A 230686-nucleotide genomic window follows, 5' to 3' on the forward strand; every position below is an offset into this window, starting at 1 on the left:
CGGCTGATCGCCCGCTGAGACCGGGCAGGCCCCAACGCACAAATTGCATGCGCGTGTTGCATTAATTCGAACGCCTTTTCGAATTCGGAAAACTTTTTCGCACGCGCTCTGCCAAATTTGTGTAAATCGTGTTAATTCTGTTGCAACGCGGCATGCAGATCAGGCCGCTCCGCCAACCGAATTCGGAGTCTTCCCATGTCCGCCAGCCGGTCGCTCAAGATCAGCGCGCTCGCCGTTGCCGTTGCTTCCCTTCTCCCGCTCCATGCCGCTGCCCAGCAGGCGCCCGGCGACGACGGTGTCGTGCGCCTGGACGCGGTCAAGGTCACGGTCGAGCGCCGCTCGGAAGATTCCAAGGACGTGCCGGTCTCGGCATCGGTGCTGCGTCCGGAGTTCCTGGATGCCATCTCCACCAGCGGCTCGGATATCCGCGTGCTCGCGGGCAAGGCGCCCAGCCTCAACATCGAATCGTCCAACGGCCGTGTGTTCCCGCGCGTGTACATCCGCGGCTACGGCAACACCGACTTCAACACCTATGCCTCGCAGCCGGTGTCGCTGATCTATGACGACGTGGTGCAGGAAAATGCATTCCTGAAGGGCTTCCCGATCTTCGATCTGGAAGGCCTGGAAGTGCTGCGCGGCCCGCAGGGCACGCTGTTCGGCCGCAACACGCCGGCCGGCGTGGTCAAGTTCAACTCGGTCAAGCCGGCCATCGGCGCCAATGACGGCTACGCCAGCCTGTCCTACGGCACCTACGGCACCATGACCCTGGAAAGCGGCCTGAGCATCGCGATGGGCGACTATTGGGCGGCGCGTCTGTCCACGCTGGGCCAGCGCCGCGACGACTGGGTGGAAAACCGCGATGGCCGCGATCTGGAAGGCTATACCGACTCGGCCGTGCGCCTGCAGCTGCTGTACCAGGCCAGCGACGATTTCAGCGCCTTGTTCAACGCCCATGCGCGTCACTTGGACGGCACCGCGCGGCTGTTCCGCGCCAACATCATCCAGCCCGGCACCAACCAGCTGGTGGACGGCTTCGACGAAGAGAAGTCCTTCATCGACGGCGCCAACAACCAGGAACTGCAGACCTACGGCGGCAGCGCCAATCTGACCTGGGACCTGGGCGACATCGCGCTGCACTCGATCACCGCCTACGAAGGCATCGGCAAGTACTACAGCCGCGGCGATATCGATGGCGGCTTCGGCGCGGTGTTCGCACCGCCGTCCGGCCCGGGCGTGATTCCGTTCCCGGTGGAAACCGCCGGCGGCATCAAGAGCCTGGACCAGTACAGCCAGGAGCTGCGTGCCGAATCGCAATACGAAGGCCCGCTCAACTGGCAGGCCGGCCTGTACTACTTCCACGACGATGTGGAAGGCGAAAACTACACCTACAACACCTTCAGCGGCGGCGATCTGGCCAGCTACCAGCTGACCCGCCAGCGCAATACCTCGTGGGCGGCATTCGGCTCGTTGAACTACGCGGCCACCGATCGCCTGAACCTGCGCGCCGGCATCCGCTACACCTACGACAAGAAGACCTTCGACGTGCTGGCGCTGGACCGCGTCACGCTGGTCGAGCCGTCCAGCGGCGAGACCGACAATTCCAAGGTCACCGGCGATCTGGCGGCCACCTTCGCCATCAACGACGACGTCAACGTGTACGCCCGTGCCGCACGCGGCTTCCGCGGCGCCAGCTTCGGCGTGCCCTCGGGCACCGCACCGCTGACCGTGGCCGAGCCGGAAACGGTGGATTCGTTCGAGATCGGCATCAAGTCCGACCTGTTCGACAACCGCGCGCGTCTGAGCTTTGACATCTACGATTTCCGCGTCAAGAACCAGCAGCTCACCGCAGTGGGCGGCGTCTCCAACGACGTGCGCCTGCTCAACGCCGACAAGACCAAGGCGCGCGGCGCCGAGTTCGACTTCGAAGCGCTGCTCACCCAGAACCTGCGCGTCACCGCCGGCGGCGCCTACAACTGGACCCGCATCGACGACCCGACCCTGTCGGTGGGCGTGTGCCGCACCTGCACCGTGACCGACCCGCTCAATGCGGCCGGCAATGCCATCATCGACGGCAACGACCTGCCGCAGGCTGCCAAGTGGATGGCCAATGCCACCCTGCGTTACGGCATCCCGATGGGCAACGACGGCGAGCTGTTCTTCTACACCGACTGGTCCTACCGCAGCGAAGTGAACTTCTTCCTGTACGACTCCAAGGAGTTCACCGGCCAGCCGCTGGTCGAGGGCGGCGCCAAGATCGGCTACAACTGGGGCGCGGGCGCGTACGAGTTGTCGGTGTTCTGCCGCAACTGCACCAACCAGATCCGCGTGACCGGTGCGATTGACTTCAACAACCTCACCGGCTTCATCAACGACCCGCGCATCGTCGGTGCGCAGTTCCGCGCCAACTTCTGATCGGCGTCGTGGTGTAGCACTATCGAACCGCCGGCCAATATGCCGGCGGTTTTTTTATGGTCGCAGGAGTGGATGCATGCAGCGGAGATGGCGAAACATGTGGTGGATGCTGGGGCTGTGGTGTGCGTCGGCAGTGGCATGGGCGCAGACGCCTGCCGCCACTGCAGCGCAGCCAACGCCCACATCGACGTCGACGTCCCCCGAGTTGCTGGTGGTCTCCACCGACATCGGCGACGACATCGACGATGCGTTTGCGCTCGGGTTGTTGCTGCGTAGCCCGCAGCTGCATGTGCTGGGCATCGCATCGGCCTGGGGCGACACCAGCGTGCGTGCGCAGTTGCTGCAGCGCCTGTTGCAGCAGGCCGGGCGCAGCGAGATTCCGTTGGCGGTGGGCGCACGCACCACCAGCGCGATCCCCTTCAGCCAGGCGCGCTGGGCCGCCAGGGGACAGTTGCCCGGCAAGCTGCCGGATGCGGCGGCGATGATCCTGCAGCAGGCGCGCCTGCACCCTGGCAAGGTGACCTTGCTGGTATTGGGGCCGATGACCGACGCCGCAGTGGCGCAGCAGCGCGACCCGGCCGGCTTTGCCAAGCTCAAGCGCATCGTGGCGATGGGTGGTTCGGTACGCGTTGGCTACGGCAAGTCGGCCTATCGTCCGGCCAGCGCGCCGGCGCCGGAGTACAACATCCTGGCCGATGTGCCGGCGGCGCAGCGGGTGTTCGCGGCCGGCGTGCCGATCGTGTTGCTGCCCTTGGACGCCACCCAGATCACGCTGGAAGAACCCGAGCGCATCGCCTTGTTTGCACATGGCGATGGGCTCACCGATGCGCTTACCCAGCTGTATTACCAGTGGCGCAATACCGACCAGCCCTGGGCCAGCGCCACGCCGACCCTGTTCGACGCAGTGCCGGTGGCCTGGCTGCTGCGCCCCGACCTGTGCCCGACCACGCCGCTGCATCTGGACGTCGATGCGCAGGGCTACACCCGCGAAAGCACAGGCACGCCGAACGTGCAGGCCTGCCTGCGTGCGGACAAGCCGGCGTTGATCGACCTGTACATGCGCACGGTGCTGCAGTTGCGCTAGGAGCGGCTGTCAACAATGTGGTGAGTGCCGGCTTGGTGGCGAGTGAAGTGGTTCATCGGCCGCACTTTGGGATGCAGTCAAAAGCCTGGTTGGTCGTGTGCGCGATGCCCTCACCGCTCGCGGGACACGCCGCAAGTACGTCCTTGTAGGCTCGGTGGCGGCATCCATGCCGCCACACGGTCCCGCAATCGGCGAGGACACCGCACCAGAAAATGCGTCGGTTGCTTGGTTGAACGCCTGCTTGTTGCTCTGCTTGCGATGGAACGGTTGTTGGACGCACCATCCTCCGAACAATGCACGCCATGCCCTGTGTGCGCCCCTGCACACCGACCATCTCGACTGGTCCTTGCCCGCCCACCGTCGCGGGACCTTACGCGGCATGGATGCCGCGTAAGAGCCTACATGGACGTACTTGCGGCGTGTCCCGCGATGGTGGGCGGGTAAGGGCCCTGCAGCCAAGCCGCAACTCAGCGACCTGCCATGGACCGTCAAACCACTGCGCTCACCGTTGGTCGAGCGCGCAGGTGCCATCGCAGCGCTGGCCCGGTGGCGCGTCATCGCCGCCCATCGGCAAGTCCCCGCGTCGCCTCATGCCGCCATCGGTGACATGAACGGCATCGCTATACTTACGTCCTCAGTCATCGGGTAGTGCGAATGGACAGCCGGGAATCAGGGATGAAGTGGTCGGGCACGCGGCGCATGTTGCTGTGGGTGGTCTTGCTGGGCGTGGCGATCGGCGCGGTGGCGTGCAAGCGCAACGAAAGCGGCCAGCTGCCTGCCGCCACTGGCGAGGCGATCAAGGCCGACAAGCAGGCCATCACCGGTTTTGCGCTGGCGCGCGCCTATCCCGACCAGACCGGCGACGGCCTGTCGCTGGCGCTGGAATTCTCGCGGCCGTTGGTGGGCACGCAGGACTTCGATGCGCTGGTGCGTTTCGAGGAAAAGGTCGGCACCGGCGACAGCAGCTGGACGCTGTCCGACGACGGCAAGACGCTGCGCTACCCGTACGTGGAAGCGGCCAAGGACTACACCGTGCTGGTCGACGCCAACCTGCTGGCCGCCGATGGCAGCCGCCTGGGCAAGCCGTTCAAGCAGAAGGTCTACACCGGCGCGCTCAAGCCAGTGGCCGGGTTCGCTTCGCAAGGCAGCGTGCTGCCGGCACGCGAGAGCCGCGGTCTGCCGGTGGTGTCGGTCAACGTGCCGGAAGTGGACGTGGAGTTCCTGCGCGTGCGCGAGAAGTCGCTGCCGGCGTTCTTCCAGCAGTTCCAGCGCGGCGGTCGTCGCGGCAGCTGGGAGCTGGAGAGCGAATATAACGACAAGCAGCCGTTGTCCAAGCTGGCTGACCCGGTCTACGTCAATCGTTTCATTCTCGGCGGCAAGCAGAACGAGCGCGTGCTGACCTACCTGCCCACGCAGGACATCAAGGAACTGCAGGAGCCGGGCCTGTACTTTGCGGTGATGAAGCGTGCCGGCAGTTTCGACAATGGCTTCGACACCGCGTTCTTCACCGTCAGCGACATCGGCCTGCACACGCGCGCCTACAAGGACAAGCTGTTCGTGCACACCGCCTCGCTGCAGAGCGGCGAGCCGATCAAGAACGTGGAAGTGCGCGTCCTCGATGCCAAGGGCGAGCTGTTCCTCAAGGGCGCCACCGACGGCAACGGCAATGCGCTGCTCAACTACACGCTCGATGCCGGCCACGTGCTGGTGGCGCGCAGCAAGACCGATATCTCGGTGCTGCCGTTCAACCAGCCGGCGCTGGATTTGAGCGAATTCGCAGTGGCCGGGCGCGAGAGCGCCTGGTTCGACGTGTTCGCCTGGGCCGGCCGCGACCTGTATCGCCCCGGCGAGACCATGCGCGTGTCGGCGATCCTGCGCGACAACGACGGCAAGCCGACCAAGCCGCAACCGGTATTCCTGCGCCTCAAGCAACCGGACGGCAAGACCTTCCGCGAGACCAAGCTGCAGCCGGGCGAGCAGGGCTATTTCGAGTTCAGCCAGCAGATTCCGGCCGATGCGCCGACCGGCCGCTGGCAGGTGGAATTCCGCACCGATCCGGCCAGCAAGGACGCCGTGCAGGGCATGACCGTGCGCGTGGAAGAGTTCCTGCCCGAGCGCATGAAGCTGGATCTGGACAGCACCCAAAAGACCCTGAGCGCCGGCCAGCCGTTCACGCTGGTCGCCAATGCCGCGTATCTGTATGGCGCGCCGGCCGATGGCAACCGCTTCACCGCCAAGCTTGCGGTCAGCGTCGAGCAGCATCCGCTCGAGTCCTTGCCGGGCTGGTTCTTCGGCGACCCCACGCTGGAGCTCCCGCGCGACGCCAAGGACGTGATCGACACCGAGTTCGGCAGCGATGGCGTATTGCGCGAAGACATCGCGCTGCCTGCCGAAGCCAAGCCGGTCAGCACGATTGCGGCGGTGGTCTCGGGCAGTGTGTACGAGACCGGCGGGCGTACCGTCACCCGCAGCGTCAAGCGCGTGCTGTGGCCGGCCAAGGCGCTGGTCGGCGTGCGCCCCCTGTTCGACGACAAGGACGGTACCGACGCCAACGGCACCGCGCGCTTCGAAATCACCCGCGTGGATGCCGATGGCAAGCCGCAACCGGCCAAGGGCCTGAAGGCCACGCTGGTGCGCGAGCTGCGCGACTACCACTGGAACTACACCGACGACCATTGGGATTACGACTTCACCCGCCGCTTCGAGAACAAGGACACGCGCACGCTCGACATTGCCGGCGGCAACGCCAAGCTCGAGGTCCCGGTGGAGTGGGGCGAGTACCGCCTGGACGTGTTCGACCCGGCCACCGGGCTGACCACGCGCTACCCGTTTCGCGCCGGCTGGAGCTGGAACGACGAGAACCGCGGCCTGGATGCGCGCCCGGACAAGGTCAAGCTGGCCTTGGACAAGACCGCCTATCGCGCCGGCGACACGCTCACCGTCACGCTGACCCCGCCGCATGCCGGCAAGGGCGTGCTGCTGGTGGAAAGCGACAAGCTGCTGTACGTGCAGGACATCGACGTCAAGCCGGGCAGCAGCTTCGAAATCCCGGTGACCGACGCGTGGGAACGCCACGATGTCTACGTCACCGCGCTGGTGTTCCGCGGCGGCAGTGCGCCGAGCAAGATCACCCCGGCGCGTGCGGTGGGTGTGGCGTATGTGCCGATGGACCGCAAGGCGCGACGCGTGGCGGTGGGCCTGGCTGTGCCCAAGCAGATGCGCCCCGAGCAGGCGTTGCCGGTGACGGTAAGCGTGCCCGAGCTGGCCGGCAAGGCGGCGCACGTGACCATCTCGGCGGTGGACGTGGGCATCCTCAACATCACCCGCTTCCCGGTGCCCGATGCCAACGCGCAGTTCTTCGCGCAGCGTCGTCTGGGCACCGATGCCTACGACATCTATGGCCGCGTGATCGAGAGCTTCGAAGGCGCCAGCGGCAAGCTCAAGTTCGGCGGCGACATGGCGCTGGAAGCCTTGCCGCAGGCCAAGCGCCCGACCGCGCGCGTGCAGACCGTGGACCTGTTCTCCGGCTCGGTGAAGCTCGATGCCAAGGGCAATGCGCGCGTGCAACTGCCGGTGCCGGATTTCAACGGCACGCTGCGGGTGTCGGCGTTGGTGTATTCGGATACGCGGTTCGGCAACCACGCGGTGGAAACCGTGGTGCGCGCCCCGATCCTGGCCGAGGCCAGCATGCCGCGCGTGATGGCGCCGGGCGACCGCAGCACGGTGACGCTGGATGTGCAGAACTTCACCGGCAAACCGGGCGAGTTCAATGTGCGCGTGGACGGGATCGGCCCGCTGGCCATCGCCGAGGCGGCGCGCAGCGTCAAGCTTGGTGTGGATGCCAAGCAGACGCTGAGCTTCCCGCTGAGCGCCACCGAAGGCTATAGCGTGGCCAAGGTGCGCGTACGTGTGGACGGCAACGGCTTCAAGGCCGACCGCAGCTACGACCTGCCGGTGCGTGCGGGCTGGCCGCAGGTGTTGCGTGCGCAGACGCGCGTGCTTGATCCGCTGGCGCCGATCACCCTGGACAGCGGCTTTGCCGATGGCCTGATGGCCGGCTCGGTGACCGCGCGCATGGTGGTCAGCCCGCTGCCGCCGATTCCGTTCGCCAGCGCCCTGCAGGGGGCGTTGGACTATCCGTATGGCTGCGCCGAGCAGACCACCAGCAAGGGCTACGCCGCACTCTTGCTCGACGATGCCACCGCCAGGGCGCTGGGCACCAAGGGGCTGGAGGCGGGCAAGCGCCGCGAGCGCATGGAAGGCGCATTCGGTCGCCTGGCCTCGATGCAGATCGCCAGCGGGCATTTTTCGATGTGGGGCGACGACGGGTACGTCAATCCGGGCCTGACCCCGTATATCGCCGAGTTCCTGCTCGACGCCAAGGACGCCGGTTTTGCGGTGCCCGACAACGTGCTGCAGAAGGCGCTCAATCGACTCAGCGAGGATCTGCTGTCCGGTGGCAACGAGTTCTACGGGCAGGATCGCCGCGATAGCCTGAAGTTCGCCAACCAGGCCTGGTCCGGCTATGTGCTGGCACGCGTCAACCGCGCCCCGCTGGGCACGCTGCGCGCGCTCTACGACAACCAGCGCGACAAGGCGCTGACTGGTTTGTCGCTGGTGCATCTGGGCGCGGCGTTGTCGCTGCAGGGCGACACCAAGCGTGGGCAGGCGGCGATCAAGGCCGGTTTTGCCAAGGACAGCAGCGAGCGCCCGCCGTACCTCGCCGATTACGGCAGCGCGATCCGCGACGATGCCTTGATGATGGCGTTGCTGCACGAGCGTGGCTTGTCCAAGCCCGACTACGACACCCGCGCAGTGGCATTGGGCCGCGCGCTGGATGCACGCCGCGCCACCGGCTGGCTGTGGCTGAGCACGCAGGAGCAGGTGGCGCTGGCGCGCTTGGGCAAGGCCTTGATGGTCGGCCAGGGCAAGCAGGTGTCCGGCACCTTGACTGTTGGCGGCCAGACGCAGGAGATTGCGCCGGCACGCCTGTTCGGGCGCAGTTTCGACAGCGCCGCCCTGGCGCGCGGCGTGCAGTTCGCACCGCAGGGCGAGGCACCGATGTACGCCAGCCTGGAAGTGGCCGGCATCCCGCGCAGCGCACCGGAGCCGGACACGCGCAATCTCAGCGTGGAGCGCAGCTGGTACACCACCGACGGCAAACCCTGGACCCCGCGTGCATTGAAGGAAGGCGAAGCGCTGATCGTGCGCGTCACCATCACCGCCAACAGCGACATGCCGGACGCGCTGCTGACCGACCTGTTGCCGGCCGGCCTGGAGATCGAGAACTTCAATCTCGGCGATGCCAAGCAATGGGCCGATGTGGTGGTGGACGGCATCGGCATCAGCGAGCGTTCCAGCGCCGCCGACGTCAAGCACGAAGAGTTCCGCGACGACCGCTATGTGGCCGCGCTGGCGCTGTCCTCGGGCAGCAAGGCGCAGCTGTATTACCTGGTGCGCGCAGTCACCCCGGGCACCTACACGGTGCCGCCATCGTTGGTGGAAGACATGTACCGCCCCGAGCTGCGCGGCGTGGGGCGCAGCACGCCAGCGACGCTGACGGTGGTGCAGCCGTAAGGCGACAAGGTAGGAGCGCGCTCGCGCGCGATGGGGCTTTCCCGGTAACGCCCCATCGCGCGCAAGCGCGCTCCTACGTTCGGGGTTTTCTCACCGAAGCGAGTGTCCGACTCCGATGCAAGCGTTTGCGTGGCTGGGCCAGCATGCATCGATGGTCAACTCTACTTCCGCAGGACATCGCGCGCTTCGTCGTGGCCGGCGCTCGCTGGCAGTTGCTGCTATCTCCTCACCGTAACAACCTGCCAGCGGCGACGTGTATTCGACGATTTTCAGCTGGCCGCATCAGCATGCCGCGCGTTCATCGCCGCGCTGCCAGAAGATGCCACGTTACTTGCCTGGGTGCCGATGCCGGACCATGTCCACTGGCTGGTGCAGTTAGGCGATGTCACTCCGCTCGCGCGGACCGTGTCATGCATGAAGGCGGCAAGCACGCGTGCGGTCAACCAGCAACGCAGGATGCCCGACGTGGTCTGGGCGCGGGCCTACCACGACCGCGGCCTGCGCAAGGACGACGATCTGCGCATCGTGGCTCGTTACCTGATCGCCAACCCGCTGCGCGCCGGGCTGGTCGAGCGGGTCGGCGACTATCCATTCCGGGATGCAATCTGGCTGCCGTAGGAGCGCGCTTGCGCGCGATCGGGCGTCACCGGGAAAGCCCCATCGCGCGCAAGCGCGCTCCTACGCCAGCGCTTCTTCGCTTACGGCGACATCGTTGCGCACTGTCTTATCGATGAGATGCCAGCGACACGCAAGGGTCATTTTTGCTGGCTACGGTGGCGTGCTTTCTCACAGGCGCGGCATTCCCGCTGCGCGATCTCGGGATTCCATGCAGCGCTCCGATTCGTACCGTTTGCACTTGTCCGCTCTCGCCGTTGCCATTGCGGCGTGTTCGCCAGCCTCGCAGGCATGCGCCCACGAGTGGGCGGCCAGTCCAGTCGACGCTTCAGCTCAAACGTCTGTTGCGGCCATGACCGCGACCGCGGGCGCATCAGCGAGCGCAGCTATAGCTACAGCTACAGCTACAGCTACAGCTCATAATGACCAGGCAACCACACCCAAGGCCGAAGTTGCGACTGCAAGGCAACGTTCTTCATTGCCAGCAGATGCATCCGCTGATTCCATAGACCCTGCATCCCCTGCATCCCCTGCATCCCCTGCATCCCCTGCATCGTCCACGTCGCCTGCAGCGCCCACGTTGCCTGCATCGGCACAAGGCGAGGCATCCAGTAGCGACGCATCGGCCACCACCAAAACCGGCGTGCAGACCCTCGATGCCATGCAGGTCACCGGCGTGCGCCGTGCCAATGCCGCCGCGGTGGAAAGCAAGCGCGCGGCAACCAATATCACCGATGTGATCAGCGCCACCGATGTGCGCGCCTTGCCCGACAGCACCATCGTCGAAGCGCTGCGCCGCGTGCCCGGCCTGTCGGTATTGCCGGCCACCGACAACGAGCATCCGCGCGACGAGGCCGCCACCCCGGTCTTGCGCGGCCTGGGCCCGTCCTACAACAACGTCACCATCGATGGGCTGACCATTGCCTCGCCCGGCACGCCGAACGGCACGCTTGGCTCGATCACCCGCGGGGTGCGTCTGGACCTGCTGCCGGCATCGATGGTCAGCGAGTTGCAGGTGGTCAAGACCTTCACACCCGACCTGGACCCCAACGCAACGGGCGGGGCGATCAACCTCAAGACGCGCAGCGCCTTCGAAAACGGCGGCAAGCCCTTCTTCAGTGCCGAAGCCGCGCTGGGCCACGCCAACGATGTCGGCAAGCCGCGCGACCAGGACGACCCCGGCTATCGCTTGAACGCCACCGGCAGCCGCACCTTCGGCAGCGAGCAGCAGTACGGGGTCACCCTGTCGGCCAACTACCAGACGCTGAGCAGCTACACCGAAACCCATATGACCACCGACACGGTGCATTACGGGTTCTACGACAACAACGGCGTGCTGCAGACCGGCGCCAACCTCGGCAATGGCTGGGCGGTGCCGCAGCAGGACAAGTACTGGTACGTGCAGAACCAGCGCGACCGCTATGGCGTCACCGGCAAGTTCGAAGTGCATCCCAGTGCCGCGCTCGAAGCCTATGCGACGGCCGGCTACTACTATTTCAAGGACAATATGGAGCGCAACGAGGTCCTCATCGACCCGCGCAACCGTGGCCAGGTGTTCAATCAGACCGCCACCTCCGGCAGCTATCCCGGCGGCGACATCGAGGTGGGCTATTCCAACCAGATCGTCACCACGCGCACCAAGGTCGCGCAGCTGGGCACGATCTGGCGGCCGACCGATCGGCAACAGTTTTCCGCGCGCGGCGCGTGGTCGGACGCGACCTACGACGAGCCGATCCGCATGATCAAGTACGCCACCGGCATCACCCGCGCCGCACCGGTAGCGCTGGGCCAGACCGGCAGCGGTGTGACCATCAATGCCACGCCCAACTACGCATTCAACTACGACACCTCCGGCTTCGATCAGCGCTTCGGGGTGTCGCCGCAGGCCTACAACGACCTGGGCAACTACAGCCTGTCGTACTGGCGCCCGGACTACAAACGCACTGCGGCCGATCGCATCCTCACCGGCCGGCTGGATTACGGTTTCAACCAGGGCGAGAGCGATCAGGGGATCGGCTTTGCCGCAGGCGTGTCGTACACCACCGACAAACCGTCCTACGACATCTATCGCGTCGAGTATCAGCCCAATACCAGTGCGCCGGCGTTTGGCTTGGCCGATGTTGCGGGTACCGGCCGGGCGCCGATGCGCTACGCCGGTTTGAACCTGATCACCATCGATCCAGACAAGGCCAATCGCGCATTGGCTGCAACGCCACTGAGCGCGTTCAACAGCACCGACCAGCAGGCCTTCAGCAATCAGGACAACTTCACCCATACCGAAAAGACCTTCGGCAGCTATGGCCTGGTCAGCTACCGCAGCGAGCGTTTCAATGTGCAGGGCGGCCTGCATTTCGACAGCACCAGGCTCGATACGGTGGGTCGCCAGCGGCAGCTGGATGCCGCGACCAACCGCTATGTGTATGTCGATAACCCGACCAGTGCCGATTACCACTATCTGCTGCCCTCGGCCATCATGACCTACCACCTGACCGATGCACTGGACCTGCGCGCCGGCGCAAGCCGTACGCTCGGCCGCCCGCCATACGATGCGTATGCGGCGCGCACCTCGATCGGCTTCGTCAACACGGCCGATGCCGGCAACCCGAATGCGCAAGGCGTCACCGTCACCATCGGCAACCCGGACATCAAGCCGCGCGTGTCCAATAACCTGGATCTGTCGCTGGAATGGCGCCTGCCTGGCGATTTCGACGCGTTCGCGTCCACGGCCGTGTTCGACAAGCGCATCCAGGACGAGATCTTTACGCTTTCGCGCACCGACAGCTTCACGTTCGACGGCACCACTTACGCCAACGCGCTGATCAGCACGCCGGCCAATGCCGCCAAGGCGCGTATCCGCGGGGTGGAGTTCAACGGCATCGTCAACAACCTGGCGCCGATCGCGCCGTGGCTGAGTGGGGTCGGTTTCAGTGCAAATTTTGCGGTGCTCGATGGCAGCCTGGATGTGCCCTACAGCGTTGGCAGCGGCAGCAATGTGAGCCAGCGCGAGCGCAAGCTCGACAACCTGGTCGGGCAGCCCGACTACACCGCCAACGCCACGCTGTTCTACAACACCGGCGGGCTGGAGCTGCGCGCGGCCTACAATCGTCAGGGCAAGGCCTTGCGTGCCATCGTCAGCAATATCGATTGGCAGGACCTGTATTGGTCGCCGCGTTCGCAGCTGGATTTCACCGCGACCTATGCGATCAGCAAACAGCTCAGCCTGATCGGCCAGGTCAGCAACCTCACCCACAGCCGCATCACCAGCGTGACCGGCCCCGGGCAGAACCTGCTCAAGGACAGTTATTCGGTACCCACGACGTATTGGTTCGGTCTGCGCTTTACGCCGACGTTCTAGGCGCGGCGAAGCTGGCATGACGAGCAGAGCTCAGGCAAGTGCGCGCGGTGCGTGGAAATCAAGGTGTGCACCTGGCAGGCGCCATGCTGAGTACCCGCCGCGCCTACCTGACCGACACGCAATAGTTCTGTTAATCCCTTCAAGCGGAGTTGTTCGATGACCTTACGTACTGCCGCCACCGTCGCGGCCATGCTGTGCGCGGCACTGGCCACCCATGCGAGCGCGGCGCCCACCGGCGTGGCTGCAATCCAGGCCCGGCTGACCAATCCTGACGGCGGCATCGTGGTGGTGGCCCATCGCGGTTGCCATGCGCCGGCACCGGAACATGGTTTCAAGGACAGCGCACCGGAGAACTCGCTGGCCGCGCTGGAGCGCTGCATCGCCATCGGTGCCGACGTGATGGAGACCGATGTGCGCCGCGCCGCCGACGGCACTCTGGTGATGCTGCACGACGCCACCGTGGACCGCACCACCGACGGCACCGGCAAGCTGTCCGAGCTGACCTTGACCGACCTGCAAAAATTGCGGCTGCGCAGCGACGAAGGTGGCGCGCAGGCACCGCTGACCGATCAACGCGTGGTCACGCTCGAGCAGATGCTGGCCAGGTCCAAGGGCCACATCCTGCTCAACCTGGACGTCAAGGATGCGATCTACGTGCAGGTGGTCGATGCGGTTGCCCGTGCCGGCATGCAGCACCAGGTGATCGTCAAGGCCGAAGCCGGCATCGCTACGCCGCCACTGGCGGCGATGCTGCCGTTCGACAAGGTGTATTTCTTCCCGATCCTGATCAACGCCCATGGCACTGCCGACCTGGCCGCGATCGCCACTGCGCAGACACGCAACGCGCATCCGGTCGCGTTCGAGCTGCCCAAGATGACAGCAGCGCAATTGCCGGCGTTGGTTGCAGTGAGCAAGGCACATAACGTGCGGCTGATGGTCAACTCGCTGTGGGAAGGGTTCATTGCCGGCTATGGCGGCGACGCCGATGCCGAGCGCGATCCGGACAAGGTCTGGGGCCGCATGCACCGCGATGGCATTTCCATCATCCAGACCGATGCGCCGGAAGCCTTGCTGCGCTATCGCGCGTCGCTGGAGCAGCGGTGAGCGTCGCGTTGCATCACCGCATGCAGCTGGCCTGCGACGGGAGCGGATGTCGCCGCGCAATGTGATCCGTAGAACTGCGTCGGTGGTGTTGCCGTTATAGTCAGCGTTCGTTTGCACGCAAGGACGTCTGCATGCCGCTCGATACATCCCTGCGCCGACTCACACCGCATGTCGTCTGGTTGTTGGTGCTGCTGGTCGCGCTGCAGGTGCGCGATGTCGCCAAGGCCCTCGGTTTTCCAATCCCGAAAATTCCGGTCCCTTACGGCGGTGGGATTCTCGACAATCTGCTCAGCGTAGTGGTCGTGCTCGTCGCAGCGGCGTTGCTGCGTCCTGGCATGCCAGGCGAGCTCGCGGCGCGTCTGGGGTTGCGTTGGAACGGCTTGCGCGGCCCGGCGCTGACGTTGCTGGCCACACTGCCGTGTTGGCTGGGGCTGTGGACGCAGTCCAGCTCGGTCGGCACCGACGATCTGCTTGGCCTGCTCTGGTTGGCGCTGCTGTTTCCGCTAGCGGAAGAAATCGTGTTTCGCGGTTTCGGCTTCGTCTTTGCCTGCCGTGCGCTGGCCTGGCGTCCGGCAATCGTCGCGCTGGTGCAGGCGGTTGTGTTTGGCGGTGTGCATTGGCTCGGGGCTGGCGGTGGAGGTGGCGAGGCGTTGTTGATCTTCGCCATTACCGGTATCGGTGCGCTGCTGTTTGCCATCGTGGACGCGCAGGATGGCTACACGATCTGGAGCGGCTGGGTGTTGCATGTCTCGCTCAACGCGGCCTGGACGGTCTTTGCGGTCTCCGATTCGGCCGCCAGCGGCTGGCTCGGCATTGCGTTGCGCCTGTCTGCGGTATTCCTGGCGATGGGGCTGCTGCGGCTGTTCGTAAGGCCGCGTCGCTCGCCGCACGCGGACGTGGTGGGCTAGCGCACCTGTCGTCGCGCAAGCAGGAGCGTACAGTCACGTTGATCGCTCAACGCCGCAGCTTGCCGCGCGCGATGGTGGCCGAAATGCGTTTTGCCCTGCATCCTTGGCAGGATGGATGAGCAGCAGCACGCGCAGGCAAGGATCGACCAGACGCAGGAACGCGTCGCTGGCGACGATGGTGTGGCTCGGCGTGGCCGGCGCTGGTTGACGGGGCTACGCTGGAGCGCCGTGGCACTGTTGTCTGCGGTGTTGCTGCTGGACCTGGCCTTCCCACTGCCGCTGCCCAAATCACGGGACACCTCCACGCTGGTGGTGGCACGCGATGGCACGCCGCTGCGCGCGTTCGCCGACCGCAACGGGGTGTGGCGTTATCCGGCCAGCCCGCAGAGTGTGTCGCCGCTGTATCTGCAGGCGCTGCTCAATTACGAGGACCGCTGGTTCTGGCGCCATCCCGGAGTCAACCCGTGGGGCCTGCTGCGTGCCGGCGGGCAGTGGATCGGGCAGGGGCGCATCGTCTCCGGCGGTTCGACGTTGACCATGCAGGTGGCGCGCATCCTCGACCCGCATACGCGCACGCCGTGGGGCAAGGCCAAGCAGCTGCTGCGCGCGCTGCAGCTGGAAGCGCACCTGAGCAAGCGCGAGATTCTGACGCTGTATCTGGAGCGTGCGCCCTATGGCGGCACCATCGAAGGCGTGGAAGCGGCCAGCTGGGCGTACCTGGGCAAGCCGGCCAGGGCCTTGTCGCAGGCCGAGGCTGCGCTGCTGGCGGTGTTGCCGCAATCGCCCAGCCGCCTGCGCCCGGATCGCCATCCCGAGGCCGCGCAACGCGCGCGCGACAAGGTGCTCGATCGCATGGTGGAGCTGGGCGTGTGGTCGCGCGCGCAGGTGGACGATGCGCGGATCGAGCCGGTGGTGACGCGCTCGCTCAAACCGCCGTTGCATGCGGCGCTGCTCGCGCAGAGGCTGCATAGCGCGCAACCGCGCGCGGCACGCATCGTGACCACGCTGGATGTGGAGCTGCAGCGCACCCTGGAAGAACGCGTCACGACATACTTTTCGCAGCTGCCCGAGCGTACCTCCGCGGCATTGCTGGTGGTGGACAACACCACCATGGAAGCACGCGCATACGTGGGCTCGGCCAGCTTCGGCGATCGCAAGCGGCTGGGGCATGTGGACATGGTGCAGGCCTGGCGCTCGCCCGGTTCCACGCTCAAGCCGTTCCTGTACGGCATGGCGTTGGACGATGGGTTGATCCACTCCGAAAGCCTGTTGGTGGATGCGCCGCAGAGTTTTGGCAGCTACCGGCCCGGCAATTTCGATGCGGCCTTCAATGGGCCGGTGAGCGCGGCGACGGCGTTGCGGTTGTCGCTGAACGTGCCGGCGGTGGACCTGCTCGACCGGATCGGCCCGGCGCGGTTTGCCGCGCGGCTGTCCAATGCCGGGATCGAGCTGCGCTTTGCGCACGGCAGCGTGCCCAATCTGGCGTTGATCCTGGGTGGCACAGGCGCGCAATTGCAGGAACTGGTCGGTGCATTTGCGGCGCTCAATCGCGGCGGCATCGCCGGGCGCGTGCGCTATACGCCGGACGATCCGCGCATCGAGCGCCGGCTGATGTCGCCGGGTGCGGCCTGGATCGTGCGCGAGATCCTGCAAAGCAATCCGCGCCCCGGGTACGGCAGCGGCACCTTCGACACCGCCACGCGCCCGGGCGTGGCCTGGAAGACCGGCACCAGCTACGGCTACCGCGATGCCTGGGCGATCGGCGGCACGCGCCGTTACACGGTCGGGGTGTGGGTGGGGCGTCCGGACGGTACGCCGCTGCCGGGCCAGTACGGCGCCGTCACCGCGCTGCCGCTGATGTTCGAAGTCATCGATGCCTTACCGCGCAGCGCCGGCGATAGCGCGCCGGTGCCGATGCCGGCCACCGTGCAGGCGCTGGACATCTGCTGGCCGCTCGGCGGCGCGGCCGATCAGACACCGCCGGCGCAATGCGCACGCCGTGCCGACGCCTACGTGCTCGATGGCGCAGTGCCGCCCACCTTTGCCGAGCGCGACGCACGGCTATGGCAAAGCGGGCAGCTGCATTTCGACGTGGATGCGCGCAGCGGCCAGCGGCTGTCGCAGGAGTGCAGCCAGGCGCATGAACGCGTGCCGCATGCAGTGGCGCGCTGGCCGGCATTGGTCTCGCCCTGGCTCAGCGCCGCCGAGCGCAATGCTGCGCAACTGCCGCCACTTGCGCGGGACTGTCTGCCCGATGGGCGCATGACCGGTGGCGGTGTGCTGCGTATCGACGGGCTGAGCGATCGCGCCACGCTGGCGCGTGCCAACGCCACCTCGCGTCCGGTGCGCCTGCAACTGCGTGCCCTGGGCAGCGACGCGCGCATCGACTGGCTGCTGGACGGCCGCTGGATCGCGCAGACCAACGGACGCCAGGGATTTCAGCGCGAATTTGCCGAGGTCGGCACGCATACGCTCACCGCAATGGCCAGCGACGGTGCCTGGACGCAGCTGCGCTTTCGCGTATTGCGCTGACTGGGCACGTGCTGCGCCCGACCAGCGTGCACACACTCGTAGGAGCGCACCTGGGCGCGATGAAGCGTTACAGGGGATGCCCCGTCGCGCCCGGGTGCGCTCCTACGGCAGCAGGCAACCACACACCATCCAACGGCACACAAAACAGACAGGGCGCTCAAGGCGCCCTGTTTGCTTAAATCATCGAGTCGATTTCAACTTTCAACGTCACTGTGGATGTCGATACCGATCATCGATCGCAACGCATCGCTGCATTGCAATCGCTCGGCTTACTCGCCGATCCAGCCTTCCAGCAGGTCGGCGAACTCGTCGGCGTGCTCTTCTTCCTGGGCCAGGATGTCTTCCAGGATGCGCTTGGTGGTGGTGTCCTTGTCGCCGATGAAATCGATCATCTCGCGGTAGCTGTCGATGGCGATGCGCTCGGCGATCAGGTTTTCCTTGACCATGTCGCGCAGGTCGCTGCCTTCCTTGTATTCGGCATGCGAGCGCTTGGTCAGCGTGTCCGGGTTGAGATCCGGTTCGCCGCCCAGCTGCACGATGCGCTCGGCGAGCCTGTGTGCGTGCGCCTGTTCCTGCTGCGCATGCTCCAGGAACTCGCCCTTGACCGCGTCGGCAAGCATGCCCTTGGCCATGAAATAGTGGCGGTAATACCGCAGGGTGCACACGTATTCGGTGGCCAGTGCGGTGTTGAGCAGCTCGATCACCGCCTCGCGGTCGGCGTGGTAGCTCTCGGTGATGGCACCGTCTTCGATGCTCTGGCGTGCGCGGCTGCGCAAGGTGGCGGTATCGGTGATGCCTTGGGGGAGTTGCTTGGCTGGCTGGTTAGACATGGCTGGCCGGTTTCCTTCTGAGTGGTTGGGGGGAATCAATGCATCAATCGGGCAGGTGCTGCAGTACGTAATCGGCGGCGGACACCTTGAATTCGCCGGGTTCCTCGACGAACAAGGCCTTGACCACGGCGTCGTCGGCATACAGTGCGTAGCGGCGCGAGCGCAGGCCCATACCCGAGCCGCTGGCGTCGATCTCCAGGCCCAGTGCGCGGGCCAGTTCGGCGTTGCCGTCGGGCAGCAGGTGCAGGCCGTCGGGGATCAGCTGGCTGCGGCCCCAGGCTTGCATCACGAACGGGTCGTTGACCGCGGTGCACAGCACCTCGATGCCGCGTTTGCGGAATGCGTCGAAGTGCTCCACATAGCCCGGCAGGTGTTTGGCCGAGCAGGTCGGGGTAAAGGCGCCCGGCACCGCGAACAGCAGCACCTTGCGGCCGGCAAACAGGCTGTGGGTGTCCACCGCCTCGATGCCCTCGCGCAGGCGCTTGAGCACGACTTCGGGAATGCGGTCACCAACGTGGATGGTCATGGGGCTGGGCTCCTGCGGCTGAACGAAGTCTAGAAAGGGGCGAGGGAAAAGCGCGTCAACGCGCTTGAAATCCGCAGCGGCACGCCTATCTGACGCACATGGCCGGCGCAACGGCGCGCGCCGCGGCAGCCGGCCCCTCACCCAACCTTTTGGAGGCTCGCAATGAACATCGTTCGTTATCCCCAGTGGCCCACCCATGCGCTGCAAAACGAGATCAAGCACGTGTTCGACCGTTTCTTCGAGCAGAACGGCGAGACCGACGAATCGGCGGTGGTGACCGCGCAGTGGGTGCCGCGTGTGGACATCAAGGAAGAGGCCAACCACTTCGTGCTGTATGCCGACCTGCCGGGCATCGACCCCGGCCAGATCGAGGTGCAGATGGACAAGGGCATCCTGTCGATCAAGGGCGAGCGCAAGGGCGAGTCCAGCACCGAGACCGAGCGCTTCTCGCGCATCGAGCGCCGCTACGGCAGCTTCCACCGCCGCTTCGCGCTGCCTGACAGTGCCGACCCCGACGGCATCACCGCGACCGGGCACAACGGTGTGCTGGAAATCCGCATCCCCAAGCGCCCGGCGGCCACCCCGCGCCGTATCCAGGTCGGCAACGGCCAGGACCCGGCCGGCAATACGGTGCAGTAAGGCAGCAAAACCTGGAGCGGAGCGGCATGCTTCGCTTCCCGGCGGCAACCGCACCGTAGAATAGGTGCGGTTGCCCGCCCGGCTGCGATATGACTGGCTCGTGGCCTCGGCTGCGGGCCGTTTTTTTCAGAGGTGATTAGATGGAATTCAAGGATTACTACGCAACGCTGGGCGTGGAGCCCAGCGCAGGCGATGCGGAGATCAAGACCGCCTACCGCCGGCTGGCGCGCAAGTACCACCCCGACGTCAGCAAGGAGGCCGGCGCCGAAGACAAGTTCAAGGCGATCAACGAAGCCTACGAGGCGCTGCGCGACCCGGCCAAGCGCAAGGCCTACGACCAGCTCAAGGCGCAGGGCTTCCGCCCGGGCGACGAGTTCCAGGCCCCGCCCAGCTACGGCGGTGGGCAGGGCTACGACTACGAGGAAGTGTTCGGCAACGGCGGCGCCGGTGGCGGCTTCAGCGATTTCTTCGAAAGCCTGTTCGCCGGCCAGCGCGGGGGCCGTCCGCGTGGCCCGGGCGCCGGCCCTGGTGCGGGCGCCGGTTCGCAGGCGCGCGGGGATACCCGCGCCAAGCTGGCGGTGCCGTTGGAAGCGGTGTATGCGGGCGACAGCGTGCGCATCACCATCAACGGCAAGCAGCTGGATGTGCGCGTGCCCAAGGGCGTGCAGCCCGGCCAGGTGATCCGCCTGAGCGGGCAGGGCAACGGCGGCGGCAACCTGCTGCTGGAGATCGAATACGCCGCACACCCGCAGTTCGAGGTGGACGGGCGCAACATCCTGTACACCCTGCAGGTCATGCCCTGGCAGGCGGCACTGGGCACCGCCATCAGCGTGCCGACCCTGGGCGGGTCGGTGGAGTTGAAGGTGCCGGCCGACTCGGACGCCGGGCGCAAGCTGCGCCTGCGCGGCCGCGGCCTGCCGGGCACCACGCCGGGCGACCAGATCGTGGAGCTGGAAATCCTGGCCCCGGCCCCCACCGACGATGCGCAGAAGAAGGCCTACCGCAACCTGGCCAAGGCGTTCGGCGAATCGGTGTAGGCCGCGTGGGGTCGACGCGGGGATGAGGTGAGGGTTCGGCAGGCAGGTGGTGCGCCAGTGAACGTCGATCTGCGCGGTTGAATCGCCGCCGTCCCCTCATCCGGCGCTGCGCGCCACCTTCTCCCGATGGGAGAAGGGAGCAATCGCCTCTGCTCTGGTGAAGGATTGAGGGCAGGGCAGCATGCACGCGATGCAGCGGTGAACGACCTTCTGCGACGCTGTTGAATCCAGTTGCCCCTGTGCAACGTAGTACGCGTTGACCAGGGCAACAGCAACGCGCCACCGGATCAATACCTCGCAACAGCATCGCCGGGCGCACCGCCTGGCCCAGCTACCGAAAGCGCGGCCGGCGCACTACACTCGCCGCGCACACTAGGGGAAACACATGGCACGCATTCTGATCGTCGACGACTCGCCGTCGCAGCTGCTGGGGATTCAGCGCATCGTCGAGAAGCTGGGGCACGAAACCATCACCGCAACCGATGGTGCCGCCGGCGTGGAAGCGGCCAAGTCCTCGCTGCCGGATCTGGTGCTGATGGATGTGGTGATGCCCAACCTCAACGGCTTCCAGGCCACGCGCACGCTCAAGCGCGAGCCGGCCACCCAGCACATCCCGGTGATCCTGGTAACCACCAAGGACCAGGACACCGATCGCATGTGGGGCATGCGCCAGGGCGCACGCGCCTACATCACCAAGCCGTTTTCCGAAGACGAGTTGCTGGAAGTGATGGAGCGCGTGTTCAACCAGAAAGACGAACCGCCGACCGTCTAAGCGCGCCGGCGAGGTGCGACCGGGGCGCAGGTTCGCTCCGCGGTGCGACAAGCCGGCGCTGACCGCGGCTGGTGCGATCGACGAAGGCATGCGCAGGGGGCCGCATTCGACCGCGTTGGGCAGTGCCACTCGCCACCCGGGGCTGATGCCACAACCAACTGCGTGACCTTGCCATCTGCACGTGGGTGCTCTCAGGCCAACGGTTGCGTTCCGCCCGATCGCCCGCGGGCGGCAGGTTGCTTGCATGCAGGTCCGGTTGCTTGCCAGGCCACGCGCGTCTGATGCGTGTCGGCCTCCAGGCGCGGCGCTGCGGCGCGACATGCGGAAGGCGTCCCGACGGCGAGCGCGCTTCCGGCGCACGCGCATCAACAACTCACTGGCAACGCATCCGTTGCGCAACCTGGCCGTGGTCCTGCTTGATCCAGCTTCGCCCGGCGTGGAATCGCTAAACCGACAGGCGCCCTGCACCAGCGAGCATCACGTGGCTACCGGCAGCAACGCGCATCGAGGGCCGCTCACCTCCTTCCTTGCCTGACCCCGAACACCAAGGTCAGCACATGCGCGCCTTTCCGGCCCCCGGGATCGCGTCGACACGCGCCTGGACCGGATCGGGCCCTGCCGTCGCCCGATGCGTCGCCGCCCGATCCACCCCAGCGGCTAAACCGGGATGCGCCAATCGGGGCCTTTCAAAACGGTCGGTCTGCCCCATCTAGTAGAATCATCGAATCACACAACACGGCGGCACTGCGGGACTGGCCCGCACAGCCCCTCGATCATGGAGCGTGCATGGCCTGGAACACACCCGGCAACAAGGGCGGAGACGGCCCGGACCCCAACCGTCGCAGATCCTGGGGCCCGCGCGGTGGTGGCAACGGTGGTGGCTGGGGCAATCTGCCCGCCCCGTTGAAGGAGCTGTTCGATGGCGGCGTGGGGCGCTGGATTCTGGTCGCGGTGGTGCTGATGGTGCTGTTCTCCAGCTTCCAGCTCATCGGCGAGCAGCAGCGCGGTGTGGTGCTGCGCTTCGGCCAGTTCTCGCGCATCCTGCAGCCCGGCCCCAACTTCAAGCTGCCCTGGCCGGTCGAGTCGGTGCGCAAGGTCAACGCCACCGAGATCAAGACCTTCAGCAACCAGGTGCCGGTGCTGACCCGCGACGAGAACATCGTCAACGTCTCGCTCAACGTGCAGTACCAGATCAGCGACCCGCGCAAATACCTGTTCGGTTCGCGCAATGCCGATCTGGTGCTGGAGCAGGCCGCGCAAAGCGCCGTGCGTGAGCAGGTGGGTCGTTCCGACCTCAATACCGTGCTCAACAATCGCGGCCCGCTGGCCATCGCCTCCAAGGACCGCCTGCAGGCGGCACTGGATGCCTACAACACGGGTCTGTCCGTCACCGGTGTGACCCTGCCGGACGCGCGTCCGCCGGAAGAAGTGAAGCCGGCCTTCGACGAGGTCAACGGCGCCCAGCAGGTGCGCGAGCGCCTGATCAACGAAGCCCAGGCCTACGCCGCCAAGGTGGTGCCCGAGGCGCGCGGCCAGGGTGCGCGCACCCGGACCGGCGCCGAAGGCTACAAGCAGGCGGTGATCTCCAAGGCCGAGGGCGACGCCGATCGCTTCACGCTGTTGCAGGAGCAGTACGCCAACGCCCCCGAGGTCACGCGCAAGCGCCTGTGGCTGGAAACTGTGCAGAAGGTGCTGTCGGAGAACCGCAAGGTGATCGGCAGCGATGGCCGCCAGGTCATCTATGTGCCGTTGCCGGCCGACGCCAGCAAGTCCGCAGGCAATAGCGGCGCTGCGGGCAACAGTGGTATGCCGTCGATGGTGCCGCAGGATGTGCTGTTGAATCCGCCGCAAACCAGTGGCGGCAGCGAGAGCATCCGCAATCCGGAGCGCGGCCCGCGCCCGACCGGCCGCGAGGGAACCGAATAATGAAGAATTCGCTAGTCATCGGCCTGATCGTCGCCGTGTTGCTGACCCTAATGGGCTCGGTGTTCGTGGTGCGCGAGGACCAGACCGCCATGGTGCTCAACCTGGGCCGTGTGGTGCGTGCCGACCTCAAGCCCGGGTTGCACTTCAAGATCCCGGTGGTGGAATCGGTGCGCGTGTTCGACCGCCGCTTCCAGGTGCTGGACACCGCCCCGGCGCGTTACTTCACCGCCGAGCAGAAAGACGTGAGCGTGGACTTCTTCGCCATCGGCTACATCTCCGATGTGCGGGCGTTCTATCGCGCCACCGGTGGTGAGGAGTCCGTCGCCAATTCGCGCCTGGCCCCGATCATCACCGACTCGCTGCGTAACCAGATCAACTCGCGCACCCTGCAGCAGCTGGTCTCCGGCGACCGCAGCGAATTGATCGCCAACCAGCTCAAGGGCATCAACGGCGCCATCAAGGGCTTAGGGATGCAGATCACCGACCTGCGCATCAAGCAGATCGACCTGCCGACCGACAGCCAGGTGATCACCGACGTCTACGAGCGCATGCGCGCCCAGCGCAAGCAGGAAGCCAGCAAGCTGCGCGCCGAAGGCGAGGAACAGGCCCTGACCATCCGCGCCCAGGCCGACCGCGAGTCCACCGTGATCGTGGCCGATGCCGAGCGCGATGCGCAGAAGCTGCGCGGCGAAGGCGATGCCGACGCGGCCCGCATCTACGGCCAGGCCGGCTCCAAGGATCCGTCGTTCTACGCGTTCTACCGCAGCCTGGAGGCCTATCGCGGCTCCATGACCGACGGCAACGGCGTGGTGGTGCTGGACAAGAACGACCCGTTCCTGCAATACCTCAAGAGCGATCGTTGATCGCTCTGCGCTGAATCGACAACGCCCGCGTGATGCGGGCGTTGTCGTATGTGCCTGTCACTGCCGCGCGCCCACTGTAGGAGCGCACCCGGGCGCGACCGGCTTTACCGGGGCTGCCCGTCGCGCCCGGGTGCGCTCCTACGCACGGCACATGTGGCCGATGATCGAGCGAATGGTCTTTCGTGCACTGCGATGCCGATGGGTATGTCCGGAATCCGTAGCTGCCTGGAACGCCTTTCCCGTCGTGTTGGCCAGACTCGGCCCGGTAGGAGCGCACCCGGGCGCGACGGGCCTTACCGGCGGACCCCGCTGATTGCCTTTGACAATCAGTCGCCATATGGATTCCCCCTAGTGCAGAACGCGGCAACCGCCGATATCCCGCGTGGTCCAAGGCCGTCAGCATCGCGCCATGGCCAACACCAACTCTCCAGGGCATCGCGCGCTGCGCCGCGGTAGGCAGTCTTCGCCCAACAGCGTTTACCTGCTGACCACCACGACATGGCGGCGTCGCGCCGTATTCGCAGATTTTCTGCTTGCAGCAACCGCCTGCCGGGCATTCACCGCAGCAACGCCTCGCGATGCCAGGCTGCTGGCCTGGGTGTTGATGCCGGATCATGCACATTGGCTGTTGCAGCTGGGGAGCGTCACCTCGTTGGCCGACGCCGTGTCCCGCATGAAAGCGTGCGCAGCGCGTTCGGTGAACGATCAGCGGCAGCATCACGCACCGGTCTGGAGCCGCAGCTACCACGACCACGCGTTGCGCAAAGACGACGACCTGCACGCAGCCGCGCGTTACCTCATCGCCAATCCACTCCGGGGCGGGCTGGTCACCCACATCGGTGATTATCCGTTCTGGGACGCGATCTGGCTCTGAGCTTCGAGCTTCGAGCTGCGAGCACAACTATTGCGCGCCCACCGTTTGCCGCGGTTGGCCCGGTAGGAGCGCACCTGGGCGCGATTGGCTTTATCGGGAATGCCCGTCGCGCCCGGGTGCGCTCCTACGGTGTGGGTTTGTCGGGGGGTGCCCGTCGTGGATCGGGCGATGGTGCTTTGGGCGGTCTGCAGGTTTGACTAGGCTCGCTACGTTGCCGCGTAGGAGCGCACCTGGGCGCGACCGGCTCTACCGGGAATGCCTGTCGCGCCCAGGTGCGCTCCTACGCGGTGCGTGTCGGGCTGCCGAACCGGGCACACTGCAGCTCCCATGTTGTCCTGGTGTTGCTGATGCACGAGTTCCTGTCCGCGTTATGCCTGATCTTCGTCATCTAAGGCCTGCTGCTGTTCGCCGCGCCCGCCGCCTGGAAGCGGATGGTCGAGCAGCTGTTCAGCCTGCCCACGGCCCAACTGCGTGCCATCGGCGGTGTGACCCTGGTGCTGGGCGCGATCGCGCTGTGGGTGGTGCGTCACTGAGTGGGTGGTCCATTCCGAGCGCAACGGTCAGCGTAGGAGCGCACCTGGGCGCGACGGCTTCACCGGGAATGCCTATCGCGCCCAGGTGCGCTCCTATGAGCCATTGGGATTCTCGCTACGGTGATCTTCCAGGCTAGGGGCCCTAGGGACCCTAGGGGCCGGCAGCGCTCCGAGCACCGCGTAACCGACGGCCAGCCGCAACCTGACCCGCCCCCGATCCGCCGTCCGCCAGGGGTAGTGCGCGTCACCGGAAACCCGGATAATGCACAAAAGCCGGCCGGGCACGCTCACACAGGGCACCTCGTTCGGCTTTTTCCGTGTCAGGGCTTCACGCGCCGCTGCAACGCTCCCCGATGGAGCCGCGCGCCAGGCGGCGCCGCCAGCCGTGAACCGGTCCCATCCCGCGGCCCCGATGGCCGCAGCAAAACTCAGGAGTTCACCCGTCATGGGTCAGTCAGTTGTCGTGCTCGGTGCCCAGTGGGGCGATGAAGGCAAGGGCAAGATCGTCGATCTGCTTACCGAAGAGATCGGTGCAGTCGTCCGCTTCCAGGGTGGCCACAATGCCGGCCACACGCTCGTCATCAACGGCAAGAAGACCGTCTTGCACCTGATTCCGTCCGGCATCCTGCGCGACGACGCGCTGTGCCTGATCGGCAATGGCGTGGTGATCTCCCCGGCCGCGCTGATCAAGGAAATCAGCGAGCTCGAAGGCGCCGGCGTGGAAGTGCGCTCGCGCCTGAAGATCTCCCCGGCCGCGCCGTTGATCATGCCGTACCACATCGCCCTGGACCAGGCGCGCGAGAAGGCCGCCGGCGGCAAGGCCATCGGCACCACCGGCCGCGGCATCGGCCCGGCGTACGAAGACAAGGTCGCCCGCCGCGGTATCCGCATCGCCGACCTGCACTACCCGCCGCAGCTGGAAGAACTGCTGCGCACCGCGCTGGATTACCACAACTTCGTGCTGACCAAGTATCTGGGCGTGGAAGCGGTGGACTTCCAGAAGACCTTCGACGAAGCACTGGCCTTCGGCGAGTACGTCCAGCCGATGAAGTCGGACGTGGCCGGCATCCTGCATGACCTGCGCAAGCAAGGGAAGCGCGTGCTGTTCGAAGGCGCGCAGGGCGCGCTGCTGGATATCGACCACGGCACCTATCCCTACGTCACCAGCTCCAACACCACCGTCGGCGGCGCACTGGCCGGCACCGGCGTGGGCGCTGACGCCATCGACTACGTGCTGGGCATCGCCAAGGCCTACGCCACGCGCGTGGGTGGCGGCCCGTTCCCGACCGAGCTGGACGACGCAGTGGGCCAGGGCATCCGCGACCGCGGTGCCGAGTACGGCGCCTCCACCGGCCGCCCGCGTCGCTGCGGCTGGATGGACATCGTCGCGCTCAAGCGTGCGGTGGCCATCAACGGCATCTCCGGCCTGTGCATCACCAAGCTCGACGTGCTCGACGGCATGGAAAAGCTCAAGGTCTGCATCGCCTACGAATACCGCGGCAAGCGCACCGAATACGCTCCGTTGGACGCGCAGGGCTGGGAAGAGTGCACCCCGGTGTATCTGGAGTTCCCGGGCTGGACCGAGAACACCCACGGCATCACCGAGTGGGACAAGCTGCCCGTCGCCGCCCGCGCCTACCTGCGCGCGCTGGAAGAACTGGCCGGCTGCCCGATCTCGATCGTCTCCACCGGTCCGGATCGTGACCACACGATGGTGCTGCAGGACCCGTTCGCCTGATCGGCTGACGCCGACGCGGCATCGTCCAACGGCCCGGCTTGTCCGGGCCGTTGGCATTTGAGAATTGCTGAGATTTGCCATGACTTCCGGCGGTGCCTGCACGCACTGTTCCGGCGGATCATCCGCGGCCTGGTGCCGCTTGCCTGCCCACTTTGCCCACATCGAGAATTTCCCATGCGTCTTCCCCTGGTGACCGCCATCGCACTGGCCCTGGTCGGTACAAATCCGGCCGCCTCCGTGCTCGCCGCCGCGCCCGCGCCGACGAGCGCCGCCGCCTCGTCCATCACCACCCAGTTGCCGCACACGGCCAAGCCCACGCATTACGCGGTGGAGATCACGCCGCATGCCGACAAGATGACGTTCGACGGCAAGGTCGCCATCGACGTCAGCGTGCTGCAGGCCACCGACCGCATCGTGTTGCAGGCCGCCAACCTGAGCTTGGCGCGTGGCACGCTGACGCAAAAAGGCGGCAAGCCGCAAGCTGCCAAGGTCAGCACCGATGCCGAGGCGCAGACCGCCACGTTCGCATTCGACAAGCCGCTGGCAGTGGGCGAGTACGTGCTGTCCATCGACTACAGCGGCGTGATCAACACGCAGGCCAACGGCTTGTTCGCGCTGGATTACACCACCGCGCAAGGTGCGCGCCGCGCGTTGTTCACCCAGTTCGAAAACTCCGATGCGCGGCGCTTCATTCCCTCCTGGGACGAGCCCAACTTCAAGGCCACCTTCGACCTGGCGATCAATGCGCCGGCCGGGCAGATGGCGGTGAGCAACATGCCGGTCGCCTCGTCCAAGCCGGGCGCAAACGGGCGTACCCGCATCGCATTCCAGACCTCGCCCAAGATGTCCACGTACCTGCTGTTCGTCAGCGTGGGCGATTTCGAGCGTGCCACCGTCACCGCCGACAACGGCACCGAGATCGGCGTGATCGCACAGAAGGGCAAGGTCGACCAGGCGCAGTTCGCGCTGGAATCCGGCCGCGACGTGCTGCACGAATACAACGCCTACTTCGGCATCCCGTACCCGCTGCCCAAGCTGGACAACATCGCCGCGCCCGGGCGCAGCCAGTTCTTCAGCGCCATGGAAAACTGGGGCGCGATCTTCACCTTCGAATACTCGTTGTTGCTGGATCCGGCGGTGGCCAACATCGACACCAAGCAAGGCGTGTTCACCGTCGCCGCGCATGAGATCGCGCACCAGTGGTTCGGCAACCTGGTGACCATGGCGTGGTGGGACGACCTGTGGCTCAACGAAGGCTTCGCCAACTGGATGGAGGCGCGCACCACGGCAAAACTGCATCCGGAATGGGATATCGACAAGACCGGCCCGGCGCTGAAAAGCCGCGCGGCGATGCGGCGCGATGCGTATGCGACCACCCACCCGGTGGTGCAGCACGTGGCCACCGTGGAGCAGGCCAGCCAGGCCTTCGACGCCATCACCTACCAGAAGGGCGAGGCGGTGATTGCCATGCTGGAAGACTACGTCGGCTCGGACCGCTGGCGCACCGGCGTGCGCAGCTACATCAAGCAGCACCAGTACGGCAACGCGGTGACCGACCAGTTGTGGCAGCAGATCGACGCGGTGGCCCCGGGCAAGCAATTCACCCAGGTGGCGCACGACTTCACCCTGCAGCCGGGTGTGCCGTTGATCAAGGCCAGTAGCCGCTGCGTGGGCGGCCAGACCGCGGTGACGCTGGAGCAGGGCGAGTTCACGCTGGACCGCCCTGACAAGCAGCCGTTGCGCTGGCATGTGCCGGTCGTCCTGCGCAGCGGCAATGGCGCGCCGGTGCGCGTGCTGGTGGACGGCACCGCCCAGGTGCAGGTGCCCGGCTGCGACGCACCGGTGGTGGTCAATGCCGGGCAAAAGGGCTACTTCCGCACCTGGTATGCGCCCGCGCAGTTCAAGGCGCTGACCACCAGGTTTGCCGCGCTACCGGTGGTGGACCAGGTGGGCGTGTTGAACGACACCAACGCACTGGCCGGTGCCGGCGTGCAGGCGCAGGCCGACGTGCTGGATCTCACCGCCCAGGTGGCGGCAGGTGCATCGCCCGATGTCTGGGACATGGTGGCCAGCATCTACGACGATGTGGATGGCAGCTTCGAGCGCGACCCGGCTGCGCGCGCCACGTGGCGTGCCTATGCCGTGCCGCGCCTGTCGGCCGAATTCGCAACGCTGGGCTGGGACAACCGCGCTGGCGATTCGGCGCAGATCCAGCAGTTGCGTACCCGCCTGATCGCCACCCTCAGCGACATGGGCGATGCCGCCGTGATCGCCGAGGCGCGCCGGCGCTTTGCCGCCTTCCAGGCCAACCCCGCCTCGCTGTCGCCGGAGCTGCGCGACAGCGTGCTGGGCGCGGTTGCGCACAATGCCGACGCCGCCACCTGGGACGCCTTGCATGCCTTGGCCAGGCAGGAAACCTCGTCGATGGTGCGCGACACCTATTACGACTTCCTCTCCATGCCCAACGACGAGGCGCTGGCCAGGCGCGCGCTGGAACTGGCGTTGACAGCCGAGCCGGGCGCCACCACCGGTGCGAGCATGATCGACCGGGTCGCTTCCCGGCACCCGGAACTTGCCTTCGACTTCGCGGTGGCGCATCGCACGCAGGTGGACACCCTGGTGGATCCCACCTCGCGTGCCCGCTATTACCCCGGCCTGGGCATGGACTCGGCCGAGCTTGCCACCGCCGACCGGATCAAGGCCTATGCCGAGCAGTACATCGCACCCACCTCGCGGCAGGCCGCAGACAACGCCATCAACACGATCCAGACGCGGGTGAAGCTGCGGGCGGCCTCGCTGCCGCAGATCAAGGCGTGGTTGAAGGCACGCAAGCGCTGAGCGTTGCGGTCATCGCAATACAGGAAACAGCCCGGCCTTGCCGTAATGCTGTTCACTTAGGCGGAGCAGCCTTCCGATCTACCGGATAGCGGGTCTTCGAGATCTTCACCGTCCTTGGCCGGGTAGGCCTTGGACGGTGATCGAGGAACAGGCTCGCGATGCCTGAGCGAAGCTGGGATAAGCGTCTTCCTGTGGCGGAAGCTGGATTGGCTGCGGCCATCACGATGAGTTGCACTGCGATGTACTGGCAAACCGGTTTGAATCGGATGTCCGAAGGCGTTTTGCCAAACGCCTCCGCTGCCTGACCGGCTTCACGTCGAATGATGTTGTAAGCCAGCAGCAACCCCCAGACCTCCTGGTACACCAAGTCGATCTTCTTGCTACGTAAGGTCGTCGCGTTGTGCTGCATCGAGCTTTTGATGTCGCGCAAACTCAGTTCGATTTCCCATCGCTCCTGGTAAAGCAGTGCGACAGACTTGGTGCTGTAAGTGGTGACAGGCAACGAGGTCAGCACCGACTTTCTCTTCCCCTGATGCAGATAGCTCACTTCACGTACGTCCCAGTGCGTGGGAAGCGCTGGATTGCGTTTTCTGGCCTGCGGCGAGACACGCATGCGCAGTAACCGATCATCAGTGCCATAACGCGTGATTTCCTCAGCCACCAGGCCTTTGCGTGCTGGTGTCAGCCAGTGGCGTGCAGTGCCAGTGTTGGCTAGCGAAAGCAACAGATCAGCGCTCCAGAATCCTTTGTCGAACAAGGTGACCGAATGGTCGGGAATGGAGTGTAGAAACGGCTCGCTCAAGCGAATTTCGCTGCGCCGGTACGGACTGAGCTGGGCATTGAGCAAGACATGCGAGCGTACGTTCATCAGTGCAACCAATCGCAGCATGGGAAATGGTGTCTGACGGTCCGTGCTGGTATTACCGGAACCAAAATGTTCGCGCAGTTCTTCAGTGTCTGGCGTCCGCAGCAGCGCGCCATCCACGGCAAAGACCTGCAATCCCTGCCATTCATCGCCTTTGTAGCGTTCGCATCCCCACTGCGCCCCAGTCGTTGCAAACAGGTGGTGGACCGGGTCGGCGCCCAGTCGCGCGCGCGCCTGACTGACACCGCTGCGAGCCAACAGATCTTCTGAGGCCAGCCCTTGTGCGCAGATGTTCAAACGACGTGCGACCTCGTGCACCGGTTCGTCACGGAACAACGCCATGCCCAGGACAAGCCACAACACCTGATCACTGGGAAGACGCCGACGCCGGATGCTGGCCTTGGAAGACAGTTCCAGCGCGCTGGCCACCCACTCCACCGGAATATTCTGCGTAAACGTGCTCAGGTCGGAGAAGTTGAACAGATCGCCAAGGTCGAACAGCTGCTGTTGAAGGGACACAAAAAATCCGATACCAGAGGTCTGATACCAGATTTTCGGTAACTCAATTGCTTAAGTGAACAGCATTACCGCAAGAGCGGGGCTTTTTTCTTGGCCTTAGTGCCGGGGACGAGGGCGGAGATCTATCCGCTCGATCCCGATGGGTTCCTTGGGGCGGGGGACATTGTCCTTTTCCTTGTTCTTCTTGCGCGTCTCCCGCCATTCTTCGACGGACGCCGGCATGGTCGGCACGACGCTGCGATCGACAGCCGCTCGTTTGACGAGGATGGGCTGGGATGGGGCCATGGTCGATGCCTGCGTTTGACCGGCCGGCCCTGGCCCGCCGAGCCTCAGCAGCTCTGCCGCTAGATCGAGCGCGTATTGGATGTCTTCCACCTCATGCGGGGGAAGGCGGGTCGTGCGCTGCTGAAGGAGGTGGCCGAGCAAGCGACTGGCGACCTGAATCTGTGTCTGGTGCATGGGTGCTCCTGTGTTGGGTGAGCCCTCATCCAACCAAGAACCGGCACTTACGCAAGAGCTCGCTTTCGGCCGTATTTCACAAATTTGAATGCGCGAAAAAGTTTGATTTTAGGTATGTCAATAGGTAATAGCGGCGCCAAGCATCCGGATTTGCTTATGGCTGGCTGGGGACATTGCCAGCCTGCGGGAATGTCCTTGAGCCGCCGCCGTTGCCTCGCTATGATCAGGTATCAACCGGGGTATCATTTTTGGATCACCCCATTCCGGGATAAGCTAGGAAAATCAATTGGTTGGCGCGGGAGGATTCTGTTCCCATCGCCCGCTCCAAAGCACATCTCAATGTCCAGCAAAGAGGTAGTAAGGGCGGGGTAGCAAAAAGTTTTCATTTGTAATCCAGTATGCGTCGCACATGCCGCCGGCATTGAGCTAGGCCGGGCTTGGGCGCTCCAGGTTTATTGATATTCGGCGATAGACCTTTTGCCTGACACTTCAGTCTCCGATCAGACATGCGCGCCCATTCATGGCGTCTAGATGCAATTTGGATTTTGAAATAAAATCATAGCCCATTCGCCACGAAACTGGGAAAACCATTCCTTTCTGGTCGGTGACAGAAGCATTTATAACAAAGGTTCTCGAATTTAGAACCATTGTAACGGTAGATTCTGCGTAGCTTATTGTTCTTTCCCCGAAAAGATCGACCACTTTTTTTGTCCTGAGATCTTTTTGCGGGAATCCGGTCAAATCGATTCCTGATGCTTCAAGCGAGGTAGATGATCCGGTGTCAAGTAGTACCAGTTCTTCGCGCCCCCGAATAATTGCAGGTATCCGGGGCGCCATAGGAGAGCCCCATATCAGAGACGTCAGTCGAAAGTTGTCTTTGCAGGAGTGGTTTAAGTCACGCCCTAAAATTTTAAAACCCTCTTTGGATATCTCAACTGCACCAAGCTGCCGAAGCAAGTCCATTCCGATGATATTGACGGGCACGGATTCGCTGGTCGAAAAAGATGCATTCTCGAGAGTTAGTTCTCCGAACTTCAAATCAACCGGATCGGCTAGGTTGAATAAAATTTCTCTTGACGCGCCTATTGTGTCCCTATGGAAATTATTAGTAATTTTGAGTCCTAAAGAACGAGCAAATCTTTCATTAAGAATTGATCTAGTGGAGCCAGTATCTACAATAAAATCGGAAGCCACATCACGATGCTTGCCATCCAGCCCTCCATGTATTGTTGCCTTAACTACAGGGACGCCACCGGCGCTTACGAGAGGTAGAACAACCGGTGCGGTAATTGATTTAAGTGTTCCTGATTGTTTGCGTGCGAGAAAGGCTTCAAAGTGCGGCCAGGTAATCGCGTCAGCATCGTCGTCTGCTTTAAGGTTTGGCTTTATGTTCTGCGTATAAATTTTACGCACATCCAGCATTGTGCGCGCCCATCCGGCAATGTCACCTAGTGCAAGTGAATTTCCGGCTTGCAGGCTCTTGCATAAATAAAGCGCCCCCGCACCTTTTTGCCCCAACACCTTTTCATCTTTTAAGCACGCTTCGATTGCTTTATTTGAAGCGTCGAAATTTGATTCGACCCGGAATAGTCCGGCTTTCGCCGGTAGCTTTGCAAGACCGTCACTGTTGGATAACTTCTCGAGCGGAGAAATCTCGCCTCGCAAAACCATCAGTGTAACGCCCGGCCCATCTTGTGGAAGTATATTGTCAGCCTGGGATTGAAGGCAGGTGAGTGCCAAGCAAGATGAAATTAGAAATCGCTTCAACATTTTTTGCTCTTCAACTAGAGAAAGCGCCGGAGTCCGGCGCTCTCGTTTGAATGAAAGTAGTTAAGGCTGCGTCAGGGCGTGGGTACCGTTAACGTTGCTTGACCGCTATATTGATTTGTTGCTGTGTCGTATTTCACGGTGAAATCAAACTTCAGGCCCGTGCCCCAGTCATACGAGTAAGAGGCATTTAATCCCGAGATCGAAAACTGATCCGTATTCATCGCCAGGGAATATGTGCTTCCATTCCAGGTGAAACTGCCGCTCCCCGCCAAGTTCCAGCTGCCATCCGTTAAATTTACGCTCTCCGAAACGTTAAAGGCGAGGTTGTGATCTGGGTTGATCCAGCTTTGAGATGCTTTGGCAACTCCACTGCCATCCAGTTCTGCAGAGTCTTTATACTCCCAACTGTCTCCGGTAACCGTCTCGGCACCTCCGTCCCCTCCGCCACCACCACCACCACCACCACCACCGGTAGGCGGAGGGGGATTTTCTGGTGGCAACGGGGGAGGGAAAGTTGGCGGTTCAGACGGGGGATTTACCACAATCGGCGGAATCTCGGTCGGTGGTTCACTTGGGTCGACATCCGCTGCGGCAGCTGCACCTGCCACAAGCTGCAACTCTTCCTTAGTAAGTTCTCTCATCACAACTTCCTTTTGCTAGTCAGAGGAATCAACTGTCCTTAATAACTATCCCAGTAGTGCATAGAAGGACAGATCAATGTTAATTTATTTGAATGACTTTAAGTGTGCATGCAATTCATGCAAAGCAAACATAACTGCATTTTGGTAAAAATTCATTAATTTTTTGTGGGGATAGCATTCAGCTTGTGTCCAGGACGGAAGTCATGTAGGCAGGTGGGGATGTATGCGTTTACGTAGCCGAGCTCTTCGCGTAAAAAACCTTATTGATCTGAATTAAATGAATTTTTTACGCGGGCTTCTGCAGCTTCGCTTCCATAGGCTTGGATAATCCTGCATAGGCTTGGATAATCCTGTGGTGTAAAAACTATGGACGGTGATTCGTCCACAAGGATGACATGGAGGAGTCTCTTTTTCGAAAAAAAGAGGCGATGAGGCGACATCAACACTCGGTGACAATGCCGCTTTCCAGTGAATGTCCAAGAGCTGGCGCTCGAGTATTCGAATCAGTGCTTTGCTTCAGAGCGCATCGCTAAAATTGTGGCGATGGACATCCAAGGATTTGAGGGCGCCTTCAAAGCCAGGAGTGATGGTCAGTGGGCGATTGGCTACAACAGCGAGCAATCGCCGGGTCGTGTCCTCTTCACGTTGGCGCACGAGTTCGGTCACTGCATGTTGCATGACAGCTGCAAAGTTCCTTCAAGTGCACATCAAAAGATGTCTACGATTGGGAGTCGATGGAGCGCAAGATAGAGACAGACGCCGATCTATTCGCGTCTTATCTGTTGATGCCATTGGACGACTTTCGCCAGCAGGTTCAGGGGCATGCGGGTCAGATCGAAATGCTGCGACATTGCGCTGATCGCTATGGCGTGTCGGTCATGGCAGCAGCCTTAAAGTGGATTGAGATTGCGCCCAAACGTGCCGTTGTGGTCGTGGTGCGGGATGGCTTTGTGCACTGGGCGAGATCGAACACTGTGGCGCGCAAGTCCGGCTTGGCTCTTTCGGCAAAGAAGAACCTCATTGAAGTGCCTGAGGGCTCCTTGCCCGCTCGGTCCGATGAGTCGGTCTCAGGGCTAATCCAAATGAAAAGTGCCAGGCTTTGGTTCCCCAAAGAGCCGCAGGGCATGGAGCTTGTTGAGCATATCCATGTGGGGGGAGGGGCTGGCCTTACACGCTTGGGTTGTTGCTGCTTCCAGATGCCATCCCGCTTTGGGAGCGTAGAGATGAAGATGAAGATGAAGGGCTAGCGCCCCTTTCCCACCCAACACGTTGGCGTTAAAAGCTGGGCAATTTTGATGGGCTTCTTTAAGATCAGGGGTATCTTTTTTGGGTCCCTTGTTGCGCATAAAAAAATTTATGCGAATCAACGGGTTAGGGTGATTTTGATTCTGTTCCCATCGCGCGCTCCATGTCCGGCAGATGCCTTCGACGACCTTGCCCGCTGCACCAGAGCGTAATCGCTCGATCGCCGATCCGTCCCCGACTGAAGTGCTTCTCTTCCGGGGCGGTCGCCGCACGCTTGCAGTGATTCCCTGACATGCCATTTCAGGGGCAGCTCAGCCCTCCTGCAGTCGATGGCAACGATTGGTTTTCAGCTGTCGGTTTTTAATCGCGGATCGGATGTTTTCGTCGGCTACAACCGATTGCGACGGTGCCGCCGGACATAACAGTTAGTGTTTTGGACCGGCATCGATTGCAGCGCGCTTGGAGCGAATAACGCCAGTTGCGCGCTTCGCTATTTCCTTGCCCATGGTCAGGAACCTCCTGATTGAGCGGGCTTGCAGCGATGGGCATAGTGGCAGCCATCATCGAGCGAGCACCATGACGGCCACGCATCCTCAACTCATCGGCGCACTTCTCAAGGGCATACGCCGCGCCGAGTCCGCGCGTGCAGCCTCGGTTGCTCACCGCGCCGAGCAGATGCGTTTTGGTTACGGCACGCCGGACGATGCGGGCAAGGTGCTGGAGATGTTTGCGCTGGATTCCGAGCAGATTCGTGAGCTGGGGCTGGTGGGTGTGGAAGAGCTGGGCGAGGCGGTCTGCCATGCCTGGTCCATCAATGCCGGCGAGCTGGATCGGGTGGTGCAGTGGTTTTCGGCGCCCAGAGTCGAGTTTGTCGGCAAGCACTGCGGTGAGCTGATCCGGGCCGGGCGCATCGGGCCGGTGCTGACCATGGCCCGTGAGCATGCCTTGCTGCGCCATCGCTGACCGCAGCCAGACTCGGGTGCGTCCTGCCGCTTTACGCTAGCCGGCGCAACGGCAATACTCGCTGACCCGTCCAACCTCAGTCTTGCCAATGCGCCAGGTTCCGCCCGCTTCACCCTCTGCCGCCGCCAAAGCCCAATTGCTGGAAGAGCTGCGCAAGCTCGAGCAGGAAGAAGCCCAGCTGAAGTATGCCCAGACGCTGGAAGCCTTCGACCAGGTGGTCGAGGTGTTGACCCAGTTCGGCAGCCGCTTCAATGCCAAGCAGAAGTCCCAGATCGCGTCACTGGCGATGACCGGCAAATCCAAGGGGCCGCTGTCGTCAACGGGCGAAGTGGTGGCCAAATACTGGATTCCGCATTCCGGCGAGACCTGGTCCGGGCGTGGTCGCACGCCGCGTGCGTTCAAGGCCTGGGAAGGCACCAGCTCCTACAAGGAATGGAAGGCCAATCATCCGGACAAGCGATTCCCGCTGTATCCGGGCTGAGTTTTTGCGTATTCAGGGTCTGGCTGGGGCTCGTCAGCGTTTAGCGATTTACGGCCGTCGCGCACTTTGGTGTTATCGCCGTCATTGCTGCAGTGCATTCGAGACGCTGCCGGATCGTGCAATCAAAGCTGGATGTGAGCATGCTTTCCGATGTCGCCGTGCTCTAGGCCGGAGACGGAGAATTGCGCGTCCAGCTTGCTGTGGCGATGTGATTGTTTAGGCATAGTGCGTCGCGATTGACTGGCGGGTTTTTCGATAGATGTACTCGAAATACGCGATTGCCGGATGCGGCTGTTTCGGCTTTTGTCAGTTCGTTGATCGACTATCGATAAAGACGAGTGATAAGCCGATAGGTTTTGCCCTAATCCGCATCGCCGCGCGTGTCACTAGATACCAAGCCGCTGCTTCAAGTTCTTTGGTAAGCAAAGCCATTGGAGCTCTATCTGCGATTGCGGCGCGCCAGTAGCGATTCTTCTCGCCCTGCGTTCGACGCGGAGTCTGGGTTTCACCGGCAGGGTTGTAACCACGTACGAACTACTGCATCGGTTTCCATGGATACGTAGCCTAGATCCTGTTCAAGTCGAAGTACCCAGCGCATATGGCCAAGCAATAAAAAACTCGCGGCCTACCGGGTTTCCGGCAGGCCGCGAGTTCGTGTCACCGCATCAGTATTACTGGTCGTTCTTGCACTCGAACACCGACACGCTGCGCGGCGGGGCCAGGAATTCGCTGGCGCCGGCCGGCATCATGTCCACTTCCAGCGCTTCGTCGGTCGAGAGTGCCAGCTTCCAGTGCACCGGTTCGTCGGCCGAGGGCAGGGTGAAGGTCACGCCTTCGTGGTAGGCATTGATGACGATCAACAAGGTGGCGTCGTTGGCCAACTCCTTGACGCCGGAGGTCTGGGCCTTGCCTTCCAGCAGCAGTCCCACCGAGCGCGCGCCGGCATCGGTCCAGTGCGCGTCGTCCATTTCGGTGCCACCCGGATTGAGCCAGGTGAGATCACGCAGGCCTGCCTCCTCGTTGTACTGGCCGTTGAGGAAGCGGCCGCGCGACAGGATCGGATAACGCTTGCGCAGACGCGTCAGCGCCTTGACGAACTCAGTCAGGCGGCCATCGGTCGGGTCGTTTTCCCAGTCCAGCCAGGTGATCTCGTTGTCCTGGCAATAGGTGTTGTTGTTGCCGCCCTGCGACTGCGCACGCTCGTCACCTGCAAGCATCATCGGCGTCCCTTGCGAGAGCAGCAGCGTGGCGAGCAGGTTCTTCATCTGCCGCTCGCGGATCTGTAGCACCTCCGCGTTATCGGTATCGCCTTCCTCACCGTAGTTGCAGGAACCGTCGTTGGACGAACCGTCGCGATTGTCCTCGCCATTGGCGATGTTGTGCTTTTCGTTGTAGCTGACCAGGTCGCGCAGGGTGAATCCATCGTGCGCGGTGATGAAGTTGACCGACGCCCATGGACGGCGACCGCGACGATCGAACAGATCGGCCGAGCCGGTGAAGCGCGTGGCGAACTCGGCAAGCTTGCCATCTTCGCCTTTCCAGAACTCGCGCGCGTTGTCGCGGAACTTGTCGTTCCATTCCGACCAGCCCGGCGGGAAGTGACCGACCTGGTAGCCGCCGGGGCCGCAGTCCCAGGGTTCGGCAATCAGCTTGACCTCCGACAGCAACGGATCCTGGTTGCAGGCATCCAGGAAACCGCCGCGCTGGTCGAAACCACTCGGCTCGCGCCCCAGGATCGTGGCTAGGTCGAAGCGGAAGCCGTCCACATGCATTTCGCCGGCCCAGTAGCGCAGCGAATCGTTGACGAACTGGATCACCCGCGAGTTGCTCAGGTTGAGCGTGTTGCCGGTGCCGGTATCGTTGATGTAGTAACGCTTGTCTTCGGCAAGGCGATAGTAGCTGGCGTTGTCGATGCCCTTGAACGACAGCGTCGGGCCCAACTCGCTGCCTTCGGCGGTGTGGTTGTAGACCACGTCCAGGATCACTTCCAGGCCCTGCTTGTGCATGGCCTTGACCATGTCGCGGAACTCATCGCGATGCCCGCTGGACAGATAGCGCGACTTCAGCGCGAAGAAGCCGATGGTGTTATAGCCCCAGTAATTGCGCAGATCCTTGTCCAGCAGGTGCTGATCGTCCAGATACGCATGCACCGGCAACAGCTCCACTGCGGTGATGCCCAGGTCCTTGATGTATTGCAGTACCTGCGGCTGCGCCAAGCCGGCAAAGGTGCCGCGTACGGCCTCCGGGACCTGCGGATTGCGCATGGTGTAGCCACGCACATGGGTCTCGTAGATCACCGTCTCGTTCCACGGCGTGAGCAGTCGCGCATCGTCTTCCCAGTCGTAGGTGTCTTCGACCACCACACACTTGGGCATGAACGGTGCGCTGTCGCGCTCGTCGAAGCTCAGATCGCCATCCGGGTGACCCACGGTGTAGCCGTAAAGTTCGTCTGCCCAGATCAGGTCGCCATCCATCTCGCGTGCATACGGGTCCATCAACAGCTTGTTGTGGTTGAAGCGGTGGCCTTCGGTGGGCTCATACGGGCCATGCACGCGGTAGCCGTAGCGCTGGCCGGGTTTGACGTCAGGCAGATAGCCGTGCCAGATCTCGTTGGTGTATTCCGGAAGATCCACCCGCACTTCGGTGCCCTGTTCGTCGAACAGGCACAGCTCCACACGCGTGGCATGCGCGGAAAACAACGCAAAATTGGTGCCCTGGCCATCGAAGACGGCGCCGCGCGGGAACGGGCGTCCTTGGCGGATGCGGGAGGGGTTGGCGTAAGCCGCGCTTGCTGGACGTCGCATTGAGAGTCTCGGGTGCGCCGGCATGCCGGCATTGAGGGAACTCAAGCATTGCGGGTTGCGCTGTGCAAACTGCGTCACGACGGCACGGGGGTGGCGTGAGGACGGTTGCTACGGCGCGCGGCGGCCGGTCATTCCGAGCGAGTTGACGGAAGCGCGCGCGCTGACGCGGATGAGCTGAGACGTTGAGTGGAGCACGTCTGCTGCGTTGTCTGCGCGACTGTCGCCGGGCAAACCTGCGCCGTGCATCACCTGTGTCGAGGTACGCACGCGCGCGCTTGAGCGCTGCGCAGCCGCCCTGCTAGCATCCAGGCCGTCGCAGCCACGTCGCGCGTGCAGTGTTACAGCTGCCTTGCTGCGTCACTTCCACCTCCCATTCTCGGGGCCGTCGCACACCCGTCGAACGCAACGTGCAGGGCAGGGACGCTGCCCGCGCGTGCAATCGGCCGGCAGACCTACGGACTTGGGTCACTCCGTCATCAGACTCCGACCATGTCCAGGCCGCGCCGTACACCTGCCGCGATGAAAATCGCCATTCTTTCCCGCAACAGCAAGTTGTATTCGACCCGGCGGCTCATCGAGGCCGGGCGCAAGCGTGGCCACACCGTGCGCATCCTCGACCCGCTGCGCTGCTACATGCGCATCGCCGCCGACGGTTTCAGCCTGCACTACAAGGGCAAGCCGATCACCGGGTTCGATGCGGTGATCCCGCGCATTGGCGCCTCGGTCACGCGCTATGCCACCGCCGTGTTGCGCCAGCTCGAATTCATGGGCACCTACACGCCCAACCCGTCCGACGCCATCCTGCGCTCGCGCGACAAGTTGCGCGCGCATCAGCTGCTGGCCGCGCAAGGCATCGACATGCCGGTGACCGTGTTTGGCGACAACCCGGACGACACCCAGGATCTGCTGTCGATGCTGGGCCCGCCGCCGCATGTGGTGAAGTTGAACGAGGGCGCGCAGGGCGCCGGGGTGATCCTCACCGAGAAAGCCAGCGCCTCGCGCGGCGTGGTCGAGGCACTGCGCGGGCTGTACGCCAACTTCATCGTGCAGGAATTCATCGGCGAGGCCGAGGGCGCGGACCTGCGCTGCTTCGTGGTCGGCGACCGGGTGGTTGCCGCGATGCGCCGGCAGGCGGCCGAGGGCGACTTTCGTTCCAACCTGCATCTGGGCGGCAGCGCTGCGGTGGCCCAGGCCACCGAGCAGGAACAGGAGGTCGCGGTACGCTCGGCGCGCGCGCTGGGCCTGGCCGTGGCCGGCGTGGACCTGATCCGTTCCAGGCGCGGGCCGTTGGTGCTCGAGGTCAATTCGACCCCCGGACTGGAGGGCGTGGAAGGGGTTTGCGAGGTGGACGTGGCGGCGGCGATCATCCAGCACCTGGAGCAGTCGATCCGCTGATCGGGCCAACAGCTTTGTTAGCGAAAATTTAACGAAAATCTAATCCTTTCCTCGCTAGCCTCACCCGACCGTAGCTCCGCTCTCGGCAGTGACGGTGATCGGGATGAACTTTTGGCCCAAGTGCGTTGTCGCACTTGGGCCTTTTTACTTAGGCGTGCTTGCTCCATCAGTAAAGTCGAGTCTAAAGTGGGGAAATGTTAAACGGACGATGAGACAAGGACCGATCATGCTCAAGGCTTTCTGTTATGCCGCATCTCTGTCTGTGCTTTTGGTAGCCAATGCCGCTGCTGCCTCTGCAAAAGTAGACGTCAAGAAGCCCTTCGCCCAGCAGGCCGCTGAGGTACGCAAAGAGTTGGATGGCGGCACCAAGTACTCCGAGATCAGTCAGGAAGAGCGCGCTAAGGTGCTTTCTGCGCTCACGAGAATAGAAATTGCAGTGACAGAAAATGGTGATGCACAGGCGTTGACGCCGGACCGAAAGGCAGCGATCTACAACGACCAAGAGCTCATCAACACAATTTTGACAAGGGCGGGTGAGGAAAGTCGCCTGATTTGTACGCGTGAAAAGGCGACGGGTTCTCATCACACCACTTCGATCTGCAAAACCGTTGCCGAACGCAGACGCTTGCGTGACAGCGGCGAGCGCGACATGAGCTCCATGCAGCGGAGACACAAGGCCACCGACCCGGGCTCCTAAGCCCACCCCGACCATAGTTATTGAGGTTTCAGTGCGAATTCTAGTAATCGAAGACAACAGCGATATCGCCGCCAATCTGGGCGACTATCTCGAAGACCGCGGCCACACGGTGGACTTTGCCGCCGACGGCGTGACCGGCCTGCACCTGGCCGTGGTGCACGAGTTCGACGCCATCGTGCTCGACCTCAACCTGCCCGGCATGGATGGCATCGAGGTGTGTCGCAAGCTGCGCAACGAAGCGCGCAAGCAGACACCGGTGCTGATGCTCACCGCACGCGATTCGCTGGACAACAAGCTGGCCGGTTTCGACTCCGGCGCGGACGACTACCTGATCAAGCCGTTTGCACTGCAGGAAGTGGAAGTGCGGCTCAACGCGTTGTCGCGTCGTGGCAAGGGCGTGCACACCCGCGTGTTGGAAACCGGCGATCTGGAATACAACCTGGACACACTGGAAGTGCGTCGTCGCGGCAAGCTGCTGCAGCTCAACCCCACTGCGTTGAAGATCCTGCAGTCGCTGATGGAAGCCTCGCCGGCCGTGGTCACCCGCCAGGAGCTGGAAACCCGCGTCTGGGGCGAGGAGCTGCCGGATTCTGACTCGCTGCGCGTGCATATCCACGGCCTGCGTGCGGTGGTCGACAAGCCTTTCGACGTACCGATGATCCAGACCCGTCACGGCATCGGCTATCGCATCGCCTCGCCCGATGCCTGAAAGCAATAACGGCGCGCGGCCCGCCCGCAGGCGCGGCCGCTATCGGCGGCGCCTGCGCAGCCGCATCATTCTGTCGTTCGTGTTGTTGGGTTTCTGCCTGACCACGCTATTCGCCTTCGCCACCAACTGGGCGCGCTCGCGCGTGGAAAACCAGTTGGTGGAAGACGTGATGAACCGCAATATCGACGCCTTTGCGCAGCGCTTCTATTCCGACCCGCTGCGTAACCCCGACCTGCCGGTGCAGCAGATGCGCGGGCGTGTGGTCAAAAGCGACAAGTTCGAAGCGCTGCGGCTGGAACAGCCGGAGTGGTACCAGTTTCCTGACGGCATCCACACCATCTCCGGCGTGGACGAAAACGGCAACGCGTATTCGTACAAGCTGGCCGTGCGCAAGACGCCGAGCGAGTGGTTCTTCCTCGCCTACGACATGACCCAGACCATCAAGGGCGAGATCCAGCTCAAGCGCACCTTGATGCTTTCGGTGCTGGTGTTCAGCGGCTTCTCGCTGCTGATTGGCTGGTGGTCGGCATCCAAGGTCATGCGCCCGGTGTCGGACCTGGCCGCACGCCTGCGCGCCTATCGCGGCGGCACCAGCGAGCCCAAGCCGCTGGCCGCGCACTTCCCGGACGACGAAGTAGGCCAGCTGGCCGAAGCGCTGGACGATTACTCGGCCCGCCTCACCGAAGTGGTACAGCGCGATCGCGAATTCAACGCCGACGTCAGCCACGAACTGCGCACCCCGCTGGCGGTGATCCGCGGCGCCACCGAACTGCTGCTCACCAAGCCCAATCTCGACGAAAAGATGCTGCAACGCTTGCAGCGCATTCAGCGCGCCGAACTGCAGTGCAGCGACCTGATCGGCTCGCTGCTGCTGCTCTCGCGCAACGAACGCGGGCAGGGAAGCAGCAATGTCGCCAAGGTGGCCGAGCAACTGATCGACGCGCACCGCGCACAGCTGGGCGGCAAACAGCTGGAGCTGCTGCTGGAAGGCGAGCGCGACCTGGTCATCGACGCGCCCGAATCTGCCTTGTCGGTGGCGCTGGGCAACCTGATCGGCAACGCGGTCAAGTACACCCAGGACGGCCAGGTGCGCGTGCGCGTGCTTGGCGACGCGGTGGAAGTGATCGACTCCGGCCCCGGCCTGAGCGAGGAAGACGCCGCCAAACTGTTCCAGCGCGGCTACCGCGGCACCCACGCCGGCCATTCGCAAGGCGGCGGCATCGGCCTGTCGATCGTCAGCCGGCTGTGCGACCTCTACGGCTGGCGCGTCAGCGTGCGCCCAGGCCAGCAGCGCGGCGTCATCGCAACCCTAGCCTTCCATCGCTAACCACCACCCGCACTCCCGTAGGAGCGCACCCGGGCGCGACAACCTTACCCATAACGCCCTCCCACAGCAGTGCCTCCAGCCAACAACCGCACCCAAAACACCTTTCAGCGCTCCACCACCGTCACCACCAACTCACCCTCGCGCGCAGTGATCTGCAGCTTGCACCCAACCGCAAACCCCAACTGCTCCAGCCACAGCCCACGCAAGCGCACGCTGGGAATGCGCTGGCTGTGCGGCCGGCCCGGCTCCGCATCGTAGAACGCATAGCCCACCGTGCAGCGCGTGGGCGTACGTGCCTTGCGCGGTGGCCGCGGCGGCAGATCGTCCACGGGAGGCCTGTGGCGACGGTCGAAGGTGAGGTTGTCCACATCGAACGTGGGTGACGGCACCAGCCGCATGGGCTGCGTGTCCTTTACCGGCGTGGCTGCCCGCTTGGTGGTCGCGTTGTGCTTGGCATTTGATTCTTTGTACCGCTTGGCGGTCGAAGACTGCGTCCGGCTCATCGCTTCACCTCCGTCAGCACCATGGAGCGACGACGCCCACCCATCTGCACGATCGATACATCTGCCATGACAACGCCTCCTTTGAAGAACAGGCACCGTCGCCGGCCGGCGACGGGATGTCGGGAGGTTAGAAACCGTGCATAGTCGGCGGGCGTATTCCTCCCGAAGGAGTGTTGTATTAGCCGCCCTCCCGACGCAGGCATCGCGTCGGCTTGCGCCTGCAGGCAGGCACAAAAAACCCACCGGTTTGACGGAGGTGGGTACCGCTATGCACGGAGTTTCTACGCTCCTTGAGGCAGAGGTTGCTACTGGTTTTCTGGAATGTCAATGCAGTAAATAAGTCCGGTCGGCGTTGATGCGCTAATTCGGCGTCGAGTACGTCACGCTGCCTGGGAAACATGCCATGCACGCCCGAGTAGCTGTTTGCGGAGGGAACGGACGCCGTGCAGTGTGTGTCAATTAACTCGCCGCTTGTAATGGCCGCCGGCTGACCGCGGGAGCATCTTGGGTGCCCGGCCGTGGACGTCAGCGCCCGATTCGATGCGTTTGCAAAATTGCCCGGTAGCTCGCATCCAGGCGTCGCGCTTGTTGCGCCAGTCGGTCCGTGTCGCCTTCGTTGCTGACTACGTCATCGGCAATGGCCAATCGTTGTTCGCGAGACGCTTGCGCGGCAATCATCTGATCGGCAAGCACCGATGTGCTCCCGTCGCGTTGCATCAGGCGAGCATGTTGAAGCGACACCGGCGCATCGACAACCAGAATGCGGTCCAGCCAGGCATAGGTCGCTCGTCCACCCGCTTCGGTCAGAAGGGGGATGGCGACGACCGTATAAGGGCCCAAGGCTTCCTGCGCGGCGCGCTGCAGTTCTGCGCGAATGGCCGGGTGGGTGATCGCTTCCAGCGCCTTCCGTTGGGCCGGATCGGCGAAGACGATCTTGCGCAGCGCTTGGCGGTCCAGTGTTCCATCCGGTAACAGAATCTCGCGGCCGAACTGCTCGGTGATGGCGTCGAGAATGGGGCCGGGCGCCACAACCTGCCGCGCAATCACATCCGCATCGATGACCGGCACGCCCAGCTTCTCGAACTCGGCGGCGAGGGCGCTCTTGCCGGAGGCGATGCCGCCAGTGAGGCCGACGATGAAGTCGCTCATCGTCGTGCCCCGATCAACGCAGGCCTGCGAAGTGCAGGTAGCCGTCCACCAGGTCGTTGCCCCAGAAGAACACCACCCAGCCGGCGATGGCCAGGTAGGGGCCGAACGGGATCGGGGTGGCGCGGTCACGGCCCTTGGCCACCAGCCAGATCGAGCCGAGGATGGCGCCGACCAGCGAGGAGATCAGGATGATCGGCAGGATGCCTTTCAACCCGCACCACGCGCCAAGCGCGGCCAGCAGCTTGAAGTCGCCGTGGCCCATGCCTTCCTTGCCGGTGAGCTGCTTGAACAGCCACCACACCGTCCACAGCGAGACATAGCCGACCGCCGCGCCCAGCAGGGCGGGCTTGGCGGGCATATAGAGGTTGTCCATCGAGCCGACCAGGCCCAGCCACATCAGCGGCAGGGTCAGCTGGTCCGGCAGCAGCTTGTGGCGCAGGTCGATGCCCGACATCGCCACCAGGAAGCAGCTCAGCACGATCGCGCCGAAACCCTGCCAGCCGAAGCCAAAGCGCCAAACGCTGGCCACGCACAGGATGGAGGTCAGCAACTCCACCAGCGGGTACTGGAGCGAGATCGGCTTGCCGCTGTAGCGCGACTTGCCGCGCAGCATCAGCCAGCTAAAAAGCGGGATGTTCTCCCACCATTTGAGCTTGTCGCCGGTGACCGGGTCATGCGAGGGCTCAACCACGATGCCAGGCGGCGGCGGCTCGTAGATGTCAGGCAGCTCCAGGATCTCGCGCGCATCGCGCCGCCACTGCCACTCCATGCGCTTGGGCAAGCGCAGGATTACCACGTTCAGGAAGCTGCCGATCAGCAGTCCCAGTCCGGCCGCGGCAGGAAAGCCGAGACCGGGATGCTGGTCGAGAAATGCCATTACGTCTTATCCAACCACTGCGCCGAGTTTGAAGATCGGAAGATACATGCCGATGACCATGCCGCCTACGATGGTGCCGATGAAGATCATGATCATCGGCTCAAGCAAGCTACTCAAGGCATCCACTGCATTGTTCACATCTTGCTCGTAATAATCAGCCACCTTGAACAACATGGCGTCGAGTGCGCCAGCCTCTTCGCCGATTGCGGTCATCTGGATCACCATGTGTGGAAAGAGATTGACCTGTTTCATTGCCATGTTAACGGGATAACCGACAGACACGTCATCGCGCATGCGCAGCACAGCCTCTTCATACACCTTATTGCCTGTGGCCCCGGCGACGATGCTCAACGCTTCCACCAATGGAACACCGGCCTTGAAGGTCACCGCAGTAGTGCGTGCGAATCTTGCAATGGCACTGTCATGCATGATCTTGCCAATGACTGGCACTTTCAGGATCAACCGGTCGAATAGATGCTGCATCTTCGGCGAACGCTTGTAAGCCATGACCAAGCCAATGGCCGACCCGATGGCAACCAGCAGCATCGGGAACCACCAGGAGACCATGAATCGCGACAGGTTAACGATCATTTGGGTAAACGCCGGTAGTTCCGCACCGAAGCTAGAGAACACGGTTTCGAACTGCGGGACCACCCAAATCAGCAAGATAGAACTGACTATCAAAGCTACGGCCATCACCATTGCAGGATAGAACAGCGCCTTCTTGATCTTCCCTTTGAGCGCCTCAATGTTCTCCTTATAGGTCGCCACCGTGTCTAAGACAGTATCAAGCACACCTGCGCTCTCGCCCGCCCTCACCAAATTGCGGTAGAGCTCGTCAAACTGTACTGGATGCTTGCTGACAGCCTCGTTGAGGGATAAGCCTCCCTCAATGTCGGTGCGGATTTCGCCAACCATTTTTCTCATGCGAGGGTTCTTGGCACCCTCGCCGATGATTTCGAGGGAGCCCACGATGGGCACGCCAGACTTCATCATGGTGGCCATCTGTCGACTGAAGAACGCGATCTCCTTGGCTTTGATGGGTTTGCCTGCCGCACCGAATAGTGGCTTGGGCTTGGTCTTGACGACAGTTGGTATGATCCCACGCCGCCGTAGCTCTGCACGCAACATGTTGGCATTGCGAGCGAGCTCATCTCCCTTCATCTTGATGCCGCGTTTGTCTGTCCCCTCCCACACGAACATGGTCATCGCGTTGGCGCGGCTGACCGGCTTGGTCCCCTTTTTCACCGTTCTGCTAACTGCGGACATTGCGAAGTCTCCCCACCGACACCCCATGCCGGTACACCTATGATGATAGCGGTTTACGCATTTGCTGACATGATCGCTGTCCTGATCCAATCGGCTGCCTTCCGCTGGTTCAGTTCAATTCTTGGGCACCGTTCCTTGCGGCGTAATCATTGATTTCCTTGAGAATTGCGCGTAATGCGGTGCCGCGCGACGCGTTCTCAAGCTCGCTCACCCGCGTGTAGCGAGCGCGCCGCATGACATCCCAAAACGCGTTCTTTGCGGCATTAAGGTCATCCGCTTTGAGTAAAAGCCTTACATGAAACAAAGCGATTGTAGGATCGGGGCTGTTGGGCCAAGCAATTCTGGTTTGCTTCAAAGCGCTACGCCAGTCACCAGCCTGGTCGTAGGCAAGAGCAGCGTTGTAGCGGAGTGTCCATATTGCTTGAGAGGATTCACGCTGCATTGTTGCGTTTGCAAGCATTGCTTCGATCGTCCGAGCGATCGTTTTTGCTGTGACTCGACCGCAACCTCCACGCGCATGGACCTCTAGAAGGTTGGATATCGCATAGGGCATGACGGGGTTGATGAAGGCAGCCGATTGCTGTCCGGCCTGTTGTAACAGTTCTGGATCGCTGTCGCGCTTCAGGTGGCAGTTCAGCACAGTCAGTTCCACTTTTCCTATCGCAGCAAGCGCGGGGTCCGGGTTGGCGGCTAACTGATCAAAGGCTTGGTAGGTTTCTCCAACTAGCCCGGCTTGCATGGCAGCAAAGCCGAATGCGACATGAGCTCTGGCAGAGTTGGGGTGGGTTTCCACCGCTGCAAGGCTAATGCCAAGCGAGGTTTGCCAAACCATTGCTTTGGACCATGTTTGAAAGGCCAGCACTGCGATAAAGCCGCATGCAAGAGTGTTGCCTAAAACTTTGACTTTTATCTCGGATTTTTTCAAATGGCGTAATGCAGCGGCGACAAGGTCTATGAGCATGAGCCACAAGCCAAATTGCGGCAGGTAATTGCGATGCTCGTAATAGAGCTCGATAGGAACAATGCTTGCTTCAACGGAGTGCGCTACCAAAAACCAAAACCATCCGACAAAGGTTGCTGGTAGGCGCTTGCGTACGTTCCAAGCAAAAGCGCTGACTGTGATCAGTCCAACTATCGAAAGCAGGGTCGAGATGGGTGTGAGCAGACCATGTGATATGACGAAGTCGTCATTGTAGATCCCCATTGCGGGCGAGTACGGAACTACCAGCATATGCAGATACTGCCAGAGCACGCGCGGTTCAGTAAGCAGTCTCTCGGACGGCGTCATTCCCCATTCGAGCATCGCTGCTTCGAGTGAGTGCCAGTAGTGATAAAGTGCAAACGGCAATATCACCAGCGGCATGACAACAAAAAAAATGTAAAAGCTCTTCAGGACCCAGTTCCACTCACGAGGCTCCTGAAACCAACCTATCTCCACGACTAGGCACAGACCAACCAGTACTACGGCGCTCTGCTTGCCCTGTATACCTAGTAATGTCAGCGCAGGAATGCAAAAAAACAACAAGAACAGTGATTTGATCGCCGATATTTTATCTGCCAGCATGCGTTGTCGGACAAGCACGTACAGCGCCACCCCGAGCAACGGAAAGATAGCGGCGATCTCGCTCATTCGCTGTACAACGTACAGCACAGTGCTTGCATTGATTGGATGCAATAACCACAACCCACAAATCAGTGCGGCAACCAAGCCAGTATTGCTTGATAAATTTTTATCAAAGGCTAGCAGTTGGCGAAACAAGCCAAATGCAACCCCAGCACAGATAAGGTGTCCCAGTAAATTACCGAGCTTGAGAGAAAAGCTTGAGTCTCCCCCGATGACGACATTCAGTGCTAGGCTTGCCATGGCGAGGGATCGATGAAATAGCCAGTTGCCGTTGCCTGCAGCCATGTCCCAGAAACCAATATGTCCTTGGTGCCATGATTGAACAAGTAGTAGATGCTGTTGATCGTCCATCAGGAATGGACCGCTCAATCCGGGCCAGTAGATAGCCGCGGCCAATAACATCGCGCTCAATAGCAGAAAAATTGGATTGATGCGGTTGAAATGGGGTGGCATTTTCCTGTCCAATAAAAAAACCCCGGTTCCCCGGGGTTTCTGCTAAACAATTCGATTACTGCTTGGTGCCCTGGCAGGAGCCCGGGCGAAACTTAGTATTGACACTGCCGCCGCAGGTCCAATCGACTTGGAACGTCGACGGATTCACTGTACCAGTCAGGATGATGCTGCCTTCTGCGCCCGGGACCTTGCTAACTGCGGTAATCACGCAGCCGCTATTGCTAACGCCGGTCACATAAGCCGAGGACTGGGTTTCAAGGATGCTGCTAGACGGGCAACTGCCATTGTTTGCGGCGACATATTCGGAAATGCTAGTGCGTCCAGACGAGGCGGCCAGCACGGCTTCCGAGACCTTGGCTTTCTTGGTGTAGTCGGAGTAGGCCGGCAGCGCGATGGCGGCCAGGATGGCGATGATGGCGATCACGATCATCAGTTCGATCAGGGTGAAGCCCTGCTGCATATTCTTTTTCATTGATTCGACCTTGGCTTGGATTGGATTGGGACTGGATGAGAGCACTTCGGTGACCCTTGCCCTGCGCGGCAGGGATCGGGCCGTGGCTGTGCGTGACCACCACGTGTTGATCAAAGCAAAGGACGTGCCAACTCTCGCACCTTGCCGTTTAACAAGCGCTCAGGCGAACTCTTCCGTAACTGCAGCTCTGCGCGGCGACCAAATGGGTCAGAGGGTGACCAAATTTGTCACTCTTTCTGGCTGATTTGCGCAAGTGGTGCGGTCGGTTCGCAGCACTTATGCTGTTCACGACGACACGCAGGCATTCGATGCGCGGTCAGGCCCCATCCCGAACGCGGCAATGCGATGATACGTGAAATACCTCTAATTTTTTTTGTGACGTGCTCCACTATCGGGAGCCAGTTGCTGGTAAAGCATGGATTGACTCAGATCGCTGCGCGGACGCCGGCGCCGACCGGGCGGGCGTGGTTGGCGGCGGCGGTGCTGTCGCCCAGTGTGATCACGGCAGTGGCAGTCCAGGGCATCGGATTCATCGTTTGGATGTTGGTGGTCCGCCAGGTCAAGCTCGGCGTGGCATTTGCGATTTCTGGCGCGTTCTTCTATCTGTTGTTGGCCCTGCTCAGCTGGTTGCTCTATGGGGAGCGACTGACGCCCTGGCAGTGGGTGGGGTTGGTGTTGATCTCCACAGGCGTAGCGCTGGTTTCGCTCACCGCGCAGGCGGGCTGACGAGATGTCAGGCGAAGTGGATCATGCGTTCGTGGTGCCAGCCTATGGCGATTCGCCTTATCTGGATGCCTGTCTGCGCTCGCTGGCAGCGCAGTGGTCGCCATCGCCTATCTGGATCAGCACCTCCACGCCGAGCCCGCAAGTCGAATTGTTGGCGGCGCGCTATGGGGCCAGATTGGTGGTGCACCATCAGGCGCAGCGGGGCATCGGCCACGACTGGAATCTGGCGCTGGGCGTGGCAGCTGCGCGCTGGGTCACCTTGGCACATCAGGACGACGTCTATCTGCCCGACTTCGCAGGCGAGACCAAGGCCGCCATTGCGCAAGAGCCTGGCGCGGTGTTGGTCATGACCGGTTATGGCGAACTGGCTGGCGAGCAGCAGCGCGTGATGACACCGATGCTGGCAGTCAAGCGGGTCTTGCAGGAGATCGCGTTTCTTGGAACAGGGATGATCCGGTCCAGGGCATCGAAGCGGCGGCTATTGATGTTCGGCTGCGCAGTGCCATGCCCCTCGGTGACCGTCCGCAAGGACGCCGGCTGGGGCGTTTTTCGCGAAGATCTCCGGCTGAACCTGGATTGGGACGCGTGGACGCGCGCAGCCGATCAGCAAGGGCCGTTCGTGCGTGTGCGAAGGGTCGCGATGCTGCACCGTGTGCATGCCGCAAGCACGACCAGCGACGGGGTGCTGTCGGGCATGCGTGCCACGGAGGATCTGATGATGTTCCAACGCTTCTGGCCGCGCGCGGTCGCCGCGTTGTTAGCGCGCGTCTATCGTCTCTCCTACAGCACCGGTGGATGAAGATGCAGGCTGCAGTGCAATACGCCACCAATGCATTGCCCGGCGCCGACGAGGCCAGGTTCGAGGTGCGCCTGGCGGTTGTCATTCCCTGCTACCGGGTCAGGAACAAGGTGCTCGATGTGCTGGCGGCCATTCCCGTGCAGGTTGAACGTATCTATGTGGTCGACGATCATTGCCCCGACGCCAGTGGTGCCTGGGTGGAGCAGCGCTGTGCGGATCCGCGGGTGGTGGTGTGCCGCAATCCCTCCAACCTGGGTGTCGGAGGGGCCGCCATAACTGGTTATCGGGCGGCGGTTGCCGATGGTATGGAAATCATCGTGAAGATGGACGGCGACGGTCAGATGGATCCGGATGCGTTGCCGGAGCTGATCGGGCCGATCGTTCGAGGCGAGGCCGATTACACCAAGGGCAACCGGTTCTACGACCTGGCGCAGATCGGCCGGATGCCGAAGCTACGGATCATCGGCAACGCCGCGCTGTCTTTTTTGACCAAGCTTTCCTCCGGGTACTGGGACATTTTCGATCCGACCAATGGCTACACGGCCGTGCATGCGAGCGTGGTGGCACGCATGCCGCTGGACAAGATCAGCCGCCGGTACTTTTTCGAAAGCGACATGCTGTTTCGCTTGAATACCATCCGTGCAGTGGTGGTCGATGTACCGATGGATGCACGGTATGGCGACGAGGTCAGCAACCTGAGTGTGCGCAAGATTGTCCTGGACTTCGCTGTCCGCCACCTACGCAATTTTGGAAAGCGGATCTTCTACAACTACTTCTTGCGCGACCTGTCCCTTGCATCGTTGGAGCTGGTTGCAGGCGTACTTTTTCTGTTCTCCGGCGCAGCGACAGGTGTGTTCTTCTGGCTGCAATCGGCACAGACGGGGTATTTCAGTTCTGCCGGTAGCGTAATGCTCGCAGCGCTGCAGGTGATCGTGGGAATCCAGCTCGTTCTAGGTTTCCTTGCGTACGACATCGCCGCAGTGCCATCGCGGACATTGCACCTGCTAGTCAATAAGAAAAAGGGGTGAGGAGTGGTGCGTGACTGAGTTCGATGAGCGCTACACCAGCTATCAGACCGATCGCGCACCGCTGAGGAAGCTGGTGCGCAAGATCTACCTGCGCAGTGCGCAATCTTTGCTGCGTGGCCCGACGCTGGATTTCGGCTGTGGCGTAGGGGAGTTGCTTGGAAGACTGCCCGAAGGATCCAGGGGGCTGGAGTACAACGGTGCAACGGTTGCGTATTGCCGCCGCCGGGGTCTTGTGGTGGATCACTATGACGGTTTCGCTGATAACTGGCAGTTGAGCGTTATTCCCGATTCGATTCGGTTCGAATCGATGGTGGTTAGTCACGTGCTGGAGCACCTTGAGGCGCCGGCAGCGATTTTCAGCAATTTGGCTCGGGCAGCTCGTCGTTTGGGCGTACAAAGACTGCTGGTGATCGTGCCAGGCAAGGCGGGTTTTCGCAGCGATCCCACACATTTGACATTCATCGATAGCCAATTTCTTTCGGGCTCAGAGCTGGTGGCCGCAGCAGGTTTCAAGTTGCAAACCTTGCGCTATTTTCCGTTCGATAAGCGCTGGCTAGGCGATTGGTTTACACATCATGAAATACAGGCGCTCTACGTGCGTGATGTCTAGAAGCGCAAGTGCTGGTGAGGGGTTGATCCAAAGATGTTTTCAAGTATTGCAAGACTGCGGGGATGCGAGTGGCTAGGCTGGTCGGGTATACATCCGTTGCTGCCAGTGCCGGGATACCATAGGTGCAAAGAAATTAGGGGTAGTAATCTATGAATAGCGTCGTCACTGCCAACTTGGTTGGTATCACCGGCATCGCCCGCCGCCTTGTGCAGGACGGTGCTTTGGATGAAGGCGCTGCGCGTACGGCGATGGATCAGGCCGCTACCGCTAAAGTGCCGTTGCCGCAGTGGTTCTCGGAGAAAAAGTTGGTCACTGCATCTCAGCTCGCCGCAGCCAATGCGGTTGAGTTCGGTATGCCGCTGATGGATGTGTCGGTGTTCGACGCCAGCCAGAACGCGGTCAAGCTGGTCAGCGAAGAGTTGCTCCAAAAGTACCAGGTGCTGCCGCTGTTCAAGCGCGGGAACCGGTTGTTCGTGGGGGTGAGCAACCCAACCCAGACCAGGGCGCTGGACGATATCAAGTTCCACACCAATCTGGTGGTGGAGCCAATCCTGGTCGATGAGGACCAGATCCGTCGTACCTTGGAGCAGTGGCAGGCGAGCAATGCGGCGCTCGGCTCGTCGCTCGGTGACGACGATGACGACATGGGGGATCTGGATGTCTCCTCCGGGGACGAGGACATGGGCGCCGGCGGGGATTCCGGGGTCGATGCCAAGGGCGACGACACGCCGGTGGTGAAGTTCGTCAACAAGGTACTGGTGGATGCGATTCGGCGGGGAGCCTCCGACATCCATTTCGAGCCGTATGAAGACGATTACCGGGTGCGGTTGCGCATCGATGGGTTGTTGAAGAATGTGGCCAAGGCGCCGGTGAAGCTGAGCCAGCGCATCGCGGCGCGCTTGAAGGTGATGTCGCAGCTGGATATCGCCGAGAAGCGGGTGCCGCAGGACGGGCGTATCAAGCTCAACCTGTCCAAGACCAAGCAGATCGACTTCCGTGTGAGTACCTTGCCGACCCTGTTCGGCGAGAAGGTGGTGTTGCGTATCCTGGACGCCAGTGCGGCCAAGCTGGGGATCGAGAAGCTGGGCTATGAGGCGGATCAGCAGAAGCTGTTTCTGGATGCGATCCACAAGCCCTACGGCATGGTGCTGGTGACCGGGCCGACCGGTTCGGGCAAGACGGTGTCGTTGTATACGGCGCTGGGCATCCTCAACGACGAGACGCGCAACATCTCCACGGCTGAGGATCCGGTTGAAATCCGCTTGCCTGGCGTGAATCAGGTGCAGCAGAACGTCAAGCGCGGCATGACCTTCGCGGCTGCGTTGCGCTCGTTCCTGCGCCAGGATCCTGACATCATCATGGTCGGCGAAATCCGCGACCTGGAGACGGCCGAGATTGCGATCAAGGCGGCGCAGACCGGCCACATGGTGTTGTCGACGCTGCACACCAACGATGCGCCGCAGACCATTGCGCGTCTGATGAACATGGGCATTGCGCCGTACAACATCACTTCGTCGGTGACCTTGGTCATCGCGCAGCGTCTGGCGCGGCGGTTGTGCAACAACTGCAAGCGCAGATCGACGTTGCCCGAGCATGCGTTGCTGGCGGAAGGGTTCACTGCAGAGCAGATCGCTGGTATCGAGCTGTACGAGGCGGTGGGCTGCGACGAATGCACCGAAGGCTACAAGGGCCGTACCGGTATCTACCAGGTGATGCCGATGACCGACGAAATCGGTGCGATCGTGCTGGAAGGCGGCAACGCGATGCAGATCGCCGAGGCGGCGCAGAGAATCGGCATCCGCGATTTGCGGCAGTCGGCGCTGGTCAAGGCGGCACATGGGGTCACGAGCCTGGCTGAGATCAATCGGGTGACCAAGGATTGAGTGGTTGCCCTGTTCTGTCGTTGACTAAGTGTTGAAAGGTTGTGGCGGCTGTGCCGACGTACCCTCATCCGCCCTTCGGGCACCTTCTCCCGAGGGGAGAAGGGAGGTCCGTTAGCGCCACCCACCCCTCACTCCATCCCCAACTTCTTCAACTTGTAGCGCAGCGCTCGAAACGTGATGCCCAGCTGCGCGGCGGTTCTGGTCTTGTTCCAGCGGTTTTCTTCCAGCGCCTTCTGGATCGCGGCGCGTTCCAGTTGCTCGATATAGGAGGGCAGGGCGGCCGAGGCGGGGTCGATGTCCACCACCGCTTCGCGGGGTTCGACGGCGGCGCTGCCTGGGCTGGCGGCGAGGCGATGGCCGCCGTGGGCGGGCAGGCGCAGGTCGGTGGCGCTGATCTGGTCGTCTTCGGCCAGGGCCAGCGCGCGTTCGAGGATGTTTTCCAGCTCGCGCACATTGCCCGGGAAGCCGTACTGGTCCAGCGCGTCGAGCGCGGACTGGGTCAGTAGCGGAATCGGGCGGCCGTGGCTGCGTGCCAGGCGCGCAATGATGGCCGCGGCCAGTTGTGGCAGGTCGCCGCTGCGTTCGCGCAGGGGCGGGACGCGCAGTTCGATCACGTTGATGCGGTAGTACAGGTCGTGGCGGAAGCGGCCGTCCGAGACCAGGTCGCCGAGGTCCTTGTGGGTGGCCGAGAGGATGCGCACGTCCACCAGTGATTCGGTGGAGGCGCCGACCGGGCGCACCGATTTTTCCTGGATGGCGCGCAGCAGTTTGACCTGCATCTGCAGCGGTAATTCAGCCACTTCGTCCAGAAACAGCGTACCGCCATGCGCGGCCTGGAACAGGCCTGGCTTGTCGGCATGTGCGCCGGTGAAGCTGCCTTTCTTGTGGCCGAAGAATTCGCTTTCCATCAGTTCGGCGGGGATGGCGCCGCAGTTGACCGGCACGAACGGGCCGGCCGCGCGTGCGCCTTGTTCGTGGATGGTGCGCGCGACCAGCTCCTTGCCTACGCCGGATTCGCCGACGATGTAGACCGGCGCCTGGCTGCGCGCGACCTTGCCGATGGTGGCGCGCAGGCTTTCCATCGCACTGGAATCGCCGAGCAGGCGGCTGGCCTGTTCCGGCGGCGGCGGTGGCGGGGCGGGGCGGTCGCGGTTGTTCAGTTCCAGCGCGTGCTTGACCAGGCCGCGCAGCACGCTGATGTCCACCGGCTTGCTGACGAAGTCGAAGGCGCCGGCCTTCAAGGCTTCCACCGCCAGGTCCATGCTGCCGAACGCGGTGATCATCGCCACCGGGGTCTGCGGATAGTGTTTGGCGATTTCGGTGACCAGTTCGATGCCGTTGCCGTCTGGCAGGCGCATGTCGGTCAGGCACAGGTCGTAGGGATTGTTGGCCAGCAGCTCGCGCGCTTCGGCCAGGTTGGCGGCGGTGCTGATGCGCAGGCCCATCCGGCCCAGGGTGAGAACAAGCAGTTCGCGAATGTCACGCTCGTCATCGACAACCAGGGCACTTTTCGGTTCGTTCATGTGGCGCACGATAGCCCACGGCGATGACAGTCGACAATTGCCGGTCGAGTCCGGGCCTGACGATTCACGTGATCTGAAATGGTGCGCGGCGGGACGCACGATGCGCAGCGGCTGGCCGCAGACATACGATCGCCGCGCCGTTGCAGGCGGATGCGCCATTGGCTTGTCGCAGGCGTGACGCAACGGTCCCGCTCATTTCCCGAGCAGGCTATTGGGCCCCTGCAACAGGATCCGGAAACAGGCGCCGCCGCCCGGCACCGACACGTAGTCCAGTTGCGCCTGGTTGGCGCGGCACAGTTCCTGGGCGATATACAGGCCCAGCCCGGTGCCGTGTTCGGAGGTGGTATAGAACGGGCGGAACAGTTGCGCGGCCACCGTCTCCGGGATGCCGGGGCCGCGGTCGACCACGTCGATCACCGCCATGCGCTCCATGCGCTCCACGCGCAGCTTCACCCGCGCCGGTTCGTCCATGACCCGGCCGTACTTGAGCGCGTTGTGGACCAGCGCGGTCAGGATCTGGTGCAGATGCTTGGGGTCGACCAGGGCATGCACGGAAGCGCCTTGAATGCTCGCTTCCAGGATGTCGGTTTCCATCGACAGGGTCTGCCGGTACTCGACCACGAAGCGGCGCACGAACGCGGCCAGATCCAGGTTGTCCGGGTTGGCGCGTTCGCGCCGGGCCAGCGCGAGCACGCTTTCGACGATGCCATTGGTGCGCTGGCATTGCTGGTGGATGATCTGCAGCAGGCGGCGGTCGGCATCGCCGATGTCCGGGGATTCTTCCAGCAACTGCGAGGCGTAGCTGATCGCCGCCAGCGGGTTGCGGATCTCGTGCGCCAGGCTGGCCGAAAAGCGCCCCATCGCCGACAGCGTGAGCGATTCGGCGCGCCGCGACACTACGCTGGCATCGTCCAGGAACACCAGTACCAGATCGCTGTCGGCGAGCAGGCGCACGAAGCGCGGCTGCACTTCCGGGCGGTCGGCGCCCAGTTGTAGCGGGGCTTCTTCCTGGCGCCAGCCGCTGCGCCAGCGCTGCAGGCGGCGCGACAGTTCGGGCGTGAGCGCGGCCAGCGACAGGTCGACCGGCGCATTGCGCTGGTCGCCGTCGCCGAGCAGCGCCAGCGCCGCCTCGTTGGCCAGGGTGATGCGGTTGTGCGTATCGACCACCAGCACGCCGGTGCGCATGCGGCGGATGATCAGCTCGTTGATCTCGTAGAGATTGGCGACCTGCGCGCCGCGCTCCTCGGCCAGCACCTGATTGCGGCGCGCACGCGAGGCGATCTGTTCGCAGATGAAGGCCACCGCGACATAACTGGTGGCGAACATCGCCAGTTCGGCCACCGGGCGGGTGGCGCCGCCGCCTTCCAGTACCGTCCACAGGTATTCGAGCACGGTGGCGAAGCTGGCCAGCACCGCGATGCTCATGCCATAGCGCAGGCGCAGCAGGATCGAGGCGGCGGCGACATTGAACAGCAGCATCATCGCGATGCCGGCGCTGGCGCCGGGCAGCGCATGCGTGGCCAGGGTCGCGGCGAGGATGTCGGCGATCACCGCGCACAGCACGGTGGCGGTCAGGCGGCGCCCGTTGCGGCCCCAGAACAGCAGCGGGATGGCCATCGACAGGTAGCCGATCGCCACACCGGCCGCCAGGCGCGGGTAGCGCGGTTCCGGGATCGCGTCGGACAGGGGGCTGAACACCAGTGCGGCGATCAGCCCGGCCACCAGCACCCGGTACAGCGAAAAGAAGTACAGCTCGCGCTGCGGCGCGGACTGGATCCGGTCGATAAGCGATGGGCTGGATGGCAAACCGGTTCCCCGCTGGAGCAAGCCGCGAGTATAGGCAGGTGTACGGCCCGCGCAGCGCTCGCGCACGGTGCTGGGCCGGGCCGGGCGCAAGCGCCGCCAACGGGGGGCACTCCGGCCGGCTTTTGCGCCGCACGGCGTGGTCGGCCACAATAGGCGGCCCGTTCGCGTCTCTTGACGTGCCGCCCTGGCGGTCTGCGTTGCACGCAGCGGTCGTTTCCTTTTCCCACGGTGACGCATGAATTTCCACGAATACCAGTCAAAACAGCTGCTTGCCGAGTACGGCATCCCCGTTCCGGCCGGCAAGGTCGCGGCGACCCCGGACGAAGCGGTTGAAGTCGCCAATTCCCTGGGCAAGGGCCCCTGGATGGTGAAAGCGCAGATCCACGCGGGCGGTCGCGGTAAGGCTGGCGGCGTCAAGTTTTGCAAGACCACCGACGACGTGAAGGCCGCAGCGGCCAAGATGCTCGGCACCAAGATGTCCACCTACCAGACCGCCGGCGTCGAGCTGCCGATCAACCTGGTGCTGGTGACCACCGCCGGCGAGATCGTCAAGGAGCTGTACCTGTCGATCCTGGTCGACCGCGGCACCAAGACCATCACCTACATCGCCTCCAGCGAGGGCGGCGTGGAGATCGAGCAGGTCGCCGCCGAAACGCCGGAGCTGATCCACTCGCTCAACGTCGATTTCGTCGAAGGCGTGCAGGGCTACCACGGCCGCGATTTCGGCTTCAAGCTCGGCCTGACCGCCAAGCAGGCCGGCCAGTTCGCCAGCATCATGGTGAACCTGTATCGCCTGTTCAACGAAAAGGATCTGGCGCTGGTTGAAATCAACCCGCTGGCGATCCTGGACGACGGCAACCTGTACGCGCTGGACGGCAAGTTCGACAGCGACGACAACGCCGCGTTCCGTCAGAAGCAGCTGATCGCCATGCGCGACAAGATGCAGGAAGACGAGACCGAAGTGACCGCGTCGGAGCTGGACATCAACTACGTCACCATGGACGGCAACATCGGTTGCATGGTCAACGGCGCCGGCCTGGCCATGGCCACCATGGACGTCATCAAGCTCAACGGCGGCGAGCCGGCGAACTTCCTGGACGTGGGCGGCGGCGCCAACAAGCAGCGCGTCATCGAGGCGTTCAAGCTGATCCTGTCCTCGGACAAGGTCGAAGGCATCTTCGTCAACATCTTCGGCGGCATCGTCCGCTGCGACATGATTGCCGAGGGCATCATCGCGGCGGTCAAGGAAGTGGGCGTCAAGGTTCCGGTCGTGGTGCGCCTGGAAGGCACCAATGTGGAAGAAGGCAAGCAGCTGCTGCGCGACAGCGGCATGGCCATCATCCCGGCCGACAACATCAACGACGGTGCCAAGAAGGTCGTCGAAGCTGTCAAGAACGCCGCCTGATTCACGACACCGAAGGAACTATCCATGTCCGTTTTGATTAACAAGAACACCAAGGTGATCGTGCAGGGCTTCACCGGCCAGCAGGGCACCTTCCACGCCACTCAGATGATCGAGTACGGCACCCAGGTCGTCGGCGGCGTGACGCCGGGCAAGGGCGGCACCACGCATATCGACCTGCCGGTGTTCAACACCGTGGCCGATGCCGTCAAGGCCACCGGCGCAGACGCGTCGGTGATCTACGTGCCGCCGCCGTACGCGGCCGATGCGATCCTGGAAGCGGCCGCGGCCGGCATCAAGGTCATCGTCTGCATCACCGAAGGCATCCCGGTGCTGGACATGCTGCGCGTCAAGAACGTGCTGACCCGCTCGCATCCGGACACCGTGCTGATCGGGCCGAACTGCCCCGGCGTGATCACCCCGGGCGAGTGCAAGATCGGCATCATGCCGGGCCACATCCACAAGCCGGGCAAGATCGGCATCGTGTCGCGTTCGGGCACGCTGACCTATGAAGCGGTCAAGCAGACCACCGAAGTGGGCCTGGGCCAGAGCACCTGCATCGGTATCGGCGGCGACCCGATCAACGGCCTGAACTTCGTCGACTGCCTCAAGCTGTTCAACGAAGACCCGCAGACCGAAGGCATCATCATGGTTGGCGAAATCGGTGGCGACGCCGAGGAAGCTGGCGCCGAGTACATCAAGCAGTTCGTGAAGAAGCCGGTGGTCGGCTTCATCGCCGGTGCGTCGGCGCCGGCCGGCAAGCGCATGGGCCACGCCGGTGCGATCGCATCGGGCGGAAAGGGCACCGCCGAAGGCAAATTCGCGGCGATGGAAGCCGCTGGCGTCAAGACCGTCCGTTCGCCGGGCGATCTGGGTGCGGCGATCGCTGCGCTGGTGAAGTAAGCAGGTCGCGCGCAGGCGCGGGATGTGAGAGGCCGCCTTCGGGCGGCCTTTTTTGTGGGCGTTTGGAAACATCCCCTCATCCGCCCTTCGGGCACCTTCTCCCGCAAGCGGGAGAAGGGAGCAACAGCAACAGCAAGAACAACAGCAAGAACAACAGCAAGAACAACAGCCACAGCCACAGCCACAGCAACAGCCACAGCCACAGCAGGAGCAACAGCAGGAGCAACAGCAGGAGCAGGAGCAGGAGCAACAGCAGGAGCAGGAGCAGGAGCAGGAGCAAGAGCAGGAGCAAGAGCAGGAGCAAGAGCAGGAGCAAGAGCAAGAGCAAGAGCAGGAGCCCGGTCATGTTCTCAAGCACGTCGGGTTGGTCGTTCCTCGCCAGATCGACGGAGCACACCACGGTCATTGAACTCCCGCTGCCCAACCCCCGCAGGACGCGACATCCCCTCTCCCGCCTGCGGGAGAGGGGCCAGGGGTGAGGGCGCTTCCCGCGCGGCGATTCCCGACACCAAAGCGCCATCAGCACCGATAGCGCCACCAGGGCGGCACAAGCACCGTAGCCATCTCTCCTGCCGAGAATGTCGATGCGCCACGCCGCCAAGACCGGATTCGCCAAGCACCTGCGTCGTGAGATGACAGCAGCCGAGCGCGCGCTTTGGTATCGGTTGCGCGATCGACGTCTGCTCGGCTTCAAATTCCGGCGTCAGTTCCCCATCGGGCCCTATATCGTCGATTTCGTCTGCCTTGCCCGGGCGTTGATCGTCGAAATCGACGGTAGCCAGCACCTGCTGCCGGGCGCGGATGCCACGCGCGATGCTTTCCTGCACCGCGAGGGCTTCCAGGTGCTGCGCTTCTGGAATAATGCGGTTCTGGCGAGTGGCGACGACGTCTGCGACATGATCGCGCGAGGTCTGCTTGCGGCTCGTTCTCCCTTCCCCGCTTCCGTGCTTCGGAAAATACACCCACAAGGCCGTTGACATGTCCCAGACCCTCCGCATCGCCATGGCGCAGTTCGATTTCCCGGTCGGTGCGGTGGCGCAGAACACCGATCGCATCGTCGATTTCATCGCGGCCGCGCGCGACGAATTCGGCGCCGATATCGTGCTGTTCCCCGAGCTGGCGATCAGCGGCTATCCGCCGGAAGATCTGCTGTTGCGGCCGGGTTTTCTCGCCCATTGCGAGGAAGCGCTGGCGCGCATCGCCGCCAGCACGCGCGGGATCGTGGCGGTGGTCGGCTGGCCGCAGAGTGCCGGCAGCGTGGTCTACAACGCCGCCAGCGTGTTGCGCGACGGGCGTATCGAAGCAACGTATCGCAAGCGCGAATTGCCCAACTACGCGGTGTTCGACGAGCGCCGCTATTTCGACGTGGATCCGGATGGCGACAACTGCGTGGTCACGGTCAAGGGCGTGCAGGTGGGCGTGGTGATCTGCGAGGATCTGTGGTTTGCCGAGCCGCTGGCCAGGACCGTACAGGCCGGCGCCGAGCTGGTGCTGGTGCCCAATGCCTCGCCGTACGAGCGCGGCAAGCACGCGCAGCGCGATGCCTTGCTGGCCGAGCGCACCCGCGAGAGCGGGGCGGCGATCGCCTATCTCAACGTGGTCGGCGGCCAGGACGCATTGGTGTTCGATGGTGCATCGGTGGTAGCAGATGGCGACGGCACCGTGCATCCGGCCGCTGCCGCCTTCGTCGATCAGTGGCTGGTGGTGGACTACGCTGCCGGCGAGCGCAGCTTCACCCCGGTGGTGTGGGTGGACGATGGCGACGAGAGCATGGACGCACTGGCCTGGCGCGCGGTGGTGCGCGGGCTGCAGGACTATTGCCGCAAGAACGGCTTCAGCAAGGTCTGGCTGGGCCTGTCCGGCGGCATCGATTCGGCGCTGGTGCTGGCGATGGCGGTCGATGCGCTGGGCGGCGACAACGTCACCGCGGTGCGGTTGCCGTCGCGCTACACCGCCAATCTGTCCAACGATCTGGCCGACGCGCAATGCCGCGCATTGGGCGTCAAGCTGGAAACCATCGCGATCGAGCCGGCGTTCGAAGGGCTGCTCGCCGCGCTGGGGCCGATGTTCGAAGGCACCCAGCCGGACATCACCGAAGAAAACCTGCAGTCGCGCAGCCGCGGGGTGATCCTGATGGCGCTGTCCAACAAGTTCGGCGGGCTGCTGCTGACCACCGGCAACAAGAGCGAGTACGCGGTGGGTTACGCCACCATCTACGGCGACATGTGCGGCGGCTACGCCCCGCTCAAGGACCTGTACAAGACCGAAGTGTTCGGCCTGGCCAAGTGGCGCAATACCGTGGGCGGGGCGCCGGTGATTCCGCCGGCCGTGATTTCGCGCCCGCCCTCGGCCGAGTTGCGCGACAACCAGACCGACCAGGATTCGCTGCCGCCGTACGATGTGCTGGACGGGATTCTGTATCGCTACGTCGACCAGGAACAGTCGCGCGACGACATCGTCGCGGCCGGCTACGCCGCCGATACGGTGGAACACGTGCTGCGGCTGGTGCGGCTCAACGAATGGAAGCGCCACCAGGCCGCGCCCGGGCCGAAGGTGTCGCGGCGCGCATTCGGTCGCGAGCGGCGTTACCCGATCACCAATGGGTACTCCGGGCAGTAGCCCGAATGGCTATTCCGGTCGGTACCCCGGCAGACCGGCCAACGCTGCGGTGGCCGGTGCCTGGGCGAAGCGGGTGAGCAGGTCCAGGGTGGGCTTGGGACGCGTCAGGTCGTACATCAGGCCGAAATGGCCTTCGGCGCCCTGGATGGTGGTCTGGTCAAGCAATTCGTAGACGTTCACTTCGGACACCACGTCGGCGTAGTTGTCGCGCACGTTGCGTAACAATTGCGCCAGGCTGTCGTAGCAGCCGCGGTCGCCTTCCGCACCGCCGGTGGTGTTGCCGGTGTAGATCTCCGCACAGTTGAGCTCGTTGAAGAACACCGGTGTGTTGTAGGTCTGCGCGGCCGTGCGCAGCTGGCCAAGATACAACTCGGTCCAGTAGCCGGCATCCTGGTGGAAGGCATAGTAGTGGAAGCTGATATGGTCGAAGTCGAAGCCGGCCGCCTTGGCCTTGGCCAGGAACCACAGCGAGCCATTGCGATCGCCCGGGCAGCGCGCGCTGGCGCTGCGGTCGTCGCTGTTGCAGGCGGTGATGTTGATGGTGAAGCGCAGGCCGGCGCCCAGCTCGTTGGAGGCCTGGCGCATGCCCAGGTACATCGTGGTCATTGCCGCAATGCGGGCATCGGCCTCGGCGCGCACCAGATCCTGTTCGTTGCCGATCTCCCAGACCTTGATGTCGGCCGCATAGCGGCGTGCCAGCTGGTAGCCGATCTCGCGCGACATCGGATAGACCATCGGGCGCAGCGTGATGCCGTATTTGCGCGCCAGCGGGACCAGCGCATCCAGCGTTGCGTAATCGCGCGGGTCCACATCGAAGCGGTAGCTGCGCAGATTGCGCGCGGCCAGCAGTGTGAAGCGGGCCTCGGCCTGGGCCATGGGATAGCCGGGGCGGTTGTCGTGGGCGTTGACGCCGTAGACGATGGGCGCCGCGGCGGCGGTCGTGGTCATGGCCGCCAGCAACAGGCTAAGCATGAGCGGGACGATGCAGCCAGACATGCGGCCTCCTGGGCGGGCGCCAGCGGGGAGTCGGATCTTCTTCGAGGTGCAGTATAGGCAGCGCGCAGGCGCGGTTCGGTGACCTGGTGCCGGATCTGGCGACGCGCGCGCAACGGCCGCAGGCAGGCGCGCTCGGGCGGTGCGAGGTAGCGTGGGACGCGGGCACGTAATGCTGGATCGCCGATCTGTCGCTCGATCGGACGTGGCCGTCCTCAGGCACCGCAAGCGCCTGCGGCAATCAGCCGTGCCGCCGCCTACAGGCGCGTTGCCGCATCCGCATTGCCGCAATGAAAAAGGGGCCTTGCGGCCCCTTCTCATCACACCGGCGGCTGATCTCTCAGTCGCGGCTCATCTGTGCATTGCGCTGACCGGTGGCGGCGGACTTCTCGCCGGCGAACGGGTTGAGCTTGCGGATGGCCCACGGGTACTTCGGCCAGTCGCCGGTCAGCCACGGATGCTGCGGGCTGTTGAGCTCCAGCACGCGGCGGGCATCGGCGGCCAGGGTCTTGTTACCCAGGTGGGTGTAGGCCTCGGCCAGCACCGCCACCGCGTCGTATTGGTAGGCGCTCTGCGGATAGGTTTCCAGGAGGTAATTGGCGCGACCGGCGGCCGAGACCCAGGCATTGCGCCGCAGGTAGTACAGCGCGTTGTCCAGCTCGTGCTGGGCGAACACGTCGCGCAGCTCGATCATGCGCTTGCGCGCATCCGGCGCATAGCGGCTGTTCGGGTAGCGGTCGGTGACGGTGTTGAAGTCGTTGTAGGCCTGCTGCGGCGAGGACAGATCGCGACGGCTCGGATCCAGCGACCACACGCGGCGCAGGAACACCGTGTCGCGGTTGCTGTTGGCCAGCCCGCGCAGGTAATACAGATAGGAGATGTTGCGATGGGTCGGGTAGGTCCGGATGAAGCGGTCGACGCTGGACACGGTGTCGTCGTGCTTGCCGGCCTTGTACTGGGCGTAGGCGGTTTCGATCATCGCCTGTTCGGTGTACGGCCCGTACGGGTACTGGGCGATCAGGCGCTTGTAGCTGGCTTCGGCGCCAGCCCAGTTGCCTTTCTCCATCAGGCCGTGGCCCTTGCCGTAAAGCTGCTCGACGGGCATGCCTTCGTCGGGATTCTTGTCCTTGGCGCCGCGGTGGCAGCCGGTGACGACGAACGCCATGACCAGCAGGAGGGCAATCAGGCGCACAGGCGCGGAAAACGTGGACCGTCGGATCATGGGTCTGGGCAGGACGCATCAGGAAAACGAGAGCGCGATGATAGCCTAGTGGCCTGTCCGGCGACTGACTCCCGCCGCCCGGACCCCCAAATTTCCGCTTTTGCCTGAGTGCCCGTGTCCATGTCCGACCCATCTGCCGAACCCCTCGACCCGTCCATTCGCCAGGCCATCGTGCCCGACAACGCCGCAGGGCGCCGTTTCGACGCGGTGCTCGCCGAGCTGTTCCCCGAATTCTCGCGCTCGCGCTTGTCGGAGTGGATCAAGTCCGGCGATGCGCTGCTGAACGGGGAAATGGCGCGCCCGCGCGACACCTTGCGCGGCGGCGAGAGCGTGCAGGTGCAGGTGGTGCTGGAAACCCAGACCCACGCCGCCCCGCAGGACATCCCGCTGAGCGTGTTGTACGAAGACGACCAGGTGCTGGTGATCGACAAGCCGGCCGGGCTGGTGGTGCACCCGGGCGCCGGCAATCCGGACGGCACCCTGGTCAACGCCTTGCTGTTCCGCGACCCGGCGTTGGCGGCGGTGCCGCGCGCCGGCGTGGTGCACCGGCTGGACAAGGACACCAGCGGCGTGATGGTGGTGGCGCGCACCGTGCAGGCGCAGACCGCGCTGGTGGAACAGCTGTCCGCACGCGATGTGCATCGCCAGTACCTGGCGGTGGTGGTGGGCGCGCTGGTCTCCGGTGGCACCGCCAATGCGCCGATCGACCGCCATCCGCGCGATCGGCTGAAGATGGCGGTGCGCGACGATGGCCGCGATGCGGTCACCCATTACCGCCTGCGCGAGCGCTTCCGCGCGCACACCGCGCTGGAATGCCGGCTGGAAACCGGGCGCACCCACCAGATCCGTGTGCACATGGCGCATCTGAAATCGCCGATCGTCGGCGACCCGCTGTACGGCGGCGCGCTCAAGCTGCCCAAGGGCGCCAGCGACGAACTGGTGCACGAATTGCGCACCTTCAAGCGCCAGGCGCTGCATGCCGAAACCCTGGAATTCCTGCACCCGGTCAGCGGCGAACCGGTGCGCGCCAGCGCGCCGGTGCCGGCCGACCTGCAGCGGCTGATGACGGCCCTGCGCGAAGACAGCGCACGCGCCGCCGAGCTGGCACGCCGCTGACGTGGCCGCCGCCGCGCCCTTCGTGCTGCCGGCCGACTGGCCGGCGCCGCCGCGCATCCATGCGCTGACCACGCTGCGTTACGGCCTGGGCCAATCGCAGGCGCCGTTCGACACGCTCAACCTCGGCAACCGCAACAATGCCGAGGGCGACGTGCCGGAGCAGGTGGAATGCAACCGGGCGCTGCTGGTCGAGGCGCTGGCACTGCCCGGCAGCCCGCAGTGGCTGCGTCAGGTGCATGGCGTGGAAGTGCTGCGTGTCGACGCGCCCGTGCTCGCGCGCGGCGAACAGCCGCCTGCAGCGGGCACTGTCGCGCCAGGCGCGCAGGAACCGGTCGCCGATGCAGCGGTAACCGCCGTGCCCGGCGTGGTGCTGGCGATCCTCACCGCCGATTGCCTGCCGGTCGTGCTCGCCGCTGCCGATGGCAGCGAAGTGGCCGCCGCGCATGCAGGCTGGCGCGGCCTGGCCGACGGCATGCTGGAGCGCAGCGTGGCGGCGATGCGCACGCCGCCGCAGCAGGTGTTGGCATGGTTGGGGCCGGCAGCGGGGCCGCAGGCCTATGAAATCGGTGAAGACGTGTTCAACGCCTTCGTCGCGCACGATGCGCAGGCGCAACGCGCGTTTGTTGCGACCCGCCCGGGGCATTGGCGGGTGGACTTGTATGCGTTGGCGCGTCAGCGCCTGGAGCATGCCGGTGTGCCGGCCAGCGCCATCCATGGCGGCGGGCTGTGCACCATCTCCGAGCCGCAACGTTTCTTCTCGCATCGTCGCGACCGTCGCAGCGGACGCATGGCCACGCTTGCCTGGATCGCGCCCTGAGCACGCCGTTGTTTGCGCAGGTGTTGGGGCAGGACGCGTTCACGCAGCTGCCTGCGCCGGTGCGCGCGCTGCATTCGGTGCAGCAGCGGCAGACCTTCGCCGGCCGGGCAAGGATTCAACGCGGCACGCATGCGCTGGTCCCGTTACTGGCGCTGCTGAGCCGCTTGCCGCGCAGTGGCGAGGTGGAGGTCGAAGTGGAGTTTCTCACTGACGCGACAGGCGAGCGCTGGCATCGGCGGTTTGGCGGCCTGCCGATGCATTCGCGCCTGTGGCGCGAGGGCACGCGCCTGCGCGAACATCTGGGCGCGGTGCGGTTTGAATTCGCGCTGCGCGCCGACGCGCAGTCGCTGTACTGGCAGGCCACGCGGGTGTGGGCATTGGGCTGGATCCGGTTGCCTGCGCGCTGGTTCGAGCAGGTGCGTTGCCGCGAGCATGCCGACGCCGGGCGTTACGGATTCCTGGTCGACGTGCACTTGCCGCTGGTCGGCCCGTTCATTCGCTACGAGGGCTGGCTTGAATCGCGTTGATCCACCGCTTGTTGACGTGTCTCAGCTGGAGTCGTCTCGGTTGGAGCCTGCTCACTCGAAGCCGTCGCGCGTGGAGCCGCCCGGCCGTAGGAGCGCACCTGGGCGCGATGGGGCATTACCGGGAAAGCCTCATCGCGCCCGGGTGCGCTCCTACGACTGCGCGCTGATTTCTCTGATGGCTTATTGATACGGGGTGTTGCTCGGCCGCGTGTGCTGGATCTGTGGTGGCGGACAGGCACGCCTGCTTTGTGTAGGAGCGCACCTGGGCGCGATGGGCGTTACCGGGAAAGCTTCGTCGCGCCCGGGTGCGCTCCTACGGTGATTCCGTGACGGCGGCTTACGCGACTGCGTTTTTGAAGCTTGCGGGCGCAGCTTTCGGGTTGCCGCTGTGCGCAGGCTGCAGGCGGAAGATCGACACCGCATCGGCCAGTTCCACGGCCTGTTCTTCCAGGCTGCGCGCGGCGGCGGTGGCTTCTTCCACCAGCGCGGCGTTGCGTTGGGTGACTTCGTCCAGTTGCGCGACGGTGCGGTTGACCTGTTCGATGCCGCTGGATTGCTCGGCACTGGCGGCGGTGATCTCGCTCATGATGTCGGTGACGTGTTTGACCGAGCCGACGATCTCGCGCATGGTCGCGCCGGCGCGGTGCACCAGGCCCGAGCCCAGTTCGACCTTGTCGGTGGAATCGGCGATCAGCGTCTTGATCTCCTTGGCCGCATCGGCCGAGCGCCGCGCCAGCGCGCGCACTTCCGAGGCGACCACCGCAAAGCCGCGGCCCTGTTCGCCGGCGCGTGCGGCTTCCACCGCGGCGTTGAGCGCCAGGATATTGGTCTGGAAGGCGATGCCGTCGATGACGCCGATGATCTCGCCGATCTTGCGCGAGGCAGTGCTGATCTGGCCCATGGTGGACACCACATCGTCCATCACCTGGCCGCCGTTCTGCGCGACTTCGCCGGTGCCCACCACCAGCCGGTTGGCCTGCAGCGCGCTGTCGGCGTTCTGCTTCACGGTGGAGGTGAGTTCTTCCATGGAGCTGGCGGTTTCTTCCAGATTGGCGGCCTGTTGCTCGGTGCGCTCGGACAGGTCGGTGTTGCCGGCGGCGATTTCCACTGCCGCGCGGCGGATCGTGTCCGATGCGATCTGGATGCCGCCGATGATCTCGGTCAGCCGTGTCACGGTCTGGTTGGTGTCGTCGCGCAGGCGCGCAAAGATGCCGTGCGCATCGCCATCCACGCGCTGGGTGAGGTCGCCTTCGGCCAGTGCGCCGATCACCCGCGCCAATGCGGCCAGGTGGGTTTCCACCGAGTCGTAGATGCGGTTGATACCTTGCGCCAGCGACAGCAGCACGCCGTCCATGCCGTCGATCTGCATGCGCCGGCTGAAATCGCCGGCCGCGGCGGCATCGATGATCTGGATCAGCGCCTGCTCGGCGTTGACCTGCGCGGTGACGTCCATCCACTGCGCGATGGTGCCCAGCTTGGTGCCGTCGGCGGCGATGATCGGGCTGTAGACGAAGTCGATCTGGCGGCCGAAGAACGGCGCACGCACCGCCTTGGAGGCGGTCAGCGCGCGCATGCGGTCGATCGCGGCCTGGCTGTCGGGATAGATGTCGCCGATGCTGCCGCCGACGAAGCCTTCTGCATGGAAACTGGGACGGAAGCTCTGCACATCCGGCTCGATCAGCTTGAGCATCGCCAGCAGTTTGCGGTTGGCGAACAGTACCTGGCCGTCGTCGTCGGCGATGCGGATCATGGTGTCCAGATCGTCCAGCGCCTTGATCACGAACTGGCCGTGGCGCAGGCCCTGTTCCATCACATCGATGCGGATGGCCAGCTTGTCCTGGGTCGCCTGCAGGGCGTGCAGCAACGGCGCGAGTTCGCCGGAGGCGTTGCGCAGATCCAGGCGCTGGAAGCGCCCGTCACCGATGGCCGTCACCGTGCCGATCGCCTGTTGCAGTTGCGCCAGACCGCGACGGCGCGTCCACCACCACAGCCCGGCACTTGCCGCGCCCAGCACCAGCAGCGCCGGTAGCAAGCGGCCCAGCCCGGCCCAGATGCTGCCGGGCAGCAGCGTGGCAGCGTAGAGCGTCAGCGAGGCCAGCAACCCGATCTGTGCAGCGGCAGGCAGCCATGCGGCCGTGCTGGCACGCGCAAGGTTCCGGCCGGAAGGCGGGCGGGAGACGGCGGTGGCATCGGGTGAGGGCGACATAGGCTGAGTCCAACTGAGTGATTCGGAGTGGGGAGCGGCGTCCTGCGCTGCATGGGCTGCTATGGGGTATCGGCGGCCGAGCCCGAATCATGACGGCGTGAAATCACCGTTCGTCGGAATCTGCCGACCAGACCCCCGAAAACACCGATGTAGTTGATTTGGAAGCGGTTTCAGTGCCGCCTGATATGCTGCAGAACCGTAATTTGCAGCCGGATACCGGTCTCGCAATTGTAAATTCCACGTGAAATATCAGCTGGCTCCGTAAACACTTCGTAGACCGCGACGCCACGGAGTCCGATCGCATGCACGCAATCAAGACTGGCCAGTGGCGCCATCGGTGCAACGCCACGAACACGCATCGAGGCGCGGGGACTCGGGAATGGGGATTGGGGAATCGAGCGCGCCATCAATCCAGCCCAGCCCTGAAAGACGACAGAAAAGCGCTTTTTTCCATTCCCGATTCCCGAATCCCGAATCCCAAAAAAAAACCGGCCATCTCACGATGACCGGTCTATCGATACCTAACTAGCTGACGCTACACCGGCTTACTTCGCCGGCTTGGCGCCCGCGTCGTCGGGCAGCGCCCAGGCGATCACGCTGTCGCCCGACTTGGTTTCCATGCGGTCGTGCCCACCCACGGCGGCCACGATGTACTGCTTGCCGTCGATGGTGTAGCTCAGCGGAGCGGCCTGCGGGCCGGCCGGCACGCGGGTCTCCCAGACCTGCTTGCCGGTGCGGGTGTCGAAGCCGCGCATGAAGTCGTCCAGGGTCGCGCCGATGAAGGTCACGCCGCCGGCGGTGGCCAGCGAGCCGCTGTTGTTGGGCGTGCCGATCTCGAACTTGGTCTTGGACGGGATGCCCATCGGGCCCTGGTCGTAACCGGTGCCCAGCGGACGCCGCCAGATCACCTGCTGGGTGCGCAGGTCCACGCCGGAGATGTAGCCCCACGGCGGTGCCACGCACGGCGTGTTGAGCGGCGACATCCACGGCTCCTTGCGGGCGCCGTAGGCCAGGCCCTTCTGCGCCATGTAGCCGGGCGTCTTGCTCTTGCCGTCGAACACCGACACCACGCCCAGTTCATTCATCTTTTCGCGGGTGTAGACCTGCAGGGTGTAGGGCAGGCGATTGCTGTTCATCACCATGATGCCGCGCTGCAGATCGACCGAGACGCCGCCCCAGTTGATGCCGCCGTGGTTGCCGGTGAAGGCCAGCGAGCCTTGCAGGGTCGGCGGGGTGAACATGCCTTCGTAGCGCAGCTGCTTGAACTGGATGCGGCAGGCCAGCTGGTCGAACGGGGTCATGCCCCAGGCATCGGATTCGACGATGGTCTCGTACTCGCGGCTCGGTGCGCCCACGGTATTGGGCATGCCCGGCGAGATCGGCTGCGTGGCCGCGGTCCAGTCGCCGTGATCGGTGCCCTGCGGCACGGCGATCTGCTTGACCGGCATGAGCGGCGCACCGGTGGCACGATCCAGCACGAATACCTGGCCGGACTTGGTGGCCTGGATCACCGCAGGACGGGTAGCGCCGCCGGCGACCGGCCAGTCGACCAGGTTCGGTTGCGGGCCGATGTCGTAATCCCACAGGTCGTGGTTGACGGTGCGGAAGTGCCAGCGCTCCTTGCCGGTGGCCGCATCCACCGCAACCAGCGCCGCGGTGTATTCCTCATCCTGCGGGGTGCGGCCCTTGCCGAAGAAATCGCCCGAGGCGTTGCCGGTCGGCAGATAGACCAGGCCCAGCTCGTCGTCGGCGGACATCAGCGACCACACGTTCGGGGTCGAACGGGTATAGGTCTGCCCGGCCGGCGGCTCGGTGGTGATCGTCGGGTTGCCCAGGTCCCAGGCCCAGCGCAGCTGGCCAGTGAGCGCATCGAAGCCGCGCACCACGCCGGACGGCGCATCGCCTTCCTGGCCGTCGCGGACCTGGCCGGTGGGCTGGATCACCACGCCGCGCATCACCACCGGTGGCGAGGTCGGGCCGACGAAGCCCGGCTTGGTGTTGCCGGTGCCGGCATTGAGATCGACGAAGCCGTTGGTGCCGAAGCTGGTGCACAGCTTGCCGGTCTGCGCGTCCAGCGCGCCGAGGCGGCCGTCGACCATCGGCCAGAAGATCCGCGTCGGGCACTCGGCGGTGCCTTGCGGCGCCTGGTAGTACGACACGCCACGGCAGGTGGTGGCGGCAACGCCGGCCATCGCCTTCGGGTTGGTCTGCGGGTCGAAGCGCCAGCGCTCCTTGCCGTTGGCCGCTTCCACCGCGATCACCTTCTGGGTCGGGGTGCAGATGTAGAGCAGCTCGCCGACCTTGAGCGGGGTGTTCTGGAAGGCGTAGCCCAGCTTGGAACCGGCCGGCTTCAGATCGCCGGTATGGAATTCCCAGGCGACCTTCAGATTCTTGGCGTTCTCCGGGGTGATCTGCGCACCGGGGGTGTAATGGTTGGACAGGTTGGAGCCGGCGTACGAGGTCCAGTTGCTGGCATCGTGATTGGCCGCGACGTTGCCGTCCGGGCTGGGCACATTGTTGCGGCTGAACGGCGTTGCGTTCTCGGCCGGCAGCTTGGAGGCATCGGCCAGTTCGACATTGCGCGGCACCAGCAACGGCCACAGGATCAGCGTCGCGCCCAGGATCGGCAGCACGCCGGTCACCAGCACATAGCCCAGACCCGACAACGGCTGCATGCGGCGACGGGCCACGCCCCAGAACGGCAGCAGCACCAGACCCAGCACCGACATCCATGCCAGGCGCGGGACCAGACCCCAGCCATCCAGGCCCACTTCCCACAGCGCCCAGGCGATGGTGGCTGCCAGCGTGGCACCAAACAGCCACAGGCCGGCACGCCTGCCCATTGCCAGCAACACGCCGGCCAGGAACAGGCCGATGCCCGCCAGCAGGTAATACCAGGAACCACCGACGGCGACCAGGCGGCCGCCCTCGTAGGCAAGCACCGCACCAAGCACGGCGATCACCACGGCATAGACCACCAGCAACCAGGTGCCTAGTCCACGTTTTGAGGATTGATCAGTCATTTTGAGATGTCAGGAAGGACCCAGGCACCGGCAGGCGGTGGCGAGTCGTGGAGGGAGAAAGATCACGGGCTGGCAAAGGGCGGCCCCGATCTAACAAAAACGTCCTACATCGAGAACGCCCGGATATGAACGCGCAGCCCCTCCCAGGGTCCTCAGCGCTACTCATCCGAATATTTTAGACCGCAACGACGCTCGTGTCCGTGACGGAATGAGAACCAGCGTTCCAGGCTGTGCATCTGGGGCGCTGGAATTGCTCAAATCCGACGTGCACACGTACCCTCATCCGCCCTTCGGGCACCTTCTCCCGGGGGGAGAAGGGATGCGCCGCCAGTGCGCGACGCATCTGTGTGCTAGTGGCGTGTGTGCGCTGGCAGCGTGATGCTTGTGACTCGCGAAAACCGGATTCAAATATCGGCCAGCGCCTGCAGATACCGCTGGCGCCAGTGGTTGATGTTGTTCTTGCGCAGATGATCCATCATCGCCCGCCAGCGCTCGATGCGGGTTGCCAACGGCATGCTTGCCGCGGTGGCGATCGCATCGGCCACGCCGTCGAGGTCGTGCGGATTGACCAGCAGCGCCTCCTTCATTTCGTCGGCTGCACCGGCCAGCAACGACAGCACCAAGACGCCCGGATTTTGCGGATCCTGCGCAGCCACAAATTCCTTGGCGACCAGATTCATGCCATCGCGCAGCGGCGTGACCAGGCCGACCGAGGCGGCGCGATAGAAACCGGTCAAGGTCGCATGGCTGAAATTCTGATTGACGTAGCGCAGCGGCGTCCAATCCGGCTCGGCATGCCCGCCGTTGATATGGCCTGCGATCTGCTCCAGTTGCCCGCGCAAGCGGCGATATTCGTTGACATCGCCGCGCGACACCGGCGCGATCTGCAGGTAGGTCAGGCTGCCGGATTGCTCCGGATAGCGCTCCAGATAGCGCTCGAACCCCTGGAAGCGTTCCGGCAGGCCCTTGGAATAATCCAGCCGGTCCACGCCGATCGCCAGTTGCCGGCCGCGCAGGCTTTCGCGCAGGTCGCGCACGGCCTGCTTGCCGACCGAGGCCTTGGCCTGGTTGGCGATCAGGTCGGTATCGATCCCGATCGGGAACGCCGCGGCACTGAAGCGACGCCCGCCGGGGCCTTCGACGATGTCGCCTTCGAGAATGCGGCCACCGCCGAACAGGCGCACATAGGCCTTGAAGCGTTCTGCATCGCGCTGGGTCTGGAAGCCGACCAGGTCGTACGCGTAGAACGTACTGAACAAGCGCGCGTGATCCGGCATCGCCTGCATCAGGTCGGCCGAGGGCATCGGCACGTGCAGGAAGAAGCCCATCTTGCAGCCCACACCCAGCTCGCGCAGCATCGCGCCCAGCGGAATCATGTGGTAATCGTGGATCCACAGCGTGTCGCTGTCCTTCAACAACGGCGCCAGCTTTTCTGCGAACAGCCGGTTGACGCGCATATAGCCTTCGCGGGTGGCGCGGTCGTAATCGACCAGGTCCAGGCGGAAGTGCAGCAGCGGCCACAGCGTGCGATTGGCGAACCCGTTGTAGTACGAATCGATGTCGCGCTTGTTGAGGTCCATGGTGACGAACTTGATGTCGCCCTCGGTCTGTTCGTGCATGCCGCCGCTGTCGCCGCGGACGGTCTTGCCGCTCCAGCCGAACCACACACCGCCGCGCTCCTTGAGCGCAGCCAACAGACCAACCGCCAGCCCGCCGGCGCGGTTTTCGCCGGGCACTGCAACGCGGTTGGATACCACCACCAAACGACTCATGACGCCTCCTGCCAGCTCCGCGACAAGCGCATCGCTGCGATGATCAAGCCCACATGCGAATAGGTCTGGGGGAAATTCCCCCAGGCTTCGCCGTCTTCAAACGATAGGTCCTCCGACAGCAAGCCGAGGTGATTGCGGCGCGAGAGGATGCGCTCGAACAATTCACGCGCCTCCTCCTTGCGGCCGATCGCGGCCAGCGCGTCGATGTACCAGAACGTGCAGATGGTGAAGCTGGTTTCCGGCTCACCGAAGTCATCCGGTGCGATGTAGCGATACAGCGCATCGCCATGCTTGAGCACGCGGCCGACCGCTTCGACCGTGCGCACGAAGCGGATGTCGTCGTTGGCGACGATGCCGATATCGGCCAGCAGCAACAGCGATGCGTCCAGGCGATGACCGCCCAGCGTATCGGTGAAATGGCCGCGCTCTTCGCTCCAGGCCTCGCCCAGCACGCGTTCGCGTATGGTGTCGGCGCGCTCGCGCCAGTACACGCTGCGCTCGGGCAGCACCAGCCGGTCGGCGATCTTGGAGAGGCGATCGCAGGCGGCCCAGCACATCGCAGCGGTATAGGTATGCACTTCGGCGCGGCCGCGGAATTCCCACAGACCGGCATCGGGCACGTTGTGCAACGCGAAGGCGCGCTCGCCCAGCGGCTCCAGGCGGCGGAAGGTGTCCGCATCGCCCTGATCCTTCAGGCGCAGATCGAAGAACAGCTGGGTGGAGGCCAGCACCACGCTGCCGTAGACATCGTGCTGCTGCTGGATCCAGGCCAGGTTGCCGCGGCGTACCGGGCCCATGCCGCGGTAGCCGTCCATCGTTTCGACTTCGTGCTCTTCCAGCTGCGATTCGAAGCCGATGCCGTACAGCGGCTGCAGGGTGCCGTCGGCGGTGGCGATGTTGAAGATGTAGCCGATGAACTGCTCCATCGTGCGCGTGGCGCCCAATCGATTCAGCGCACGCACCACGAACGCGGCATCGCGCAGCCAGCAATAGCGGTAATCCCAGTTGCGCGGGGTGTTGGGCGCCTCCGGGATCGAGGTGGTCATCGCCGCGATGATGGCGCCGCTGTCTTCGTACTGGCACAGCTTGAGCGTGATCGCGCTGCGGATCACCGCTTCCTGCCAGTCGAGCGGAATCGACAGATAGCGCACCCATTCGCGCCAGTATTCCTCGGTGCGTTCCTGCGCTTCCTGCACGTAGCCGGTGAGCGAGCGGGTCAGCGATTCGTCCACCCCCAGCACCAGGTTGACCGGGTGGCTGAGTACGAACGGCAGGCCGTCGCGCACGAAGCGCACCGGCACATCGGTAGTCAGGCGCAGGGTGAATTCGGGCAGCACCCAGCGGATGTGATTGCTGCCCCAGGTGGTTTCCGGGCTGCGGCCACCCCAGTCGGCCAGCGGGCGGGCGCGCACGATGATGCGCGGGTTGCCGGCGAGCGGGCGGATCTGCCGGATGATGCTGACGGGCCGGTAGAAACGCCCGTTATTGCGCCAACGCGGCGCGAAGTCGATGACTTCCACTTCGCCGCCGTGGTGGTCGCGCAACACGGTGCGCAACACGGCGGTATTGGGCAGGTAGTGCTGCTCGCTGCTGGCGAAATCTTCCAGCTCCACGGCGAAGTCGCCGCCTTCGCCCTTGGGCGAGAGCAGCGAACAGAATGCCGGGTCGCCGTCGAAGGCCGGCAGGCAACTCCACACCACACGTGCCTGCCGATCGACCAACGCTCCAAAGCTGCAGTTGCCGATGACGCCCAGATCCAGGTTTGGCTCGGTCATGGAGTGCGAACGATCCTTTTGAAGGGAAGTAGAGAAGGCGCGCTGTGCTCAGGCCTGGCGCGCGTTGCGTTGCAGCCACGCATGTACGTCGGCAGTGCCATCGACGCGAAAGCGCGCGCTGGTCTGGGCGCGATCGCCCACCAGTACGCTCCAGCCGCCGAGGCGATTGGCCGCTTCGAAGCCGAATTCGTCGGTGAGGTCGTCGCCGACGAACACCGGCGTGCGGCCGGCGAATGCGCCGTGCTGCATCAGCTGTTCGACCGCCAGGCCCTTGTTGCTGCCTTCGGGCACGAATTCGACCACATGGTCGCCCGGTTGCAGGCGATAGCCGGAAAGCTGGGCGATTTCCTGCTGCGCGAAAGCGAGTACGTCAGGGCCGGCAAGCGGTTGCGCGCGCCAATGCAGCGCGACGCTGACGCCCTTGTCTTCGACCAGTACACCGGGATGACGGTGCGTGAGTGCGGCGGCGCGTTGGTGCAGGCCATGCAGCCACTCGGAGGTGTCCTGCGGCATCGCCGCGCGTGCAGCGATATCGCTGCGAAGTTCGTGTCCGTGCAGGCCGGCGGCCGGGAGCAGCAGCGGCGCGAACAAGGCGTCCAGTTGCGACAGCGGTCGTCCGCTGACCAGTGCCACTGCGCCATGCAGGCGGTCACTTAACTGGCCGATGGCCGCGCGTACCTCGGGCAGGAGCCGCACAGCCTCGGGGCTGTCGGCAAAGTCGATGAGGGTACCGTCCACGTCCAGAAACAATGCGCAGGCATCGTCCAGCAATGGCGGCGACGGAAGGGGGGAGTGCACGTCTGCCATCGCGCTAGTGTGCGCAAGGCGATGTGATATTCAGGTTATGCAACGGCGGCTGCCATCCCTTCTCCCATCGGGAGAAGGTGCCCCGACGGGGCGGATGAGGGTACGGGCGAAGCCTCGTGCGGTTGGAGTAACGCAGGGCTTCGCCCCGTACCCTCACCCCAACCCCTCTCCCGCGGGAGAGGGGCTAGAGCACGCTCCCGAGGGGAAAGGGGGGGGGGCAGCTTGCGCTGTTGCTCAGAAGCTATACCGCACCCGCCCATACCAATACGCGCCATTGCTGCCGATCGGCGAGAGCACGTCGTACGGCAGGTTGCCGAAGTAGGCGATGTCGTCGATGGAGCGGTCCGAGTAGTTGTCGAGAATGTTCTGGCCGCCGATCGCCAGCGTCCACTGCGTGCCCAGGTGGTACTCGGCTTCCAGGTCCAGCTGCCATTCCGCGCCATAGGTCTGGCGTGGCACGAAGCCGCCGCCGAAGTCGAACACGCGCGTGGCGCTGCCGTAGCGATTGACGCGGGTCTGCAGGTTCCAGTGTTCGTTGTTCCAGTTGGCGGCCAGCGCGGCGCGCGTGCGTGGTGCGGCATCGGTGAGCGTGTTGCTCTCCTCGACGCCGAACAGCACGTAGTCCGGGTCCAGCGCGAGCAGCTGCGCCGGGGTGCCGATGACGTTCTTCAACTCGGTCTTGGCGTAGCTGTAGGTGCCGGTCAGCAGCAGGTCGCCGCCGAAGGCATACTGGCGCCAGTTGCCGACCAGCTCGGCGCCGCGGGTGCGGGTGTCGGCGGCGTTAAGGAAATAGCTGGCGCTCTGCACGCCGGCAACGGCGAAGTTCTGCTGCACGAAGTCGGTCAGCGTGGTGCCGGTGATGTCTTCGGACAGCGCGATGCGGTCGTCGATATCGATCTGGAAGAAGTCCAGCGACAGGTCGAAGTGGTCGCCCAGCTGGCTGGTGAAGCCCAGGCTGTAATTGAGCGATTTTTCCGGCTTCAGGTCGGTGGCGCCGAGCGCGCGTGCGATCGGGTTGTTGACCGACAGCAGGCGGCCCTGGGTCAGGCGACCGGCGGCGTCATAACCGGTGGAGGTGGCTTCGTAGCCGATCTGGCTGAGCGAGGGCGCACGCACGTTGTTGGAGACCGCGCCGCGCAGCGCGAACGCCGGGGCGAAGGCATAGCGCGCGGCCAGTTTGCCGGTCCACTGGCTGCCGAAATCCTGGTAATGCTCGTAACGGCCGGCCAGGTCGGTGGAGAACTTGTCGCCGAACTGGCTGGACACGTTGGCGTAGGCGCTGGCCACGTTGCGCGACAGGTCGGCCTCGTCCTGTGGGGTCAGGCCGCCGCCAGCCTGCGAGCCGGTGGGGCGATCGGTGAACGGGCCGGCCGCATAGCTGGCCGGGTCGCCGGCATGGGTGCGGTATTGCTCGCGGCGGAATTCGGCACCCGTGCCGAAGGTGTGGGTGGCGCCGGCCGCATCGAACACGCGGGTCAGATCCAGGTTGCCCACAGTCTGCGCAAAGGCGAAATCGCCGGTCTTGAAGCGGGCGGTGCTGCCCGGGCCGAGCGAGGCGTTGAGCGAGTTGCGCAGCCGGTAGGTGAAGTCGTTGCGGCCGTAGTTGACGCTGGCGTCGTAGTCCCAATTGCCGAGCTGCCCACGCGCGCCGGCGACGACCTGCAGATCGCGGTTCTCGCCTTCGGAAATCGGGCGGTAGCCGTTGGGATAGATCTCACGCCAGTTGGCGCTGCCATCCGGGTAACGGAAGTAATTGGCGCCTTCGGTGTCGCGCTGGTTATAGGTACCGAAGGCGTAGAACTCGCCGTTGGCGCTGAAGGGCACCTTGGTGTTGAGCCAGGCGTTCAGGCCCTTGGTGGCGCCGTCGCCGAGCACGTAGTTGCGCTTGCCGGCCAGCGCCAGGTTGGCCGGGGTCTGCTCCTCGAACGACGGAATCTGGTCGAAGCCGGCGCGATTGGTTGCCTCGCGATTCTTCAGCTCCAGGCCGACCTTGAAGAAGCCGCCGTCATCGCCGAGCAGGCTGCCGACCTTGGCGCTGGCGTAGCTGGTCTGGCCATCGGTGACGCGGCGATTGATCGGCTCCACGTCGGTGTTGTAGGCGCCGAAGCTGGCTTCCAGCTCGCCACGCTCGGGGTTGTCGTCCAGGATCACGTTGATGACGCCGGCGATCGCGTCCGAGCCGTACTGCGCGCCGGCACCGTCGCGCAGCACTTCGATGCGCTTGATCGCATTGATCGGGATGGAATTGAAATCCACCGGCGTGGTGCCCTTGCCGATCTTGCTGTCGGTATTGACCAGCGCCGAAGTGTGGCGGCGCTTGCCGTTGACCAGCACCAGCACCTGGTCGGGCGAGAGCCCACGCAACTGCGCGGCGCGGATATGGTCGGCACCGCCGGAGTTGGACTGGCGCGGGAAGTTGAACGAGGGCAGCAGCGCCTGCAGCGCGCTGCCCAGCTCACCGTTGACCACGCCGGCCTTGCGGATGTCCTCGGCGGTGAGCACGTCCACCGGCACGGTCGATTCCAGCACGGTGCGGTCGCTGGCGCGGGTGCCGGTGACGATCACGGTGTCCAGCGTGGTGGCGCCGGGGGCGGCCTGCTGGGCCTGTGCATTGGCGCTCAACGCGGCGGCCACGGCCAGGCCGATGGCCGAAAGGGTGGGGCGGGTCATCTCTCTCTCCTGCGACAGCAACTGCGAACGCGCCGCGCGGTCGGCATCCGGCCGGGCAGGGCGCAAAGGGTTCGGATCGTCCACATTCATCCGGATGGAAAGATATTATCGCGTTGTTCAGGCGCGTGCGAGATGGCACAGTGCGCGCACGCCGGCATCGGCTGATGCCGGCCCTGCATGAGCCCGCCCCCGATCCGTCGTAAAAATACTCGTTGTGGAGAAGTCGATGAAGTTGCTGCCGTCCTGCCTGCTTGCCGCCATGCTGGCGCTGTCCGCCTGCGCCACCACCCCCGGCGGCGCGCCGGGTTCGACCACTGCCAGCCTGCAAGGCGATGCGGCGCGGCCGGCGGCGGCGCGCGGCTGGGTGCGCAGCGAGCTGTACTTCGGCGTGGGCGAGGAAACCGGCCCGGCCGATCGCCCGCAGACCCGCACCATCGACGAAACCCAGTGGCGCGCATTTCTGGACAAGGAAGTGACCCCACGCTTTCCCGACGGCCTGACCGTGTTCGACGCCTACGGCCAGTGGCTGTTCCGCGGCGCCAAGGAGCCGAACCGGCTGGGCACCAAGGTGCTGGTGATCCTGCATGAAGACACCCCGCAGCGGCGCAACGACATCGAGGCGATCCGCCTGGCCTGGAAGCAGGCCACCGGCCACCAGTCGGTGCTGTGGTCGCGGCAGGCGGTGGAGGTGTCGTTCTGAGTGGCGCCGCCTGGAGCGGCCGCCGAACCTGTTGTGCGGCCGCGGCGTGGGCATCGGTACCGGCGAGCGCTGCGCGTGCGGTGCAGTGATGCGCCGCATTCGTGTCTTTCCAACGGGCAGTGCCGTGCCGGGTGACCTGGCGACCCTGGCGACCCTTCGGCTTGGCTATCTGCGGCGGTTGCGTGTGGGCGCGGCCCGCGTGCTGTTGTCGACTGCGCTCACCGGCCTGTCGTTTGCGGCCGTGGCGCGCGATACCAGCGTGCAGGTGACGATCGACGCGCACACGCATGCGGCCGCCACGTTGGTCGGCGAACGCCTGCATGTGGTGTTCACCCCGGGCGGCAAGGAGCAATGGATCGACGCGAACATGGATCAGGGCGGAGGCGGCACCGGCGTGGACAGCGACGACTACAACTTCGACGGACATCCGGATCTTGCGGTGTCGGCGATGCTCGGCCAGGTCAACGAAGCGGTGCTGGTATTTGTGTTCGATCCGGCGCAACGGCGCTTTCGTGCACTGACCGCGCCCACGCGCCCGGCAGTGCAATGCGAAGGCTTCTTTAATCTGACGCCAGACACGCAGCAGCGCAGCCTGACCAGCTCCTGCCGCAGCGGGCCGATGTGGTACGCCGACGTGTATCGCTACGCCGCCGATGGGCGGCTGTATGTGGCCACGACGCAGCAGCCGATCGCCTCGCCGGACATCCAGACCTTGCTGGATCCGGGCAGCGACGATGGCATGCCGCTGTCGGTATGGCCGCGCTACGACGCGCGTGGCGTGCGGGTGTCCAGCGCAATCGGCACCACGCTGGACGCGCCGATGCCGGTGCAACTGCGCGTGCAAGTTGCGCGTCTGCCGCTATACGCCACCCCTACGACGACCAGCACCAGGCGCTATCTGGTACAGGGCGATCGGGCCGACGCGCTGGATGTCAGCGCCGACGCCACGCGGGTGCAGGTGCGCTATCGCAGCGCCAAGCGCGGCGACAGCATCGGCTGGATCGAGGTTGCTGCGGCGATGAAGTAGGGCCGTTGCTACCACGTAGCCGCCTGGCATGGAACAGACCGGCGCAATCGCGGCGACACGCTCTGATCCACCGCGCCGCTGTCGCACGTGCGGAGCAGCGGCTACCATCGGGCGATCCCCACGCTTCCTGGCTCCCATGTCGGCCCCTTCCTCGCGTATTGCGGCATCGCCGCGCTGGTTCGTCGCCGGCGACCTCAATGGCTTCTTCGGCCTGGTCGTCGACAATCTCTCCATCCTCGGTTTCATCGCGATGGCATTGGTCGGAATGTTCCAGTTCCCGGCCGAGGTGGTGTTCGGGCGCATGTTTCCCGGCACCGCGTTCGGCGTGCTGGTGGGCAACCTGCTCTACACCTTGATGGCGCGGCGGCTGGCCGCACGCACCGGGCGCGACGACGTCACCGCGATGCCGCTCGGCCTGGATGCGCCGACCAGCATCGGCATGGCGCTGTTGGTGCTGGGCCCGGCGTTCGTCGGCTTCAAGGCACAGGGACTGGACCCGCAGGCGGCTGCCATCGCCACCTGGAAACTCGGCATGGCCGCGTTGGTGGTGATGGGCCTGCTCAAGCTGGTGCTGTCGTTCGTCGGCGAGGCGGTCACGCGCGCGCTGCCGCGCGCGGCCTTGCTGGGTTCCATCGCCGGCATCGCGCTGGTGTTAATGGGCTTGCTGCCGCTGCTGGAAACCCTGCGTTCGCCGGTGGCCGGCTTCGTCACCCTGGGCCTGCTGCTGTACGTGCTGCTGGCCAAGGGCCGGTTGCCGACCAAGTTGCCCGGCGTGCTGGTGGCTTTCGTGATCGGCACTGCGTTGTATTACGGCCTGGGACTGGCCGGCCTGGGCGCACCGGGCTTCGCGGTGCCGGAATGGACGCCGCCGCAGATCGTGTTGCCGCTGCCGAACCTGGGCTTCATCGACGGCCTGCCCGCCACGCTGGCGTACTTGCCGCTGCTGCTGCCGTTTGGCCTGTTGATGGTGGTGGGCGGCATCAATGTCAGCGAGAGCGCACGCGCCGCGGGCGATGACTATCGCACCCGCGACATCCTGCTGGTGGAAGCCCTGGCGACGCTGGTCGCAGGCGTGTGCGGCGGGGTGGCGCAGACCACGCCCTACATCGGCCAGCCGGCCTACAAGCACATGGGTGCGCGCTCCGGTTACACGCTGCTGACCGGACTGTTCGTCGGCATCGGCGGCATGCTGGGTGTGATCTCCGGGTTGGTGCAATGGCTGCCGCTGGCGGTGCTGGCGCCGATCATCGTGTACGTGTCGATCGACATCACCACGCAGGCGTTCCAGGCCACGCCCAGGCAGCACGCCGGTGCGATGGTGCTGGGCTTTCTGCCATCGGTGGCGTACCTGCTGACCATCAAGGCACCGGGCTGGATTCCGCCGGATCAACTGATCGCACTGACCACCAAGCTCGATGGGCATGGCCTGCCGGAGCTGGCGGTGATCTTCGCGTTGGGCAATGGTTTCATCATCACCGCGATGCTGTGGATCGCCGCCGTGGCGGCGATGATCGATGGCCGCCTGCGCCGTGGCGCGGTGTTCCTGCTGGTGGCCGCGGGGCTGACGCTGTTCGGCCTGATCCATTCGGTGGACCCGCGCGGCGGCATCTATCTGCCATGGTCGCTGCACGGCCTGGCGCGCGTGATCAGCTGGCAGTTCGTGGGTGCCTATGTCGCGCTGGCGGTGACCCTGCTGCTGCTCTCGCTGCTGCCCGCACGCAAGGAGGCAGTGCAATGACATCCTGCTCCAGCGTGTTGCGGGTGGTCATCGGTGGCGCGCTGCTGCTTGGCGCCGGCAGTGCCTGGGCGGCCTCGTTCGATTGCAAGCAGGCCAGCACGGCGGTCGAAAAACGGCTGTGCGCGGTGCCGGCGCTGGGTAGTCTGGACGATCAGCTGGACGAGTCCTATCGGGCGCTGCTGGAAAGCACGCCGCGTGGCGCGGTCGCAGGCGTGCGTGATCAGCAACGCGCCTGGCTGCGGCAGCGCAATGCCTGCGCGCAGGACGCCAAGCTGGATGACTGCCTGCAACGCACATTGACGGCCAGGGCCGATGTGCTGGCCAAGGCGCTCGTTGCGCAGCAACAGGCGCTGGATCGCATCATCGCCTTGATTCCCACTGCGCCTGCCGAGGCCGCGCGCCAGTTGCAGGGCTACGACACGCCGCTGGCTTCGGCGTGGCTGGCGTATCTGCATCAATTTGTCCCCGCCGCGGGCGTGGATGCGAAGCTGGCGAGTGCGCGGTTTGAAAGTGCACGCAAGGCGCTGCGCAAGGGCGACGACTTCGCCGCATCCTTGCTCGACGATGTGGAGGGCGTGCCCGCCATGCAGGCGCAGGAACGCGTACTGACATTGCTGCGGATGTGGATCGAACGCGACGACAGCGATCAGCGCCCGTACGTGCATTGCTTCATCTTCGCTGCAGTGGGGGAGCCGGCGTACGATGCGTTCGGCTCGTTGTATGGCTCCAGCCGCGACGGGTTCGCGCCGATCTGCCAGCCGCCGGGCGGTCTGTTTGCATTGGCCAGCTGGAAGCAGCTGGATGCCGGCTTCGACGGGTTGATCGAGGCCCTGAGCAAGGACGCCGGCACCATTCGCTATGCCAGTTACGCCGAGTGGAAAATCATCGCGCTACGGGCGTCGGTGTCGCCATTGCTGTACCTGACACCGGCGTTGCGCAAGCGCTACGGCGAGGATCCGGACAAGGCGATTGCCGCCTGGACCGGGGAAGACAGCGACTGGCCGGCGGCACAGCGCAAGGCCGTGCGCGCGTTGCTGCCGAAGGTGCGCGCCGACACTGCCGCATGGCTGGTGCGCGAGAAGCGCCTGCCTGCGAAACAGGCCGAGCAGGCGGCCGCCGCGATCGTGGCGGCTTGGGTGAACGCGCGGCTGGATTTCGCAAGCTGAGAGCGGCGGAGACAGCCACTCGCGGCCATCGGGCGGGCGGCGTTGTCGTTTGATGCGGCAACGCTGGGCGTTCTGGTTCGAGCATTGGCGATGTGGGTGAGCCAAAGCCAAACCAGAGCTAGAGCTAGATGCGATCTGCGGCCTGGCTGCAGGGCCCTCGCCCGCCCACCATCGCAGGACACGCCGCAAGTACGTCCATGTAGGCTCTTACGCGGCATCCATGCCGCGTAAGGTCCCGCGACGGTGGGCGGGCAAGGACCCGTCGAGATAGTCGGTGTGCACGGTAAGAGCAGTGCCTGGTGCGCGTTGTTCGGAGCGTCGTGCGTCCGAAAATCTTTCCATCACAAGCTGCGAAACAAGTCTTCAAGAAAGCAGCCGACCAACTTCCTGGTGCGGTGTCCTTGCCGGTTGCGGGACCCTTGGCGGCATGAATGCCGCCAAGGAGCCTCCATGGACGGATTCACGGCGTGTCCCGCAAGCGGCGAGGGCACCGCGCACTCGACCAACTCGGCTTTGGAACGTCCAGGTGCTGCTGAAGCTCAAGCGCTCGGTCGCCTTGGAAGGTATTAAGCGGTGCGAATGCGTCGACTGTAGAGCAGACGATGTGTGGCTTGGCTGCAGGGCCCTTGCCCGCCCGCCATCGCAGGACACGCCGCAAGTACGTCCTTGTAGGCTCTTACGCGGCATCCATGCCGCGTAAGGTCCCGCGACGGTGGGCGGGCAAGGACCAGTCGAGATGGTCGGTGTGCATGGTTGCAAGCGGTGCATGGCATGCGCTGGTCGGAGTGGTGTGCGTCGACCAGCGTCTGAGCACGCCACCGCAAGCGGAGCGACAGGTAGGCTTTCAACAAAGCAGTCGACCAACTTCCTGGTGCGGTGTCCTTGCCGGTTGCGGGACCCTTGGCGGCATGAATGCCGCCAAGGAGCCTCCATGGACGGATTCACGGCGTGTCCCGCAAGCGGTGAGGGCATCGCGCCCCTCGATCACTGAGTTGTGACTGCATCGGACTTCGCTGCGCGCGTGATCGGTTCGCAATGAGGAGGTTGGTCACGCGTATGTCGTTGCCAGTTCTAGCGCTGCAGCCAGCGTTTCCTGCCGGAGGCAGGCATCCTCGCGTGCCAATCGCCCTTGTGCGATGCACATGGTCTGCTTGATCGCGTCATCGCCGCACATCGATGGAACCACCGCGATATCTCGTTGTCACACTCTGGATGTTGTCGATGTAAGGAGTTCCACGATGCAATCCAAGTCTTCGCGTTGGCCGTGGCTGCTGGCGGTGCCGGTGGTGGCTGGCGCCGCCTGGTGGCTATTCAGCGGGTCACCCACGGCGCCGGGCGCGTTGCCTGCGCCGATCAGCCAGACCGCCAGCGCCGTGGCAGCGGCGGTGACCCCTGCGCCGCCGGCACCGGCCGGGCCGCGGCATCCGGTGCAGCAGCCCTCGGCCGATGCCGCCGACGCTGCGATTCCTGCGCTGGCACAGAGCGATGCCGCTGCGTGGCAGGCCTTGCTGGGACTGGTGCAGGACGATGGCGCCTTGTCGATCGTGCTGCGCAAGCACCTGATCGAACGCGTGGTGGTGATGATCGACAATCTCACCCAGCCCAGCATCAGCCGTCGCGCCTCGGTGCTGCAGCCGGTGGCGGGCGAATTCGTAGTGTCCGATGCCGGCGGGAGTGTGGTGATCGATCAGGCCAATGCGGCGCGGTATGCGCCTTACGTGGCGGCGTTCACCCAGGCGGATGCGCAGGCGCTGGTGCGCAGTTATGTGCGTTTCTATCCGCTGTTCCAGCAGGCCTATGCCGATCTTGGTGCGCCGGACCGCTACTTCAACGACCGCGTGATCGACGTGATCGATCATCTATTGCGCACGCCCGACCCGGTACAGCCGATCAAGGTGCAGCGCGACGAGCGTGGCCGTTATCGTTTTGTCGATCCCGCGTTGGAGTCGCTGTCGGTCGGTCAAAAAGCGCTGCTGCGGTTGGGGCCTGCGCAAGCGGCTGCAGTGAAGGCGCAGTTGCAGCGGATCCGGACGGCGTTGCTGCAGGGACGCTGACGCGGCGTGTGATGATGTGAGGAGAAGGCCGCCCGAATGCGGCCTTGCATGCATGGATGCAGCGTCGTGCGCCAGCCCAGCATGGCAACAACGCAACTTCGGCGGCACGCGATGCCTCACGCGCCGCCTTCGCTTACGCCGCATCCAGCTCCGGATAGTGGCGGAAGATGCCATTGGTATTGAACGCCACGCGTCGTTCGGAGGCCAGATAGGCCGCGATGCGGGGGCGGGCGGCCACGCGCTGCTGCAAGGCCTTCAGGCCGGGAAGATCGGCTGACAGCGTCTTCATGCGCTTGGGGAACATGTATTCCAGCCCGTTGATCAGCTGAAACAACGACAGATCCACATAGGAATGCGTGCCAAGCACATGCGTGCCGCCGGCCTGTTGCAGCACCTGCTCGAAGTGGCGCAGGAACTTGGGCAGGCGGTTGTCGCGCAGATCCTTGGCGCGCTTGGCTGCCTCGGCTTTCTGGTCTTCGTAATACAGGCCGGTGGCGATCGGATGATGGCTGTCGTGCACCTCGGCCACCAGGTCGGCGATGGTCAGCTGCAACTGCAATGCCTGGATGCGCTGTGCGTCCGGGTCCGGCACCAGCTGCAGTTGCGGTCCGATGACATGCAGGATCGCCGCAACCTGCGCAACCACCGTGTCGCCGGCCTTGAGGAAGGGCGGCGCGAACGGCTGCGCGCCGGCCTGGTGGCCTTCCAGAAAGGCATTCATCACCTCATCGCCTTCGACACGCGCCACGTCGGTGTAGTCGGCGCCGGCGTCTTCCAGTGCGAGCCGGACGAATTCGCCGCGGCCCTGCAGGCCGGTCCAGTAGTAGAGCTGATAGTGCATGCGCTGCTCCGCGATCGATGGCGCTACAGCGTAGAAACCGCGTGGCTAGGCGGGCGTGATCGAAGCGTCAGCCGGCTGTGACCCGATATCGTCGTGCGGTTGCGCCAGCAACCAGGCCAGCTTGCGCGCGCGCGGTTGCTGCTTGAGCTGCCACTCTGCGCGCGAGGCGGTGGCGCGGTCCGCATACGGATGGCTGGCAAGCAGTTCCAGCGGCGGGTTTGCACGGGTATAGCGCGCGCCGGTCCCGCGCTGATGCGCCTGGAAGCGCCGTTCCAGATCGTTGGTGATGCCAGCGTAATAGCTGCCGTTGCGACATAGCAGCAGATAGAGGTGCCAGGGCTTGGGTGCATCCATGGGCCCATTATCGCCATTGGCCTGGTGTCGTGTGCAGCGATGGTCTTGGCGAGCGCTGGGCAGGGACGGTCGACACGCGGCGGCGCGTGAGTGAATAACCACCTAAACATTGGTTATTTGACGCTCGCGGCCGCTGCAAACAGCATGCGCTACTGCGTTGCAGCGCCGTGTCGGCCTGCGCTGCGGCCGGGTCGCCGTGCATGCATGGCGACCGCCAATTCGCAAGAAATCTCCCCACGCTGCTGCACGACAGCCGACGCCACGAAAGGACGTACATGCCTGCGCGACACCGGACCTCTGCAAGGATCCTCGCTGCTTCGAGATGGTTGGTCAGGCCGCAGGTGCTGGCGTGGAGTCTGGCGTGGGCATGTGCGCCGGTGCTGGCCGATGAAGTGGGCGAGGCTGCTGCGACGCCGGAGCACGCCGCGCAGACCCTGGGCGCGGTCACGGTGACCGCCACGCGCCGCGAAACCACCTTGCAGCAGGCGCCGGTGGCGGTGTCGGTGGTGCAGGGCGAGACGCTGGAGCGCGAAAACCGCAACAGCGTGGCCGACCTGCCGGCGCTGGTGCCCAGCCTGAGCTTTCGCAACGGTGCCTCCAACAAGGACACCTCGTTGTTCCTGCGTGGCGTGGGCACCATTTCCACCTCGCCAGGGGTCGAGCCCAGTGTGGCGACGGTGATCGACGGCGTGGTGCTGGGGCGTCCGGGCCAGGCCACGCTGGACCTGCTCGATGTCGAGCGCATCGAGGTCCTGCGGGGGCCGCAGGGCACCTTGTTCGGCAAGAATGCCTCGGCCGGCGTGCTCAATATCGTCAGCAAGCCGGCGCCGGAGCTGTTCGGTGGCTATGTGGATTACTCGCACTTCGGTGGCGGCGACGAAGACCGCGTGCGTGCCAGCGTCGGCGGCACGCTGGTGCCGGAGCTGCTCAAGGCCAGCGTGTCGGCGTTGTGGGCCGACTACGGCGGCAACGTGCGCAACGTGGCCGACGGCCAGACCGTCAACGGCTACCGGCGCGCCGGCGCGCGCTTGCGGCTGGACCTGAGCCCGAACCCTGGCTTGAACGCGACGTTGCTCGCCGACTACCTGCAATCGCACAGCGACGCGCCCAGCGGTGTGGTGGTGGACAGCACGCGTACCGACTTCGCCGCGGCGCTGGCACCGGCCATCGCCAGGGACGACAACCGCCAGATCAACAGCGATTACCGCACGTATCTGGACGACATCAACAAGGGCGCCTCGCTGCAGCTGGACCAGCAACTCGGCGATGCGCTGCTGACCTCGATCAGCGCGTGGCGGCAGTGGGACAACACCCAGTTCCAGGATGGCGATCGCACCGCGCAACGCAGCGCGGCGTTTCCTGCCTCGCACGACCGTGGCGACCTGGGCTACACGCAATATTCGCAGGAAGTGCGCATCCAGACCCCGCGCGACCGTGCGGTGGAAGCAGTCGCCGGGCTGTATTACCTGCATGCGCGCAATGACGAAACCTACCGCCGCACGGTGACGACGCCCACCGCCAGCAGCGTGGGCGTGGCCGATTACGCCACCCGCGCGGAAACCTATGCCGCCTTCGGCGAGGCCACCTGGCATTGGCGCCCGGATCTGCGTGCGCTGCTGGGCGCGCGCTTCACCCGCGACACGCTCGACTACCGGCATCAGCGCGTGTCCAGCTCGGCAACCGCAGTCACCGGCATCCAGCCGTCCACCGCAAGCAGCGGCAGCACCGCAGAAAACGGCGTGTCCGGCCGCGCCGGCCTGCAATACGACGTCGATGCGCGGACCACCGGTTACATCACCTATTCGCGCGGCTACAAGGGCCCGGCTTACAACGTGTTCTTCAATATGCAGCCGCGCGATACGCCGGCGCTGAAACCGGAGACCTCCAATGCCTGGGAGCTGGGCCTGAAGGCGCGCGCCCTGGACGATCGCCTCAGTGCGAATGTGGCGCTGTTCCATACCGAATACACCAACTACCAGGCCAACTTCTTCGACACCGTGGCCGGGCAGGTGGTGACGCGCCTGATCAACGCCGGGCAGGTGCGCACGCAGGGCCTGGAACTGGATCTGGACTACCGGCCCACCGAGCGGCTCAGCCTGGCCGCCTCGCTGGCCTACACGCAGGCGCGCATCCAGCGGTTTGCCTGCCCCACCGCAGCGGCGGCCAACTGCAATGTCGATGGCCGGCCGTTGCCGTTTTCGCCGGACTGGAAGGGCAATCTGCGTGCTGGTTACCGGGTGCCGTTGCGCGGCAGCCTGGCGCTGGAATTCAACGGCGACGTGAGCTGGCAGGACAGCGTGCAGTACGACCTCAGCCAGACCCCGCAGACCATCCAGGGCCCGTACGCGATCTGGAATGCCAGCATCGCGCTTGCCGACGATGTGCATGGCTGGCGGTTGGCGGTGCTTGGCCGCAATCTCGGCGACCGCTCATACGCCCCGTTGCTGGCCAATGCCACCGGCAACGTGTTCCGGCTGGTGCCGCGCGACGACCAGCGCTATGTCGGGCTGCAACTGCACAAGGATTTTTGACGATGTCCGTGATGTTTGTTGATGCTGATTCGAGTAATGCAGGCGCACCGCACGGTGGGCTGCGATGAGCGCTGCACGACAGCTCTCGCTCGGTGCGTTCCTGATGGCCACCGGCCACCACGTGGCCGCCTGGCGGCACCCGCAGGCCAGTGCCGACCCGCTGGTGTTCGACCATTATCGCGAGATGGTGCGCATCGCCGAAGCCGCCAAGTTCGATGCGGTGTTCGTGGCCGACAGCCTGGCTGCGGCGGGTGGGCCGGTGGCGTCGCGGATGGCGCGCTCCAGCCTGTTCGAACCGCTCACGCTGCTGAGCGCGTTGGCGGTGGTGAGCGAGCGCATCGGCCTGATCGCCACCATGACCACCAGCTACAACGAGCCGTATCACGTGGCGCGCAAGTTCGCCTCGCTGGATCATCTGTCCGGTGGGCGTGCCGGCTGGAATCTGGTCACCTCCGATGCCGCCGACGAAGCATTGAACTTCAACCGCGACGCGCATTACGTGCATGCCGAGCGCTATGCGCGGGCGCGCGAATTCCAGCAGGTGGTCGCGGGGCTGTGGGACAGCTGGGACGACGATGCCTTCATCGCCGACACCGCTGCGGGCGTGCACTACGATCCGGCGCGGCTGCATGTGCTGGATCATCGCGGTGCGCACTTCCAGGTCCGCGGCCCGCTGAACATCGCGCGTGCGCCGCAGGGGCATCCGGTGCTGGTGCAGGCGGGCTCGTCCGAGCCCGGGCGCGCGCTGGCTGCGGAAACCGCCGAGGTGGTGTTCACCGCGCAATCGTCGCTGGCCAAGGCGCGGGCGTTCTATGCCGACATCAAGGGGCGGCTGGAACAGTTCGGGCGCGCGCGCGATGCGTTGAAGGTGATGCCGGGTGTGTTCATCGTGGTCGGGCAGAGCCAGGCCGAGGCGCAGGACAAGTTCGCGCAGTTCCAGGAGCTGGTGGAGCCGGAGGTCGGCATTGCGCTGCTGTCGCGCATGCTGGGCAACTTCGATCTGTCCGGCTATCCGCCCGATGGCCCGTTGCCGGAATTGCCGCTCACCGAAACCGGCCAGCGCAGCCGCCAGCAGTTGTTCACCGAGCTGGCCGGACAGGAGCAACTGAGCATTGCCCAGCTCGGTCGGCGCATCGCCGGCGGACGCGGGCACTACAGCCTGATCGGCACGCCGACACAGATTGCCGACGAGCTGCAGGCCTGGTTCGAAGGCGGGGCCGCGGACGGTTTCAACGTGCTGGTGCCACATCTGCCCGGCGGCCTGGCCGATGTGGCCACGCACGTGGTGCCCGAGCTGCAGCGGCGTGGACTGTTCCGGCGTGAATATGCAGGACGCACCCTGCGCGATCATCTGGGGCTGGCACGCCCCGTCAATCGCTTCAGCGCACGCTGACTCACCGGATACCCTGATGACCTATCTCGCACATCCCGATCGTTACGACCGCATCGCCTACCGCCGTGTCGGCCGCAGCGGCCTTGTCCTGCCTGCGCTGTCGCTGGGCCTGTGGCACAACTTCGGCGACAGCACACCGATCGACACGCAGCGCGCATTGCTGCGGACCGCCTTCGACCTGGGCATCACCCATTTCGATCTGGCCAACAATTACGGCCCGCCGTATGGCAGCGCGGAAATCAACTTCGGCCGCCTGCTGCGTGAAAACTTCAAGCCGTATCGCGATGAATTGATCCTCTCCACCAAGGCCGGCTGGGACATGTGGCCGGGTCCGTACGGGCAGGGCGGCAGTTCGCGCAAATACCTGCTGTCCAGCCTGGATCAGAGCCTGCAGCGGCTGGGCGTGGACTACGTGGACATCTTCTACTCGCACCGCTTCGATGCGGACACGCCGCTGGAAGAGACCGCCGGCGCATTGGCCAGCGCGGTGCAGCAGGGCAAGGCGCTGTATGTGGGCGTGTCGTCGTATTCGGCGGCGCGCACGCGCGAGATCGCCGCGTTGCTGCGCGAGTGGAAGGTGCCGCTGCTGATCCACCAGCCGGCCTACAACCTGTTCAATCGCTGGGCCGAGCACGAGCTGTTCGATGCGACCGACGAGGTCGGCGCCGGGGTGATTGCATTCACGCCACTGGCGCAGGGCCTGTTGACCGGCAAGTACCTCAATGGCGTACCCGGCGACGCGCGCGTGAATCGTCCCGGTGGCGACTCGCTGCGGCCGGAACATCTGTCCGAGGCCAACCTGCAGCGCGCACGTGGGCTGGATGCGATCGCGCAGCGGCGTGGGCAGAGTCTGGCGCAGCTGGCCCTGGCCTGGGTGCTGCGCGACCCGCGGGTGAGCTCGGCACTGCTGGGCGCCAGCCGCCCGGAGCAGTTGATCGAAAACGTCGCGGCCTTGCAGACGCCCGAGTTCAGTGCGGACGAGTTGGCCGAGATCGACCGCTTTGCGGTCGAAGGTGGCGTCAACCTCTGGGAAAAACCGTCCACCGATTGGCAATGAGGAACGCTCCGATGCGCTACCGCTTTTTGATTGCTGCGTTGCTGTTGTCCGGCATCGCGTGGCTGCAACCCGCAGCGGCGGCCGAGCCGGCGCAGTTGCGTATCGGCTATCAGAAAGCGGTGTCCAGCCTGGTGCTGGCCAAGCAGCATCGGTTGCTGGAGCAGCGCTTCCCGCGCACCAGAATCAGCTGGGTCGAGTTTCCAGCCGGCCCGCAGCTGCTGGAAGCCTTGAACGTGGGCAGCATCGACCTGGGCGGTGCGGGTGATATTCCGCCGCTGTTTGCGCAGGCCGCCGGTGCCGATCTGCTGTACGTGGGCTGGGTGCCGCCCACGCCCAAGGCTGAGACGATTCTGGTGCCGGCCAAGAGCACGCTGCGGCGCGTGGCCGACCTCAAGGGCAAGCGGGTGGCCTTCCAGAAGGGTTCCAGCGCGCACAACCTGCTGCTGCGGTTGTTGGCCAAGTCCGGCCTGAGCATGCGCGACATCACGCCGTTGTATCTGTCGCCGGCCAACGCACGTGCGGCATTCGCGGCCGGGCAGGTGGATGCCTGGGCGATCTGGGACCCGTGGTATTCGGCATTGACGCTGGATGGCAGCGCACGCCTGCTCGCCAACGGCGAAGGGCTGGGATTGACCGGCGGGTTCTTTCTGTCCTCGCGGCGTTACGCCACCGCGTGGGGTCCGTTCGTGCAGCAGGTGATGCTGCAGCTCAACCAGGCCGATGGCTTGCTGGAGCGCGACCGCGCCGGCAGCATCAAGGTGCTGGCGCAGGTCAGCGGGCTGTCGCCTGCAGTGGTCGAGCGCACGCTGGCGCATCGCCCGCCGGCCAGCGTGCAACCGCTCAGCGCCGAGGTCATCAAGGCGCAGCAGGCCACTGCCGATCTGTTCTACGCGCAGCGCCTGTTGCCCAAGCGCGTGCTGGTGGCCCCGGCGGTATGGCGGGCGCCCGCGGTTGCCGCGGTGCAAGCGGCAGGCAAGCAGGCGGCGGGCAAGTGATGCGTGGAAGCACGAATACACTCGCAAGCAGGAGCGCATGCGCAGGCCGGAACGCATGCCGAGCATCCGTGAGCGGCCAGGCGCACGTCGTTGTTTCGCTGCATTGCCCAACCAACAAGGCTGCGCGATGAGTCACCGCGCGCAGCGATTAGGCAACGTGCTGGTGCCCTGGCTAGTGCCGCTGGCCTTGCTGGTGGCCTGGCAGGTCGCGGCCTCCGGCGGCTGGCTGCCGCAGCGCATCCTGCCTGCACCGGATGCGGTATTGTGTGCCGCAGTGACGTTGGTGCAAACCGGCGAGTTGTGGCAACACCTGGCAATCAGCAGCTGGCGTGCGGCCGTGGGCCTGGCCATCGGCGGTAGCATCGGGTTTGCGCTGGGCCTGCTCACCGGCGTGTCGCGCGTGGCCGAACGCCTGCTCGACAGCGCCTTGCAGATGCTGCGCAACGTGCCGCATCTGGCGCTGATTCCGCTGGTGATCCTGTGGTTCGGGATCGACGAGGGCGCCAAGCTGTTTCTGGTGGCGCTGGGCACCTTCTTCCCGATCTATCTCAATACCTATCACGGCATCCGCAGCGTGGACCCGGCCTTGATCGAGATGGCGCGCAATTACGGCTTGCGCGGCCCGCAGCTGTTTGTCGATGTGTTGTTGCCCGGTGCGTTGCCGTCGATTCTGGTCGGCTTGCGCTTTGCGTTGGGCCTGATGTGGCTGACCCTGATCGTGGCCGAAACCATTTCCGCCAGTTCCGGCATCGGCTATCTGGCCACCAACGCACGCGAGTTTCTGCAGACCGACATCGTGGTGGTGGCCATCGTGCTGTACGCGCTGCTCGGCAAGCTGGCCGATATGGCCGCACGCGGGCTGGAAGCCTGGTGGCTGGGCTGGCATCCGGCGCAGCAACAGCGAGCGGAGCTGCGCCGATGAGCGGAACAGACGCTGGCCTGCCGCTGACCCTGCGCGGCATCGGCAAGCGTTATGGCGACAGCGAGGTGTTGCGCGGTATCGACCTGGAGATTGCACCCGGCGCCTGCGTGGCGGTGGTCGGGCGCAGCGGCTGCGGCAAGAGCACCTTGCTGCGCGTGATCGCCGGGCTGGAAGCGGCCGATACCGGCACCGTCGACAGCGGTCATGCAGCGCTGGCAGCGCAGCGCAATGCGGTGCGGCTGATGTTCCAGGACGCGCGGTTGTTGCCGTGGAAGCGCGTGATCGACAACGTGGCGCTGGGCCTGGGGCGTGCCGGGCGTGCGCAGGCACGGGCGGCGCTGGACGCGGTAGGGCTGGGTGCACGCGGTGGCGATTGGCCGGCGGCGCTGTCCGGCGGTCAGCGCCAGCGCGTGGCCCTGGCGCGCGCACTGGTACACCGGCCGCGGCTGTTGTTGCTGGACGAACCGCTGGGCGCACTGGATGCGCTGACGCGCATCGAGATGCAGCAGCTGATCGTGCAGTTGTGGCGTCAGTACGGCTTCACCCTGGTGCTGGTGACCCACGATGTGGCCGAGGCGAGTGCGCTGGCCGATCGCATCGTGCTGATCGAGCACGGCCAGGTCGGCCTGGATATGCCAGTGCCGGTGCCGCATCCGCGTGCCCCCGGCGCGCCGGCCCTGGCGGCAATCCAGGCGCAGGTGCTGTCGCGTCTGCTGGGGGCGTCGCATGTGCCGGCGTCAGCGGCTGCGGAGAGTCCTGCCGCGGCGCCTGCGTCGCTGCCGCTGCGGCGGATCGTCTAACGACGTGTCCGTCGGCCCGGGGTGGTCCAGGTCAGTGGGCGAACCCCCACCGCCCAGCCCAGGCGCCACCGCGTGTGAGCCGGTCCTGCAGCCCCGCATCGGCACCTGCGCAGCCGCCAAACCTTGAAACCCCGCACGGCAGCCGCATCTGCACGGTATCGTCGGCGTCGCCGGCCACCAGTTCAGAGGATTATCCCCATGCGGATGGACAAGCTCACCTCGCGGTTCCAGCAGGCGCTGGCCGACGCGCAGTCGCTGGCCGTGGGCCGCGACCACAACATCATCGAGCCGGTGCACGTGCTCGCCGCATTGCTCGACCAGAGTGGCGGCAGCACGCGCCCGCTGCTGTCGCAGGCCGGCGTCAACGTGCCGCTGCTGCGCGAGCGGCTGGGCGAGGCGCTGGACACGCTGCCCAAGGTCTCCGGGCAGGAAGGCAACCTGTCGATCGGCAACGATCTCAACCGCCTGCTCAACCAGACCGACAAGCTCGCCCAGCAACATGGCGACGCCTTCATCGCCAGCGAGTGGTTCGTGCTGGCCGCCGCCGACGATGCCAGCCCGCTGGGCGTGGCCCTGCGCGCGGCCGGTGGCGACAAGAAGAAGATCGAAGCCGCCATCGACAAGCTGCGCGGCGGCGAGACCGTGCAATCGGAAAACGCCGAGGAACAACGCCAGGCGCTGGAAAAATACACCATCGACCTGACCGCACGTGCGGAGAGCGGCAAGCTCGATCCGGTAATCGGCCGCGACGAAGAAATCCGCCGCACCATTCAGGTGTTGCAGCGGCGCACCAAGAACAACCCGGTGCTGATCGGCGAACCCGGCGTGGGCAAGACCGCCATTGTCGAGGGCCTGGCGCAACGCATCATCAATGGCGAAGTGCCCGAAGGCCTGCGCGGCAAGCGCGTGCTGTCGCTGGACATGGGCGCGCTGATCGCCGGCGCCAAGTTCCGCGGCGAGTTCGAAGAACGGCTGAAGGCGGTGCTCAGCGACCTGTCCAAGAACGAAGGCCAGATCATCCTGTTCATCGACGAGCTGCACACCATGGTCGGCGCCGGCAAGGCCGATGGCGCGATGGACGCCGGCAACATGCTCAAGCCGGCGCTGGCGCGCGGCGAGCTGCATTGCATCGGCGCCACCACGCTGGACGAATACCGCAAGTACATCGAAAAGGACGCCGCGCTGGAGCGGCGTTTCCAGAAGGTGTTCGTGGGCGAACCGACGGTGGAAGACACCATCGCGATCCTGCGTGGGCTGAAGGAGCGCTACGCGGTGCATCACGGCGTGGAGATCACCGACCCGGCGATCGTTGCCGCCGCCACCTTGTCCAACCGCTACATCACCGACCGCCAGCTGCCGGACAAGGCGATCGATCTGATGGACGAAGCGGCATCGCGCATCCGCATGGAGATCGACTCCAAGCCGGAAGAACTCGATCGCCTGGAGCGCCGCCTGATCCAGCTCAAGATCCAGCGCGAGATGCTGAAGAAGGAAAAGGACGACGCCTCGCGTCAGCGCCTGGCCGATCTGGAAACCGACATCGACAAGCTCGAGCGCGAGTTCTACGACCTCAACGAGTTGTGGAAGTCGGAAAAGGCCGCGCTGCAGGGCACCACCAAGGTCAAGGAGCAGATCGAGCACGCCAAGCTGGAACTGGAAGCCGCGCAACGGCGCCAGGACTACGCCAAGATGAGCGAGATCCAGTACGGCGTGCTGCCGCAGCTGGAAAAGCAGATGGCGCTGGCCAACGAGGTCGAACATCACGACTTCAAGCTGGTGCAGGACCGCGTGACCGCCGAGGAAATCGCCGAGGTGGTGTCGCGCTGGACCGGTATCCCGGTCAACAAGATGCTTGAGGGCGAACGCGACAAGCTGCTGCGCATGGAAGACGAGCTGCACCAGCGCGTGGTCGGCCAGAACGAGGCGATCAAGGTCGTCTCCGACGCGGTGCGGCGTTCGCGCGCAGGCCTGTCCGATCCCAATCGTCCGAGCGGCTCGTTCCTGTTCCTGGGCCCGACCGGCGTGGGCAAGACCGAGTTGTGCAAGGCGCTGGCGGACTTCCTGTTCGACAGCACCGAGGCGATGATCCGCATCGACATGAGCGAGTTCATGGAGAAGCATTCGGTCTCGCGGTTGATCGGTGCGCCTCCGGGCTATGTGGGCTATGAGGAGGGCGGCTATCTGACCGAGGCGGTGCGGCGGCGTCCGTATTCGCTGATCCTGCTGGACGAGGTGGAAAAGGCGCATGCCGATGTCTTCAACATCCTGCTGCAGGTGCTCGACGACGGCCGCCTGACCGATGGCCAGGGCCGCACGGTGGACTTCCGCAACACCGTCATCGTGATGACCTCCAACCTGGGCTCGCACCAGATCCAGGAGCTGTCCGGCGACGGCAGCGCCGAGGCGTATACGCAGATGAAGGCGGCGGTGATGGGCGTGGTGCAGGCGCATTTCCGCCCGGAGTTCATCAACCGGCTCGACGACATCGTGGTGTTCCACCCGCTGGACAAGGCGCAGATCAAATCGATCGCACGCATCCAGTTGCATGGGCTGGAAAAGCGCCTGTCCGAGCGCGGCCTCAAGCTGGACCTGGACGATGCCGCGCTGGAATTGCTCGGCAATGTCGGTTTCGATCCGGTGTATGGCGCGCGCCCGCTCAAGCGTGCGATCCAGTCGCAGGTGGAAAACCCGCTGGCCCAGCAGATCCTGTCCGGCCAGTACCTCGGCGGCGACACCGTGCGCGTGCGTGCCGAGGGTGGGCGGCTAGTGTTTGGCAAGGGCTGAGACGCGGCGCCAATCGTGTGCCGTATCGCTGGCAGTGGTTGAAGCAAGCAACGGGCACTGCGCAGGCAGTGCCCGTTTGCATGAGAGGGATGGCGCATGCGGCGTATCGTCCGCGCTCACAACACGGCGGCATAAGGTCATCACTGCTGGTTTGCAGACACGCGTGCAGGGCCGGCTATGGTCGGCACTCCTGTCCGAGCGAGCCGCGCCATGACCGATCCGCAGTGGAAGCCCGAAACCATCGCCGTGCACGGCGGCTATCAGCCAGATCCCACCACGCGGGCGGTGGCGGTGCCGATCTACCAGACCGTCGCCTACGCCTTCGACGATACCCAGCATGGCGCGGACCTGTTCGACCTCAAGGTGCAGGGCAACATCTACAGCCGCATCATGAACCCGACCAACGCCGTGCTGGAGCAGCGCGTGGCTGCACTGGAAGGCGGCATCGGTGCATTGGCGCTGGCCTCCGGGCAGGCCGCGGTGACCTATGCGATCCAGACCATCGCCGAGGCCGGCGACAACATCGTCTCCTCCAGTGCGTTATATGGCGGCACCTACAACCTGTTCGCGCATACCTTGCCGCAGTTCGGCATCGGCACGCGCTTTGCCGATTATCGCGATCCGCAGGCGTTTGCCGGCTTGATCGATGAACGTACCAAGGCGGTGTTCGTGGAGTCGATCGGCAATCCGCGCGGCAACATCACCGATATCGAGGCCGTGGCCGCGGTGGCGCATGCCCATGGCGTGCCGCTGATCGTGGACAACACCGTGGCCACGCCGTCGCTGCTGCGGCCGATCGACTTCGGCGCCGACATCGTGGTGCATTCGCTGACCAAGTATCTGGGCGGCCATGGCAACAGCATCGGCGGGGCGATCGTGGACAGCGGGCGCTTTCCGTGGGCGGCGCACAAGCAGCGGTTTGCGCGCCTCAACGAGCCGGACGTGAGCTATCACGGCGTGGTCTACACCGAAGCGCTGGGCGAGGCGGCGTACATCGGCCGTGCGCGCGTGGTGCCGCTGCGCAATACCGGCGCGGCGCTGTCGCCGTTCAACGCGTTCCTGATCCTGCAGGGCATCGAAACGCTGCCGTTGCGGATGGAGCGCATCAATGCCAACACGCTGGCGATTGCGACGTATCTGCAGCAGCACCCGCGGGTTGCCTGGGTCAATTACGCCGCGTTGCCGGATCATCCGGAGCATGCGTTGGCGCAGAAGTACCTGGGCGGGCATGGTTCGGGCGTGCTGACCTTCGGCCTGCCCGGCGGGCGCGCGGCCGGCGCGCGTTTTCTGGATGCGCTGCAGTTGTTCACGCGGTTGGTGAACATCGGCGATGCAAAGTCGCTGGCAACGCATCCGGCATCGACCACGCACCGTCAGCTGGGGCCGGCCGAACTGGAACATGCCGGGGTCAGCGAAGACACGGTGCGGCTGTCGATCGGCATCGAGCACATCGACGACCTGCTGGCGGATCTGGAGCAGGCGCTGCAGGGGGCGTGAGGTTTGATAGCCGTGACCTGAGCAGGAGTGCGGGAAGGGACGAGCTAGCCCCTCTCTCGTCGGGGCGAGGAGGCACAGCTGGCGCGCCATGGGCGCGCGTGCCTTGGAGCGCCCGCGCCGCAAGCGCGGGCCGGGGCGCGGAGCGGGGGTTGGGGTGAGGGTACGGCAAAGCAAACTGCCTGTCGGTACTGGCTTCGGTAAAAGCGGCAGCGCGGCCGGGGATCGGCTCTTCGGCTCGGCAGACATCCTGTCTGACTCGCCGTCGCGGCACATCCGTGTGCCGCTCTCCGCCAATCTCTGGCCACGCTGCCGCCTCGGCACTTCGCTTCCATGATCCGGAAATCTTGAACACGCCAATGAAGTTCGGCTCGAAGCTTCTCTCCCGTCGGGGCGAGGAGGCACAGCTGGCGCGCCATGGGCGCGCGTGCCTTGGAGCGCCCGCGCCGCAAGCGCGGGCCGGGGCGCGGAGCGGGGGTTGGGGTGAGGGTACGGGGGCGAAGCCCACTCGCTTGTGCGAGATGACGCTCGGTGGCAGGCATGCGGCCATGCCGGCATCCCCGGCATGCTGCTTCCATCCATGGCATGAGGCTTCGCTCCGTACCCTCATCCGCCCCTTCGGGGCACCTTCTCCCGGTGGGAGAAGGAATCGGCCATTCGCCATCCAGACGCGTGGCGACGCGTTGCGCTTGGCCGCCTGCCGCAGACCTCGGAGGCGCCCTGGGCCAATCCTGCTACCATGCGCGCCCCTGAGGTGACTGCCGGAGTTGCGGTGGTTTAAACGGGAATCCGGTGCGCGGGTCGCCTTGGCGAACTGCAATGCCGGAGCTGCCCCCGCAACGGTGGGCGAGGTCAGATGCCGCAACACGCCACTGTGCAGTCGCATGGGAAGGCGCGGCATCGGAGGCGCAGGCCTCCACTCGCGAGCCCGGAGACCGGCCTGAGGGAGTGACCCGGCACGCGGTGGGCGTGGCCTTGATCGTCTGGCGCTGCCGCGTTGGACGGCTGGCCCGTTGCTGTCTGCCGCCCCCATTGCCCCCGCGCGGGTAGGCGCGGTTCCAGGAGCAGCAGTCGATGTCCGTTTCTTCCGTTTTGCCGCGTCGTGCGGTGCTGGCCGCGGGGCTGTCGCTGTGCGTGGCCACCCTGGCCCACGCCGAGGCCGCCATCGATCTCGACCAGGTCGTGGTCACTGCCTCGCGTACTGCGCAGACCCAGGACCAGACGCTGGCGCCGGTCACCGTGATCGACCGCGCGCAGATCGAGCGTCGCCAGGTGAATTCGCTGCAGGACCTGCTGCGTGGCGAAGCCGGGGTGGCGCTGGCCAACAACGGCGGCCCGGGCAAGCCGACCTCGCTGTTCCTGCGCGGCACCGAGTCCGACCAGGTGGTGGTGCTGATCGATGGCGTGCGCATCGGCTCGGCCACCTCGGGCGGGGCGGCGCTGCAGGATCTGCCGATCGAGCAGATCGAGCGCATCGAAATCGTGCGTGGTCCGTTCTCCAGCCTGTACGGTTCCGAGGCGCTGGGCGGGGTGATCCAGATCTTTACCCGGCGCCCGCAAGGCCGCTTCGTGCCCACCTTCAGCGCGGCGGCCGGCAGCGACAATGCGCGCCGCTATAGCGCGGGCCTGGCCGGGCGCAGCGAAGGCGATCTGAGCGAAAGCGGCGGCTGGTATTCGGCCAACGCGGTGCATGACGAAACCGATGGCATCAACGCGTATCTGGACACCAGCTCCAGCGACTACGACCCGGATCGCGATGGCTACCGCAACGATTCGCTGAGCGTGCAGGGCGGCTGGCGCTTCAATCGCCAGTGGGACGCCGACGTGCATGCCTTGCGCGCGCAAAGCCGCAACGAATACGACGGCTCGGCCTTCGGCGGCAACCTGTCCAAGGGCGTGCAGCAGGCGGTCGGTGGCCGTGTGCGTTACGCGCCTACCGATGCGGTCAAGCTCACTGCCAGCGTCGGCAGCAGTTCCGACTTCAGCGATGCGTATTACGACGGTGCCTATCTGTCCACCTACGACACCCGCCGCAAGCAGGGCGCGTTGCAGGCCGATATCGCTGCCGGCGCGGGCCTGTTCACGGTCGGCTTCGACTGGCAGCGCGACGCCATCGCCAGCAGCGACAATTACGATGCCGACAGCCGCATCGACCGCGCCGCATTCGCGCAGTGGCAACAGAGCTTCGGTGCGCAGTCCTTGCAGGCCAGCCTGCGTCGCAACGACAACAGCCAGTTCGGCGGCAAGACCACCGGCAGCCTGCTGTGGGGCTGGGATGTTGCCGAGCATCTGCGCCTGACCGCCAGCTACGGCACCGCGTTCAAGGCACCGACCTTCAACGAGTTGTATTACCCCGATTTCGGCAATCCGTTGCTGGGGCCGGAGACCTCCAGGAGCGCCGAGCTCGGCCTGCGCGGCAGCTACGGCTGGGGCACCTGGACGTTGAGCGCGTTCCAGACCCGCATCGACGACCTGATCGCCTACGACGCGTCGTTGGTGGATGCGGCGCATCCGTTCGGGCAGCCGAACAATATCGATCAGGCGCGCATCCGCGGCGTGGAAGCCGGCTACGACACCCAGCTGGCCGGCTGGACCGTGCGCAGCGCCTTGACCTGGCTGCAGCCGCAGGCCGATGGCGAGGTCAACAACGGCAACTGGTTGCCGCGGCGCGCGCGGCAGAGCGGGCGCATCGATGCGGACCGCAGCTTCGGTGCATTCGGCGTCGGCGGGAGCCTGTTCGGGTCCGGCAAGCGCTTCGACGATCTGGCCAACACCGAGCGCCTAGCCGGTTACGGGTTGCTGGATCTGCGCGTGAGCTATGCCGTGACTGCGGACTGGAAGGTATCGCTCACCGCCAACAACGTGTTCGATCGCCAGTACGAAACCGCACGCTGGTATGCGCAGCCGGGGCGCAATTATCTGCTGACGTTGCGTTATCAGGCCGCGCAGTAGGCGCGGCTGTTGCGCCGGGCATGCGCACTGTGAGGTGAGCGCGCAACGAAGTGGGGCAGGGCGTCGTGCCGCTGGGCGAACTCACGCCTCGATTTGTCGACAGGCCGGCCGGCTGCACCAGGCATTGGCGCTACAGTGCGAGCGTGTGGTGCTGGTGGTGGCAGGTTTGCCGATGGTTCTGACGGGAGAGGCGGTGTGACAAGCGATTGGATCCATGGTGCCTGTGCGGTGCCGGACGCGCGCGTGCGCGCGGCTGCGCTGGCGCGGCAGGAGCAACTGACCAAGCCGCACGGCGCGCTGGGCCGGCTGGAACAGCTGGCGGTGCAGCTGGCGGCCTGGCAGCGCAACGAGCACCCCACCGTGCAGCGGGTCTGGATCGCGGTGTATGCCGCCGACCACGGCGTCGCCGCCGAGGGCATGTCTGCGTTTCCGCAGGCGGTCACTGGCGAGATGGTGCGCAATTTCGCCCGCGGTGGCGCCGCCATTGCGGTGCTGGCACGCGAGCTCGGCGCGCGCCTGGAAGTGGTCAATCTGGGCGTGGTCAACGACCCGGGTGAGTTGCCGCGGGTGCGGCGTGCCTGGATCGCCCCGGCCAGTGCCAACATCTGCGAGCAGCCGGCGATGAGCTCCACCCAGTTGCGCGACGCGCTTGCCGCGGGCGCCGAAAGCGTTGCCCAGGCGAAAAGTTGCGACACGCAGCTGTTTGTCGGCGGCGAAATGGGCATCGGCAACACCACCTCGGCCGCGGCGTTGGGCTGCGCGCTGCTGTCGCAGTTTCCGCAGGCGATGGCCGGCGCCGGCACCGGGCTGGATGCCGAGGGCATCGCCCACAAGGCCACCGTGATCACCCGTGCGCTGGCCCTGCATGCCGATGCTGCGACTCCGCTGGAGCGGTTGCGCCGGCTGGGCGGTTTCGAGATCGCCGCGCTGGTCGGTGCCTACATCGCCGCTGCGCAGGCCGGGATTCCGGTGCTGGTGGATGGCTTCATCAGCACCGCTGCAGCGCTGGTCGCCACCCATCTCAATGGCGGCGTGCGCGAATGGCTGTTGTTCGGGCATCGCTCGCAGGAGCGCGGCCACGCTGCCTTGCTGCGCGCACTGGATGCCGAGCCGTTGCTGCAACTGGACCTGCGCTTGGGCGAGGCCAGCGGCGCAGCGGTGGCGATTCCGCTGCTGCGTCACGCCTGCGCCTTGCACAACGGCATGGCCACCTTTGCCGAAGCCGGCGTGTCCGACGCATGAGTGTGCAGATCAGCTTGCTGCGGCACGGCGACACCGGCCAGCGCAGCGACCGCGGTCAGCTCGACGACCCGCTCGCTTAACTGGCTGGCAGCAACTGCGCGCGGCCACCACGGACGGCGCATGGGACGCGGTGGTGGCCTCGACGCTGTAACACCTGCGCTTGGTTCGCCACCGGGTTGTATGCAGCCGAACGCGCCAGCGACATTGCGCAAGATCGGGACCGCAAGCCGTGCCGATCTGCGCGATGCTGGGGCTGTCCAACAGGAAACGCCCATGCCAGCAGCCGCTTCGGTCGTCTTCAATCGCCAGCGCAGCGTCGAGCGCGTCGTCGCCCATTTGCAGGCCAGCATCCGCGCCGGCGAACCACTGCCGGACCTGGCCGCATTGGCGGCAGTGGCGCAGCAGTCGCCGCATCATTTCCATCGGGTCTATCGCGCGTTGGCCGGCGAATCCCTGGGGCAGACCATCGCGCGGCTGCGTCTGAGTTATGCGCTGCATCTGCTGGGCGAGCCGGCGAGCACGGTGACCGAGGTGGCGCTGGCGGTGGGTTATCAGACCCCGCAGGCGCTGGCACGCGCGTTCCGCAGCCTGTTGCAGGCCAGCCCGAGCAGCTTGCGCAACGCGCCCGCGGTGCGCGCACAGAAACTGCAGCAGCTGGCCATGCCCTCGCTGCCGCCGCAGATGTCCGGCGCACCCTTGCAGGTGCTGGTGCAAATGCTCGATCCGCTGGAAGTGGTGGTGCTGCGCCAGCGCGGAGCCTTCGACGATCTGGACCGTGGCTTCGGCCGCATCGCGGCCTGGGCCGAGCGCGCCGGTGCGATCGAACAACTGCAGGCCTTGATCGGCCTGCCACTCAACGACCACCGCGATGTTCCGGCACATCGGCATCTGTTCGAATGCGGCATGGTCTTCGACGCCGCACTGTCGCCGCCGGCGCCGCTGCAACTGCGCCAGCTCGACAGCGGCGCGCACGCGGTGCTGCGCCATGTGGGCCCTTATGCAGGTATCGAAGACGCGCTCGACCGCGTGCTCGCGCAATGGCTACCCGACAGCGGCTACGTCCTGCGCGATGCGCCGCTGCATTACCTCAACCTGGACGACCCCGAAGCGGTGGCAGAGGCAGAGTTGCGTGCCGACATCCGGGTGCCGGTCCGGCCCGCGACGCACGCCGATGCCGCCGCCTGAGCTACCACCGGCAGGAACACCATCTGCGGCGGCGGATGCATCAGGAACTGCTGGTGCGAGATATTCCACGCATACGCGCCAGCCAGCGGGAAGGCCAGGCAGTCGCCTGGCGCCAGCGCTGCGATAGGTTGGTTACGCGCCAGCACGTCCTTGGGCGTGCACAGCTGCCCGACCAGGGTGACCGGGGTGTCGCGCAGCACCGGCGCATGCCTGCCACGCAATACGCGGAACGGGTGATCGTGGCCTTGCGCGGCCGGGGTGCGGAAGTGATGGGTGCCGCCGCGGGCGATCGCAAACCACGCGCCGTGGCTGCGCTTGAGGTCCAGCACGTCCATCAGATACCAGCCGCAGCTGGCGCTGACATAGCGCCCGGGTTCCAGCCGCAGGCGCAGTGCCTGGCCGTGTTCGCGTAGCAAGGCAGGCAAGCCGGCGCAGAAGCCGGCCCAGTCGAACGACGATTCCGGCGCCAGATAATCCACACCGAAGCCGCCGCCTGCATTCACCCGCAACGGGCCAAGCGCGTAGGTCTGCCGCCACTGCTGCACGGTGCGCAGGTAGGCGGCGATCAGATGCAGCTGCGCGCCGGCATCGCGCTGGTGCGACATCAGATGGAAATGGAAGCCTTCCAGCCGCAGCGAAGGGCTGGCCCGCAGCCGCTGGATCGCCGCGTCCAGATCGTCCGGGTCCATGCCGAACGGCGAGGGCTGCCCGCCCATCATCAGGCGCGTGCTCTGCGCGCCGGGCACGGCGATGTTCATGCGCAGGAACACCGGCACGCAGCGGCCGGCCTGCGCCGCGATCGCGGCCAGGCGTTCCAGTTCGCCCAGGCTTTCCACATGCACGGTGCAGTCGGGCAGCGCGGCGGCCTGGGCCAGTTCGCCATCGAGCTTGCCAGGGCCGCCGAACAACAACGCAGCCCGGGGTTGTTGCGTGTGCAGCCAGGCCAGTTCGCCGCCGGAGGCTGCCTCGAAGCCATCCACGTGCGGGGCGAGCGTGTGCAGGACCGGCGGCTCCGCATTGGCTTTTGCCGCGTAGAACAGCTCGCAGTCGGCCGGCAGTTGCGCGCGCATCCAGGCCGCATGCGCATCCAGTGCGGCCAGGTCGTAGACGTAGGCGCACAGCGGGCCATCGCTTTGGTCGCGGATGCCCGGCAATGCCTGCATCACTGCGTCCATATCGATGCGCAGGCTCATGCCGCCACCTGCCGTGCCGCTGCGATGCGTGGAATCGGATTGGGCAGCGCGGTGTAATCGGATTGGCGATCGGCGCGTTGCCACAGCCGCGTGCCCAGGTTGTTCTTGCCGGGCAGCGGCGCGCCGTCGAGCAGGCCCTGCAGCGCGGCTTGCGTGCCATGGCGCTGTTGCCAGCGTGCGGCGAGCTCGCCCACGCATTGCCACAGGCGCGCCTCCAGCACGGCATCGCCTTCGGTGAGATGGAAGATCGCCTCGGCCAGATTGTTGACCAGCGCGCAATACGCCACCCGATTCCAGCCCTGTTCCGGCGTGTAGTACAGCGATTGCCGCGCACGTTCGCCCACGCCCTGCAAGCGCGCGGCGGGCCAGTGATGTGCGAGCAGCTTGGTGCCTTCCAGGTCGCGGATCCATACCCGCGTCGGCCAGCCATCGGCAAAGCCGATCACGGTGTTCTGCAGGTGCGGTTCCAGCGCGATGCCGTGCTGGAACAGGGCACTCCACACCCCGTCCAGCAGCAAGCCGGCATAGGCGCGGAACCACAGCAGCGTGGCGGTGTGGCGATCCATCTGCGCGCCGCCCAGTGCCTGCAGCCTGGACGCACACACGCTGTTGCCCTGCGCATCGCAGGTGAACAACGCGGCGGCCACCTGCGGCTGCCAGCGCGCGCGTTGCGCGGCGGGCAGGGTCTGCCGGTACAGGATGCCGAAGCTCTCCGACAGGCCACGCGCCGCCAGCGGGTCGGCATCGTGCAAGGCGGGATCGACCTGGGCGACCTCCAGCGAGGTTGCCGCAGGCTCCAGCATCACATCAAAGCCCGGCACCTGCACGGCCAGCGCACGCCAGCTCGGTGCCAGCAGCTCGGTAAGCGCGACCGCACTTTCCAGCTCGTACCAGGCGTTCTTGCGCACGCAGTTGGTCAACCGCACATGCACCGAGCACTTGAGGAAATAGTCCAGGTCCGGGTGATACAGCGTGCGCACCGACGAGGTGGGCCGCAGTGCCTCGCCCAGCATGCCGACAGGCTCGATCAGCCCGCGCGCCTGCAGGGTGCGCAGCAGCGGGTCGTCGAGCAGGCGCTGCGCTTCCCACGGATGACAGGGATACAGCGCGTCGCTGCCGGACAGCTGCCGCAGGCTTGCACGCACATCGCGGCCCTGCATGCGCAGCAGCCGCGGGTCGATGCGGAACCAGAACAGCTGGAACGCGGCGCGTGCTTCCGGCGCGCAGGCCAGCACCTGCGCCAGATCGACACCTTCGCGGCTCTTGGGCGTGGGATGCAAGGCATGCCCCCACAGCATCGATTGTTCGGCGTCGATCATCGCCTCGCCGGTCGCGGCGGTGCGCTGTGCCTGGCGCAGCAGTGCGGCAGTGATCGCCACGCTGTTGGCGCTTTGCGCGAGCAGTTCCGGGTTGACCGCCTGCGTGCTGCCCAGCGCCTGCAGCAGGCAACGCGCCAAGGCATGCGCGTCCAGGCTCTGCCACGGTTGGCCGGCGCTCTTGAGAAACGGCGTGGAGGCAAAGCGGCAGCGGCCCAGGCGATCGGCATAGGCAATGCGCACGCACAGCGCGCCGGTGTCGCCCAGCGCGATCCGCAGCCAGCGCTGCTCGGCCACGCGCGGGCCGGGGCGATCCAGCCCGCGGTAATCGAAGTCCACTGCGCGCTGCGGAATCGCGAACTCGCGCAGGTAGCAGTTCAACCAGCAACTGCAGGCCTGCGCGTCGGCCATGCTGTCGTACCAGGGGTCATGCATCGTGTGCGGCGACATCGGCGGATCTCCTCGAAGGGAAGCGCACCAGAACGGTGAGCGCAGCGGCCGCCGCAGCCAGCGCGGCAGCCAGGAAGGGGGTGGCAGGGCCGGCCGCCTGGGCCAGCGCGCCGGCAACGGCACCGGCGAACACGCCGGCCCATTTGCCGCAGGCATCGAAGCGGCCGAACAAACGCCCGGCGCCATGCCCGCTGGCGACCAGCGCCAGGCTGCGGTTGAGCCCACGCAGGCCGAACAACATGCCGAACCCGAACAGCAGGCGTGCCGCTGCCAATGCGATGGCGTCGTGCAGCAGCGCCTGCCACAGGCAGGCCAGCGCGAACAGCGCCAGGCCGGGCACCAGCCAGGCCTCGCCATCGCCGCGCCGCCACCACGGCAGCACCACCAGATAGACCAGGTGCGGCAGGCTGTAGAGCAGGCCGGCCAGCGCGTCGTGGCCGGCGCCGCGCGCCAGCGCATACGGGATGAAGTAGGGGAAGGTCACCACCATCGCGAAGCAGAACAGGAACTGCGCGATCAGCAACGCAGGCCACAGTGCGCTGGCCGGTGCTGACGCCGATGGCGCCGACGCAGCCGCATGCCTGGAGGGCGCCGACTGCGCAGTGGACGCGGTCGGCCGCGACGCAGGCCGGTCGGCCGGCAGACGCCAGGTCAGCGCGAACGCCAGCAGCGGCAGCAGCGCAAGCGCGCGATACAGCGACTGCGCCGGGCCAAGCGCCACGGCCAGACCCAGCAACGCAGGCGCGCTGACCATCGCCAGGCGCGCCGAGTACTGCGTCCAGTCGAGCGCGCGCGCCAGCGGGCCGGCCTGCGGCTGGCTGGCCAGGTACGCATTGGCCGCCGCCAGCGAGCCGCCGCAGGTGCCTTGCACGATCAGGCCGATCACCAGCCAGCTCAGCGACGGCGCAAAGCCGGCGATCGCAAAGCCCAGCGCCAGCCCCAGCTGCGCGCGCAGCAGCGAGCGCTTGCGTCCATAGCGGTCGGCCAGGCGCCCCCAGGTGCCGGCCGTCAACGCGGTGCACAGCGTCGGCAACACGTACAGCACGCCGCTCCAGCCAACCGCCGCCGAGGGCGCCAGCTCGGCCAGCACCTGCGGCAGAAACAACGGCATGCCCAGTGCGGTGAAGGCGGCCAGGTAATGCGCGGCCAGCACCGGGCCCAGGATGCGCTTCATCGCTGGGCACCCGCCTGCCGACGCGGCCTCTGCTGCGCGCCAGCGAAGGCGTCGCCGAAGGGATTGGGCGCGCTATCGCCGTAGAACTTGTTGATGTCGCTCGCGCCAGTGAGTTGCTTGCTGAGCAGGCTGCCGGCGCTGAGCAGGTACTTCACCGGCAGCCGCGGTGCGGCCAGCAGGCGCCGCGCGGGAGCGGTATCGATGCCATCGACATCCAGCTGCGCCAGCGTCAAGGCGAACTGCGTCTGCAACTGCGTGTACAGCGGCGCGCGCAGCGCCGGCTGCCATTCGGCCAGGCCTTCCAGCACCGCCTGCAGATCCAGCTGCAGCACGATGGTGCAGAACATCTGCGCCAGGGCTTGCGGCTGGTCCACCGCGATGCGCGCATCGTGCAGCGGGCCCAACGCGTCCAGATCCGGCAGCTGCGCGCGCAACTGCGGCATCGCGATGCGCGCGGCGTCGTTGTCCTTCATCAGCAGCCGCGTCGCCTGGCCATCGGCGTAGACCAGCACGCTGTTCTGCTGATTGGCTTCCAGCGCGATGCCGTAGCGCAGCCAAAGACGCAGATGCACCGCCAGCATCAGCTCGGTGTACTCGCGCCACCAGCCGAGCACATCGCCCTGCGCAAAGCGCTCGGCCAGATGGATCGCCATCGGCCGGCCATCGGGCAACCGCGCGCACAGCGCGGCCACCGGCACCAGCGTGGTGGCGTCCAGCGGTGGATAACGCCGCAGCAGATAGGCCAGATGACGGGTCTGTCCCACATGCCCGCCATGCGATTCGTCCACGAACACGCAGCGGCCGCGCAGGGCCGGATCCAGCGCATCGATGCGCCGCAGTGCGCGCTCCAGCCAATGGCCGTCGTACAGCGTGGAGGGTTTGATCAGGCGCAGATTGAGCGCGCCCAGCGTGCGCATCGGAATCGGCAGCTTGAGATGCAGCTGCGGATGCTGCAGCGGCACCAGCGTGCGGACCGACAGGGTGGGGCGCACCTCCAGCCAGGCCTGCGGCGCCCGCAGTGTGCCTGGCGGCAGTGCAAACCCGTCCTGCTCCAGCCGCGCCCACGCCAGCGGATGCACCGGCCAGGCGATATGCGTGTCGGCCAGCGCAGGCGGCAGGCCCAGCGTGGCGAAGTCCGGCCACAACTCGGCCGGCGTGGCGGTGGTGCAGCTGACCTGCGCACGCGGAACCGCCAGCCAGCGCAGCACGAAGGTGGGGGCGAATTCCGGTGCGTAATCGCGCAGTTCCGAGGCATCCAGCCCGGCCTTGGCGCGCGCGGTGGGATAGAACGGATGATCGCGATAGCTGGCCAGTTGATCGCAGCGATACGCCCGCTCGGCCGCATCTGGGTGCTGCAAGGCATTGAGCAGCGCAGGCGCCTGCGCGTCGTAGGCCTGGCGCGCCAGGCCCAGGTGGGCGGCAGCGCACTCGGCTTCTTCGGCGTAGGCGCGATGCAGCTGTTGCGTCTCGCTGTCCAGCTGCGCGCTCATGCGTTGCAGCCAGGCCTGCGCACCGCGTTCGACATGCGCGCCGTCGGCGCCCTGCACGATCCAGCTGTCGCCGCAGGCGCTGATGTCCTGCAGATAGCCCTGCCGATGGATCGGCAACCACAGCGTGCCGTCGGGCAGATGCGCGATGCGCCACCAGCCCTCCACCGGGCTGGGGTCGGTCCATGCCGCCAGCACGCCTGCCTCGGGCACTGCGGCGCTGCCGCGGGTGGCGATGCCGCGCAGATCCTCGCGCAGGCAAGCATCGATGATGCGGGTGGCGATATAGCGTTGGTCGGCGGCACTGCTCATGCGCGCAGCTCCGCGCCATCGATCCGCCACTGCAGCCCCGCTTCGGCATGCACCACCGCCTGTTGCAGCGCCTGTGCATCGCTGGCCACCGCGCTCAGCACACCCAGGTAATCCTTGTTGGAATGGCTCAGGCGGATGCGCTCGCCGGGCGCGCGCATGCGCCGGTAGTGCACGTCGCTGTGCGCATCGTGGTGGCGGCGATCTTCGCTGGCGGTCACCAGCTCGCCGTCCTGCTCGGCGACGTAGTAACGCAGCAAGGCATGGGCGCGACCGCAGCGCAGTTGCGGCAGCGGCAGGCCCAGATGCGGCGCCAGCGCGGCGGCGAACCACTGCCTGCCGAACATGTCGTCGAGCAGGAACTCGCGGCGGTCGCCGATGCTGCGGTAGTTGATCTCCACCAGCACCGGGCCGTCGCTGGTGAGGATGAATTCGCTATGGCACAGCCCGAAGCCGACCCCGAAGCTGCGCAGCTGTTGCAGCGCCTGCGCAATCACCGGCGTGTCCACGCGGGCATCCCACTGCGCCTCGCATTCCACGAAGTGCGGCGGTGGCGACAGGCGCACCTTGAAGCCGCCCAGCGCCTGCAACGTATGGCCGTCGCCCAGCGTTTCCAGCGTGAACAGCGCCCCTTCCAGCATGCCTTCCAGCAGCACGGTGCGCTGCGGATGGCGCTGCCACACATCGTCCAGATAGGCCTGCAACTGCGCGGCATCTGCACAATGGCGAACGTCCAGACTGGCCACGCCCTCGCGCGGTTTGGCCACCACCGGCCACGGAATGTCGGCCGGCAATGCGGCGCCCGGCGCCAGCGTGCAGAACCACGGCGATGGCAGCCCACGCGCACGCAGGCGCTGACGCATCGCCGCCTTGTTCTTGGCCGCGTAGCAGACCTGCCAGTCCTTGCCGGGCAGGCCGAGACCCGCCGCGACCAGCGCGGTGCTGGTCTGCAGATGATCGCTGTTGCTGAACACCGCGCGCGGCGATACATCGGCGTCGTGCAGCACATCCAGCACGCCGAGCGGATTGAACACATCGCATTCGATCACCCGTTGCGGTGCATGCGCCGGATGCTCGCGGAAATGGCTGAGGTGATCGAGTCGGTGGTCGGTCAGCAGCCACACGGGCAGGCCGAGCGCATGCGCGGCCGGAAGAAACCCTTCGGTGATGGCCGGATGGCAGACATGGGTGAGGATCACCAACGGTGCAGCGGATGTCGCAGTCATGGCAGCTCTCGTTCAACAGGACGGTGGAAAAACCGGTACTGAAACGGGCTGCCTGGCGCCGCAGGGGCGTTGGGTGGCCTGCGATACGGTGATCGCATGCCGCATGCTGCGGCAGGGAGACGTGCGTCATGCACGCCGTGTTGTCTGCGGCGCCCGCCAGCGCGAGCGCCGTTGCCGTCAGCCGACCGACGCCCCTGTACGTCGGTCGCTACGGCATGTGCCGGGTTGGAGGCCTAAAACGTGTACTCCAGCCCGGCGGTGACGGTGCGCGACGGCGCGGCCTGGCGGCCCCACGGGCTGGTATCCACGCCGCGGAACCAGTACTGCCGATCGAACAGGTTGTTGATCGCCAGCGACGCGCTGAATTTTTGTCCATCGCGTTCGAACAGCGTATGGCTCACCTGCGTGTTCCATACCCAGTACGACGGCAACTCGCCGACCGAGGCGATCGCGTTCTCCTGCACGGTGTTTGCCGCATCGCTGTAGGCCTTGCTGAAGTAGTAGCTCGACAGTGCGACAGTGGTGTGACCGAGCGTGTAGTTGCCGCCCAGGGTGATCTGGTTGCGCGAGGTGTAGGGCACGCGCAGCCCGCGGAATGCGCCCGATTCCTGGCTGGCATCCAGATACGCATAACCGGCGTTGAGGGTGAGCGCGCGCAGGTTTTCCGGGCTCCATTGCAGTTCCAGCTCGCCGCCTTGATGGCGGGTCTTGCCGAGGTTGCGGAACACGCGCGTGGTGTTGTCCAGCTGGATCTGCTGATCGAAATCGATCAGGTACGCACCGAGCTGGATGCGGGTGCGGTCGTTGGGCTGGTAGCGCGTGCCGGCTTCGTAATTCCATGCAAGTTCGGCATCCAGGTTGTTGCCGAAGATGATCTGGGTGACCTGCGGCGCACGCAGCGAGCGCTGCCCGTCCGCGTAGAAGAACCATTGTGCGTTGGCCTGGAAACCCACCGTCAACCCCGGCAATACATCGCGTGTCTGGTTGCGCGTACGCAAGCCGGTGGCGCGATTGAAATAGCGCGAATCCAGCCGCTCGTAGCGCAGGCCCGGGGTGATGGTCAGGCGTTCGTCGGGCAGGGTGATGGCATTGCTGACGTAGGCGGCCAGGGCGCGGTCTTCGAACTGCCAGTCACGCACGCTGGTGAACAGGCCGTCGCGCAGGCGCAGATTGCCGACCAAAAAATCGATGTCCTCGTGCACCGCGCGCATGCCGGCGGTCCACTGCTGACGCACGCCACCGGCATCGCCCATGCTCCAGCTCAGCCGCGGCTCGCTGCCGACCACGCGGAAGTCGCGCGGTGCGGTCTGGCGCAGTTGCGGCGGCAGGTCCGAACGCCAGGTTTCGGTGGCGGCCTGGCGCATGCCGACGATGAAGTTGCGGCTGCTGCGCGCGCTGAAGTTGGTCCAGGACAACCGAACATCTTTCAACGGACCCCAGTCTCCGAACAATTGCTCGTAGCTCAACGATGCGCGCGTGGTACGCCCATTGAAGCTGTCCAGCGGGCGGGTGGACTGGCGCGGGTCGCGCCGGTAATCGTCCGGGCTGAGCGCGCCGGCCAGATCCATGTCGACCAGATAGCGTTGCACGCTGGCCTTGAGCAACTTGGTGTCGTCCAGCCACCACTCCGCACGCACGCGCAGATTGCTGATGTCGGTATCGCTGTGCGCGCGCCAGTACTCGCCGTAAGTGCGATTGGCATCGACCTGCAGGCCGAGGTTGTCGGTGAGGTAGCCGCCGCTGCTCAGCGCGCTGTCCTGCAGGAACTGGCCCTGGCCGCCGGCGGTGACCTTGTGCGCCAGCGTGGTACTCCACTCGCTGGGGATCTCCTTGCTGACCAGATTGATCACCCCGCCGACGTTGTTCGGCCCGTACTGCACGGCCGCGCCACCGCGCACGATATCGATGCGGTCGATCTGGTTCAGCCCCACCGGAAACAACGACAGGCTGGTCTGCCCGTACGGCGCCAGTGCCAGCGGAATGCCGTCTTCCAGCACCTGCACGCGGCCGCTGCGGCTTTCGTACAGGCCGCGCAGCATCAGCTGCGGCAACGCCCCGGTGCCGGTCTCGTCGAAGATCTTGATGCCCGGCACGCGCTGCAAGGCGTCGTCCAGCGAGCGGTTGCCGCCATTGCGCAGTTGCTCGCGGTCGATCACCTGGCGGCTGCCGGCATAGCGCTGCACGTCGTCGGGCCTGGAACGCCCGAGCAGGCTGCCTTGCACCTGGATCGTGTCCAGCGCACGGATCGGCGTCTGCGCATCGGTGGCCGCCGCATCCGGCGACTCGGTGGCGAGCGCCAACGGCGGCAGGGTCCAGGTGGCCGCAGCGATGGCGATGGTCAGGGCGTGGAAACGGAACGTCGACATCTACGGCGTGCTCCTGCAGGCGGGTGGTGGAGTGGGTGCGGCGAAGCTGGCCAGGTGGCCGCGCAGTGCGCGTTGAATCAGCGCGCGGTCTTCGCCGGCCAGCAGCCAGCGCAAGTCGGGCTGTTGCAGCCAGTGCGCGCGTTGCGCGTCGGTGCGCGGATTGGGGCAGAACGGCACCTCGGCCGCAACGCAGTGCGCATGCAGTTGCAGCAGCAGCTCCCACACCTGTGGATGGGTCGGTTGCGGGCCCAGGCCCAGATCCAGCGCAAGATCCAGCGCGCCTTCCATCACCAGCGCCACGCCGGGCAGCGCCAGCAGCTCGGGCACTGCCGCAATGCCGGCCGCACTTTCGATCATCGGCACGATGCGGATATCGCGATTGGCCTGCGCGATGTAGGTGGGCAGGTCGACATTGCCGAAGCCGGTGACGCGCCCGCCGGTGATGCCGCGCCGCCCCAGTGGCGGGAACCGTGCCGCGGCGATGGCATCGGCCAGTTGCGCGGCCGATTCGGCGCGTGGAATGACGATCCCGCGCGCGCCGGCATCCAGCACGCGGCCGATCAGTTTTTCGTCCACCTCCGGCACGCGCACCCAGGCCTCGCAGCCGGACAGCTCGCAGGCGCGGATGGCGTGTTCCAGTTCGTCCGGCGCGCGCAGCACATGTTCCAGATCGAGCACCACAAAGCCGTAGCCGATGCGGCCCAGCAGCTCGCACAGCTGCACGCTTGGCAACGCATTGAGAACGCCAACCGCAAATGCCATGGAAGAGGCCGCCAATGAAACGGGCGCTCATCCTGCTCTTGATGGGAATGATTATCAAGTGTGTTGGGTGGTTACTTTTTGTGACTAGGACACTTGCGTCCCGTTGCCAGTGTCCCTGGCCCCAAGGATGCGGTAAGGCTGAAGACCAGCGCTTCTGGTGCGGTTGCCCCCAAACAGATCCGCTTGATCCGCTGGATAGTCCTGCATCGCCAACCACGAGCGGCAGCATTATTCAAGTGTGGCAAGTGATTTGCGTGTTGCGAGCTCTAAGCCTATCGCCATGGTTGGCGTTTCCCAGCCATACCTCTCACGTGGATGAATGCATTCCAGGTGCTGGAGATATAACTTAAAAGTAATTGATGCTGAAAAGACTTCAGGGAAAGACGTAATAGTTAGTGAATCTTGCATGCCCCATGGAACCGGCGTAGGCTCTTGCTAAAGGATGCTGATTGGCGAAAAACATGTGTCGCAACTACGCCTTGCTGCTTTGCGTATCCCTCGCCACGACATTGGGCGCTTGCGGTTCAAAGGAGACGAACATGCAGTCACAAGATAAGCAGGTGAGTGACGCTGACGGCGATCCTGTTTACCGGAAGAATCCGCATCCCAAGCAGGCTTATCGCATTACGATGACCATCGAAGATGCGCCGGGCTCGTTTGGTTTCGTGGATGGTGCAGCTTTTTATCAAATGTCTAATCATCAGCAATGCACCCCGATCGAGCCGGTTGCTGGGGTTTGGCCCAAGCAGAAGGAAGACAGTGTTCCCGCAGTTTTCAAAAAAGTCGACGCGACGACCTACGTCGCGATCATCTTTGCAGATGGCATGATTGACGCGGATTATTATGGAAAGGGCGTGTGCCACTGGGAGTTGACAGGGGTTGGCATGTCGCTAAAAGCGAGTGGAAAATATGAGGAGACTGACTTCGCGCCTAGTTTGGAGAAAGAGCAGATCTTGCAGTCGGCCTCAAAGAAAACTTACTTTTGGAAAGGTGGTTATCCAAAAAGTGGCGTCGATGATTTCCCGGATACAGGGAAGCCATCAGCCGAGAATTACGCCGAGCCAAACCGAACAAATCTGTTTGTTGTGACTCTCAAGGCAGAGAAGGTTGCCCCATGAGCTTGACCAGTCAGGAATACGCTGCGCTTGCGTATGATGCATACCAAAAGCCAGATAGGGTGGGGCCGACAAGCCCTATCGTAGATATCGGTGGTATTCCTTGCAGGCGCCTGGACTACGTGGACAAGCCGTCAGGCTACCAGGGCGTGATCTACGAAAGGGCCGATACTGGTGAAATGGTAGTCGTCCATCGAGGAAGCGAATTCGATCGCCAGCCCATCCTGGACGGCGCACTGGCCGACGGTGGAATGGTCGCGACTCGCCACAATGCGCAGGTAGCGGATGCCATCGAATATACGCAGCGCGCATTGAACTATGCAAAAGAGAAGCATCTCAGTACCGGCCAAGCAACGCCCGATGTAACGGTTGCAGGCCACTCGCTCGGCGGCAATTTGGCGCAGGTGACTGCGCATCACTTCAATCTCAAGGGCCAGACCTTCGACGCCTACGGTGCGGTCGGTCTGGATCGGCGAATCCCGGAAGGCGGCGGCGATGTAGTCAATCACGTCATGGCCGGCGATGCAGTCAGTGCTGCCAGCCGGCATTACGGGCGGGTCGAGATCTATGCCACGCCGAATGAAATCGTCACGCTGAAAAGGTCCGATTACGCCAACGACAATCGTGTGCTGGACGGGCGCGATCCTTTGTCTGCTGCAGTCAGGTTGGGCGAGTCGCATCGCATGCATAACTTCCTGCCAGTCGATGGGACCGGCAAACGGGATACCTCCGTTTTGGAAGACCCCTCAACGCAGCAGCTCGCTCGGCAGTATGCGCCTATGATCGAGAAGTATCGCGGCGACGTCGAAGCGCTACGGTCAGGCCTGACGTTGTATTCGCGCGGCATCCCTGGGCTGGCCCGCGATGGTGTCGATCACCTGCGCGGTTCGTTGGAGCCGGGGGCTGGGAGTCGGGAAATGGATGCGCCGAGCTGGCAGCAGCAGATGCAGCAATTCCAGCATGATCGCAATCGCAGCCATGCACCGCAGGCATGGCAGGTCCCGCTGAGGCAACATGCACAGGTTGATCGAACGGTAGCACCGCAGGGTGGCGATTCTCCATCTGTGCGGGAAGATCCGGGCGCATTCCTGGACCGCATGTTGGCCGCTGTGCAAAGCGGTGACCGCAACCAGTTCCGGCAGATTACCCAGGTATTGGCGAATGAGCCGCCCGGCCGTGCGCTACGCGCCGAAGCCGTCGAGACGGTGAACCAGCAGGAACAGCAGGTAGCGCAGCAGGCGATGCAGGCGCAGCGGCAGCAAGCAGAGACACAACAGCAGGAAACTATGCGCGTCGGCGCGCGCAGCCTGTAGTCGTCATCAAGAGGCAGGACGCACGATGAACGTACAAGATCCGTTGGCGTTGGTCAGCAAGGCAGCCTCGCTCATGGAGCAGTTCGAGCGCCGATGCATCGAACTGGAACAGCAGCAACACCGCCTTGCGCAACAGCTGGAGCAAGTTGCGCAGTCGCTGCCTGGCGTGATGTCCCGGTCGGCGGAACAGACGTTGCAGCGTGTGCCCGATGCATTGATTCGGAGCATGCAGCAAGGAATGGAGCAACCTGTCGCCGGTTTCGAGAAGCGGCTGCAGCAGGCTGGTAGCTTGATCGGCGAAGGCGCGCACTCCTTGTCCGATCAGCTCAGGCGCATCGAACGCGGGCAGCGCCTGTTGTTGTGGAAGGGTGCGGCTGTGGTTATCGGGAGTCTGCTGCTATTACTTGCTGGTGGCGGTTGGTTGCTGACACAGTATCGCGATGAGATTCGTAACAATCAGTTGCGTGCCGAGTTACTACGTGCCTACAACAGCGCCGACGTCACCCTATGCGACGGCAGGCTCTGTGCCAATGTCGAGGCAAAGGGCGCAACCTATGGCGACCGACGACAATATCGGCCGGTGAGGCCGCGCTGATATCCTGCGGCACTCATCACCGCTTCACCCGCCACACCGCTCGTCCTGCAACTGCGGCGGACGCAGCAAGCGGCAGCCTGTCATACATCCACTCCTTGCAGTGGGCTGGCGCAGCGGCTGGAGTTGTGGCCGGGGCAAGGACCGCCGGCATCTAGCGCAACGTTCAAGACTGCTGAGTTAACTGGAGCCCATCGCACCTGTGCATTGCTTTGCGATCTCTACGTTTGCCTGGCGGCTATAGCAGTGTCGTCGGCTTTGCCGTCAGGCGGCACTCACGACGCCGGCACGCGCAACGCCCGATACGGCGGGGTGGACATCACCATCTCGGCCAGCGAATAGGCCAGCTCGCGTTCGGCCAGCACCGCACCGTCGGCGCCGTGTTCGAGCAGGTGCTTGACCTCGGTGTCGCTGTGCGCGCGCGCCAGCAGCGTCAGCGAGGGGTTGATCGCGCGCAGCTTGGCCAGCGCCTCGCCGGCTTCCAGCGGCTGCGGGATCGCCAGGATCGCGATCTTGGCGTGCTCCGGGCGGGCTTCGGCCAGCACGCGGTCGGCCGCCGCACTGCCGCGGATGCCGGGGATGCCGGCCGCATGCGCCTTGGCCACGTGATCGCCGTTGTCGTCGATCACCAGCACCGGCACGCCGCGGCTACGCAGCAACTGCGCCAGCGCGCTGCCGACGCGGCCATAGCCGATCACGATGGCATGGCCGTCCAGCGGCAGCGGCGGGCCGGGCGGCAGTTCCGGCTCCACCGCGGCCGGGGCGTCCTGCGCCTGCCTGGCCTGCCAGCGGTCCAGCCACGAGAACAGGAACGGGTTGGCGATGATCGACAGCAGCGCGCCGGCCAGGATCAGGTCGCGCCCGGTTTCCGGCAGGATCGCCAGCTGCACGCCCAGCCCGGCCAGGATGAAGGAGAACTCGCCGATCTGCGCCAGGCTGGTGGAAATGGTCAGCGCGGTGCCGGTGGGGTGGCCGAATGCACGCACGATCACGAATGCGGCCAGCGACTTGCCCAGGGTCACGGTCAGGAACGTGGCCAGCACCTGCCACGGATGCTCGACCAGGATCATCGGGTCGAACAGCATGCCCACCGAGACGAAGAACAGCACCGCGAACGCATCGCGCAACGGCAGCGAATCGCTGGCGGCCTTGTGGCTGAGCTCGGATTCCTTCAGCAACATGCCGGCGAAGAACGCGCCCAGCGCGAACGACACCCCGAACAGCGTGGCCGACAGGAACGCCACGCCCAGCGCGATGCCGAGCACGGCCAGGGTGAACAGCTCGCGCGAGCCGGTGGCGGCGACCTTTTCCAGCGACCACGGAATCACCCGCCGCCCGACCACCAGCATCACCGCCACGAACGCCACCATCTTGAACAGCGTCAGGCCCAGCGCGGCCAGCAGCGAGGTGGATTCACCGGCATGCGCCGCGGCCGGCGCGGCGGTGCCCAGCACCTCGGCCAGCGCCGGCAACATCACCAGCGCGATCACCATCACCAGGTCTTCGACGATCAGCCAGCCCACCGCGATGCGGCCGCGCTGGGTTTCCAGCAGGCGGCGTTCTTCCAGTGCGCGCAGCAGCACCACGGTACTGGCCACCGACAGCGCCAGACCGAACACCAGCCCATGCATCAACGGCCAGCCCATGCTCCAGGCCAGCGCCCAGCCGAGCAGCGTGGCGACCACGATCTGCGCCAATGCGCCCGGAATGGCGATCCATTTCACTTCCATCAGATCGTCGAGCGAGAAGTGCAGGCCCACGCCGAACATCAGCAGCATCACGCCCAGCTCGGACAGCTGGTTGGCCATGGTCTGGTCGGCCACGAAGCCGGGCGTGAACGGCCCGACGCAGACGCCGGCCAGCAGATAGCCGACCAGCGGCGAGAGTTTCACTTTCTGTGCGAGCGTGCCCAGCACGAAAGCGACCGCGAGGCCGACGGCGATGATGTCGATGAGGCTGGTGTCGTGATGCATTCCAATCCGTTGTGAGAGTGTCCGAGAGAGCGTCGCGGGCGCGACCAGCCAACGGCACTGCGCCGGGCGTCGCCTGCGGGCATTGCGTGGTCATGGCTGGAGTCCGGCGCGGGGGAACCGGGACCGCGTTGCTGGTCCGGTTGGCCGGACGCCCATAGTACACAGCGCTTGATTAACGCGATGCGACACGCCGCGCATGCACGCAGGCCTATCCATGCGCCGGACACCGCGGGTAAACCGCTGTGGCCCGCACGTGCGCGTACGAGTTGCGACGCAGGGCGCAAGTCCGGCACGCCGATTCAACATTGACGACACCGCTTCGCCCCTGCGCAAGGTCGCAGCGAGGCGCCGGCCGACAATCCGGGCTCCCAGTGGAGCGCCTGCGTCCTTCGGCAGGCCCACGCACGCATCGCCCCTGTTGCGGGTGACGCCACACGAGCCAGGCCATGCATCTCAGCGATTTGGCAACACCTCAGTTTCGGCACGATCCCTATCCGACCTACGCGCGCCTGCGCGCCGAAGGCGCGTTGGTGCAGGTGGCAGACGGGCGGCTGATGTCCGGCCGTTACGCCGTGGTCGATCGCCTGCTCAGCGACCGCCGGGTCGGCCGCGACTATCTGCAAAGCATTCGTCTGCGTTACGGCGAGGCGGCGGTGCACCTGCCGCTGTTTCAGGGCATGAGCCGCATGTTCCTACTGCTCAACCCGCCGCTGCACACCCAGTTGCGCGGACTGATGACACAGGCCTTCGGTGCGCGGCAGATGGAATCCATGCGTGAAGTGGCCAGCGATACCGCCGCCGGGTTGATCGATACCTTTCAAGCAAACGGCCACTGCGATCTGCTGACCGAGTTCGCGTTCCCGCTGCCGATCGCCATCATCTGCCGGATGCTGGATATCGATGCGGCCGATGTCACCGCGTTGAGTCACGCGACCAGCGCACTGGCAAAAGTCTTCGATCCGATGATGACGGCGGAAGAACTGCAGACCACCAGCGTTGCGTACGACCAGCTGGCAACATATTTCCACGGCGTGATCGCGCAACGTCGCAGCGCTGGCGGCGATGATCTGATCGCGCGTTTCATCCAGGCCGAGGACAACGGCCGCCGCATGAGCGACGAGGAGATCGTCTCCAACGTGGTCCTGCTGTTCTTTGCCGGCCACGAAACCACCTCCAACATGATCTGCAATGCGCTGGTCGCGCTGCATCGGCATCCGCAGCAATTGCGCCTGCTGCAGGAAACCCCGGGCCTGCTGCCCAATGCAGTGCTCGAATGCATGCGCTACGACAGCTCGGTGCAGATCGCCACGCGCACGGCCTTGCAGGATGTCGAGATCGAGGGCGTGGCGGTCCCCCAGGGCGTCATGCTGTATCTGATGCTGGGCGCGGCCAATCACGACACGCTGCAGTTCACCGACCCGCAGCTGCTGGATATCCGCCGCCAGCAGGGCCGTGCGCTGTCCTTCGGTGGCGGCATTCACCACTGCCTGGGCAACCGGCTGGCGCTGATCGAAATGGAGGCCGCGCTGGCCTGCCTGCTGGCGCGTCTGCCGGCGCTTCGGCTGGAGCAGCTGGACACGCTGAGCTGGAACGATCGCGCCAACCTGCGTGGTGTGGACGCGCTGCTCGCCTCCTGGTGAGCTGCGGCCAGGCGGCGCAGCGCCTGGTCGGCACGCAGTGTTGCGGCAGTCATAGCGCTGGCAATCACTGCGGAAGATGACGCACGGCCGCTGCTGGCGAATCGAGATGCCCACAACGACAAACACCGCCGATCACTCGGCGGTGTTTGTCGTTGACGCAGGCGCGGATCGGCAGGTCCGCTCGAACCCGCCGGTCAGAACCGGTAGGTGACCCGCCCGTACCAGTAGCGGCCGTTGAAGCCGAACGGCGACAGCGACGAATACTGCAGGCCGCCGGCGCGGTCGTCGTAGGCGGTGGTCAGCTGCGCCTTGGTCGGATACTGATTGGTGAGGTTGTCCGCGCCCACGGTGAAGGTGAACGCGTTCCAGGTCTGGCTGGCGGCCAGGTTCAACAACCAGCGCGCGTCATAGGTCTGGTCCTGGCTGCCATCGGCCGGGTCGCTGATGCGCTTGATCGATCCGTAGCGGGTGGCGTTGAAGTTCAGCGCAAAGCCGCCCAGCGTCCAGTCCGCCGCCGCCATGTACTTGGTGCGCGGGGTGGCGTCGGTGAGCAGGCCCTGGCTGGCGCGCCCGAAGTTGGGGTTGGACAGTTCCAGGATCGTGGTCTTGTTGTAGTTGGCGCTGGCACTGAGATTGAGCTTGCCGTAGCTGCCCAGGTCGGCGAGATAGCTGTTGATCCAGTCCACGCCACGGGTGCGGCTGGTGGCGCCGTTGACGAAGAACTGCACCGCGGCCACCTGGCCGATCGGCTGCGCCAGCTGCAGCTGGTCCGAATACAGGATCTGGTCCCAGATGCGGATCTGGTAGACGTCCAGGCTGGAAGTGAAGTTGGCGGTCGGCTGCCACACAGCGCCCAGGCCGTAGTTGGTGGATTTCTCCGGGCTCAGCGGGCCGGCGCCCAGCGCCACGGCAACCGGATCGGAGGTGCGGTAAGTGCCCACCTGCACCAGCTCGCCGTCCTGGATCAGCGTCACCACCGAGGCGTAGTTCTGCTGGGCCAGCGACGGTGCGCGGAAGCCGTTGGAGATGGTGCCGCGCAGCGAGAAGGTGTCGCTGAAGGCGTAGCGTGCCGACAGCTTGCCCGAGCGCGTGGAGCCGGCATCGCTGTAGTTTTCATAACGCCCGGCGATGCCGCCGGACAGCTTGTCGGTGATGTCCGCTTCCAGGTTGGCGTAGACCGCATTGCTGTGGCGTCCGAACTTGCCGGCCACCGTCGGCTCCAGGCCGGAGAACACCTGCGCGCCGCCCGGATACGGCGCGCCGTCGTCGGGATTGATGGTATTGGGGTCGAAGAAGTACGACTCCGGCGAACCGGCGGTGATCTGGTAGCGGTCCTGGCGATGCTCGGCACCGAAGGCCACATTGACCGGATACGCCAGGCCCCAGTCGAAGGACTTGTTGACGTCCAGGTTGATCGTGCCCTGTTCGGTTTCGAAGCCACCGGAATTGAAATTAGTCGGCGAGCTGCCGGTGGTGTAGTACAGGTTGGTGTTGATGCTGTTGAGGATGTTGAAGGTCATGTCGTTCTTGCCATAGGTGGCCGACACGTCCCAATTCCATTCGCTCTCGGTGCTGCCCTTCAAACCCAGCACCGCCGAGCGGTCGTTGGTGGGGTTGTAGATCTGCGGCAGGAAGCCGTTCGGGTAGATCGCCTGCACATTGCGCGCGGTGTTGTCGGCAGCGCGGTAATAGCCGTTGGAGGTGACCTCGCGACGGCTCATGCTGAGGTGGCCGTACAGCTCCAGGTTGGGCGAGAACGCGTAGCCGAATGCGGCCAGCCCCTGATAGAACGTGGAGGCCGGGTCGCCGTGGCGCTGGTAGGGCACACCGCCCGGATTGGGCGTGCCCGGGACGGTGGTGGCGCGGTTGGTGTTCTCGCCGCGGTTGGTGCTCATGGTGTTCTGGTAGTTCCAGGACAGCCGCACCCAGCCCGGCGCGGTGTCGCCGCCGCTGCCGCCGAACGGCAGGCCGACCGAGCCGTCGATGCCGTTCTGCTCGCCATCGCCCTTGTCCATGATGCCGCCATTGACCGACACGCTGTTGCTGCCGGCATCGGCGCCATGCTTGAGCACGATATTGACCACGCCGGCGATCGCATCGGAGCCGTACTGGGCCGAGGCGCCGTCACGCAGCACTTCGATGCGCGCGATGGCCGACATCGGCAGCGAGTTCAGGTCGGCCGGCGCCGAGCCGCGGCCGACGTACGGGTTGTAGTTGATCAGCGAGGAGGTGTGATAGCGCTTGCCGTCCACCAGCACCAGCACTGCATCCGGCGACAGGCCGCGCAGCGTGGCCGGGCGCGCGGCATCGTTGCCGTCGGAGATCGCCGGGCGCGGGAAATTCAGCGACGGCAGCAGCTTGCCCAGCGCGGTGGCGATGTCGGTCGCGCCGGTGGCCTGCAGCGACTGCTCGGTGATGATGTCGATCGGCGATTCGGATTCGGCCACCGTGCGGTCGCTGACGCGGGTACCGGTGACGATCAGGGTGTCCAGGGTTTTCTGCGGCTGGGTCGATTGCGACTGCGCACTGGCAGCGAAGGAACAGACGGTGAGTGCGACCGAGATCGCCAGCGAGAGTGCGTTGGAGGTGTGCATGGGAATGAAGGCTCAAAGGGGATGATGGACGCAGCGATGCGCTGCGTGCATTGCCGGGGGAAGACGACGGCGGACTGCGTGATCCGTGTTGCCTGCGCGCAGCGCGTGTGCGCTGGCAAGGCGACGTGCACAGCAAGACAGCAGACTGCGACGCAGCGTCTGCTGCGTGGCGCATCCTTGCGAAAGAAGGGGGGAACTCGCCCTTTCGCGACAATCGGAAAGGGCGAGCAATGCTGCGGGCGTGCTGCCTCGTCTCAGCGAGGCGGGACGAGGCGATCGACATGCCGGTCGCTGCCGACCGGCACGCGGCGATTTACCACTTGTAACTCACGTTGGCGTACACCAGCGCACCGTTGAAACCGAACGGCGAGGCGCTGCTGTAGGGCAGGTAGGTGCGCGTGCCCAGGCCGGCTTCCTGACGGTCGGGATACTCGTTGAGCACGTTGTCGCCGCCGATGGTGAAGTTCCAGTCGTTCAACTTGTAGGACGCAGCCAGGTCCAGCGTCCACTTGGCCGCATAGGTCTGGTCGCTGCCGGCGTTGGTGCCGAAGGTGCTGAACTCGCCCCAGCGGGTGGCGGTGCCGGTGAACGACCAGTTGCCCGGCGACCAGGTGCCGCCCAGGAAGAACTTGTCGCGCGGCGTGCCTTCGGTGATGCGACCGAGTTCGGCGCGGCCGATGCGCACTGCGCCCGGATCGATCGCTTCCAGCGCTGCCGGGTTGTCGGCGACCCGTTCCACTTCGGTCTTGTTGTAGTTGTAGCCGGAGGTCAGCTCCGCGCTGCCGCCGTCCAGGTTCCAGCGATAGGTGCCGACCGCATCCACGCCCTGGGTCTTGGTGTCCACTGCGTTGGTGAAGTAGCGCCCGCCACCGATGCCCGGGAAGCCATTGGCCTGCAGATAATTGCGCGCCGCATTGGAGGTGAGGTTTTCCGACAGCACGATGCGGTCATCGATATCGATGCGGTAGGCATCGACCGTGATGTACAGGTTTTCGATCGGCTGCAGCACCACGCCAAGTCCGTAGTTCTTGGATTCCTCGGCCTTCAACGGCTCGGCACCGAGTGCGATCGCGGCCGGGTTGTCGGTACGGAAGGTGCCGATCTCGAACGGGATCGCAGTGACCGTGCCATTGGGCTGGGCCACGTTGAGGAACTGGGTGGCGATCGACTGGAAGTTCTGCTGCTGCAACGACGGCGCACGGAACCCGGTGGAGGCGGTGGCGCGGACGGCCACCTTGTCGGTGAACGCGTAGCGCAACGACAGCTTGCCGGTGGCGGTATCGCCGAAGTCGCTGTACTTCTCGTAGCGCCCGGCCAGACCGGCCGAAAGCTTTTCGGTCAGATCCGCTTCCAGGTCGACGTACGCCGAATGGCTGTTGCGGTTGTAGTAGCCGGCGTCGGAGAGTTTGAAGCCGGGGAACACCTGTGCGCCCGGGATCAGTGTGCCTGCCGCAGAGGGAATGCCGCCATTGGCCGAGGACGCCGCGTCGCCGGGCGACTGGTTGAACTTCTCACCGCGCCATTCCGCACCGAAGGCCAGTGTGACCGGATACGCCAGGCCCCAGTCGAGCGTCTTGGTGAAGTCGGCATTGAGCACGTTCTGGGTCACTTCCAGCGTGCCGGCATGGAAGTCGGTCGGGCTGGCCAGGCCCAGGCTGTTGTTCAAGCTGTTGCGCACATCGAAGGTGAGATTATTCTGGCCGTAGTTGTAGCTCAGGTCGATGTTCAAGCCGCCTTCGGTGGAGGTCTTCAAGCCGCCCACCCAGGACACGTCCTTGCTGACGTTGTAGATCTGCGGCAGGAAGCCGTCTGGATAGATTTCCGGGCGGTTGCGGTTGTCGCCGGCAAAGCGGAAGTAGCCGTTGGACAGCACTTCGCGGCGGCTGACCATGCCGAACGAGTAGAAGGTCAGGTAATCGGTGGGGCTGTATTCGCCGTTGAAGGAGATCGCGCCCTGGTCGATGTCCGGATCGCCGTAACGCTGCTCCACGCGGCCCTGGAATGGCAGTGCGCGGTTGGTCTGGTCCGAATGCCCGGCCTGCGCGGCCAGATGCACCTTGCCGGTTCCGGCAAAGCTGAAACCGGCATCGCCGGACAGCTGATACTGCTCGCCGTCGCCAGCGCTGTACTTGCCGTAGCGGCCATTGACGCTGCCGCCTTCGCCGCTGCCCTTGAGCACGATGTTGATCACGCCGGCAATTGCATCCGAACCGTATTGCGCCGATGCGCCGTCGCGCAGCACTTCGATGCGCTCCACTGCGGCGATCGGAATGGTGTTGAGATCGGCCGGCGACGAGCCACGGCCCTGGGTGTCGTTGAGATTGATCAACGCGGTGCTGTGATAGCGCTTGCCGTTGACCAGCACCAGCACCTGATCGGGCGACAGGCCGCGCAACTGCGCCGGGCGCACTGCGTCCGAGCCGTCGGAGATGGCCGGGCGCGGGAAATTCAACGAGGGGATCGCGCGTGACAGCGCGGTAGCCAGCTCGGTGGTGCCGGTCGATTCCAGTGCCTGTGGCGAGATGATGTCGATCGGCGAGGCCGATTCGGCCACGGTGCGATCGGCCACGCGCGTGCCGGTCACGATCAAGGTATCGAGCGTTTTCTGGGTGGGAGCCTGTGACTGCGCGGACGCGTTTGAAGCGGAAAACGACAGTGCAAGAACAACGGCAACTGCGAGTGGACTGGTCTTGCAATTCATGCGGTGACAACTCCGAGTGGGGAACGGATGCATCGCAGGGGGCCCCCTCCCGGGCCGCGTCCGTTGCGGCAGCTGCGGTGCGTTCCCAACCATTAACCACGTGTAACCGCATGTCAAATTTTGGTTACGTTGCGCAAGTAACTGTCATGTATGACGTGCTACTGCCATCGTTGTCATCGTGCACCAAAGTGATGCGCTGTTTGCACCAGACCTGCGGTATCAGCCGTTTGCCTGCACCATCATGGACATCGATACCAGATATGAAACTTCTGCATCAGAACGTGATCTGCACCGCATCGGCACTGCGTTGCGCAGGACCATGGAACACCGCTTCGATGTTGTTGCCATCCGGGTCGAGCACGAACGCGGCGTAGTAGCTCGGGTGATAGGGGCGCACGCCCGGCGCGCCGTTGTCGCGACCGCCGTGGGCGAGGGCGGCCTGATGGAATGCGTGCACCATGGCCACGTCGTGCGCCTGGAAGGCCAGATGGTGGCGGCCGGTGAGTTGGCCTTGCGCCATCGTGTCGCGATCGGACACGAACAGCTCGTCGGCCCAGAAGAATCCATCGCCTTCGCCACCGATCGGAATGCCCAGCACATCGAGCACCGCCTGGTAGAAACGTCGGCTCGCCGCCAGGTCGTGGACGACCAGATGCAGGTGATCGATCAGGCGGCCACGTGAGAGCTGCGCTGCGTCCATGGTGGGTGCTCCGGCAGGGTGGAAGCGGTGTTGATACCACCGCAGCCGCCGGCAGCTCTTCACGGCGCATCGATGCCCGCGCCTGGATGGCTGCATCAAACGCCGCACGGACAACGGGCAAAAACGCACACGCCCCGGGCAAGCCGGGGCGTGTGATCAGGCGTCAGGATGCGGCCGTGCCGCGTGCGTCAGTAACCAACACGTGGCAACACCGCAGCAGTGTGGATCGCTGTCTTGATTACCAGCGATAGTTGATGCGGCCGTACACGTAAGCACCGTTGAAGCCGAACGGCGACAGATTGCTGTACGGGAACTGCCCGCTGGTGGAGTTGGCGAAGTTGTTCTCGTCCGGGTACTCGTCCAGCAGATTGTCCGCACCCAGGGTCAGCGTCCAGCGATCGATCTTGTAGCTGGCCGAGGCATCCACCACCCACTTGGCGCCGAAGGTCTGGTCGTTGATCGCCGCGGCCGGACGCGTGCTGTACTTGCCATAGCGCGTGGCACCCAATGCCAGCGTCCAGTGCTCCAGATTCCAGCTACCGTTGACCAGGAACTTGTCGCGCGGGAAGCCTTCCTCGATGCGACCGCGTTCGGTGCGGTCGATGCGCTCCAGGCTCAGCCCGTTGGTCGACAACGCAGCCGGGTTGGCGGCGACGCTGCGTACTTCGGTTTCCGAATAGTTGTAGCCGGCGGTCAGGTCCACGCTGCTGGCGGCGAGCTGCCAGCGGTAGCTGCCGACCACGTCCACGCCGCGCGTGCGCGTGTCCACCGCATTGGTGAAGTAGCGCCCGCCGTTGATGCCGAAGATGCCCTGCGCTTCGAGCAGGTTACGCACGCCGGTGCCGGTGAGGTTGGACGACAGCACGATGCGGTCGTCCACATCGATCTGGTACGCATCCACGGTGAGGTAGAGCGCGTCGGTCGGCTGCAGCACCAGGCCCAGGCTGTAGGACAGCGAGGTCTCGGCATCCAGCGGCTCTGCGCCCAGCGCGCGCGCCACGTTGCTGTCGGCCGGGAAGGTGCGGATCTCGAACGGGTTCGGATTGCCGGCCAGGAAGGTGGTGCTGGTGGACTGGAAATACTGCTGCGCCAGCGATGGCGCGCGGAAGCCCGACGCCACCGTGCCGCGCAGCGCGATCTTGTCGGTGAACGCATAGCGCCCGGACAACTTGCCCGATGCCTGGCTGCCGAAGTCGTTGAAGTCTTCGTAGCGCCCGGCCAGGCCGGCGGAGAACTTGTCGGTGAAATCGGCTTCCAGGTCCGCATACAGTGCGTAGCTGTCACGCGAGTACCGCCCGGACACGCTGGGCGCGAATCCGCCAAAGCCCTGCGCGCCACCGGCCAGCGTGCCGGCCTGGAAATACGAGCCCACTTCGCCTGGCGACTGGTTCCACTTTTCGTTGCGGTATTCGGCGCCGAAGGCCACCGTCACCGGGTACGCCAGGCCCCAGTCGAAGCCGCGCTTGACGTCCAGGTTGACGATGTTCTGCGTGGTCTCCAGCGCGCCGTCGTAGAAGGAGGTCGGCGAGCTCGGCCCCAGGCTCACGTTGAGCGTGTTGCGGGTGTGGAAATCGATCTTGTTGTAGCCGTAGTTGTAGCTGGCATCCCAGTCCCAGCCACTGGCGGTGGAGCCGCGCACGCCGGCCACCAGCGAGCGGTCCTTGGCGTAGGTCTGGATTTCCGGCAGGAAGCCCTGCGGATACACCGACAGGATGTTCTGGCTGCTGCCCGGCGCGCGGAAGAACGCGAACGAGGTGATGTCGCGGTTGCTGGCGGTGGCGAAGGCGTAGCCGGTGATGCTGTCGCTGAAGGCGAACTCGGTATTGGCCGACACCGCCTGCGCGTTGACGTCCGGGTCGCCGATCTTGAACGCCTTCTGGCCCACGGCCGGCTGCGAGGCGCTGGGTGCGCCGGCATAGCCGCGCGCACGGTCGGTGGGGTCCTGCTGGTTGAGCTGGGCGGCCACGTGCAGCCAGCCGCGCTCGTTGCCGTAGGCCACGCCGGTGTCGCCGGACAACTCGTAGTTGCTGCCGTCGCCGGCCGAATACTGGCCGAAGCCGGCCTGCAGGCTGCCGCCCTTCTCCGCGCCCTTGAGCACGATGTTGACGACACCGGCGATGGCATCGGAGCCGTATTGCGCCGAGGCGCCGTCGCGCAGCACTTCCACGCGCGCGATCGCCGCCACCGGAATGGTGTTCAGGTCCACTGCCGCGGCGCCACGGCCGATGGTGCCGTTGAGGTTGAGCAGCGAGGAGGTGTGGCGGCGCTTGCCGTTGACCAGCACCAGCACCTGGTCCGGCGACAGGCCGCGCAGCTGCGCGGGGCGGATCGCGCTGGTGCCGTCGCTCAGGGCCGGGCGCGGGAAGTTCAGCGACGGCAGCGCGCGGGCCAGCGCGGTGGCCAGCTCCGAGGTGCCGGTGGCCTGCAGCGACTCGGCGCTGATGATGTCGATCGGCGACTGCGACTCGGCCACGGTACGGTCGGACACCCGGGTGCCGGTGACGATGACGGTATCGAGCGTATTGGCGGGCGCGCTGGTCGGGGTGGCGGTCTGGGCGAAGGCGGGGGAGGCGAGCAGCGCCGCAACGACGGCGGTTGCGAGCGTGGACAACGGGTAATTCATGACAACTCCGAACGGGGGTCCAGGCAGGACCAGCAAGGCTGGGCGGGGTCTGGTCGCGGCGATGCGAAGGGAACGACGGCCAGCCCGAAGGCGCTAATTATTCGTTAACGCTAGAATGGCGTCGCAGGAGTGCTGCTCATCTGCTCATTCCTTTTCGTTCTATCGGACTGTCCATCAATGATTTCCCTGCGCAACTTCTCCATGCGACGCGGCGAGCGTCTGCTGTTGTCCAACGTCGACCTGACCATGCATGCCGGCTACCGCGTCGGTGTGGTGGGCCGTAATGGCACCGGCAAGTCGAGCCTGTTCGCTGCGGTCAAGGGCGAACTGGAAGCGGACAAGGGCGATGTCGACCTGCCCGGTAAGGTGCGCACCGCCAGCGTCTCGCAGGAAACCCCGTCGCTGCCCGATCCGGCGCTGTCGTTCGTGCTCGGCGGCGACATCGAGGTCTCGGCGATCCTGCAGGAAGAGGCCGCGGCCACCGCGCGCGAGGACTGGGAAGCGGTCGCCAACGCGCACCAGAAGATGGCCGAGCTGGGCGCCTACGACGCCGAGGCGCGTGCCGGCAAGTTGCTGCACGGCCTGGGCTTCCCGGCCGACACCCATCACCGCGCGGTGTCCTCGTTCTCCGGCGGCTGGCGGGTGCGCCTGAACCTGGCGCGCGCGCTGATGATGCCCAGCGACCTGCTGCTGCTGGACGAACCCACCAACCACCTGGACATGGACGCGGTGCTGTGGCTGGAGCAATGGCTGCTCAAGTACCCGGGCACCTTGCTGCTGATTTCGCATGACCGCGAGTTCCTCGACAACGTGGCCACGCATACGCTGCATCTGCACGGCGGCACCGCCAAGCTGTACGTCGGCGGCTACACCGATTTCGAGCGCCAGCGCATCGAGCACCTGCGTCAGCAGCAGATCGCCCACGACAAGGAGCAGGCCGAGCGCGCGCATCTGCAGAGCTTCATCGACCGCTTCAAGGCGCAGGCCAGCAAGGCCACCCAGGCGCAGAGCCGCATGAAGCGCCTGGCCAAGATGGCCGGCACCGAGGCGGTACGCGCCGAGCGCGAATTCCGCATCCAGTTCGCCCAGCCCAATCGGTTGCCGTTTTCGTTGATCCGGCTGAATCACGCTGCGTGCGGGTATGCGGCTGCGCCGCGGGATTCGGGAATCGGGAATGGGGAATCGCAAAAGCTGGGGTCCAGCGATGCGATTACCGTGTTGCACGATGTTGGATTCGGATTGGAGGCGGGTGACCGGATTGGTTTGCTGGGGCCGAATGGTGCGGGTAAGTCAACGCTGGTCAAGACGTTGGTTGGCGAGCTGCAGCCGCTGTCGGGCGAGCGCAGTGCGCATCCGGATCTGCGGATCGGCTACTTCGCCCAGCACACGGTGGAATCGCTGCACGAGGGCCAGTCGCCGATGGATCACTTCCGCGAGCTGTCGCCGGATGGCTCCAATCAGGCGTTCCGTGATTTCCTGGGCAAATGGAATTTCGCCGGCGATCGCGCCTTCGAAGTGGTGGATGGGTTCTCCGGCGGCGAGCGCGCGCGCCTGGCGCTGGCGCTGATCGCCTGGCAGCAGCCAAACGTGCTGCTGCTCGACGAGCCGACCAACCATCTGGACCTGGAGATGCGCGAGGCCCTGGCCGAAGCGCTGAGCGACTTCGAAGGCGCCATCGTGATGGTCTCGCATGACCGTCATCTGATCGGCCTGGTCTGCGACAGTTTCTGGCGCGTGGCCGATGGCGTGGTCGAGCCGTTCGCCGGCGATCTGGACGAATACGCCGCCTGGCTGCGCAGCCGCCCGGCCGCGCAAGGCACCAAGCAGAAGATGGCCGAAGTGGCGCCCACCCCGCCGCCGCCGACCAAGCCGCTGCCGCCGAAGAAAGCCGTCAACCCGCACAAGCTGGCCAGCGCGGAAAAGCGCGTCGGCGAACTGGAAGAGGCGCTGGCGGCACTGGACCGCGAACTGGCCAACCCCGGCAACTATGCCGACAACGACAAGATGGCGGTGCTGGGCCGCGACCGCGAGGCGACCGCGCAGCAGCTGGCCACAGCCGAAGCGGCGTGGATGGAGTTGATCGAAGGCGCGTAACGCGCAGGCGTTACGATGCGCGTGGGGCCGGGCACAGGGAGGTAGGCAACATGATCAGCGCCACCATCAGTCTGGAAGATCATCTGGCTGCGCAGCGCCTGCATGCCAGACAGACGGCCAAGCTGTTGATCGTGATCCTGGTGGTCCTGCTGTTGATCGGGGCGGGGTTGCTGCAACTGATCGGGGCCGGCGAAATCATCGGCCCGATGCTGATCGGTGCCGGAGGCGGCGGCTTGATCGGCCTGGTGGTGTTGCACGTCTGGGGCTTGCCGCGGAAGATCAAACGCCTGCACGCGCAGCAGGCCGCGCTGCGGCATACCTACACCTTTGCGTGGGACGAGACCGGGCTGGAGATCGCCTGGGCGGACGGGCATCTGCGCCGGCCCTGGTCCGATTACCTCCGCTACCGCGAGAACGAGCGGGTGCTGCTGCTGTATCACAACGACCGCTTGTTCGAGCTGTTCGCCCCGCACTGGTTCGCCGACAGGGCGCACTACGAGGCGTTTCGTCGCCTGGCCGTGCAGGGGATCGAGGCGTCCGCGCGCCGCTGAGCGCGGTGAACTGCTCAACCGGAGCGCTGCTGCTCGGCTACCAGCCAGTCGCGCAATCGGGCGTCGGCATCGCCTTCCGGCCGCGAGCGCAGCCGGGTGAGCCAATAGCGTCCGGCGTCGATCTGGATCGGGAACGGGCACACCAGGCGCCCGGCATCCAGATCCTGGCGAAACATCGGCAACGGCAACAACGCCACGCCGGCACCCGCCGCCGCGGCGCTGGCCAGCGTCAACGACGAATCGAACATCGCCCCGAGTGCGGCGACTTCGGCCACGCCCGCCGCGCGAAACCACTGCGGCCATTCGTCCAGACGGTACGAGCGCAATAACGGCAGCTGGGCCAGATTGGCCGGTGTGCGCAGGCCCCGCGCCATGCTGGGCGCGCACACCGGCGCAAACGGCGCCTCCATCAGCGCATGGGCGATCTGGCCCTGCCAGTCGCCGTCGCCGAAACGGATCGCCAGATCCAGCCCTTCGCCAGCCAGATCGACCCGGTTGTTGTGGGTGGACAGACGCAGCTCGATCTCCGGATGCGCCGCATGAAAGGCGTCCACGCGCGGCAGCAGCCAGCCGGTGGCGAAGGTGCCGACCACGCCGACGCTGAGCACCTCGCGATAGCGCCCATCGGCAAAGCGCTCCAGGGTGGCCGCGATGCGGTCGAAGGCCTCGCCGAGCACCGGCACCAGTGCCGCGCCTTCGTCGGTAAGCGCCACGCCGCGCGGCAGGCGGTGGAACAGGCTGGTTCTCAGTTGCTGCTCCAGCGCCTTGATCTGGTGGCTGAGCGCGGCCTGGCTGACGCACAGTTCGCTGGCGGCGCGGGTCAGGTTCTGGTGGCGCGCGGCGGCCTCGAAGGCGCGCAGGGCATTGAGCGGAAGACGGGGCCGGGGCATGCGCAGAGATTAGTTCAATTCATGTCAGGGATCGAAACATCGCAATAGTCCGGTGGCCGGCATGCGCCGATACTGCGCGCTCTCCACGGGAGGTTGCTGCATGTTGAACCGTCGACAATTCCTGTACGCAACCGGCGCGGGCGTGCTGCTTGCGGCCTCCAGACCTGCATGGGCACTCAGCCCGGCGATGACGCTGGACGATGTGCTGCGGGCGCAGTGGGCGGAGATCGAACGCCGCACTGGCGGCCGCCTGGGCATCAGCCTGCTCGACAGCGCCACCGGCAGGCGCCTCGGCCAGCGCGAAGACGAGCGCTTTCCGATGTGCAGCACCTTCAAATTTGTATTGGCTGCGGCGGTGCTGCAGCGGGTGGACAGGGGCGAGCTGACATTGGCGCAACGGGTCAAGATCCGTGCCTCCGACATGCTCGAGCATGCCCCGGTCACCGAGCGCCATGTCGGCGGGTCGCTGAGCGTGGCCGAGCTCTGTCGGGCCACGATGATCTACAGCGACAATCCGGCCGCCAACCTGCTGTTTCCGCTGGTCGGCAACCCGGCCGGACTGACCGCCTTCCTGCGCGGCATCGGCGATGCGCACACCCGCAGCGACCGCCACGAGCCGGAGATGAACCGCTATGCCGAAGGCGACCCGCGCGACACCACCACGCCGGCGGCAATGGCCGCCACCTTGCGCACCCTGCTGCTCGGCAACGCGCTGCAACCGGCCTCGCGCAAGCAATTGACCGACTGGATGATCGACAACCGCACCGGCGATACCTGCCTGCGCGCCGGCCTGCCGCGCGGCTGGAAGATCGGCGACAAGACCGGCAGCAACGGCAGCGACACCCGCAACGACATCGCCATCATCTGGCCACCGGCAGGCAAGGCACCATTGCTGCTCACCGCGTATTTGAATGGCGCCAGCGTCGACAGCGATGCGCGCGACGCGGCGTTGAAGGCAGTGGCGGCCGCGGTACGCGACAGCATCGTGGGGTGAGCGCGACGACCCGCTGCCTCCCGCGTTATGTCGCGTGTGAGTCCGCAAGCTGCTTGCTGCTTCCTGCCAGCTGTTCGAGGTACGACGGGGCGCATCAGGGGGTGTCATTGCCAGCGCCGTCTATCCGGGCCATCTGTGGGCGCACGACGACGACCGCACCACACGCGATCCTACGCATCTGTCGCTGCGGCCAGATATCACCGTCATTGTCCGAACGCCGCCGACCTTCTTGCTGCAGGCCGAGGACGATGCGGTGGATGGGGTCAGTCAATTGCTGGCCTACTACGTGGCGCTCAAGCAAGCCGGCGTACCCGTGAAAATGCATCTCTATGCCGAGGGCGGGCATGCGTTCGGTCTGCGCGCGGACGCATTGCCGATCGCGCAATGGCCGCAGCTGGTGGAAACCTGGTTGGGGACGATCGGCATGCTGGAGGCGGCCGACGCGCACTGAGCCCGACCATGCGCAAGCATGCTGATCGCGCAGCCACATGCGCGCTCAGCATGCCTGGCTGCAAGGTTCAGCCGGGTGCGCCGATCGGCAAAGGCAGGTCTTGCTGCAGCCGCGCCGGCCCGCCCATGGCTGGATCGCTGACGCTGTCTGCGCCGGTTTCGATACGTCCGGCCAGACGCTGGGCTGCGCCGTCGTGGTGTACCCACAGGTCGTACCAGCCGCCAGTTGCCGCCGCTGTCCAACGGCGCTGCTCGGTGGTGCCGGGTGCAACGCTCAGGCGTTCGTGCGGCTGCGCGGCTGAATATGCGGCCGGTTGCAGCTCCACCTGCACGGTAGTGCTGCCGGCATTGCGCAGCGATAACGACACGGCCGCGGGATCGTTCGCATCCTGGGTGATTTCGGCCGCCAGCAACGGTGCACTCAGGTCGCCACGGTAGTGGCGATGGAATCCGTTGGGGCCGAGCAACCACAGATCGTAACGGCCATCGGCGGTGGTCCACGTGGCATCCACTGCTGCGCCGCTCCCTACGGTGTAACGGCGCGGAATCGCCGCAAGATCGAAGCGGTCGTAGACATGCAGGACCACCACAGCACCCGCGTTGGACATGCGCAGCCTCACCTGGCCACGCTCGGGCAACGGGGCCAGTTCCACGCCTGGGCGATACGGCAGCGCCCGCGAACGGCGTGTACCGAAGGGCTGCTGCGGCGGTTGCAACGCGGCAGGCAATGGCGGCAGTGCGTGTTCGCGCAGGGCTGCTGCACGCGCTGCGGTCGCGCTGACATCGGGCAGCGCCGCGACGAACGGGCGCGCATCGGCCTTGCGGAAGTCGAACGCATTGACCAGGTCGCCACAGACCGCGCGCCGCCACGGCGTGATCTCCGGTGCGGGCACGCCGAAGCGGCGTTCCAGCAGCCGCAATACCGACGTGTGGTCGTACACCTGCGAATCCACCCAGCCGCCGCGGCTCCAGGGCGAGATCACGTACAGCGGCACGCGTGGGCCCAGGCCATAGGGGCGGCCGCACAGCTCGGGCAGATCCACCTTCTGTTCGCCCGGTGCCGGGTGGCGGTGGTAATCGTCGTCGGTGGCGATGCTGGATGCGCCGGCAAAGCCGCCGGTCGCGTGCGGGTCCGGCGACGGGGGCGCAGGCGGCGGCATGTGATCGAAAAAGCCGTCGTTCTCGTCGAACATCAACAGCAGTGCGGTGCGGCTCCATACCTGTGGGTCGGCGGTGAGCGCATCCAGCACGCGTGCAGTGTAGGCCGCGCCTTGCGCTGGGCTGGAGGGATCCGGATGTTCGCTGCCGGCCGCATCGGCAATGATGAAACTCACCGATGGCAGGCGCCCGCCCAGCACGTCGGCGCGCAGCTGCTCGACACCGCGCGTGCTGACGCCACGCGCGCGCAGTTGCGCATCGTGCCCGGGCGCAGCAGTGAAGGCCTGCCGGAACGGCGCAAAGCCCGCCAACGGGTTGTCGGTGAAGTTGTCGCGCATGTCCTGATAGATCTGCCAGGACACGCCCGCGTTCTGTAGCAGCTCGACGTAGGTCGTCCAACGATAGGGATCGGCGAAACCGCCCAGCTCCGCAAAGTTGTCGTGCGAGTTGCCGATCACCGGGCCACCGGCGCGCGCCTGCGGGTCGTTGCCGCCGCTCCACAGGAACACGCGATTGGAATTGGTACCGGTCTGGATCGAGGCGTGGTACGCATCGCAGATGGTGAAGGCGTCGGCGAGCGCGTACTGGAACGGAATATCCGCGCGCCGGTAATAACCCAGCGCATGGTTGTGCTTGACGGCGGCCCAGTGCCCGAGCCGGCCGTGATCCCAGGCGCGTTGCGCATCCACCCAACTATGCGGCGTGCCTTGCACGCGCATGAAGCCGAATTGCGCTGCCGTATCCAGCGCAAACGGCGTCAGCCATTGGCGGCCGTCCTCGCTGGGCTGCAGCCACACCGTGCGCGCGGGCGCGCCCGGTAACGGCGGTGCGGGAATCGGAAAACGATCGCCGAACCCGCGCACGCCGGGCAGGCTGCCGAAGTAATGATCGAAGGCGCGGTTTTCCTGCATCAGGATCACCACATGCTGCAGATCCTCCAGCGTGCCGGTGCGGCGGTCCGGCGCGATGGCGGCGGCCCGCGCGATGCTGGGGGGCAGCAGCGCGGCGGCGGCACCGGCAAGCCCGGTCTGCAGAACGCGGCGGCGGGGAAGGTCGATCATCGTGTCACCTGGTTGGCGCTCCCATCCGGTCTGCGCTGGAGCGGGTCGAGCGTACCCGACGCGTCAGCGCGTGTGTTCTCTGCGTGCTTGCAACACCGCCGACCCTGTCCGTTTGCACCTGCGCGGCAGCACATGCAGTGAGCGGATCGGGTGGCGTGTCTTCAGCCCGATCCGCTTACGCACGTTGCAGGCCCATCCCGCGCAGGTCGGCAATGCGCCGCCGACGTTAGAGATCCAGCGTCAACGTCAGCCCGACCGTGCGCGGCGCGGCGATAAAGGCACTGTCGCTGCCGTCCACGCCTTCCAGGTAGCGTTTGTCGGTGAGGTTGCTGACGTTGAGCGCCAGCTGCAGGCCCTTGAGCTGCGACGACAGCTGCGACAGTTCCACCCCGAGGTTGGCATCGAAGGTGGTCACGCCATCGAGTGCGGCGCGGTTGGAGGCATCCAGGTAGCGCTTGCCCAGATAGCGTCCGGACACACCGAAGCGCCACGCCTGGCCGCGCCAGTCCGCCGACATCACCAGGGTGTTGCGCGGTTGGCCGATCACCTGCGCGCCCGGGGTGATCTCCAGCGCGGTATCGCGTGCGGCGTCGCCGCTGCCCAGGTAATCGGCCTTGTTGTAGGTGTAGGCACCGTTGATGCGCCAGCCGTTGTCCCAGCCATAGCCCAGTGCCGCTTCCACGCCGCGCGCATGCACGCCGCCGAAGTTCTCGTACACGCCGTCGGTTTCGCCCAGGTAATCGATGCCGGTGACGAAGTTGGCCGGCACATAGACGATGCGGTTGTCGAAGCGGATGTCGTACAGGGTCACGCTGCCGGTCAGCGGCCAGCGGCTGAGACGCAGGCCGAGTTCGACGTTGTCGGCGGTCTCCGGTTGCACGCGGCTCAGTGCGACCGGGTCGGTTTCGCCGAGCACGCCGGACGGAATCGCAGCGAAGTTCTGCGAGTAACCGGCGAAGGCTTCCAGGCCCTGCACCGGGGTGGTCCAGGTCAGGCCGGCCGACAGCAGCGGGTCCGAATGCGAATCCGATTCCACATGCTGCGCATCGCCGATGCGGCGGTCGCGGGTCTGGTCGACGAAGAACTGCTTGACGCCTACGCGCCAGGCAAAGGCGCCGTAGCGCATCACGTCCTCGACGTAATACATCTGTTCGTCGGTCTGGTAGTTGTCCTTGAACTGCACCCAGTACGGCTGATGATCGAAGCTGATGTTGGTGCCGACGTTGAGCAGGCGATGCCAGTCGCGGGTGACACTGCGGTCGTAGCGCTCCAGCCAGGCGCCGGCGCGCACGGTGTTGTCGATGGCGCCGAGATCGGCGCGCCATTCCACATCGGCCATCGCGCCGGCGCGGTGGTTGTCGTAGTGGCTGTGCCGATACGACTGCACCGGCACCGAGCCGGCCGGATAGCAGGCCGGGTTGGATTCGGCCGGCACCGCATCGCTGCCGGCGCAGCCGGTCAGCATGGTCGCGGCCGCGCCGCCGGGCGTGAGGTAATACAGCTTGCCCAGGTCGCTGCCGGCGTACACGGTGTTGCCGCCACGCGCTTCGGATTCCGGCGCGCCGGCGCCATCGTTGGTGACATCCACCAGATACGGCGGAATCCAGTCGCCGCGGCCCTGCATGCGATGCGCATAGCCGGTCAGCACGGTCTTGAAGCCGTTGCCGCCATCGAAGGCGCCACGCAGGTAGCCAAAGGTGTTCTTGCGCAGCGCACGCGAGCCGGAGCGGTAGTTCTGGTCCAGGTACGGAATGCCGGTGAGCGTGCCGGTCAACAGATCGTGCTCGGGGTCGCGCGCGAACTGCTCGGGCGTCACGCTGGTGTATTCGGATTCGTCGGCATCGTCGTAGGACGCATAGCCGCTGAGCGTCCACTTGTCCAACACGCTGACGAACTTGCCGGCCAGGTGATCGCGGCTGGTGTGGCCGCTGCCGTCGATCCAGTCGTCGTTGCGTGCCGACGAGCCGCTGATCCAGGCGCGCGTGTTGCCGCCGAGCAGGCCGGTGTCGTAGCGCGCGTAATACTTGCGCGCCTGGTTGTCGCCGATGCCGCCGATCACGCGCACGCGCTGCTCTTCCAGCGGCTCGCCGGTGAGATAGTTCAAGGTGCCGCCCAGCGCTTCGTTGGAGCGCGAGGCGATATCGGCGGTGCCCTGGCTCACTTCCACCGTTTCCAGATCCGGCATGTCGATGAAACGGTTGGCCTTGGAGCCGCCGCCATACGCCGAGCCGCCGTTGGGCACGCCATCGATGGTGGTGCCGATCTGCTGGGTATCGCGATTGCTGACAAAGCCGCGCATGCTGATCTGCGTGCCCCAATCCGACGAGCCGAAGGCATCGGCCTCGGTGACCACCACGCCGGGCAGTTCGTTGAGCGCATCGTTGACGCTGCCGAGCACGAACTGGCGGTCCAGCATTTCCTTGCTGACATTGGTCTTGGAATACGTCATCGCCTGGCCGACCACCTGCACCTGGTTCAGCGTGGACACCTGTTCGCCAGCGCTGCCCGGTTCGGCCGCAGCCGGGCCAGACGCTGCGCCATCCGGGACTTGTTGTGCGTAAGCGGGCAGGGTGAGCGGAACCAGCAACAAGGCGAGCGTGGCCGGACGGCGCACGCGCGAGGAGGACGTCGAATCCATTGCAATCCAACAAGCGGGTAGGGTCTGCAAAGACTGCCGCGCTTGCATTGCGTGATGATGACCGCGCTAAAGGTGTGGCCGGGATCACCAGATGGACTTGGGAAGTCCTAACGTCGGGACGATGGCGATTCAGCGCTGTTTGGATGTTTCCGGGCCGCGCTGGTTGCAAGACACCTGGAGTTTCGCGCCGCAGCGTTGTCTTCACTCCAAGACAAGCGGTTTCGAGTCGTCGCGTTGTTGTAGATGCACTCAAGTGCTTAGGTCAAAAAAGCCTGCTGAGTCGAGTGCGCGGTGCCCTCACCGCTTGCGGGACACGCCGTGAATCCGTCCATGGAGGCTCCTTGGCGGCATTCATGCCGCCAAGGGTCCCGCAACCGGTAAGGACACCGCACCAGGAAGTTGGTCGATGCCCGCGCGAAAAGCCGCTTGTCGAAACGTGTGTCGGGTCTCAAGCGGCACGCCAGTATCGAGCAACGCGCATCACGCACTGCTCTTAACCATGCACACCGACCACCTCGACTGGTCCTTGTCCGCTCACCGTCGCGGGACCTTACGCGGCATGGATGCCGCGTAAGGGCCTACACGGACGTACTTGCGGCGTGTCCCGCGATGGCGGGCAAGGGCCTTGCAGCCAAGCGGCAGATAGACCGCTCCATAGCTGATCCATCCAAAAAGTCCCCCACCATCTGCTCTGCCTTGCGGCGTGTCCCGCGACGGTGGGTGGGCAAGGGCCTTGCCGCCAAGCAGCAGATCGACCGCTCGATAGCTGGTCCATCCAAAAAGTCGTCCACCAGTTGCTCCGCCTTGCGGCGCCCCCCGCAATGGTGGGCGGGCAAGGGGCCCCATTGCAGCAACGCCGCAGATCGCCTGATCAGCAGCGCAGCGACTGACGACAGCGAAACAGGTGTATCAGCCGCCCTTGGCGTGCGGCGGTGCTTCGGTCTGCTGTGTTTCCGGCATCAACTCCAGCGCCGATGGAGTGGTGCGCAGCATCGGGCGGAACGAGATCGGATGGGTGCGGCGGCGCGTGAAGCGCAGCAAGCGTGTCAGCGTAAATCCGGACAGTGCCAGCAGCATCACCGCGAAATACACCGGCAGTGCCGCAGGCCCGAATTTCTGCATTGCGCCGCCGGCCAGGGCCGGACCGATCGCCGCGCCCACGCCATGCACCAGCAGCAGGCTGCTGCAGCCGGAGAGCAGATCTTCGCGCGGCAGGTAATCGAGCATGTGCGCCACCGCAAACGGATACAGCGAGAACGCCAACCCGCCGTACACGAAGAACAGCACGAACAACAGGGTGGTTTGTGCCTGCACCATCGGCACCGCGGCGGCGATCGCGATGCCGGCCGCCAGCACGCTGATCGTGACCAGGCCGATGCGCCGGTCATGGCCATCGCTGATGCGCCCGATCGGCCACTGCAACACCGCGCCGCCGATGATGGCGGTGAGCATGAACATCGCCACGCCATCGGCATCCAGCCCGATGCGGTTGGCGTATACCGGCAGCAAGCCCCAGAACGCCCCCATCGCCAGGCCCGACAGTCCCGCGCCGATGGTCGCCACCGGCGCCAACGCGTACAGCGTTTTCAGTCGCAGGCGCGAGACGTGCGGCACTTCGGGCGGAATCAGGCGCGTGGTCATCACCGGCATCACTGCCGCACAGATCAGGATCGCCGTCAGCGTGAACATCGCCGGTGCGCCCGCATCGCCTGCGGTGAGCAGGATCTGGCCCAGCGCCAACGCCGACAGATTGATCGCCATGTACACCGAGAACACCCGGCTGCGCCGCCGCGCGTCCGGCTCGGCGTTGAGCCAGCTTTCGATCACCGTGTACAGGCCGACCAGTGCCGCGCCGGTGACCAGGCGCAGCAGGCCCCAACCCCAGGCATTCAACCAGATCGGATGCAGCAACACGGCAATCGCCGCCAGCGCCGCGTAAAAGGCGAATGCGCGGATATGCCCGATGCGCCGAATCAGCGGCGGTGCGAAGAAGGTGCCGAGAAAGAAGCCGGCGAAATACCCGGACATGATCAGGCCCAACGCACGCGCATCGAAACCGGCCTGGCCACCGCGCACGGCAAGCAAGGTGCCGAGCAGCCCGCTGCCGGTCAGCAGCAGGGCAACGGCCAGCAATAAGGCAGTCAGCCGCAACATGGATGCGGTCCTCGTGGGGGGAGAGGCGCGTCAATCACGTGTTCAAGTGTAGCAGCCCGGGTCGTGCGGCTTGATCGAGACGACATGGCTCTTTGGCTCTCGATACCCGCTGATGCGATGTCAGGCCGATGCGAAGCGTGAGTTTGTGGCGTGCGGGATGGTCGCCTCATCTCTCTGCGCGGTTCGCGAGGTCACGCCGATTTGATGACTGCTCGATGCGTAGGCTGCGATCTTCGATACGCGCGCGACACTCCGATCTCGTGTTTCTGCCGATTGGAACGGCGATGTCGAGCGATCGCACCTGGCGCGCAAGCGTCACCCAGCCACCATCGATCGATGTCTCTCCCCCGCAACATGCCCGCGCGTGTTCAACATCGCAGACGGCCCACTGCACCTGCCCACCCGCATCCGTCTAGAATCTGCGCCCCGCATCGTCTTCAGCTGATCCTGCCATGCCCATCTACGGTTTCCAGTGCACCACCTGCGGTCACGCCTTCGACCGCCTGCAGAAGATGGCCGACCCCGATCCGCAGACCTGTCCGGCCTGCGCGGCGGCCACGATCAAGCGCCAGATCACCGCGCCCTCGTTCCGTCTGTCCGGCAGCGGCTGGTACGAGACCGACTTCAAGTCGGCGGGCGAGAAGAAGAAAAACCTCACCGAAAGCAGCAGCGCCGGTGGCGATGCCAAGCCGGCAGCCGCCGCCGAGAGCAAGCCCGCTGCCAAGCCCGCGGCCGACCCCGCCTGAGCCGGACCAGCGCGCCGCAGCCGCTGGCAGGGCAGAAGTCACAGTCCCTGGACCCAGCCGCGCGTGGCGCGCCTGTTCGCTGCTTCAACGCGCCTCGAAGCGTGCCCGGCAACCATCGTTGACCCACACCGTCGCGCGGCGCTCGTCGTACCCCCAGCTGCGGCCCTCTTCGCAGCGGGTGTCGGACAACTGGCGGGTCAGCACCGGACGGCCGTAGCGGCCATCCCAGGCGCAGGTGCGCAGGCGGCGGTCGTCGCTGGCGCAGCTGATGGCGTAATCGTTACGCGGGCGGTCGTCGCGGCCACCGTAGCCGCCATCGCCACGGTCCCAACCGCCGCCGCGCGCTTGCGCAAACTCGCCCCGGCAGCCGTCGTCCACCCAGATCCGGCCCCCGTCCTGGCGCCAGTTGCGGCCTTCCACGCAGGGCGTGTTGGAGAGCTGGCGCACCAGCATGGCGCGGCGCCAACCGGTATCGCAGATCTTCTGGCGCTGGTCATTGCTCTCGCAGCGCACCGTGCCGGCGACCCCGCCGCCGCCGGGGCCACCGTTGCCGCCCCAGCCGCCGCCCCCGCTGCGGCCATCCACAAAGCGCGCGCGGCAGCCGTTGTCCACCCACACGCGGCCGTGGTCGCTGCCCCAATTGCGGCCTTCGATGCAGCGCGTGCCGGAGATGTTTTCGACCAGCACCGCGCGGCCGCGGAACGGCGTATCGCACTCGCGGCGGCGGTTGTCGTTGCTGGAGCAGGTGATGCTGGGGCCGTTCCAGTCGCGGTCCTGCGCTGCAGCAGGAGTGCTGGTGAGCAGGCCGGTCAGGGAGATCAGGCCGAAGCCGGAGAGCAGCAGGGCAGTGCGCAGCATCGTGTCGTCCTTGGTGCGGGAGGGGCGTTGCGCCTATTCAGCCGGGCGGCGACTTAAGCGACCATGAGCGCCTGCGCATTTGCTCCTGTCGCCCGCCGGCCCCAGAATATCCGGCTCTCCGGCGCTGTCCTGTGTCGGGTTTTCAGCGGAGCTTTCGATGCGTACCCACTTCTGCGGCCTGGTCGACGAGACCATGATCGGCCAAACCGTCACTCTCGCCGGCTGGACCGACGTGGCCCGCAACCTGGGCGGCGTGTGCTTCATCGACCTGCGCGACCACGAAGGCATCGTGCAGGTGACGGTGGAACCGGAGAACGCCGAGGTGTTCCCGGTCGCCGCCAGCCTGGGCTACGAAGACGTGCTGCAGGTCGAAGGCGTGGTGCGTGCGCGGCATGCGGTCAACGACAAGCTGCGCAGCGGCAAGGTCGAAGTGATCGCCACGCGTATCAGCATCCTCAACAAGGCCGCGCCGCTGCCGTTCCATGCGCACGAAAATCCGGGCGAAGAAACCCGCCTGAAGTACCGCTACCTGGACCTGCGTCGCCCTGAAATGCAGCGCATGCAGCGCACCCGCATCAAGCTGGTGCAGGCGCTGCGCCGGCATCTGGATGCGCGCGATTTTCAGGACATCGAAACCCCGATCCTGACCAAGGCCACCCCGGAAGGCGCGCGCGACTTCCTGGTGCCGGCGCGCATGCATCCGGGCGAGTTCTACGCCTTGCCGCAGAGCCCGCAGCTGTTCAAGCAGATCCTGATGGTGGCCGGCTTCGACCGCTACTACCAGATCGCGCGCTGCTTCCGCGACGAAGCGCTGCGTGCCGATCGCCAGCTGGAATTCACCCAGCTCGACATGGAATTCGCCTTCGTGCGCGAGCGCGACGTGCAGGATTTTGTCGAAGACATGATCCGCGCCATCTTCAAGGAAGTGGTGGATGTCGAGCTGGCCGCGCAGTTCCCGCGCATGACCTGGGCCGAGGCGATGCGTCGCTACGGCTCGGACAAGCCGGACCTGCGCATCGCGCTGGAATTGGTCGATGTGGCCGAGCTGGTCAAGTCCAGTGAATTCCCGGTATTCACCGCCGCCGCCAACGATGCCGACGGCCGCGTGGCCGCGCTGCGTATCCCCGGCGGTGCAGCGCTGTCGCGCAAGCAGATCGACGAGTACGCCGCGCACGCCGCCAAATACGGCGCCAAGGGCCTGGCCTACATCAAGCTGTCGGAGACCGGCGAAGTCAGCTCGCCGATCGCCAAGTTCTTCAGCGAAGAGGCCTTCGCCGCGCTGCTTGCGCACGTGGGTGCCGGCAATGGCGACATCGTGTTCTTCGGTGCCGGCGGCTACAACACCGTGTCCGATTTCATGGGTGCATTGCGTCTGAAGGCCGGCAAGGACTTCAAGCTGGTCGCCGACACCTGGTCGCCGCTGTGGGTCACCGACTTCCCGATGTTCGAATGGGACGAGGATGCGCAGCGCTACGTCGCCCTGCATCACCCCTTCACCGCGCCGGCCGTGGACGACATCGCCGACCTGCGCGCCAATGCCCGCACGGCGGTGTCGCGCGGTTACGACATGGTGCTCAACGGCAATGAAATCGGCGGTGGCTCGATCCGTATCCACCGCCCCGACATGCAGAGCGCGGTGTTCGAGCTGCTCGGCATCGGCGCCGAGGAAGCGCGTGCCAAGTTTGGCTTCCTGCTGGATGCGCTGAACTACGGCGCACCGCCGCACGGCGGCATCGCCTTCGGCATCGACCGCATCGCTGCATTGATGGCCGGCACCGAATCGATCCGCGACGTGATCCCGTTCCCCAAGACCACTGGCGCGCAGGATCTGATGACCGACGCCCCGTCGCCGATCCCGGCCGAGCAACTGGCCGAAGTGCACGTGCAGGTGCGGCCCAAGCAGGTCTGACACGCGCTATCAGATGGCCATGCCGTGTGCGTGGTCATTTGTACAAGGCGCCCAGCGCAGCCAGCGCTGCGCGCTTTGGTGGAACCGTCAGCGCCGGGGCTGGGTGTTGCGCACGGGGCACGGCCGTCCAACCGCCGCCGATCACCGGCGGCAGTGCGTCCTGCAGGTCCGTCCCAAGCGCGCCTGAGCTCCGCAAGTAGATAGCCATCCCTCGCAGTGTTTATCTTTCCTGCGCGGTGCCATGCGGAGCCGGTCGTGCGCGCTTGGTTGAACCCGTCAGCGCCCATGCCGAATCCTGCACACGCGGAATCCACGCATCGCAGATGCTTTCCCGATTCCCGATTCCCGATTCCCGATTCCCGATTCCCGATTCCCAATCCCCAATCCCCAATCCCCAATCCCCAATCCCCAATCCCGCTTGCGGTAGCGCATCTGCATGCGAGAAGCTGCCAGATCAACCAGGCACGAGAGGCCCCGCATGACCCGCATCCGCCGCGCCACACCGGACGATGCCGAAGCGTTATCACTGCTGGCCGCACAGACCTTTACCGAAACCTTCGGGCATCTGTATCCGGAAGAAGACTTGCGCGGTTTTCTCGAAGAGACCTATGCGGTCGAGCGCGCACGCATCGTGCTGGCGCATCCGGACTACGCGATCTGGCTGCTGGAGATGGACAACCTGCTGGTCGGCCACGCCGCCGCCGGCCCGTGCGGGCTGCCGCACGAAGACGTGCGTCCCGGCGATGGAGAGCTCAAGCGGCTGTATCTGTTGAAGGACTACCAGAATAGTGGCTGGGGCAGCCGCCTGTTCGAAACCACGCTGGAATGGCTGGAACGCAACGGCCCACGCACGCTGTGGATCGGCGTGTGGTCGGAGAATTTCGGCGCACAACGTTTCTACGCCCGCTACGGATTCGAGAAAGTCGGCGAGTACGACTTTCCGGTCGGCAAGATTGTCGATCGCGAGCACATCCTGCGCCGCAAGCCGATCGTCGCGGCCGACTGAGCGCATGCAGGCGCCGTCCGCAGCGGCTCGGCCATCGCGCGCCACGTCCTGGAAACCGTTCTGATGCCTAGCAGCTTCTCGGCATTTTCAGCTGCATCCAGACGCACCCCGCGCACGGCACCGACCACCGCAACCGCCGACGTACTGCTGGTGCACGGCATCTGGAATACCGCGCACTGGCTGCTGCCGCTCGCGCGTCGATTGCGTGCAGAGGGCCTGGCGCCGGCGCTGTTCGGCTACGCCAGCGTGCTTGGCGGTCCCGGGCAGGCGGTGCCGCGGCTGATCGAACGCCTGCAGACGACCGGCGCGCAATTGCTGGTCTGTCACAGCCTGGGCGGGCTGATGGCGTTGCAGGCTCTGCGCGCCGCGCCCGAGCTGCCGGTGCGCCGCGTGGTCTGCCTGGGCTCGCCGTTGTGCGGCAGCGCCGCCGCGCGCGGCCTGGCCCAACGTGGCGGGCTGTGGGCGTTGGGGCGGAGTGCGGGCTTGCTGCAGCAGGGGTTTGTGCAATGGGAGGGCGAGGCCGAGATCGGTCAGGTCGCCGGCAATGTCGCGCGTGGGGTCGGGCGCTGGCTGGCGCCGCTGGACGGCGGCTCGGACGGCACCGTGGCGCTGGCCGAAACCCGCCTGCCCGGGCTGCGCGACCATTGCGTGGTGCCGGCCAGCCATAGCGGCCTGTTGCGCTCACCCGAGGCCGCGCAGCAGGCGCTGAGCTTCCTGCGGACCGGCCGATTTCGCCACTGAGTCCGCCACTGAACGCTGCCGCCCCGGTGCGGGCGAGCAATCAGGTAAAATCCGCGCCCTGTCATCCAAGCCAGTCTGGAACCACCCATGGGTAGAGGCCCCTCGATCGAAGGCCGCAAGAACGCCTCCGACGCCAAACGCGGCAAGATGTTCACCAAGATCATCCGCGAGATCAGCGTGGCTGCACGCGGCGGTGGCGGTGATCCGGCCAACAACCCGCGCCTGCGCGTGGCGGTGGACAAGGGCCTGTCGTCGAACATGTCCAAGGACGTGATCGAACGCGCCATCAAGAAAGCCACCGGCGAGCTGGAAGGCGTGGAATACGAAGAAGTGCGCTACGAGGGCTATGCCCCCGGCGGCGTTGCAGTGATCGTGGACTGTCTCACCGACAACCGCGTACGTGCGGTGGCCGACGTGCGCCATGCCTTCAGCAAGTGCGGCGGCAACATGGGCACCGACGGCTCGGTGGCCTTCATGTTCAAGCGCCTGGGCGTGCTGAGCTTTGCCGCCGGCACCGACGAAGACACCCTCACCGACGCGGCGATCGAAGCCGGCGCCGACGATGTGGTGGTCTATCCGGAAGACGGCGCCATCGACGTGCTGACCGCCCCGGACGCCTTCGCCCAGGTCAAGCAGGCGCTGACCGCCGCCGGCCTGGAGCCGGCGCACGCCGAAATCACCTTCCGCGCCGAAAACGACATCGCCGTGGACGGCGACACCGCCGTGCAGGTCCGCAAGCTGCTCGACATGCTCGAAGACCTGGACGATGTCCAGGACGTCTATTCGAACGTCGATCAAGCGGCGCTTGGCGCGTAAGCGCCGGGAATTGGGAATGGAGAATCGGGAATCGAAACAGCCGCATCCTGCACTGCTCGGCAGCGTCGAGCACGCCAGGAGGTCGCGTCACCCATTCCCGATTCCCGACTCCCAATTCCCGGCCGCTCGATGACCCGCATCCTCGGCATCGATCCCGGCTCCCAGCGCACCGGGCTCGGCATCATCGACGTTGATGAGAGCGGTCGCAGCCGGCATGTCTATCATGCGCCGCTGGTGCTGCTGGGCGAGGGCGACTTCGCGCAGCGGCTCAAGCGCCTGCTGCACGGGCTGGGCGAGGTGATCGAGACCTACCGGCCACAGGAAGTGGCGATCGAGAAGGTGTTCATGGGCAAGAGCGCCGATTCCGCGCTCAAGCTCGGCCACGCGCGCGGCGCGGCGATCTGCGCGGTGGTGCTGCGCGATCTGCCGGTGCACGAGTACGCTGCCACCGAGATCAAGCTGGCGCTGGTCGGCAAGGGCGGGGCGGACAAGGTGCAGGTCCAGCACATGGTCGGCATCATGCTCAACCTGAAAGGCAAGCTGCAGGCCGACGCCGCCGACGCACTGGCGGTCGCCATCACTCACGCCCACGTGCGCGCCACCGCGCAGCGCCTGGGCGTCAATACCCAACAGGCCTGGAGCCGCAAGAAATGAGAATCGGGATTCGGGAGTCGGGAATCGGGAATTGCAAACGCAGAGTCCACAGCAGCGCGCGCTGTTGCGATTCCCCATTCCCGATTCCCCATTCTCGGCACCGCCAAGGCGGTGCCCAATGATCGGCCGCCTGCGCGGGCTGCTGGCCTACAAGCAGCCGCCGTGGCTGGTGATCGATGTCGGTGGGGTGGGGTATGAGCTGGAGGCGCCGATGAGCACCTTCTACGACCTGCCCGATGTCGGCCGCGACGTGATCCTGTTCACCCACTATGCGCAGAAGGAAGACAGCGTGTCGCTGTACGGATTCCTGCGCGAAGGCGAGCGCAGGCTGTTCCGCGACGTGCAGAAGGTCACCGGCATCGGCGCCAAGATCGCGCTGGCGGTGCTGTCCGGGGTCAGCGTGGACGAGTTCGCCCGTCTGATCACCAGCGGCGACATCACCGCGCTGACCCGCATCCCGGGCATCGGCAAGAAGACCGCCGAGCGTATGGTGGTGGAGCTGCGCGACCGCGCCGCCGACTTCAGCAGTGGCGCGCCGATCACCGGCCAGCTCGGCCCGGATGCGGTGTCCGAGGCCACGGTGGCCTTGCAGCAACTGGGTTACAAGCCGGCCGAGGCCGCACGCATGGCACGCGAGGCCGGGGCAGAAGGCGACGAAGTCGCCACGGTCATTCGCAAGGCCCTCCAGGCCGCGCTGCGTTAAGGGCGACTGGCAAAACGGCTGCGCGCCCGCCTGGCGGGCGCGGCCGGCGCTCGGAATCGGCAGGGACCACTCGTACACTGCGGCTCCCTGCGCGCCGCCCGCACCCAGCCGACCACCGCTCGCTACGTTTTTAGTCACTCAACGCCGCGCCGTCTTCCCCTCCTTCACGCCACTTGGCGATACCCTGCCCACTTCATGTCCCAGACCCCCACTTCCGCAGCTGGCCACGGCCATGCGCCTGCCAATAGCCATATGGCCTTGGTCATCGGCGCCATTGGCGTCGTCTTCGGCGATATCGGTACCAGTCCGCTGTACACCCTCAAGGAGGCGTTCTCGCCGCACTACGGGCTGACCAGCGACCACGACACCGTGCTGGGCGTGCTGTCGCTGGCGTTCTGGGCGCTGATGGTCACGGTGACGCTCAAGTACGTCACCATCATCATGCGCGCCGACAACGAGGGCGAGGGCGGCATCATGGCCTTGATGGCGCTGACCCAGCGCACCCTGCGCAGCGGGTCGCGCTCGGCGTATGTGGTCGGCATCCTCGGCATCTTCGGCGCCTCGCTGTTCTTTGGCGATGGCGTGATCACCCCGGCCATCTCGGTGATGGGCGCGGTCGAAGGCCTGGAAATCGCCGCGCCCAGCCTGCATCCCTTCATCGTGCCGATCACCGTGATCGTGCTGCTGGTGGTGTTCATGGTGCAGCGCTTCGGCACCGAAAAGGTCGGCAAGGTGTTCGGCCCGATCACTTGCCTGTGGTTCCTGTCGCTGGGGGCAATCGGCGCCTGGAACATCGTCGACGCGCCGGAAGTGATGAAGGCCTTCAACCCCTGGTGGGCGATCCGCTTCTTCATGGAGCACGGCTGGCACGGGGTGTTCATCCTCGGCGCGGTGGTGCTGGCGGTGACCGGCGGCGAGGCGCTGTATGCGGACATGGGCCACTTCGGCGCCAAGCCGATCCGCCATGGCTGGTATTTCTTCGTGTTGCCGATGCTGCTGCTCAACTACCTGGGGCAGGGCGCGCTGGTGCTCAATCACCCTTCCGCACTGAAGAACCCGTTCTTCGAAGCGGTGCCGGGCTGGGCGCTGTATCCGATGATCATCCTGGCCACGCTGGCGGCCGTGATCGCGTCGCAGGCGGTCATCACCGGCGCCTATTCGGTGGCCCGCCAGGCGATGCAGCTGGGCTACATCCCGCGCATGCTGATCAAGCACACCTCGCGCACCACCATCGGCCAGATCTACGTGCCCGGCATCAACTGGCTGTTGATGGTGATGGTGATCGCGCTGGTGCTGATCTTCCGCAGCTCCACCAATCTGGCGGTGGCCTACGGCATCTCGGTGTCGATGACCATGTTGATCGATACCCTGCTGCTGGCGCTGGTGGCGCGTTCGCTATGGCCGCGCTGGCGCAACTGGGTGCTGCCGCTGTGCGTGGTGTTCTTCTTCATCGAGCTGGCCTTCGTCATCGCCAACGGCGCCAAGCTGTTGCAGGGCGCCTGGTTCCCGCTGGCGCTGGGCATCGTGGTGTTCACCCTGATGCGCACCTGGCGCCGCGGCCGCGCGCTGCTGCGCGAGGAAATCCGCAAGGACGGCATCCGCATCGACAGCTTCCTGCCGGGCCTGATGCTGGCCCCGCCGGCGCGCGTGCCGGGCATGGCGGTGTTCCTCACCGCCGACCCGATGGTGGTGCCGCATGCGCTGATGCACAACCTCAAGCACAACAAGGTGCTGCACGAGCGCAACATCTTCCTCAACGTCGACACCTTGCCGATCCCGTACGCGCCGGCGGACAAGCGCCTGCAGATCGAATCGATCGGCGACGAGTTCTACCGCGTCTACGTGCGCTTCGGCTTCATGGAAACGCCGGACGTGCCGCTGGCACTGATGCGTTCCTGCGACCAGGGCGGCATCCATTTCGACCCGATGGACACCACCTTCTTCGCCAGCCGCGAGACCATCGTGGCCAGCGCCAACCGCGGCATGCCGATCTGGCGCGACAAGCTGTTTGCGCTGATGCATCGCAATGCCGCCCCGGCCACCGGCTTCTTCCGCATCCCCGGCAACCGCCTGGTCGAGCTGGGCGCGCAAGTGGAGATCTAAGGCCGCGACAGCGTCGCGGCCTTGGGAATCGGGAGACGGGAATGGGGAATAGGAAAAGCAACGGCCTGCGCCGGCCCGAGATACTCGGCGGCGGCTGAAAAGGGCACCAGCGGTGCCGGTAACCGCTACTATTGTCCGCTCGATTCCCCATTCTCGATTCCCCATTCCCGGCTTTTCAATGGACCGCATCATCGCCAGCAGTGCCACCCGCGAAGACGATGCCGCCGATGCGAGCATCCGGCCCAAGCGCCTGGCCGATTATCTGGGCCAGCAGCCGGTGCGCGAGCAGATGGAGATCTACATCGAAGCGGCCAAGGCGCGCGGCGAGGCGATGGATCACGTGCTCATCTTCGGCCCGCCCGGTCTGGGCAAGACCACGCTCAGTCATGTCATCGCCAACGAGCTGGGCGTGAATTTGCGCTCGACCTCCGGCCCGGTGATCGAGAAGGCCGGCGATCTGGCCGCGCTGCTGACCAACCTGCAGCCGCACGATGTGCTGTTCATCGACGAGATCCATCGCCTCTCGCCGGTGGTGGAGGAAGTGCTGTATCCGGCGATGGAGGATTTCCAGATCGACATCATGATCGGCGACGGCCCGGCCGCGCGCTCGATCAAGATCGACCTGCCGCCGTTCACCCTGATCGGTGCCACCACCCGTGCCGGCCTGCTGACCGCGCCGCTGCGCGACCGCTTCGGCATCGTGCAGCGGCTGGAGTTCTATTCGCCGCAGGAACTGACCCGCATCGTGATCCGCTCCGCGGCAATCCTGGGCATCGACTGCACGCCCGAAGGCGCGGCCGAGATCGCCCGCCGCGCGCGCGGCACCCCGCGTATCGCCAACCGGCTGTTGCGGCGGGTGCGCGACTTTGCCCAGGTCAAGGCGGCAGGGCATATCGACCTGCCGGTGGCGCAGGCGGCGATGCAGATGCTCAAGGTCGACCCGGAAGGCTTCGACGAGCTCGACCGTCGCATGCTGCGCACCATCGTTGATCATTTCGACGGCGGCCCGGTCGGGGTGGAGTCGCTGGCCGCTTCGCTGTCGGAAGAGCGCGGTACGCTGGAAGACGTGATCGAGCCCTACCTGATCCAGCAGGGCTTTTTGATCCGCACCGCGCGCGGCCGCATGGTCACCACCAAGGCCTATCTGCACCTGGGCCTGAAGCCGCCGCGCGACCGCTCACCGGGCATCGGCGAGCCGGGAGAGCTGTTCTGATGACGCTCCGTTCGTCGCTCGCCCGGGCGGTCTCGATCAATCAGCCGTGCCCATGACCGCCGATTCCCGACCCCCGATTCCCCAATTCCCGCCTGTATTCAGTTGGCCGACACGCGTGTACTGGGAAGATACCGACGCCGGGGGCGTGGTCTACCACGCGCGCTACGTTGCTTTCATGGAACGGGCGCGCACGGAGTGGATGCGCGCGCTCGGTTACGGGCAGGAGCGCATGCGCCAGCAGCATGAGCTGGTGTTCGCGGTCCGCTCGATGCAACTGGATTTCCTCAAGCCGGCCCGGCTCGACGACGCGCTGTCAGTGTCGGCGGTACTGCTGCGATGCAAACGGGCCAGCCTGCTGTTTGCGCAGTCGGTACGTCGCGAGGGCGAAGTGCTGCTGACCGCCGAGGTGCGCATTGCCGCACTCGGCACCAGCGACTTTCGCCCGCGCGGGATGGACGATGCGCTGTATGACGTGTTGAAAGCTCTAGAAACCCCAGAATCCGATTACTGAGGAACAAACGGATGTCGATTGCATTGCTCCTGGCCCTGCAGGACACGGTAGTGGAAGCACTACCGCAGGACGTTGCCGCCGCTGCGGCACAGACCGCCAGCGTGGCGCACAACAGCAGCATCAACTATGTCGATCTGATCCTGCGGGCGAGTATCCCGGTCAAGATCATCGTGTTGCTGCTGCTGATCGGCTCGTTCATCAGCTGGGTGATCATTTTCCGCAAGGCGCGCGCCTTCAAGCAGGCCAATCGCGAGGCGGACGAGTTCGAAAACCGCTTCTGGTCTGGCGCCGATCTGGCCAAGCTCTACGCGTCGGCCACCGACCGTAACCGCACCGTCGGCGGTCTGGAGTCGATGTTCGAGAGCGGCTTCCGCGAGTTCTCGCGGTTGCGCGACCGTCGCCGGCTGGACGGGCGGGTGCAACTGGAAGGCGCGCAGCGCGCCATGCGCACCGCCTTCACCCGCGAAGTCGACCAGCTCGAGCGCAATCTCGAATTGCTGGCCAACATCGGTTCCACCGCGCCGTACGTCGGCCTGGTGGGCACCGTGTTCGGCATCATGGTGACCATGCACGACATGGTCAGCAGCGGCGAGCAGGCCGGTATCGCTGCGGTCGCACCGGGTATTTCCGAAGCGCTGTTCGCCACCGCCATCGGCCTGTTCGTGGCGATTCCCGCGGTGTGGGCCTACAACCGCTTCACCACCCGCGTGGAACGGCTGTCGGTGCGCTACGAGACCTTCGCCGATGAGTTCAGCTCGATCCTGCAGCGCCAGGCCGGCGCGGACGAGTAATGCGCGTGCTCTGCGACAGCCGGCAGCCAAGCGAATGCCCCGTCACGGCACGCACATCCCGGTGCGTGGACGTGGCAGGTGCGGCGTTCGCACACGCGCGTCTGGCGCGGCGCAGGGATTGGACAGGCAAGCCCCTCGCAACAGCTCGCACACGCATGTGCGATGGATTGGATGGGCGAGTCCCTCGCAAGAGCCCGCACATCCATGTGCGGGGGATCAATAGGAACGTTCCGCGATGATTTCCGGTATTTCCCGCCGTAAGAAGCGCAAACTCAAATCCGACATCAACGTCGTGCCGTATATCGACGTGATGCTGGTGCTGCTGATCATCTTCATGGTGACCGCACCGCTGCTGACCCTGAGCACCGACGTCAACCTGCCCAGCTCGCGCGCCAAGGCGCTGGAGAGCAAGCAGGATCCGGTCGTGGTGGTGGTTGCCGCCGACGGCCAGCTCGCACTGCAGCTGCCCAAGGGCAAGCCGCAGGCGATGGACGTGGCGGCGCTGCAGGCGCAACTTGCCGCCATCGTCGCGCAGGACAAGGACGCGCGCGTGGTCGTGGCCGGCGATCGTGCCGCGCCGTATCAAAAGATCATGGACGCCATCGACGTGCTCAAGCAGGCCAAGGTCGAGAAGGTCGGCCTGATCTCCGACTCCGGCGGCACTGCAGGCAGCGATGCACGCTGACGCACTCCCCACTCAGACGGCGCGCGAGGATGGCTGGATGCGGCCAGTCGTGCTGGCCCTGGTCGTGCACGTGCTGGTCGCGCTGGTGTTCATCGCCGGCTGGCTGTGGTCGCCCGAACGCTCGGTCGAGCCGGCCGCTGGCGACCCCAGCATGGAAGCCTCGCTGGACGTGTCCGCCGCCGAAGCGCGCGTTGCGCGCCAGGCGCTGAAGGCCACGCCGGTGGAGGCACCGCCACCGCCGGCACCGCTGCCCGAACCGGCACCGGAAGACACCGTGCCGCCGCCGCAGCCGATTCCCGAACCGCGTCCACAGGATGCGCCCACGCCGCAACAGGCGCAGGCGCAGGAACGTGTCGCGCAGCCGGACAAGGTCGACCAGGACCGCGTCGACGCGCTGGCGCTGTCGGCAGAAAAGGCCAAGCAGGAACAGGAGGCCAAGCGCCGTCAGGAGCAGATCGACCTGACCGAGCGCAAACGCCAGGAAGAGGCCGAGCAGAAACTGCGCCTGGCCAAGCAGCAGGAAGAAGCCGACGCCAAGAAGAAGCAGGCCGCAGCGCAGCAGGCTGCCGCCGATGCCGAACGCGAAAAGAAGATCGCAGACATCCGCCGCCAGCGCGAACAGGCCACCAAGGAAGCCGCGCTGGCCGAGCAGAAACTGCGCCAGGTCGCCGCGGCGCGTGCGCAGCAGGCCTCGTCGGCTGCCGCCGCCACCGCGCAGCCGACCGCAGGGCAGGGCGGTACCAACACCGATCTGTCGGCCAAGTACGCCGCGGCGATCCAGCAGAAGGTGCTGGCGCAGTGGGTGCGTCCGCCATCGGTGCCGCCGGGCCAGAAATGCAGCATCAACATCCGCCAGTTGCCGGGTGGCACCGTGATGGAGGCCAAGGTGGCGCCGGGTTGCCCCTACGACGAGGCCGGCCAGCGCTCGATCGAAGCCGCAGTGCTGAGTGCGCAGCCATTGCCGTACCGTGGCTTCGAGTCGGTGTTCCAGCGCAACCTGACATTTGTGTTCACCCCGCAGGACTAAGCCCCTGATCGGGCGCGCGGCCGCATGACCTGCGCTGCGCCTCGGTCCGGATGTAGATTTGCGGGGTGTGGCCGGCTGCCTGGCGTAGTTCTGCCGGGTAGGTGGTGCTGCACCACCGCACGCCCGCTCGCCGGTTTGGCCGATGGAACGCCCGATGGTTGACCACTCGCTCCACTTTCACGCTGTCTCGTTCACGATTGCGAGTATGTTCACTCGCTGATTGGTATCCCTTGCACACTTTTCCTGCCCGATCCGAGCCGTCCATGAAAAAACCGCTGCGTTGGCTAGCTGCCTTGACCGCCCTGTTGTTGCCGCTGAGCGCACTCGCGCAACAGCAAGGGCTCACCATCGATATCGTCGGCGGTAGCGCTTCGGCGACGCCGATCACCGTCGTGCCTATGCCCTACCAGGGTTCCGGCACTGCGCCGCAAACCGATGTGTCTGCCGTCGTCGGCGCCGACCTGGACCGTTCCGGCCAGTTCCGCACGTTGCCGGTTGCGCAGATCGTCGAGAAGCCGACCCGCGGCACCGAGGTGCAGTTCCAGACCTGGCGTACGCTCAAGCAGAACTACATCGTGGTCGGCCGCGTCATGGATGCCGGCGAAGGCGCCTACCGCGTCGAGTACGAACTGTTCGACGTGGCCAAGGGCGAGCGCCTGCTCGGCCTGGCGATGACCGCACGTGCCAATGCGATGCGCGATGTCTCGCACCAGATGGCCGACGCGATCTACGAAAAGATCACCGGCGTGCGTGGCGCGTTCTGGACCCGGATTGCCTATGTGACCGCCAGCGGCAAGGGCGGCGCGATGCGCTATGCGCTGATGGTGGCCGACTCGGACGGCTACAACCCGCAGACCATCGTGCGCTCGGCCGAGCCGCTGCTGTCGCCGAACTGGAGCCCGGACGGCAAGAAGCTGGCCTATGTGAGCTTCGAGCGCGGCAATTCCTCGATCTATCTGCAGGACATCGCCACCGGCGCGCGTGAGCTGGTGTCCAGCTTCCGCGGCATCAATGGTGCGCCGTCGTTCTCGCCGGACGGCCGCCGCCTGGCGCTGGCACTGTCGCGCAGCGGCAACCCGGAGATCTACGTCATGGACCTGGGCAGCAAGCAGTTGACCCAGTTGACCAATCACTTCGGCATCGACACCGAGCCGACCTGGGCGCCGGACGGCGGCAGCATCTACTTCACCTCCGATCGCGGCGGTCGTCCGCAGATCTACCAGGTGGCCGCAAGCGGCGGCAGCGCCAACCGCGTGACCTTCCAGGGCAACTACAACGCCACCGCCAGCGTCTCGTTCGACGGCAAGAAGGTCGCCGTGGCACAGGGCAGCGGCAATAGCTACCGCATCGCCATGATGGACCGCAGCCTGGGTTCGCCGAGCTGGAGCACGCTCTCGCCGGGTTCGCTGGACGAGTCGCCGAGCTTCGCGCCGAATGCCAGCATGGTGCTGTACGCCGCACGTGAGGGTGGTCGCGGCGTGCTCTACGCCGTCTCCTCCGACGCTCGCGTCCGCCAGCGTCTGGTCCTGGCCGATGGAGATGTGAGAGAACCTGCATGGGGGCCTTACCGAACCGCGCATTAATGTTAATATTTCGCTGCGTTAAACCACTCATTGGCCCAGAGCCTCCATAGGTATCCCATGAACAAGTCCACCCGCGTCTTGCTTGTCTCCCTGTTGTCCGTTGCCGTGCTGGCCGGTTGTTCGAAGAAGGTGAAGGAAACTCCGCCTCCTGCGACTGACACCACCGCTGGTTCCTCCGCTCCCACCGGCCCGTCCACCTCTGGCCTGTACGGCCCGGGCGACCTGGATACCGATGCCTGCCTGCGCCAGCGCGTTGTCTACTTCGATCTGGATCAGGACTCCCTGAAGCCGGAATTCCAGGCCATCATGGCGTGCCACGCCAAGTACCTGCGTGACCGTCCTTCCTCGCGCATCACCCTGCAGGGCAATGCTGACGAGCGCGGTTCGCGTGAGTACAACATGGGTCTGGGCGAGCGTCGCGGCAATGCCGTGTCGTCGTCGCTGCAGGCTGCCGGCGGTTCCGCCAGCCAGCTGACCGTCGTCAGCTACGGCGAAGAGCGTCCGGTCTGCACCGAAACCAGCGAAAGCTGCTGGTCGCAGAACCGTCGCGTCGAAATCGTGTACACGGCTCAGTAAGAAGCGATGCGCTTTCGAGTGACATCCCTGTTCGTCGCGGCGGCCCTTGTGGTCGCCGCGCCGGCGCACGCGCAGCGAGCCAGTCTCGCTGATCGTGTTGCCGTTCTCGAGCAGCAGCAGGCCAACAGCCAGGCCAACAACGATCTCCTCAACCAGCTGCAGCAGGCGCGTTCGGACCTGCAGGGCTTGCGAGCGACCGTGGAGCAGCTGCAGCACGACAACGAACAACTCAAGCAGCAGTCCAAGGATCAGTATCTGGACCTGGACGGACGCCTGAATCGGCTGGAAGGTGCAGGTGGCGCAACCCCGCCATTGCCATCTCCCACCGGCAGCGTCACACCCGCCCCGGCTCCGGCCGCGCGGCCTGCAGCGGCGGCAACTTCCGAGAAGCCGCCCAGCGTGCATGGCGACCCAGGCACCCTGGCCGTCAGCAACGAGGAGCGTACTGCCTACAACGTCGCCTTCGATGCCTTGAAGAACGGCAAGTACGACGATGCCTCGCAGTTGTTCCTGAGTTTTCTGGAACTGTATCCAAACGGCGTCTACACCCCCAATGCCTTGTATTGGCTGGGTGAGAGTTACTACGCCACCCGAAATTTCCAGCTGGCCGAGGCGCAGTTCCGCGATCTCGTCAGCCGCTATCCCACGCATGACAAGGCCTCTGGCGGCCTGTTGAAGCTTGGCCTGTCGCAGTATGGCGAAGGCAAGAACGACCAGGCCCAGCAGACCTTGCAGCAGGTCGCATCGCAGTATCCCGGCTCCGACGCAGCGCGCGTGGCCCAGGAGCGTCTGCAGTCCATCCGTCTCGGCCAGCAACTGCGCTGAGCCCGCGCGTGCGCGCCTTCGGGCGTGACGCATACTTTGCCAATGAACGCCGCCGCCGTCCCCAGCGAGATCGTCCAGTCGCCGTTGCCGCGATTGAAGATCACCGAAATCTTTCTGTCCCTGCAGGGCGAAGCCGAGGCCGCCGGCTGGCCGACCGTGTTCGTGCGTCTGACCGGTTGCCCGCTGCGTTGCCACTACTGCGACACCGCCTACGCCTTCCACGGCGGGGAATGGCATGACATCGATGCGATCGTCGCCGAGGTGGCCAGCCACGGCGTGCGCCATGTCTGCGTGACCGGCGGCGAGCCGTTGGCGCAGAAGCGCTGCCTGGTGCTGCTGCAGAAACTGTGCGATGCCGGCTTCGATGTTTCGCTGGAGACGTCCGGTGCATTGGACGTGTCGGCCGTGGATCCGCGCGTCTCGCGCGTGGTCGACATCAAGACGCCGGCCTCCGGCGAGGAACAGCGCAATCGCTGGGAGAATCTGCCGCTGCTGACCGCACGCGACCAGATCAAGTTCGTGATCTGCAGCCGCGCCGATTACGAATGGTCGCGCGAGATTGTCGCCGCGCATGCGCTGGACCGCCGCTGCACGGTGTGGTTTTCGCCCAGCAAGAGCGAAGTCACGCCGCGGGAGCTGGCCGACTGGATCGTTGCCGATCGTCTGCCGGTGCGCTTCCAGATGCAGCTGCACAAGCTGCTGTGGAACGATGAGCCGGGGCGCTAAGCCCGAGCGATAGAGCGACCGCGCTCACTCAAAGGCGGGCGCGGCCGGTTGCCCGCAATCGGCATGCCACGCATCCACTGCGGTTGCCGGCATGCCGTCTGTACCGGCCTGACGATCACCCGCAACGCTTCGTTGGCCGCTCCCGGTCCCGGGTGCGAGGCCCTGCCTGCCAGGACGCGGCCGTCTGCGCTTACGCGGCGATTCTGTTCAATTCTTCGACGGCATCGGCCGGCAGTTTCAGTTCCGCCGCGAACAGATTGGCGCGTAGATGCGCCACCGACGAGGTCCCCGGAATCAGCAAGATGTTGGGCGAGCGCTGCAGCAACCACGCCAGTGCCACCTGCATCGGGGTTGCGGCCAGGCGCTGGGCAACAGCGGCAAGCGTGGACGATTGCAATGGCGAAAAGCCGCCGAGCGGGAAGAACGGCACGTAGGCGATGCCGTCGCGCGCGAGTTTGTCGATGATTTCATCGTCATGTCGATGCGCGATGTTGTACATGTTCTGCACGCAGACGATGTCGGTCATGGCGCGTGCTTCGGCCACCTGCGCTGCGGTGACGTTGCTGATGCCGATGTGCCGCACCAGGCCATCGCGCTGCAGCTTGATCAAGGCCGCCAGTTGCTCGGCGATCGAGCCTTCTGCCGGTTCCTGCGCCTTGAACATCACGCGCAGGTTGACCACCTCCAGCGTTTCAAGCCCCAGATTGCGCAGATTGTCGTGCACCGCGTCGACCAACTGCTGCGGCGAGAAGGCAGGTAGCCAGGAGCCATCCGTGCCGCGCGCGGCGCCGATCTTGGTGACGATGGTCAATTCCTGCGGGTAGGGATGCAGTGCCTCGCGGATCAGCTGATTGGTGATGTGCGGCCCGTAGAAATCGCTGGTGTCGATATGGTTGACGCCCAGCGCGATGGCTTCGCGCAGCACCGCCAACGCACCGTCGCGGTCCTTGGGCGGGCCGAACACGCCAGGCCCCGCGAGCTGCATTGCGCCGTAGCCGATGCGGGTGAGCTTGCGGTCTCCAAGCAAAAACGTTCCGGCTTTTTCGATGTTGGTCATGGCGTGGCGCTCGCGTGTCGTTGAGCCAACAACGATAGGAAACGTGGCGCGGCATGTGAATTCGCATTTGCCGCGGCGCCAGTCCACTGCCGCCAGGGCTTGTGGCATATGGGCGCAGCCGCAGCGCCCCGGGCCGATCGTCCGGCGGGATGTGCTGGAGTTTCAGGTTTTGCTGGCTACGCGGGCAGTGCTTTCGCCGCGTTTCTTCGCAGCCGAAGCCGCCGCGTTGCACGTTTCGCGTTGACAGGCGCCAAGCGGCGGCGCGAGTATGCCAACGTCGCCGCACAATCGGCGACCGGGATTGGCGTCCCGAACCAAAAGGCGCACCAGCGCCCATCGACCGATGCACGGCGCTTTTTTATCGCCCGCATCGTCGCGGGCGCATGCCGGCCAGTTTTATGGCGGGCGGTGCGCGGGGGCCGCAAGGCCCACCGGGTCCTTTTGGCCGGCACGCCAACCGCGTACCGTCCGCCACCCCGATTGGCGTCTGGGTGGCGGATTCCAAAACACAAAAGGAATCCAGCATGTCTCACGACACACATGAAGCACCCACGTCTGTGGCATACCAGGTCGTCCATGATGTGCGGCCGATCTTCAATGCCCGCAAAGGGACGCGTGCCGCCTGGCGAAGCCCGAATGCCCATCTCGGCGTCGCAGGTAAGGCTGTGCATGCGCTCACGCTTGCCGGCGCCGATGCAATCGCTAGCGTCGATAGCGCGTTGACGGAGCCGCAGCGATGAGCCTGGGCAAACAGTTCCGCGTCTGCACGGGCGTCGTCCTTAGCTTCGAGATGATGCAGGGCTATATGCTGGCCATGCTGCATTCCGACGCGCAGCCCGATGCCTCGCCCGTCCTGATCGCCTGCGAAGCCACTGGCTTTGACGACATTTTGCCGGGCGGCGATGCGCAGAGCGTCGTGCTGGGCCGCCTGCATGTCTGCATGCGCGTGGACGCTGCAGTGGACGTCCTCAGCTGGTTGCGCAAGCAGGCACGCGCCGCAGGAGCTGCGCGACGAACGCGGCGCGTGCAATCGCGTATCCAGAAGACGGGAGCCACATGATCAGCGAGAACGCCACGGCCGCCTGCGCCGGGCCCACGACCTGCAAGATGACACGCGCGATCGGCAAAAGAGGAGCCGGCGTTGACGGCGGCGCGCCAGTCGCGGCAGATGGTGCATGCCATCCGACTCCGCGGCCGTAACGCAGGGTCCCTGGCGACGAAGGTCCCGGCAACTTCCGGCGGGCACAAAAAAAGCGCCTTCGGCGCTCTTCAAGTTGCTGATTTGATTGGTGGGCCGTGATGGATTCGAACCATCGACCAAAAGATTAAAAGTCTTCTGCTCTACCGACTGAGCTAACGGCCCACTGTCCCGGCAGTGCGCCGGGGTGCGCATTCTACCCTACAGCGGCGTCAAGGCGAAATGGCGTAGTGGGTGGGGTCTGGGACGCCGGCGTCGGCGAAACCGGCGGCACGCAGGCGGCAGGCGTCGCAGTGGCCGCAGGCACGTCCATCGGCATCGGCGCGGTAGCAGGACACGGTCAGTCCGAAGTCCACGCCCAGGCGCACGCCTTCACGCACGATGTCGGCCTTGCTGAGGAACTGTAGCGGTGCGTGCACGCGCAGTCCGGCGCCTTCCACGCCGGCCTTGGTGGCCAGGTTGGCCAGCACTTCGAAGGCGCGCACGAATTCGGGCCGGCAGTCGGGGTAACCCGAATAATCGACCGCGTTGACGCCACAGAACAGGTCGTTGGCGCCAATCACCTCGGCCCAGCCCAGTGCCAGCGACAGCATGATGGTGTTGCGCGCCGGCACGTAGGTGACCGGGATGCCGTCGCCACCGGCATCGGGCACGTCGATGTCGTCGGTGAGTGCCGAGCCGCCGATGCTGCGCAGGTCCACGTCCACCACCTTGTGCGCGATGACGCCCTGCGCCGCGGCCACGCGCGCGGCGGCGTCCAGCTCGGAGGTGTGGCGCTGGCCGTAGCGCACGCTCAAGGCATGCACGGCAAAGCCCTGCTCCTGCGCAAGCGCGATGACGGCAGCGGAATCCATGCCCCCGGACAACAGAACAACGGCTTTTTTCATGACGGATCGGCAATCACAACGGAATAGGCGGAAAGGCTAGCAGGCTCGGCGTGGCACGGCGACCCGGCTGTCGCTGCGGCGGCAGCGGGATGCCGGGCAACGCGGCTGGGCCAAGCGTGCGCGGGCAGGGCAGCGACCGCATCTGCACGTCAATCCGGTGCGACAGCCCGCCGGCAGTTGCGCGCCTCGGGCATCGTGTCTTGCCAGCGTCGGTGCGGCACGGCCGGTCTCAGCGCAGGCTTGCAGCCGCGGCCTTGCGCAGGGCCTGGCCCAGTTGCTGCAAGGCGCGCGAGCGCACCGCGGCGCATTGCCAGTACAGCGGCACATCGAGCCAGCGTGTTGGGTCGATGATGACCACCTGCCTGTCGCGCACGGCAGGTACGACCATCGATTCCGGCGCCAGACACCAGCCGAGTCCGCGTGCGGCCGCTTCGACGAAGCCGGTCGAGGTCGGCAGGTAGTGGATCGGCGGCGCCACCTGCGTGCGGGTGATGCGGCGGACGAAGCGGGTCTGCAGCGTGTCCTTTCGGTTGAACACCAGCATCGGTGCGTGGGCCAGCGCAGCTGCGCTGAAGCCCTGCTTGAAATGCGTCGCAACGAATGCGGCCGATGCGATCGCGTGGTAACGCATCACTCCCAGCGCCTGCACATTGCAGCCCTGCAGCGGCTTGCGCTCGGCGGTGACCGCGCCGAGCACCGCCCCGGAGCGCAACAGCTCCAGGGTGTGGTCCTGGTCGTCCATCTGCACATCGAAAAGAACCCCGTGCTCCCGGTGCAGCGCCGACAGGGCCGCCAGAAACCAGGTCTGCAGCGAGTCGTCGTTGACGGCGATGGCCAGCGTGCGCGGATGCCCGGCGCTGCCGTCGCCGGGGAGGAAGTCGGCAATCGCTTCGGATTCCAGGACCTGCATCGGCTTCACCCGGCGCAGCAGGCGCTCGCCGGCCGGAGTAGGGCGGCAGGGGGCCTTGCGGATCACCAGCACCTGGCCGAGCCGGTCTTCCAGCGCCTTGACCCGCTGCGAAATCGCCGACGGCGTCACCGACAGCCGCCGCGCAGCGGCGTCGAAGCTGCCTTCCTCGAGAACGGCAGCGAATGCGGCCAGTTGCGGATGCAGAAGATCCATGGCGTTCGGCAGGATTAGAAGTTCTAAGCAGGATACAGAAGATTTAGTTTTCCTAATTGCAGCGGAACGCCCAGCATTGGCGCCTGTGATCCGGGAGGTGCTCGTGTTACTTCAAGCCGCAATCTCTGGCTTCATCGCCAGCGCAGGTCTCATCATCGCAATCGGTGCGCAGAATGCATTCGTGCTGCGGCAGGGACTGCAGCGCCAGCATGTCGGTCTGGTGGTGGCGATCTGCGCGTTCGGCGATATCGCGCTGATCGTGCTGGGCGTGGCCGGGATCGGCGTACTGGTGACGCAATGGCCGGAGCTGCTGCAGGGACTTCGCTATGCGGGAGCTGCATTTCTCGCGGCATATGGTGCGCTGGCTGCACGCAGGGCCTGGCGTGGCACCAGCGGGTTGGCGCCGTCGCAGGCCGGTGCGCAACGCTGGCAGCGCGCCATGCTGGCGTGCCTGGCATTTACCTTTCTCAACCCGCATGTCTATCTGGACACGATGCTGCTGCTGGGCAGTCTGGCCGCGCGTTACCCGGGCCAGCTGCGCTGGGCATTCGCGTCGGGTGCGTGCCTGGCCAGCATCGTCTGGTTTTCCGCTCTGGGCTATGGCGCGCGTTTGCTGCAGCCGGCCTTCCGCGATCCGCGGGCATGGCGTGTGCTGGATGCGGCGATCGCAGGATTCATGCTGGTGCTGTGCGCACTGTTGCTGCTGCCTGCGCAGGCGCTACCCTGAGGCCTACTGTTGCCGGAGTTGTCGTCATGTCGCCGCTGCGCGTTTCCACCGATCACTCCGAGCTCGATGTCGCGCTGGTCCATCGCTACCTGGCGCAGCACAGCAGCTGGGCCAGGGACATCCCGCTTGCGGTGGTACAGCGCTCCATCGCCAACTCGCTGTGCTTCGGCGGGTTTCTGCAGGGCGGGCAGGTCGCGTTTGCGCGGGTGGTTTCCGACTACGCAACCGTCGCCTATCTGGGCGATGTGTTCGTGTTGCCCGAGCATCAGGGCAAGGGCTATGGCAAGGCAATGATGGATGCGGTCATGGCGCACCCCGATCTGCAGGGGCTGCGCCGTTTCAGCCTGGCCACCAGCGATGCGCATGGTCTCTATGCGCGCTACGGCTTCACGCCGCCGCTGGCTCCGCAGTCGCTGATGGAACGCTATCGTCCCGGTCTCTACACGCGCTAGCCGCGGTGGGTCGGCTGTTGCGTGGCCGTACCGGCATGGCACCGCCGGGGCAGAAAGACGGTTCAACACGCTGCATGATGTTAGGTGAGCACTGCGGAATCGTCACCGCACAGTGCCGGCCAGGCATCGGCAGCGCGCATTGCCGCCAACGATGAATCGCAGTTGCCGCCGCACAGGTGTCGATCCTGCAGCAGGTCGATGGCTTCCCACTCCCAGCGTAGCGAATGCGGCATCTGCCAGGCCGCCAACAGCACCGACATGCCGCCCTGGAGCGTAAGCTGCCGCCGCCAGATCACGCGCGTGTCGAGAGGGGCTTGGTGCCAGTGCGATAAGGCATCGTCGTATGGCTTTGCGTCTGCATCCGCTGCGTATGCGCAAGCATGCACGTTGGCATGCTCGCCGTTGCGTGGGTGATGCAGATCGTGACTGTCGTTACTGGTATTCACGGGTGATCCTTCCTGATTGAGAAGGCGTGCCGAGCGGTGACGAGAGCACGCACGGACACACCTGCAGTGCCGGCATCGCCGGCTGCGGATGTCGTGGGTACCGATGGCTAAGATGCCGCCTGCGCTGCAGACGGTGGCCGGGCTACCATCCGGCCTGCTCTCTTTCGACCGGCGCAGCGTAACCAGGCATGGCGCTGGAAACAAGCGCTTTTGAGTGGTTTGCGTGCTTGTTTTCCAGGTTGTTTTGTGTGCACTGCGCGCGCGCTGCGGGTACCTGAGCTGTCTGCACCGAATGCCGGTGAGCGTGCGGGATAAACGAAGAAAGCGCCCTGGCGGGCGCTTTCTTCGTGTGCAATGGCATCAATGGCTGCGGGCACATCCGCGGTGTTGCATCAGCCTGGCTGCACCGACGACCCGGTCGACGGCGCAGTGCCGGCCGCTGGCTCAGGCGTTGCGGACCTTGCTCAGCAGCTGTGCGACCGGTGCCGCTACGCGCGAGGCGGACTGCCGTGTCTGGCGTGCGTCGATCTTGAAGATCGCCACCGCATCGGTGAGCTGCACCGCCTGCTCTTCCATCGCCCGCGCGGCGGCAGTGGCTTCTTCCACCAGCGCGGCGTTCTGCTGGGTGGTTTCGTCCATCTGGGTGATGGTCTGGTTGACCTGCTCGATGCCGGCCGACTGTTCCTGCGAGGCTGCAGAAATCTCGCCCATGATGTCGGTGACGCGTTGCACGCTGGCCACCACGTCACCCATGGTCTTGCCCGCGCTGTGCACCAGTGCCGAACCCTCGGCCACGCGTTGCACCGAGTCGTCGATGAGGTCCTTGATCTCCCTGGCGGCGCCGGAGGACCGCTGCGCGAGCGTGCGCACCTCCGAAGCCACCACGGCGAAGCCGCGGCCTTGCTCGCCGGCACGGGCGGCTTCCACCGCCGCGTTCAAGGCCAGGATATTGGTCTGGAAGGCGATACCGTCGATGACGCTGGTGATGTCGGCGATCTTCCTGGACGAGGCTTCGATACCGGTCATGGTGTCCACCACCTTGCCGACCACGTCGCCACCTTGCGAGGCAACGCGTGCGGCGCCGATCGCCAGCTGGTTGGCCTCGCGTGCGCTCTCGGCATTCTGCTTGACGGTGGAGGTCAGCTCTTCCATCGATGCTGCGGTTTCTTCGAGGTTGGCCGCCTGCTGCTCGGTGCGTTGTGACAGGTCCTGGTTGCCGGCGGCGATTTCGCTGGCCGCGGAGTTGATCGACACGGCCGACTGCTGGATGTTGCCGACGATCTGCGCCAGCTGGCTGGCCGTGGTGTTGGCGTCATCGCGCATCTGTGCGAACACGCCGCGGAATTCGCCGCTCATGCGTGCGGTCAAGTCGCCGGCGGCGATGGACTGCAGCAACGACGACAGCGACTGCAGATTGCCGTCGGCCGTGGACATCAGGTGGTTGAGGCTTTCGACCATGATGCGGAAGTCGAACTGGAAGCGCTCGGCATCGCCGCGCGCGCTGAAGTCGCCATTGGCAGCGGCCTGGGCGAGGTGCTTCATCTCGTGGTTCATCGCCGACAGGTTGAGCTTGACCTGCGACATGGTGTCGCTGAAAACGGCCTTTTCGCCGGGCAGCGGCTGCATGTCTTCGGAGAGTTCGCCAACCGCATACCGGCCCATGATGCGTGCCAGGTCGGTCTGCACTGCCACGTGCGAGGCAACCAGCAGGTTGGTGTCGTTGGCCATGCGCCCATAGTCGCCCGGGAATGCAGCCGCATCGATGCGGAAGCTGATCTGGCCGTTGTCGTGATGCCTGGCCATGTCGGTTTGCGCGGTGATCAGGTTACGTAGCTGCAGCTGCATCTTGTCCATGGCCTTGAGCAGACGGCCGGTTTCATCGTTGGCGTTGGTGTGCACATCGTTGTGCAGGTTGCCGGCCGCGATCGCTTCTGCGGTGCGTGTGGCCTGGCTGAGCGGCTGGGTCAGGCTGCGTGTGATCAGCCATGCGAGCAGGCCGCTGATGACCAGTGCGGCAATGCCGCCGGTGGCCAGGGTGATTTTTCCTCGATGCATCGAGGCAACCGCGGCCGCGTAGGCATCCTTGCTGAGGCGGCGCTCCAGTGCAGCGTTCTCGCGGATCGCCGTCTGCTGCGCATCCATGGCCGCTGCGGCGTCGCCTTGCAGCAAGGCCTGCGCTTCCTGGTTCTGATCGCGGAGGCCGTATTCGAGAATCTGGTTATTGAGCTTGACCGAGATGTCGCGCTTTTCCTGCACCAGGTCGAGCGCTTGTTTTTCAGCCGCGCTGCTGGGCAGTGCGGCCAAGGCGTCGTGTGCCTGCTTGTAGCGTGCGCGGTTCTTTTCGATCATGTCCATCGCACGGCGATTGGCCGCGTCGCCAGCGAGCATGACGATGTCGCGCAGGCCGATTGCCACGTTGGTGTTGGCGTCGAGCATTTCCGAGGACAGCTGGATCCTCTCCATGTTGCTGTTGACGATGGTGTCCAGCTCGAAACGCGCGTTGGACATGGTGACCAGGCCGGTGGCCACAAGCAGGCCCGACAATAGGATCAAGATGCCAAAGGCCATGCCCAAGCGGCGGCCGACATTGAGGCGTTGCAGATATGTATTCATGACCGCATCCAGGTAGTGCAACTGAGGGGCTTGATGAATGGGTCATCCACCAGAGCGTCTTGCCCCAGCTAGCGGCCGGATTGCGACGAGCTAAAGGCTCGTATTTGAAAGTACTTATATTGAATTCATCGTGTGGAAGAAATTTCCCGACAGCCGTCCGCAGCGGCCTGACATGCGCGCAGAAATTGCTTGTTTATTGCGTTATCGCTGGATCGAAGCGTGCCAACGGCGGAACGATTTTCCGACGTTCTGCTGACAGGTGGCGACGCATCCAGGGCAAAGACGGTGCTGACACAGGATCCAATTCGTCCTGTGTCGCGATGCCGGCAATACGCGTGTCTTCAAGCAGCGCCAGCGCCGGTGCAGCGGAGGGGCACGCGATTCGATCGGCTCTGATGCGGTGCGACTAGGCGGCCTTGCCACGTGCACCCTGCAAGCCGGCATGGCCGGCTACTGTTGTTGGCGCCATGCATCGCGCGTGAAGCATCACGCGCGTGGCGGCACTGTGGATCTTGCGCTCAACCTTCCAGTGCAGCAAGTACCTCTGCATGCAGCTGCTCGGCGCCGCTTTCGGTATTGAAGCGTGCAAAGATTTCCTCGCCGGAGAGCAGGCCGACCCGGACCGAGTGGCAATACGAGCCGAAGTTTTCGCCTGCATTGAAGGGATCGCTGATGACGGAGATATGGTTGAGGCGGACCCGGGTGGTGCCGAACTTGATGAACATCTGCAATCTCCTGTGTGAGCGCCCAGTTTCCCATGTTGTCGGGCAGTGCAGAAGCCGGCCTCACGCATCCACCGACCCAGCACGTACACTGCCGTGCCCTGAAGCCGAGCTCGCCCGATGTCCGATCCGATCCGTCTCGACAAATGCGTGGCCGCACTGTTCGGCTGCTCGCGTGGCGAGGCGCAGCAATACATCGAAGGCGGCTGGGTCAGTGTGGACGGGGCCGTGGTCGAAGAGCCGCAAGCCTTGGCCACTGCAGCGCAGGTGACGCTGGCGGAAGACGCCGTGCTCGCAGCTGCCGAGCCTGCCACGCTGCTGCTGCACAAACCGGCAGGCATGAGCGCCGAAGCGGCGCTGGCACTGGCCACGCCGGCAACGCGCAGCGCACTGGACCAGCTCGAGATGCGTGTGCTGAAGCGGCACTTCCTGCGCTTGAACGCGCCGCTGCCGCTGGAGGACGAGGCGAGCGGCTTGCTGGTGCTGAGCCAGGACGGCCGCGTGCTGCGCAGGCTCAGTGCCGATGCGACCTCGATCGAACAGGAATTTCTGGTGGAGGTGCGTGGTGAGCTGCGCCCGTATGGGATGGCGCGGCTTGCGCATGGCCTGGTGTATCAGCAGCGCAGCCTGTCGCCGTGCAAGGTGAGCTGGCAGAACGAGGAGCGCCTGCGGTTTGCGATCAAGCACGTGCAACCCGGCCAGCTGCGTTACATGTGCGCTGAGGTGGGGCTGGAGGTGGTCAGCATCCGGCGCCTGCGCGTGGGCCGTGTGTCGCTGGGCAAGTTGGCCATCGGTGAATGGCGCTATCTGCCGACAGGCGAGCGGTTCTGATTGGCGTCGGTTTTCGGCGCGCCTAGTCGCAATACGGTCGCATGCCGATGCTGCTGACACGGCACATGCATCAAATTCCACGCGGCCTCAACGCAGCGATATCGCTGCGGGGGGCCCTGCTGTCCAGACAGCTTCAGCACTGGTGCGCTGTTAAGCGGGAAGTAGTGCTTGTTAGCCATGACAGGCAGAGGCCAGTCTGGACCGACGGCTGGCATCAGCAACTCAGGGTGAGTGTGCATCGAGCGCAAGCTGCGTTGCGCATCTCGATGTCCGGCCCGTTTCCCTTATCGCTTATTTCTTGTTGCGCTTCTTCTTGGCGCGGGTCACCAGCCAGAACACCACGGCGATCACGCCGATAACCAGAATGACGAAGGCCGGTGACAGAAACGAATTGTCGCCCATGAGAATTTCCTGAAAGTCTTCGCAGCCAAGTGCTGCACTGACATCAGCCTAGCGAGCGGCCTGCTTGATGGCGTGAAATACACTGCATTCGTCCCTCGCAGCAGCGATGCATCGCCATTCGCGCAAGAGCACACTATGGCTGCGAGCGCGGTTGCTCGGCATCTGCCTGCCGGCGCTGCCGTGGGAATACCGGCGCACTGACGCTGTGCTGGCGGCAACGGCAAACCGATAAGTCTCAAGTCACAAGCGCATAGGCAGCAGCGTTTGGAGATCGCTATGCCGGTGATCAATTCAATGCGCATGCAGCGCCAGCGCGTGAGCTCAGCCACGATGAGCATCAGCACAGATCGAGCTATTGGTTGGAGCTCGTAACGTTGGAGCTCGGATACAGGGCCGGAGTGTCACCGAGCAGTTCGACTGCAAACCCAAGTGAGCCGTCTGCGCTTGCGCACGAACGACTTTTTCGTCGAGTAAAGCGCGCAGCCAGGCTGATGGACGAACAACTCACCACAATGTGGGAGCCGCTTGCCCGGTACCGGCAATGTCCCGGCAGGGGCGTGCTCAGCGCCTCGCGAGTTGAGCGGCCCAACAGGCCTCGCGTCCGGTGGCTGCAGTCTAAATGAGATGTGTATCACGTAAATCGGGGCTGCGCCGACAGCTTGTCGGGTCATCCCCGACAAGTGTCGTGCCGTCCGGATGTGCCCGTACCCGGGCGCAGCCTTGTCAGGTCACGGGAAGCTCGCGCTGCAGCGGAAGCCGGCGCAATCGATCTGCACCGTACTGCCGCCAGTGCAGCTGGCGGTGAAGCGCGTGGCGCTGCGCGCCTGCACGCGCCGCAATTCAGGCCATTGCTGATGCCTTGCGCGCGCGTCATTGCCGATTCGGTGGACATCGCCGGGCCTGCAGGTGCAACGGTGGCTGCTGTGTTGCCGACTGGTGCTGCTGCGCTGGCCAGTGCCGGCGGGGCGACATCGCCTGCCAGCGGCAGCGTGACCGCTCCGCCGGGCGAATTGCCGCCGCTGGAATCGGCTGCTGCAACAGCGCGCCCTTGTGCGTTGTCGCCCTGCAATGGCTGGCCGCGGTCCTCGCGGTGGCGGTCGAAGCTCAGCGTCTGTCCGAATACCAACTGGATCCAGCTCGGATAGGTGTAGCCGGTACCTTTGCTGTGATCGACGATGGCGCCGATCGCGCCGCCGATCAGGATGTTGCCCCAGATCCCGATGTTGGCGCGCGAGATGGAGCGGCCGGCGGCATCGCGCTGACCGGGCAGCACGCAGCTGACCTCCAGATCGCGCGAGGACCGATGTACCTGCACGGTCTGCCCGGACTTCAGGGTGAACCGGCCCTTGTCGTTGCTGAGGGCGCAGTCGGCGCCAGCGATGACGTGTCCGTCGGCGGTCTTGGTATCCACACGGATGGGTTGGGTCGCGTCGTTCATGACCGTTGCGCAACCGCTCAACGCAGCCATGGCAATGGCTGCGGTCACTAGGTGTTTCATGTTTTCCCCTGGCGTAAGGCATGGTCGGGCCAGGTGGGCATGGCGCCGCGTCCCTGGCACAACCGTGTCGTGATCAATCCCCGTTGCCGGCGCATCGCGCGCCGGCCGCCACTTCATACCGGGATTGTGGGTCGCCGTCCAGTCGCGACCGTCTGCGTCATGCGACCGGGGTAGGGAGCACCCGGTGCTTGGCCATCACGCTGCGGATCGCGCTCAGCAGCTGCTCGGGGGTATAGGGCTTTTCGAGGAAGGCCACACCGTCCGGCAGGATTTCTTCCACATACTCGACCGCCAGGCCGGAGGTCAGCAGCACGGGCAGGTTGTAGGGGGCATGCGCCGTCTTGAGCGCCAGGTCCACGCCGGTCAGGCCGCCCGGGAAATGGATGTCGGAGAACAGCACATCGACGCGCGGGTCGCTTTCGATCAGGGTCAGCGCTTCTTCGACCGAGCCTGCGCTACGGCAGGTAAAACCATAGCTTTCCAGCACAAGGCAGCTGAGTTGTCGGGTGCCATCGCCGTCTTCGACGACGAATACAACTGGCCGTTCCTTGTTCTGTGACATGAGCACGTCTCGTAAGGCAGGCCACATTCTCAGCGATGCGGCAGTGAACCCTCTGTCAACGCAGACGGAGCCGTACGGTTACCAGCCGAACGGGCCAGGGCCGTAGCCGCCTGGGCCGTAGCGTGGCCCGAACAGCGCGCCTTCGCCGCGTCCGACGCTGATGCTGACGCCGATCTGGTGCGCCTTGCCGTCATCGTCGTAATAGGTCTTGCAGGAATTCAGGTTGACGGCCTGCCAGTTGCTGTTGCCGCCGCGGTTGGAATAGCCCATGCCGGTTTCGACCGCGCCATGCAGCTTGCCCTGGCATTGTTCGGCGCGTTCGGCAGCAAGCGAGGCCGCGCTGGGGCGGGTCAACGCAGGCTTGGGGCCGCTCTTGTCGCCGTAGAAGGTGCCCGGCGGGTCGGTGCTGTATTCGGGATCGGAGCGGTACTGCACCGGGGCTTGCGGAACGCTCAGGTCCAGCGACCGCGCCGACCCCGGCTCGGCGCTGCTCTCGCCGGCCTGGGCGAGTGCACTGCCGGCGGCAAACAGAGTGGCCAGGAGAAGCAGGCTGCGTTTCATGGGTGGACTCTACTCAAGAGGGACTGACAGCGCGTGCCAGATCGCCTTGTGAAACTAGCAACGGCTGATTGAATGCGCGCTGTCGATTTTGCGGATTTTTGTGCCAGCGCCGCCACCGCGATGACACATGCTGTGGCATCAGCCCTGCTCGCGCACGATCTCGATCAGTTGCGCTCCATAGCGGGCCAGTTTACCGCCACCGATACCGCCGACACGCGACAGTGCATCGATGCTGGTCGGGCGCTGTTCGGCGATATTGCGCAGCGTGCTGTCGTGGAAAATCACGAAGGCCGGCACGTTCTGCTCCTTGGCCAGCTCCGCGCGCAGGCCGCGCAAGGCATTGAACAGCACCAGATCCTGCGGCTGCACCGGCAGGCCGGTCCGCTGCGCGCTGCGCTCGCGCCCGGCAGCCGGGTTCTCGCGCCGCATCATCACCTGGCGCTCGCCCTTGAGCACCTGGCGGCTGGCATCGGTCAGGCGCAGCCCGCCGTGGCCCTCGCTGTCGACCTCCAGCAGGCTGGCCGCCACCAGCTGGCGGAACACCCCGCGCCAGGTGCGCTCGTCCAGGTCACGGCCGATGCCGTAGGTGCTCAGCTGGTCGTGGCCGAGCTGCTTGATGCGCTCGTTCTCGCTGCCGCGCAGGATGTCGATCAGGTGGCCCACACCGAAGCGCTGCCCGCTGCGGTACACGCAACTGAGCGCCTTCTGCGAGGCCACGGTGGCATCCCAGGCGGCGGCAGGTGTCAGGCAGTTGTCGCAGTTGCCGCAGGGCTTGGGATAGGTCTCGCCGAAGCCGGCCAGCAGCACCTGGCGGCGGCATTGCATCGATTCGCAGTAGCCGAGCAGGTGATCGAGTTTGGCGCGCTCCAGCCGCTTGCGCTCCTCGGCCGCTTCGCCCTGTTCGATCATCTGCTTGAGCAGCACCACATCGCCCAGGCCATAGCAGAGCCAGGCCTCGGCGGGGTCGCCATCGCGGCCGGCGCGGCCGGTTTCCTGGTAGTAGCCTTCCAGCGATTTGGGCAGGTCCACATGCGCCACGAAGCGCACGTCCGGCTTGTCGATACCCATGCCGAAGGCGATCGTGGCGGCCATGACGATGCCGTCCTCGCGCAGGAAGCGGCGCTGGTTTTCCGCGCGCACCTCGGCCGGCAGGCCGGCGTGGTAGGGCAGGGCGTTGAAGCCCTGCGAGCACAGATATTGCGCGGTCTCCTCGACCTTGCGCCGCGACATCGCATAGACGATGCCGGCCGAGCCGCGGTGGCGGCCCAGGAACTCCTGCAGCTGCTTGCGCGCGTTGTCCTTCTGCACCACGGTGTAACGGATGTTGGGGCGGTCGAAGGAGCTGACGAAGTGGCGCGCGTCGACCAGATCCAGGCGTTCGGCGATCTCGCGCTGGGTCGGCGGATCGGCGGTGGCGGTCAGCGCCATGCGCGGGATATGCGGCCAGCGTTCGTGCAGCACCGTGAGCTGGCGGTATTCGGGGCGGAAATCGTGGCCCCATTGCGAGACGCAATGCGCCTCGTCGATGGCAAACAGCGCGATGCGGCTGCGTTCCAGCAGGGACAGGAAGCGCGGGTTCAGTAGGCGCTCCGGAGCGACGTAGAGCAGGTCCAGATCGCCCGACAGCAGGGCGCGTTCGACCCGCTGGGCGTTTTCCGCGTCCAGCGTGGAATTGAGGAATTCGGCGCGCACGCCGAGCTGGCGCAACGCCTCGACCTGGTCCTGCATCAGCGCGATCAGCGGCGAGACCACAATGCCGATGCCGTCGCGCAACAGCGCCGGCACTTGATAGCACAGCGACTTGCCGCCACCGGTGGGCATCAGCACCAGGGCATCGTTACCCGCAGCGACGTGTTCGACAATGGCTTGCTGTGGGCCGCGGAAGTCGTCGTAACCGAAGACGCGGCTGAGCAGTTCGTGGGCGGGGGAATACATCCGCTTAGGATACCGCGCGGGTGAAGCCCTGGTCGGTGTCAGGCTGACGCTGTTGCGCGATGGCGCGTCGGGGATTGCCGCGATGTGGTGGGTGCGCCCACGAGTGCTGATGCGGACGTTGCTGAATATGCGGCGTGCGGCATGGAAAATGGCCGGTGGCCGAGCGTTGCCTAAGGCGACTGGAGCTTCGCTCCGTAAGCTCACCCCAACCCCTCGCTCCGCGCCCCAGCCCGCGCTTGTGGCGCGGGCGCTCCAAGACACGCGCGCCCATGGCGCGAAAGCTGTCACTTTTCGCCCGAGGGGAGAGAGGCTCTGTGTCTAACTTATGGAGCAGGGTCCCAAGGTTTCGGCGCAGCGAAACCTTGGGCAAACCCGCGGGGGTGAAGCCCAGGGGGTTACTGCAGCAGCGAACGCAGCATCCAGGCGTACTTCTCGTGGGTCTGCAGGCGCTGGGTCAGCAGGTCCACGGTCGGGTCGTCGCCGGCGTCGTCAGCGGTGCCCAGCACCTTGCGTGCGGTGCGGCAGACCGCCTCGTTGCCGCTGACCAGCTGGCGCACCATTTCACGCCAGTCGGCGCTGTCGCTCAGCCCCTGTTCTTCCGGGATCGAGGTCAGGGCGACGAACTCGCTGTAGGAGCCCGGTGCGTTGTAGCCCAGGGCGCGGATGCGCTCGGCCACTTCGTCCAGCGCGGCCCACTGCTCGGTGTATTGAGTCTCGAACATGGTGTGCAGCGAGTTGAACATCGACCCGGTGACATTCCAGTGGAAGTTGTGGGTCTTCAGATACAAGGTGAAGGCGTCAGCCATGTAGCGGGCCAGACCGTCGGAGATCTGCTTGCGATCGCTGTCCTTGATCCCGATATCGATGTGTGGTGCCGATGCTGCGGCGACCGGCAGTGCGTCCAATGCTTCATTGATGACGACGGGCTTGTTGGCGTTCTTTTTCTTGGACATGTGGATGGTCCTCCTGAGGAAACTGATATCGGGTCACAATAGACAGGCTAAAGGATCTCTTGTCATTCAATCTTTCACATTTTTCCATCAATGAGCGCTATCGACACCGACCTTGCCAACACCTTGCGTGAGCGCCGCCGCGCCGTCGATGGCGCGATGAGCCGCGACCGTGGCCGGCTGCTCGGTCTATGGTCGCGCTGGCAAGGCAAGCCCGGCAACCCGCAGGTGCGCGAGGCGTTCGAGCAGGCGCTGGCGGCGTCGCAGGCGCAACGCCAGGCGCGCGCCGAGCAGCAGCCGGCCATCACACTCGATGAGCAACTGCCGATCGCGCGCGAGGCCGAGCGCATCATCGCGCTGATCCGTGACCATCAAGTGGTTGTCATCGCCGGCGAAACCGGCTCGGGCAAAACCACCCAGCTGCCCAAGCTGTGTCTGGCCGCCGGGCGCGGTGCGGCCGGCATGATCGGCTGCACCCAGCCACGCCGGATCGCCGCGCGCGCGGTGGCGGCACGCGTGGCCGAGGAGCTGAAGACGCCGTTGGGCACCACGGTGGGCTTCCAGGTGCGCTTCACCGACCGGGTCGGCGAGCAGTCGCGGATCAAGTTCATGACCGACGGCATCCTGCTGGCCGAGATCGCCAGCGACCGCTGGTTGTCGGCCTACGACACCATCATCGTGGACGAAGCGCACGAACGCAGCCTCAACATCGATTTTTTGCTCGGCTATCTCAAGCAGTTGCTGCAAAAGCGCCCCGATCTCAAGTTGATCGTCACCTCGGCCACCATCGATACCGAGCGCTTCGCCCAGCATTTCGACAATGCGCCGGTGATCAATGTGGAAGGCCGCACCTTCCCGGTCGAAGTGCGTTACCGGCCACTCGAAGGCGAGGCCGGCGAGGCCGGCGGCGCCGACGACACTGGCGACGGCGAGCGTGGCAATGGCCGCGATGGCGAACGCACCGTCAACGATGCGATCGTGGCGGCGATCGACGAGATCACCCGCATCGATCCGCGTGGCGACGTGCTGATGTTCCTGCCGGGCGAGCGCGAGATCCGCGACGCGCACCAGGCGCTGGAACGGCGCAAGTATCGCGAAACCGAAGTGGTGCCGCTGTACGCGCGGCTGTCGGCGGCCGACCAGGACCGCGTGTTCAACCCGGGGCCGCGCCGGCGCCTGGTGCTGGCCACCAACGTGGCCGAAACCTCGCTGACGGTGCCGCGCATCCGGTATGTGGTGGATCCGGGCTTTGCGCGGATCAAGCGCTACAGCCCGCGCCAGAAGCTGGACCGCCTGCATATCGAGCCGATCTCGCAGGCCAGCGCCAACCAGCGCATGGGCCGCTGCGGCCGCATTGCCGAAGGCATCTGCTACCGCCTGTATGCCGAAGCGGATTTTGCCGCGCGGCCGGCATTCACCGACCCGGAAATCCGCCGCTCGTCCTTGTCGGGCGTGATCCTGCGCATGTTGCAACTGGGGCTGGGGCGGATCGAGGAGTTCCCGTTCCTGGAAGCGCCGGACGAACGCGCAGTCGCCGACGGCTGGCAGCAGTTGCTGGAGCTGGGCGCGATCGATGCCAATCGGCGCCTCACCGCCATCGGCCGCCAGATGGCGCGCCTGCCGGTGGACGTCAAGCTGGCGCGCATGCTGGTGGCTGCGCAACAGCACGGCTGCCTGCGCGAGATGATCATCATCGCTGCCTTCCTGGGCATCCAGGATCCGCGCGAGCGCCCACCCGAGGCACGCGAAGCGGCCGACAACGCGCATGCGCTGTTTGCCGACGCACGCTCGGAATTCGTCGGTATCCTGCGCTTGTGGGAGGCATACCGACAGGTGCACGAAGATCTCACCCAGTCCAAGCTGCGCGACTGGTGCAACCGGCATTTTCTCGGCTTCCTGCGCATGCGTGAATGGCGCGAGCTGCATCGGCAGCTGCGCCTGTTATGCGAAGAGCTGGGTTGGAGCGAAGAGCCGGCCACCGCGATGCTGGCGCCATTGCTGGCCGGTGCCAGCGCGCCCGCGCGCGAGGAGGGGCACAACGCCAACCGGCCCACGCGCGGGCAGCTGCATCGCGCTGCGCGGCTGGCGCGCGAAGGCAAGCCGGATCCAAGCGCGCCACCTGCACAACCCACCTCTGCTGCTGCCGCCAAACAGGCCGAAGCGGCCGAAGCCACCGCACGCACCAGCGAGCGCGAACGTGCAGCGGCGTATCAGCCCCTGCACCGCGCGCTGCTGGCCGGCCTGCCCACGCAGATCGGCCATCGCACCGAAAAAGGCGACTTTCTCGCCGCGCGGCAACGCCGGTTCGTGCCGTTCCCCGGCTCGGCACTGGCACGCAAGCCGCCGCCGTGGATTCTGGCGGCCACGCTGCTGGACACGCAAAAAGTCTGGAGCATGACCAATGCCGCGATCGAGCCGGACTGGGCGATCGCCGAGCTGGGGCATCTGCTGGCACGCAAGCACTTCGATCCGCATTGGTCGCGTGCGCAGGGGCAGGTGATGGCATCCGAACAGATCAGCCTGTTCGGCCTGGTGCTGGCGCCGAAGAAGCCGGTCCATTTCGGCAAGATCGACCCGGCCGGCGCGCATGACCTGTTCGTACGCCAGGGCCTGGTCACGGGCGAGATAAACACGCGTGCGGCGTTCATCGCCGACAACCTCAAGGTGCTGGAACAGGCGCGCGAAGAAGAAGCCAAGCTGCGCCGGGCCGGCATCGTGGCCGACGAGGACTGGCAGGCGCGCTGGTATCTGGACCGTATCCCGGCCGAACTGCATTCGGCCAGCGGGTTGGACGCGTGGTGGAAAACCCTGCCGCCGGACAAGCGCCGCAGCCTGCACTGGAGCTTGAACGACCTGTTGCCGGGCGAAGGCAGCGAGGCCGATCGTTTTCCGAAGTATTTCCCGCTGGGCGATGCGCGGTTGCCGCTGCATTACCGCTTCGAGCCGGGCGCCATCGATGACGGGGTGACGCTGGACGTGCCGCTGCACCTGCTCAACGCGCTGGATCCGGCGCGGCTGTCGTGGCTGGCGCCGGGCTTCGTCGCCGACAAGGCATCGGCTCTGATTCGCAGCCTGCCCAAGGCGCAGCGGCGCAACTATGTGCCGGCCCCGGATTTCGGGCGCGCGTTCTACGAGGCCTACAGCATCGCCTCGGCCGACGACATCCGCGGCGAGCTGGCGCGTTTTCTGACCAAGACCACCGGCACGCAGGTGGCGGCGCTGGATTTTGACGAAGAGTCGCTGGACACGCATCTGCTGATGAACCTGCGCCTGCGCGATGACGACGGCAAGGTGCTGGCCGAGTCGCGCGATCTGGACGGATTGCGCGCCCACTTTGGCGAGCGTGCCGGCCAGGCCTTCGCCGCGCGTGCTGGGCGCGCGCTGGCTGCCGAGGGCTTGCGCGATTTTCCGTCCACGCCGATTCCCGAACAGGTTGCCGGCGAAGCCGGCGTGCCGGCGTATCCGGCGCTGGTGGATCAGGGCGACGATGCGGCGTTGCGCATCTTTGCCGACCGCAACGAGGCGGCGCAGGCGCATCCGCGCGGCGTGCGCCGGCTGCTGGAAATCGCGCTGGCCGACAAGATCAAGCAGGCGCGCAAGCAGTTGCCGGTGTCGCCCAAGACCGGGCTGCTATACGCGGCGATCGAGTCGCAGGAGCGCCTGCGCGGCGATCTGGTCGATGCCGCGCTCAACGCGGTGCTGGCCGATGGCCTGGGCGCGATCCGCGACCCCGGTGCCTTTGCGCAGCGCCGCGACGAGGCGATCAAGCGCCTGTTCGGCGAGGCGATGGAGCGGCTGAAGCTGGCCGAAAGCATTCTTGCTGCGGTGGCCGAGCTCAAGCCCCTGCTGGAAGCGCCGTTGATGGGCTGGGCGCGCGGCAACCTGGACGATATGGAGCAGCAGCTGCGCGCGCTGGTGCACGCCGGCTTCCTGCGCGAAACACCGGCCGAGGCGCTGGCCAATTACCCGCGTTATCTCAAGGCGATGATCCTGCGGACCGAGCGCGCCAAACGCGATCCGGCCCGCGACCAGGCGCGCATGCTCGAACTCAAGCCGTTCGTGGATGCATTGGACCAGGCGGCTGCGCGTGGTCTGCAGCAACGTGATGAATGGCAGTCGCTACGCTGGGACCTGGAGGAGTTGCGCGTGTCGGTATTCGCGCAGGAGCTGGGTGCCAAGTCGGGCGTGTCGGCGAAGAAGCTGTCGCAGCGGGTGGCCGCGTTGCGCAACTGACTGGTGCCGGAGGCGCTGGTGACGACGGCTTGCCGCCATCGCCAGCGCGCGGGGTCGGCGCTGGTCCTGCCACCGACTGGCCACTCAGGCCGAGCACTGCGCTTTGAGCGGTGAACGCAACGCAGCGCGCAGTGGTCAGCTGGGCGTGGACGATGCGCGGAACCGGCGTGTACGCCCGGGACATGCCGGCTCCGGACATTGGCCGCACCGCCTGGCGGTGCGCGCCGTTCGGTTGCCAGCCGCTGTCAGAACTTCATGTGCAGGCTCGCCATGTAGCGGCGCCCGCTCCTGTAGCGACCGGCCAGATGGTCGGTGTCGCCGAGATACTGCAGGTATTGTTCGTCCAGCAGGTTCTGCGCGTCGATCTGCAGCGACCAGTTCGGGCTGAACGCATAGCCGATGCTCGCGCCGAGTTCGGCGTAGTCATCCACGCTTGCCGGCGCGGCGCCGGCCACGTAACCGCCGGCCAGATAGCTGTCGCGCCAGTTGTAGGTCAGCCGTGCGTTGAGCGGGCCTTTTTCGTAGTACGGGCTGACTGCCACGCTGTTGCGCGACTGGTAGGGCAGGGCGTCGCCGGTGTTGTTTTCGCCATTGGCATAGGTGTAGTTGGCGGTCAGCCCGAAGCCGCTGTCGCCGAACGGCTGCTGGAACGCGATGTTGAAGCCCTTGACCTTGCCATCGCCGGCATTGCGTGGCCGCTGGATGCTGTAATCGCAATAGCCATCGGCGCTGCAGCCGTTGCTGCCGAGCAACTGCGCCCAGCTCTGCGGCGCGGTATCGCGCAGCGCGTTGTACTGGCGCTCCACGCTGGCGCTGGTGTCGATGTAGTTGTCGATCTTCTTGTAGAACAGCGACCACGCCACCACCGACTGCTGCGCGAAGTAATACTCGGCCGACAGGTTGAAGTTCCAGGATTCGTACGGCGACAGCTCGGCATTGCCGCCGCTGCCGGTCAGCGTGGTGTCGTTGAGGAAGGTGTTGTTGACCATCTGGTTGTACGGTGCCCAGGCGATCACCTTGGCTGCGGCAAGGCGGAACACCCAATCGTCGGCCGCCTCGTAGGACAGCGTGAGCGAAGGCAGCAGGAAATCCTCCTTGCGCGTGCGGGTCTGCCACAGGCTGTCGGCGTTCTGCAGTGTGGGCGTGCCGCTGTAGACGAAGCCGCTGCCCTCGGTTTTCGAATCGACATAACGCAGCCCGAGATTGCCGCGCAGGCCGCCGCCGGAGAAGTTCAACTGGGCATAGGCGGCGTTATTGGTCTGCTGCAGCGCCCAGGTGTTGTTGAGGTAGCTGGCCGGATCCGGCGCGCCGTAGTCGACCGGGCTGTTGCGGATCCAGTTCAGCACGTTGTTGCGGCCTGCCTGCACATGCCGGCCGTGGTCCGGATAGAAATCCTGCAGATCGGTCAGCCCGATCGTGCCCACGTCGGCCAGCGTGCCCGGCGTCACGCCGCCATAGACGTTGAGCTCGAAGCGCTCCTCATGCTTGCCATGGCGCACGCCCAGCAGCAGTTGGTTGAACACGCTGTCGAACTGCAGATTCAGATCGAGTTGGCCGTAGGTGTCCTTGCTTTCGGTGGAGAAGATGCCGTTATTGCCGAACCAGCCGCCGGCCGAGCCCCAGTTGGCCGGATCGCGCGCACGCGCCGGATCGTCGAAACGGATGCCGCGCCGCGTGTCCCAGCTGAAGCCGCCGTTGTAGAACGGCTCGATGAAATACTGCGACAGGTCCTTGTTCTCGGATCTGCTTTGGCCCACCTGCCCATTCAATCCCCAGCCATCGCCGCGGAATGCGCCGCGCAGGTCCAGGCCCTTGGTGGTGACCTCCGATTCGCGCACGTTGTTGTCGTAGATCACGGTGCCGCCGAGCGGGTCGGCATTGGCGCCGGAATGCCCGCTGGTCACCACGCCATTGCGCAGGCCGCCGAGTTGGTCCACCGACGCCACCGTGCCGGCATTCCAGGTCAGAAAGCTGTACATCGACTGGTTGTAGTTGTCGAAGTTCTCGTTGATGTACAGGCCGCTGAGGTTGAATTCCAGCGCCTGGCTGGGCTTGAGCTGCAGGTTGACCACGGCGCTGTCGCGCTCGCGATCCTGCTGGAACCAGGCCGCGTTGATCGAGTTGGGCACGTCCGCATCGGCGGGCACGCCGCCTGCGGCATTGGCGAAGGTGCTGGCCGGCGTGTAGCCGAACACTTCCATGCCGCGGCGATCGACGCGTTCTTCGTAATGTTGCGCCGACACTGCAATGCCGAAGGTGTCGGCCGCGTTCTTCCAGCTATACAGCAGCGCCGCGTTCGGTTTGCCTTCGCTGGCCTGCGCGCTGTAGCTGTAGCCGATGGAGGCGGCCACCTCGTTGACGTCCAGGTCCAGCGGTTGTCGGGTGTGCATCAACACGGTGCCACCCAGGCTGCCTTCGGTCAGGCGCGCTTCGGAGGATTTGAGGATTTCCGCGCGGCCCAGGATCTGCGGCGCCAGCAAGGTGTAGTCGAATCCGCGGCTGGGTTGCTCGCCGTAGAGCCAGATCGCCTGCGCCACCGGGTGGCCGTCCAGGAAGGACAGGTTGAGGCTGGGGTCGGTGCCGTCGATGCTGACGCGCTCGCCCTGGCCAAAGCGCCGGTCCAGGGTGACGCCGGGAATCTGCGACAGCGCCTCGGCCACGTTGGTGCTTGGAAACTTGCCGATGTCTTCGGCGGTGATGGCTTCGGAAATGCCGGCGTTGTTGCGTTTGGTGTCGAGCGATTTTTCCAGGCTGGCACGGATGCCGACTACCTGCACGGCATCCAGATCGGTGGCCTGGTCGACCGCGTCCTGGGCTTGCGCAGCGAATGCCAGCGACAACGCGATCGCGCTGGACAGCAGGGTGGTGCTGTATTTCATGATGTCTCTCCTCATCACGCACAGGGATGGACGGCGGGCTGCTGCTCGCCGGATGCGGGGTCTTGCAGACGCGCGCCCGGGACCGAGCGCGTGGTGGATCGCTTACGACAGGTCAGCGTGGTGCTGTAGATACCAGTTGGCCGCGCCGAGCACGCCCAGTTGCCCGTGCTCGACCAGCTTGACCGGAATGCGTTCGAGTACCGCGCGCATGCGTCCCTTGGCCAGAAAACGCTCGCGAAAACGGCTGTTCTGCAGGAACGGCCCGATCGTCGGCAAAAAGCCGCCGGCCAGATAGATGCCGCCGGCGGCGCCATAGGCCAGCGCCATGTCGCCGACCGCGCTGCCCAGGATGGCGCAGAAGACCTGCAGGCAATCGCGTGCCAATGCATCGTCTTCGTGCAGCGCGGCATGCGTGATCGCGGCCGGCAGCCGATGGCGGGGCGTGGCGCCCTGCAGTTCGCACAGGGCGTTGTACAGATGCAGCAGGCCGGGCCCGGACAGCACATGTTCGAGCGGCAGATAGCGCTCGCCACGCAACAGGATCCGCAGCACCTGCAGTTCCATCTCGTCGTTGCTGGCCAGGGCAACCTGACCGGCCTCGGTGGCGAGCACGATCGCGCGTGGCTTGGCATCGATCCAGACCGCCGCACCCAGCCCGGTACCGGGGCCGACCACCAGGATCGGGCCGCTGGCGCGCGCATGCCGCGGCGTCGGCCCGCTCAGTTGCAGCGCGGCGCGTTGTTCCATCAGCGGTGCGGCGTAAGCCACCGCTTCGAAATCGTTGACCAGGTGCACGCTGGGCACGGCAAGCGCGGCGCGAATGCGGCCAGGCGAAATCGTCCACGGCAGGTTGTTGCTGATGAAGCTGCCATCGTCCAGCGCCACCCCAGCACTGGCGATCACCACCGCCTCGACGTCGCGCCGTGGCTGCAGGAAGTCGGCAAGGATGGCGTCCAGACTGGCGTGTTCGGCGCAGCGGTAGGTGCGGTAATGCGACAGCTCGGTCGCAGTAGTACCTACCCGCGCGATGTGGCCGACCCGCACATGCGTGCCACCCACGTCGGCTGCGATGAAGCCGGTGGCAACCGGTGCGGTGGGCAAGCCAGAAGCGAGAGCAGAACGCGAAGTCGCAGCCACGTGCAGTCCTTTGGAGTCGTCCGAGCGGCCAATGCGATCGGCGAGTAGCGGCCTGTGTAGAAGTTGGTGACAACGATGTCAATGGTTCAGTCGGGTTGGATCGATCTTGCTGGCAGACTCAAGTGCAAAATCGCCCGTTTCAGGGCTGTCTGCATGGGCGTGATTGCGCAGTGCGGGAGAGCACGCACGCGCCACTGCGCTGTCGCAACGGTCGCGTCTGTTGTCGCCATCTGGACGCTGAGCGGCGCTGGCATCGCTCCGTGGCATCGACATTGGCTTCGGCGGTCGCTACCGCCAGCCTGATTGCGTCAGCGCTCGCGCAGTCGCCGGCTCAGCGCGCAGCCGCCGCAGAGGCTGCGCCCGGCAAGGTGCTGCAGGCCGCGCCGTCGCTGGGTGGCGCCTGCGTCGGGTAGTGCTGCTTGCCGAGCACGTAGGTCTGGCTGGTGGCTACGAAGCCGTCCGCGTAGGTGGCCTCGACGAAGTACGCGCTCCAGCCGGCATCGGGAATCTGCACCGGTACCGACACCGTGTTGCCGCGTGCAGGTGTGATCGGCGTGGCGCTGTAACGAATGCCGCAGGCGTAGCGGAAATCGCGCGCCGCCGGATTGCGCGCCTGCCACAGACGCAACTGCGCAGGGCGCTCGGACGACTGGAAGCGGATCTGCGGGTGTTCGCCTGCGTGCAGGGAATCGCGCACCTTTGGCAATGCACGCTGCTGCTGCAGCCGGGTCACGAAGGGCACCAGGCTGTCGACGATGGAGGCGCGGATGCCGTTATGCGCGCTGTTGGGCACCATGCGCAGCGCCTTGCTGCCGGGCAGCGCGTCGTAGAAGAACTGCGTGTTGTCCGGCAGGAAGAAATCGTCGCCGCTGGCATTGACGATGTACTTGGGCACGGCCAGGCGTTTGCGCTGCGGCGTGTGCAGATAACTCAGCGGGTCCTGCAGTTGCACCAGCTGCGCAAATGCCGGCGTGTGCAGCTGCGCGGTGATTCCCTGCCTGGCGTAGGCGCCGAATGCGATCGGCCAGTTGCCGCCATAGGCCCGGGACATGTGCTCGAGCACGGCCGGCAGATTGAGAATGTCGATCACGAACGGCACCACGGCCTCCACGCGCGCATCGGCGATGGTGGCGTGCCAGCTGGCCCAACCACGCTTGGAGGCGCCGGCGAGGATGAAGCGATGAATCCGCAACGGCGCCAATTCGCGTTCGGCCAGGCTCATGGTGCGCGCGATCGCCGCGGCCATCGGCACATGCAGCGGCATGGTCTTGCGTCGTTGCGGCGATGCCAGGAACAGCGACCAGCTGTAGGCGACGCTGTCGTCCTCGCGGCGCGGCGTGCCATCGTTGCGATAGGTCAGTGCCTGGCTGGGCAGATCGCCGAGCGCGATCACCACGGTGCGGCTGCGTTGCGCCAATGCGGCCAGGGCCTCGGGTGGCAATTCGCTGGGCGGTTGTGGCGCGCCGCCATCGGCCGGTTGGCGGGTGCCATTGGTGGAGATCAGCAGCGCACGCGTCGGCAACGCATCTGCCGGGATGTAGATCGCCACATCGTGCTGCCAGCTGGCCGGCTGCACCAGGTCCTCCGGCGACCACTGCTGCGAGGTCAGCAGGTAATCGCGCCTTTCGACACCGCCCACCATGCTGGTGGCCACGCGCCGGTAGACCAGCGGTTGGCGCTCGATGGCATCGTGATAGCACACCAGCGCCTGGTCGATGCCGACCTCGGGCGCATCGGCGCATTGCTGCGCTGACAGGGTGGGCGTGGCCGCATCGGCAGGCGCAACGCCTGCGAGCCAGGCCAGCAACGCCAGCAACGCCAGGCTGCAACGTGTCATCGAACGCATGCGTGTTCTCCGGGTGGCCTGCCTCAGTCTGCGGTGGTGGGCCGGCAATGCCCGGACAGGCTTACTTGACCCGGCGCACCTTGGCCTGCGTGTTGTAGCCCTCGATCTGCAGATACCACACGCCGACCAGACCCGGCTTGATCTTGACCTTGGGGGCCTCCTTGCGCACGCCCGACAACGTCGCAGCGTCGGTCTGCTCCCAGTCCTGGCCATTGGCCAGCGTGTATACGCGCCCCTTCGAAAAGCCCTTGAACTCGCCGACGATGTTGCTCTCGATCGGCTCGTTGCTGCCGAAATCGAAGAAGCCGCGGTTCTTGACGATCACTTCCTGGCGGCCGGCTTCCTTGGCCTGTTCGACCACGACCGCAGCTTCCTTGGCGACCTTGCCCTGCAGCCAATCGTTGAGCGCGGCCAGTTCGCCGGCGTCGAGCTTGTCCAGCCCAGCGGCCTTGAACTGTTCGGCGCTCATCTGCGACTGCAGGTCGCCCTGCACCGCGCGCTGCGCGAGGGCCGGAGCGGCGTTCAGGGCGAGGGTCAGGCAGACCAGCAAGGGAATGCGGCGCGCGAGCGACATGGATGCCATCCGATCAGAAGAGGCGGCTAGTGTAGACGCTAGCCCGCGCCTGCCGCAGCCGGCTATGGCGCGTCGGCGGTTCGTGCGTCTGCGCTGGCCGAAGCCACGCGTTCGGGACGGCCGGGGCGGCGGTAGACGAACTCCGGCGGCGGTGCGGCGGCTTCGCGTTCGGCGGTGGCGCGCACCTCGGCATGCCGCGGCGAGCGTTCGCAGACCGGGTCCAGCGTGGCGGCATCGCCACTGAGCGCCAGCGCCTGGCAGCGGCAGCCGCCCCAGTCGATCTCGCGCTTGGGGCAGCCCTGGCAGACCTCCGGCATCCATGCGGTGCCGCGGAAGCGCACGAAGGCCTCGCCGTTGTTCCAGATGTCGGCCAGCGACCGCTCGCGCAGGTTGTCAAAGCGCATGCCGTCGATGGTTTCGGCCGCATGGCAGGGCAGCACATCGCCGCGCGGGGAGATATTGACGAAGCGCTGGCCCCAGCCGCCCATGCACGGCTTGGGCTGGCGGGCGTAGTAATCGGGGGTGACGAAGTCGATCGCCAGGCGGTCGCCGAGCTCGCGACGGGCGGTTTCCACCGCGTCAATCGTGGCCATCAGCTGCTCGCGGCTGGGCATCAGCGCGGCGCGATTGCGCAGGCCCCAGCCGTAGTACTGGGTGTGCGCCACTTCGATGCGTTCGGCCTGCCATTCCAGCGCCAGCGCGATCATGCCGGGCACGCGCTCGGCGTTATGGCGATGCAGCACCGCATTGAGCGTCAGCGGCAGGCCGCGCGCGCGCACGGCGGCGGCGAACTCGCGCTTCTTTGCCAGGCTGTTGCGATAGCCGGCGATACGGTCGGCACCGGCCGGGTCGACGTCCTGCACGCTCAGCTGCACATGCTCCAGTCCGGCCGCCTGCAACTGGTCCAGCATCGGCTCGCCGCCGGCCACGCCGGAGGTGATCAGGTTGCTGTACAGCCCGAGCGCGCGCGCATGCGCCACCAACTCGGGCAGGTCCTTGCGCAGCATCGGCTCGCCGCCGGAAAAATGCGCCTGCAGCACGCCCATGTCGGCAGCCTGCTGCAGCAGCGAGCGCCAGCCGGCGGTGTCCATTTCCTCGCGCAGCGCCGCCAATGCGATCGGGTTGGAGCAATACGGGCAGGCCAACGGGCAGCGATGGGTCAGCTCCAGCAGCACCGACAGTGGTGGCGGGGCGACGGTCATAGCCGCAGCAGACGCTTCTGATGCAGCGTGGTGGTGAGTTCGATCACATCGACCTCGATATCGGCCGCGTCGGCATCGAATTCGCCCGCCAGTTCCTGCGCGATCTGCGCCAGCGAGCGTGTGCCGTCGTAGCGCTGCGCCACCACCAGTGCGATCTCGTCCAGCTCGACCACGCGTTCCGGCGCCAGCAGCACCCATTGATCACGTGCACGGTCGTGCTGCAGGCGCACGCCTGCGCGCAGGGCCGGCTGGCTGTCGCGGGTGATGCTCACGCCGCGGCCCGGCTGGCGTCGCGGTCGGGCACGAACGCATCCGGCCACACGATGCCCGGGCTGACGTACGCCACGTGCAATGCATCCAGCTGCGCCCACAGCACCGAGCACTTGAAGTGCAGCGCGGCCTTGACCAGGGCCTGTTTTTCGACGGTATCGGCATGCTGCCTGACGTAGTCCAGCGCAAAATCCGAATCACGTGGCGCCTCGGTCAGGCGATGCTCGAAATAGGCCAGCGCTTCGGGCGAGACGAAGTCGTAATGCTTGAGCATGCCGGCCACGCGCCGGCCGATGATGTTGGGGGCGAACAGCTCGGTCAGCGAGGAGGCGACCGCCTCGAGCAGGCTTTTTTCGCGCACGAACTGCAGGTAGGCCTGCACCGCGAAACGGGTGCCGGGCAGCAGCGCACGGCCGGATTCCACCAGCGTGCGCTCCAGGCCGAGCGCGTCGGTCAGGTGCAGCCAACGCGCGATGCCGCCATCGCTGGGGCTGTTGCCGTCGTGATCGAGAATGCGTTGCCGCCAGATCCGCCGCAACGCCGGGTCTTCCATGCGCGCCATAATCGCGGCGTCCTTCAATGGAATGCAGCGCTGGTATTCGAAGCGATTCAGCGCCCAGGCCTGGACCTGGCCGCGATCGAGCTTGCCCTCGTGCAGGAGCGCATGGAAGGGATGCTGGTCGTGGTACAGGCGGGCGCCGATGGCGCGCAGGTCCGCCTCCAGCTGGTCCGGGGTGAGCAGGGTGGTCACAGGGTGATCTCCAGGCCGTCGTGCGCGACTTCCCAGCCGCTGGCACGCGCGCTGGCGTACTCCGGCGAGTGGATGTCGAGCACGGGATTGGTGGTGTTGAGGTGGATAAAGATCTTGCGTGCCACCTCCAGCGGGGCGAACGCAGCAATCGTGCCGTCCGGGCCGTCGATGCTCATGTGGCCCATGCGTTGGCCGGTCTTCTGGCTGATGCCCAGCTGCACCATCTCGTCGTCGCGCCACAGCGTGCCGTCGAAGAACACCAGTTCGGCGCCTTGCAGGCGCGCGCGCAAGGCATCGGTCATCGCCGCGCAGCCGGGAACGTAATGCACGCGGTGCTGGCCATCGTCGATGGTCAGCCCGAGGGTTTCTTCGTTGGAGCCGGCCAGGTCGCCGCCACTGCGCGATTCCATGAACAGCGGCACCTTGCCGGGCACCGAGAATGGCGTGAGCTGCAGGCCCAGCAGCGACACCGGCGTGTCCAGCGCAAACGGCTGGCGCTCCACGTAGGCGGGGTTGACCGCATCGAAGATGGGGTTTTGCGACAGCAGATCCAGCACGCGGCTGCTGGCATGCAGCGAGAACGCCTGGCTCTCGCGCATCGACAGCAATCCGGCGATATGGTCGATCTCGCCGCTGGTCAGCAGCACCGCTTCGATCGGCGAATGCCGCAAATCGCGCTGCGGCCAGAGTGCGGGCGTTGCAAGAATTTGTTGGCGGAAATCGGGTGAGGCATTGATCAGGACCCAGCGCTGGCCATCGGCACTGACGGCAATGCTGGCCTGGGTACGACGTTGGGCACCGTCGGCTTGTTGCCATGCCCGCCTGCTGGCGGGTGTGTGGCAATTCCACTGCGGGTGCCCACCGCCGGCCGCCGATCCCAGAACGATGATGCGCATGGAGAACTGTTACCTATCTGCCGGCGCGTGCCGGTCATGCATCGGGAGGAGGGGCGGCAGGTGCGCTCAGAATTCGCCGGAGACGTAGCAGTTGATCTCGGCGCCACAATTGACTTCACGAACGACAGGCTTCTTCCAGGTCTTCATCGGCTACCTCGCAGTTGGTTGGAATGACGTCGCCGCGGCAGGACGCAGCGACAACGCCACTGGAGGATAGGCAGGCAGTTTGGGCAAGTTGTAAAAAGCATGTAAAAAGCCGATCGAGCATGCCGATTGGCCTGCAGCATTGCCGCACAAGCGGCGCACAGCGGTTGCGAATCAAGACGTTGGCGGGTGAACCGACCATAAGCGCAAGCACGCGAGATTGCGCCGACGATGCAGCGATTGCGCGTTGTGGAGAAGGTGACGCGCACGTTACCGTAGCTGTCAGCCCCTCGTTGTTGCCCATCGCCGTGTCCACCGCTGTGACCAGTTCCTCACTCGAGCGCCTGCATGCCTTGCTGCAGCGTCCCGCCATCGCGTCGATCGCGCCAGATCTGCGTGATGCCCTGGCGCAGGCCTGGCAGCAGTTGCCGGCGCCAAGCGAGGACGTGGCCTGGATGCTGCTGGCCGACACCCTGGACGCGCTGGCGCTGCTGGCCGCCGACGAGGCCACCTTGATTGCGGCATTGCTGTTCGACCTGCCAGCGTTGCGCGGCGCGATCGCCGGCCTGCCGTGGCAACCGGCCGAGCGCCGGGTGGCGGTCGAAGGCCTGCTGGACGGGCTGGATGTGGCCGACCAGGTCTGGGCCCTGCACGCCGGTCGCGAGGCCGGGCGCAACAGCGAAGGTCTGCGGCGGCTGTTGCTGTCCATCATCCACGACCTGCGGGTGGTGCCGATCCTGCTGGCGCGGCAGTTGGCGCGCATGCGCGTGGCCGACCGCCTGAGCGAAGAGCAGCGCCGCGCACTGGCCCAGTTCACCCGCGACATCCATGCGCCGCTGGCCAACCGGCTGGGCATCTGGCAGGTGAAGTGGGAGCTGGAGGACCTGGCGTTCCGGCATCTGGAGCCGGACACCTACCGCCGCATCGCCCGCGAGGTGGACGAAACCCGCGTGGCGCGCGAGCGTTATCTGGACGCGGTCAAGCGCACCCTGTCGACGACGCTGGCCCAGCAGGGCCTGCGCGCGGAGGTGAGCGGGCGGCCGAAGCACATCTACAGCATCTGGCGGAAGATGCAGAAAAAGCGCCTGTCCTTCGACCAGCTGTACGACATCCGCGCGGTGCGGGTGATGGTCGATGACGTGGCCGCCTGCTATGCCGCGCTGGGGGCGGTGCACTCGCTGTGGGCGCCGGTGCCGAGCGAGTTCGACGATTACATCGCCCGGCCCAAGGCCAACGACTACCGCTCGCTGCATACCGCGGTGGTCGGCCCGGAAGGGCGCACGATCGAAATCCAGATCCGCACCCACGAGATGCATGCGCAGGCCGAGCTCGGCGTGGCCGCGCACTGGAAATACAAGGAAGGCGGCAAGGGCGGCGAAAAAGCCTTCGACCGCAAGATCCTGTGGATGCGCCAGTTGCTGGAGCAGGTGCAGGAAGGCGACCACGGCGAGCTGGCCGGCGCGCTGGACGCCGAGCTGATCGAAGACCGCGTGTATGCGTTGACCCCCAAGGGCGAGGTCATCGACCTGCCGCAAGGCGCCACGCCGCTGGATTTCGCCTATCACGTGCACACCATGGTCGGGCATCGCTGCCGCGGCGCGCGCGTCAACGACCGCATCGTGCCGCTGACCTACCGGCTGCGCAGCGGCGACCGGGTGGAGATCATGACCGCCAAGGAGGCCGACCCACGCCGCGACTGGTTGCTGGCGTCCAATGGCTTTCTGGCCAGCGGGCGCTCGCGCGACAAGGTTCGCGCGTGGTTCCACAAGCTCGACCGCGCGCGCAACGTACAGGCCGGCAAGGATCTGCTCGATCGCGAGCTCAAGCGGCTGGGCCTGCAGCACGCCGATCTGGGCGTGGCCACGCGCAAGTTCCACGCCGAGAATGTCGATGACCTCTACATCCAGGTGGCGCTGGGCGATACCGGGCCCAACCAGGTCAGCCGCGCGTTGCTGGAAGCCGAGCGGGCCGCCTCGCAGCCGGCGGTGCCGGCGCCGCCACGGCCCACCGCGCGCCGCGAGGGCCTGGGCAAGTCCAAGTTCACCGTGCAGGGCGTGGGCAATCTGCTGGTGCAGCTGGCGCGCTGCTGCCAGCCGGTGGCGGGCGAGCCGATCGCCGGCTATCTGACCCGTGGCCGCGGCATCACCGTGCACCGCACCGATTGCGCGGCACTGTCGCGTCTGGCCGCGGCGCATCCGCAGCGCGTGTTGCCGGTGGAGTGGGGCCAGGCCGGCAGCGGCTACGAGGTGGATGTGCAGGTGCGCGCGGTCGACCGCCGCTGGCTGCTCAAGGACATCACCAACCTGATCGCGCAGGAGGACGCGCACGTGCTGGAAATCAACAGCGACAACGTGCGCGACACCGGCAGGGCGCAACTGCGCCTGCGCCTGAAGGTCAGCGACTACGACCAGCTGTCCAGCCTGCTCGGCAAACTGGACGCCTTGCCTGGAGTGAGCGAGGTGCGGCGACTTGGTTGAGTGCGCCGCAGCCCGCCGGCGCCAATCGCCTTGAAACAGGCGGCACCCACAGCAAGTGAGGTGTGCCTGCCTGACGAATCCCGATTCCCGAATCCCGATTCCCAAGCCCACATCGTCTTCGCAGCAGCCAGCTACCATGACGGGGTGAACGCGTCCCCGTCAGGTCGCGCCAAGGACGGACGCCACCGCATGCTCCCGCTTCCGCGCTGGGCAAGATCGCCTCGCCTCTGGGCACCATTGCGCAGCCGCGCGCTATGGCGCGTGGTGCTGGCGTTGTGCGCCTGTCTCTTGCTGGCCACGGTCGTGCTGCGCAAGCCGCTGGTCGATTGGCTGTGGCCGGACACGCGCATCCAGCAACTGCTGCAGCGGGGCGATGCGGCGCTGTCGCGCGGCCATCTCAGCGCGGCCGATGGCAACGGCGCGCGCGAACTGTTCGCTGCTGCGCTTGCGCTGGACAGCGATCGTGGCGAAGCCCGTGCCGGGCTGGCGCGCACCGGTGCCGCCGCCGTTGTGCAGGCGCGCGCGGCGATTGCGGCCGGGGATGCCGCTGCTGCGCAGCGCGCGCTGACGCTGGCGGGCGCGCTGGAGGTGCCGCAGGCGCAGATCGCACCGGTGGCATTGCGCCTGCGCCAGTTGCAGGCGCGTCGGGCCGGGTTGGACGCCTTGTTCGCACAGGCGGTGTCCGCGCAACAGCAAGGGCGCCTGGATGGCAGCCCGGACAGCGCGCTGCCGTTGTATCAGCGCATCCTGACCCTGGCACCGGACCGCACCGATGCGCTGGAAGGGCGCGAGGACGCCCTGACCGATCTGCTGGCGCAGGCGCGCCAGGCCCTGGCGCGCGATGCGCTGGCCGATGCGGCGGTGCTGCTGGCCGCCGCCAAGCGCTATGACGCCGGGCATGCCGATGTGCCGCTGACCGAAGGCCACTATCACCGTGCGCTGGAACAACGCCGTCAGCGCGCGCAAGGCCTGTTGCGGCGTGGCCGGCTGGCACCGGCCGCACGCGACTTCACCGCAGTGCTGGCAGCCGAGCCGGCGGATGTGGTCGCCCAGCGTGGGCTGGAGCAGGTGGCAGGCGAATATGCCGCGCAAGCCGGCCGACAGGCGGCAGACTTCCAGTTCGACGCCGCGCTGCAGTCGCTGCAGGAAGCCAAGACCTTGCTGCCCGGCGCCGCAGCGATCGCGCAGGCCGAGCAGGCGATTGCGCGTGCACGCGATGCCCAACGCAGCCCCGAGACCGGGCTGTCGCGCAGTGCCCGCGAGCGTCGCCTGCGCGCGCTGCTGCAACGGGTGGCAGCTGCCGAAGCGCAGCAGCAGTGGATGACGCCGCCCGGCGCCAGTGCCTACGACGCGGTGCGTGCCGCGCAGGCGCTGGCGCCGCGCGATCCACGCGTGCTGCAGGCCGCCGCACGTGTGGTGCCGGCCAGTCAGCGCTGCTTCGAGGACGAGCTGCGCAACAACCGCCTGCGTGCCGCGCGCGGCTGTCTGGATGCCTGGCAGGCGCTGACGCCCAATGGCGATGCACTGGCCGGCGCGCGTCGACGGCTGGCGCAGCGCTGGGTTGCGGTGGGCAGCGAACGCCTGGGACAGGAAGACGCCGCCTTTGCACGACGCGCGCAGGACGAGGCGCACCAGCTGGATCCGGGGCTGCCGGAATTGGCCGAGTTTACGCGCCGGGTCAAGGCCGTGACCGAGCAGCGTTGACGCAGCGGCTGTCTTCGACTGCGCCACTCACAGCGCCATCCCCGAGCGCCCGGCGCACACTCACTCCGCGATAAACAGCGCGCGCACCGTGCCACGCGCCGCATCCAGCGAAAAATGCCGGGCCACGTTCTGCAACCCGTTGTCGGCCAGGCGTTGCCACAGCGCGGCATCGCGATACAGGCGCACGATCGCCGCGGCGAAGGCATCGGCGTCATCGGCCACGCAGACATCCTCGCCGTCGCGCAGATGCATGCCTTCCACCGCACAGGTGGTGCCGACCACCGGCTGCCCGTGCGCCATGCTCAGGTTGATCTTGCCTTTGACGCCGGCGCCGAAGCGCAGCGGTGCCACCGCGATGCGTGCGTTCTCCATGAACGGCAGCAGATCCGGCACATGCCCATGCAATTGCACGCCGGGGCATTCGTCGGCCAGCAGTGTCAGCGCCTCCGGCATGTCCGCGCCGATGCAGTGGAAGACCACTTGGGGCAATTGCGCACGCACCTGCGGAAAGATCGCGCTGATGAACCACTGCACCGCATCGACATTGGGTGGATGCCGGAAGCCGCCGACGAACACCAGGTCGTGGCGCTGCTCGAAGCGGCGGCCGCTGCCGGCCACCTCATGCAGGTTGGAGAGCAGGGCGGTGCGGATCTGCGGTGCGTCCGCCTGCAACTGCGCCTGCTCGGCCGCCGAGACCAGCAAGGTGACATCGGTGGCGGCCATGATCTCCAGCTCGCGCAGGCGGGTGCGTTCGGCCGCGCGCAACAGGTTGGCATCGCCGGCCAGCTCGGCGCCGCGGCGCTCGCGCAGGTAATGCAGGTCGACGGTGTCGAACAGGGTGCGCGCCTGCGGCGCGTATTGTCTGAGCAGCGGCAGACAGGCATGCGCAACGTGGTGACGCACCAGCAGCACCACCGCAAACCGCGGGCCGTGCGTGCGCAGCCAGCTGCCGATGCCGTCCAGGAACGGCGCGTACCAGACTTCCACGCCCAGTTGCTGCAGCGCCTGCGTGTGCCGTCCGGCGTGTTCGCGGCGGGTCGGCACGAACACCACGTGCGCGCCTTCTTCGCATAGCAGGCGGATCAGATTGAACTGCCGCAACGAGCCCGAGTCGCGATCGGGTTGTGGCACGCATTCGTCCAGGATCAGCACCTGGCGTTGGCCACGATGCAGCAGCGCAGGCCCGGGGACCGTGCCGGGCGGCAGCTGCGTTGCCAGCGCCTGCTGCCACTTGTCGGCGAACACGCCTTGGTTGCGCACCTGGTACGCCTTCACCCCGGTGCGGGTGTCGGTGCCATTGCTGGTGCCCTCGTCGTGCACCACCACGCTGGCCGGCTGCACCAGCACCCGGTAGCCGGCGGCACGCACCGCAAACGCCAGATCGGTGTCTTCGTAGTAGGCAGGCATGTAGCGGCGATCCAGCCCGCCCAGCGTCTGCAACAGCGCGCGTGGCAGCGCGATCGCCGCGCCGGAGCAGTAGTCCATCGCACGCACATAGGCATGGCGCGGGTCGTCGGCCGATTCGAAACGGCCGTAACTCCAGGCGCTGCCATCGGCGAACACCACGCCGCCGGATTCCTGCAGGCGTCCATCCGGGTACACCAGTTGCGCGCCGACCAGCCCGGCGCCGGGGTGCTGGGCAAACGTGTCGATCAGCCGATCCAGCCAGCCGGGCTGCGGGATGGTGTCGTTGTTGAGCAGTACCACGTAGTCGCCGCGCGCCAGGGCGATGCCGTCGTTGCAGGCGGCGATGAAACCGCCATTGCTGGCGCGCCGGTGGTAGTGCAGCCCTTGCACCTGCGGCAGCTGCGCCTGCGTGGCATCGCTGCTGCCGTCGTCCACGACGATGATCTCAATCTCCAGCAGCGGCGGATGCGCCGCCAGTGCGCGCAGGCATGCCAGCGTGTGCGCAATGTGGTTGTAGACCGGAATCACCAGCGTCACGCGCGGGGTGTCGCTGTGCGGAACCGCAAACGCGGCAAACGGCGCGGCCTCCGGCAACCACAGCGGCGTGCCGAGCGCCACCGGCGGTGCCTGCGTATGCACGCGAATGCGCTGCCAGGTGGCGCGCCAGCCGCGTGTGCGCATGCTCGCCACGCTGCGGTGAATCAGCCCAAGCACGCGATTGAACAGATAGCGTGCATCGGCCAGTGACATCGACATTCCGTTGGAACTCCAGACGTGGCGTGACGAAGAAAACCCGGCGAGCAGTCGTCAGGCGGCGAGGACGGCGCAAGGCAAGCGCAGGGGACGCAGGGTACCCGCAGATGCCGGAGGCGGTCCGTGCCCGCTGACGGTGAGCATGGCCGTTTTGTTAGCCGCTCTTAAGTCAGAGGGGCCGGCCGGCCACAACCACGACAGCGCTGCGCTAGACTCGCCGGACTCTACATTCTCGCATCCCTGTGCCCCGACGCCACGACAACGACGCTCCCGACGATTTCGAGGACGACTCCACCGAGCAAGGTTCCCGCTGGCAACGCAGGCTGATTGTCTGGGTCTTTGCGGCATTCGCGCTGGCGCTCGGTTTTCTGATTCCCTACACGGTGTATCTGAACAAGCAGGTCACCCAGCGGTTTGGCGAGCTGCGTTGGCAGATCCCGACCCGCGTGTACGGGCGGCCGTTGGTGCTGGCGCCGGGCAATGCGCTGGATGCGGCCACCTTGAAGACCGAGCTGGACGCCGCCTCCTACCGTGACGACGGGCAAGCCAAGCTGGCCGGCACCTACCAGCAGGACGGCAGCCGCTTCACCATCGCCAGCCGCGGCTATATCGATGTGGACGGGCGCGTGCCTGCGCGGCGGGTGGAAGTCAGCCTCTCCGGCGGGCGCGTGGCCAGCCTGCGCGACGCCGGCGACCGCAAGGCGTTGAAGAGTGCGCGGCTGGACCCGGCGCGCATCGCCACGCTGTACGGACAGAAGCAGGAAGAGCGCCGCCTGGTGCGCATGGAGGAAGTGCCCGAGCTGCTGGTCACCGGTCTGCAGGCGGTCGAGGATCGCGACTTCAACAGCCACCACGGCATCGATCTCAGCGGCATGGTGCGTGCGGCCTGGATCATGGCGCGCTCCGGCGGCCAGGTCCGCCAGGGCGCCAGCACCCTGACCCAGCAGCTGGCGCGCAGCGGCCTGCTCGGCATCGGCAAGGAACAGACCGTCACCCGCAAGTTCAACGAAATTCTCTACGCAGTGATCATGGAGGCGCGTTACGACAAGCGCACCATCCTGGAGGCCTATCTCAACCAGGTCTATCTGGGCCAGCGCGGCGGGCAGGCGATCCATGGCGTGTCCTCGGGCGCGGAGCTGTGGTTCGGCCGCGAGCTCAATTCGATGACCACCGAGCAGATCGCCTTGCTGATCGGGCTGGTCAAGGGGCCGTCCTACTACGATCCGCGGCGCAATCCGGAGCGCGCGCTGGATCGACGCAATTTCGTGCTGGGCAAGCTGCACGAAAACAACCTGATCGACGCGGCCGAATACAAGCGCGCGTTGGCCGCACCGCTGGGCGTGCCCACCGAGCCGGGCCTGGTCGCGGCCAACCGCTTCCCGGCCTATGTGGACCTGGTGCGGCGCCAGCTGGCGCACGACTACCCGGAAGGCGTGCTGCAGGGCGCCGGCATGAGCGTGCTCACCGGCATGTCGCCGTCCGCGCAGGCCTATGCCGAAGGCGCGGTGACCGGCACCATCAAGCGGCTGGACAACAAGAAGCGTCCACCGCTGCAGGCCGGCCTGGTGCTGACCGACGTGCATAACGGCGATGTGCTGGCGGTGGTCGGCAGCCGCGACGTGGCCAAACCGGGCTTCAACCGTGCGGTCGAAGCGCAGCGGCAGGTCGGCTCGCTGCTCAAGCCGTTCGTCTACCTGCTGGCGCTGGCCTCGCCGGACCGCTGGGCGTTGTCCAGCTGGGTCGACGATGCACCGGTGACGGTGCAGCTCAGCCGCGGCAAGACCTGGTCGCCGGGCAATTCCGACAACCGCAGTCACGGCACGGTGCGGCTGATCGATGCGCTGGCGCATTCCTACAACCAGGCCACGGTGCGCGTGGGCATGCAGGTGGGCCCGGAGCGCATCGCGCAGCTGATCCAGGTACTGGCCGGCATCAAGGCCGATACCAATCCCTCGCTGATCCTCGGTGCCACCGACCAGAGCCCGTACGGCATGGCACAGCTGTACCAGTTCCTGGCTGCCGGTGGCGAGATCCAGCCGCTGCATGCGGTGCGCGGCGTGCTCGATCCGCAGGGCAAGCTGCTCAAGCGCTACGACAAGACCCCGGCGCCGGCGCAGGAGGGCGATTCGGTGGCGGCCAACCTGATCAGCGTCGCCCTGCAGCAGGTGGTCAGCGGCGGCACCGCGCGGCAGTTGCTGGGCGATGGCCTGGGACGGTTGTCGCCGGCCGGCAAGACCGGCACCTCCAACGACGGCCGCGACAGCTGGTACGCCGGCTACACCGGCGACCACCTGGCGGTGATCTGGATGGGCAACGACCAGAACGCGCAGACCGGCCTGTACGGCGCCACCGGCGCGATGCGGGTGTGGTCGAGCATCTTCGCGCGGCTGCCGAGTGCGCCGTTGAAGGTCAGCGGCAAGGGCCTGGACTGGCAGTGGGTGGACGCGGCCGGTACCGGCGTGACCGATGCCGGCTGCCCGGGCGCGCGCCAGTTCCCGTTCGTGGTCGGCTTCACCCCGGCCTACGCCCCCTGTGCCGGCAATGCACCGTCGATCGAAGGCGTGCCCGGCGATGCATCCGCGCCGGCCGAGCAGTCCAGCGGTGGTGGCTGGCGTCGCTTCTTCGGTCTGGAAAAGAAGCCGGAAGACCCCGCGCCGGCACCCGCCGCGGCTGCACCTGCACGTTGACTGGAGTGACCCGATGAACCGACTGCACCGTTTGCTTGCCCTCGCTGGCGTGTCTGCAGCACTCACCGCCTGCGTCAGCGCGCCACCGGCGCCACTGCCGGCCCCGGTGGACCCGACCACGCCGACACAGCGGCTGCTGCTGATCGAACGCGAGGCGGGCGTCGACGACACCGAGCTGTCGGTACAACCATTGCGCGACCCGCAGGTGGACGACCTGCGCGAGACCGCCAAGAGCAAGCGCCAGGCCGGCGACCTGGCCGGCGCGGCGGCGTCGCTGGATCAGGCCGTGGGCCTGGTCTCCGGTGATCCCGCCATCCTGCAGGAGCGTGCCGAAGTGGCGGTGCTGCAGGCCGACTGGCCCGCCGCCGAGCGTTTCGCCAAGCAGGCCATCGAGCTGGGCTCCAAGACCGGGCCGCTGTGCCGTCGGCATTGGGCCACCATCGAACAGTCGCGGCTGGCGCGTGGCGAGAAGGAAAACGCCGCCTCGGCCAAGTCGCAGATTGCCGGGTGCACGGTGCCGGGCGTGAAGCGCTACTGAGCACGGCCAGGACGCCGGCTGCGCCTGCCGCAAAACAGGCGCGGCGAGCGTGATGCGGCCTGTCAGTTGCGCGCACCTGCTCGACGCGAGCCGTTCGTTCCCGCGCGCGACCGCCAGCGGCGCCACGCGGTTTGTTTCGGTGCATAAACGCCGGCTGCGCGGTCAGTGCCGCCACCGGCCCACCGGCGCAACCCAGGCAGCGGCAGCACGCACGCGCTAGGCTGTCGCGCTTCCTGCCCCAGCTTCCGGTCCCATGTCCCAACTTGCCACTGCCAGCATCGAGGCGCTCAGCGAGGGCGGGGCGCTTGCGCGTCAGCTCGATGCGTTCGCGCCGCGTGCCGCGCAGTTGCGCCTGACCGGCGCCATCGCCGAGGCGTTCGATGCACGCGATGTGCTGCTGGCCGAAGCCGGCACCGGCACCGGCAAGACCTACGCCTACCTGGTGCCGGCATTGCTGTCGGGGCTGAAGACCATCGTCTCCACCGGCACACGCGCATTGCAGGACCAGTTGTTCCATCGCGACCTGCCGCGCGTGCGCGCCGCGCTCGGCATCGGCCTGCGCAGCGCGCTGCTGAAGGGGCGCGCGAACTATCTGTGCAAATACCGCACCCAGCAGGCGCGTGGCGAGCCGCGCTTTGCCACGCCCGAGCAGGTCTCGCAATTCCAGCGCATCGTGGCCTGGAGCGGGCGTACCCAGTTCGGCGACATGGCCGAGCTGGAAGCCCTGCCGGACGACTCGCCGCTGCTGCCGCTGGTGACCTCCACCGTCGACAACTGCCTGGGCACCGAATGCCCGTTCTACAGTGAGTGTTTTGTGATGCAGGCGCGTCAGCGCGCGCAGGCGGCCGATCTGGTGGTGGTCAACCACCATCTGCTGCTGGCCGATCTGGCGCTCAAGCAGGAAGGCTTCGGCGAGATCTTGCCCGGCGCGCAGGCCTTCGTCATCGACGAGGCGCATCAGCTGCCGGAGCTGGCGGCGAACTTTTTTGGCGAAAGTTTCGGCATGCGGCCGTGGCAGGAGCTGGCGCGCGACTGCATGGTCGAAGCGCGCCTGGTCGCCGGTGCGCAGGCCAGCCTGCAGGAGCCGATCCTCGCCCTGGACGAGGCTCTGCGCGGCCTGCGTGCGGGCATGGAGGGCCTGCCGTCACGCGGCACCCAATGGCGTGCGCTGGCCAGGCCGCAGGTGCGCGAGGGTTTCGATGCGGTGCTGTCGTCGCTGGCGCGGCTGGGCGAGGCCCTGCTGCCGTTGCGCGAGGCATCGCCCGGGTTCGATGGCTGCTGTGCACGTGCGCAGGAAGCGCTGGCGCGGCTGTCGCGGTGGCTGGGCGAGGACGTGCCGGTACCGGATTTCGAGCAGGAGCTGCCGGAAACCGTCGACAACGATGTGCTGTGGTACGAGCTCAGCCCGCGCGGGTTCCGCTGCCAGCGCACGCCGCTGGATGTGTCCGGCCCGTTGCGCGAGCATCGCGAAAAATCGCATGCGGCCTGGGTGTTCACCTCTGCCACGCTGGCGGTGGGCGGCGAGTTCGACCACATCGCGCAGCGCCTGGGCCTGAGCGATCCGGTGACCTTGCTGCAGCCCAGTCCCTTCGATTGGGCGCGCCAGGCGCTGTGCTACCTGCCGCCGCATCTGCCCGATCCTGCCGCACGCGGATTCGGCACGGCGCTGATCGCGGCGCTGATGCCGGTGCTGGATGCCTCCAATGGCCGCGCGTTCCTGTTGTTCGCCTCGCACCGTGCGCTGCGCGAGGCGGCCGACGCATTGCGCGGCGCGCCGTGGCCGCTGTTCGTGCAGGGCGAGGCGCCGCGTGCCACCTTGCTGCAGCGTTTCCGCACTTCCGGCAACGGCGTGCTGCTGGGGTCGGCCAGCTTCCGCGAGGGCGTGGACGTGGTCGGCGATGCCTTGAGCGTGGTGGTGATCGACAAGCTGCCGTTCGCTGCACCCGACGACCCGGTGTTCGAAGCGCGCCTGGATGCGATCCGCCGCGACGGCGGCAACCCGTTCCGCGACGAGCAGTTGCCGCAGGCGGTGATCGCGCTCAAGCAGGGCGTGGGCCGGCTGATCCGCAGCGAGACCGATCGTGGCGTGCTGGTGCTGTGCGACCCGCGGCTGGTGAACAAGGGCTACGGCCGCACCTTCATGCAGTCGCTGCCGCCGTTTGCGCGCACCCGCGAGATCGGCGACGTGCGCGCGTTCTTTGGCGTCGCCGAGCCGTTGGGCGACAATGGCGTGCTCGCGTTGCCGTTTGGCGACGACTGAGCTTTCTCCTTCCTGCCTGCGGTCCTGCCATGAAAGTCCTCGCGTTCGAGACCTCCACCGAAGCCTGTTCCGTCGCGCTGCACGTGGATGGCCGCGTGCTGGAGCGCTTCGAACTGGCGCCGCGTCGCCATGCCGAACTGGCGCTGCCATGGGCCGAGCAACTGCTGGCCGACGCCGGCATTGCGCGCCGCCAGCTCGACGCGATTGCGGTCGGTCGTGGCCCGGGCGCGTTCACCGGCGTGCGGCTGGCGATCGGCATTGCGCAGGGCATCGCGCTGGGCCTGGACGTGCCGGTGCTGGCGGTGTCCACGCTGCAGGTGCTGGCCCTGCGCGCGCCCGCCGAGGCGACGCAGGTGCTGGCCTGCATCGATGCGCGCATGGGCGAGGTGTATGCCGGCATCTTCGCGCGCGCTGGCGATACGCTGCGGGAGCTGATGCCGGAAGTGGTCTGCGCACCGCAGGAATGCGTCGTGCCGGACACGCTGCAGCGCTTTGCCGGTGTCGGCAGCGGGTTCGCCGCTGCCGAGGCAGTGCTGCAACAACGATTTGCGACCCGGCTGAGCAGCATCGATGCCGCCGCATTACCGCATGCCGCCGATCTGCTGACGCTGGCCGTGCCGGCGTTGCTGCGCGGCGAAGGCGTGGCGCCGGAGCGGGTGGAGCCGGCGTATCTGCGCGACAACGTGGCGCTGACCCTGCTCGAGCAGCAGGCCGCACGCGCAGCCAAGGCCGCCGGCGCTGCGCCATGACCGACGACCTGCAACGCGCGTGTTTCCGCGGCTGCCTGCTGGGCCTGGCGGTGGGCGATGCGCTCGGCACCACGCTGGAATTCTGCGCCCCGGGCAGCTTCGCACCGATCGACGACATGCGCGGCGGCGGCCCGTTCGCGCTGCGCGCCGGGCAGTGGACCGACGACACCTCGATGGCCTTGTGCCTGGCGCACAGCCTGCTGTATCGGCAGGGCTTCGACGCCGCCGACCAGATGAACCGCTATTGCAACTGGTACCAGCACGGCTACCTCAGCAGCACCGGCAGCTGCTTCGATATCGGCGCGACCGTGCGGCAGGCACTGGAGCGCTATCTGGATGGCGGCCCGGCCTTCAGTGGCAGCACCGATCCGCGCTCGGCCGGCAATGGCTCGCTGATGCGGCTGGCGCCGGTGGCGATGTATTACGCGCATCGCCCCGCCGAGCTGGGCGAGCGCGCCGCCGACAGTTCGCGCACCACGCATGCCGCCGACGAAGCGCTGGATGCCTGCCGGCTGTTCGCCTTCCAGTTGCGTGCCGCATTGCTCGGCGGTCAGCGCCAGCAGGTGTTGCAGACCCGCTGCGAAGGGCTGTCGACACCGGCGCTGCGTGCGTTGTCGGTGCGCGACCATGCGGCAGTTCCCGCCGCCCGGATCCGCGGCACCGGCTATGTGGTCGATGCGCTGTCGGCGGCGCTCTGGTGCTTCGCCACCACCGACACGTTCGCCGATGCGGTGCTGCGTGCGGCCAACCTGGGCGACGATGCCGACACCACCGCGGCTATCTGCGGTCAGCTGGCCGGTGCATTCCATGGCATCGACGGGATTCCCGCCGCCTGGCGCGCGCGCGTGCAGGACGCGGATGCGATCGTCGAGCTGGCCGACCGGCTGTACGCAGCCGCGCAGGCCGCATAAAGGCCGCGCGCAACGCACTGGGCAACGCAGTTCGCCGGAAAGGCATGCCGCAGAAAGACGCGTCCCTGTCGGGACGCGCCACGGCTCAACGATCGTCGTGCAGCTCGCCGCCGGGCAGGAACAGCCAGGTGCGTGTGACCTGCAGGATATCCACGTCGTCCTTGGTCCTGGGCAGTGGTGGGAACGGCTGCGCCAGCTGCACCACCCGCAGCGCTGCCGCATCCAGCGCCGGGGTGCCGCTGGAGACCAGCACGCGGCTGCTTTCCACGCTGCCGTCGCGGCGCACGCCCACGCTGATCACCACCTTGCCGCCGAGTCGGCGCCGGCGCGCCTCGTCCGGGTAATTGAGATTGCCGACGCGCTCGGCACGGTCCACCCAGGCACGCAGGTAGTTGGCATAGGCGTATTCGCGGGTACTGGCCGAGACGAACTTGCGATTGGGGCGCTTGGCATATTGCTCCGAACGCAGATGCACCTCGGCGGCGAGCCGGGCCATTTCCGCGTCGCGCTGCACGCGTTGCGCATCGGTGGGCGAGGGCAGGTCGGTCTGCGGATTCGGTTGCGGGGTGGGCACGGCCTGCTCGCCGCGGCGGCTGGCCACCACGCGGGTCTGGGTCGGTTCCGGCGCCTGCAGCGTGGTCGCACGCTGCGCCTGCGGTGCCAGCCCGCTGCGGTCCTGCGGCACCACCCCGGGCTGGCTGTCGCGCGGGCGTTGCGCGGTGGCGTGATTGCCGCCGCCCTGCTGGTTGGCCTGGGCCAGGAAATCGGCCTGCCTGGGCGTCAGCGGGGTGCTGGTCTGGCTGAAGATCACATCCAGCGTCGGCACCAGCGGTGCGTCCTCGCTGACCGCAAACCCCACGCCCAGGATCAGCACGCCGTGCAGCAGCAGCGAGATCACCAGCGTCGCGGTCAGCCGGCGGCGCTCGTCGATGGGAGCCGGCAGTGCCGCGGCCGCGCTCATTGCGCCGCGCCGGCCTCGATCGCGTCGAACAGCAGCCCGGCGATGTTCAGGCCGAATTGCGCATCCAGCTCGCGCACGCAGGTGGGGCTGGTGACGTTGACCTCGGTCAGGTAATCGCCGATCACGTCCAGGCCGACAAAACGCATGCCGCGGCGGCGCATTTCCGGGCCCACCTGCGCAGCGATCCAGCGGTCGCGCTCGGACAGCGGCCGGCCTTCGCCACGTCCGCCGGCGGCCAGGTTGCCGCGGAATTCGTCGCCCTGCGGAATCCGTGCCAGGCAGTAGTCCACCGGCTCGCCATCGACCAACAGGATGCGCTTGTCGCCGGCAGTGATGTCGGGGATGAAGCGCTGCGCCAGGGTCAGCTTGCGATTGCCGTCGGTCAGCGTTTCCAGGATCACGTTGAGGTTGGGGTCGCCGGTGCCGCTGCGGAAGATCGAACGCCCGCCCATGCCGTCCAGCGGCTTGAGCACGGCCTGGCCGTGTTCGAGCACGAACGCCTTGAGCGCGGCGGAGTCGCGGCTGACCAGGGTCGGCGGGCAGCACTGCGGAAACAGCAACGCAGCCAGTTTCTCGTTGTAGTCGCGCAGGCCCTGCGGGTCGTTGACCACCTGCGCGCCGGCGCGCTGGGCCACGCTCAGGACCTGGGTGTCGTAGACGAACTCCGCATCCACCGGCGGGTCCTTGCGCATCAGCACCACCTGGCCGGGGCCGAATTCCAGCTCGGCGAACTCGCCCAGGGTGAACCAGCCGGCCTTGTCCTCGCGCACGCTTAGGGGTGCGACCTGTGCCACCGCGCGACCCTCGCGCAGGCTGAGGCCGCCCGGACGCACATACTGCAGGCGGTGACCACGCCGCTGCGCTTCCAGCAACATGGCGAAGGTGGTGTCTTTGGCGATCTTGATGGAGGCGATGGGATCCATCACCACGACGACGTCGAGCGACATGGGGAGCTAAACCTTTAGAACAGGCTGCCGATGGTAACTTCAAGCGGTGGCGATGGCGCGCCCGGCCGGTCGTGAATGCGCGACTTGCCGCTCGGCCCGCAGCTGCACACGGTCGGAACGTCCGCCTGGCGGGCCCCCGGCAACGTACCCTTGACAGTCAATGCGGGTCTTGGGATATACATGCAGTTTCGTAGCGACGCCGGCAGGGAAGAAGCGTCGCGCGTCCGGGGATATTTGCATGACTGAAAACATTGCTGCGGGTGGGGAACTCGCAGGACTGAAGGTGATGGTGATCGATGATTCGAAGACCATTCGCCGCACCGCCGAAACGCTGCTGAAGCGGGAAGGCTGTGAAGTAGTGACAGCAACTGATGGTTTCGAGGCACTGGCCAAGATTGCCGACCAGCAACCTCAGATCATTTTTGTCGACATCATGATGCCGCGTCTGGATGGGTACCAGACGTGCGCGTTGATCAAGGGCAACCAGCTCTTCAAGTCGACGCCGGTGATCATGTTGTCGTCCAAGGACGGCCTGTTCGACAAGGCACGCGGCCGCATCGTCGGCTCCGAGCAATATCTGACCAAGCCGTTCACACGTGAAGAACTACTGAGCGCGATTCGCACGTACGTCCACGCCTGACCAGGGGGAAAGGCAACATGGCTCGAATTATATTGATCGAGGACTCGCCCACCGACAGGGCGGTCTTCAGTCAATGGCTGGAAAAAGCAGGCCATACGGTCGTCGCCACCGACAATGCCGAAGAGGGACTTGCGCTGATTCGCAGCCAGGCGCCCGATCTGGTGCTGATGGACGTGGTGCTGCCCGGCATGAGCGGTTTCCAGGCAACGCGTGCATTGGCGCGCGACCAGGCCACCAAGGACATCCCCGTGCTGCTGGTCAGCACCAAGGGCATGGAAACCGACAAGGCCTGGGGTTTGCGACAAGGTGCCAGCGACTACATCGTCAAGCCACCGCGCGAAGACGATCTGATCGCCCGCATCAAACAACTGGTGCGTTGATGCGTTCTCCATTCGACATTCTCGAAGACTACGAGCGTCGTAGTCTTGCGCACGCCACGCCGCTGCCGGAACGCCAGTTCTCGGCCGACATCTGGCGCGGCGTCGGTTATCGCGTCGGTACCCGGCGGCTGGTCTCGGATTTCCGCGAAGTTGCGGAAATCGTGCCGATGCCGCCGGTCACCCCGGTGCCGGGCGCACAGCCCTGGCTGCTGGGCGTGGGCAACCTGCGCGGCAACCTGTTCCCGGTGATCGATTTGAAGCAGTTCCTGGAGGGCCGGCGGACGGTGCTGCAGGAAGGCCAGCGCGTGCTGATCATGCGCCAGAGCGGCGGCGACGTCGCGCTGACTATCGACGAGCTGTACGGCCAGCGCAGCTTCGAGCAGGTCCAGGCGGTCGAACCCGGCGAGTTGGCGCAAGGCCGCTATGCCCACTTCATCGACCGTGCCTTCCGCAACGAGACGCAGGACTGGGGTGTGTTCTCCCTGGCGTTGCTGTCGCGCACTCCTGAATTCCGGCAGGCCGCGGCCTAAGCCGCGACCCCGCCACGTCATACAGATCGAGGTCGAACCATGAGTACCGCCCCGGACGCCCGCAAGACCAACAAGCTCGGCAGCGTCAGCACCAGCTTCTGGCTTGGTTTGCTGGTGTTGTCGATGATCGTGTTCGGCGCCAATACCGGCGTCGCCACCTGGCAGGGCAGTCGCCTGGCCGGTGCCGGCACCGGCGCGGCCGATCTGCAGGTGCTGTCGCAGCAGCTGGCCAACCAGGGCCGCGAAGCGGTCTCCGGCGACCCCAAGGCGTTCGCCGCGTTCAAGGAGACCAAGGCCCGCATCGACAGCACGGTCAGCGAACTGGATGGCCGCTACGGCCAGGAAGGCTCGGTCGCCAGCTCGATGGCCCAGCTCAAGGCGACCTGGGTGCCGCTGAGCAAGAACGCCGATCAGGTCATCGCCAGCGAACCGGCGGTGCTCGGTCTGTCAGGCAACGCCGAACGCTTCTCCGGCAGCGTGCCGCAGCTGCAGGCGCAGTTGAACGAAGTGGTGCGTGCGATGACGGTCAGCGGCGCGCCCGCCTCGCAGATCTACAACACGCTGCAGCAGGTCGTGGTCGCCGGCACCATGGCGCGCCGGGTGACCGAAATGCGCGCCGGTGGCGCCAATGCCGCCGCCTCCGGCGATGCGCTGGCGCGCGACTCGGTGGTGTTCACGCAGATGCTCGAAGGCCTGCGCGCAGGCAACGACGAACTGGGCATCGCCGCGGTGCGCAACCCGGCCGCGTTGTCGGCGCTGGAGCAGTCGCAGGCGCAGTGGGCGACGATGAAGAAGGACGTCGACGCCATCCTGGCCAGCTCGCGCAACCTGTTCGCCGCGCAGTCCTCGGCCGCGGCGCTGACCGCCGGCTCGAACAAGATGCTGGACGACAGCAAGAAGCTGTTCGATGCGTTCTCGGCGTTCGGCTCGGTGCGCGACACGCGCCTGTTTCCGAACTTCTGGCTGGGTGTGGTGTCCGGCCTGCTGGCGCTGCTGGCGATCATTGGCTTTGTCTGGAGCTCGGTGCGGGTACGCTCGCGCGAGCAGGACGTGCGTTACCAGGCGCAGGTGGAATTCAACAGCCGCAACCAGCAGGCGATCATGCGGCTGCTGGACGAAATCAGCTCGCTCGGTGAGGGCGACCTGACCGTCAAGGCCTCGGTGACCGAGGACATGACCGGCGCGATTGCAGACGCCATCAACTACGCCGTGGACGAGCTGCGCCACCTGGTGACCACGATCAACGACACCTCGGCCAAGGTCGCCGTGTCGACCCAGGAAACCCAGGCCACCGCGATGCAGCTGGCCGATGCCGCCGGCCAGCAGGCCAACCAGATCACCACCGCCTCCGAGCGCATCAGCGAAATCGCTGCCAGCATCGAACAGGTGTCGCGCAACTCCACCGAGTCGGCCGAAGTGGCGCAGCGCTCGGTGGTGATCGCCGCCGAAGGTGCCGGCGTGGTGCGCGAGACCATCCAGGGCATGGACCAGATCCGCGACCAGATCCAGGAAACCTCCAAGCGCATCAAGCGCCTGGGCGAATCCTCGCAGGAGATTGGCTCGATCGTGGAACTGATCAACGACATTTCCGAGCAGACCAACATCCTGGCGCTCAACGCCGCGGTGCAGGCCGCCTCGGCGGGCGAGGCCGGTCGCGGTTTCGCGGTGGTGGCCGACGAAGTGCAGCGCCTGGCCGAACGTACCTCCGGCGCGACGCGGCGGATCGAAGGCCTGGTGCAGACCATTCAGGCCGATACCAACGAGGCGGTCAGCTCGATGGAGCAGACCACCTCTGAAGTGGTGTCCGGTGCACGCCTGGCCGAAGACGCCGGGACCGCGCTGACCGAAATCGAGCGCGTGTCCAACGCCTTGAACAACCTGATCAAGAACATCTCCATCGCCGCGCACCAGCAGTCGGCCGCAGCGACGGATATCACACAGACCATGGGCGTGATCCGTCAGATCACCAGCCAGACATCGCAGGGTGCGGAGCAGACGGCCGAGTCGATCGGCAACCTGGCTCAGCTCGCTGCCGATCTGCGCCGTTCGGTCGCCGACTTCAAGCTGCCGGCGTGAGCACGACGCGGAACGGGAAAGGATCAGCAGATGGCGCGTAGTAGCGTTACGTCGATGCAGGAACAGACCGGTGGCCGCCTCGGCGGTACCCCGGCCGTAGGCAGGGGGCTGCAATGAGTGCGCTTCGCGATGCGATGAGTCACGCCGCGCTGGGCTGGGTCAAGCCGGAGCTGGACGAGACGTTGCGCCAGGCGCGCAACGAGATCGAGTACTTTGCCGAAGAACCGTCCGACACCAGTCGGATGCGCTTCTGCGCCGGCTATCTGCACCAGGTGCAGGGCACCTTGCGCATGGTGGAGCTGTACGCCCCGGCGATGGTGGCCGAAGAACTCGAGCTGCTGGCCCAGGCGGTGCAGGTCGGCGAGGTGGCCGACCGCGACGAAGCCTGCGCCATGCTGATGCGCGGCACCGTGCTGCTGCCCGACTACCTGGAGCGCCTGCAGAACGGTCACCGTGACATTCCGATCGTGCTGCTGCCGCTGCTCAACGAAATCCGTGCCACGCGTGGTCAGCCGGGTCTGAGCGAAAGCGTGCTGTTCGCGTTCGATCCGCAGGCCGGCGTCGCCACCGAGGCCGAACTGGATCACGCCCGTGGCAGTCTGAGCGGGCGCAATCGCGAGTTGCTCGACACCGTCGGCAATGCGGTCAAGGAAGAATTGCTGCGCGTCAAGGACGCGCTGGACCTGCACCTGCGTACCGGTGGCGAGATCGCCGACCTGCAGACCCAGGTCAAGGATCTCGGCAGCGTTGCCGACACCCTGGGCATGATGGGCCTGGGCGTGGCGCGCAGTGTGGTCGTGCAGCAGCGTGATGCGCTGGCACGCGTGGTCGACGGCCAGGTGCAGATGGACGAAGGCGTGCTGCTGGATATCGCCGGCGCGCTGCTGTATGTCGATGCCTCGCTGGATGACCAGGTCGCCAGCCTGGGTGCCGATGTCGGCGACGGCAATGAAGCCAGCAACAGCGCTACCTCCTCGGAAGTGCGGCGCACGGTGGACGTGCTGGCACAGGAAGCGATCGCCAATTTCGGTGCGGCGCGCGAGCATTTCGTCGCCTTCATCGAGACCAACTGGGACCACGCCCGCCTGACCGACGTGCCGCATCTGCTCGGCGAAGTCGGCGGTGCGCTGCGCATCCTCGAGCTGCCGCAGGCCGCCGATTACCTGGAAGGCGTGCGCCGCTATGTCGATCTGGAACTGATCGGCAAGCAGCGCGTGCCCAGCGGGCGCCAGCTGGACACGCTGGCCGATGCGATGGCCAGCCTGGAGTACTACCTGGAAGCCCTGCGCGAGCGCCGTCCCGGCCGCGAGGAAATCCTGGACATCACCCGCAACAGCCTGGAAACACTGCGCTATTGGCCGCTGCCCTCGGGCCAGCCCTCCGACCTGCCGGTCGGTGCCGACCAGCCGGGCAGCGTGGCCGAGCCGCTCGCCGCATCGCTCGCTCAGCAGGCCGCTGCCCCGGCGCTGGCGGCCAATGACGCTGCGCCGACGCCGTCGCTGGAATGGGCCAACGAAACCGTGCTCGAGGCGCCGTTTGCCGCCAGCGTGGTGCACGACACCGGCGCTGCCGCCACCGATACGGTGTTCTCGTTCGACCCGGTCGCCGCCGAGGAAACCGTCTCTGGCCAGGCGCACGTGCCGTTTACGGTTGCGCCGCTGGACCTGTCCGACGATGGCGCGCAGGCGCCCGGCGACTGGCAGCTGGAAACCACCGAGCACGCGGCACCGATCGCCACCTCCGTGTTCGACCCGGTGTCGGCCGAGCAGGACGGCAGCGTGTCGGCCGATGCCGCGCAGGTCAGCTACACCGTGGATCTGAGTGCGCTGGAGCAGGACGACAGCGCCACGCCGGCAGTTGCCGAACCGGCGCCGCTGCAGATCGAGCAGATCGAGCTGCCCGGCGATGCCGACCAGACCGAGGCACCGCTGGACTTCATCGCGCAGGCCCAGACCGGTCGTGCGCAGACCAGCATCGAGGATGCGTTCTCGCCGCCGCCGCTGCCGCCCGTGGCGCCGCAAGAGCTGGACGACCCGTTCGTCGAATCCGCGCCCGAACCGCAGCCAGCCCCGGCTGACGACGCCGCCGAGCAGAGCGCACCGCGCGTGCAGCAGGCGGTGGTCAGTGAGTTCGAACTGGACGCCGCATCGACGGCGTTTTTGGCCCAGCTCGACGTGGCCGCCGCGCAGTTCGATGTGCAGCGTCCGCAGGTACAACAGACCACCGATGCCGACAGTCAGACTGCGAAGGCAGCGCCCGAGCCGGCAGTGAGCGAGCCGGCCCAGGCCAGTGCCGATGCCGGCATCTTCGGCGGCTTTGGCGACAGCGATATCGACGACGATATCCGCGACGTATTCCTGGAAGAATTCGACGAAGAGCTGGTCAATCTGGGCCAGCTGCTGCCGGTCTGGCGTGCCGCGCCACACAGCCAGGACAACCTGCGCCCGATCCGCCGCGTCTTCCACACCTTGAAGGGCAGCGGTCGTCTGGTTGGCGCGCAGGTGCTCGGCGAGTTCAGCTGGAAGATCGAGAGCATGCTCAACCGCGTGCTCGACAATTCGCGGCCGGCCAGCCCGGCGGTTGTGGCGATGGTCGAACTGGCCTACGAGGTGCTGCCGCAGTTCAACGCCGCATTGCGCGACCAGGGCCGCATCAGCGCCGATCTGCCGGACATCCAGGCAGTTGCCGAGCGTGTGGCCGCGGGCGAAGAAGCCTATTACGTGGCCGCGCCGGCGACGCCGGTGGCTGCGGATGTCGCCTTCATTCCGGCAGCGGCAGGCATGTTCGCGGCGACCGGTGGCACACCGGCGTCGGTGGACAGCGTGCTGCGCGAGATCCTGGAAGCCGAAGTCGCCACCCACCTGGAAACCGTCAACGCATGGCTGCAGGCCAACCAGGCCGAGCCGCAGTTGGCGAGCGAAGAATTGCTGCGCGCAGTGCACACCATGAGTGGCGCGTTTGCGATGACCGACGTGCCGGAAATCACGCTGGTGACCACGCCGGCCGAAAGCTACGTCAAGCGTCTGCTTGCCGCGTCGCTGCTCCCCTCGCAGGAGGGCATCGACGCCATTGCCGCAACGGCGTCGGCAATCGCCACCACCGTGACCGCCTTGCGCGCCGATGCGCCGTTGATTCCGTCGTTTGCGCCGTTGAGCGAACGCCTGCGCGCGCTGGTGGAGACGCTACCGGAAGCGCAGTGGCCACCGCAGGCGTTCCTGGACGAGCTGGAAGATCTGGATGCGCCGGGCGAGATGGTGGTCAGCAGCGAGTCGGCGGTCGAGCTGACCGGCGCGCAGGATCTGTCGCAGTATCTGGACGCCAGCGCGCTGCCGTCGGATACGAGCGATCACAGCGCGCCCGTGCATGCCGCCGATGACGCAGCGGATGCCGATGCGCACGCCGATGCCGACGCAGCGAACGCGGTGGACGAGCTGGCCGAGGCCGAGGCCGAAGACACTTCGTCGCTTGCGCTGGACGCACCGGCACCGCACGAACAGACGCAGACGGCTGACGTTGCTGCGCTGGAGCAGGAGCCGGGTGTCGAATCGGTCGAGACCGCGCAGGCACCGGCCGGGGATGCGGTCGCATCCGATGCCGGCACGAAGCAGGTCGCCGAGGCGTCGCATGGCGATGCTGTCCAGCACCAGCACGAAGCCGAGGCCGAGTCGCCTGGCGTCGATGCGCACGATACGCCGGCCGATGAGCCGGTGGTCGACGCCGATGCCTGGGATGCGACCGGATTGCAGCAGGCCGGCCGTGTCGATGCGGCAGCACATGCGCAAGCAGGCGACATGCCGGAAGCTGGCGAGCATGTGGCAGTGGACGAGTTGTCCGACGCGGAAGCCGCATTGGGCGATGCGCAGACGCTCGCCGCACCCGAAGCCGGGGAGATTGCTGCCGAGCGTGCTGACGCCGAGCAGCAGTCGCCGGGCGAGCACGCTGCCGAGCACGCTGCCGAGCACGCTGCCGAGCACGAGCAACTCGAGGGTGACGCAAGCGCGCAGGATGCCGACGCGGCATTGAGCGATGACGCTGCGTCCACGGACGAAGCGCCTGTCGAGACCATCGAGGCATTGGAAGCAGTGCATGCGCAGGCCCCGCTGGCCGACCACACGCATGCGGCGACCAGCGAAGACTTGACGCCGGACAGCGCGGCGCTGGATGGCGAGTCGACCGGGCAGGACGACCACGTGTCCACCCCGCACGACGAGGCTATCGGTGCGCACGCGCAGCCGCCCGCCGACGAGGCAGCGCAGCACGGCGATGCCGGGCTGCCGCAGGATGCCGACGCGCAGCTTGGCGACCAGTTGCAGGTGCAAGACACCGCGCAGTTCGGCCAGCATCCGTCTTCCGAAGAACATGCTCTGCCGGGCGAGCAGGTGCACCTGCAGGAACCTGCGCATGCGGACGAGGCTGCGCGAGCGGAAGCGCATGTCGAGTCGGGCGAGCAGGAACATCTGGGCGCGCACGCGCATGCCGACGAAGTCGAGCACGTTGCGGAAGCCGAGCGCGCTGCAGAAGCAGAGCAGACTCCAGAAGCAGAGCAGGCCGAAGCAGAACAGGCCGAAGCAGAGCAGGCTACAGAGGCAGAACAGACTGCAGAGGCGGAATACGCCGCAGACGCAGACCACGCTGCGGACGTACAACAGGCTGCGGAAGCGCTAGCCGAACACACCATCGAGTCGGTGCAGGCCTTCGAGATGGCGCAGGTGGCCGATCGGGTCGAAGAGACCGGCGATGCGCAGTCGGAAATTGCGCCGGAGCTGCATTCGGACGTCGTTGCCGACACCGAGGCGGATTCCCATGCCGATGCCGAGGTCAACGCGCAGCATCCAGACGCACATGCAGACGCAGACGCAGACGCGACGCTCGAGGCTGCCAACGCAACGGATGCTGTCGAGCATCCCGAGCAAGTCGAACACGCCGAACAAGTCGAGTATCCCGATCACGCCGAACAAGTCGGACACACAGAGCAAGTCGAATCTACCGACTCCGCAAGCGAACACGAAGACGCCGCAGCGGTAGCCTTCAGCGCGCCGGTGGAAGACGCCGCAGCGGGCGATAGCGCCGCCAGCGATGTGGGCGCAGCCTTCGATACCGGCCCGCTCAACTTCGACCAGCTCGATGGCGAACTGGTCGACATCTTCGTCGAGGAAGGCCGCGACCTGCTCGACCATTGCGATGGTCTGATCGCCCGCATGCGCGAAGTGCCGGAAGACCGCGAGGTCCTCAACGGACTGCAGCGCGACCTGCACACGCTCAAGGGCGGCGCGCGCATGGCCGGCATCAACGCCATCGGCGACCTCGGCCATGCGATCGAATCGCTGCTTGAAGCGGTGGCGGCCAACCGGACCGACATCGACCGCGATGACGTGCGCCTGTTCGAGCGCGGCTTCGATCGCCTGCATCAGCTGTTGACCCGCACCGGCATGCACCGCGCCGTGGCGATGCCGACCGACCTGGTGGAAGCCTTCGAAACCCGTACCCGTGGCCGCAATGCCGCAGAGCCCAGCGACGCCGATGTGCGTGCGATCGCCAAGGCGTCGGTGGAACCGGCACCGCTGTCGGCGCCCATCCCGGTCGACGGCCAGGTCGAAGAAGAACTGCTGCCGCGCGCGCAGCAGGAACAGGTGCGCGTGCGTGCCGACCTGCTCGACCGCCTGGTCAATCACGCCGGCGAAGTGGCGATCTACCGCTCGCGCCTGGAACAGCAGATGGGTGCCTTCCGCGGCGCCATGGGCGAACTGGATCGCACCAACGCCCGTCTGCGCGACCAGCTGCGTCGTCTGGATCTGGAAACCGAAGCGCAGATCGTGGCGCGTTATCAGCGCGAGCAGGATCAGGGCGATCGCACCTTCGATCCGCTGGAACTGGACCGCTTCTCCACCCTGCAGCAGCTCAGCCGCGCGCTGAACGAATCGGCCGCCGACTTGGGCGGTCTGCAGGGCGTGCTGGAAGATCTCTCGCGTCAATACGACGGCCTGCTGCAACAGCAGTCGCGCGTCAGCTCCGAGCTGCAGGACGGCCTGATGCGTGCGCGCATGGTGCCGTTCGACGGTTTGGTGCCGCGTCTGCGCCGTGTGGTCCGCCAGGCCGCCTCCGATACCGGCAAGCAGGTGCATCTGCTGCTGGAAGGTACCCAGGGCGAGCTCGATCGCAACGTGCTCGATCGCATGGTCGCGCCGCTGGAACACATGCTGCGCAACTCGGTGGCACATGGTCTGGAAGCGCCGGAGCAACGGCGCGACGCGGGCAAGCCGGAAGAGGGCAGCATCGCGATCCGTCTGCGCCGTGAAGGCTCGGAAATCGTGCTGGAAGTGGCCGACGACGGCGCCGGGCTGGACCGCGAGGCGATCCGTCGCCGCGGCGAGCAGCGCGGCCTGATCGAACCCGGCCAGGAGCTCAGCGAGGCCGAACTGGATGGGCTGATCTTCGCCTCCGGTTTCAGTACCTCCGAGCAGGTCAGCCAGCTGGCCGGCCGTGGCGTGGGCATGGACGTGGTCCGCAATGAAGTGCGTCAGCTGGGCGGCTCGGTGGACATCCACTCGGTACGCGGCCAGGGCGTCACCTTCACCCTGCGCCTGCCACAGACGCTGGCGGTCACCCAGGCGGTGTTCGTGCGCATCGGCGATACCACCTTTGCGGTGCCGGTGGCGTCGGTCAGCGGTATCGGCCGCATCTCGCGCAGCCGCTACGAGTCGGGCGAGGGCGGTTACCACTACGCCGGCGAAGAGTACGTGCTGCACGATCTCGGCTCGCTGGTCGGCCAGGCCGCCGCGCGTGCCGATGGTCAGGCGCAGGTGCCGTTGCTGCTGGTGCGTGCGGGCGACCTGCGCGCGGCGGTGGCGATCGATCAGGTGCTGGGCAACCGCGAAATCGTGGTCAAGCCGGTGGGCCTGCAGATCGCTTCGGTGCCGGGCATCTACGGCGCCACCATCACCGGCGATGGCCGCGTGGTGGTGATCCTGGACGTGGCCCCGCTGGTGCGCCGCTATCTCAGCCAGCCGGCGCGTCCGGCGCCGGAAACCCCGGCCGAATCGCAGCGCCAGGTGCCGTTGGTGATGGTGGTGGACGATTCGCTGACCATGCGCAAGGTCACCAGCCGCGTGCTGGAACGCCACAACCTGGATGTCACTACCGCACGCGATGGTGTCGAGGCATTGGAACTGCTGCAGGAGCGCGTGCCCGACCTGATGCTGCTGGACATCGAAATGCCGCGCATGGACGGCTACGAGCTGGCGACCGCGATGCGTGCCGACCCGCGCTTCAAGGCGGTGCCGATCGTGATGATCACCTCGCGCAGCGGCGAGAAGCATCGCCAGCGCGCCTTCGAGATCGGCGTGCAGCGTTACCTGGGCAAGCCTTACCAAGAGTTGGATCTGATGCGAAACGTGTATGACCTGCTGGGGATCGCCCGTGTCCGAGAATAATGGCGCAATGGGAACTCCGGTCGCCCTGCTAGGCCGGCCCGGGCAGGCGCGCGAGCGCCTGCGTGAAGCGCTCGGCCTGGCCGGTGCCCACGTGGTGCTGGAAGACGAGCCTTCCGCAGTGGACGTGCAGATGCTGCGCGATGCCGAGCCGGTGGCGGTGCTGGTCGCGCTGGAGCCGTCGATCGAAGACGCGCTCGAAGCGCTGGAGCCGGCCTTCAACATGCCCGGCGTCACGGTGATCTTCGACGAAGCCGAGTTGACCGTGCGCCGCGAGGGCTGGGAAGCGCAGCGCTGGGTGCGCCATCTGGCCGCCAAACTGCATGGCCATGCCGACGTATTGCCGCCAGGCACCGAGAGCGAGCCGTCGCTGCATCCCGAACCGGGCCTGGAACTGGCACCGCGGCAGCATTCGGACTTGCAACTGGACCAGCATCTGCAGGCAGCCGCGCACGCATTCGACAGCGTGCCCGGCGATGCCTTGTTCGCACGGGGCGTGGACACGTCCGAGGTCGCTGCCGACACGCCGGGCCTGACGCTGGGCGATTCCAGTACCTGGGGCCTGGTCGACGAGGTCGCGGTGGTGGTGCGTCCGCGTGCCGAATTGAACATGGACGCGTTGTCGACCGGCGGGCTGTCGCTGGTGGAGCTGGATCAGGCCGGTGACACCACCGGTGCGGTGCTGGTACTGGCCGGTATCGGCGGGCCGGATGCGATCCGTCGCCTGCTGTCCGCGCTGCCGCCGGCGTTTCCGCGCGCCGTGCTGGTGCGCATGACCCTGGATGGCGGGCAGTACGGCAACCTGGTGCGGCAGATGGGACGCGTGTCGGCATTGCCGGTCGAACTGGGCGAAGCCGGCCAGGTGATTGCGGCGGGCAAGGTCTACGTGCTGTCCGACGACATCGGCGTGCAGCAACATGCCGGCGCGCTGGCGTTTGTCGCGCAGGCCGATCCGGCCGGGCTGGTGGCCGCGTTGCCGCCGACCGACAGCGCGGTGCTGATGCTCAGCGGCGCCAACGAGGCGCTGGTCGAGGCCGCGCTGGCGCTGGCCGAGCAGGGCGGCTGGCTGGCCGGTCAATCCGCGGACGGCTGCTACGACCCGGCCGCGGCGGCGCGTCTGGCACGCCAGGGTATTCTGACCGGCGACCCTGCGCAGCTGGCGCAGGCGTTGGCGCAGCGCTGGCCGGCGTAAGCCGGGCGCTTTCTCTCAAGAACGGAACAGGTGCGATGAGCTACGCCAACAATGACGAAATCCGCGGCGTCCTGATCCAGGCCGGCCAGGAGCGCGTGCTGCTGCCGAACGCCACGGTGGCCGAGGTGATGTCGCGGGTGGCGGTCGAGCCGATGGCCGAGATGCCGCGCTGGGTGGTCGGGCGCATCGACTGGCACGGCTGGAAGGTGCCGCTGCTGTCGTTCGCGCGCTTGAGCGGCATGGGCGACGAACCCACGGCGGTCAACAACAAGGTGATCGTGCTCAAGGCGCTGGGCGGCAATCCGGCGCTGCCGTATTTCGCCTTGCTCACCGCCTCGTTCCCGCAGCTGATCTCGGTGCCGCGCGACGGCCTGCTGGCCGACGCCTCCGAAGATGCGCTGCCCGACGGCGTGCACATGCGCGTGCTGCTGGGCGAGCAGAGTGCGCTGCTGCCGAATCTGGATGCGATCGAGGCGCAGGTTGCGCAGGCGCTTGCGGCGGTTGCCGCCTAAAGCGCCATTGCCGGGCGACGACGCTGCCCGGTTGCGGGCAGTGCCGGGATGAGGATCGGGTAGGGGCTGCGCTGCCCTGACGAGCGCCGCCTCGCTAAGTGCAGTGCATGCCGACACCGCAGATGCCTGAGATGTCTTGCTGCCGTTGGGCAACCGTTTGCGGGGGCGTGATCCGTATGTGTCAGCCTGGTCCACACAACACGCATGAGGCGCGCAAGACGCGCCCGCGGCTGGCATGAGTCTTCCCGTCTTCGCGTCCGTCGAGCACGCCGACGGTGTGCTGCTGTGCGACCTGGCCATCGTCGATCCGGCCGCGATGGCCGATTACCACAGCCGTAATCGCGCGCATCTGGCCGCTGCGATGCCGCTGCGGCCACCGGCGTTCTACACCACCGAGGGCTGGCGCCGGCTGAGCATCGCCTACCGCACCGCGGTGCCGGGCGAGCGCGAGTTGCAACTGGTGTTGCTGCGCGATGCGCAGGTGATCGGCACGGTCGGCTTCACCCAGATCCAGCGCGGTGCTTTCCAGGGCTGTCATCTCGGGTATGGCCTGGATGCGCAGCAGCAGGGACGCGGTTTGATCCAGTGGGCGGCCACGCAGGGCATCGGGTTTGCGTTCGGCCCGCTTGGCCTGCATCGGGTGATGGCGCAATACGTCCCCGACAACCTGCGCAGTGCGCGTGTGCTGCAGCGGCTGGGCTTCCAGATCGAAGGCTATGCGCGCCGTTATCTGCAATTGAACGGCGTCTGGCGCGACCATGTGTTGACCAGCAGGTTGCGCGACGACGATCCGGCGGCGGGTGCGTGAGCCCGGTTGCGCAGGCGAGTGCAGCGATGCGCGCGGTGCGGTGACCTAGGGCGTGACAGTCAGCGGCTCGACACGCAGTTGGTCGGCTTCGAGCCCCGCATCCTGCAAGACCTCCACCTGTGTTGACCAGCCGCGTTGCCGGAGGCGCGCGCGCAGTCGGGCGGCCCAGTCCTGCACCTCGGGTGCATCGGGTGTGGCGGCCAGGATGCGGATCCGAGCCGGCGCGTGATCGTCAGCGGCGGCGTGGCGCGCAAGCCAGTCGGCGGGCGACATGGCGCGCGTTATCGGCGCGATGCGGCGCACCGGGGCAGATTTCGCTCGAGACATCCTGATCTCGGTTGCCGTGGTGCCGACGGCTGGTTGGCTGGCGGGCGGTGTTGCGCGGGTGGCGTCCGTCTGCGGCAAGGGCGCATGGAGCACGCGCAGCGGTGCGGGCTGGCCTGCAACAGGCGTGCGTGACTGCAGCGTGCCGTCTGTTGCGCTGATGACGATCTGCGCCTGCTCGGTCGCCGGCATCGGGGCCGGCAGCGATGCCGGTGCGGGCGAGGGCGGGATGGGAGCAAGTGCCGCAGGCGCGCTGCGCCGGGCACTGGCTGCGAGCGAGCCACTTACCGACGCATCCTCGGGGAGTGCGGCGATCGGGGCTGGAGCTGGTGCAGGCGCCGCAGGTGGCTGCGCGTCGGCAGATTGCAGGTCAGTGCCTGGCGCGGGTTCGGCGGCGAGTGCGGAGTCGAATGATGGGGCAGGCGCCACAGGCGCCGGTGCACTGACTGGTTCCGGGGCCAAGGGGGGCGATGGCAGGGCTGACGGCGCTGGCGGCGGGGAGGGCGCTGCCGTGCTCGGGCGCGCTGCGGTGTCGGGGACTTCGGCATCCGCTGGTGCCGGCATCGCAGGCAAAACCAACACATGCTCTGCGCCGGGATCGACCTGCTCAGGCGCGCGCCCGGCTGGGTGAACTGTCGACGGTTCGACGACTGCCGTCCCGACTACAGCCGCTGCCGGCGCCTCCGCGGTGGGCTGACTGGCCTGCCACTGCAATCCGAGGCCAACCACCAGGGTGATCGATGCAGCGAAGGCCAGCGTCGGCATCCAGCGCGGGCGACGGCTGCTGCGCCGGCGGGCGGCTGCGTTGCCGGCAGGGGCAGGGTTTGAGCTTGCTGTGGCGGCAGCTGCTGCCTGCGCCTGCGATGCATGGGAGGTGGATGCGGATGTGGACGCAAGGTCGGGCGCAAGAAGCGCGCGCGATGCGACTCCAGATGCAGCTGCGGCTTCCTGGGCAGATGCCGGTGCCGCCGTGGCCAGCGACGCAGCTGCTGCTGCGGCCACGTCCGCCGTCGGACGCAGCTCTGCCGTATCGGCGTGTGGCGGTTGCGCGGCGATCCACGCACGCGCGGACTCGCTCAGGTTCGTCGTCCCGGCCTGATCGACAGGCTGGCCCTGTGCAAGACGCGCCTGCACGGCAGCACGCCGTGCGGCCTGCGCCTGCTCCGCCTGCGCGGCGGCCGCCGCAAACATCGCCGCCATCGTGGCGGGTGCTTCGAACTGCAAGGTGTCCTGCGGTGGATGCACTGCCGCGCGTTCGGCATCGGCGTTGCGTGCGGCCTGTGCGAACCACGCCTGCATCGACGCCGGCGGCGTATGCGCCGGCAGTGCACGCAGCAGTGCGGCAAGGCCATCGCTGCCGGCGACAAACCGTTCGAAGGACTGGCTCATCGCGTCGCGTCCAGGCTCAGGCGCAACTTTGCGAATGCATAGCGCAGCCGGCTCTTGACGGTCTCGAAACCTTCGCCGATCACCTGGGCAATTTCGTCGACGCCGAGCTCGGCAAAAAAGCGCAGCACCACCACTTCGCGTTGTGCGTCGGGCAATGCCATCACCGCGGCGCGCACGCGATGGTGTTGCTGGCCGAGCATGGCCAGCTGCTCGGTGGACAGGTCGTCATCGGGTAGCTGCAGATGCGCATCGTCCAGCGCCACCGAGGTGCTGTGATAGGCGCTGCGACGGGCGTCGATCCAGCCGTTGCGCGCGATCTGGAACAGAAAACTGGTGAAGGCGGCCTGCCCGGGGCGGTAGTCGCTGCAGCGGGTCATCAGCTTGACCCAGGTCTTCTGCGCGAGATCTTCGGCTTCGCTCAGGTTGCCTTCGCACAACCAGGCCAGGAAGTTGAACAGGGCGCGGTTGTGACGCGTGAACAACTCGGTGGCCGGCTGTTCGACAAAGCCATTGGCGACGAGGAGCATGAGCTCCTCGTCGGGAAGATGCGCAAGGTCGGCAGGTTGCATGCGCGCAGTATAGGCAGGTGCCGCGCGCATCAGTCGGTGGTTGCGATTGGCCGGCTACTCAGTGCGTCGGCCTGCTGCACCATCTGCAGGAAATCGGCGCGGTAGCCGAAGCGGTCGCTGCCCAGGCTGGCCGCGGCCAGGGCACGCACCTGCGGATAATCCCAGCCGTGCAGCTGACTGCCGCCACGCAGGCGCTGACCGAATCCGGCCACTGCGGCGGAAAAGCGGAAGGCATCGCTGGTGGCGTTCAAGGCCCGGCGCTGATTGCTGCGGACCACCGTGTCGAGCAACTGGCTGCGTTGTGCATCGGGCAGTTTGTAGCGCAGTTTGACGTGCGCCAGTTCGCTGTCGATTGCACGCACTTTTCGAGGTGTGGCGGTGTTGGCATAGCGCAACGGATCCACCGATGCATGCCCGTCGGTCGGGGTGATTTCATACAGCGCGGTGACGGTGTGGCCGGCGCCGATCTCGCCTGCATCGACCTGGTCGTTGTTGAAGTCCTCGCGTTGCAGTGCGCGGTTTTCATAGCCGATCAGGCGGTATTCCTTGACGGTGTCCGGATTGAATTCGACCTGGATCTTGACGTCGCGCGCGATCGTGGCCAGCGTGGCGCCGAGCTCATGGGTCAGTACCTTGCGTGCTTCCAGCGCCGAGTCGATATAGGCGTAGGCACCGTCGCCGGCATCGGCCAGCTGTTCCATCAGCGTGTCGTTGTAGTTGCCGGTGCCGAAGCCGAGCGTGGACAGCGCCACGCCGGAGCGCCGCTTTTCGGCGACCATGCCCTTGAGCTGATCGAAGTCGGTGACACCGACATTGAAGTCGCCATCGGTGGCGAGCAGGATGCGGTTGATGCCGCCGCGCAGATAGGCTTGCTGGGCAGCCCGGTAGGCCAGTTCGATGCCGCTGGCGCCGGCGGTGGATCCGCCCGATTGCAGGCTGTCGATGGCTTCGATGATGCGGCCCTGCTGGTCGCCGGGCGTGGGCGGCAGCACGACTGCGGTGTTGCCGGCATAGCTCACCAGGGTGATGCGATCTTTCGCCCGAACTGACGCACCAGCAGCTTGAGCGAGGATTGCAGCAGCGGCAGTTTGTCTGGCGAGTCCATCGAGCCGGAGACATCGACCAGAAACACCAGGTTGGCCGGCGGCAGATCGGCGGTGGCGATGTCGCGGCCGGCAATGCCGACGCGCAACAGCAGGCTGTCGTTGTTCCAGGGCGTGGGCGCCAGTTCGGTGCGCACGGCGAACGGTTGGCCGTTGGTGGGCGCTGGGTCGTCGTAGCGGAAGTAGTTGATCAGCTCTTCCACACGCACGGCATCCACCGGCGGTAGCGTGCCTGCGCTCAGGAAGCGCCGCACATTGCTGTAGCTGCCGGTGTCCACGTCGATGCTGAAGGTGGACACCGGATTCGCCGCGGTCTGCACGATCGGGTTGTCGCGCAGCGTTTGATAGGTCTCGCGGTCTTCGGCCGGTGCCGGCAGGAGCGGCGGCATCGGCATGCGGTTGTCGAGCATTGGGCGTGGTGCGACCCACTTGGCGCTTGGCGCCCGCTGTGCAGCGGAGGCCTCAAGTGCGATGGGCGCTGCCGGCATCGGCATCGGCATTGGTATCGCGGATGGCGATGGTGCCGGTGGTGGACTCGGCACAGACGGCGGCTGCATGGGGTGGGCGGGGGCAGGCGCTGCGAGACTGCCCTCGATCTGCGCGGGTGTCGAAGCAGTGGGTGGCGATGGCTGCGCGGTTGCAGGTAGCACGGTGGCGCGTGAGCTATCGCTGTTCGGCTCGGTCGGCTCATGCGAGCAGGCGCTCAGCAGCAAGGCGAGCGCAAGAAGGCTGTGACGGGGCATGGGAATCCTTTGCGTGGCGAAGAGGGATGGGTGAACAACGGACAGCCCGAGGTCGCCGTGCACTGCGCCTCTGTTGAGTAAACGGGCCAGTGCGGCAAACGGGGTTAACTGGGTTGAAGATTTTTTCGATCGCTGCTGAGTGCTGCTGTGCAGTGCCCGCTTGGGGAGGGCTTGGCGATGGGCATCACTTGCCTCGTACCCTCACCCCAACCCCTCTCCCGTTGGAGAGGGGCTCGATGCTTCCCTTCTCCCACCGGGAGAAGGTGGCGCGTAGCGCCGGATGAGGGTACGGCGGTGCGGGGCGGTGTCGGTCGCCCGTACCCTCACCCCAACCCCCGCTCCGCGCCCCGGCCCGCCCCGGCCCGCGCCAGCAGCGCGGGCGCTCCAAGGCACGCGCGCCAGTGGCGCGCAAGCCGTGCCTTCTCGCCTCCACGGGAGAGGGGCTTTACAGTCAGTGCTGCGCGTTATGCGCGAATCCGCACTGCTGGGCGGCGCAGGGCGGTTTATCCGCGCGCGGTGCTGCCGCATGATGGAAGGCTGTGGCCGCGCACTGCGGTTGCCTGTCTTCTTCCTGCATGGAGTTCGCCCGGATGATCCAACGTCGTCACTTCCTCAAGAGCGCCACGCTTGGTGCAATCGCTTCCGGCCTGGCCGGGTGGGGCGCACGTGCGCAGGCCGCCGCCGGTGCCGGCACGGCCGGACGCGTTACCGCGCTGCCGCGCGGCGCGGCGCGGGTGATTTCCACCTGGGATTTCGGCATTGCCGCCAATCAGGCGGCCTGGAAAATCCTTGGCAGCGGCGGTATCGCACTGGACGCGGTGGAAGCCGGCGTGCGCGTGCCCGAAGCGGACCCGAGCAATCCCACCGTAGGGCTGGGCGGCTATCCGGACCGCGACGGCCGGGTGACGCTGGACGCCTGCATCATGGATCACCTGGGCAATTGCGGCTCGGTGGCGGCGCTGGAAGATGTGGTGCATGCGATTTCGGTGGCGCGCGCGGTGATGGAAAAAACCCCGCATGTGATGCTGGTTGGCGATGGTGCGCGGCAGTTCGCGCTGGAGCAGGGATTCCCGCAGACCAGGCTGCTCACGCCCAGCTCGGAAGCGGCGTGGAAGGAGTGGTTGAAGACCTCGAAATATTCGCCGGAAGCCAATGTCGAAAACCGTGCCTGGCGCGATGCCAAATTGCCGGGTGGCAAGGACAATCACGACACCATCGGCATGCTGGCGCTGGATGCGCACGGCAACCTGTCCGGCGCGTGCACCACCAGCGGCATGGCGTGGAAGATGCACGGCCGGGTCGGCGACAGCCCGATCATCGGCGCGGGGTTGTACGTGGACAACGAGGTGGGCGGTGCGACCTCGACCGGCGTCGGCGAAGAGGTGATACGCAATGTCGGCAGTTTTGCGGTGGTGGAAATGATGCGCCAGGGCAAGTCGCCGGCCGATGCCTGCCGCGAGGTGGTGATGCGGCTGATCCGGCGCAAGCCCGAACTCACCCGCACCTTGCAGGTAGGATTTCTGGCGATGAACAAGCGCGGCGAGGTGGGGGCGTTCGCGATCCAGAAGGGTTTCAGTTACGCGGTCTGCGATGCGCAGCGGCAGGATCTGCTGGTGCCCGGCGAAAGCCACTATACCACCGAGCCTGCAGCATGAGTGCGTTGGGGCTGGAAGTGGCCGCCGATTCGGTGGGGTCGGCATTGGCGGCACAGGAAGGCGGTGCGATGCGGGTCGAGCTCTGCGGGGGGCTGGACGGCGGCGGGCTGACGCCATCATTCGGCACGCTGGCAGTGGTGCGTGAGCGATTGCAGATTCCGCTATACGTATTGATCCGTCCGCGCGTGGGCGACTTCGTCTTCGACGCGGCAGAGGTCGAGGCGATGCGGCGCGATGTGGAGCAATGCGTGCGGCTGGGCTGCGATGGCGTGGTACTGGGCGCGCTGGATCCGCACGGGCAGGTCGACATGGGCACGATGCGGGTGTTGATCGCCGCAGCCGGTTCGCTGGGCGTGACCTTTCATCGTGCGATCGATGTCAGTGCCGATCCATCACGCGCGCTGGAAGATGCAATCACGCTGGGTTGCGAGCGCGTGCTGACCTCGGGTTCACGTGCGAGTGCGCTGGAGGGAATCGACACCATCGCCGCGTTGGTGCGGCAGGCAGCCGGGCGCATCGGCATCATGCCCGGTGCCGGGCTTTCCGAGCACAACATCCGCACCCTACGGCAGCGCACCGGCGCCCACGAGTTCCATGCGTCGGCGCGTGGCGTGATCGCCGCCCAGGTGCCGTCGCCGCACCCGTATATCCGCGATCTGGGCAGCGACTACCAGCGGACCGATACCGCGCGGGTGCAACGGATGGTGGACGCGTTGCAGGAAGCGTGAAACGCGCGCAACGTCTCACTCGCCAGGTAGGCGTTGCCTGCGTTGCGCAAGCACGCTGAGGGCGATGCCCGATGGGCTGCTGTGCCTGTCGCGTTCGCCATCTACTGATGGCCTGAGGGTTCCGGGCCTGTCTGCTGTTCGTCATCGGAGTCGTCACTGACCTGCTCGGGAATGTGGAGCGTGAAAGCGGGAAAGCGCGCGCGGTCTTGCGGGTGTGCGTTGACGATCAGCTCGCGGGTCTTCCACATCTGCACTGCCTTGGCCAGCGTCGCTGCGTCGAGCTGGCTTCCTTCGTGATAAACGAACTGCCCGAGATGATCCACGATGCCCAGGTGCGCGCTCTGCTGCGCCTTCCAGTTGCTGACGTTCGTGTAGTGGCGGCTGAGGCCTTCCTCGCTCAGGTCTTCGACTGTGGGGGATGGGCCTGCCATGTCGTGCACCCGTTGCAGGAAGTGGCGATCCCTGCTTTCTTGCACCATTTTCTGCAATGCCGGAATCTCGCCAAAGGTGGTGGGAGTGTCGGGCGGGCGATTTTCTGGAATATAAGAAGGGGCACCTTCCAGAAATGGATTTCTTTCTTCATCGATGACCGTGCTCAGCATGGTCTGTGCGGTGTCTTCGATGCGTTCGAGCGCAACCGTGCGAAGCCGTTCGAGCTGCGCTTGGAGATGCGGCGGCACCAGGATGATGCAGTTGGCAGGTAATTGGGCGATCAACGAGGGCAGTCTGGAGAGGTTGACGCAACCTCGCAGATCGAGTTTTTCCAGCTGCGTCAGGCGGTGAATGTCCAGTGGCAGCGTGAGCAGGTTGCTGCAGTCTTTCAGAATCAGCCGCTTCAATGGCGCACTGCCGCCGAAAATCGGCGGATAGTTGCGCAGCGCGGTGCAGCCCTGCAAATCAAGCTCCTCCAACTTTGGCAGTCGATGGATGGCCGGGCCAAGGGTGGACAGCGGCGAGTTGCGTACCTGTAGCCTTTTCAGATTTTGCAGATTGGCGATCGAAGCCGGAAGCGATCTGATCCCGGTCCGTTCCAGCCGTAGGCTCTGCAGGTTGACCAAGCCCTGGTGCTCGCCGGATGCATCGGTGCTCACCAGGTGTTCGGGAAGTTCCGTCAATTCCGGGCAGGCGTGGATGGAGAGCTTGCGTAATCGGCTGAGGCTTGCGATGGATGCAGGTAGCGAGCGAATCGGATTGCGCGCGAGCGTCAGTGTTTCCAGGTCCGCGAATTGCACGGCGTCCGGGAACTCCATCAACCCTGCCGCGTCGATCGTCATGTGCTGCAGATGAGAAAGACGGAATGCCTGGTCGGGAAATTGCGGCAGCGGAACTGAGCGCAGCTCCAGCGTGAGCTGTCCCAGTCCGGTTGCTTCCTCCAGCAGGTCGGCGGTCGCCTTCAGCGCCCGGTATGTGCGTGTCTCGATCTGCGGGTTGTTGCTGTTGGCCTGGCGCCATGCGCTGTGCCAGTGATTGCGATCTGCGCTGTAGTGTCGTTGCCATTGCGACAGCACGTCGCGGTAAGGGCGAATCGCTGGGGAGCGCCGTAATGATGAAGCGCCCACGGTCGGTGGCGTAAGGGGGCGCACCGGCCGCAAGTGTTGCGAATCGGTGGTGGCAAAGTGGAAGCGAGCGCGTTCTATCTCGCTGAGCTGTGGCAATTGCGGGGTCCGCGAAGGATGTCCAGCCGCCTCGTTCATCCGCGCGGCGCTGCCGGATCCGCCGTAGGGAAGCGGGGGAGCGGATGTGGTTGGCCGGCGAGAGGTCTCGGCAGCGGCAGGCGTTGCCGACGGTCGCCCGGACCCGTCACCAGGCACATATCTGGTCAGGCCGCCGAGCATGCCGCTAGGGCGCTCGGTCGCGGGGTGTGCGGGTGGGACACTGCGCGCGGGCGCATCCGCATTGGGCGCAATCTGCTCCCCTAGTCCTACAGGCGTGCCCGGCGGGCGCGGTTGATCGACGCGTCGCATCGCATTCCTCGTCTTGGCTGTTACTCAATGACGATGATCGGCATGCAACGCGACTGGCGAATCCCGAGGGGCGAAGCCGTCGTCATCGTGACGAAGCATCGGCGGCGTGGCCGCATGCCGTTGTTCAGCGCTCAGACAGCGTTGCGGGCGCGGGTGCCTGGCAGGGGCTGCATGCGCCGAATCGCGTGGGATCGAGCACCACATGTTTGATCCGTCGGCGCTTCCATGTGTAGCTGACATGCACCAACCCATTGCGGGTCTGGATCACGGCCGGATAGGAAAATTCATCATGGGCGCTGTCTTCCAGTGTCAGCACGCGTTGCCAGTGCACGCCATCGTTGGAGACGGCAACAGCCAGCGTACCGCGGCCTTCCCACCAGTCCTTGCCGGCAATGGCGGGGTTGTAGACCAGTAACGCACGACCGTCGCGCAGCATCACCGCGTCGGTGCCCGAGTTCGGGTTTTCCACGTCCAGCAAGTGCACGGTCTGCCAATGCAGGCCGCCATCGAGCGAGAACGTGCTGAAAAGCTTGTTTTGCTGGCTGCGGCCCAACGCCTGCAGACGGCCATCCGGATGCAGCAGCAGACTGGGCTGAATCGCACCGATCGCCTTCGCATCGTTGAGCGGCATGCCGCGCTGCCAATGCGCGCCGTCGTCGTCGCTCCATTCCAGATGCGCGCGCCAGCCGCGGTCTTCGCTGCTGCTGGGTGCGAGGATGCGTCCGTTCGGCAATTGCACCGGCTTGTTCTTGATCGGGCCGAGAATGCCGTCGGGCAGGCGCTGCGGCGGCGACCAGTGCGCACCGTCGTCATCGGAGGTGGTGCGCAGGCCCCACCAATCGCGCGGATTCGGGCCGAGCTTGTAGTACAGCTGCACCGGGCCGGTGCCGGACTGGAACAGCACCGGATTCCAGGCCGGGAGCGCGGCGCCCTCCGCGCCGGCATGCGCGCCGTCGGCGATGCGTCGCGGCGGCTGCCAGTGCTGCGCGCCGCGTTGTGCGAGCCAGATACCGACATCGGCCGCTCCCTCGTGCGCGCCGCCGAACCAGGCCGCCAGCAGCGTGCCGTCGCGGGTTTCCAGCAGCGTGGAGGCATGCGCCTGTGGCGTCGGTGCCGGGTCGGCAATGAACTCGCTGAGCACGATGGGCGAGGGCGTCGGCATGGGCGATTCGGCATGAACTGCGCAAGCGGCAAGGCTCGCAACAAGGCAGCTCAGCAGGCGTGACGGGAGCATCGTGGTGAAGTCCTGTGCGGATTTTAAAGATACCTATTTATTATCTATTAAATACCATGTGCTCCGGTCATCCCAGGCGGCCGTGGTCACCGACCACGGCCGCCTGGGATGTCATGACACCCGCTCTCCCCATTGCGCTGGCTGGCCGCACTCGGCCTGACCGCGTTGACCCTGCCCGCCGCCATGATGCAGAACTTTGCTGCGCCTGCGACGTCCATCGCGAAGCGGCGTTGCGAGGATACAGTCGTACGCGAGCAGGCCGTTATCGAGATGACACGGTGTGCGGTGTGTCTGGCGCTTGGTCGGCGCACTGCGACGCGGTAAACAGCTGCGACCGGCTTTCAGTGCCGATTGATTGGCGTGCAACAACGCGCAGCGCCGTGGATCCGTCCACTCAGGAGCACAGGTATGGCTTTTCCAACATCAGTCAACGACCAGATCACCGATGCTGTCACGCAGTCCAACGTCAAGGTCATTGGCGAGGCGCCTGCAATGGCGATGAGCACGATCTACCAGAGCATGGCGCATTCGAGCGGCATCCTGTTTCAGAACGCGGTATCGGCGCAACAGCAGCAAAACACGCTGTCGCAGGCCGCCACCAACCAGGGCGTGATGCAGATCTACAGCCTTGATACGACCGCCTCGGCGGCGGATGTCGAGAAGATCGCGCAAGCGGGTGTCGCCGACAATCTGACCAGTCTGCTCACCGTGCTCAATGCGTTCAACACCGGCAAATAATGGCGGCTGGCGACAGCGGCAGCGCTGTCGCCAATGTTGCTGACACGAGTGCGTCGGTGCACTCAGGCCGCGTCGTCGTCGCGCGCCTGCGGCGGCAGCAGGATCTGCGGCTGCTTGGCCGAGTGGGTCTGGCACAGGAAGGTCATCAGGTGCGCCGCTTCGGTGCTGCCGATCGGCTGGCTGGGCGCGGGCTTGCTGTGGACGTGTTCGGCGAAGGCGTGCTGGGTCTGCTCCGGAACCGCGGAGACAGGGTCTTGCGTAACGGTGGACGAGGACATGAAACGCTCCTGGAACCTGCAATCAGGCCGTCTACGTGGCAACCAAAGCGCCCCGTAACGGTGTCAGCCGGTGATCTTGCCTGGAATATGGTCCGCCCGATACCTCGACGGCAGCGGGCGGTCCAGGTGTACCGGACTTCCAGATAACGGCGCGCAGGGCGCGGTCTGAAGGGCGGGCAAAATATCGCCTTGTGGCGCGTTAGACATTGCCCGGTGCGCAGCGTTGGGTGCCGAGCAATCTGAACGCTGTCGCTAGCGCCGC

The 230686-nt window shown here is 65.7% G+C and carries 171 protein-coding genes, 1 tRNA gene, 2 other RNA genes, 5 pseudogenes and 1 riboswitch (1 of these 180 running past the window's edge); of the genes and pseudogenes, 105 read left to right on the forward strand and 74 right to left on the reverse strand.

The annotated features are described in order from the left end of the window. The 9 genes and pseudogenes from prpF to pbpC all read left to right on the forward strand — a co-directional run. Positions 1-7 carry the 3' portion of a 2-methylaconitate cis-trans isomerase PrpF gene (gene prpF, locus XARJCFBP2528_RS12340; RefSeq protein ID WP_026064468.1) on the forward strand. It extends 1193 nt beyond the left edge of the window, so the window shows 7 of its 1200 coding nt (coding positions 1194-1200); its start codon lies beyond the left edge, outside the window; the stop codon is at positions 5-7. A gap of 188 nt (positions 8-195) precedes the next feature. Further along, on the forward strand, positions 196-2412 hold the full coding sequence (locus XARJCFBP2528_RS12345) for a TonB-dependent receptor (protein WP_016903138.1): 2217 nt from the start codon (positions 196-198) through the stop codon (positions 2410-2412). Between the two features lie 106 nt (positions 2413-2518). After that, positions 2519-3496, forward strand: a complete 978-nt coding sequence (locus XARJCFBP2528_RS12350) for a nucleoside hydrolase (RefSeq protein ID WP_026064469.1) — start codon at positions 2519-2521, stop codon at positions 3494-3496. Positions 3497-4171: 675 nt separating this feature from the next. Further along, positions 4172-9073 carry an alpha-2-macroglobulin family protein gene (locus XARJCFBP2528_RS12355; RefSeq protein ID WP_016903140.1) on the forward strand — a complete coding sequence of 1634 codons (4902 nt, stop codon included), beginning with the start codon at positions 4172-4174 and terminating at the stop codon, positions 9071-9073. Positions 9074-9224: 151 nt separating this feature from the next. Further along, a pseudogene (locus tag XARJCFBP2528_RS12360) lies at positions 9225-9691 on the forward strand (REP-associated tyrosine transposase). Between the two features lie 208 nt (positions 9692-9899). After that, the gene (locus XARJCFBP2528_RS12365; RefSeq protein ID WP_047124745.1) at positions 9900-13043 is read left to right on the forward strand and encodes a TonB-dependent receptor; all 3144 of its coding nucleotides are present in this window, start codon (positions 9900-9902) and stop codon (positions 13041-13043) included. Positions 13044-13199: 156 nt separating this feature from the next. Next, a complete protein-coding gene (locus tag XARJCFBP2528_RS12370) occupies positions 13200-14147 on the forward strand; it encodes a glycerophosphodiester phosphodiesterase family protein (protein WP_039510344.1) in 948 nt (315 codons plus the stop codon). A gap of 131 nt (positions 14148-14278) precedes the next feature. Next, positions 14279-15055 carry a CPBP family glutamic-type intramembrane protease gene (locus XARJCFBP2528_RS12375; RefSeq protein ID WP_172641691.1) on the forward strand — a complete coding sequence of 259 codons (777 nt, stop codon included), beginning with the start codon at positions 14279-14281 and terminating at the stop codon, positions 15053-15055. 111 nt (positions 15056-15166) lie between these two features. Continuing rightward, positions 15167-17587 carry a penicillin-binding protein 1C gene (gene pbpC, locus XARJCFBP2528_RS12380; protein WP_016903928.1) on the forward strand — a complete coding sequence of 807 codons (2421 nt, stop codon included), beginning with the start codon at positions 15167-15169 and terminating at the stop codon, positions 17585-17587. Between the two features lie 269 nt (positions 17588-17856). Here the strand turns inward: pbpC and XARJCFBP2528_RS12385 are convergent, their stop codons facing one another. Further along, the gene (locus tag XARJCFBP2528_RS12385; RefSeq protein WP_016903927.1) at positions 17857-18417 is read right to left on the reverse strand and encodes a ferritin-like domain-containing protein; all 561 of its coding nucleotides are present in this window, start codon (positions 18415-18417) and stop codon (positions 17857-17859) included. Positions 18418-18460: 43 nt separating this feature from the next. Next, positions 18461-18943 carry a peroxiredoxin gene (locus tag XARJCFBP2528_RS12390; protein ID WP_016903926.1) on the reverse strand — a complete coding sequence of 161 codons (483 nt, stop codon included), beginning with the start codon at positions 18941-18943 and terminating at the stop codon, positions 18461-18463. Between the two features lie 162 nt (positions 18944-19105). On the opposite strand from XARJCFBP2528_RS12390, the gene XARJCFBP2528_RS12395 reads away from it, so the two are divergent. The 9 genes from XARJCFBP2528_RS12395 (at position 19106) to XARJCFBP2528_RS12435 (ending at position 30163) form a co-directional block, all read left to right on the forward strand. Continuing rightward, entirely contained in the window at positions 19106-19582 is a 477-nt protein-coding gene (locus XARJCFBP2528_RS12395) for an Hsp20/alpha crystallin family protein (RefSeq protein WP_047124746.1), read from the forward strand. A gap of 140 nt (positions 19583-19722) precedes the next feature. Beyond that, complete coding sequence (locus XARJCFBP2528_RS12400; RefSeq protein ID WP_016903924.1) at positions 19723-20619, forward strand: DnaJ C-terminal domain-containing protein; 897 nt, start codon at positions 19723-19725, stop codon at positions 20617-20619. A 385-nt stretch (positions 20620-21004) separates the two neighbouring features. Next, complete coding sequence (gene pilH / locus XARJCFBP2528_RS12405) at positions 21005-21391, forward strand: twitching motility response regulator PilH (RefSeq protein ID WP_016903923.1); 387 nt, start codon at positions 21005-21007, stop codon at positions 21389-21391. A 786-nt stretch (positions 21392-22177) separates the two neighbouring features. Continuing rightward, on the forward strand, positions 22178-23317 hold the full coding sequence (hflK, locus tag XARJCFBP2528_RS12410; protein ID WP_016903922.1) for an FtsH protease activity modulator HflK: 1140 nt from the start codon (positions 22178-22180) through the stop codon (positions 23315-23317). Continuing rightward, positions 23317-24180, forward strand: a complete 864-nt coding sequence (gene hflC, locus XARJCFBP2528_RS12415) for a protease modulator HflC (RefSeq protein WP_016903921.1) — start codon at positions 23317-23319, stop codon at positions 24178-24180. The genes hflK and hflC overlap by 1 nt, the downstream gene beginning before the upstream one ends. 409 nt (positions 24181-24589) lie before the next feature. Continuing rightward, positions 24590-25054 (forward strand): REP-associated tyrosine transposase, encoded by a 465-nt coding sequence (locus XARJCFBP2528_RS12420; protein ID WP_016903920.1) that lies wholly within the window; start codon positions 24590-24592, stop codon positions 25052-25054. 395 nt (positions 25055-25449) lie between these two features. Further along, positions 25450-25587 (forward strand): DUF2065 domain-containing protein, encoded by a 138-nt coding sequence (locus XARJCFBP2528_RS12425; RefSeq protein ID WP_230673929.1) that lies wholly within the window; start codon positions 25450-25452, stop codon positions 25585-25587. A 445-nt stretch (positions 25588-26032) separates the two neighbouring features. Beyond that, entirely contained in the window at positions 26033-27325 is a 1293-nt protein-coding gene (locus XARJCFBP2528_RS12430; RefSeq protein ID WP_016903917.1) for an adenylosuccinate synthase, read from the forward strand. 174 nt (positions 27326-27499) lie between these two features. Continuing rightward, entirely contained in the window at positions 27500-30163 is a 2664-nt protein-coding gene (locus tag XARJCFBP2528_RS12435) for a M1 family metallopeptidase (protein WP_047124747.1), read from the forward strand. Positions 30164-30215: 52 nt separating this feature from the next. Here XARJCFBP2528_RS12435 and XARJCFBP2528_RS12440 read toward each other — a convergent pair whose 3' ends face one another. The 4 genes from XARJCFBP2528_RS12440 to XARJCFBP2528_RS23450 form a co-directional block, all read right to left on the reverse strand. After that, the gene (locus tag XARJCFBP2528_RS12440) at positions 30216-31547 is read right to left on the reverse strand and encodes an IS4 family transposase (RefSeq protein WP_016905121.1); all 1332 of its coding nucleotides are present in this window, start codon (positions 31545-31547) and stop codon (positions 30216-30218) included. 96 nt (positions 31548-31643) lie between these two features. Then, a complete protein-coding gene (locus tag XARJCFBP2528_RS12445) occupies positions 31644-32006 on the reverse strand; it encodes a hypothetical protein (protein WP_016904888.1) in 363 nt (120 codons plus the stop codon). A 489-nt stretch (positions 32007-32495) separates the two neighbouring features. Continuing rightward, the gene (locus tag XARJCFBP2528_RS22510; protein ID WP_080591431.1) at positions 32496-33776 is read right to left on the reverse strand and encodes a retropepsin-like aspartic protease; all 1281 of its coding nucleotides are present in this window, start codon (positions 33774-33776) and stop codon (positions 32496-32498) included. A 71-nt stretch (positions 33777-33847) separates the two neighbouring features. Then, positions 33848-34417: a hypothetical protein gene (locus tag XARJCFBP2528_RS23450; protein ID WP_087962438.1), complete on the reverse strand. Its 570-nt coding sequence runs from the start codon at positions 34415-34417 to the stop codon at positions 33848-33850. A gap of 543 nt (positions 34418-34960) precedes the next feature. Here XARJCFBP2528_RS23450 and XARJCFBP2528_RS24450 point away from each other — a divergent pair. From XARJCFBP2528_RS24450 to XARJCFBP2528_RS12460, 4 genes are all read left to right on the forward strand, one after another. Next, entirely contained in the window at positions 34961-35167 is a 207-nt protein-coding gene (locus XARJCFBP2528_RS24450; RefSeq protein WP_374057769.1) for an ImmA/IrrE family metallo-endopeptidase, read from the forward strand. Beyond that, entirely contained in the window at positions 35152-35664 is a 513-nt protein-coding gene (locus tag XARJCFBP2528_RS21670) for an ImmA/IrrE family metallo-endopeptidase (RefSeq protein WP_049805061.1), read from the forward strand. The genes XARJCFBP2528_RS24450 and XARJCFBP2528_RS21670 overlap by 16 nt, the downstream gene beginning before the upstream one ends. Before the next feature lie 574 nt (positions 35665-36238). After that, complete coding sequence (locus XARJCFBP2528_RS12455; RefSeq protein ID WP_026064907.1) at positions 36239-36625, forward strand: hypothetical protein; 387 nt, start codon at positions 36239-36241, stop codon at positions 36623-36625. A gap of 88 nt (positions 36626-36713) precedes the next feature. Next, on the forward strand, positions 36714-37106 hold the full coding sequence (locus tag XARJCFBP2528_RS12460; RefSeq protein WP_023904915.1) for an H-NS histone family protein: 393 nt from the start codon (positions 36714-36716) through the stop codon (positions 37104-37106). Between the two features lie 671 nt (positions 37107-37777). Here XARJCFBP2528_RS12460 and glgX read toward each other — a convergent pair. Then, positions 37778-39910, reverse strand: a complete 2133-nt coding sequence (gene glgX / locus XARJCFBP2528_RS12465; protein WP_016904092.1) for a glycogen debranching protein GlgX — start codon at positions 39908-39910, stop codon at positions 37778-37780. 519 nt (positions 39911-40429) lie between these two features. Between glgX and rimK the strand changes: the two genes are divergently transcribed. The 4 genes from rimK (at position 40430) to XARJCFBP2528_RS12485 (ending at position 44038) form a co-directional block, all read left to right on the forward strand. Continuing rightward, complete coding sequence (gene rimK, locus XARJCFBP2528_RS12470; RefSeq protein WP_016904091.1) at positions 40430-41305, forward strand: 30S ribosomal protein S6--L-glutamate ligase; 876 nt, start codon at positions 40430-40432, stop codon at positions 41303-41305. Between the two features lie 226 nt (positions 41306-41531). Further along, the gene (locus tag XARJCFBP2528_RS12475) at positions 41532-42002 is read left to right on the forward strand and encodes a hypothetical protein (protein WP_026064719.1); all 471 of its coding nucleotides are present in this window, start codon (positions 41532-41534) and stop codon (positions 42000-42002) included. 31 nt (positions 42003-42033) lie between these two features. Further along, positions 42034-42711 carry a response regulator transcription factor gene (locus XARJCFBP2528_RS12480; protein ID WP_006448355.1) on the forward strand — a complete coding sequence of 226 codons (678 nt, stop codon included), beginning with the start codon at positions 42034-42036 and terminating at the stop codon, positions 42709-42711. Then, complete coding sequence (locus tag XARJCFBP2528_RS12485) at positions 42704-44038, forward strand: sensor histidine kinase (RefSeq protein WP_016904089.1); 1335 nt, start codon at positions 42704-42706, stop codon at positions 44036-44038. The genes XARJCFBP2528_RS12480 and XARJCFBP2528_RS12485 overlap by 8 nt, the downstream gene beginning before the upstream one ends. Before the next feature lie 104 nt (positions 44039-44142). Here the strand turns inward: XARJCFBP2528_RS12485 and XARJCFBP2528_RS12490 are convergent, their stop codons facing one another. The 6 genes from XARJCFBP2528_RS12490 to XARJCFBP2528_RS12515 all read right to left on the reverse strand — a co-directional run bounded on the left by XARJCFBP2528_RS12490 (position 44143) and on the right by XARJCFBP2528_RS12515 (position 50385). Next, complete coding sequence (locus XARJCFBP2528_RS12490) at positions 44143-44541, reverse strand: SymE family type I addiction module toxin (RefSeq protein ID WP_016904088.1); 399 nt, start codon at positions 44539-44541, stop codon at positions 44143-44145. A gap of 525 nt (positions 44542-45066) precedes the next feature. After that, on the reverse strand, positions 45067-45690 hold the full coding sequence (gene coaE / locus XARJCFBP2528_RS12495; protein WP_047124748.1) for a dephospho-CoA kinase: 624 nt from the start codon (positions 45688-45690) through the stop codon (positions 45067-45069). A gap of 13 nt (positions 45691-45703) precedes the next feature. Further along, positions 45704-46567 carry a prepilin peptidase gene (locus XARJCFBP2528_RS12500; RefSeq protein WP_002812278.1) on the reverse strand — a complete coding sequence of 288 codons (864 nt, stop codon included), beginning with the start codon at positions 46565-46567 and terminating at the stop codon, positions 45704-45706. A gap of 6 nt (positions 46568-46573) precedes the next feature. Further along, a complete protein-coding gene (locus tag XARJCFBP2528_RS12505; protein WP_047124749.1) occupies positions 46574-47836 on the reverse strand; it encodes a type II secretion system F family protein in 1263 nt (420 codons plus the stop codon). Positions 47837-47945: 109 nt separating this feature from the next. After that, positions 47946-49913: a hypothetical protein gene (locus tag XARJCFBP2528_RS12510; RefSeq protein WP_146091317.1), complete on the reverse strand. Its 1968-nt coding sequence runs from the start codon at positions 49911-49913 to the stop codon at positions 47946-47948. A gap of 55 nt (positions 49914-49968) precedes the next feature. Beyond that, positions 49969-50385: a pilin gene (locus XARJCFBP2528_RS12515; protein ID WP_047124751.1), complete on the reverse strand. Its 417-nt coding sequence runs from the start codon at positions 50383-50385 to the stop codon at positions 49969-49971. 345 nt (positions 50386-50730) lie between these two features. Between XARJCFBP2528_RS12515 and XARJCFBP2528_RS12520 the strand changes: the two genes are divergently transcribed. The 5 genes from XARJCFBP2528_RS12520 to pilB all read left to right on the forward strand — a co-directional run bounded on the left by XARJCFBP2528_RS12520 (position 50731) and on the right by pilB (position 55431). Then, positions 50731-51111 carry an SMR family transporter gene (locus XARJCFBP2528_RS12520; protein WP_052767997.1) on the forward strand — a complete coding sequence of 127 codons (381 nt, stop codon included), beginning with the start codon at positions 50731-50733 and terminating at the stop codon, positions 51109-51111. A 16-nt stretch (positions 51112-51127) separates the two neighbouring features. Further along, positions 51128-51910 (forward strand): glycosyltransferase family A protein, encoded by a 783-nt coding sequence (locus XARJCFBP2528_RS21675; RefSeq protein ID WP_162200826.1) that lies wholly within the window; start codon positions 51128-51130, stop codon positions 51908-51910. Further along, the gene (locus XARJCFBP2528_RS12530; RefSeq protein WP_080959838.1) at positions 51907-52938 is read left to right on the forward strand and encodes a glycosyltransferase; all 1032 of its coding nucleotides are present in this window, start codon (positions 51907-51909) and stop codon (positions 52936-52938) included. Before XARJCFBP2528_RS21675 ends, XARJCFBP2528_RS12530 begins: the two co-directional genes overlap by 4 nt. A gap of 10 nt (positions 52939-52948) precedes the next feature. Next, a complete protein-coding gene (locus XARJCFBP2528_RS12535; protein ID WP_047124752.1) occupies positions 52949-53548 on the forward strand; it encodes a class I SAM-dependent methyltransferase in 600 nt (199 codons plus the stop codon). 149 nt (positions 53549-53697) lie between these two features. Further along, the gene (pilB, locus tag XARJCFBP2528_RS12540; protein WP_047124753.1) at positions 53698-55431 is read left to right on the forward strand and encodes a type IV-A pilus assembly ATPase PilB; all 1734 of its coding nucleotides are present in this window, start codon (positions 53698-53700) and stop codon (positions 55429-55431) included. Positions 55432-55559: 128 nt separating this feature from the next. Here pilB and XARJCFBP2528_RS12545 read toward each other — a convergent pair whose 3' ends face one another. Together XARJCFBP2528_RS12545 and XARJCFBP2528_RS12550 are read right to left on the reverse strand one after the other, a co-directional pair. Then, complete coding sequence (locus XARJCFBP2528_RS12545) at positions 55560-56954, reverse strand: sigma-54-dependent transcriptional regulator (RefSeq protein ID WP_047124754.1); 1395 nt, start codon at positions 56952-56954, stop codon at positions 55560-55562. A 192-nt stretch (positions 56955-57146) separates the two neighbouring features. Next, positions 57147-58760, reverse strand: a complete 1614-nt coding sequence (locus XARJCFBP2528_RS12550) for a sensor histidine kinase (protein ID WP_047124755.1) — start codon at positions 58758-58760, stop codon at positions 57147-57149. Between the two features lie 235 nt (positions 58761-58995). Here XARJCFBP2528_RS12550 and sucC point away from each other — a divergent pair, with 235 nt between their 5' ends. Then, a complete protein-coding gene (gene sucC / locus XARJCFBP2528_RS12555; protein WP_047124756.1) occupies positions 58996-60165 on the forward strand; it encodes an ADP-forming succinate--CoA ligase subunit beta in 1170 nt (389 codons plus the stop codon). A 24-nt stretch (positions 60166-60189) separates the two neighbouring features. Beyond that, positions 60190-61065, forward strand: coding sequence for a succinate--CoA ligase subunit alpha (gene sucD, locus XARJCFBP2528_RS12560; protein WP_047124757.1), 876 nt, complete (start codon positions 60190-60192; stop codon positions 61063-61065). Between the two features lie 76 nt (positions 61066-61141). Here the strand turns inward: sucD and XARJCFBP2528_RS12565 are convergent, their stop codons facing one another. Then, entirely contained in the window at positions 61142-61471 is a 330-nt protein-coding gene (locus XARJCFBP2528_RS12565) for a hypothetical protein (protein WP_047124758.1), read from the reverse strand. Between the two features lie 178 nt (positions 61472-61649). Between XARJCFBP2528_RS12565 and XARJCFBP2528_RS12570 the strand changes: the two genes are divergently transcribed. Both XARJCFBP2528_RS12570 and XARJCFBP2528_RS12575 read left to right on the forward strand, forming a co-directional pair. Continuing rightward, complete coding sequence (locus tag XARJCFBP2528_RS12570) at positions 61650-62042, forward strand: endonuclease domain-containing protein (RefSeq protein ID WP_026064065.1); 393 nt, start codon at positions 61650-61652, stop codon at positions 62040-62042. A 1-nt stretch (position 62043) separates the two neighbouring features. Continuing rightward, on the forward strand, positions 62044-63684 hold the full coding sequence (locus XARJCFBP2528_RS12575) for an NAD+ synthase (protein WP_047124759.1): 1641 nt from the start codon (positions 62044-62046) through the stop codon (positions 63682-63684). A 9-nt stretch (positions 63685-63693) separates the two neighbouring features. Here XARJCFBP2528_RS12575 and XARJCFBP2528_RS12580 read toward each other — a convergent pair whose 3' ends face one another. Both XARJCFBP2528_RS12580 and XARJCFBP2528_RS12585 read right to left on the reverse strand, forming a co-directional pair. Continuing rightward, positions 63694-64680: a glycoside hydrolase family protein gene (locus XARJCFBP2528_RS12580; protein WP_047124760.1), complete on the reverse strand. Its 987-nt coding sequence runs from the start codon at positions 64678-64680 to the stop codon at positions 63694-63696. Positions 64681-65017: 337 nt separating this feature from the next. Beyond that, complete coding sequence (locus tag XARJCFBP2528_RS12585) at positions 65018-65899, reverse strand: outer membrane protein assembly factor BamD (RefSeq protein ID WP_047124761.1); 882 nt, start codon at positions 65897-65899, stop codon at positions 65018-65020. Positions 65900-66019: 120 nt separating this feature from the next. On the opposite strand from XARJCFBP2528_RS12585, the gene rluD reads away from it, so the two are divergent. From rluD to XARJCFBP2528_RS12600, 3 genes are read left to right on the forward strand one after another with little or no spacing between them, the layout of a single operon-like run. Next, on the forward strand, positions 66020-67015 hold the full coding sequence (gene rluD, locus XARJCFBP2528_RS12590) for a 23S rRNA pseudouridine(1911/1915/1917) synthase RluD (RefSeq protein ID WP_016901271.1): 996 nt from the start codon (positions 66020-66022) through the stop codon (positions 67013-67015). Between the two features lies 1 nt (position 67016). Next, positions 67017-67832, forward strand: coding sequence for a peptidoglycan editing factor PgeF (pgeF, locus tag XARJCFBP2528_RS12595; protein ID WP_016901275.1), 816 nt, complete (start codon positions 67017-67019; stop codon positions 67830-67832). Between the two features lie 20 nt (positions 67833-67852). Continuing rightward, positions 67853-68359 (forward strand): DUF4166 domain-containing protein, encoded by a 507-nt coding sequence (locus tag XARJCFBP2528_RS12600; protein ID WP_047124837.1) that lies wholly within the window; start codon positions 67853-67855, stop codon positions 68357-68359. A gap of 337 nt (positions 68360-68696) precedes the next feature. On the opposite strand, the gene XARJCFBP2528_RS12605 is transcribed toward XARJCFBP2528_RS12600, so the two are convergent. From XARJCFBP2528_RS12605 to XARJCFBP2528_RS12630, 6 genes are all read right to left on the reverse strand, one after another. After that, complete coding sequence (locus XARJCFBP2528_RS12605; RefSeq protein ID WP_047124762.1) at positions 68697-70565, reverse strand: methyl-accepting chemotaxis protein; 1869 nt, start codon at positions 70563-70565, stop codon at positions 68697-68699. A gap of 545 nt (positions 70566-71110) precedes the next feature. After that, positions 71111-73549 (reverse strand): glucose/quinate/shikimate family membrane-bound PQQ-dependent dehydrogenase, encoded by a 2439-nt coding sequence (locus XARJCFBP2528_RS12610; protein WP_180973938.1) that lies wholly within the window; start codon positions 73547-73549, stop codon positions 71111-71113. A 443-nt stretch (positions 73550-73992) separates the two neighbouring features. Then, complete coding sequence (otsA, locus tag XARJCFBP2528_RS12615) at positions 73993-75360, reverse strand: alpha,alpha-trehalose-phosphate synthase (UDP-forming) (protein WP_016901285.1); 1368 nt, start codon at positions 75358-75360, stop codon at positions 73993-73995. Next, on the reverse strand, positions 75357-77135 hold the full coding sequence (locus XARJCFBP2528_RS12620) for a glycoside hydrolase family 15 protein (protein WP_016901287.1): 1779 nt from the start codon (positions 77133-77135) through the stop codon (positions 75357-75359). The genes otsA and XARJCFBP2528_RS12620 overlap by 4 nt, the downstream gene beginning before the upstream one ends. A gap of 48 nt (positions 77136-77183) precedes the next feature. Then, on the reverse strand, positions 77184-77942 hold the full coding sequence (otsB, locus tag XARJCFBP2528_RS12625; protein WP_026064067.1) for a trehalose-phosphatase: 759 nt from the start codon (positions 77940-77942) through the stop codon (positions 77184-77186). A 234-nt stretch (positions 77943-78176) separates the two neighbouring features. After that, complete coding sequence (locus XARJCFBP2528_RS12630) at positions 78177-80612, reverse strand: TonB-dependent receptor plug domain-containing protein (RefSeq protein ID WP_047124838.1); 2436 nt, start codon at positions 80610-80612, stop codon at positions 78177-78179. A 226-nt stretch (positions 80613-80838) separates the two neighbouring features. Between XARJCFBP2528_RS12630 and XARJCFBP2528_RS12635 the strand changes: the two genes are divergently transcribed. The 5 genes from XARJCFBP2528_RS12635 to XARJCFBP2528_RS12655 all read left to right on the forward strand — a co-directional run bounded on the left by XARJCFBP2528_RS12635 (position 80839) and on the right by XARJCFBP2528_RS12655 (position 87297). Next, entirely contained in the window at positions 80839-81312 is a 474-nt protein-coding gene (locus tag XARJCFBP2528_RS12635) for a DUF3574 domain-containing protein (protein ID WP_016901292.1), read from the forward strand. A gap of 88 nt (positions 81313-81400) precedes the next feature. Next, on the forward strand, positions 81401-82339 hold the full coding sequence (locus tag XARJCFBP2528_RS12640) for an XAC2610-related protein (RefSeq protein WP_230673898.1): 939 nt from the start codon (positions 81401-81403) through the stop codon (positions 82337-82339). Positions 82340-82475: 136 nt separating this feature from the next. After that, on the forward strand, positions 82476-84077 hold the full coding sequence (locus XARJCFBP2528_RS12645) for a SulP family inorganic anion transporter (protein WP_016901296.1): 1602 nt from the start codon (positions 82476-82478) through the stop codon (positions 84075-84077). Next, positions 84074-85243: a lysozyme inhibitor LprI family protein gene (locus XARJCFBP2528_RS12650; RefSeq protein WP_016901298.1), complete on the forward strand. Its 1170-nt coding sequence runs from the start codon at positions 84074-84076 to the stop codon at positions 85241-85243. The genes XARJCFBP2528_RS12645 and XARJCFBP2528_RS12650 overlap by 4 nt, the downstream gene beginning before the upstream one ends. 1238 nt (positions 85244-86481) lie before the next feature. Next, positions 86482-87297, forward strand: a complete 816-nt coding sequence (locus XARJCFBP2528_RS12655; protein ID WP_016901300.1) for a DUF3014 domain-containing protein — start codon at positions 86482-86484, stop codon at positions 87295-87297. Positions 87298-87430: 133 nt separating this feature from the next. Here the strand turns inward: XARJCFBP2528_RS12655 and XARJCFBP2528_RS12660 are convergent, their stop codons facing one another. Both XARJCFBP2528_RS12660 and XARJCFBP2528_RS12665 read right to left on the reverse strand, forming a co-directional pair. Then, positions 87431-88138: a glutathione S-transferase gene (locus XARJCFBP2528_RS12660; RefSeq protein ID WP_016901305.1), complete on the reverse strand. Its 708-nt coding sequence runs from the start codon at positions 88136-88138 to the stop codon at positions 87431-87433. A gap of 45 nt (positions 88139-88183) precedes the next feature. Beyond that, positions 88184-88492 (reverse strand): GIY-YIG nuclease family protein, encoded by a 309-nt coding sequence (locus tag XARJCFBP2528_RS12665; RefSeq protein WP_016901307.1) that lies wholly within the window; start codon positions 88490-88492, stop codon positions 88184-88186. Between the two features lie 275 nt (positions 88493-88767). On the opposite strand from XARJCFBP2528_RS12665, the gene XARJCFBP2528_RS12670 reads away from it, so the two are divergent. The 13 genes and pseudogenes from XARJCFBP2528_RS12670 to XARJCFBP2528_RS12725 all read left to right on the forward strand — a co-directional run bounded on the left by XARJCFBP2528_RS12670 (position 88768) and on the right by XARJCFBP2528_RS12725 (position 105847). After that, positions 88768-91023 carry a TonB-dependent receptor gene (locus XARJCFBP2528_RS12670; protein WP_232618356.1) on the forward strand — a complete coding sequence of 752 codons (2256 nt, stop codon included), beginning with the start codon at positions 88768-88770 and terminating at the stop codon, positions 91021-91023. A 64-nt stretch (positions 91024-91087) separates the two neighbouring features. After that, a complete protein-coding gene (locus XARJCFBP2528_RS12675) occupies positions 91088-92416 on the forward strand; it encodes an LLM class flavin-dependent oxidoreductase (protein ID WP_039812351.1) in 1329 nt (442 codons plus the stop codon). A 16-nt stretch (positions 92417-92432) separates the two neighbouring features. Beyond that, on the forward strand, positions 92433-93473 hold the full coding sequence (mgrA, locus tag XARJCFBP2528_RS12680; RefSeq protein WP_047124764.1) for an L-glyceraldehyde 3-phosphate reductase: 1041 nt from the start codon (positions 92433-92435) through the stop codon (positions 93471-93473). Positions 93474-93484: 11 nt separating this feature from the next. Next, positions 93485-94468 (forward strand): aliphatic sulfonate ABC transporter substrate-binding protein, encoded by a 984-nt coding sequence (locus XARJCFBP2528_RS12685; protein WP_155410724.1) that lies wholly within the window; start codon positions 93485-93487, stop codon positions 94466-94468. A gap of 127 nt (positions 94469-94595) precedes the next feature. Next, positions 94596-95390 carry an aliphatic sulfonate ABC transporter permease SsuC gene (gene ssuC, locus XARJCFBP2528_RS12690; protein ID WP_047124766.1) on the forward strand — a complete coding sequence of 265 codons (795 nt, stop codon included), beginning with the start codon at positions 94596-94598 and terminating at the stop codon, positions 95388-95390. Then, positions 95387-96190 (forward strand): ATP-binding cassette domain-containing protein, encoded by an 804-nt coding sequence (locus XARJCFBP2528_RS12695; RefSeq protein WP_016901313.1) that lies wholly within the window; start codon positions 95387-95389, stop codon positions 96188-96190. The genes ssuC and XARJCFBP2528_RS12695 overlap by 4 nt, the downstream gene beginning before the upstream one ends. 198 nt (positions 96191-96388) lie before the next feature. Then, positions 96389-98974, forward strand: a complete 2586-nt coding sequence (gene clpB / locus XARJCFBP2528_RS12700) for an ATP-dependent chaperone ClpB (RefSeq protein ID WP_024940653.1) — start codon at positions 96389-96391, stop codon at positions 98972-98974. A 210-nt stretch (positions 98975-99184) separates the two neighbouring features. After that, positions 99185-100471, forward strand: coding sequence for an O-acetylhomoserine aminocarboxypropyltransferase/cysteine synthase family protein (locus XARJCFBP2528_RS12705; RefSeq protein WP_039812381.1), 1287 nt, complete (start codon positions 99185-99187; stop codon positions 100469-100471). A gap of 732 nt (positions 100472-101203) precedes the next feature. Then, positions 101204-101426, forward strand: a riboswitch (cobalamin riboswitch). 116 nt (positions 101427-101542) lie between these two features. After that, positions 101543-103420 carry a TonB-dependent vitamin B12 receptor gene (btuB, locus tag XARJCFBP2528_RS12710; protein ID WP_039812384.1) on the forward strand — a complete coding sequence of 626 codons (1878 nt, stop codon included), beginning with the start codon at positions 101543-101545 and terminating at the stop codon, positions 103418-103420. A gap of 44 nt (positions 103421-103464) precedes the next feature. Continuing rightward, positions 103465-103619, forward strand: a pseudogene (locus tag XARJCFBP2528_RS22545) (bifunctional adenosylcobinamide kinase/adenosylcobinamide-phosphate guanylyltransferase); the annotation flags it as partial. After that, positions 103616-104662, forward strand: a complete 1047-nt coding sequence (gene cobT, locus XARJCFBP2528_RS12715) for a nicotinate-nucleotide--dimethylbenzimidazole phosphoribosyltransferase (RefSeq protein ID WP_026064072.1) — start codon at positions 103616-103618, stop codon at positions 104660-104662. The pseudogene XARJCFBP2528_RS22545 and the gene cobT, both read left to right, overlap by 4 nt. Then, positions 104659-104860: pseudogene (locus tag XARJCFBP2528_RS12720) on the forward strand (histidine phosphatase family protein); the annotation flags it as partial. The gene cobT and the pseudogene XARJCFBP2528_RS12720, both read left to right, overlap by 4 nt. Positions 104861-104935: 75 nt before the next feature. Next, positions 104936-105847 carry an AraC family transcriptional regulator gene (locus XARJCFBP2528_RS12725; protein WP_232618357.1) on the forward strand — a complete coding sequence of 304 codons (912 nt, stop codon included), beginning with the start codon at positions 104936-104938 and terminating at the stop codon, positions 105845-105847. On the opposite strand, the gene XARJCFBP2528_RS12730 is transcribed toward XARJCFBP2528_RS12725, so the two are convergent. The 7 genes from XARJCFBP2528_RS12730 to XARJCFBP2528_RS12760 all read right to left on the reverse strand — a co-directional run bounded on the left by XARJCFBP2528_RS12730 (position 105745) and on the right by XARJCFBP2528_RS12760 (position 116130). Next, positions 105745-107040 (reverse strand): type III PLP-dependent enzyme, encoded by a 1296-nt coding sequence (locus tag XARJCFBP2528_RS12730; protein ID WP_016901319.1) that lies wholly within the window; start codon positions 107038-107040, stop codon positions 105745-105747. The two genes, XARJCFBP2528_RS12725 and XARJCFBP2528_RS12730, sit on opposite strands and share 103 nt — an antisense overlap. Beyond that, positions 107037-108806, reverse strand: coding sequence for an IucA/IucC family protein (locus XARJCFBP2528_RS12735; protein ID WP_047124767.1), 1770 nt, complete (start codon positions 108804-108806; stop codon positions 107037-107039). Before XARJCFBP2528_RS12735 ends, XARJCFBP2528_RS12730 begins: the two co-directional genes overlap by 4 nt. Continuing rightward, positions 108784-109980 carry an MFS transporter gene (locus XARJCFBP2528_RS12740; protein ID WP_039512322.1) on the reverse strand — a complete coding sequence of 399 codons (1197 nt, stop codon included), beginning with the start codon at positions 109978-109980 and terminating at the stop codon, positions 108784-108786. The genes XARJCFBP2528_RS12735 and XARJCFBP2528_RS12740 overlap by 23 nt, the downstream gene beginning before the upstream one ends. Further along, positions 109977-111779, reverse strand: a complete 1803-nt coding sequence (locus XARJCFBP2528_RS12745) for an IucA/IucC family siderophore biosynthesis protein (protein WP_016904633.1) — start codon at positions 111777-111779, stop codon at positions 109977-109979. The genes XARJCFBP2528_RS12740 and XARJCFBP2528_RS12745 overlap by 4 nt, the downstream gene beginning before the upstream one ends. After that, positions 111776-113002, reverse strand: coding sequence for an ATP-grasp domain-containing protein (locus XARJCFBP2528_RS12750; RefSeq protein WP_026064844.1), 1227 nt, complete (start codon positions 113000-113002; stop codon positions 111776-111778). Before XARJCFBP2528_RS12750 ends, XARJCFBP2528_RS12745 begins: the two co-directional genes overlap by 4 nt. A 233-nt stretch (positions 113003-113235) precedes the next feature. Next, positions 113236-115368 carry a TonB-dependent receptor family protein gene (locus XARJCFBP2528_RS12755; protein WP_016904631.1) on the reverse strand — a complete coding sequence of 711 codons (2133 nt, stop codon included), beginning with the start codon at positions 115366-115368 and terminating at the stop codon, positions 113236-113238. After that, a complete protein-coding gene (locus XARJCFBP2528_RS12760) occupies positions 115369-116130 on the reverse strand; it encodes an HpcH/HpaI aldolase family protein (RefSeq protein ID WP_016904630.1) in 762 nt (253 codons plus the stop codon). A gap of 539 nt (positions 116131-116669) precedes the next feature. Here XARJCFBP2528_RS12760 and XARJCFBP2528_RS12765 point away from each other — a divergent pair. From XARJCFBP2528_RS12765 to XARJCFBP2528_RS12775, 3 genes are read left to right on the forward strand one after another with little or no spacing between them, the layout of a single operon-like run. Further along, on the forward strand, positions 116670-117248 hold the full coding sequence (locus XARJCFBP2528_RS12765) for a hypothetical protein (RefSeq protein WP_039812391.1): 579 nt from the start codon (positions 116670-116672) through the stop codon (positions 117246-117248). Further along, positions 117245-118558 carry a Tle-like phospholipase domain-containing protein gene (locus XARJCFBP2528_RS12770; RefSeq protein ID WP_026064632.1) on the forward strand — a complete coding sequence of 438 codons (1314 nt, stop codon included), beginning with the start codon at positions 117245-117247 and terminating at the stop codon, positions 118556-118558. The genes XARJCFBP2528_RS12765 and XARJCFBP2528_RS12770 overlap by 4 nt, the downstream gene beginning before the upstream one ends. A 25-nt stretch (positions 118559-118583) precedes the next feature. Beyond that, a complete protein-coding gene (locus XARJCFBP2528_RS12775; RefSeq protein WP_016903741.1) occupies positions 118584-119153 on the forward strand; it encodes a hypothetical protein in 570 nt (189 codons plus the stop codon). 272 nt (positions 119154-119425) lie between these two features. On the opposite strand, the gene ybaL is transcribed toward XARJCFBP2528_RS12775, so the two are convergent. Continuing rightward, positions 119426-121123, reverse strand: a complete 1698-nt coding sequence (ybaL, locus tag XARJCFBP2528_RS12780) for a YbaL family putative K(+) efflux transporter (protein ID WP_016903742.1) — start codon at positions 121121-121123, stop codon at positions 119426-119428. 446 nt (positions 121124-121569) lie between these two features. Here ybaL and XARJCFBP2528_RS12785 point away from each other — a divergent pair, with 446 nt between their 5' ends. Then, positions 121570-122763, forward strand: coding sequence for a cytochrome P450 (locus XARJCFBP2528_RS12785; protein WP_047124768.1), 1194 nt, complete (start codon positions 121570-121572; stop codon positions 122761-122763). Positions 122764-122957: 194 nt separating this feature from the next. Here the strand turns inward: XARJCFBP2528_RS12785 and XARJCFBP2528_RS12790 are convergent, their stop codons facing one another. The 4 genes from XARJCFBP2528_RS12790 to XARJCFBP2528_RS12805 form a co-directional block, all read right to left on the reverse strand. Further along, on the reverse strand, positions 122958-125357 hold the full coding sequence (locus XARJCFBP2528_RS12790) for a TonB-dependent receptor plug domain-containing protein (RefSeq protein ID WP_047124769.1): 2400 nt from the start codon (positions 125355-125357) through the stop codon (positions 122958-122960). A gap of 313 nt (positions 125358-125670) precedes the next feature. Continuing rightward, entirely contained in the window at positions 125671-128058 is a 2388-nt protein-coding gene (locus tag XARJCFBP2528_RS12795; protein WP_024940250.1) for a TonB-dependent receptor plug domain-containing protein, read from the reverse strand. Between the two features lie 274 nt (positions 128059-128332). Then, positions 128333-128758, reverse strand: a complete 426-nt coding sequence (locus XARJCFBP2528_RS12800; protein WP_016903746.1) for a VOC family protein — start codon at positions 128756-128758, stop codon at positions 128333-128335. A 238-nt stretch (positions 128759-128996) separates the two neighbouring features. Continuing rightward, positions 128997-131381 (reverse strand): TonB-dependent receptor plug domain-containing protein, encoded by a 2385-nt coding sequence (locus XARJCFBP2528_RS12805; RefSeq protein ID WP_016903747.1) that lies wholly within the window; start codon positions 131379-131381, stop codon positions 128997-128999. Positions 131382-131558: 177 nt separating this feature from the next. Between XARJCFBP2528_RS12805 and XARJCFBP2528_RS12810 the strand changes: the two genes are divergently transcribed. Both XARJCFBP2528_RS12810 and XARJCFBP2528_RS12815 read left to right on the forward strand, forming a co-directional pair. Further along, a complete protein-coding gene (locus tag XARJCFBP2528_RS12810) occupies positions 131559-133475 on the forward strand; it encodes an ABC-F family ATP-binding cassette domain-containing protein (RefSeq protein WP_016903748.1) in 1917 nt (638 codons plus the stop codon). Positions 133476-133525: 50 nt separating this feature from the next. Continuing rightward, positions 133526-134026: a YcxB family protein gene (locus tag XARJCFBP2528_RS12815; RefSeq protein WP_039812416.1), complete on the forward strand. Its 501-nt coding sequence runs from the start codon at positions 133526-133528 to the stop codon at positions 134024-134026. Positions 134027-134040: 14 nt separating this feature from the next. Here XARJCFBP2528_RS12815 and ampR read toward each other — a convergent pair whose 3' ends face one another. Then, on the reverse strand, positions 134041-134916 hold the full coding sequence (gene ampR, locus XARJCFBP2528_RS12820) for a LysR family transcriptional regulator AmpR (protein ID WP_016903749.1): 876 nt from the start codon (positions 134914-134916) through the stop codon (positions 134041-134043). A gap of 100 nt (positions 134917-135016) precedes the next feature. Between ampR and bla the strand changes: the two genes are divergently transcribed. Next, positions 135017-135910, forward strand: coding sequence for a class A beta-lactamase (gene bla, locus XARJCFBP2528_RS12825; protein WP_047124770.1), 894 nt, complete (start codon positions 135017-135019; stop codon positions 135908-135910). A gap of 109 nt (positions 135911-136019) precedes the next feature. Beyond that, positions 136020-136361: pseudogene (locus tag XARJCFBP2528_RS12830) on the forward strand (alpha/beta hydrolase); the annotation flags it as partial. 67 nt (positions 136362-136428) lie between these two features. Here the strand turns inward: XARJCFBP2528_RS12830 and XARJCFBP2528_RS12835 are convergent. The 3 genes from XARJCFBP2528_RS12835 to XARJCFBP2528_RS12845 all read right to left on the reverse strand — a co-directional run bounded on the left by XARJCFBP2528_RS12835 (position 136429) and on the right by XARJCFBP2528_RS12845 (position 143371). Next, positions 136429-138579 (reverse strand): phosphocholine-specific phospholipase C, encoded by a 2151-nt coding sequence (locus XARJCFBP2528_RS12835; protein WP_016904134.1) that lies wholly within the window; start codon positions 138577-138579, stop codon positions 136429-136431. A 226-nt stretch (positions 138580-138805) separates the two neighbouring features. Then, a complete protein-coding gene (locus XARJCFBP2528_RS12840) occupies positions 138806-141217 on the reverse strand; it encodes a TonB-dependent receptor (RefSeq protein ID WP_016904135.1) in 2412 nt (803 codons plus the stop codon). Between the two features lie 909 nt (positions 141218-142126). Beyond that, complete coding sequence (locus XARJCFBP2528_RS12845; RefSeq protein ID WP_039512305.1) at positions 142127-143371, reverse strand: MFS transporter; 1245 nt, start codon at positions 143369-143371, stop codon at positions 142127-142129. Between the two features lie 452 nt (positions 143372-143823). Between XARJCFBP2528_RS12845 and XARJCFBP2528_RS12850 the strand changes: the two genes are divergently transcribed. After that, the gene (locus XARJCFBP2528_RS12850; RefSeq protein ID WP_016904137.1) at positions 143824-144117 is read left to right on the forward strand and encodes an FmdB family zinc ribbon protein; all 294 of its coding nucleotides are present in this window, start codon (positions 143824-143826) and stop codon (positions 144115-144117) included. Positions 144118-144201: 84 nt separating this feature from the next. Here the strand turns inward: XARJCFBP2528_RS12850 and XARJCFBP2528_RS12855 are convergent, their stop codons facing one another. Next, positions 144202-144975, reverse strand: coding sequence for a DUF3011 domain-containing protein (locus XARJCFBP2528_RS12855; protein WP_016904138.1), 774 nt, complete (start codon positions 144973-144975; stop codon positions 144202-144204). A gap of 157 nt (positions 144976-145132) precedes the next feature. Between XARJCFBP2528_RS12855 and aspS the strand changes: the two genes are divergently transcribed. From aspS to queE, 17 genes are all read left to right on the forward strand, one after another. Beyond that, on the forward strand, positions 145133-146884 hold the full coding sequence (gene aspS / locus XARJCFBP2528_RS12860) for an aspartate--tRNA ligase (RefSeq protein ID WP_016904139.1): 1752 nt from the start codon (positions 145133-145135) through the stop codon (positions 146882-146884). 478 nt (positions 146885-147362) lie between these two features. Continuing rightward, positions 147363-147890, forward strand: coding sequence for a GNAT family N-acetyltransferase (locus tag XARJCFBP2528_RS12865; RefSeq protein ID WP_016904140.1), 528 nt, complete (start codon positions 147363-147365; stop codon positions 147888-147890). Between the two features lie 63 nt (positions 147891-147953). Continuing rightward, positions 147954-148631: an esterase/lipase family protein gene (locus tag XARJCFBP2528_RS12870; RefSeq protein ID WP_047124771.1), complete on the forward strand. Its 678-nt coding sequence runs from the start codon at positions 147954-147956 to the stop codon at positions 148629-148631. An 87-nt stretch (positions 148632-148718) separates the two neighbouring features. Beyond that, the gene (locus XARJCFBP2528_RS12875) at positions 148719-149447 is read left to right on the forward strand and encodes a YebC/PmpR family DNA-binding transcriptional regulator (RefSeq protein ID WP_016904119.1); all 729 of its coding nucleotides are present in this window, start codon (positions 148719-148721) and stop codon (positions 149445-149447) included. 129 nt (positions 149448-149576) lie between these two features. Continuing rightward, positions 149577-150101, forward strand: a complete 525-nt coding sequence (gene ruvC / locus XARJCFBP2528_RS12880) for a crossover junction endodeoxyribonuclease RuvC (protein WP_016904120.1) — start codon at positions 149577-149579, stop codon at positions 150099-150101. A 118-nt stretch (positions 150102-150219) separates the two neighbouring features. Continuing rightward, positions 150220-150804 (forward strand): Holliday junction branch migration protein RuvA, encoded by a 585-nt coding sequence (gene ruvA, locus XARJCFBP2528_RS12885; RefSeq protein ID WP_016904121.1) that lies wholly within the window; start codon positions 150220-150222, stop codon positions 150802-150804. A 61-nt stretch (positions 150805-150865) separates the two neighbouring features. Further along, positions 150866-150940: non-coding RNA, sX9 sRNA (locus XARJCFBP2528_RS22560), on the forward strand. Positions 150941-150999: 59 nt separating this feature from the next. After that, a complete protein-coding gene (locus tag XARJCFBP2528_RS12890) occupies positions 151000-152907 on the forward strand; it encodes a potassium transporter Kup (RefSeq protein ID WP_026064726.1) in 1908 nt (635 codons plus the stop codon). Positions 152908-153085: 178 nt separating this feature from the next. Beyond that, the gene (ruvB, locus tag XARJCFBP2528_RS12895; RefSeq protein ID WP_016904123.1) at positions 153086-154120 is read left to right on the forward strand and encodes a Holliday junction branch migration DNA helicase RuvB; all 1035 of its coding nucleotides are present in this window, start codon (positions 153086-153088) and stop codon (positions 154118-154120) included. A 52-nt stretch (positions 154121-154172) separates the two neighbouring features. Then, entirely contained in the window at positions 154173-154631 is a 459-nt protein-coding gene (ybgC, locus tag XARJCFBP2528_RS12900) for a tol-pal system-associated acyl-CoA thioesterase (protein WP_026064727.1), read from the forward strand. 11 nt (positions 154632-154642) lie between these two features. Beyond that, the gene (gene tolQ / locus XARJCFBP2528_RS12905; protein WP_016904125.1) at positions 154643-155422 is read left to right on the forward strand and encodes a protein TolQ; all 780 of its coding nucleotides are present in this window, start codon (positions 154643-154645) and stop codon (positions 155420-155422) included. Positions 155423-155657: 235 nt separating this feature from the next. Then, positions 155658-156107 carry a protein TolR gene (tolR, locus tag XARJCFBP2528_RS12910; protein ID WP_016904126.1) on the forward strand — a complete coding sequence of 150 codons (450 nt, stop codon included), beginning with the start codon at positions 155658-155660 and terminating at the stop codon, positions 156105-156107. Then, the gene (gene tolA, locus XARJCFBP2528_RS12915; protein ID WP_026064728.1) at positions 156097-157134 is read left to right on the forward strand and encodes a cell envelope integrity protein TolA; all 1038 of its coding nucleotides are present in this window, start codon (positions 156097-156099) and stop codon (positions 157132-157134) included. The genes tolR and tolA overlap by 11 nt, the downstream gene beginning before the upstream one ends. A gap of 263 nt (positions 157135-157397) precedes the next feature. After that, positions 157398-158717 (forward strand): Tol-Pal system beta propeller repeat protein TolB, encoded by a 1320-nt coding sequence (gene tolB, locus XARJCFBP2528_RS12920; RefSeq protein WP_026064729.1) that lies wholly within the window; start codon positions 157398-157400, stop codon positions 158715-158717. A gap of 57 nt (positions 158718-158774) precedes the next feature. Beyond that, positions 158775-159293: a peptidoglycan-associated lipoprotein Pal gene (pal, locus tag XARJCFBP2528_RS12925; RefSeq protein WP_047124772.1), complete on the forward strand. Its 519-nt coding sequence runs from the start codon at positions 158775-158777 to the stop codon at positions 159291-159293. A gap of 6 nt (positions 159294-159299) precedes the next feature. Further along, positions 159300-160118, forward strand: coding sequence for a tol-pal system protein YbgF (ybgF, locus tag XARJCFBP2528_RS12930; protein WP_024939947.1), 819 nt, complete (start codon positions 159300-159302; stop codon positions 160116-160118). A 42-nt stretch (positions 160119-160160) separates the two neighbouring features. After that, positions 160161-160844, forward strand: coding sequence for a 7-carboxy-7-deazaguanine synthase QueE (queE, locus tag XARJCFBP2528_RS12935; protein WP_024939946.1), 684 nt, complete (start codon positions 160161-160163; stop codon positions 160842-160844). Between the two features lie 190 nt (positions 160845-161034). Here queE and XARJCFBP2528_RS12940 read toward each other — a convergent pair whose 3' ends face one another. After that, a complete protein-coding gene (locus XARJCFBP2528_RS12940) occupies positions 161035-161901 on the reverse strand; it encodes an aldo/keto reductase family oxidoreductase (RefSeq protein ID WP_016904338.1) in 867 nt (288 codons plus the stop codon). Between the two features lie 736 nt (positions 161902-162637). Here XARJCFBP2528_RS12940 and XARJCFBP2528_RS12945 point away from each other — a divergent pair. Continuing rightward, positions 162638-162961, forward strand: a complete 324-nt coding sequence (locus tag XARJCFBP2528_RS12945) for a hypothetical protein (protein WP_016904339.1) — start codon at positions 162638-162640, stop codon at positions 162959-162961. A 227-nt stretch (positions 162962-163188) separates the two neighbouring features. Here the strand turns inward: XARJCFBP2528_RS12945 and XARJCFBP2528_RS12950 are convergent. The 3 genes from XARJCFBP2528_RS12950 to XARJCFBP2528_RS12960 form a co-directional block, all read right to left on the reverse strand. Continuing rightward, positions 163189-163264 (reverse strand) — tRNA-Lys (locus XARJCFBP2528_RS12950). 47 nt (positions 163265-163311) lie between these two features. Further along, on the reverse strand, positions 163312-163986 hold the full coding sequence (queC, locus tag XARJCFBP2528_RS12955; RefSeq protein ID WP_016904340.1) for a 7-cyano-7-deazaguanine synthase QueC: 675 nt from the start codon (positions 163984-163986) through the stop codon (positions 163312-163314). Positions 163987-164215: 229 nt separating this feature from the next. Continuing rightward, a complete protein-coding gene (locus XARJCFBP2528_RS12960) occupies positions 164216-165109 on the reverse strand; it encodes a LysR family transcriptional regulator ArgP (RefSeq protein ID WP_016904341.1) in 894 nt (297 codons plus the stop codon). 103 nt (positions 165110-165212) lie between these two features. Between XARJCFBP2528_RS12960 and XARJCFBP2528_RS12965 the strand changes: the two genes are divergently transcribed. Together XARJCFBP2528_RS12965 and XARJCFBP2528_RS12970 are read left to right on the forward strand one after the other, a co-directional pair. Next, positions 165213-165836, forward strand: coding sequence for a LysE/ArgO family amino acid transporter (locus XARJCFBP2528_RS12965; RefSeq protein WP_026064781.1), 624 nt, complete (start codon positions 165213-165215; stop codon positions 165834-165836). Between the two features lie 26 nt (positions 165837-165862). Next, complete coding sequence (locus tag XARJCFBP2528_RS12970) at positions 165863-166288, forward strand: GNAT family N-acetyltransferase (protein WP_016904343.1); 426 nt, start codon at positions 165863-165865, stop codon at positions 166286-166288. Between the two features lie 80 nt (positions 166289-166368). Here XARJCFBP2528_RS12970 and XARJCFBP2528_RS23455 read toward each other — a convergent pair whose 3' ends face one another. The 3 genes from XARJCFBP2528_RS23455 to XARJCFBP2528_RS12985 all read right to left on the reverse strand — a co-directional run bounded on the left by XARJCFBP2528_RS23455 (position 166369) and on the right by XARJCFBP2528_RS12985 (position 170072). Next, a complete protein-coding gene (locus XARJCFBP2528_RS23455) occupies positions 166369-166548 on the reverse strand; it encodes a hypothetical protein (protein ID WP_146092539.1) in 180 nt (59 codons plus the stop codon). 630 nt (positions 166549-167178) lie between these two features. Beyond that, the gene (locus XARJCFBP2528_RS12980; protein ID WP_047124841.1) at positions 167179-169347 is read right to left on the reverse strand and encodes a methyl-accepting chemotaxis protein; all 2169 of its coding nucleotides are present in this window, start codon (positions 169345-169347) and stop codon (positions 167179-167181) included. Positions 169348-169865: 518 nt separating this feature from the next. After that, on the reverse strand, positions 169866-170072 hold the full coding sequence (locus tag XARJCFBP2528_RS12985; protein WP_016904346.1) for a hypothetical protein: 207 nt from the start codon (positions 170070-170072) through the stop codon (positions 169866-169868). Between the two features lie 117 nt (positions 170073-170189). Between XARJCFBP2528_RS12985 and XARJCFBP2528_RS12990 the strand changes: the two genes are divergently transcribed. Then, positions 170190-170900, forward strand: coding sequence for an rRNA pseudouridine synthase (locus tag XARJCFBP2528_RS12990; protein ID WP_016904347.1), 711 nt, complete (start codon positions 170190-170192; stop codon positions 170898-170900). A 1069-nt stretch (positions 170901-171969) separates the two neighbouring features. On the opposite strand, the gene XARJCFBP2528_RS13000 is transcribed toward XARJCFBP2528_RS12990, so the two are convergent. The 5 genes from XARJCFBP2528_RS13000 to XARJCFBP2528_RS13020 all read right to left on the reverse strand — a co-directional run bounded on the left by XARJCFBP2528_RS13000 (position 171970) and on the right by XARJCFBP2528_RS13020 (position 176811). After that, positions 171970-172740, reverse strand: a complete 771-nt coding sequence (locus tag XARJCFBP2528_RS13000) for a hypothetical protein (protein ID WP_016903707.1) — start codon at positions 172738-172740, stop codon at positions 171970-171972. A 217-nt stretch (positions 172741-172957) separates the two neighbouring features. Beyond that, on the reverse strand, positions 172958-173362 hold the full coding sequence (locus XARJCFBP2528_RS13005; protein WP_016903708.1) for a response regulator: 405 nt from the start codon (positions 173360-173362) through the stop codon (positions 172958-172960). Between the two features lie 78 nt (positions 173363-173440). Next, a complete protein-coding gene (locus XARJCFBP2528_RS13010) occupies positions 173441-173923 on the reverse strand; it encodes a hypothetical protein (RefSeq protein WP_016903709.1) in 483 nt (160 codons plus the stop codon). Positions 173924-174061: 138 nt separating this feature from the next. Further along, positions 174062-175858 carry a DNA helicase RecQ gene (gene recQ / locus XARJCFBP2528_RS13015; protein ID WP_016903710.1) on the reverse strand — a complete coding sequence of 599 codons (1797 nt, stop codon included), beginning with the start codon at positions 175856-175858 and terminating at the stop codon, positions 174062-174064. A 395-nt stretch (positions 175859-176253) separates the two neighbouring features. Next, positions 176254-176811, reverse strand: coding sequence for a Dps family protein (locus XARJCFBP2528_RS13020; RefSeq protein WP_016903711.1), 558 nt, complete (start codon positions 176809-176811; stop codon positions 176254-176256). Between the two features lie 90 nt (positions 176812-176901). Between XARJCFBP2528_RS13020 and hrpA the strand changes: the two genes are divergently transcribed. Then, entirely contained in the window at positions 176902-181041 is a 4140-nt protein-coding gene (gene hrpA / locus XARJCFBP2528_RS13025; protein ID WP_016903712.1) for an ATP-dependent RNA helicase HrpA, read from the forward strand. 109 nt (positions 181042-181150) lie between these two features. Here the strand turns inward: hrpA and XARJCFBP2528_RS22565 are convergent. The 10 genes from XARJCFBP2528_RS22565 to pqqA all read right to left on the reverse strand — a co-directional run bounded on the left by XARJCFBP2528_RS22565 (position 181151) and on the right by pqqA (position 190743). Continuing rightward, positions 181151-181225, reverse strand: a non-coding RNA gene (locus XARJCFBP2528_RS22565) — sX9 sRNA. Positions 181226-181286: 61 nt separating this feature from the next. Next, positions 181287-183920, reverse strand: coding sequence for a TonB-dependent receptor (locus XARJCFBP2528_RS13030; RefSeq protein ID WP_016903713.1), 2634 nt, complete (start codon positions 183918-183920; stop codon positions 181287-181289). A gap of 102 nt (positions 183921-184022) precedes the next feature. Beyond that, positions 184023-185057 (reverse strand): glucokinase family protein, encoded by a 1035-nt coding sequence (locus tag XARJCFBP2528_RS13035; RefSeq protein ID WP_026064626.1) that lies wholly within the window; start codon positions 185055-185057, stop codon positions 184023-184025. Positions 185058-185388: 331 nt separating this feature from the next. Then, the gene (locus tag XARJCFBP2528_RS13040; RefSeq protein ID WP_026064627.1) at positions 185389-186903 is read right to left on the reverse strand and encodes a PhoPQ-activated pathogenicity-related family protein; all 1515 of its coding nucleotides are present in this window, start codon (positions 186901-186903) and stop codon (positions 185389-185391) included. Between the two features lie 61 nt (positions 186904-186964). Then, complete coding sequence (locus XARJCFBP2528_RS13045; protein WP_016903716.1) at positions 186965-187477, reverse strand: hypothetical protein; 513 nt, start codon at positions 187475-187477, stop codon at positions 186965-186967. A 62-nt stretch (positions 187478-187539) separates the two neighbouring features. Then, complete coding sequence (gene pqqE, locus XARJCFBP2528_RS13050; protein ID WP_016903717.1) at positions 187540-188679, reverse strand: pyrroloquinoline quinone biosynthesis protein PqqE; 1140 nt, start codon at positions 188677-188679, stop codon at positions 187540-187542. Continuing rightward, positions 188676-188951, reverse strand: coding sequence for a pyrroloquinoline quinone biosynthesis peptide chaperone PqqD (pqqD, locus tag XARJCFBP2528_RS23985; protein ID WP_016903718.1), 276 nt, complete (start codon positions 188949-188951; stop codon positions 188676-188678). Before pqqD ends, pqqE begins: the two co-directional genes overlap by 4 nt. After that, positions 188948-189700, reverse strand: coding sequence for a pyrroloquinoline-quinone synthase PqqC (gene pqqC, locus XARJCFBP2528_RS13060; RefSeq protein ID WP_016903719.1), 753 nt, complete (start codon positions 189698-189700; stop codon positions 188948-188950). Before pqqC ends, pqqD begins: the two co-directional genes overlap by 4 nt. Next, positions 189697-190596 (reverse strand): pyrroloquinoline quinone biosynthesis protein PqqB, encoded by a 900-nt coding sequence (gene pqqB, locus XARJCFBP2528_RS13065; protein WP_016903720.1) that lies wholly within the window; start codon positions 190594-190596, stop codon positions 189697-189699. Before pqqB ends, pqqC begins: the two co-directional genes overlap by 4 nt. 66 nt (positions 190597-190662) lie before the next feature. After that, positions 190663-190743: a pyrroloquinoline quinone precursor peptide PqqA gene (gene pqqA, locus XARJCFBP2528_RS22570; RefSeq protein ID WP_002812057.1), complete on the reverse strand. Its 81-nt coding sequence runs from the start codon at positions 190741-190743 to the stop codon at positions 190663-190665. A 290-nt stretch (positions 190744-191033) separates the two neighbouring features. Here pqqA and XARJCFBP2528_RS13070 point away from each other — a divergent pair, with 290 nt between their 5' ends. Then, positions 191034-193217: a RelA/SpoT family protein gene (locus XARJCFBP2528_RS13070; protein ID WP_047124773.1), complete on the forward strand. Its 2184-nt coding sequence runs from the start codon at positions 191034-191036 to the stop codon at positions 193215-193217. 189 nt (positions 193218-193406) lie between these two features. After that, positions 193407-194921 (forward strand): hypothetical protein, encoded by a 1515-nt coding sequence (locus tag XARJCFBP2528_RS23715; RefSeq protein ID WP_026064899.1) that lies wholly within the window; start codon positions 193407-193409, stop codon positions 194919-194921. Between the two features lie 60 nt (positions 194922-194981). Here the strand turns inward: XARJCFBP2528_RS23715 and XARJCFBP2528_RS13080 are convergent, their stop codons facing one another. After that, a complete protein-coding gene (locus XARJCFBP2528_RS13080; protein WP_039816252.1) occupies positions 194982-197084 on the reverse strand; it encodes a glycosyltransferase in 2103 nt (700 codons plus the stop codon). 239 nt (positions 197085-197323) lie between these two features. Between XARJCFBP2528_RS13080 and mrcB the strand changes: the two genes are divergently transcribed. The 5 genes from mrcB to XARJCFBP2528_RS13105 all read left to right on the forward strand — a co-directional run bounded on the left by mrcB (position 197324) and on the right by XARJCFBP2528_RS13105 (position 204226). After that, positions 197324-199768, forward strand: a complete 2445-nt coding sequence (mrcB, locus tag XARJCFBP2528_RS13085; protein WP_016904597.1) for a penicillin-binding protein 1B — start codon at positions 197324-197326, stop codon at positions 199766-199768. A gap of 13 nt (positions 199769-199781) precedes the next feature. Next, positions 199782-200306 (forward strand): tetratricopeptide repeat protein, encoded by a 525-nt coding sequence (locus tag XARJCFBP2528_RS13090; protein ID WP_016904596.1) that lies wholly within the window; start codon positions 199782-199784, stop codon positions 200304-200306. Positions 200307-200559: 253 nt separating this feature from the next. Then, positions 200560-202566 carry a DNA repair helicase YoaA gene (gene yoaA, locus XARJCFBP2528_RS13095; protein ID WP_016904595.1) on the forward strand — a complete coding sequence of 669 codons (2007 nt, stop codon included), beginning with the start codon at positions 200560-200562 and terminating at the stop codon, positions 202564-202566. Positions 202567-202595: 29 nt separating this feature from the next. After that, positions 202596-203315 (forward strand): tRNA (adenosine(37)-N6)-threonylcarbamoyltransferase complex dimerization subunit type 1 TsaB, encoded by a 720-nt coding sequence (tsaB, locus tag XARJCFBP2528_RS13100; RefSeq protein ID WP_016904594.1) that lies wholly within the window; start codon positions 202596-202598, stop codon positions 203313-203315. Next, positions 203312-204226, forward strand: a complete 915-nt coding sequence (locus tag XARJCFBP2528_RS13105; RefSeq protein ID WP_047124774.1) for an ADP-ribosylglycohydrolase family protein — start codon at positions 203312-203314, stop codon at positions 204224-204226. Before tsaB ends, XARJCFBP2528_RS13105 begins: the two co-directional genes overlap by 4 nt. An 85-nt stretch (positions 204227-204311) precedes the next feature. On the opposite strand, the gene XARJCFBP2528_RS13110 is transcribed toward XARJCFBP2528_RS13105, so the two are convergent. Together XARJCFBP2528_RS13110 and gshB are read right to left on the reverse strand one after the other, a co-directional pair. Next, positions 204312-205187 (reverse strand): energy transducer TonB family protein, encoded by an 876-nt coding sequence (locus XARJCFBP2528_RS13110; RefSeq protein ID WP_047124775.1) that lies wholly within the window; start codon positions 205185-205187, stop codon positions 204312-204314. Then, the gene (gene gshB / locus XARJCFBP2528_RS13115; RefSeq protein ID WP_039526017.1) at positions 205184-206134 is read right to left on the reverse strand and encodes a glutathione synthase; all 951 of its coding nucleotides are present in this window, start codon (positions 206132-206134) and stop codon (positions 205184-205186) included. Before gshB ends, XARJCFBP2528_RS13110 begins: the two co-directional genes overlap by 4 nt. 238 nt (positions 206135-206372) lie before the next feature. Here gshB and pilG point away from each other — a divergent pair, with 238 nt between their 5' ends. The 8 genes from pilG (at position 206373) to XARJCFBP2528_RS13155 (ending at position 219699) form a co-directional block, all read left to right on the forward strand. Next, the gene (gene pilG / locus XARJCFBP2528_RS13120; protein WP_024711139.1) at positions 206373-206774 is read left to right on the forward strand and encodes a twitching motility response regulator PilG; all 402 of its coding nucleotides are present in this window, start codon (positions 206373-206375) and stop codon (positions 206772-206774) included. Positions 206775-206791: 17 nt separating this feature from the next. Beyond that, positions 206792-207154 carry a response regulator gene (locus XARJCFBP2528_RS13125; protein WP_024940328.1) on the forward strand — a complete coding sequence of 121 codons (363 nt, stop codon included), beginning with the start codon at positions 206792-206794 and terminating at the stop codon, positions 207152-207154. Next, positions 207154-207684 carry a chemotaxis protein CheW gene (locus XARJCFBP2528_RS13130; protein ID WP_003482487.1) on the forward strand — a complete coding sequence of 177 codons (531 nt, stop codon included), beginning with the start codon at positions 207154-207156 and terminating at the stop codon, positions 207682-207684. The genes XARJCFBP2528_RS13125 and XARJCFBP2528_RS13130 overlap by 1 nt, the downstream gene beginning before the upstream one ends. Positions 207685-207723: 39 nt before the next feature. Continuing rightward, positions 207724-209760 (forward strand): methyl-accepting chemotaxis protein, encoded by a 2037-nt coding sequence (locus tag XARJCFBP2528_RS13135; protein WP_016904289.1) that lies wholly within the window; start codon positions 207724-207726, stop codon positions 209758-209760. Positions 209761-209873: 113 nt separating this feature from the next. Beyond that, entirely contained in the window at positions 209874-217190 is a 7317-nt protein-coding gene (locus tag XARJCFBP2528_RS13140) for an Hpt domain-containing protein (RefSeq protein WP_047124776.1), read from the forward strand. Positions 217191-217197: 7 nt separating this feature from the next. Further along, positions 217198-218379: a chemotaxis protein CheB gene (locus XARJCFBP2528_RS13145; RefSeq protein WP_016904879.1), complete on the forward strand. Its 1182-nt coding sequence runs from the start codon at positions 217198-217200 to the stop codon at positions 218377-218379. A 35-nt stretch (positions 218380-218414) separates the two neighbouring features. Continuing rightward, the gene (locus XARJCFBP2528_RS13150) at positions 218415-218891 is read left to right on the forward strand and encodes a chemotaxis protein CheW (protein WP_016904880.1); all 477 of its coding nucleotides are present in this window, start codon (positions 218415-218417) and stop codon (positions 218889-218891) included. 235 nt (positions 218892-219126) lie between these two features. Then, the gene (locus XARJCFBP2528_RS13155) at positions 219127-219699 is read left to right on the forward strand and encodes a GNAT family N-acetyltransferase (protein WP_016904881.1); all 573 of its coding nucleotides are present in this window, start codon (positions 219127-219129) and stop codon (positions 219697-219699) included. A 45-nt stretch (positions 219700-219744) separates the two neighbouring features. Here XARJCFBP2528_RS13155 and XARJCFBP2528_RS13160 read toward each other — a convergent pair whose 3' ends face one another. The 3 genes and pseudogenes from XARJCFBP2528_RS13160 to XARJCFBP2528_RS13170 form a co-directional block, all read right to left on the reverse strand. Next, a complete protein-coding gene (locus XARJCFBP2528_RS13160) occupies positions 219745-221322 on the reverse strand; it encodes a hypothetical protein (protein WP_155410726.1) in 1578 nt (525 codons plus the stop codon). An 86-nt stretch (positions 221323-221408) separates the two neighbouring features. Then, positions 221409-221981, reverse strand: coding sequence for a sigma-70 family RNA polymerase sigma factor (locus XARJCFBP2528_RS13165; protein ID WP_039816293.1), 573 nt, complete (start codon positions 221979-221981; stop codon positions 221409-221411). 29 nt (positions 221982-222010) lie between these two features. After that, positions 222011-223827, reverse strand: a pseudogene (locus tag XARJCFBP2528_RS13170) (vWA domain-containing protein). A gap of 590 nt (positions 223828-224417) precedes the next feature. Here XARJCFBP2528_RS13170 and XARJCFBP2528_RS13175 point away from each other — a divergent pair. Both XARJCFBP2528_RS13175 and XARJCFBP2528_RS13180 read left to right on the forward strand, forming a co-directional pair. Then, positions 224418-225482, forward strand: a complete 1065-nt coding sequence (locus tag XARJCFBP2528_RS13175; protein ID WP_016904875.1) for a glycosylasparaginase — start codon at positions 224418-224420, stop codon at positions 225480-225482. Beyond that, entirely contained in the window at positions 225479-226210 is a 732-nt protein-coding gene (locus XARJCFBP2528_RS13180) for a copper homeostasis protein CutC (RefSeq protein ID WP_016904876.1), read from the forward strand. The genes XARJCFBP2528_RS13175 and XARJCFBP2528_RS13180 overlap by 4 nt, the downstream gene beginning before the upstream one ends. 101 nt (positions 226211-226311) lie before the next feature. Here the strand turns inward: XARJCFBP2528_RS13180 and XARJCFBP2528_RS13185 are convergent, their stop codons facing one another. Both XARJCFBP2528_RS13185 and XARJCFBP2528_RS13190 read right to left on the reverse strand, forming a co-directional pair. Continuing rightward, positions 226312-227904 carry a leucine-rich repeat domain-containing protein gene (locus XARJCFBP2528_RS13185; RefSeq protein WP_026064905.1) on the reverse strand — a complete coding sequence of 531 codons (1593 nt, stop codon included), beginning with the start codon at positions 227902-227904 and terminating at the stop codon, positions 226312-226314. 394 nt (positions 227905-228298) lie between these two features. Then, positions 228299-229408: a sialidase family protein gene (locus tag XARJCFBP2528_RS13190; protein ID WP_039512295.1), complete on the reverse strand. Its 1110-nt coding sequence runs from the start codon at positions 229406-229408 to the stop codon at positions 228299-228301. Positions 229409-229816: 408 nt separating this feature from the next. On the opposite strand from XARJCFBP2528_RS13190, the gene XARJCFBP2528_RS13200 reads away from it, so the two are divergent. Beyond that, positions 229817-230146 carry a RebB family R body protein gene (locus XARJCFBP2528_RS13200; RefSeq protein WP_016904394.1) on the forward strand — a complete coding sequence of 110 codons (330 nt, stop codon included), beginning with the start codon at positions 229817-229819 and terminating at the stop codon, positions 230144-230146. A 62-nt stretch (positions 230147-230208) separates the two neighbouring features. Here the strand turns inward: XARJCFBP2528_RS13200 and XARJCFBP2528_RS13205 are convergent, their stop codons facing one another. Continuing rightward, a complete protein-coding gene (locus tag XARJCFBP2528_RS13205; protein ID WP_016904393.1) occupies positions 230209-230424 on the reverse strand; it encodes a hypothetical protein in 216 nt (71 codons plus the stop codon). Between the last annotated feature and the right edge of the window lie 262 nt (positions 230425-230686).

Origin of the sequence: Xanthomonas arboricola pv. juglandis, assembly GCF_001013475.1 — a bacterium.
GTDB classification, from domain to species: Bacteria; Pseudomonadota; Gammaproteobacteria; order Xanthomonadales; family Xanthomonadaceae; genus Xanthomonas; species Xanthomonas arboricola.

Excerpts from the sequence above, each read along its gene's own strand:
- XARJCFBP2528_RS12640 (WP_230673898.1), top strand. The coding sequence starts at position 81,401 with ATGCGCCGCATTCGTGTCTTTCCAACGGGCAGTGCCGTGCCGGGTGAC.
- XARJCFBP2528_RS12745 (WP_016904633.1), bottom strand. The coding sequence starts at position 111,779 with ATGAGCAGTGCCGCCGACCAACGCTATATCGCCACCCGCATCATCGAT.
- pilH (WP_016903923.1), top strand. The coding sequence starts at position 21,005 with ATGGCACGCATTCTGATCGTCGACGACTCGCCGTCGCAGCTGCTGGGG.
- XARJCFBP2528_RS23455 (WP_146092539.1), bottom strand. The coding sequence starts at position 166,548 with ATGTCGGTGCTGTTGGCGGCCTGGCAGATGCCGCATTCGCTACGCTGG.
- XARJCFBP2528_RS12725 (WP_232618357.1), top strand. The coding sequence starts at position 104,936 with ATGCCAGCAGCCGCTTCGGTCGTCTTCAATCGCCAGCGCAGCGTCGAG.
- XARJCFBP2528_RS12345 (WP_016903138.1), top strand. The coding sequence starts at position 196 with ATGTCCGCCAGCCGGTCGCTCAAGATCAGCGCGCTCGCCGTTGCCGTT.
- otsB (WP_026064067.1), bottom strand. The coding sequence starts at position 77,942 with ATGGCAGACGTGCACTCCCCCCTTCCGTCGCCGCCATTGCTGGACGAT.
- sucD (WP_047124757.1), top strand. The coding sequence starts at position 60,190 with ATGTCCGTTTTGATTAACAAGAACACCAAGGTGATCGTGCAGGGCTTC.
- ybgF (WP_024939947.1), top strand. The coding sequence starts at position 159,300 with ATGCGCTTTCGAGTGACATCCCTGTTCGTCGCGGCGGCCCTTGTGGTC.
- queE (WP_024939946.1), top strand. The coding sequence starts at position 160,161 with ATGAACGCCGCCGCCGTCCCCAGCGAGATCGTCCAGTCGCCGTTGCCG.
- XARJCFBP2528_RS13185 (WP_026064905.1), bottom strand. The coding sequence starts at position 227,904 with ATGAACGAGGCGGCTGGACATCCTTCGCGGACCCCGCAATTGCCACAG.
- XARJCFBP2528_RS12605 (WP_047124762.1), bottom strand. The coding sequence starts at position 70,565 with ATGTCGCCCTCACCCGATGCCACCGCCGTCTCCCGCCCGCCTTCCGGC.
- XARJCFBP2528_RS12940 (WP_016904338.1), bottom strand. The coding sequence starts at position 161,901 with ATGACCAACATCGAAAAAGCCGGAACGTTTTTGCTTGGAGACCGCAAG.
- XARJCFBP2528_RS13030 (WP_016903713.1), bottom strand. The coding sequence starts at position 183,920 with ATGAAATACAGCACCACCCTGCTGTCCAGCGCGATCGCGTTGTCGCTG.
- XARJCFBP2528_RS12795 (WP_024940250.1), bottom strand. The coding sequence starts at position 128,058 with ATGAATTGCAAGACCAGTCCACTCGCAGTTGCCGTTGTTCTTGCACTG.
- ssuC (WP_047124766.1), top strand. The coding sequence starts at position 94,596 with ATGAGTCACCGCGCGCAGCGATTAGGCAACGTGCTGGTGCCCTGGCTA.
- XARJCFBP2528_RS12570 (WP_026064065.1), top strand. The coding sequence starts at position 61,650 with ATGCGCCACGCCGCCAAGACCGGATTCGCCAAGCACCTGCGTCGTGAG.
- sucC (WP_047124756.1), top strand. The coding sequence starts at position 58,996 with ATGAATTTCCACGAATACCAGTCAAAACAGCTGCTTGCCGAGTACGGC.
- XARJCFBP2528_RS13000 (WP_016903707.1), bottom strand. The coding sequence starts at position 172,740 with ATGAACGACGCGACCCAACCCATCCGTGTGGATACCAAGACCGCCGAC.
- XARJCFBP2528_RS13190 (WP_039512295.1), bottom strand. The coding sequence starts at position 229,408 with ATGCTCCCGTCACGCCTGCTGAGCTGCCTTGTTGCGAGCCTTGCCGCT.
- XARJCFBP2528_RS12855 (WP_016904138.1), bottom strand. The coding sequence starts at position 144,975 with ATGCTGCGCACTGCCCTGCTGCTCTCCGGCTTCGGCCTGATCTCCCTG.
- XARJCFBP2528_RS12400 (WP_016903924.1), top strand. The coding sequence starts at position 19,723 with ATGGAATTCAAGGATTACTACGCAACGCTGGGCGTGGAGCCCAGCGCA.
- XARJCFBP2528_RS12800 (WP_016903746.1), bottom strand. The coding sequence starts at position 128,758 with ATGGACGCAGCGCAGCTCTCACGTGGCCGCCTGATCGATCACCTGCAT.
- XARJCFBP2528_RS12515 (WP_047124751.1), bottom strand. The coding sequence starts at position 50,385 with ATGAAAAAGAATATGCAGCAGGGCTTCACCCTGATCGAACTGATGATC.
- bla (WP_047124770.1), top strand. The coding sequence starts at position 135,017 with ATGTTGAACCGTCGACAATTCCTGTACGCAACCGGCGCGGGCGTGCTG.
- XARJCFBP2528_RS23450 (WP_087962438.1), bottom strand. The coding sequence starts at position 34,417 with ATGAGAGAACTTACTAAGGAAGAGTTGCAGCTTGTGGCAGGTGCAGCT.
- XARJCFBP2528_RS12460 (WP_023904915.1), top strand. The coding sequence starts at position 36,714 with ATGCGCCAGGTTCCGCCCGCTTCACCCTCTGCCGCCGCCAAAGCCCAA.
- ybaL (WP_016903742.1), bottom strand. The coding sequence starts at position 121,123 with ATGCATCACGACACCAGCCTCATCGACATCATCGCCGTCGGCCTCGCG.
- XARJCFBP2528_RS12705 (WP_039812381.1), top strand. The coding sequence starts at position 99,185 with ATGACCGATCCGCAGTGGAAGCCCGAAACCATCGCCGTGCACGGCGGC.
- XARJCFBP2528_RS12875 (WP_016904119.1), top strand. The coding sequence starts at position 148,719 with ATGGGTAGAGGCCCCTCGATCGAAGGCCGCAAGAACGCCTCCGACGCC.
- ybgC (WP_026064727.1), top strand. The coding sequence starts at position 154,173 with ATGACCGCCGATTCCCGACCCCCGATTCCCCAATTCCCGCCTGTATTC.
- XARJCFBP2528_RS12505 (WP_047124749.1), bottom strand. The coding sequence starts at position 47,836 with ATGTCCGCAGTTAGCAGAACGGTGAAAAAGGGGACCAAGCCGGTCAGC.
- XARJCFBP2528_RS12435 (WP_047124747.1), top strand. The coding sequence starts at position 27,500 with ATGCGTCTTCCCCTGGTGACCGCCATCGCACTGGCCCTGGTCGGTACA.
- XARJCFBP2528_RS23715 (WP_026064899.1), top strand. The coding sequence starts at position 193,407 with ATGCTCCCGCTTCCGCGCTGGGCAAGATCGCCTCGCCTCTGGGCACCA.
- otsA (WP_016901285.1), bottom strand. The coding sequence starts at position 75,360 with ATGAGTCGTTTGGTGGTGGTATCCAACCGCGTTGCAGTGCCCGGCGAA.
- clpB (WP_024940653.1), top strand. The coding sequence starts at position 96,389 with ATGCGGATGGACAAGCTCACCTCGCGGTTCCAGCAGGCGCTGGCCGAC.
- XARJCFBP2528_RS12645 (WP_016901296.1), top strand. The coding sequence starts at position 82,476 with ATGTCGGCCCCTTCCTCGCGTATTGCGGCATCGCCGCGCTGGTTCGTC.
- queC (WP_016904340.1), bottom strand. The coding sequence starts at position 163,986 with ATGAAAAAAGCCGTTGTTCTGTTGTCCGGGGGCATGGATTCCGCTGCC.
- XARJCFBP2528_RS12500 (WP_002812278.1), bottom strand. The coding sequence starts at position 46,567 with ATGGCATTTCTCGACCAGCATCCCGGTCTCGGCTTTCCTGCCGCGGCC.
- XARJCFBP2528_RS12510 (WP_146091317.1), bottom strand. The coding sequence starts at position 49,913 with ATGCCACCCCATTTCAACCGCATCAATCCAATTTTTCTGCTATTGAGC.
- XARJCFBP2528_RS12840 (WP_016904135.1), bottom strand. The coding sequence starts at position 141,217 with ATGGATTCGACGTCCTCCTCGCGCGTGCGCCGTCCGGCCACGCTCGCC.
- XARJCFBP2528_RS12370 (WP_039510344.1), top strand. The coding sequence starts at position 13,200 with ATGACCTTACGTACTGCCGCCACCGTCGCGGCCATGCTGTGCGCGGCA.
- tolB (WP_026064729.1), top strand. The coding sequence starts at position 157,398 with ATGAAAAAACCGCTGCGTTGGCTAGCTGCCTTGACCGCCCTGTTGTTG.
- ruvC (WP_016904120.1), top strand. The coding sequence starts at position 149,577 with ATGACCCGCATCCTCGGCATCGATCCCGGCTCCCAGCGCACCGGGCTC.
- aspS (WP_016904139.1), top strand. The coding sequence starts at position 145,133 with ATGCGTACCCACTTCTGCGGCCTGGTCGACGAGACCATGATCGGCCAA.
- XARJCFBP2528_RS13005 (WP_016903708.1), bottom strand. The coding sequence starts at position 173,362 with ATGTCACAGAACAAGGAACGGCCAGTTGTATTCGTCGTCGAAGACGGC.
- XARJCFBP2528_RS12630 (WP_047124838.1), bottom strand. The coding sequence starts at position 80,612 with ATGACCCGCCCCACCCTTTCGGCCATCGGCCTGGCCGTGGCCGCCGCG.
- pbpC (WP_016903928.1), top strand. The coding sequence starts at position 15,167 with ATGGATGAGCAGCAGCACGCGCAGGCAAGGATCGACCAGACGCAGGAA.
- XARJCFBP2528_RS12620 (WP_016901287.1), bottom strand. The coding sequence starts at position 77,135 with ATGACCGAGCCAAACCTGGATCTGGGCGTCATCGGCAACTGCAGCTTT.
- XARJCFBP2528_RS13010 (WP_016903709.1), bottom strand. The coding sequence starts at position 173,923 with ATGAAACGCAGCCTGCTTCTCCTGGCCACTCTGTTTGCCGCCGGCAGT.
- XARJCFBP2528_RS12390 (WP_016903926.1), bottom strand. The coding sequence starts at position 18,943 with ATGACCATCCACGTTGGTGACCGCATTCCCGAAGTCGTGCTCAAGCGC.
- XARJCFBP2528_RS12675 (WP_039812351.1), top strand. The coding sequence starts at position 91,088 with ATGAGCGCTGCACGACAGCTCTCGCTCGGTGCGTTCCTGATGGCCACC.
- gshB (WP_039526017.1), bottom strand. The coding sequence starts at position 206,134 with ATGTCGCTCGACGTCGTCGTGGTGATGGATCCCATCGCCTCCATCAAG.
- XARJCFBP2528_RS13105 (WP_047124774.1), top strand. The coding sequence starts at position 203,312 with ATGACCGACGACCTGCAACGCGCGTGTTTCCGCGGCTGCCTGCTGGGC.
- pilG (WP_024711139.1), top strand. The coding sequence starts at position 206,373 with ATGACTGAAAACATTGCTGCGGGTGGGGAACTCGCAGGACTGAAGGTG.
- XARJCFBP2528_RS12730 (WP_016901319.1), bottom strand. The coding sequence starts at position 107,040 with ATGAGCCTGCGCATCGATATGGACGCAGTGATGCAGGCATTGCCGGGC.
- pqqA (WP_002812057.1), bottom strand. The coding sequence starts at position 190,743 with ATGAAGACCTGGAAGAAGCCTGTCGTTCGTGAAGTCAATTGTGGCGCC.
- XARJCFBP2528_RS12580 (WP_047124760.1), bottom strand. The coding sequence starts at position 64,680 with ATGTCTGGCTGCATCGTCCCGCTCATGCTTAGCCTGTTGCTGGCGGCC.
- XARJCFBP2528_RS13175 (WP_016904875.1), top strand. The coding sequence starts at position 224,418 with ATGATCCAACGTCGTCACTTCCTCAAGAGCGCCACGCTTGGTGCAATC.
- XARJCFBP2528_RS13020 (WP_016903711.1), bottom strand. The coding sequence starts at position 176,811 with ATGTCCAAGAAAAAGAACGCCAACAAGCCCGTCGTCATCAATGAAGCA.
- XARJCFBP2528_RS12835 (WP_016904134.1), bottom strand. The coding sequence starts at position 138,579 with ATGATCGACCTTCCCCGCCGCCGCGTTCTGCAGACCGGGCTTGCCGGT.
- XARJCFBP2528_RS12980 (WP_047124841.1), bottom strand. The coding sequence starts at position 169,347 with ATGAATACATATCTGCAACGCCTCAATGTCGGCCGCCGCTTGGGCATG.
- XARJCFBP2528_RS12490 (WP_016904088.1), bottom strand. The coding sequence starts at position 44,541 with ATGAGCCGGACGCAGTCTTCGACCGCCAAGCGGTACAAAGAATCAAAT.
- ruvA (WP_016904121.1), top strand. The coding sequence starts at position 150,220 with ATGATCGGCCGCCTGCGCGGGCTGCTGGCCTACAAGCAGCCGCCGTGG.
- XARJCFBP2528_RS12355 (WP_016903140.1), top strand. The coding sequence starts at position 4,172 with ATGAAGTGGTCGGGCACGCGGCGCATGTTGCTGTGGGTGGTCTTGCTG.
- pal (WP_047124772.1), top strand. The coding sequence starts at position 158,775 with ATGAACAAGTCCACCCGCGTCTTGCTTGTCTCCCTGTTGTCCGTTGCC.
- XARJCFBP2528_RS13135 (WP_016904289.1), top strand. The coding sequence starts at position 207,724 with ATGAGTACCGCCCCGGACGCCCGCAAGACCAACAAGCTCGGCAGCGTC.
- XARJCFBP2528_RS12770 (WP_026064632.1), top strand. The coding sequence starts at position 117,245 with ATGAGCTTGACCAGTCAGGAATACGCTGCGCTTGCGTATGATGCATAC.
- XARJCFBP2528_RS13155 (WP_016904881.1), top strand. The coding sequence starts at position 219,127 with ATGAGTCTTCCCGTCTTCGCGTCCGTCGAGCACGCCGACGGTGTGCTG.
- XARJCFBP2528_RS12775 (WP_016903741.1), top strand. The coding sequence starts at position 118,584 with ATGAACGTACAAGATCCGTTGGCGTTGGTCAGCAAGGCAGCCTCGCTC.
- XARJCFBP2528_RS13150 (WP_016904880.1), top strand. The coding sequence starts at position 218,415 with ATGAGCTACGCCAACAATGACGAAATCCGCGGCGTCCTGATCCAGGCC.
- hflK (WP_016903922.1), top strand. The coding sequence starts at position 22,178 with ATGGCCTGGAACACACCCGGCAACAAGGGCGGAGACGGCCCGGACCCC.
- XARJCFBP2528_RS12670 (WP_232618356.1), top strand. The coding sequence starts at position 88,768 with ATGCCTGCGCGACACCGGACCTCTGCAAGGATCCTCGCTGCTTCGAGA.
- tsaB (WP_016904594.1), top strand. The coding sequence starts at position 202,596 with ATGAAAGTCCTCGCGTTCGAGACCTCCACCGAAGCCTGTTCCGTCGCG.
- pilB (WP_047124753.1), top strand. The coding sequence starts at position 53,698 with ATGAATAGCGTCGTCACTGCCAACTTGGTTGGTATCACCGGCATCGCC.
- XARJCFBP2528_RS13160 (WP_155410726.1), bottom strand. The coding sequence starts at position 221,322 with ATGCAGGCGTGGTTCGCACAGGCCGCACGCAACGCCGATGCCGAACGC.
- XARJCFBP2528_RS12960 (WP_016904341.1), bottom strand. The coding sequence starts at position 165,109 with ATGGATCTTCTGCATCCGCAACTGGCCGCATTCGCTGCCGTTCTCGAG.
- XARJCFBP2528_RS12485 (WP_016904089.1), top strand. The coding sequence starts at position 42,704 with ATGCCTGAAAGCAATAACGGCGCGCGGCCCGCCCGCAGGCGCGGCCGC.
- XARJCFBP2528_RS13205 (WP_016904393.1), bottom strand. The coding sequence starts at position 230,424 with ATGTCCTCGTCCACCGTTACGCAAGACCCTGTCTCCGCGGTTCCGGAG.
- XARJCFBP2528_RS12695 (WP_016901313.1), top strand. The coding sequence starts at position 95,387 with ATGAGCGGAACAGACGCTGGCCTGCCGCTGACCCTGCGCGGCATCGGC.
- XARJCFBP2528_RS12755 (WP_016904631.1), bottom strand. The coding sequence starts at position 115,368 with ATGTCGACGTTCCGTTTCCACGCCCTGACCATCGCCATCGCTGCGGCC.
- XARJCFBP2528_RS12785 (WP_047124768.1), top strand. The coding sequence starts at position 121,570 with ATGCATCTCAGCGATTTGGCAACACCTCAGTTTCGGCACGATCCCTAT.
- XARJCFBP2528_RS12845 (WP_039512305.1), bottom strand. The coding sequence starts at position 143,371 with ATGTTGCGGCTGACTGCCTTATTGCTGGCCGTTGCCCTGCTGCTGACC.
- tolQ (WP_016904125.1), top strand. The coding sequence starts at position 154,643 with ATGTCGATTGCATTGCTCCTGGCCCTGCAGGACACGGTAGTGGAAGCA.
- XARJCFBP2528_RS12635 (WP_016901292.1), top strand. The coding sequence starts at position 80,839 with ATGAAGTTGCTGCCGTCCTGCCTGCTTGCCGCCATGCTGGCGCTGTCC.
- recQ (WP_016903710.1), bottom strand. The coding sequence starts at position 175,858 with ATGTATTCCCCCGCCCACGAACTGCTCAGCCGCGTCTTCGGTTACGAC.
- XARJCFBP2528_RS12740 (WP_039512322.1), bottom strand. The coding sequence starts at position 109,980 with ATGAAGCGCATCCTGGGCCCGGTGCTGGCCGCGCATTACCTGGCCGCC.
- pqqE (WP_016903717.1), bottom strand. The coding sequence starts at position 188,679 with ATGACCGTCGCCCCGCCACCACTGTCGGTGCTGCTGGAGCTGACCCAT.
- XARJCFBP2528_RS12865 (WP_016904140.1), top strand. The coding sequence starts at position 147,363 with ATGACCCGCATCCGCCGCGCCACACCGGACGATGCCGAAGCGTTATCA.
- XARJCFBP2528_RS12475 (WP_026064719.1), top strand. The coding sequence starts at position 41,532 with ATGCTCAAGGCTTTCTGTTATGCCGCATCTCTGTCTGTGCTTTTGGTA.
- XARJCFBP2528_RS13200 (WP_016904394.1), top strand. The coding sequence starts at position 229,817 with ATGGCTTTTCCAACATCAGTCAACGACCAGATCACCGATGCTGTCACG.
- XARJCFBP2528_RS12760 (WP_016904630.1), bottom strand. The coding sequence starts at position 116,130 with ATGGCATTTGCGGTTGGCGTTCTCAATGCGTTGCCAAGCGTGCAGCTG.
- XARJCFBP2528_RS12430 (WP_016903917.1), top strand. The coding sequence starts at position 26,033 with ATGGGTCAGTCAGTTGTCGTGCTCGGTGCCCAGTGGGGCGATGAAGGC.
- XARJCFBP2528_RS13125 (WP_024940328.1), top strand. The coding sequence starts at position 206,792 with ATGGCTCGAATTATATTGATCGAGGACTCGCCCACCGACAGGGCGGTC.
- XARJCFBP2528_RS12445 (WP_016904888.1), bottom strand. The coding sequence starts at position 32,006 with ATGCACCAGACACAGATTCAGGTCGCCAGTCGCTTGCTCGGCCACCTC.
- XARJCFBP2528_RS13145 (WP_016904879.1), top strand. The coding sequence starts at position 217,198 with ATGGGAACTCCGGTCGCCCTGCTAGGCCGGCCCGGGCAGGCGCGCGAG.
- XARJCFBP2528_RS12790 (WP_047124769.1), bottom strand. The coding sequence starts at position 125,357 with ATGCACACCTCCAACGCACTCTCGCTGGCGATCTCGGTCGCACTCACC.
- ruvB (WP_016904123.1), top strand. The coding sequence starts at position 153,086 with ATGGACCGCATCATCGCCAGCAGTGCCACCCGCGAAGACGATGCCGCC.
- XARJCFBP2528_RS12350 (WP_026064469.1), top strand. The coding sequence starts at position 2,519 with ATGCTGGGGCTGTGGTGTGCGTCGGCAGTGGCATGGGCGCAGACGCCT.
- XARJCFBP2528_RS22510 (WP_080591431.1), bottom strand. The coding sequence starts at position 33,776 with ATGTTGAAGCGATTTCTAATTTCATCTTGCTTGGCACTCACCTGCCTT.
- ampR (WP_016903749.1), bottom strand. The coding sequence starts at position 134,916 with ATGCCCCGGCCCCGTCTTCCGCTCAATGCCCTGCGCGCCTTCGAGGCC.
- XARJCFBP2528_RS13045 (WP_016903716.1), bottom strand. The coding sequence starts at position 187,477 with ATGTCGCTCGCGCGCCGCATTCCCTTGCTGGTCTGCCTGACCCTCGCC.
- XARJCFBP2528_RS12650 (WP_016901298.1), top strand. The coding sequence starts at position 84,074 with ATGACATCCTGCTCCAGCGTGTTGCGGGTGGTCATCGGTGGCGCGCTG.
- XARJCFBP2528_RS12385 (WP_016903927.1), bottom strand. The coding sequence starts at position 18,417 with ATGTCTAACCAGCCAGCCAAGCAACTCCCCCAAGGCATCACCGATACC.
- XARJCFBP2528_RS12520 (WP_052767997.1), top strand. The coding sequence starts at position 50,731 with ATGATACGTGAAATACCTCTAATTTTTTTTGTGACGTGCTCCACTATC.
- XARJCFBP2528_RS12810 (WP_016903748.1), top strand. The coding sequence starts at position 131,559 with ATGATTTCCCTGCGCAACTTCTCCATGCGACGCGGCGAGCGTCTGCTG.
- XARJCFBP2528_RS12990 (WP_016904347.1), top strand. The coding sequence starts at position 170,190 with ATGTCCGATCCGATCCGTCTCGACAAATGCGTGGCCGCACTGTTCGGC.
- XARJCFBP2528_RS24450 (WP_374057769.1), top strand. The coding sequence starts at position 34,961 with ATGGACATCCAAGGATTTGAGGGCGCCTTCAAAGCCAGGAGTGATGGT.
- XARJCFBP2528_RS12365 (WP_047124745.1), top strand. The coding sequence starts at position 9,900 with ATGCAGCGCTCCGATTCGTACCGTTTGCACTTGTCCGCTCTCGCCGTT.
- XARJCFBP2528_RS12870 (WP_047124771.1), top strand. The coding sequence starts at position 147,954 with ATGCCTAGCAGCTTCTCGGCATTTTCAGCTGCATCCAGACGCACCCCG.
- XARJCFBP2528_RS12945 (WP_016904339.1), top strand. The coding sequence starts at position 162,638 with ATGAGCCTGGGCAAACAGTTCCGCGTCTGCACGGGCGTCGTCCTTAGC.
- XARJCFBP2528_RS13180 (WP_016904876.1), top strand. The coding sequence starts at position 225,479 with ATGAGTGCGTTGGGGCTGGAAGTGGCCGCCGATTCGGTGGGGTCGGCA.
- XARJCFBP2528_RS12530 (WP_080959838.1), top strand. The coding sequence starts at position 51,907 with ATGAAGATGCAGGCTGCAGTGCAATACGCCACCAATGCATTGCCCGGC.
- XARJCFBP2528_RS13080 (WP_039816252.1), bottom strand. The coding sequence starts at position 197,084 with ATGTCGATGTCACTGGCCGATGCACGCTATCTGTTCAATCGCGTGCTT.
- XARJCFBP2528_RS13130 (WP_003482487.1), top strand. The coding sequence starts at position 207,154 with ATGCGTTCTCCATTCGACATTCTCGAAGACTACGAGCGTCGTAGTCTT.
- XARJCFBP2528_RS13110 (WP_047124775.1), bottom strand. The coding sequence starts at position 205,187 with ATGAGCGCGGCCGCGGCACTGCCGGCTCCCATCGACGAGCGCCGCCGG.
- btuB (WP_039812384.1), top strand. The coding sequence starts at position 101,543 with ATGTCCGTTTCTTCCGTTTTGCCGCGTCGTGCGGTGCTGGCCGCGGGG.
- XARJCFBP2528_RS12655 (WP_016901300.1), top strand. The coding sequence starts at position 86,482 with ATGCAATCCAAGTCTTCGCGTTGGCCGTGGCTGCTGGCGGTGCCGGTG.
- XARJCFBP2528_RS12455 (WP_026064907.1), top strand. The coding sequence starts at position 36,239 with ATGACGGCCACGCATCCTCAACTCATCGGCGCACTTCTCAAGGGCATA.
- XARJCFBP2528_RS13090 (WP_016904596.1), top strand. The coding sequence starts at position 199,782 with ATGAACCGACTGCACCGTTTGCTTGCCCTCGCTGGCGTGTCTGCAGCA.
- XARJCFBP2528_RS13165 (WP_039816293.1), bottom strand. The coding sequence starts at position 221,981 with ATGCAACCTGCCGACCTTGCGCATCTTCCCGACGAGGAGCTCATGCTC.
- pqqB (WP_016903720.1), bottom strand. The coding sequence starts at position 190,596 with ATGCGCATCATCGTTCTGGGATCGGCGGCCGGCGGTGGGCACCCGCAG.
- XARJCFBP2528_RS12545 (WP_047124754.1), bottom strand. The coding sequence starts at position 56,954 with ATGAACGAACCGAAAAGTGCCCTGGTTGTCGATGACGAGCGTGACATT.
- XARJCFBP2528_RS12735 (WP_047124767.1), bottom strand. The coding sequence starts at position 108,806 with ATGTCGCCGCACACGATGCATGACCCCTGGTACGACAGCATGGCCGAC.
- XARJCFBP2528_RS12765 (WP_039812391.1), top strand. The coding sequence starts at position 116,670 with ATGCAGTCACAAGATAAGCAGGTGAGTGACGCTGACGGCGATCCTGTT.
- XARJCFBP2528_RS21670 (WP_049805061.1), top strand. The coding sequence starts at position 35,152 with ATGGAGCGCAAGATAGAGACAGACGCCGATCTATTCGCGTCTTATCTG.
- XARJCFBP2528_RS12815 (WP_039812416.1), top strand. The coding sequence starts at position 133,526 with ATGATCAGCGCCACCATCAGTCTGGAAGATCATCTGGCTGCGCAGCGC.
- XARJCFBP2528_RS12420 (WP_016903920.1), top strand. The coding sequence starts at position 24,590 with ATGGCCAACACCAACTCTCCAGGGCATCGCGCGCTGCGCCGCGGTAGG.
- XARJCFBP2528_RS12750 (WP_026064844.1), bottom strand. The coding sequence starts at position 113,002 with ATGACTGCGACATCCGCTGCACCGTTGGTGATCCTCACCCATGTCTGC.
- glgX (WP_016904092.1), bottom strand. The coding sequence starts at position 39,910 with ATGCGACGTCCAGCAAGCGCGGCTTACGCCAACCCCTCCCGCATCCGC.
- XARJCFBP2528_RS12970 (WP_016904343.1), top strand. The coding sequence starts at position 165,863 with ATGTCGCCGCTGCGCGTTTCCACCGATCACTCCGAGCTCGATGTCGCG.
- rimK (WP_016904091.1), top strand. The coding sequence starts at position 40,430 with ATGAAAATCGCCATTCTTTCCCGCAACAGCAAGTTGTATTCGACCCGG.
- yoaA (WP_016904595.1), top strand. The coding sequence starts at position 200,560 with ATGTCCCAACTTGCCACTGCCAGCATCGAGGCGCTCAGCGAGGGCGGG.
- XARJCFBP2528_RS12685 (WP_155410724.1), top strand. The coding sequence starts at position 93,485 with ATGCGCTACCGCTTTTTGATTGCTGCGTTGCTGTTGTCCGGCATCGCG.
- XARJCFBP2528_RS13040 (WP_026064627.1), bottom strand. The coding sequence starts at position 186,903 with ATGCGTTCGATGACACGTTGCAGCCTGGCGTTGCTGGCGTTGCTGGCC.
- XARJCFBP2528_RS12375 (WP_172641691.1), top strand. The coding sequence starts at position 14,279 with ATGCCGCTCGATACATCCCTGCGCCGACTCACACCGCATGTCGTCTGG.
- hflC (WP_016903921.1), top strand. The coding sequence starts at position 23,317 with ATGAAGAATTCGCTAGTCATCGGCCTGATCGTCGCCGTGTTGCTGACC.
- hrpA (WP_016903712.1), top strand. The coding sequence starts at position 176,902 with ATGAGCGCTATCGACACCGACCTTGCCAACACCTTGCGTGAGCGCCGC.
- XARJCFBP2528_RS13140 (WP_047124776.1), top strand. The coding sequence starts at position 209,874 with ATGAGTGCGCTTCGCGATGCGATGAGTCACGCCGCGCTGGGCTGGGTC.
- tolR (WP_016904126.1), top strand. The coding sequence starts at position 155,658 with ATGATTTCCGGTATTTCCCGCCGTAAGAAGCGCAAACTCAAATCCGAC.
- XARJCFBP2528_RS12395 (WP_047124746.1), top strand. The coding sequence starts at position 19,106 with ATGAACATCGTTCGTTATCCCCAGTGGCCCACCCATGCGCTGCAAAAC.
- XARJCFBP2528_RS12985 (WP_016904346.1), bottom strand. The coding sequence starts at position 170,072 with ATGTTCATCAAGTTCGGCACCACCCGGGTCCGCCTCAACCATATCTCC.
- rluD (WP_016901271.1), top strand. The coding sequence starts at position 66,020 with ATGTCCGACCCATCTGCCGAACCCCTCGACCCGTCCATTCGCCAGGCC.
- XARJCFBP2528_RS12585 (WP_047124761.1), bottom strand. The coding sequence starts at position 65,899 with ATGATCCGACGGTCCACGTTTTCCGCGCCTGTGCGCCTGATTGCCCTC.
- XARJCFBP2528_RS12660 (WP_016901305.1), bottom strand. The coding sequence starts at position 88,138 with ATGCACTATCAGCTCTACTACTGGACCGGCCTGCAGGGCCGCGGCGAA.
- XARJCFBP2528_RS12565 (WP_047124758.1), bottom strand. The coding sequence starts at position 61,471 with ATGACCGTGGTGTGCTCCGTCGATCTGGCGAGGAACGACCAACCCGAC.
- XARJCFBP2528_RS12575 (WP_047124759.1), top strand. The coding sequence starts at position 62,044 with ATGTCCCAGACCCTCCGCATCGCCATGGCGCAGTTCGATTTCCCGGTC.
- XARJCFBP2528_RS12665 (WP_016901307.1), bottom strand. The coding sequence starts at position 88,492 with ATGGATGCACCCAAGCCCTGGCACCTCTATCTGCTGCTATGTCGCAAC.
- tolA (WP_026064728.1), top strand. The coding sequence starts at position 156,097 with ATGCACGCTGACGCACTCCCCACTCAGACGGCGCGCGAGGATGGCTGG.
- coaE (WP_047124748.1), bottom strand. The coding sequence starts at position 45,690 with ATGAGCGACTTCATCGTCGGCCTCACTGGCGGCATCGCCTCCGGCAAG.
- XARJCFBP2528_RS12805 (WP_016903747.1), bottom strand. The coding sequence starts at position 131,381 with ATGAATTACCCGTTGTCCACGCTCGCAACCGCCGTCGTTGCGGCGCTG.
- XARJCFBP2528_RS12890 (WP_026064726.1), top strand. The coding sequence starts at position 151,000 with ATGTCCCAGACCCCCACTTCCGCAGCTGGCCACGGCCATGCGCCTGCC.
- mgrA (WP_047124764.1), top strand. The coding sequence starts at position 92,433 with ATGACCTATCTCGCACATCCCGATCGTTACGACCGCATCGCCTACCGC.
- XARJCFBP2528_RS12850 (WP_016904137.1), top strand. The coding sequence starts at position 143,824 with ATGCCCATCTACGGTTTCCAGTGCACCACCTGCGGTCACGCCTTCGAC.